General features: G+C 36.5%; 193 protein-coding genes, 2 tRNA genes and 3 riboswitches (1 of these 198 only partly in view). Of the genes, 80 read left to right on the top strand and 115 right to left on the bottom strand.

The genetic code is table 11. The features are described from left to right. The 7 genes from LKL37_RS20010 to LKL37_RS20040 all read right to left on the bottom strand — a co-directional run. A protein-coding gene (locus LKL37_RS20010) for a C45 family autoproteolytic acyltransferase/hydolase (RefSeq protein ID WP_431612199.1) crosses the window boundary here: on the bottom strand, window positions 1-112 show its beginning. It extends 1,577 nt beyond the left edge of the window; the window shows 112 of its 1,689 coding nt (coding positions 1-112); its start codon is at window positions 110-112; its stop codon lies off the left edge, out of view. After that, window positions 99-1,640, bottom strand: a complete 1,542-nt coding sequence (locus LKL37_RS20015; protein WP_431612200.1) for a phytoene desaturase family protein — start codon at window positions 1,638-1,640, stop codon at window positions 99-101. Before LKL37_RS20015 ends, LKL37_RS20010 begins: the two co-directional genes overlap by 14 nt. A 160-nt stretch (window positions 1,641-1,800) precedes the next feature. After that, window positions 1,801-2,685, bottom strand: coding sequence for a lipid A biosynthesis acyltransferase (locus LKL37_RS20020; RefSeq protein ID WP_431612201.1), 885 nt, complete (start codon window positions 2,683-2,685; stop codon window positions 1,801-1,803). Between the two features lie 121 nt (window positions 2,686-2,806). Then, the gene (locus LKL37_RS20025) at window positions 2,807-3,061 is read right to left on the bottom strand and encodes an acyl carrier protein (RefSeq protein WP_034692469.1); all 255 of its coding nucleotides are present in this window, start codon (window positions 3,059-3,061) and stop codon (window positions 2,807-2,809) included. A 4-nt stretch (window positions 3,062-3,065) separates the two neighbouring features. Beyond that, window positions 3,066-4,286 carry a beta-ketoacyl-[acyl-carrier-protein] synthase family protein gene (locus tag LKL37_RS20030; RefSeq protein ID WP_431612202.1) on the bottom strand — a complete coding sequence of 407 codons (1,221 nt, stop codon included), beginning with the start codon at window positions 4,284-4,286 and terminating at the stop codon, window positions 3,066-3,068. 1 nt (window position 4,287) lies between these two features. After that, entirely contained in the window at window positions 4,288-5,019 is a 732-nt protein-coding gene (fabG, locus tag LKL37_RS20035) for a 3-oxoacyl-ACP reductase FabG (protein WP_431612203.1), read from the bottom strand. A gap of 82 nt (window positions 5,020-5,101) precedes the next feature. Further along, on the bottom strand, window positions 5,102-6,622 hold the full coding sequence (locus LKL37_RS20040) for an HAL/PAL/TAL family ammonia-lyase (protein ID WP_431612204.1): 1,521 nt from the start codon (window positions 6,620-6,622) through the stop codon (window positions 5,102-5,104). 98 nt (window positions 6,623-6,720) lie between these two features. Between LKL37_RS20040 and LKL37_RS20045 the strand changes: the two genes are divergently transcribed. Continuing rightward, window positions 6,721-7,977 carry an NAD(P)/FAD-dependent oxidoreductase gene (locus LKL37_RS20045; RefSeq protein WP_431612205.1) on the top strand — a complete coding sequence of 419 codons (1,257 nt, stop codon included), beginning with the start codon at window positions 6,721-6,723 and terminating at the stop codon, window positions 7,975-7,977. 32 nt (window positions 7,978-8,009) lie between these two features. On the opposite strand, the gene LKL37_RS20050 is transcribed toward LKL37_RS20045, so the two are convergent. The 4 genes from LKL37_RS20050 to LKL37_RS20065 form a co-directional block, all read right to left on the bottom strand. Then, a complete protein-coding gene (locus tag LKL37_RS20050) occupies window positions 8,010-8,615 on the bottom strand; it encodes a hypothetical protein (RefSeq protein ID WP_431612206.1) in 606 nt (201 codons plus the stop codon). Between the two features lie 188 nt (window positions 8,616-8,803). Further along, window positions 8,804-9,409 carry a hypothetical protein gene (locus LKL37_RS20055; protein ID WP_431612207.1) on the bottom strand — a complete coding sequence of 202 codons (606 nt, stop codon included), beginning with the start codon at window positions 9,407-9,409 and terminating at the stop codon, window positions 8,804-8,806. A gap of 70 nt (window positions 9,410-9,479) precedes the next feature. After that, the gene (locus LKL37_RS20060) at window positions 9,480-10,772 is read right to left on the bottom strand and encodes a phenylacetate--CoA ligase family protein (RefSeq protein ID WP_431612208.1); all 1,293 of its coding nucleotides are present in this window, start codon (window positions 10,770-10,772) and stop codon (window positions 9,480-9,482) included. A gap of 75 nt (window positions 10,773-10,847) precedes the next feature. After that, window positions 10,848-12,536 (bottom strand): M23 family metallopeptidase, encoded by a 1,689-nt coding sequence (locus tag LKL37_RS20065; protein ID WP_431612209.1) that lies wholly within the window; start codon window positions 12,534-12,536, stop codon window positions 10,848-10,850. A gap of 229 nt (window positions 12,537-12,765) precedes the next feature. On the opposite strand from LKL37_RS20065, the gene LKL37_RS20070 reads away from it, so the two are divergent. The 11 genes from LKL37_RS20070 to trpS all read left to right on the top strand — a co-directional run bounded on the left by LKL37_RS20070 (window position 12,766) and on the right by trpS (window position 23,541). After that, entirely contained in the window at window positions 12,766-15,420 is a 2,655-nt protein-coding gene (locus LKL37_RS20070) for a hypothetical protein (protein WP_431612210.1), read from the top strand. A gap of 5 nt (window positions 15,421-15,425) precedes the next feature. Further along, a complete protein-coding gene (locus LKL37_RS20075; protein WP_431612211.1) occupies window positions 15,426-15,716 on the top strand; it encodes a hypothetical protein in 291 nt (96 codons plus the stop codon). Window positions 15,717-15,769: 53 nt separating this feature from the next. Next, a complete protein-coding gene (locus tag LKL37_RS20080) occupies window positions 15,770-16,060 on the top strand; it encodes a hypothetical protein (protein WP_431612212.1) in 291 nt (96 codons plus the stop codon). A gap of 36 nt (window positions 16,061-16,096) precedes the next feature. Further along, window positions 16,097-16,414, top strand: coding sequence for a hypothetical protein (locus LKL37_RS20085; protein WP_431612213.1), 318 nt, complete (start codon window positions 16,097-16,099; stop codon window positions 16,412-16,414). Between the two features lie 237 nt (window positions 16,415-16,651). Then, window positions 16,652-20,047 (top strand): isoleucine--tRNA ligase, encoded by a 3,396-nt coding sequence (ileS, locus tag LKL37_RS20090; protein WP_431612214.1) that lies wholly within the window; start codon window positions 16,652-16,654, stop codon window positions 20,045-20,047. A 58-nt stretch (window positions 20,048-20,105) separates the two neighbouring features. Beyond that, window positions 20,106-20,486, top strand: coding sequence for a TraR/DksA family transcriptional regulator (locus LKL37_RS20095; protein WP_002983772.1), 381 nt, complete (start codon window positions 20,106-20,108; stop codon window positions 20,484-20,486). Between the two features lie 78 nt (window positions 20,487-20,564). Beyond that, window positions 20,565-20,810, top strand: coding sequence for a DUF6576 domain-containing protein (locus tag LKL37_RS20100; RefSeq protein WP_105702373.1), 246 nt, complete (start codon window positions 20,565-20,567; stop codon window positions 20,808-20,810). A 16-nt stretch (window positions 20,811-20,826) separates the two neighbouring features. Beyond that, entirely contained in the window at window positions 20,827-21,021 is a 195-nt protein-coding gene (locus tag LKL37_RS20105) for a DUF2683 family protein (RefSeq protein WP_431612215.1), read from the top strand. Then, on the top strand, window positions 21,021-21,659 hold the full coding sequence (locus tag LKL37_RS20110; RefSeq protein WP_431612216.1) for a lipoprotein signal peptidase: 639 nt from the start codon (window positions 21,021-21,023) through the stop codon (window positions 21,657-21,659). The genes LKL37_RS20105 and LKL37_RS20110 overlap by 1 nt, the downstream gene beginning before the upstream one ends. A 14-nt stretch (window positions 21,660-21,673) precedes the next feature. Further along, a complete protein-coding gene (locus LKL37_RS20115; RefSeq protein ID WP_431612217.1) occupies window positions 21,674-22,318 on the top strand; it encodes a SanA/YdcF family protein in 645 nt (214 codons plus the stop codon). 254 nt (window positions 22,319-22,572) lie between these two features. Then, a complete protein-coding gene (gene trpS / locus LKL37_RS20120) occupies window positions 22,573-23,541 on the top strand; it encodes a tryptophan--tRNA ligase (RefSeq protein ID WP_431612218.1) in 969 nt (322 codons plus the stop codon). 73 nt (window positions 23,542-23,614) lie between these two features. Here trpS and LKL37_RS20125 read toward each other — a convergent pair whose 3' ends face one another. The 9 genes from LKL37_RS20125 to LKL37_RS20165 all read right to left on the bottom strand — a co-directional run bounded on the left by LKL37_RS20125 (window position 23,615) and on the right by LKL37_RS20165 (window position 31,391). Further along, complete coding sequence (locus LKL37_RS20125) at window positions 23,615-24,901, bottom strand: sensor histidine kinase (protein WP_431612219.1); 1,287 nt, start codon at window positions 24,899-24,901, stop codon at window positions 23,615-23,617. Further along, window positions 24,901-25,572 (bottom strand): response regulator transcription factor, encoded by a 672-nt coding sequence (locus LKL37_RS20130; protein ID WP_431612220.1) that lies wholly within the window; start codon window positions 25,570-25,572, stop codon window positions 24,901-24,903. Before LKL37_RS20130 ends, LKL37_RS20125 begins: the two co-directional genes overlap by 1 nt. Window positions 25,573-25,736: 164 nt before the next feature. After that, window positions 25,737-25,943, bottom strand: coding sequence for a hypothetical protein (locus LKL37_RS20135; RefSeq protein WP_431612221.1), 207 nt, complete (start codon window positions 25,941-25,943; stop codon window positions 25,737-25,739). 35 nt (window positions 25,944-25,978) lie between these two features. After that, window positions 25,979-26,428, bottom strand: coding sequence for a PepSY-like domain-containing protein (locus LKL37_RS20140; RefSeq protein WP_431612222.1), 450 nt, complete (start codon window positions 26,426-26,428; stop codon window positions 25,979-25,981). A 235-nt stretch (window positions 26,429-26,663) separates the two neighbouring features. Beyond that, entirely contained in the window at window positions 26,664-27,359 is a 696-nt protein-coding gene (locus LKL37_RS20145) for a YjjG family noncanonical pyrimidine nucleotidase (protein WP_431612223.1), read from the bottom strand. 202 nt (window positions 27,360-27,561) lie between these two features. Next, complete coding sequence (locus LKL37_RS20150; protein ID WP_431612224.1) at window positions 27,562-28,152, bottom strand: RNA polymerase sigma factor; 591 nt, start codon at window positions 28,150-28,152, stop codon at window positions 27,562-27,564. 193 nt (window positions 28,153-28,345) lie between these two features. Further along, window positions 28,346-28,837, bottom strand: coding sequence for a hypothetical protein (locus LKL37_RS20155; protein ID WP_431612225.1), 492 nt, complete (start codon window positions 28,835-28,837; stop codon window positions 28,346-28,348). A gap of 84 nt (window positions 28,838-28,921) precedes the next feature. After that, a complete protein-coding gene (gene metK, locus LKL37_RS20160) occupies window positions 28,922-30,202 on the bottom strand; it encodes a methionine adenosyltransferase (RefSeq protein WP_431612226.1) in 1,281 nt (426 codons plus the stop codon). 238 nt (window positions 30,203-30,440) lie between these two features. Beyond that, window positions 30,441-31,391: a LysR substrate-binding domain-containing protein gene (locus LKL37_RS20165; protein ID WP_047428937.1), complete on the bottom strand. Its 951-nt coding sequence runs from the start codon at window positions 31,389-31,391 to the stop codon at window positions 30,441-30,443. Between the two features lie 132 nt (window positions 31,392-31,523). Between LKL37_RS20165 and LKL37_RS20170 the strand changes: the two genes are divergently transcribed. The 5 genes from LKL37_RS20170 (at window position 31,524) to LKL37_RS20190 (ending at window position 35,791) form a co-directional block, all read left to right on the top strand. After that, window positions 31,524-33,011 carry a catalase gene (locus tag LKL37_RS20170; RefSeq protein WP_431612227.1) on the top strand — a complete coding sequence of 496 codons (1,488 nt, stop codon included), beginning with the start codon at window positions 31,524-31,526 and terminating at the stop codon, window positions 33,009-33,011. A 105-nt stretch (window positions 33,012-33,116) separates the two neighbouring features. After that, on the top strand, window positions 33,117-33,884 hold the full coding sequence (locus tag LKL37_RS20175; protein ID WP_431612228.1) for an enoyl-CoA hydratase-related protein: 768 nt from the start codon (window positions 33,117-33,119) through the stop codon (window positions 33,882-33,884). A gap of 54 nt (window positions 33,885-33,938) precedes the next feature. After that, entirely contained in the window at window positions 33,939-34,361 is a 423-nt protein-coding gene (locus LKL37_RS20180) for a deoxycytidylate deaminase (protein WP_076356921.1), read from the top strand. Between the two features lie 6 nt (window positions 34,362-34,367). Further along, window positions 34,368-35,282 carry a site-specific tyrosine recombinase XerD gene (gene xerD / locus LKL37_RS20185; protein ID WP_431612229.1) on the top strand — a complete coding sequence of 305 codons (915 nt, stop codon included), beginning with the start codon at window positions 34,368-34,370 and terminating at the stop codon, window positions 35,280-35,282. Beyond that, the gene (locus LKL37_RS20190) at window positions 35,279-35,791 is read left to right on the top strand and encodes an NUDIX hydrolase (protein ID WP_431612230.1); all 513 of its coding nucleotides are present in this window, start codon (window positions 35,279-35,281) and stop codon (window positions 35,789-35,791) included. The genes xerD and LKL37_RS20190 overlap by 4 nt, the downstream gene beginning before the upstream one ends. A gap of 109 nt (window positions 35,792-35,900) precedes the next feature. On the opposite strand, the gene LKL37_RS20195 is transcribed toward LKL37_RS20190, so the two are convergent. From LKL37_RS20195 to LKL37_RS20230, 8 genes are all read right to left on the bottom strand, one after another. Further along, complete coding sequence (locus LKL37_RS20195; protein WP_431612231.1) at window positions 35,901-36,353, bottom strand: heme-binding domain-containing protein; 453 nt, start codon at window positions 36,351-36,353, stop codon at window positions 35,901-35,903. A 4-nt stretch (window positions 36,354-36,357) separates the two neighbouring features. Continuing rightward, window positions 36,358-38,160 carry an Ig-like domain-containing protein gene (locus LKL37_RS20200; RefSeq protein ID WP_431612232.1) on the bottom strand — a complete coding sequence of 601 codons (1,803 nt, stop codon included), beginning with the start codon at window positions 38,158-38,160 and terminating at the stop codon, window positions 36,358-36,360. Window positions 38,161-38,185: 25 nt separating this feature from the next. Next, window positions 38,186-39,448 (bottom strand): serine hydrolase domain-containing protein, encoded by a 1,263-nt coding sequence (locus tag LKL37_RS20205; RefSeq protein ID WP_431612233.1) that lies wholly within the window; start codon window positions 39,446-39,448, stop codon window positions 38,186-38,188. A 178-nt stretch (window positions 39,449-39,626) separates the two neighbouring features. After that, on the bottom strand, window positions 39,627-40,556 hold the full coding sequence (locus LKL37_RS20210; RefSeq protein ID WP_431612234.1) for a 2-hydroxyacid dehydrogenase: 930 nt from the start codon (window positions 40,554-40,556) through the stop codon (window positions 39,627-39,629). Between the two features lie 160 nt (window positions 40,557-40,716). Then, a complete protein-coding gene (locus LKL37_RS20215) occupies window positions 40,717-41,259 on the bottom strand; it encodes an acyl-CoA thioesterase (RefSeq protein ID WP_105702355.1) in 543 nt (180 codons plus the stop codon). Beyond that, window positions 41,247-41,999, bottom strand: coding sequence for a hypothetical protein (locus tag LKL37_RS20220; protein ID WP_431612235.1), 753 nt, complete (start codon window positions 41,997-41,999; stop codon window positions 41,247-41,249). The genes LKL37_RS20215 and LKL37_RS20220 overlap by 13 nt, the downstream gene beginning before the upstream one ends. Before the next feature lie 218 nt (window positions 42,000-42,217). Then, window positions 42,218-44,335, bottom strand: a complete 2,118-nt coding sequence (locus LKL37_RS20225; RefSeq protein WP_431612236.1) for a TonB-dependent receptor — start codon at window positions 44,333-44,335, stop codon at window positions 42,218-42,220. A gap of 345 nt (window positions 44,336-44,680) precedes the next feature. Beyond that, window positions 44,681-45,451 (bottom strand): WG repeat-containing protein, encoded by a 771-nt coding sequence (locus LKL37_RS20230; protein ID WP_431612237.1) that lies wholly within the window; start codon window positions 45,449-45,451, stop codon window positions 44,681-44,683. Between the two features lie 286 nt (window positions 45,452-45,737). On the opposite strand from LKL37_RS20230, the gene LKL37_RS20235 reads away from it, so the two are divergent. Both LKL37_RS20235 and LKL37_RS20240 read left to right on the top strand, forming a co-directional pair. Continuing rightward, window positions 45,738-48,521: a bifunctional aconitate hydratase 2/2-methylisocitrate dehydratase gene (locus LKL37_RS20235; protein WP_431612238.1), complete on the top strand. Its 2,784-nt coding sequence runs from the start codon at window positions 45,738-45,740 to the stop codon at window positions 48,519-48,521. A gap of 317 nt (window positions 48,522-48,838) precedes the next feature. Continuing rightward, on the top strand, window positions 48,839-51,106 hold the full coding sequence (locus tag LKL37_RS20240; RefSeq protein ID WP_431612239.1) for an aconitate hydratase: 2,268 nt from the start codon (window positions 48,839-48,841) through the stop codon (window positions 51,104-51,106). 52 nt (window positions 51,107-51,158) lie between these two features. On the opposite strand, the gene LKL37_RS20245 is transcribed toward LKL37_RS20240, so the two are convergent. Together LKL37_RS20245 and LKL37_RS20250 are read right to left on the bottom strand one after the other, a co-directional pair. Then, window positions 51,159-51,836: a LytR/AlgR family response regulator transcription factor gene (locus tag LKL37_RS20245; RefSeq protein WP_431612240.1), complete on the bottom strand. Its 678-nt coding sequence runs from the start codon at window positions 51,834-51,836 to the stop codon at window positions 51,159-51,161. Next, the gene (locus LKL37_RS20250; protein ID WP_431612241.1) at window positions 51,829-52,848 is read right to left on the bottom strand and encodes a sensor histidine kinase; all 1,020 of its coding nucleotides are present in this window, start codon (window positions 52,846-52,848) and stop codon (window positions 51,829-51,831) included. The genes LKL37_RS20245 and LKL37_RS20250 overlap by 8 nt, the downstream gene beginning before the upstream one ends. A gap of 189 nt (window positions 52,849-53,037) precedes the next feature. Here LKL37_RS20250 and LKL37_RS20255 point away from each other — a divergent pair, with 189 nt between their 5' ends. Beyond that, window positions 53,038-55,161 carry a TonB-dependent receptor domain-containing protein gene (locus LKL37_RS20255; RefSeq protein ID WP_431612242.1) on the top strand — a complete coding sequence of 708 codons (2,124 nt, stop codon included), beginning with the start codon at window positions 53,038-53,040 and terminating at the stop codon, window positions 55,159-55,161. 113 nt (window positions 55,162-55,274) lie between these two features. Here the strand turns inward: LKL37_RS20255 and LKL37_RS20260 are convergent, their stop codons facing one another. After that, the gene (locus LKL37_RS20260) at window positions 55,275-58,019 is read right to left on the bottom strand and encodes a TonB-dependent receptor plug domain-containing protein (RefSeq protein WP_431612243.1); all 2,745 of its coding nucleotides are present in this window, start codon (window positions 58,017-58,019) and stop codon (window positions 55,275-55,277) included. 295 nt (window positions 58,020-58,314) lie between these two features. Beyond that, window positions 58,315-58,412, bottom strand: a riboswitch (SAM-I-IV-variant riboswitch). A gap of 119 nt (window positions 58,413-58,531) precedes the next feature. On the opposite strand from LKL37_RS20260, the gene LKL37_RS20265 reads away from it, so the two are divergent. Further along, complete coding sequence (locus tag LKL37_RS20265; RefSeq protein WP_431612244.1) at window positions 58,532-60,757, top strand: outer membrane beta-barrel protein; 2,226 nt, start codon at window positions 58,532-58,534, stop codon at window positions 60,755-60,757. A gap of 320 nt (window positions 60,758-61,077) precedes the next feature. Here LKL37_RS20265 and LKL37_RS20270 read toward each other — a convergent pair whose 3' ends face one another. The 12 genes from LKL37_RS20270 to LKL37_RS20325 all read right to left on the bottom strand — a co-directional run bounded on the left by LKL37_RS20270 (window position 61,078) and on the right by LKL37_RS20325 (window position 70,565). Then, entirely contained in the window at window positions 61,078-61,785 is a 708-nt protein-coding gene (locus LKL37_RS20270) for a HesA/MoeB/ThiF family protein (RefSeq protein WP_431612245.1), read from the bottom strand. 26 nt (window positions 61,786-61,811) lie between these two features. After that, window positions 61,812-62,930 (bottom strand): 2-iminoacetate synthase ThiH, encoded by a 1,119-nt coding sequence (gene thiH / locus LKL37_RS20275; RefSeq protein ID WP_431612246.1) that lies wholly within the window; start codon window positions 62,928-62,930, stop codon window positions 61,812-61,814. Between the two features lie 9 nt (window positions 62,931-62,939). Next, entirely contained in the window at window positions 62,940-63,716 is a 777-nt protein-coding gene (locus tag LKL37_RS20280) for a thiazole synthase (protein ID WP_431612247.1), read from the bottom strand. Continuing rightward, window positions 63,713-64,327 carry a thiamine phosphate synthase gene (locus LKL37_RS20285; RefSeq protein WP_431612248.1) on the bottom strand — a complete coding sequence of 205 codons (615 nt, stop codon included), beginning with the start codon at window positions 64,325-64,327 and terminating at the stop codon, window positions 63,713-63,715. The genes LKL37_RS20280 and LKL37_RS20285 overlap by 4 nt, the downstream gene beginning before the upstream one ends. Before the next feature lie 4 nt (window positions 64,328-64,331). Continuing rightward, window positions 64,332-65,069, bottom strand: coding sequence for a hydroxymethylpyrimidine/phosphomethylpyrimidine kinase (locus tag LKL37_RS20290; RefSeq protein ID WP_431612249.1), 738 nt, complete (start codon window positions 65,067-65,069; stop codon window positions 64,332-64,334). Beyond that, window positions 65,045-65,632, bottom strand: coding sequence for a thiamine phosphate synthase (locus LKL37_RS20295; protein ID WP_431612250.1), 588 nt, complete (start codon window positions 65,630-65,632; stop codon window positions 65,045-65,047). Before LKL37_RS20295 ends, LKL37_RS20290 begins: the two co-directional genes overlap by 25 nt. Beyond that, window positions 65,629-67,440 carry a phosphomethylpyrimidine synthase ThiC gene (gene thiC / locus LKL37_RS20300; RefSeq protein ID WP_431612251.1) on the bottom strand — a complete coding sequence of 604 codons (1,812 nt, stop codon included), beginning with the start codon at window positions 67,438-67,440 and terminating at the stop codon, window positions 65,629-65,631. The genes LKL37_RS20295 and thiC overlap by 4 nt, the downstream gene beginning before the upstream one ends. Window positions 67,441-67,464: 24 nt before the next feature. Further along, entirely contained in the window at window positions 67,465-67,671 is a 207-nt protein-coding gene (gene thiS, locus LKL37_RS20305) for a sulfur carrier protein ThiS (protein ID WP_253317511.1), read from the bottom strand. A 57-nt stretch (window positions 67,672-67,728) separates the two neighbouring features. Then, a riboswitch (TPP riboswitch) is annotated at window positions 67,729-67,825 on the bottom strand. Between the two features lie 142 nt (window positions 67,826-67,967). Beyond that, complete coding sequence (locus LKL37_RS20310; protein WP_047381674.1) at window positions 67,968-68,645, bottom strand: pseudouridine synthase family protein; 678 nt, start codon at window positions 68,643-68,645, stop codon at window positions 67,968-67,970. A gap of 11 nt (window positions 68,646-68,656) precedes the next feature. Continuing rightward, window positions 68,657-68,971 (bottom strand): hypothetical protein, encoded by a 315-nt coding sequence (locus LKL37_RS20315; RefSeq protein ID WP_126652688.1) that lies wholly within the window; start codon window positions 68,969-68,971, stop codon window positions 68,657-68,659. 3 nt (window positions 68,972-68,974) lie between these two features. After that, entirely contained in the window at window positions 68,975-69,790 is an 816-nt protein-coding gene (panB, locus tag LKL37_RS20320; RefSeq protein WP_431612252.1) for a 3-methyl-2-oxobutanoate hydroxymethyltransferase, read from the bottom strand. Window positions 69,791-69,851: 61 nt separating this feature from the next. Next, the gene (locus LKL37_RS20325) at window positions 69,852-70,565 is read right to left on the bottom strand and encodes a Crp/Fnr family transcriptional regulator (protein ID WP_034692595.1); all 714 of its coding nucleotides are present in this window, start codon (window positions 70,563-70,565) and stop codon (window positions 69,852-69,854) included. 88 nt (window positions 70,566-70,653) lie between these two features. Between LKL37_RS20325 and LKL37_RS20330 the strand changes: the two genes are divergently transcribed. From LKL37_RS20330 to LKL37_RS20370, 9 genes are all read left to right on the top strand, one after another. Further along, window positions 70,654-73,032: a heavy metal translocating P-type ATPase gene (locus LKL37_RS20330; RefSeq protein ID WP_431612253.1), complete on the top strand. Its 2,379-nt coding sequence runs from the start codon at window positions 70,654-70,656 to the stop codon at window positions 73,030-73,032. Window positions 73,033-73,141: 109 nt separating this feature from the next. Continuing rightward, entirely contained in the window at window positions 73,142-73,354 is a 213-nt protein-coding gene (ccoS, locus tag LKL37_RS20335; RefSeq protein ID WP_431612254.1) for a cbb3-type cytochrome oxidase assembly protein CcoS, read from the top strand. A gap of 21 nt (window positions 73,355-73,375) precedes the next feature. Then, a complete protein-coding gene (gene ccoN, locus LKL37_RS20340) occupies window positions 73,376-75,637 on the top strand; it encodes a cytochrome-c oxidase, cbb3-type subunit I (protein ID WP_431612255.1) in 2,262 nt (753 codons plus the stop codon). Window positions 75,638-75,653: 16 nt separating this feature from the next. Next, window positions 75,654-75,854 carry a cbb3-type cytochrome oxidase subunit 3 gene (locus LKL37_RS20345; RefSeq protein ID WP_002983870.1) on the top strand — a complete coding sequence of 67 codons (201 nt, stop codon included), beginning with the start codon at window positions 75,654-75,656 and terminating at the stop codon, window positions 75,852-75,854. 10 nt (window positions 75,855-75,864) lie between these two features. Continuing rightward, a complete protein-coding gene (locus LKL37_RS20350) occupies window positions 75,865-76,746 on the top strand; it encodes a cbb3-type cytochrome c oxidase N-terminal domain-containing protein (protein WP_431612256.1) in 882 nt (293 codons plus the stop codon). 94 nt (window positions 76,747-76,840) lie between these two features. Further along, entirely contained in the window at window positions 76,841-78,295 is a 1,455-nt protein-coding gene (gene ccoG, locus LKL37_RS20355; protein WP_431612257.1) for a cytochrome c oxidase accessory protein CcoG, read from the top strand. Window positions 78,296-78,305: 10 nt separating this feature from the next. Then, window positions 78,306-78,758, top strand: coding sequence for a FixH family protein (locus tag LKL37_RS20360; protein WP_105703480.1), 453 nt, complete (start codon window positions 78,306-78,308; stop codon window positions 78,756-78,758). Next, the gene (locus LKL37_RS20365; protein WP_431612258.1) at window positions 78,749-79,474 is read left to right on the top strand and encodes a sulfite exporter TauE/SafE family protein; all 726 of its coding nucleotides are present in this window, start codon (window positions 78,749-78,751) and stop codon (window positions 79,472-79,474) included. The genes LKL37_RS20360 and LKL37_RS20365 overlap by 10 nt, the downstream gene beginning before the upstream one ends. A gap of 18 nt (window positions 79,475-79,492) precedes the next feature. Continuing rightward, on the top strand, window positions 79,493-80,230 hold the full coding sequence (locus LKL37_RS20370) for a hypothetical protein (protein WP_431612259.1): 738 nt from the start codon (window positions 79,493-79,495) through the stop codon (window positions 80,228-80,230). Window positions 80,231-80,287: 57 nt separating this feature from the next. On the opposite strand, the gene serS is transcribed toward LKL37_RS20370, so the two are convergent. The 10 genes from serS to LKL37_RS20420 all read right to left on the bottom strand — a co-directional run bounded on the left by serS (window position 80,288) and on the right by LKL37_RS20420 (window position 91,691). After that, window positions 80,288-81,556: a serine--tRNA ligase gene (gene serS, locus LKL37_RS20375; protein ID WP_431612260.1), complete on the bottom strand. Its 1,269-nt coding sequence runs from the start codon at window positions 81,554-81,556 to the stop codon at window positions 80,288-80,290. Between the two features lie 66 nt (window positions 81,557-81,622). Beyond that, window positions 81,623-82,141: a hypothetical protein gene (locus tag LKL37_RS20380; RefSeq protein ID WP_431612261.1), complete on the bottom strand. Its 519-nt coding sequence runs from the start codon at window positions 82,139-82,141 to the stop codon at window positions 81,623-81,625. 28 nt (window positions 82,142-82,169) lie between these two features. Then, window positions 82,170-83,414 carry an oligosaccharide flippase family protein gene (locus LKL37_RS20385; RefSeq protein ID WP_431612262.1) on the bottom strand — a complete coding sequence of 415 codons (1,245 nt, stop codon included), beginning with the start codon at window positions 83,412-83,414 and terminating at the stop codon, window positions 82,170-82,172. Beyond that, entirely contained in the window at window positions 83,411-84,559 is a 1,149-nt protein-coding gene (locus LKL37_RS20390) for a glycosyltransferase (protein WP_431612263.1), read from the bottom strand. The genes LKL37_RS20385 and LKL37_RS20390 overlap by 4 nt, the downstream gene beginning before the upstream one ends. 195 nt (window positions 84,560-84,754) lie before the next feature. Beyond that, window positions 84,755-85,246 (bottom strand): hypothetical protein, encoded by a 492-nt coding sequence (locus tag LKL37_RS20395; protein ID WP_431612264.1) that lies wholly within the window; start codon window positions 85,244-85,246, stop codon window positions 84,755-84,757. A gap of 80 nt (window positions 85,247-85,326) precedes the next feature. After that, window positions 85,327-86,142 carry an FkbM family methyltransferase gene (locus tag LKL37_RS20400; RefSeq protein ID WP_431612265.1) on the bottom strand — a complete coding sequence of 272 codons (816 nt, stop codon included), beginning with the start codon at window positions 86,140-86,142 and terminating at the stop codon, window positions 85,327-85,329. 92 nt (window positions 86,143-86,234) lie between these two features. Beyond that, a complete protein-coding gene (locus tag LKL37_RS20405; protein WP_047377320.1) occupies window positions 86,235-87,020 on the bottom strand; it encodes a (Fe-S)-binding protein in 786 nt (261 codons plus the stop codon). An 89-nt stretch (window positions 87,021-87,109) separates the two neighbouring features. Then, window positions 87,110-88,447 (bottom strand): 4Fe-4S dicluster domain-containing protein, encoded by a 1,338-nt coding sequence (locus LKL37_RS20410; protein WP_431612266.1) that lies wholly within the window; start codon window positions 88,445-88,447, stop codon window positions 87,110-87,112. 11 nt (window positions 88,448-88,458) lie between these two features. Next, a complete protein-coding gene (locus LKL37_RS20415) occupies window positions 88,459-89,409 on the bottom strand; it encodes an MlaD family protein (protein WP_431612267.1) in 951 nt (316 codons plus the stop codon). Between the two features lie 128 nt (window positions 89,410-89,537). Continuing rightward, a complete protein-coding gene (locus tag LKL37_RS20420; RefSeq protein ID WP_431612268.1) occupies window positions 89,538-91,691 on the bottom strand; it encodes a SurA N-terminal domain-containing protein in 2,154 nt (717 codons plus the stop codon). Window positions 91,692-91,951: 260 nt separating this feature from the next. Between LKL37_RS20420 and lon the strand changes: the two genes are divergently transcribed. Both lon and LKL37_RS20430 read left to right on the top strand, forming a co-directional pair. Beyond that, the gene (gene lon, locus LKL37_RS20425; protein WP_431612269.1) at window positions 91,952-94,357 is read left to right on the top strand and encodes an endopeptidase La; all 2,406 of its coding nucleotides are present in this window, start codon (window positions 91,952-91,954) and stop codon (window positions 94,355-94,357) included. Between the two features lie 207 nt (window positions 94,358-94,564). Further along, window positions 94,565-95,677: an AI-2E family transporter gene (locus LKL37_RS20430; protein ID WP_431612270.1), complete on the top strand. Its 1,113-nt coding sequence runs from the start codon at window positions 94,565-94,567 to the stop codon at window positions 95,675-95,677. Between the two features lie 119 nt (window positions 95,678-95,796). On the opposite strand, the gene LKL37_RS20435 is transcribed toward LKL37_RS20430, so the two are convergent. Beyond that, the gene (locus tag LKL37_RS20435; RefSeq protein ID WP_431612271.1) at window positions 95,797-96,042 is read right to left on the bottom strand and encodes a bacteriocin-like protein; all 246 of its coding nucleotides are present in this window, start codon (window positions 96,040-96,042) and stop codon (window positions 95,797-95,799) included. A 155-nt stretch (window positions 96,043-96,197) separates the two neighbouring features. Between LKL37_RS20435 and LKL37_RS20440 the strand changes: the two genes are divergently transcribed. Continuing rightward, complete coding sequence (locus LKL37_RS20440; RefSeq protein ID WP_431612272.1) at window positions 96,198-96,575, top strand: DoxX family protein; 378 nt, start codon at window positions 96,198-96,200, stop codon at window positions 96,573-96,575. A 74-nt stretch (window positions 96,576-96,649) separates the two neighbouring features. Here the strand turns inward: LKL37_RS20440 and LKL37_RS20445 are convergent, their stop codons facing one another. After that, entirely contained in the window at window positions 96,650-98,008 is a 1,359-nt protein-coding gene (locus tag LKL37_RS20445; protein ID WP_431612273.1) for an acyl-CoA dehydrogenase family protein, read from the bottom strand. 208 nt (window positions 98,009-98,216) lie between these two features. On the opposite strand from LKL37_RS20445, the gene LKL37_RS20450 reads away from it, so the two are divergent. From LKL37_RS20450 to LKL37_RS20505, 12 genes are all read left to right on the top strand, one after another. After that, complete coding sequence (locus LKL37_RS20450) at window positions 98,217-99,128, top strand: DUF4349 domain-containing protein (RefSeq protein WP_431612274.1); 912 nt, start codon at window positions 98,217-98,219, stop codon at window positions 99,126-99,128. A gap of 156 nt (window positions 99,129-99,284) precedes the next feature. Beyond that, entirely contained in the window at window positions 99,285-100,160 is an 876-nt protein-coding gene (locus tag LKL37_RS20455) for a TraB/GumN family protein (protein WP_431612275.1), read from the top strand. 24 nt (window positions 100,161-100,184) lie between these two features. Beyond that, window positions 100,185-100,694 carry an RNA polymerase sigma factor gene (locus LKL37_RS20460; RefSeq protein WP_431612276.1) on the top strand — a complete coding sequence of 170 codons (510 nt, stop codon included), beginning with the start codon at window positions 100,185-100,187 and terminating at the stop codon, window positions 100,692-100,694. Then, window positions 100,684-101,289, top strand: coding sequence for a hypothetical protein (locus tag LKL37_RS20465; RefSeq protein ID WP_431612277.1), 606 nt, complete (start codon window positions 100,684-100,686; stop codon window positions 101,287-101,289). Before LKL37_RS20460 ends, LKL37_RS20465 begins: the two co-directional genes overlap by 11 nt. A 207-nt stretch (window positions 101,290-101,496) precedes the next feature. Then, window positions 101,497-103,137 (top strand): glucose-6-phosphate isomerase, encoded by a 1,641-nt coding sequence (gene pgi / locus LKL37_RS20470; protein WP_431612278.1) that lies wholly within the window; start codon window positions 101,497-101,499, stop codon window positions 103,135-103,137. Between the two features lie 3 nt (window positions 103,138-103,140). Further along, window positions 103,141-103,965: a class I SAM-dependent methyltransferase gene (locus LKL37_RS20475; protein WP_105703504.1), complete on the top strand. Its 825-nt coding sequence runs from the start codon at window positions 103,141-103,143 to the stop codon at window positions 103,963-103,965. Between the two features lie 20 nt (window positions 103,966-103,985). Next, window positions 103,986-104,870 (top strand): bifunctional 5,10-methylenetetrahydrofolate dehydrogenase/5,10-methenyltetrahydrofolate cyclohydrolase, encoded by an 885-nt coding sequence (locus LKL37_RS20480; RefSeq protein WP_105703505.1) that lies wholly within the window; start codon window positions 103,986-103,988, stop codon window positions 104,868-104,870. 7 nt (window positions 104,871-104,877) lie between these two features. Next, window positions 104,878-105,507 carry a 7-carboxy-7-deazaguanine synthase QueE gene (locus LKL37_RS20485; RefSeq protein WP_431612279.1) on the top strand — a complete coding sequence of 210 codons (630 nt, stop codon included), beginning with the start codon at window positions 104,878-104,880 and terminating at the stop codon, window positions 105,505-105,507. A gap of 42 nt (window positions 105,508-105,549) precedes the next feature. Further along, on the top strand, window positions 105,550-106,920 hold the full coding sequence (locus tag LKL37_RS20490) for an exopolysaccharide biosynthesis polyprenyl glycosylphosphotransferase (protein WP_431612280.1): 1,371 nt from the start codon (window positions 105,550-105,552) through the stop codon (window positions 106,918-106,920). Between the two features lie 74 nt (window positions 106,921-106,994). Then, window positions 106,995-107,747: an MlaE family ABC transporter permease gene (locus LKL37_RS20495; RefSeq protein WP_431612281.1), complete on the top strand. Its 753-nt coding sequence runs from the start codon at window positions 106,995-106,997 to the stop codon at window positions 107,745-107,747. Continuing rightward, window positions 107,747-108,568, top strand: a complete 822-nt coding sequence (locus LKL37_RS20500; protein WP_431612282.1) for an ABC transporter ATP-binding protein — start codon at window positions 107,747-107,749, stop codon at window positions 108,566-108,568. Before LKL37_RS20495 ends, LKL37_RS20500 begins: the two co-directional genes overlap by 1 nt. Then, window positions 108,552-109,163 (top strand): outer membrane beta-barrel protein, encoded by a 612-nt coding sequence (locus LKL37_RS20505; RefSeq protein ID WP_431612283.1) that lies wholly within the window; start codon window positions 108,552-108,554, stop codon window positions 109,161-109,163. The genes LKL37_RS20500 and LKL37_RS20505 overlap by 17 nt, the downstream gene beginning before the upstream one ends. Before the next feature lie 37 nt (window positions 109,164-109,200). On the opposite strand, the gene LKL37_RS20510 is transcribed toward LKL37_RS20505, so the two are convergent. Both LKL37_RS20510 and LKL37_RS20515 read right to left on the bottom strand, forming a co-directional pair. Beyond that, on the bottom strand, window positions 109,201-109,512 hold the full coding sequence (locus LKL37_RS20510; protein WP_105703511.1) for a hypothetical protein: 312 nt from the start codon (window positions 109,510-109,512) through the stop codon (window positions 109,201-109,203). A gap of 86 nt (window positions 109,513-109,598) precedes the next feature. Further along, entirely contained in the window at window positions 109,599-110,405 is an 807-nt protein-coding gene (locus LKL37_RS20515; protein ID WP_105703512.1) for a M48 family metallopeptidase, read from the bottom strand. Between the two features lie 105 nt (window positions 110,406-110,510). Here LKL37_RS20515 and LKL37_RS20520 point away from each other — a divergent pair, with 105 nt between their 5' ends. After that, on the top strand, window positions 110,511-111,059 hold the full coding sequence (locus LKL37_RS20520; protein ID WP_431612284.1) for a DUF4251 domain-containing protein: 549 nt from the start codon (window positions 110,511-110,513) through the stop codon (window positions 111,057-111,059). Here the strand turns inward: LKL37_RS20520 and meaB are convergent. Beyond that, window positions 111,056-112,048, bottom strand: coding sequence for a methylmalonyl Co-A mutase-associated GTPase MeaB (gene meaB / locus LKL37_RS20525; RefSeq protein ID WP_431612285.1), 993 nt, complete (start codon window positions 112,046-112,048; stop codon window positions 111,056-111,058). The genes LKL37_RS20520 and meaB overlap by 4 nt on opposite strands. A gap of 199 nt (window positions 112,049-112,247) precedes the next feature. Here meaB and LKL37_RS20530 point away from each other — a divergent pair, with 199 nt between their 5' ends. Together LKL37_RS20530 and LKL37_RS20535 are read left to right on the top strand one after the other, a co-directional pair. After that, window positions 112,248-112,541 (top strand): c-type cytochrome, encoded by a 294-nt coding sequence (locus LKL37_RS20530; RefSeq protein WP_431612286.1) that lies wholly within the window; start codon window positions 112,248-112,250, stop codon window positions 112,539-112,541. A gap of 19 nt (window positions 112,542-112,560) precedes the next feature. Then, window positions 112,561-112,848, top strand: coding sequence for a c-type cytochrome (locus tag LKL37_RS20535; protein ID WP_253316597.1), 288 nt, complete (start codon window positions 112,561-112,563; stop codon window positions 112,846-112,848). 47 nt (window positions 112,849-112,895) lie between these two features. Here the strand turns inward: LKL37_RS20535 and LKL37_RS20540 are convergent, their stop codons facing one another. The 16 genes from LKL37_RS20540 to LKL37_RS20615 form a co-directional block, all read right to left on the bottom strand. Then, entirely contained in the window at window positions 112,896-113,402 is a 507-nt protein-coding gene (locus tag LKL37_RS20540; RefSeq protein ID WP_431612287.1) for a tetratricopeptide repeat protein, read from the bottom strand. After that, on the bottom strand, window positions 113,389-113,778 hold the full coding sequence (locus tag LKL37_RS20545; RefSeq protein WP_431612288.1) for a peptide chain release factor-like protein: 390 nt from the start codon (window positions 113,776-113,778) through the stop codon (window positions 113,389-113,391). The genes LKL37_RS20540 and LKL37_RS20545 overlap by 14 nt, the downstream gene beginning before the upstream one ends. After that, entirely contained in the window at window positions 113,762-114,088 is a 327-nt protein-coding gene (locus LKL37_RS20550; RefSeq protein ID WP_431612289.1) for a hypothetical protein, read from the bottom strand. The genes LKL37_RS20545 and LKL37_RS20550 overlap by 17 nt, the downstream gene beginning before the upstream one ends. A gap of 67 nt (window positions 114,089-114,155) precedes the next feature. Continuing rightward, window positions 114,156-115,547: an RtcB family protein gene (locus LKL37_RS20555; protein ID WP_431612290.1), complete on the bottom strand. Its 1,392-nt coding sequence runs from the start codon at window positions 115,545-115,547 to the stop codon at window positions 114,156-114,158. A 27-nt stretch (window positions 115,548-115,574) separates the two neighbouring features. Further along, window positions 115,575-116,309, bottom strand: a complete 735-nt coding sequence (locus tag LKL37_RS20560) for a hypothetical protein (protein WP_431612291.1) — start codon at window positions 116,307-116,309, stop codon at window positions 115,575-115,577. Between the two features lie 408 nt (window positions 116,310-116,717). Continuing rightward, complete coding sequence (locus LKL37_RS20565; protein WP_431612292.1) at window positions 116,718-117,134, bottom strand: hypothetical protein; 417 nt, start codon at window positions 117,132-117,134, stop codon at window positions 116,718-116,720. Then, window positions 117,127-117,705, bottom strand: a complete 579-nt coding sequence (locus LKL37_RS20570) for a M28 family peptidase (protein ID WP_431612293.1) — start codon at window positions 117,703-117,705, stop codon at window positions 117,127-117,129. The genes LKL37_RS20565 and LKL37_RS20570 overlap by 8 nt, the downstream gene beginning before the upstream one ends. Before the next feature lie 40 nt (window positions 117,706-117,745). After that, window positions 117,746-119,866, bottom strand: coding sequence for a methylmalonyl-CoA mutase (gene scpA, locus LKL37_RS20575; RefSeq protein ID WP_431612294.1), 2,121 nt, complete (start codon window positions 119,864-119,866; stop codon window positions 117,746-117,748). 138 nt (window positions 119,867-120,004) lie between these two features. Then, entirely contained in the window at window positions 120,005-123,058 is a 3,054-nt protein-coding gene (locus tag LKL37_RS20580) for a reprolysin-like metallopeptidase (RefSeq protein ID WP_431612295.1), read from the bottom strand. A 136-nt stretch (window positions 123,059-123,194) separates the two neighbouring features. Beyond that, window positions 123,195-125,297, bottom strand: coding sequence for a prolyl oligopeptidase family serine peptidase (locus LKL37_RS20585; protein ID WP_431612296.1), 2,103 nt, complete (start codon window positions 125,295-125,297; stop codon window positions 123,195-123,197). Between the two features lie 94 nt (window positions 125,298-125,391). Beyond that, window positions 125,392-126,069: a hypothetical protein gene (locus tag LKL37_RS20590; RefSeq protein ID WP_431612297.1), complete on the bottom strand. Its 678-nt coding sequence runs from the start codon at window positions 126,067-126,069 to the stop codon at window positions 125,392-125,394. Between the two features lie 77 nt (window positions 126,070-126,146). Continuing rightward, window positions 126,147-127,232 carry a peptide chain release factor 1 gene (prfA, locus tag LKL37_RS20595; protein WP_431612298.1) on the bottom strand — a complete coding sequence of 362 codons (1,086 nt, stop codon included), beginning with the start codon at window positions 127,230-127,232 and terminating at the stop codon, window positions 126,147-126,149. Window positions 127,233-127,379: 147 nt separating this feature from the next. Beyond that, window positions 127,380-128,690 carry an APC family permease gene (locus LKL37_RS20600; protein WP_431612299.1) on the bottom strand — a complete coding sequence of 437 codons (1,311 nt, stop codon included), beginning with the start codon at window positions 128,688-128,690 and terminating at the stop codon, window positions 127,380-127,382. 7 nt (window positions 128,691-128,697) lie between these two features. Next, entirely contained in the window at window positions 128,698-131,121 is a 2,424-nt protein-coding gene (locus tag LKL37_RS20605; protein WP_431612300.1) for a TonB-dependent receptor plug domain-containing protein, read from the bottom strand. Between the two features lie 93 nt (window positions 131,122-131,214). Next, window positions 131,215-131,320, bottom strand: a riboswitch (SAM riboswitch). A gap of 91 nt (window positions 131,321-131,411) precedes the next feature. Then, window positions 131,412-134,249, bottom strand: coding sequence for an alpha-amylase family glycosyl hydrolase (locus LKL37_RS20610; RefSeq protein ID WP_431612301.1), 2,838 nt, complete (start codon window positions 134,247-134,249; stop codon window positions 131,412-131,414). A gap of 178 nt (window positions 134,250-134,427) precedes the next feature. Then, entirely contained in the window at window positions 134,428-136,506 is a 2,079-nt protein-coding gene (locus LKL37_RS20615) for a T9SS type A sorting domain-containing protein (RefSeq protein WP_431612302.1), read from the bottom strand. Between the two features lie 154 nt (window positions 136,507-136,660). Between LKL37_RS20615 and LKL37_RS20620 the strand changes: the two genes are divergently transcribed. After that, on the top strand, window positions 136,661-137,533 hold the full coding sequence (locus LKL37_RS20620; RefSeq protein WP_431612303.1) for a helix-turn-helix transcriptional regulator: 873 nt from the start codon (window positions 136,661-136,663) through the stop codon (window positions 137,531-137,533). Window positions 137,534-137,626: 93 nt separating this feature from the next. Here LKL37_RS20620 and LKL37_RS20625 read toward each other — a convergent pair whose 3' ends face one another. Together LKL37_RS20625 and LKL37_RS20630 are read right to left on the bottom strand one after the other, a co-directional pair. Continuing rightward, window positions 137,627-137,911 carry a hypothetical protein gene (locus LKL37_RS20625; protein WP_171006268.1) on the bottom strand — a complete coding sequence of 95 codons (285 nt, stop codon included), beginning with the start codon at window positions 137,909-137,911 and terminating at the stop codon, window positions 137,627-137,629. A gap of 93 nt (window positions 137,912-138,004) precedes the next feature. Continuing rightward, window positions 138,005-139,612, bottom strand: a complete 1,608-nt coding sequence (locus tag LKL37_RS20630; RefSeq protein ID WP_431612304.1) for a fumarate hydratase — start codon at window positions 139,610-139,612, stop codon at window positions 138,005-138,007. 225 nt (window positions 139,613-139,837) lie between these two features. Here LKL37_RS20630 and fumC point away from each other — a divergent pair, with 225 nt between their 5' ends. Then, on the top strand, window positions 139,838-141,232 hold the full coding sequence (gene fumC, locus LKL37_RS20635; protein WP_079243526.1) for a class II fumarate hydratase: 1,395 nt from the start codon (window positions 139,838-139,840) through the stop codon (window positions 141,230-141,232). 75 nt (window positions 141,233-141,307) lie between these two features. Here the strand turns inward: fumC and LKL37_RS20640 are convergent, their stop codons facing one another. From LKL37_RS20640 to LKL37_RS20650, 3 genes are read right to left on the bottom strand one after another with little or no spacing between them, the layout of a single operon-like run. Next, window positions 141,308-142,351, bottom strand: a complete 1,044-nt coding sequence (locus LKL37_RS20640; RefSeq protein ID WP_431612305.1) for a porin family protein — start codon at window positions 142,349-142,351, stop codon at window positions 141,308-141,310. A gap of 30 nt (window positions 142,352-142,381) precedes the next feature. Further along, on the bottom strand, window positions 142,382-142,981 hold the full coding sequence (locus tag LKL37_RS20645; protein ID WP_431612306.1) for a hypothetical protein: 600 nt from the start codon (window positions 142,979-142,981) through the stop codon (window positions 142,382-142,384). Beyond that, on the bottom strand, window positions 142,962-143,528 hold the full coding sequence (locus tag LKL37_RS20650) for an RNA polymerase sigma factor (protein ID WP_431612307.1): 567 nt from the start codon (window positions 143,526-143,528) through the stop codon (window positions 142,962-142,964). The genes LKL37_RS20645 and LKL37_RS20650 overlap by 20 nt, the downstream gene beginning before the upstream one ends. A 246-nt stretch (window positions 143,529-143,774) precedes the next feature. Between LKL37_RS20650 and LKL37_RS20655 the strand changes: the two genes are divergently transcribed. Continuing rightward, entirely contained in the window at window positions 143,775-143,981 is a 207-nt protein-coding gene (locus LKL37_RS20655; protein WP_431612308.1) for a bacteriocin-like protein, read from the top strand. 58 nt (window positions 143,982-144,039) lie between these two features. On the opposite strand, the gene LKL37_RS20660 is transcribed toward LKL37_RS20655, so the two are convergent. The 9 genes from LKL37_RS20660 to LKL37_RS20700 form a co-directional block, all read right to left on the bottom strand. Beyond that, window positions 144,040-144,978, bottom strand: a complete 939-nt coding sequence (locus LKL37_RS20660; protein ID WP_431612309.1) for a Dyp-type peroxidase — start codon at window positions 144,976-144,978, stop codon at window positions 144,040-144,042. Window positions 144,979-144,998: 20 nt separating this feature from the next. Next, entirely contained in the window at window positions 144,999-145,715 is a 717-nt protein-coding gene (locus LKL37_RS20665) for an ABC transporter ATP-binding protein (protein ID WP_431612310.1), read from the bottom strand. A 3-nt stretch (window positions 145,716-145,718) separates the two neighbouring features. Beyond that, a complete protein-coding gene (locus tag LKL37_RS20670) occupies window positions 145,719-147,185 on the bottom strand; it encodes a DUF5687 family protein (protein ID WP_431612311.1) in 1,467 nt (488 codons plus the stop codon). Window positions 147,186-147,260: 75 nt separating this feature from the next. Next, window positions 147,261-148,910, bottom strand: a complete 1,650-nt coding sequence (locus tag LKL37_RS20675; RefSeq protein ID WP_431612312.1) for a DNA repair protein RecN — start codon at window positions 148,908-148,910, stop codon at window positions 147,261-147,263. A gap of 131 nt (window positions 148,911-149,041) precedes the next feature. Continuing rightward, window positions 149,042-149,947, bottom strand: coding sequence for a DUF4835 family protein (locus tag LKL37_RS20680; RefSeq protein WP_431612313.1), 906 nt, complete (start codon window positions 149,945-149,947; stop codon window positions 149,042-149,044). A 36-nt stretch (window positions 149,948-149,983) separates the two neighbouring features. Beyond that, a complete protein-coding gene (coaBC, locus tag LKL37_RS20685) occupies window positions 149,984-151,189 on the bottom strand; it encodes a bifunctional phosphopantothenoylcysteine decarboxylase/phosphopantothenate--cysteine ligase CoaBC (RefSeq protein WP_431612314.1) in 1,206 nt (401 codons plus the stop codon). Window positions 151,190-151,313: 124 nt separating this feature from the next. Beyond that, window positions 151,314-151,637: a DNA-directed RNA polymerase subunit omega gene (locus tag LKL37_RS20690; protein WP_034681463.1), complete on the bottom strand. Its 324-nt coding sequence runs from the start codon at window positions 151,635-151,637 to the stop codon at window positions 151,314-151,316. Between the two features lie 41 nt (window positions 151,638-151,678). Beyond that, window positions 151,679-152,674, bottom strand: coding sequence for an outer membrane protein assembly factor BamD (locus LKL37_RS20695; RefSeq protein WP_431612315.1), 996 nt, complete (start codon window positions 152,672-152,674; stop codon window positions 151,679-151,681). A 103-nt stretch (window positions 152,675-152,777) separates the two neighbouring features. Beyond that, on the bottom strand, window positions 152,778-153,407 hold the full coding sequence (locus LKL37_RS20700; protein ID WP_431612316.1) for a TetR/AcrR family transcriptional regulator: 630 nt from the start codon (window positions 153,405-153,407) through the stop codon (window positions 152,778-152,780). Between the two features lie 96 nt (window positions 153,408-153,503). On the opposite strand from LKL37_RS20700, the gene LKL37_RS20705 reads away from it, so the two are divergent. The 4 genes from LKL37_RS20705 to LKL37_RS20720 all read left to right on the top strand — a co-directional run bounded on the left by LKL37_RS20705 (window position 153,504) and on the right by LKL37_RS20720 (window position 156,175). Next, window positions 153,504-154,127, top strand: coding sequence for a TatD family hydrolase (locus LKL37_RS20705; RefSeq protein ID WP_431612317.1), 624 nt, complete (start codon window positions 153,504-153,506; stop codon window positions 154,125-154,127). Continuing rightward, window positions 154,120-154,845 (top strand): tRNA threonylcarbamoyladenosine dehydratase, encoded by a 726-nt coding sequence (locus LKL37_RS20710; protein ID WP_105703917.1) that lies wholly within the window; start codon window positions 154,120-154,122, stop codon window positions 154,843-154,845. The genes LKL37_RS20705 and LKL37_RS20710 overlap by 8 nt, the downstream gene beginning before the upstream one ends. Before the next feature lie 101 nt (window positions 154,846-154,946). After that, a complete protein-coding gene (gene rnpA / locus LKL37_RS20715) occupies window positions 154,947-155,318 on the top strand; it encodes a ribonuclease P protein component (RefSeq protein WP_431612318.1) in 372 nt (123 codons plus the stop codon). Window positions 155,319-155,566: 248 nt separating this feature from the next. Beyond that, on the top strand, window positions 155,567-156,175 hold the full coding sequence (locus LKL37_RS20720) for a DUF4126 domain-containing protein (RefSeq protein ID WP_431612319.1): 609 nt from the start codon (window positions 155,567-155,569) through the stop codon (window positions 156,173-156,175). A gap of 38 nt (window positions 156,176-156,213) precedes the next feature. Here the strand turns inward: LKL37_RS20720 and LKL37_RS20725 are convergent, their stop codons facing one another. The 13 genes from LKL37_RS20725 to LKL37_RS20785 all read right to left on the bottom strand — a co-directional run bounded on the left by LKL37_RS20725 (window position 156,214) and on the right by LKL37_RS20785 (window position 171,318). Then, window positions 156,214-158,220, bottom strand: a complete 2,007-nt coding sequence (locus LKL37_RS20725; protein ID WP_431612320.1) for a hypothetical protein — start codon at window positions 158,218-158,220, stop codon at window positions 156,214-156,216. Between the two features lies 1 nt (window position 158,221). Continuing rightward, a complete protein-coding gene (locus LKL37_RS20730; protein ID WP_149835395.1) occupies window positions 158,222-158,773 on the bottom strand; it encodes an LptE family protein in 552 nt (183 codons plus the stop codon). Next, complete coding sequence (locus LKL37_RS20735) at window positions 158,763-159,467, bottom strand: hypothetical protein (RefSeq protein ID WP_431612321.1); 705 nt, start codon at window positions 159,465-159,467, stop codon at window positions 158,763-158,765. Before LKL37_RS20735 ends, LKL37_RS20730 begins: the two co-directional genes overlap by 11 nt. A gap of 13 nt (window positions 159,468-159,480) precedes the next feature. Next, window positions 159,481-160,770 carry a sigma-54 interaction domain-containing protein gene (locus tag LKL37_RS20740; protein WP_431612322.1) on the bottom strand — a complete coding sequence of 430 codons (1,290 nt, stop codon included), beginning with the start codon at window positions 160,768-160,770 and terminating at the stop codon, window positions 159,481-159,483. A gap of 36 nt (window positions 160,771-160,806) precedes the next feature. Next, the gene (locus LKL37_RS20745) at window positions 160,807-161,604 is read right to left on the bottom strand and encodes a tetratricopeptide repeat protein (RefSeq protein ID WP_431612323.1); all 798 of its coding nucleotides are present in this window, start codon (window positions 161,602-161,604) and stop codon (window positions 160,807-160,809) included. Further along, complete coding sequence (locus tag LKL37_RS20750) at window positions 161,576-162,097, bottom strand: hypothetical protein (RefSeq protein WP_431612324.1); 522 nt, start codon at window positions 162,095-162,097, stop codon at window positions 161,576-161,578. The genes LKL37_RS20745 and LKL37_RS20750 overlap by 29 nt, the downstream gene beginning before the upstream one ends. A gap of 6 nt (window positions 162,098-162,103) precedes the next feature. Beyond that, complete coding sequence (gene miaB / locus LKL37_RS20755; RefSeq protein WP_431612325.1) at window positions 162,104-163,540, bottom strand: tRNA (N6-isopentenyl adenosine(37)-C2)-methylthiotransferase MiaB; 1,437 nt, start codon at window positions 163,538-163,540, stop codon at window positions 162,104-162,106. 83 nt (window positions 163,541-163,623) lie between these two features. Then, window positions 163,624-164,349: an energy transducer TonB gene (locus LKL37_RS20760; protein WP_431612326.1), complete on the bottom strand. Its 726-nt coding sequence runs from the start codon at window positions 164,347-164,349 to the stop codon at window positions 163,624-163,626. 17 nt (window positions 164,350-164,366) lie between these two features. Further along, complete coding sequence (locus LKL37_RS20765; protein WP_431612327.1) at window positions 164,367-164,813, bottom strand: hypothetical protein; 447 nt, start codon at window positions 164,811-164,813, stop codon at window positions 164,367-164,369. Window positions 164,814-164,982: 169 nt separating this feature from the next. Beyond that, a complete protein-coding gene (locus tag LKL37_RS20770) occupies window positions 164,983-166,716 on the bottom strand; it encodes a thiamine pyrophosphate-dependent enzyme (protein ID WP_431612328.1) in 1,734 nt (577 codons plus the stop codon). Window positions 166,717-166,955: 239 nt separating this feature from the next. Further along, the gene (gene lysA / locus LKL37_RS20775; RefSeq protein WP_185126214.1) at window positions 166,956-168,158 is read right to left on the bottom strand and encodes a diaminopimelate decarboxylase; all 1,203 of its coding nucleotides are present in this window, start codon (window positions 168,156-168,158) and stop codon (window positions 166,956-166,958) included. A gap of 260 nt (window positions 168,159-168,418) precedes the next feature. Beyond that, entirely contained in the window at window positions 168,419-169,642 is a 1,224-nt protein-coding gene (locus LKL37_RS20780) for a 3'-5' exonuclease (protein WP_431612329.1), read from the bottom strand. 149 nt (window positions 169,643-169,791) lie between these two features. Next, window positions 169,792-171,318 carry a helicase HerA-like domain-containing protein gene (locus tag LKL37_RS20785; RefSeq protein WP_431612330.1) on the bottom strand — a complete coding sequence of 509 codons (1,527 nt, stop codon included), beginning with the start codon at window positions 171,316-171,318 and terminating at the stop codon, window positions 169,792-169,794. 142 nt (window positions 171,319-171,460) lie between these two features. On the opposite strand from LKL37_RS20785, the gene LKL37_RS20790 reads away from it, so the two are divergent. The 3 genes from LKL37_RS20790 to LKL37_RS20800 all read left to right on the top strand — a co-directional run bounded on the left by LKL37_RS20790 (window position 171,461) and on the right by LKL37_RS20800 (window position 174,464). Continuing rightward, on the top strand, window positions 171,461-172,522 hold the full coding sequence (locus LKL37_RS20790; protein WP_431612331.1) for a hypothetical protein: 1,062 nt from the start codon (window positions 171,461-171,463) through the stop codon (window positions 172,520-172,522). Between the two features lie 213 nt (window positions 172,523-172,735). Then, window positions 172,736-174,145: an MBL fold metallo-hydrolase gene (locus LKL37_RS20795; RefSeq protein WP_431612332.1), complete on the top strand. Its 1,410-nt coding sequence runs from the start codon at window positions 172,736-172,738 to the stop codon at window positions 174,143-174,145. A gap of 19 nt (window positions 174,146-174,164) precedes the next feature. Continuing rightward, window positions 174,165-174,464, top strand: coding sequence for a thioredoxin family protein (locus LKL37_RS20800; protein WP_047424552.1), 300 nt, complete (start codon window positions 174,165-174,167; stop codon window positions 174,462-174,464). A 49-nt stretch (window positions 174,465-174,513) separates the two neighbouring features. On the opposite strand, the gene LKL37_RS20805 is transcribed toward LKL37_RS20800, so the two are convergent. Then, complete coding sequence (locus tag LKL37_RS20805; RefSeq protein WP_431612333.1) at window positions 174,514-175,266, bottom strand: nitrilase-related carbon-nitrogen hydrolase; 753 nt, start codon at window positions 175,264-175,266, stop codon at window positions 174,514-174,516. Window positions 175,267-175,488: 222 nt separating this feature from the next. Here LKL37_RS20805 and LKL37_RS20810 point away from each other — a divergent pair, with 222 nt between their 5' ends. The 6 genes from LKL37_RS20810 (at window position 175,489) to LKL37_RS20835 (ending at window position 182,164) form a co-directional block, all read left to right on the top strand. Further along, entirely contained in the window at window positions 175,489-175,929 is a 441-nt protein-coding gene (locus tag LKL37_RS20810) for a DUF6646 family protein (RefSeq protein WP_431612334.1), read from the top strand. Window positions 175,930-176,035: 106 nt separating this feature from the next. Further along, window positions 176,036-177,526 (top strand): RIP metalloprotease RseP, encoded by a 1,491-nt coding sequence (gene rseP / locus LKL37_RS20815; protein ID WP_431612335.1) that lies wholly within the window; start codon window positions 176,036-176,038, stop codon window positions 177,524-177,526. 80 nt (window positions 177,527-177,606) lie between these two features. After that, window positions 177,607-177,680: transfer RNA gene (locus LKL37_RS20820), tRNA-Asn, on the top strand. Window positions 177,681-177,979: 299 nt separating this feature from the next. Next, the gene (locus tag LKL37_RS20825) at window positions 177,980-181,168 is read left to right on the top strand and encodes a S41 family peptidase (protein WP_431612336.1); all 3,189 of its coding nucleotides are present in this window, start codon (window positions 177,980-177,982) and stop codon (window positions 181,166-181,168) included. A 63-nt stretch (window positions 181,169-181,231) separates the two neighbouring features. Further along, window positions 181,232-181,951 carry an AAA family ATPase gene (locus LKL37_RS20830; RefSeq protein WP_431612337.1) on the top strand — a complete coding sequence of 240 codons (720 nt, stop codon included), beginning with the start codon at window positions 181,232-181,234 and terminating at the stop codon, window positions 181,949-181,951. Window positions 181,952-182,087: 136 nt separating this feature from the next. Further along, window positions 182,088-182,164, top strand: a tRNA-Asn gene (locus tag LKL37_RS20835). A gap of 186 nt (window positions 182,165-182,350) precedes the next feature. On the opposite strand, the gene LKL37_RS20840 is transcribed toward LKL37_RS20835, so the two are convergent. After that, window positions 182,351-183,466, bottom strand: a complete 1,116-nt coding sequence (locus LKL37_RS20840; protein ID WP_431612338.1) for a hypothetical protein — start codon at window positions 183,464-183,466, stop codon at window positions 182,351-182,353. A gap of 158 nt (window positions 183,467-183,624) precedes the next feature. Continuing rightward, a complete protein-coding gene (locus LKL37_RS20845) occupies window positions 183,625-184,722 on the bottom strand; it encodes a hypothetical protein (RefSeq protein WP_431612339.1) in 1,098 nt (365 codons plus the stop codon). A gap of 575 nt (window positions 184,723-185,297) precedes the next feature. Between LKL37_RS20845 and LKL37_RS20850 the strand changes: the two genes are divergently transcribed. Next, the gene (locus tag LKL37_RS20850; protein ID WP_431612340.1) at window positions 185,298-187,829 is read left to right on the top strand and encodes a DUF5686 family protein; all 2,532 of its coding nucleotides are present in this window, start codon (window positions 185,298-185,300) and stop codon (window positions 187,827-187,829) included. Between the two features lie 87 nt (window positions 187,830-187,916). On the opposite strand, the gene LKL37_RS20855 is transcribed toward LKL37_RS20850, so the two are convergent. The 4 genes from LKL37_RS20855 to rplU form a co-directional block, all read right to left on the bottom strand. After that, complete coding sequence (locus LKL37_RS20855) at window positions 187,917-188,090, bottom strand: bacteriocin-like protein (protein ID WP_431612341.1); 174 nt, start codon at window positions 188,088-188,090, stop codon at window positions 187,917-187,919. Window positions 188,091-188,269: 179 nt separating this feature from the next. Continuing rightward, entirely contained in the window at window positions 188,270-188,437 is a 168-nt protein-coding gene (locus tag LKL37_RS20860; protein WP_431612342.1) for a bacteriocin-like protein, read from the bottom strand. Between the two features lie 177 nt (window positions 188,438-188,614). Continuing rightward, window positions 188,615-188,872, bottom strand: coding sequence for a 50S ribosomal protein L27 (rpmA, locus tag LKL37_RS20865; RefSeq protein ID WP_027372929.1), 258 nt, complete (start codon window positions 188,870-188,872; stop codon window positions 188,615-188,617). 12 nt (window positions 188,873-188,884) lie between these two features. After that, window positions 188,885-189,460 (bottom strand): 50S ribosomal protein L21, encoded by a 576-nt coding sequence (gene rplU, locus LKL37_RS20870; protein WP_149388888.1) that lies wholly within the window; start codon window positions 189,458-189,460, stop codon window positions 188,885-188,887. A gap of 184 nt (window positions 189,461-189,644) precedes the next feature. Here rplU and LKL37_RS20875 point away from each other — a divergent pair, with 184 nt between their 5' ends. The 8 genes from LKL37_RS20875 (at window position 189,645) to LKL37_RS20910 (ending at window position 199,705) form a co-directional block, all read left to right on the top strand. After that, a complete protein-coding gene (locus LKL37_RS20875; RefSeq protein WP_431612343.1) occupies window positions 189,645-190,532 on the top strand; it encodes a metalloprotease in 888 nt (295 codons plus the stop codon). A gap of 147 nt (window positions 190,533-190,679) precedes the next feature. Continuing rightward, window positions 190,680-191,768 carry an acyltransferase family protein gene (locus tag LKL37_RS20880; protein ID WP_431612344.1) on the top strand — a complete coding sequence of 363 codons (1,089 nt, stop codon included), beginning with the start codon at window positions 190,680-190,682 and terminating at the stop codon, window positions 191,766-191,768. Between the two features lie 74 nt (window positions 191,769-191,842). Further along, complete coding sequence (locus tag LKL37_RS20885; protein ID WP_431612345.1) at window positions 191,843-192,421, top strand: tRNA-(ms[2]io[6]A)-hydroxylase; 579 nt, start codon at window positions 191,843-191,845, stop codon at window positions 192,419-192,421. A 24-nt stretch (window positions 192,422-192,445) separates the two neighbouring features. After that, entirely contained in the window at window positions 192,446-193,063 is a 618-nt protein-coding gene (locus tag LKL37_RS20890; protein WP_047377240.1) for a DUF502 domain-containing protein, read from the top strand. 94 nt (window positions 193,064-193,157) lie between these two features. Then, window positions 193,158-194,534 carry a tryptophanase gene (locus tag LKL37_RS20895; protein WP_047377239.1) on the top strand — a complete coding sequence of 459 codons (1,377 nt, stop codon included), beginning with the start codon at window positions 193,158-193,160 and terminating at the stop codon, window positions 194,532-194,534. Window positions 194,535-194,879: 345 nt separating this feature from the next. Continuing rightward, a complete protein-coding gene (locus LKL37_RS20900) occupies window positions 194,880-195,956 on the top strand; it encodes an FAD-dependent monooxygenase (protein ID WP_431612346.1) in 1,077 nt (358 codons plus the stop codon). Between the two features lie 2 nt (window positions 195,957-195,958). Then, window positions 195,959-197,122 carry a pyridoxal phosphate-dependent aminotransferase gene (locus tag LKL37_RS20905; protein ID WP_431612347.1) on the top strand — a complete coding sequence of 388 codons (1,164 nt, stop codon included), beginning with the start codon at window positions 195,959-195,961 and terminating at the stop codon, window positions 197,120-197,122. A gap of 156 nt (window positions 197,123-197,278) precedes the next feature. Then, entirely contained in the window at window positions 197,279-199,705 is a 2,427-nt protein-coding gene (locus LKL37_RS20910) for a TonB-dependent receptor plug domain-containing protein (RefSeq protein ID WP_431612348.1), read from the top strand. Between the two features lie 56 nt (window positions 199,706-199,761). Here LKL37_RS20910 and LKL37_RS20915 read toward each other — a convergent pair whose 3' ends face one another. Further along, window positions 199,762-200,979: a PQQ-dependent sugar dehydrogenase gene (locus LKL37_RS20915; protein WP_431612349.1), complete on the bottom strand. Its 1,218-nt coding sequence runs from the start codon at window positions 200,977-200,979 to the stop codon at window positions 199,762-199,764. 106 nt (window positions 200,980-201,085) lie between these two features. Here LKL37_RS20915 and LKL37_RS20920 point away from each other — a divergent pair, with 106 nt between their 5' ends. From LKL37_RS20920 to uvrB, 3 genes are all read left to right on the top strand, one after another. Next, window positions 201,086-201,457, top strand: a complete 372-nt coding sequence (locus LKL37_RS20920; RefSeq protein ID WP_431612350.1) for a BlaI/MecI/CopY family transcriptional regulator — start codon at window positions 201,086-201,088, stop codon at window positions 201,455-201,457. Between the two features lie 2 nt (window positions 201,458-201,459). Next, the gene (locus tag LKL37_RS20925; protein WP_431612351.1) at window positions 201,460-203,238 is read left to right on the top strand and encodes a M56 family metallopeptidase; all 1,779 of its coding nucleotides are present in this window, start codon (window positions 201,460-201,462) and stop codon (window positions 203,236-203,238) included. 133 nt (window positions 203,239-203,371) lie between these two features. Then, window positions 203,372-205,363 carry an excinuclease ABC subunit UvrB gene (uvrB, locus tag LKL37_RS20930; protein ID WP_431612352.1) on the top strand — a complete coding sequence of 664 codons (1,992 nt, stop codon included), beginning with the start codon at window positions 203,372-203,374 and terminating at the stop codon, window positions 205,361-205,363. Between the two features lie 79 nt (window positions 205,364-205,442). On the opposite strand, the gene LKL37_RS20935 is transcribed toward uvrB, so the two are convergent. The 4 genes from LKL37_RS20935 to LKL37_RS20950 all read right to left on the bottom strand — a co-directional run bounded on the left by LKL37_RS20935 (window position 205,443) and on the right by LKL37_RS20950 (window position 208,306). Beyond that, entirely contained in the window at window positions 205,443-205,679 is a 237-nt protein-coding gene (locus LKL37_RS20935) for a DUF3820 family protein (protein WP_431612353.1), read from the bottom strand. A gap of 11 nt (window positions 205,680-205,690) precedes the next feature. After that, entirely contained in the window at window positions 205,691-206,767 is a 1,077-nt protein-coding gene (locus LKL37_RS20940) for an AI-2E family transporter (RefSeq protein WP_431612354.1), read from the bottom strand. Between the two features lie 14 nt (window positions 206,768-206,781). Next, window positions 206,782-207,510 (bottom strand): beta-carotene 15,15'-monooxygenase, encoded by a 729-nt coding sequence (locus LKL37_RS20945; RefSeq protein WP_431612355.1) that lies wholly within the window; start codon window positions 207,508-207,510, stop codon window positions 206,782-206,784. Between the two features lie 73 nt (window positions 207,511-207,583). After that, on the bottom strand, window positions 207,584-208,306 hold the full coding sequence (locus LKL37_RS20950) for a hypothetical protein (RefSeq protein ID WP_431612356.1): 723 nt from the start codon (window positions 208,304-208,306) through the stop codon (window positions 207,584-207,586). A 48-nt stretch (window positions 208,307-208,354) separates the two neighbouring features. Between LKL37_RS20950 and LKL37_RS20955 the strand changes: the two genes are divergently transcribed. Then, window positions 208,355-209,332 (top strand): aminodeoxychorismate synthase component I, encoded by a 978-nt coding sequence (locus LKL37_RS20955; RefSeq protein WP_431612357.1) that lies wholly within the window; start codon window positions 208,355-208,357, stop codon window positions 209,330-209,332. Continuing rightward, window positions 209,316-209,942 (top strand): aminotransferase class IV, encoded by a 627-nt coding sequence (locus LKL37_RS20960; protein WP_431612358.1) that lies wholly within the window; start codon window positions 209,316-209,318, stop codon window positions 209,940-209,942. Before LKL37_RS20955 ends, LKL37_RS20960 begins: the two co-directional genes overlap by 17 nt. A gap of 2 nt (window positions 209,943-209,944) precedes the next feature. Here the strand turns inward: LKL37_RS20960 and menD are convergent, their stop codons facing one another. Further along, window positions 209,945-211,615 carry a 2-succinyl-5-enolpyruvyl-6-hydroxy-3-cyclohexene-1-carboxylic-acid synthase gene (menD, locus tag LKL37_RS20965; protein WP_431612359.1) on the bottom strand — a complete coding sequence of 557 codons (1,671 nt, stop codon included), beginning with the start codon at window positions 211,613-211,615 and terminating at the stop codon, window positions 209,945-209,947. Window positions 211,616-211,699: 84 nt separating this feature from the next. Here menD and LKL37_RS20970 point away from each other — a divergent pair, with 84 nt between their 5' ends. Next, on the top strand, window positions 211,700-212,650 hold the full coding sequence (locus LKL37_RS20970) for an isopenicillin N synthase family dioxygenase (RefSeq protein ID WP_431612360.1): 951 nt from the start codon (window positions 211,700-211,702) through the stop codon (window positions 212,648-212,650). 116 nt (window positions 212,651-212,766) lie between these two features. Here LKL37_RS20970 and LKL37_RS20975 read toward each other — a convergent pair whose 3' ends face one another. Continuing rightward, complete coding sequence (locus LKL37_RS20975; protein ID WP_431612361.1) at window positions 212,767-213,018, bottom strand: bacteriocin-like protein; 252 nt, start codon at window positions 213,016-213,018, stop codon at window positions 212,767-212,769. Window positions 213,019-213,245: 227 nt separating this feature from the next. Between LKL37_RS20975 and LKL37_RS20980 the strand changes: the two genes are divergently transcribed. Then, entirely contained in the window at window positions 213,246-213,407 is a 162-nt protein-coding gene (locus LKL37_RS20980) for a bacteriocin-like protein (RefSeq protein WP_431612362.1), read from the top strand. The last annotated feature ends 507 nt before the right edge of the window (window positions 213,408-213,914 follow it).

The raw sequence follows: 213,914 nt of genomic DNA on the forward strand, positions 1-213,914 counted from the left end.
CGGGAATATGTTTGATAGACTTCGATATTCCGCAGGAAGTGAGGAAAAAACAAAAAGTAAGATAAAAAAGAACACTTTTATAAGATGGATGAAAGGTATTAGTTTTTTTCACTTTGGTTTTTATTAATCATTTGTGTCAGCCTCATGTCAATCTTTTCTTTCCCCAGAATTTCTGCACAGGTATTAAAAGCTCCAATGGTAACACCTAAAATCCCATGCATATTAACAGATTGTCCGGTAAGAAACAGATTGTCAATTTTGGTGCGGGGAGAAACCATTGTTTTAAGGGGATTCTCCGAGCTTTTCATGTATCCGTACATATTTCCTTCAAAATTCCCAATATAGTCTCTGTAAGACAAAGGAGAAGAAGTATATATTGTTTTGATGGCGCGCCTTAGATTGGGAATTTTCTTTTCCAAAGCATCCAGCATTTTTTCTGTTTTTTCAAGCTTAAATATTTCATAAGCTCTCCCTCTTTCATGCTCATCCGCTACAGTATTGAATGTATTTTCCCATGCTTTAACCTCATCAAAATCCATATAAGAAATTGCGGTAAAGCTTTCAGCAAATTCGGGATGATGCTTCGAAGGGGTGGAAGAAAGCATGTATGTTTCCGGCCATGATTCTTTCCGATAACGGAATGCATTCCAGACTTGTTCTTCTGATGAATAGTGATATCTGTTGTAATTGAAATTCGGAAGGCTCTGAGGTTTTAAAACCAGATAAATACTGAAACATGATGAAACCGGCTTCCAGCTTAAAACCCTGTTCAGAAAAGATTTTTTCAGTCTTTCTTCTCCTATCAGCTTAATAGTGGAATGGATTTCAATATTTGAAATAAATTGTTTTGCGGTGTATTCTTTTCCTGCTTTTGTATTTACAGATATGAGTTTATTATTTTCATTGAAAACAAATTCGGAAACTTCCGAATGTTTATGCACTTCTGCTCCATATTCCCGAAGTTTTCTGATTAGAAGTTTAGAGATCTGGCTTCCACCTTTTACACATTTATAGGCACTTTGAATATAAGAATTTACCGTTAAAGCATGTACATAAAAGGGTACGTTTTCAGAATCTCCGGCATATAAAAAATTGGATCCCAGTAAAACCGACTGAAGTTTTTTGTTATGAGTAACGGACTCGATGAATCTTTTCGTATTGAGATGCAGGATTTCTTCATTATAATGGTCTTTTCCCACCACATGATATCTTGGAAACTGACTGCATACATACTGAATCTCTTCACAGTAGTTTTCAAGGTTTTCTTTTTCTTCGGGGAAGTATTTTAAAAGCTGTTCTACAAAGTTGTTATAACCCTGTGCGTGTGGATATTCTATTTCGTCGTCTCCGAAACTGATTCTGTCATAACCATCTTCATCCATCATCTGAAGCTCAAGATCATCCATGATTTCCAGATAGGAAAAGAACTGATGTAGATTCTGCCCTTTGGATAAACCTCCCAGATAGTGGACGCCTGTGTCAAAAATAAGTTTGTCTCGTGAAAAGGTCTGCAGATTTCCGCCATATTGGTTATTCTTCTCCAGAACGCATACTTTCAGGCCTTCTTTCGCCAAAATAAGAGCTGAAACAAGACCTCCCAATCCGCTTCCGATTACAAGTATGTCGTATTCTTTTTTCAAAAGAGAATGTGCTTTTAATAATTAAGAAACAGGGAATTTAAGATATTTAAAGATTACTTTAGTAAAGTAAGCATAGAAATTTCATTGTTGATCTTAAATCTCGGTAAATCTTAATGGTTGTTAGTTTTTTATTCGTTTTTATGGGATAAAAATAGAAAAATTAATCAACATCATCCCAAAAATCAAAATAATTAAACCATTGAAGAGGATATTTTTTCACCATGGTTTCAAGATTATCAACATAAGACTGTAAAAGTCCCTGTGAATCACGGTTTTTGATATTCTGGGCTACTCTTGCATACAGATGGTAATGAAGATTCTTTTCCTTCATCACATAGACGTATACTACGGGAACGCCTAATCTAGAGGCAATCAAAAACGGACCAGCCGGAAATTTTGCGCTTTTCCCCAGCAGTTCTGCTTCCAGATATTTGGATCCTTCAAAATAACGGTCTCCGGTAAAACAGATCAGTTCATTATTGGACAAAGCCTGATTGATCTCAAAGATATGAGACATGTCTTCTTTTACATAAATGAATTTGATATTACTCTCTTTTACGGCAACACTCTCCAGATATTCCTTAATTACGGTTACTTCCTGATCTGTAGTCACCAGGTTGATCTGACAGTCGAAGTCGATATCTGCAAAAAAATGTTCAGCAATTTCAAAATTACCGATATGAGCACTGATCAGTACTCCTCCTTTTTTGGCTGCTAAAAGATTTCTGAGGTTTTCGATGCCGTCAAACTCATAGGTATATTTTTCTCTGAGTCCGGCAGAAATAGCAGTTTTATCAATCAGAACTTTTCCGAAAGTAAAATAGCTTTTAAATATAGAGGCTTTGGATTTCCAGTATCCGTAGTTCAGTCTTTTCTGAAAGTAATAAAGAATGTACTGGTTGCTTTTCTTCTGGAATAATGAGTAATAGGCTGCCACAAAGTAAAGCACCCCATATGAACTTCTGATCCCGATATTTCTAATACACCAGACGAATATTCTGTATCCGAGTACTGTTCCTTTAGATTTACCTTTCCACTTGTTCATATATTCAGTTTAATATAACAGAGAACCAATGTAATAATACCTTTTTTAAAAGTGACCGTTACCGGATCACTGTGATATTATTACATTGGCACATTTTATAGAATAAAGATTTACTCAATAACTACGCGTTTTTTTCAGCAATCTTATGTTCAATCGTTGTATAGAAATCATCAAATGTTACCATTTTCTTGAAATCTGCTTCTCCTAATTTCACCCCGAAATTAGATTCGATCACGACTACCATGTCGATATAATCTAAGCTGTCTAAGCCCAGTGTATTTTTAAGGTTGGCATCATTACTGATTTCGTCTCCGTCTACCTCGAATTCGTTGACCAGAAAATCATTAACGATGGCAACAATTTTTTCCCTTTCCATGTTTTTAATCAAATTTTTTAACTATTAGTGCAGAATTGGTTCCCCCAAACCCAAAAGAATTCGACAAAAATACATCAATTTTTTGATTTTTTGTTTTTGCGACTAAATTTATCTTTTGTGCTTCATTATCAGGATTTTCCAGGTTGATGTTTGGAGCTACAAAATCATTCTGCATCATCAGAATTGAGTAGATAACTTCACTTGCACCTGCCATCCAGCACTCGTGTCCTGTCATGGATTTCGTAGAACTTACCGGAACTTCACCACCGAAAATCTCATAGATTGCTTTTGCCTCGTTGGCGTCACCAATTGGGGTAGAAGTTGCATGAGCATTGATATAATCGATGTCTGAAGCTTTTAATCCTGACTGTTTTAACGCTCTGTCCATTGCCAAAGCAGGTCCGTCAACGTTTGGCGTTGAAATATGTCCTCCGTTTGAAGAGAAACCATACCCGATAATTTCTGCAATAATCGGAGCACCTCTTCTTTGAGCAGATTCTAAGCTTTCAACAATCAGACTGGCCGCTCCGCCACTTGGAATCAATCCGTCTCTCTCTGCATCGAAAGGTCTGGATGCTTTTGTGGGTTCGTCTTCTCTGGCTGAGAACACTCCCAGTCCATCAAAGCTCGCCATGGAATATTTGTTGGTTTCCTGAGCACCCCCACAGATAATCATGTCCTGAAAACCATTTTTAATCATCATATAAGCCAGCCCCAAAGAATGGGAACCGCTTGCACATGCTGCACTGATGGTAAGATTGATCCCTTTTAACTTAAAAATGGTAGAAAGGTTCATCGTTACCGTTGAGTTCATTGATTTGAAGATCGCCCCCGACCCCATCAATGTTGTATCTTTCTTTTCTCTTGCAATATCGATAGATTCTACGACTGCCTGAGAAACACTGTCGTTTCCGTATAGGATTCCCACTTCATGAGAATCTAAGAATTCTTCATCCAGATTCGCCTGCTTTAAAGCATCAATGGTAGCAAGATAAGCATATTCGCTTTCTTCTCCCATACTGATACGCTGTCGTCTGTTTAGGAGATTTTTCAGATCGGGTTTCGGAACAACCCCTGTAAGGCCAGATCTGAAACCGAATTCTTTTCTGTCCTGATCTAAAACAATACCGGATTTTCCTTGATATAGGGATTCCCTGACCTCTTCTAAAGACGTCCCGATGCAGGAATAAATTCCCATTCCGGTAATTACAACCCTATTTTCCATGCTATGAATAAATTCCTCCGTTAATATTAATCACTTCTCCTGTAATGTAAGAAGATTTTTTAGATGCTAAAAATGCTACAAGATCCGCTACTTCTTCCGCTTCTCCGAACCTGTTGGCAGGAATCATTGCTTTCAGTTCTTCTTCATTAAAATCCTGAGTCATATCTGTTTTGATGAAACCTGGAGCTACGGCATTTACCGTAACGTTTCTTTTGGCAACTTCCTGAGCAAGAGCTTTTGTAGCACCTACCAAAGCACCTTTTGCGGCAGAATAATTAGTCTGACCAGCTGTTCCTTTTACTCCTGATACCGAAACCATGTTAATAATTCTTCCGTATTTGTTACGAAGCAGCTTTTGGATAAAGAAATTGGTTACATTAAAGAATCCGTCCAGACTTGTATTGATCACACTATTCCAGTCTTCTTTTTGCATCCACATAAAAAGCCCGTCTCTTGTGATTCCGGCATTATTGACGATCACTTCTACCACTGCATCAGGATTTCTCTCCTGCCATTCCGTTAAAACAGCTTGTGTTTCTTCAGTATTTCCTACATCAAATTTAAGAATTTCTCCTGTAGCTCCAAGTTCTTTCACTTTAGCCAACGTTTCGTTAGCTGCCGTTTCATTTGAAGCGTAGTTGATAAGAATGTGATAGTTTTTTTCTTCAGCCAGTTTTATACAGATTGCTCTCCCGATTCCTCTGGAGCCTCCTGTTACAATTGCACATTTCATGCGTTAGTGTTTATATCGTTTTTAGTTTTTTTAAGTTGAGTTGTATACCTTTCTTTAAAAGACAATTCATAGCAGCTAATAGTTACATTCCCTTCAGATATTTCTTTACGCCTTCCAGATATGGATACATAACCATATCATCGGAGAAAGCAGGAATAATCTTTCTGACATCATCATACAGTTCTTTTGTAGATGATGAAACTTGATCCTGGAATCCAAGATATTCTACAGCCTGAATAATCGTAATAGCCTCAATAGCCAATACTTCAAAAGCATTTTCAATGACTTTTCTGCAGATCACCGCAGCGTTGGTTCCCATACTAACGATGTCCTGATTATCATTATTGTTTGGAATACTGTGAACATACATAGGGTTTGACAGCATTTGGCTTTCTGCTGTAGTAGAAGTTGCCGTAAACTGCACACCCTGCATCCCGAAATTGAAACCTAATTTACCTAAATTTACAAAAGGAGGCAAAATTTCATTGATTTTCGAGTTCAAAAGGTAATTTAGCTGTCTTTCTGCAAGCATAGTCAGTTTGGTTACCACAATTTTCAGTTTGTCCATTTCCAAAGAGATATAATCACCGTGGAAATTTCCCCCGTGATAAACATGCTGGTCTTCAACGTTGATAATTGGATTATCATTCGCCGAATTGATCTCATTTTCAAGAACTTTCTCCGTGTATTCCAACGTATCCAATACCGGACCTAAAATCTGAGGTACACATCTTAAAGAATAATATTCCTGAACTTTTTCCTTGAATACTTTTTCCTGTTCTTCAAAGTGGGTATAAAGATGATCTTCTCTTTTTCTGATCAGTTTACTGTCTGCCAGGTGAGCACGCATTCTTTCTGCCACTTTCTGCTGACCGTAATGTTTTTTCGTTCCGTTCAATGCTTCTGATAAGTGATCATCATAAGCCTGTACAATCTCATTGATCGCACAAGAAAGTCTGAGAGAAATATCTGTAAGCTGATTCGCTTTATAAGCATTCACAATACCGATTCCTGACATCACAGAAGTTCCGTTCATCAAAGCAAGACCTTCACGGATCTCCACTTTTATCGGTTCTAATCCTTCCGTTTCAAAAACGTCTTTGGTAGATTTTCTTTCTCCTTTATAAAAAACTTCTCCTTCTCCGATCAATACCAAAGCCAGGTGAGCCAGCTGAACAAGGTCGCCGCTTGCTCCTACTCCTCCGTGCTCGAATATTAATGGAGTAATATCTCTGTTGATCAACTCCTTAAGAAGATAAATAACAGACTGGTGTACTCCTGAATTTCCTAATGATAAGGTATTCAGTCTTGCCAGCATACATGCTTTTACTTCTTCTGCAGGTAAGGGATTTCCAATCCCTGAAGAATGGCTTCTGATAAGGTTATATTGCAACTGGTGTGTATCTTCATCACTGATTTTAAACTGAGCCATGGGCCCAAAACCAGTGTTCACACCATATATTACTTTGTTTTTTGAAAACTCTTTTAAAAACTGAAAACTTTTATCCACTCTTGACAAAAGCGATTCATCCAGTTCTATTTTTTCATTCTCAATGATAATTTTTTGAAAGTCTTTCAGTTCTAAAAAGTTATTTATTTTCATCAATTAAAAGTAATAGTTGATAATTTTGTAAAATATTAATTATTTGTCACTAATTTTGCGGCAAAGATAAAAGTTATTATTAAAATAAAAAATCAAAGATGAGCAAAGAATCTGTTGACGTTCTTGTAATCGGAGCTGGACCCTCCGGATGCGTGTCTTCTTCATACCTGAAGAACAATAACGTCAGCGTAAAAGTAGTCGAAAAGACAAAATTCCCAAGGCTGGTAGTCGGAGAAAGTTTAATTCCAAGGGTAATGGACCACTTTGAGGAGGCCGGACTTTTCCCTGCATTAGACAAAATGGGTTTTGAAAAAAAGCTGGGAGCACGTTTCCTTCGCGGCGATGAAGTCTGCATTTTTGATTTCAGCAACAAATTCGGGGAAGGCTGGGACTGGACCTGGCAGGTTCCGAGAGCTGATTTTGATAATACTCTTGCTCAGGAAGTTATTAACAAAGGTATTGATCTTGAATTTGAAACCGAAGTTATTGATATCAGATTTGACGGGACAAATTCTGTAACTACAGTAAGAAATAAAGATGGAGAAACAAAAGAGATCCACGCTAAGTTTGTTATTGATTCCAGCGGTTACGGAAGAGTACTTCCCCGCTTGCTTGACCTTGAAAAGCCTTCAAAACTATCTCCTCACTCTGCTATTTTCTCTCATGTGAATGATATTAACAGAGAATCTGGAGAAGAAGGAACTTTGATTTCTTTTGACATTATTGAAACTGAAGTATGGCTTTGGGTAATTCCTTTTTCCAACGGTAATACCAGTGTGGGAATTGTAGGCCCTACTGAATATATTGAAAAATTATCTGAAAACGGAGATCCTGCTGAAGCTTTGAAAAAGGCAATTTCTCTTTCTGATTATTATGTAAAACGTTTTGGAGAGGTAGATTTTCTTTTTGAGCCTAAACATCTGAAAGATTATTCATGTTCGGTTAAAAGTTTATTCGGGGATGGATTTGCTTTAACAGGGAATGCTTCGGAATTCCTTGATCCCGTTTTCTCTTCAGGAATGGCTTTTGCCACAGAATCCGGAATGCTGGCTGCAAAACTGGCTTCAAGACAGCTAAACGGAGAAAAAATCGACTGGCAGACAGAGTACTCAGACTATATTTTATACGGAGTGGATGTCTTCACCACGTATGTAAAAGAGTGGTATACCGGAAATCTTCAGGAACTGTTCTTTCACCAACCGGAAAATCCGGATGTGAAGAAAAAAATCTGTGCTGTTTTAGCCGGATATGTCTGGAATAAAGACAATCCTTTTGTGAAAAAGCATGATACAGTGATTAAAAATCTTGCCAACCTGATCAAATTAGAAAAACAGGAACAGCAAAATCAAGCATAAAAAAACGGTCTGAAAATTCAGACCGTTTTTTGTTATTTCATAGATTTTTTAATTTCTCTTCCCAGGTATCTTCCAGTAGATTCATAAGCTGCCGCTATTCTCCCGTACTCCATTACAAATTCTTCATTCTGTACAAATTTATCAAACTTTTTAAGCTCTATTTCAGCTAAAACAGCAGAAGGATTATTGGTTTCTATCAGTTTTATTTTACCTGTTATTTCAGCGGTCATTGCAGTAAGCCCCGCATGCCATCCCGGAAATATCCAATGGGTTTCTACCAACAGCGTATATTTTGCAGAAGCATCTTTTTTAAATGAAATATTTTTATACGTCTTATTAAGCCCTTTTGCAAAATAATTTGCATACTCATTTTTATATTTTTCCCATTCTTCAATCCATTTTTTCCAGGCCTCTTCTCCTCTTTTAGGATTGTCAAGAACTTGTTTTTTTCTGTTTTCAAGGTATTGAGCTTCTGTAATATTTTCTTTCATAAACAGAACATTCTCAAACTTAACCTCAACATTTACTTCGGTCTGATCTTTCAAAACGCCAAGACTTCCGGCAACTATTTTCATTTTCTCTTGTCCGAAAGCTGTAGTCATTATAATGATAAAGACCAGCAAGAATAACTTTTTCATATGGTATTAGTTTTTTATTTTAAAAACCCAAAGATATTTACTTTTATTAATAAATGATCATAAAAGCTGCAAGTACAGTCTAAGCTCATCAGCCGGGATCTTAAAAAATCATGATTACAGGTGATTTCCCAGCAACTTCATAAACGGCTATAAAAAAGACCGCAATTACATTAACGGTCTTTATTTTATTATTTTACTTCTTTTTCTATTTTCTGTGCAAGTGTTTTTCCTGTTTTTGCAAAGCCTTCACCTATTCTTGTTTCATTGTTGAAGTTACTACCCCATTGATCTCCCGGTGCCTCCTGGCTATCAATATCACAAACTACCTTATTTGTTGCTGTTTCTACAAAAACAAGCTGGGTATTAACTTTTGCTGCCTGCTTCATTATCCCTGCATCCCATCCCGGATAAATCCACTTCACATTAACTTTTAGAGTATATCGGGTTTGTACATTTTCTTTTAACTTCATTTTAATTCCCTCTTTTTCTAGAGTTTTATTAAAAATAGTGATAAACTTAGGATTCCAAAGCTCTTCTTTGCTTCTTTCCCATTGTTTTTTCCAGATATCACCGCTTCCTTCAACTTTCTTGTTAAGTTCTTCAAGTCTTTTTGGAATATACTGCTCTTCTGTATAATTCTCTTTCAGCAGCTTCATATCTGAATAGTCAAAAATAACATTTACAGTTTCCTCTCCTTTCAGAAATTTAAGATCACCACTTTGAATTTTCACTTTTTGAGCCATTGCAGCAACCGTCATGGTCATCGCAAGTACGAATGATAATAATTTTTTCATAGTATTAATTTTTTTCACTGCCAAAGATATTATAAAAAGTAAATCTTTACCCACTCTTTATTTTTAATCTTTATCTTAAATCAATAAAAGTGATGGGCTTTCTGCTGTTTGGATTAAAAACAGTTTTAGACAGAATATCAAAGTCAATGATTTCAATTTTCGGACTTACTCTCAGTTTTGCACGGAAGTGGTCTCTTACTTCATTGACAAACCCTTCGTGTTCTGCTTCAGTACTTAATTTGATGATAATTTCATCCAACCCTATTTCATTAGCCTGAATAACGATTTGATAACATAAAATGTTGTTAAAATCATTCAAGATATCATTCATCGCAGGCGGATACAATGTCGTTCCTTTGTATTTGATCATTTGCTGTTTTCTCCCTACTACTGGTCCTAACCTCATCGTATTTCTTCCGCATTGGCATGGTTCATAATGGGCTTTTACAAGATCTCCGGTTTTAAACCTCAACAGAGGAATAGCTTCTACTCCTAGCGTGGTAATCGTTAGTTCACCACTTTCTCCTTCTTTTACCGGATTTCCTTCATCATCGAGAATTTCTGTAATGATCAGTTCCGGGTGGTGATGTCCTCCGATCTGGAATTCACATTCTGTAAAAGCGGTACTCATTTCGGTAGAAGCATAGGTGGAAAAGAGTTTTATATCCCACTTTTCTTTAATTTTCTGCGAAAGAATATTATCTGTAAAATCCTGGTTTTTGATACTTTCTCCGATACATACAGCCCCGTAAACACTTGAATTTTTATAATCCAACCCGTGTTTCTCAGCATAATCAATCATTTTCAGCAGAAAAGAAGGCACGGTGATCAGATATTTAGGTTGATATCTGAAAATAGAATCCCATTGAAGCTCGGGAATTCCGGGTCCCATTCTTACCACACTCGCTCCCATTTTCCTTAAACCCAGAAAATAAGCAAGACCTGCCATAAACCGTTTGTCTATAGTGGTAATCATCTGAACTACATCTCCTTTTTGAATCCCGGCGCAGGCGAAAGATATAGCTTCATTGTAAGCCAGTCTCTCAAGATCACTTTCGGACAATCCGAAAGTAACCGGATCTCCCAACGTTCCGGAAGTGGTACTGTAATCGACAATTTTATCCGGTGTTATGCAGAAAAAATCATGATTATACTGCTGAAGGTCATTCTTTGTGGTGGTAGGGATCTTCTGAAGATCTTCCAACGTACGAATATCAGCAATATTGATAGTATTTTCTTTGAACAGTTTCTGATAAAAGGGTGAATGATTCTCAAGATAGGTCAAAAGCTCACGAAGTTTTTCTTCCTGAAATAGTTTGATTTCCTGAGTCCCTGCTTTCTCGATTAACGGATGAAATTCCAATGATTTTAATTTTTAAAAGGCAAATTTATTTAATTAAAATGAAAAGATTTAAAGATTCAACTTTTAAAAGATGATTTATCTCTGAAATGTAAAGGTTTGTGTATTGGTATTCCCAGCAGTATTGACTGTGGTTACTTTTAAAGTATGGGAGCCAGTTCCTTTCGGGCATCTTTCATCGAAAGTATAAACAAAATTATCTTTTACACGGGCAAATCTAAGCCATTTCCCATCCAGCTCGGCCCGAAATGAAACAATATCTCCAATTTTCGAGGTTCCTTTTAACAATAATGAACTGTTATTAACCAATGCTCCTTCTGTCCAGCCTGATGAAACAGAAGGCAGATTATTGTCCATTAATAATTTTGCAGTGCCCAATCTATTGAATTTTCCTTCTGCCCAATCACCACTCCATTTTACCTTAACAACAGTATTATCACTGCCATAATCAAGGAGGATAACGGCTTTATCTTTTTCAGTATTGGTTAATTTTCTATTGGCTTTTATTCTCAAAATATATTCATCCTGAACAGGAATGTACGGACTCTGTAAAATAATGCTATTTGAAACAGTATTCTGATAGGCATCCGGCTTTTCATAGGCATTAAAATTCACAGCATCATACATGGCATTTTTACTGAAAGCAATTTCAGCATTTTCTGTGGTAATGGTTTTCGCTTCGTTAGCCATTATTGTTTTTGCAGTAGAAGATATTTTATCTGAGGTTTTGTTTAACTGAAGTTTTGTTGTTAAACGGCTTGTATTTCCTTTAACATCTTTGAGGACAATTTCAATAGTATGAACATTTTCATCCTGAAGTTTGACAATCCCTGTTGAATTTGGAGGGCTATAATTCTGCATTTTCATTCCCGGTAAATCAGATAAGTGCTGAATTCCCATTTTATCCCTGATAAATTTGGTATAATCTATACAACCGTTGATATATCGCGTGTCATCATAGTGGATTTTATCAATTTTAAAACTGTAAATCAGCTTGCCATCCATCAATAGTTCTGCATTATAAATCCCAAGATTAAATCCTTGATTAGCTTTATCAACGGCTTTAATAGCAAAACTTATTTCCGGAGAATTTACCTGAACAAGATTAGAAGTATAAACATTTCCTGCTTTTTTAACATCAACACCATTCGCACCAGGTTCATAAGTACTGAAACGTCGGTCATACCAATACAATCCACTTATAATAGGTGCTATATTATCAGGAATAGCAAAACCAAAAAGTAACGGATTAAGGCATTCTTCTGTTTTGGTATCTCTTATTTCAAAATGAAGGTGTGGTCCTGCAGACCCTCCCGTATTTCCACTCAAAGCAATTTGCTGTCCTTTCTCCACAGGAAACTGTCCGGGTTGAAAAGTAATGTCTTGCTCCCACTTTTCGTCTTTATATTGTTTTTCCTTTACATATTCATCCAGTTTGCTAAAGTATTTATTCAGGTGGGCATATACCGTAGTATAACCATTGGGATGTGTGATGTATACTGCATTTCCAAATCCATATCGTTCCACTTTTATCCTGCTTACATAGCCGTCTGCTGCTGCAAGAACCGGTAAATTCTCCTGGCTATTGGTTCTCAGATCCAATCCCATATGAAAGTGATTCGTCCGGACTGCCCCAAAATTAGCAGCTAACTGCATGGGAATATTTAAAGGATTTCTGAAATAATTCTGAGGATAGCTAGTTTGAGCTTGTACAATGCTTGTGTTGATAAAACAAACAAAAAGCATCAGGTAATAATAGATTTTCATACAGCATTTGGGTTTATATGTCTATTTAATTGTACAAAATTCCGGCCAATGAGCGGTTATTGTCATAATCTGTTTTTAGAATCACATTTATTTTTATACGCCAAGTTTTGTCGTTTCCAGCATTGATATTTGCCTCATAAAGATTCAGATGAAAGAATGATTTCTTTTGATCTGATTTTATTTTCCAACAACCAGAACATAAAAATAGTATTAATGAAAAAACTTAAAGATGAATTTTAAAGACCCTTTAAAAAAGATGGACGATTTTGATAGGATCAGCCGGGAAATATGGGCAGATATGAAAGGAGAAAAAGTGGCTACCAATTCCGTAGAACCTTTTTTCACCAACCTTTGGGTAGACGAGGGAAAACTTTTCAGAGTGCTTGCTTCTTCCACAGATTTCAACACTTATCTTTTCGACGCCAGGAAAAACTTTATCAACTATTCGCAAGAAGTAGAAAAAGTAAATCTGAAAGAAATACCTCCTGCGAAAATTGACAACGTAAGAGTGAAGGCCAAGATGATTGAAAAATTAGTCATACAGGAGCCTAAAATAGACCCGAAACAGTTTGAAAACTCTTTTTTAGAACGTATTGATAAAAAAGTATGGGTCAATGTAAGCCCTGGCTATATTGATCCTAAAAACTACACCCATCACACAGAAATAGGAATCAGGGAAAGAAACATCAGCTGTACCATCAATATTCCTTATCGTGAATATAACAGAGAAGCCACCCAGACCGTAATAAACGAAGTAGAAACCACTATAAGCTATTCTTCGAAATCACCTGATGCGATAAAAATTAACCTCAGCGATGTGGAAGATTATATGGATGTGATCACTTATCTTTTTCCTTATCACCGGGAGATGGCACAGGTAGGTATCATTGCTCATTTTGAAGAAGCAGGAAACGGACTTACCACAATTGATGATCTGATGTTTTTCTATAATCAGCTTCCTAATTTTGCTCTGACAGGCGTAGATTACAAAGGAAAAGCAAAGAAGCTTTCAGATGAAATGCTATGGAATCATTTTTTACAGTTCTTAAATTTTGATTCTCAATTGCTTCGTAATGTAGATACAATAGGAAAAGCCGCGGCTTTGGCAGTAGAGCCTTTCAGAGATAAAAGCCGATATGCCATCCGCATTCTCACAGCTATTTCCGGAGAATTTGTTTATAAAAAGATTAAAAATGATCCTAAGCTCATTCTTCACATTTATCATTCTTTAGATGGGGAAAGTGTGTATATGGGAAAAGGCATTATTTCAGATACCAATCAGGTTGCCCATGGGCAGATGTTTGAAAACAAAGAGCTTTTTGTAATTTATGTAATGGCTTTCATGCAGGCTCAGCACGCAATGGATGACGCTCATCAGCCTTTGCAAAGAGGTTCTCTTTTCGCATTGGGAGTCAGCAGAGATTCTGACACCATAGAAAGACATTGTGAACTTACAGGATATTTTATGAAAGGAGATCCTGATAATATTGTCACCTTGATTAATACTGTAAAGGTATTTAATCTAAAAACGAAGGAAATTGAAGCTGAAAATGAGATTGAAAACGGAGAATTCAGACCTCTGGACATGCTGCATCTCAAAGTGTATGAAAAAGCAAAACTTTCTTCCGGCAAGATTCAAACTCTTGAAACAGATACTGAAGTTCCGGCATTATTTCTTTATCACATCGCCCAAAAGAAGGCAGTAGAGGACGCATTAAGGTGTCTTCGTGTTGCTGCTGATCTTATGGTGATATCTGCCAGTCTTGCAACCATAGAATCCGGAGTCTCGGGGTTGCCCTTATATGTGGCTTATGTAGATATCGGAGTTGCTCTTTCAGATTTTTATATAGAGACTCAGCTCAGAGATGAACTTCAAATGACTACCAAAGGGCAAGATCTTTTAAAATTATGGGATGATATTTATATGGTTCAGGGCGCGACAAATGCCATGGCGAGTATGCTGCCTAAGGCAGAAAAAGCACTGGATACCACCGTAGAAATATTGTATACTTCCAGGTATTCAGGTCAACAGGAAAGCATACAAAAGTTAATCAAAAATACATTATATTCGTTTCCTTTAAGGAATTATTCTAAAAATGGATTAAATGTTCTTTCAAAAGCCAGCGTTGAAAAGGCTATCACACATTCTTCTGATTTTGAGAAGCTGAGAGTGCTTTTTGTGGAGAATGCGGCGAAAGAAATAGCGGTACTTTATAAAGGGAAAAAATTCTTTCAAGCAGATTCTTTAGGAAGAACAGGAAAATTCCTAGATTATCTCTACATAAAAGCTGGGGGTAACACAACTAGACTGGAAGAAGAAATGAGCCGTCTTGCTGGGATGGCGGAGAATATCGATACAGGCATTCAAATGACTGTAAAAGAGTTTGAGGATGGGCTAGAAGCTCTTATTAAAGCTGAGATTACTCCTGAAACAGCAATAGATTATCTTAATGATGCATTAATTTATTTTAATCATCACGTAGTAGATAAAAAAGTTGTACAAATTTCTAACAGAAATTGTATAAATGTGGTACAAGCTATAGAAGATTTCTTAAGAACAGGAAAAATTAATGTTGCTTCTACTTCTGAGGCACAAAAACTTAAGGTTTTAACAGATAAATACGGTGGATATTTTCTTACTTTGAAAATAGAAACATTGCAAAATAAAAATTATTTCAAAGTGGGAGAAAGAGGTATTTTATATTGTGATAGAGGACCAAATGATTATGACCATGTATTAAGTGTTTTTATGGAAGAAGACGGACTAGTTCTCAAAGACGCACAATCAGAGTCACAAGAATTTGTCACAATAAAATATCTTAAGAACACATATTTGCCAGATTTTAAATTACTCAAAACAAAAAAAATATTACCAAAAAAATAGATATTATGTTATCAGAAAATGAAATAATAGAAATTGCTAATACTTATTTAACAACTCTAGAACCCAAAATTGGTGAACCTCTTATTCTTCCACAGGAATTAATGATTAAAAAAAATTATGGTATATACTTTATATATCACTCAAAAAAATATTGGGAAACTAAAAATTGGGGAGAAAAACTTTTAGGGAATGCCCCTTTTTTAGTAGAAAAGAGCACTGGAAAAATAATAGAATTTGGAACAAATAGAAGTATGGAGGAATATATTAAAGAATACGAAGCAGGAAAATATTCATAATTTTTTTAAATTAAACTTTATCCATTTGAATTAATATGCTAACAGACAACAAAATGCTAGAAATAGCAAAAAAATACATCAAATTAAACGAAGAAGAAATAAATATAGAATTGATTATTGTTGAACAACTTACAATAAATAAGTCTTATGGAAATATCTATTCTTATGGACCAAAAGACTCTAAACATCGCTTAGCAGGTAATGGGCCATTCCTTGTAAGAAATGACACCGGTATAGTCATTCAGTTTGGAACTTCTAATGATGTAGAATATTATATAACAGGATATGAAGATGGCACATGGAAACCTAGCACTCATGGAGTTTGGGATCCTAATCAGAATTAATAGTAAGCCCAGTTTCATACTAAAATAAAAAACTACATGCTAGCAGAACAAGAAGTAATAGAAATCGCAAAAGACTATATAAAAAAATTAAGTCAAAAATGGGAAATAGAACTTACTATTGCAGAGAAACGTTCAATTCAAAAAGAGTATGGTGTCATGTTTTATTTTAACTCGAAAAAATTTGTAGAGGACAAAATTGAAAAGGCAAAGCTAATAGGCTGCTCTCCATTCTTGGTAGACAATAAGACTGGTAAAATTATAGTATTTGGAACAAATAGATCCATTGACTACTATATTCAGGAGTATGAAGCAGGAAGATGGCCGGATATAACAAGACTCAGTGACTTAGAATAATTTACAGCCACCTTCGGGTGGCTTTTTTATAGATAATATGGCTTCAATTTCATACTCAAAACAGTCTGAAAAATTCATTTACTAACCATTAACCATTCACTTTTTCTCACTTTCTTCATTTATATTTCTGAAATTGAACTTTTTAATAGAAATTACCTAAACAAAACATATATTAAAAACCGACAAATTTTAGTAAATTTGCAGACTTAATTAATCAACGATATTGAGATATTTACAATGAGCCAATTTAAAGAATACAAAAACCTCAACCTTATTGACGTAGCAGAGAATGTAGCGGAATTTTGGAAACAAAATAAAACCTTCAATAAGAGTGTTGAGATTCGTCAGGGAAATCCTGAGTTTGTTTTTTATGAAGGTCCGCCTTCAGCAAACGGTATGCCTGGAATTCACCACGTAATGGCAAGAGCATTGAAAGATATTTTCTGCCGTTACCAGACTCAAAACGGAAAACAGGTTTTCCGTAAAGCTGGCTGGGATACGCATGGTCTTCCTGTGGAACTGGGTGTAGAAAAAGAATTAGGAATCACAAAAGAAGATATTGGCAAAAAAATCTCTATTGAAGACTATAACAAAGCTTGCCGTGAAGCAGTAATGCGTTATACCGACGTATGGAATAACCTTACAGAGAAAATCGGATATTGGGTAGACCTTGATGATCCGTACATCACATACAAGTCAAAATATATGGAAACCGTTTGGTGGTTGTTGAAGCAGTTGTATAGCAAAGATTTGTTGTACAAAGGGTATACTATCCAGCCTTACTCACCAAAAGCAGGAACAGGACTTTCTTCTCACGAGCTGAATCAGCCCGGGACTTACCGTGATGTCTCAGACACAACGGTTGTAGCTCAGTTTAAAGTAAAGAAAGACTCTTCAACATTGTTCAATGATGTTGACGGAGATGTACATATCCTTGCATGGACGACGACTCCATGGACGCTTCCATCCAATACGGCTCTTACTGTAGGTAGAGATATTGAATATGTTGTAGTGAAAACCTTCAATCAATATACCTTTGAACCTGTAACTGTTGTTTTATCAAGTGTTCTTTTACCTAAGGTTTTCGGTAAAAAATTTGCAGAAGGTACAGATGAAGATTTTGCCAGCTACACTCCGGAAACGAAAGTAATTCCTTTCAGAATAATAAAAGAATTTACAGGAGAAAAACTTGTTGATACAAGATATGAGCAATTAGTTCCTTGGTTTACACCAAATGATAATCCTGAGAATGCATTCAGAGTAATCTTAGGAGATTTCGTAACGACCGAAGACGGTACAGGTATCGTTCACACAGCACCTACTTTTGGTGCGGATGATGCGAGAGTTGCTAAAATGGCTCAGCCTGAGATCCCGCCAATGTTGGTAAAAGATGAAAATGATAATCTTGTACCATTGGTAGACTTACAGGGGAAATTCATCAAAGGAGAAAATGTTCCTGCGATATTTTCCGGAACTTATATCAAAAACGAATACTACGATGAAGGAACTGCTCCTGAGAAATCATGGGATGTAGAACTTGCCATCCTTTTGAAAACAGAAAACAAAGCCTTCAAAGTAGAGAAATATGTCCACTCTTATCCACACTGCTGGAGAACAGATAAGCCGGTATTGTACTACCCGCTTGATTCATGGTTTGTGAAAATGACCGCTGTAAAAGACAGACTGGTTAATTTGAACAAAGAAATCAACTGGAAGCCAAAAGCTACCGGAGAAGGACGTTTTGCCAACTGGCTGGAAAATGTAAACGACTGGAATCTTTCCCGCTCAAGATATTGGGGTATTCCGTTGCCAATCTGGAGAACAGATGATTTGAAAGAAGAAAAGATCATCGGTTCTGTAGAAGAATTGTACAACGAGATAGAAAAATCAGTTGCAGCAGGATTGATGAATGAAAACCCGTTCAAAGGGTTCATCATCGGAAATATGTCTGAGTCTAATTATGAGCTTGTGGATCTTCACAAAAATGTGGTAGACAAAGTAGTATTGGTTTCTGATTCAGGAAAAGCAATGAAACGTGAGAGCGACTTGATCGACGTCTGGTTCGATTCAGGTTCTATGCCGTATGCCCAGTTGCATTATCCTTTTGAAAACAAAGAATTAATAGACAATAATAAAGCATTCCCGGCTGATTTCATCGCAGAAGGTGTAGACCAGACGCGTGGATGGTTCTATACCCTTCATGCCATCGGAACTGCCGTATTTGATTCAGTTGCTTATAAAAATGTAATGAGTAACGGTCTTGTTCTGGATAAGAACGGGCAAAAGATGTCAAAACGTTTAGGAAATGCTGTAGATCCGTTTGAAACACTTGCTGTATACGGACCGGATGCTACCCGTTGGTACATGATCTCCAATGCCAACCCATGGGAAAACCTGAAGTTTGATATTGAAGGAATTGACGAAGTAAGAAGAAAATTCTTCGGAACACTTTACAATACCTATTCATTCTTTGCTTTATATGCAAATGTGGATGGCTTCAATTATTCAGAAAAAGAAGTGGAAAACCGTCCGGAAATCGACAGATGGATCCTTTCTGAGCTTAATCTTCTGATCAAGGAAGTAAAAGCTTTCTATGAAGACTATGAACCAACAAGAGTAGCTAGAGCAATAAGTAACTTCGTGAATGATAACTTAAGCAACTGGTATGTAAGATTATGCAGAAGACGTTTCTGGAAAGGAGATTATTCTGATGACAAAATCTCTGCTTACCAAACCTTATACACTTGTCTTGAGACTGTTGCAAAACTATCTGCTCCAATTGCTCCGTTCTTTATGGATCAGCTGTATCAGGATTTAAATAAAGTAACAGGTAAAGAAAACTGTGAATCTGTACACCTTACAGACTTCCCGGTAGCTGATGAAAGCTTAATTGATCAGGATCTGGTTGAAAAGACTCATTTGGCACAGAACATTACCAGTATGGTCTTCTCTTTGAGAAAGAAAGAAAATGTAAAAGTTCGTCAGCCATTACAAAAAGTATTGGTTCCTGTATTGGATTCTAAAGCAGAAGAGCAGATTCTTGCTGTAGCAGACCTAATCAAACAGGAAGTAAATGTGAAAGAACTACAGTTAATCAATGCTGAAGAAGCATCACATTTAATTGTAAAACAGATAAAGCCTAACTTCAAAGCTCTTGGTCCTAAATTAGGAAAAGACATGAAAGTAGTAGGTGCCGAGATTACTAATCTAGCTGCAGAACAGATTTCCGCTCTTGAAAAAGAAGGAAAATTGGATGTTCAGGGATATGAGATCACACTTGATGATGTGGAAATCTCTACAAAAGATATCCCGGGATGGACAGTTACTTCCGATGGAAAAACAACTGTGGCATTAGATTTGACGTTAACCGATGAGTTAAAATCTGAAGGTATCGCAAGAGAGTTCATCAACAGAATTCAAAACCTGCGAAAAGATAAAGATTTCGAACTGACAGATAGAATTTCAATCACATTAGAAGAAAACTCTCCTTTCTTACATGAGATTAAGAAAAATGAAGAATATATTTCTTCTGAAGTCTTGTCAAATAAAATAGAAATTGTATCTTCACTTTCAAATTTTAACGAAATCGAAATAGATGAGGTTAATTTTAAGATAAATGTTGAAAAAAATTAACATGTAGTTATTATATTTCAAATTCCATTTCATAATTTTATTAAAAAAGAGAACGAATATGTCAGACGAAAGAGTTAGATACAGCGATGCTGATTTACAGGAATTTAAAGCGATCATTAAAGAAAAAATAGAAAAAGCAGAAAAAGATCTTCAGCTTATCAGAGAAAGTTTCATCAACGACCAGAATAACGGAACAGATGACACTTCACCTACTTTCAAAGCTTTTGAAGAAGGAGCAGAAACATTAAGCAAAGAGCAGAATTCTATTTTGGCAGGAAGACAGGAAAAATTCGTGCGTGACCTTAAAAATGCTTTGATCAGAATCGAAAATAAAACGTATGGTGTTTGCAGAGTAACAGGAAAATTGATTCCTAAGGAAAGGCTTTTAGCCGTTCCTCACGCTACGCTGAGCATCGAAGCGAAAAATATGCAAAAATAACCGTAAGGTTTGTAAAATAATATTGGGTTTATATCGTATTCACGGATACTTTATAAACCTAATTTTTAATGTATACCCATGAGCGAATTATTAATTTTGGGATTTATTGTCGCCATAGTCCTGCTGTTTTTCAACAGAGAATGGATCAAAAACAGATTCTTCCCTGATCAACAGAAGAACTATACGATTGATGATCAATTCAATTCTGATAAACGCGAGCGGGAGAAAGAGATCGACAGACTTTTAAGCAAAATGGGCAAAAACGGAATCAATGACTTGTCTGAAAAAGACAGAAAACGGCTCGATGAATTGTCCAAAATGTAAAAATTAAATATAAGAAATGGAATCTATTATAGTACATCCAAAAAATGCAATGGAGCTAAGTGCACTGAAAGGTGTCCTGAAAGAAATGGGCATTAAATTTGAAAAAGCCCATGTTAAAAGCTCGTATAACGGACAGAAAGTAGTCAAGAAAGCAAGCGACAATAAAAATGTAAAGCCGGCTGCAAAGCCTTCAAAACCTAAAGGGCAGTAATGAAAAAGATCTTAGCGATAACATTTTTGGTGTTATTAATTGACCAGGCTTCAAAAATTTATATCAAAACCCATTTTAATCTGGACGATAGTGTAACGGTGTTGCCAGGTTTTAAGCTAACCTTTGTGGAAAATCCGGGAATGGCCTATGGATTTCACTTCGGAGGAATTATCGGAAAATATTTTCTGGTTATCCTGAGAATCTTCCTGATCGGAGGAATGGTTTATATGTTTAAAAAATGGCTTAAAGAAGGGGCTTCCAACTATCTATTGATTCCAATGGCTGTTATCTTTGCAGGCGCTATCGGAAACCTTATTGACGGTATGTTCTACGGAATGATCTTCGACAGCGGAACAGTATATGACCCAAGTATTGACCGATGGATTGGCTATGGTGGTATTTCCAAGTTTGCTCCTTTCGGACACGGATACTCTACTTTTATGAAAGGATGTGTGGTAGATATGCTTCACTTCCCTCTGGTAGACTGGCATGTTCCTGAAAGCTGGCCTTTAATAGGAGGAAAACATCTTGAATTCTTCAAATATATTTTCAATGTTGCAGATTCCGCAATTACTGTGGGAGCCGCATTCTTATTAATATTCAGAAAAAAAGCTTTCCCGAACGGTCTGGAGTTTTAAATGATATATTTCGGATGAAAAAAATAATCAAAAATATTTTTAAAATTTTCCTGCTTCTTTTCGTTGCAGGAATTATTTTTATTGCCTGGGCAAATTACAGCATCAAAAAGGACAGTGAACCATTCGTTTCCTACAATATTACAGATGTACCAAAAGCAAAAACTGCATTATTACTGGGAACCGGCAAAACATTAAGCAATGGAACCCCGAACGCTTATTTCTATAACAGAATACAAGCTGCTGCAGATTTATTTAAAAGCGGAAAAATACAGTACATCATCGTCAGCGGTGATAACAGCACTAAAGATTATAACGAGCCTGAAGATATGCAGCAGGCATTGATGGAGAGTGGAGTTCCACAGGATAAAATCATTCTGGATCACGCCGGATTCAGAACATTGGATTCTGTTGTAAGAGCAAAAGATATTTTCAGCCAGACAAAACTGGTTATTATCTCTCAGAAATTCCACAATGAAAGAGCTGTTTTCCTTGCCAGAAAAAATGGAATGGAAGCCTTTGGGTATAATGCTGCAGACGTGAATAAGTATGCAGGCTTAAAGACCAATTTGAGGGAGTATTTTGCTAAAGCTAAAGCGTATTGGGATCTTCTTTTTGGGGTAGAGCCTAAATTTGGAGGAGAGAAAATTGTGATTCCATAGTTTTTTCAACCACGGATTGCACAGATTTTCACAGATAATTGTGTAGAAAGATATTGAGATTTTGCTGATTGATAGGTTTTGGCTAAAGCCAATGGAGATGCTTTTTTAATCTGGCTGGGCTAAAGCCCCCCTATTGAATGTTAATAATAAACTTTTTACTTTTTACTTTTTACTTTTTACTTTTTTTATCCATTATTCCCCGCAAACCTCGTAAATTTGCTATTCATTAATTTTTAAATATAAATTTTAAACAAATGTCAAGAATTCTTACCGGCATTCAAGCCACCGGAACACCCCATCTTGGAAATTTATTGGGGGCCATTATTCCTGCTATTGAACTATCCAAGCAGGAAGGAAATGAATCATTTTTATTTATTGCGAATCTTCATACGCTTACCCAGATAAAAGATGCGCAGACTTTAAGACAAAATACCTACGAGATTGCTGCGGCTTGGCTTGCTTGTGGATTAGATACTGAAAAAACATATTTCTACAGACAAAGTGATATCGCTGAAACCTGTGAACTTTCTTGGCATTTATCATGTTTTTTTCCTTATCAAAGATTAACATTAGCCCATTCATTTAAGGATAAGGCAGACAGACTTCAGGATGTGAATGCCGGACTGTTTACCTACCCTATTCTGATGGCTGCAGATATTTTACTGTATGATGCTGAAATTGTACCTGTAGGTAAGGATCAGCTTCAGCACCTGGAATTTGCAAGAGATGTGGCCTCAAGATTCAACAATCAGATGGGTGATATTCTTGTTCTTCCACAATCTGAACTTCAGGAAGACACCAAGTATGTTCCTGGAACAGACGGTCAGAAAATGTCTAAATCAAGAGGAAATATCATCAATATTTTCTTACCTGAAAAAGAACTTAAAAAACAGGTAATGAGTATTGAATCGGATTCAAAATCTTTAGAAGAACCTAAGGATCCTGAAACGGATAAGACATTCCAGATTTATCAGCTTGTTGCTACGCCTGAACAGACTGAAGAATTAAGAGCAAAATATCTTGCCGGAAATTTCGGTTACGGACATGCTAAAAAAGAATTGCTGGATCTTATTCTGGTACGTTTTGAGAAGGAAAGAGAAACATTCAGTTATTACATGAACAATCTTGAAGAGCTTGAAGCAAAACTTCAGCAGGGCGCCGAGAAAACCAGACCTATTGCGCTGGAAACTCTTAAAAGAGTAAGAACAAGCTTAGGATTTTAATTCTGAGTTTTAAACATAAGAAAGCCTTTCAAACGAAAGGCTTTTTCTATTTTCTATTGATCGATATTGCCTTTTAACGGACATTATTCTTTGTAAGGATAAAGTAATGCATTTTATCTTCAAACTCATAATTGATATCCCAGCCCGGATATTGTTTGATAATGGTTTTAATGATCGAAAGTCCCAATCCGGTAGAGGTATGATCTGATCCCTGCTTATAAAAACGGTTAAAAATTCTTGATTTATCTAAAGGTACAGATGTTCCGCTATTTTGGAATGTGATCCTGTTATTTTCAACGATAATATTTAAGGTTCCTTCTTCATTGTTGTATTTAACAGCATTTTTAAGAAGATTGGATAACAGAATATCTGCCAGATCCTGATTAAAATCCTCCATAAATTGCCCTTTCTCAATGATATTGACTTCTACTTTTTTAAATGCAATGAAATCATCATAATTCTGAACCAATTGAGCAATCATCCAGTTAAAATTAACATCTGACGTTTTATTAAACTGGCTGTTCTCAATTTTAGAAAGCATGAGTAAGGATTTATTTAAACCCACCATTCTTCTCAGATCATTTTTCACTTCAGTAAGAAAGGTCAGATTCTTTTTATCAAGATCATCATTCTGAATCATGAGATCAATCTTATTGATCACAATCGCCAAAGGAGTCTGAAGCTCATGAGAAGCATTTTCAATAAACTGTTTCTGCTGATAAAAAACAAGTTCATTACGCTCAATCATTTCATTGATTTCCACATTTAATTCTTCAAACTCAGTGATTTTGTAATTTTGTTTTTCCTGAGAAAAAGGGATTCCGAACTGGTATTTTTTTAGTTTATCCAAAATCCGGTAAAACGGTCTCATCGCTTTATTAAGAAGATATCCGTTGACAGCCACGATACTTATGACCAAAAGGATATAAAGTACAATCAAGGCAGTCGTAAGATCGTAGATCAATTCATCTTCTTCTACAGTGGAAGTTCTTATGACAAGCCGTTGATTCTTTTTGAACTGATCAATAAAGTCCGCCTCAAGAACCCGGTACGGCTGGTCTTTATCATCATATTCCATGTAGTACATCTTGTTGTAAAGCCTGCTTTTGTTTTGATATTCTTCAGTTTTGATCGGGTTGATTTTAAATTCATTAAATCCAAAATCATTATTATTCAAAAGCTGAGGATTAAGATAAACAGCTTTAATGATCTGTATTTTCCGGTTCCTCAATCCATCATCTACGTTGTCATGCACTTCATCCAGAATATACGCATAAAACAGCCCTGCCCAAACCGCAATAATAAACAGCAGGATCATGATCAGGTATTTTATGGTGTAGTATTTTAATGAAACTTTCATCAGATGAATTTATATCCTATTCCGTACACAGCCTGAAAATCGGTTTCTGCATTGAGTGTTTTTAATTTTTTACGAAGATTTTTGATTTGGGAATAAATAAAATCCAGACTGTCTGCCTGATCTATATAATCTCCCCAGATCGCTTCTGCCAGCGTTGTCTTTTGCAATGTTTTTTCCGGATGAATCACAAAATAATACAAAAGATCGTATTCTTTACGATTCAGAGCCAGCTCCTCTTCTCCAATTTTCACTGTTCTGTTCTCCGGATCAATGCTTATATTTTTGTATCGGATGATATTTTCGCCATCCTGATTTTTTCTTCTGATCACAGACTTGATCCTCGCCATCAGCTCCGCAAGATGGAAAGGTTTTGCAAGATAATCATCAGCCCCTATTTCCAGTCCGGTCACCTTATCATCTACAGAATCTTTGGCAGAAAGAATGATCACAGGATCTTTTTTATGCATTTTTTTGATTTCTTTCAGCAGATCTATTCCATTTCCGTCTGGCAGCATAATATCCAGCAAAATACAGTCATATTCATAAGAAATAATTTTCTCCAGCCCGCTGCTGTAATTTTCTGCATACTCTACAATGAAATGTTCTGCTTCCAGAAATTTCTGTACTGTATCTTTCAGTTCGGGTTCATCTTCTACTATTAAAATCTTCATATTTTCTGGATCTGTATATTCTGCTGCTTCATTAATGTATATCAAATATATGAAATTATAAACGGGAAGGACTGAGATGGGAAGCTAGACGTTATTTGAACACCTTCAATTTATGAAACTTGCTATCATTTCCCTCTTCCAGCCTCCAACTTACTTCCTTAAAATCAATTCGATTTGACATATCGGCCGTCTGCATCAAAAACAAGACATAAACCGCTCATCAGTTGAATTTTATAAGCATTATATTTTCTTTCGATGGAATCAATTACGCTGCAAGGATGATTCCTTGTTAGAAATGAAACCATATTTTTTCTAATCTGTGCAGAAGAAATCTTTCTTCCGCTGCTGTTTATTAAATTCCAGTTGACCATATTATTACTATTTAGTGTTTGTATTAAGTGAAGTGTTAATCATCAATTCTTTTAAAATTCCCATTTCTGTCGAACTCAAGCTCCAGTCCGTTAGAAAGTTCTGCTTTGTAAGACCATCTTTTCTTTTCGATCTTAATGATGTAGGTATTGGGGAAATTTTTAGTGCTGTAATTTCTGATTGATACCGGAATGAAACCATAAGGAACTTTCTGGTGTTTACCATCTACTTCTTTCCAGTTTCCACCGCTGTCGAACTCCATTTTCATCCCATTGGTCAGATATACTTTGTATTCATCTACACCATAGATTTCTCTGTCTTCTATTGCTGAGCTTACCGGTATTCCTTTAAAATGGGAAGAAAGAAAGTTTTTAGCCGTTTTCGGCAGCTGATTAGCACTGATTGCTCTGTCCTGTGCAGAAATAAATCCTCCCTTCAATAAAAACATCATCATTATTACTCCGGTGATTTTCTTTACATTTTTCATACTATTACATTTTTCTGTTATTATTATGGAGCAAAGTTCTCAATCAATTTGGGAAAGAATTAGGAAAAATGATTTTGTTGGAAAATAAGCAGGGAGGAATTTAATTTATCCACAGATTGGCACGGATGATCACGGATGTTTGTGTCGATTTTCAAAATGCATAATTAGTCCTGAAAATATAAAAGCCGCTAAGTTGAACTTAGCGGCTTTTTATTAGATTTTATACTGTTATATTTTATAAATATTCTTTAATCTGCTGAAGATGGGTAATGGCTTTTAAACCTTCCCTTTGCTTGTCTTCTTTATAGACATCAAAGAAAATCGCTTCCATCCCGAAATCCGTTGCTCCCATAGCATCTGCAATCCAGTCATCTCCAATCAGGATACTTTCTTCTTTTTTAGCCTCCGAAAGTCCCAGCGAGTATTCAAAAATCCTTGGATTAGGTTTTCTCACTCCCACGGCATCTGCACTGGTAATTGTCTTAAAATAAGGGGCAATTCCGGACAGGGTACATTTCCTTTCTGTTACCTCCTGAAATCCGTTGGAAATAATGTGTAATGTATAATTCTTAGCTTTCAGATATTCCAAAACATCCTCAGCTCCTTCTACCAGTTCGTTATGACTCACAATATTATCCAGGAAGTGTTCTTCAAAATAAAGAGCAAGTTCTTTATTATCTACTCCAAAATGTTTAAATGAATCATAAAAACGGTGTTTTCTCAAGTACTCTTTGCCAATAATTCCGTCTCTGATCTTTTCCCACAACTCTTCGTTGATATCATGGTAAACAGCGTGAAACTCTTCAAAGTCTATAGTATACTTTGAAGTAATCTCCTGTTTTTCAAAAAGGTCTTTGATGGTAAGATAGGCATTTCTGCGGTGATCCCAGAGTGTATTATCCAGGTCAAAAAAAACATGCTGCATTTTCATACAGCACAAAGTTAATAATTTTAATTTTTTGTAATAGGATAATTTTTGCTCTTGCTTTTAACAATTTCAAGGCTTTTAGAAAAATTCAGCAAAAAATCAATTGTTTGTTTCTTAGGTTTCAAAGTTTTCACTTTTAAGGAGTCATTTTTTTTCATAAGCGAATTATGTTTTCCTTAAAACGTGAAATTTCCTAAAATATTATTTATCTGGTTAAGATTATGTTGTTTTCATCCATGATTTTTCTCAGGTTGATCAATGCATATCTCACCCTGCCTAAGGTTGTATTAATACTCATCTCTGTATGATCTGCAATTTCTTTGAAACTCAAACCATCAAAAAACCTCAGTTTGATGACCTCCTGTTGGTTAAGCGGCAAAAACTGCAACATCCTCAAAAGATCTTCCTGAATCTGATTCGTTACAAGCTGATCTTCAATATTTTCTGAAGGCTCTCTGATCAAATCAAAAATAGAATACTCATCCGTTTCAAAAGTAGTTTCTGAAACTTTGATATTCTTTGCTTTTGACCTGAAATGATCAATGATTAAATTGTGGGAAATTCTTTTCGCCCAAAGAATAAATTTACCTTCTTCGTTATATCGTCCTTCTTTCAGCATAACAATAATCTTCATGAAAGTATCCTGAAAAATATCATTAGCTAAATCTTCATCATTAATTTTGTAAAAAATGAATGTAAACAGTTCTCTCTGATGTCGGTGAATAAGGGTTGACAATGCACCCTCGTCTCCTTTCTGGTAAAGGGAAATTAGTAAACTATCCGATTTTGATTTCATAACTCTTCTCAATATAAATAATTGCAGACAAGCATTCCTCCAGACATTTTATCTGGTCTTTGCTGCATAAACAAAACAGTTCTAGAGTAGAGTCTCTTCAATAGGCGGGTACAATTATTATGATGTAAATATAATAATTTTTTAATAACTGTTAACCTATTATTAAATTTTATAGAGAAAAATCTAAAAAAAATCATTTAAACATGTCATGAATGAACACGGTAGGGATATTTAATGTAAAATTAATATTCAATCCTTTCATCTCTTTTCCGTTCAATCGGGTATCACCAATAGGAAAAGCATAGCCTCCTGTAAGATCCAGCATCCCAAACAGCGTAACTCCAATCTTCGGAGCAATATATTTAGTAGTTCCTTCCACTCCGGCTAAAAAGTAATAAGAATGATAGAAATCTACATTTTTTTCAAAATTAAGAAGAACATCTGCCTGCAGCTTTGGCATGATAGCAAATTTGGAATCTGCAACTCCCATCAAAGCAGATCCTCCCAGTCTGTAAATAACATCGTCATTTTTAAGGAAAAGCAATTTACCTCCTACTTCACCAAAGCTTTGGTTCTGGTAAGTATATCCTACGCTGATCATCTTATGCATAGTGTATTGAGCTTTTACCAATGTACTTAGCAAAAACAGAGACAGGACGGCAACTACAGTTCGAAAATTCATCATCTTTCTATATTATTAAGGTGTAAAATTAAAAAAAACTGCCTTATCCAGAGATAAAGCAGTTCATTTATTATTCTTTAAGGGAAATTAAATTCCAAAAGCGGCTTTAATTTCCTCTACTTTGTCTAATTTCTCCCAAGTAAAGAACTCAAGCCCCTTCAATGTAAGCTCTTTTTTATGTCCTTTATTGAAAGTTTTATCAGCTACATAATGCTCTTTACCCATGTGCCCGTAAGAAGCAGTTTCCTGATAAATAGGATTTCTTAATTTTAAGTTCTGCTCAATAGCATAAGGTCTTAAATCGAAAATCGTAGAAACTTTTTTCGCAATCTCACCATCATGAAGATCTATTTTTGCAGTTCCGTAAGTATTGATGTATAAACCACAAGGCTCAGCTACACCAATTGCATAAGAAACCTGTACCAAAACTTCATCAGCAACTCCTGCAGCCACTAAGTTTTTAGCAATATGTCTTGTAGCATAAGCAGCACTTCTGTCTACTTTAGAAGGATCTTTTCCAGAGAAAGCACCTCCTCCGTGAGCACCTTTACCACCGTACGTATCAACGATGATTTTTCTCCCTGTAAGACCTGTATCTCCGTGAGGTCCTCCGATTACGAATTTCCCTGTAGGATTGATATGATATTTAATTTGATCGTTGAATAAAGCTTTAATTTCCTCTGTTTGTTGTGCAACAACTCTAGGAACCAGAATATTTTTAATATCCTCGCGGATCTTGTTCAACATCTCTTCTTCTGCTCCGAAGTCATCGTGCTGAGTAGAAACTACAATAGAATCAATTCTGATGGGCTTATGATCGTCAGAATACTCAATTGTTACCTGGCTTTTTGCATCAGGACGAAGGTAAGTGATTTCCTTATTTTCTCTTCTGATTGCAGAAAGTTCTTTAAGAATCGTGTGTGCAAGATCCAATGCAAGAGGCATATAATTAGCCGTTTCATTGGTAGCATACCCGAACATCATTCCCTGGTCTCCCGCTCCCTGAGCATTTGCTTTGGCTTCAAAAGACTCATCATTTACAGCTCTGTCAACACCCTGATTGATGTCAGGTGACTGCTCATGGATTGCAGAAATTACTCCACAAGAATCTCCATTGAACATATACTCTCCTTTTGTATATCCAATTCCGTTGATTACTTCTCTGGCAATTGTCTGTACATCAAGATAAGCATCAGATTTTACTTCTCCTGCCAATACCACCTGTCCAGTCGTTACAAGAGTTTCACATGCTACTTTTGAGTCTTTATCGTATGCTAAAAAATGGTCGATTAATGCATCGGAAATTTGGTCGGCAATTTTATCCGGATGTCCTTCTGAAACTGATTCAGATGTAAATAAATAAGACATATAATTCTTTTGTTTTTAAAAAATTAAAAAAATAGTGTTTGCGAAAAATATGAATGAAATTGCCCAGAAAAAAGAATACTGTTTTAGCATATTTTTATAGAGGTTGCAATCAGGTCAAATTTTTCCTCGTAATAAACGTCAGCAAATTTAAGCACTATTTTCGTAATACTCAAAAATTTTGTTTATTAATTACACTTTTATTTAAATTGATGATTTCTATCACTTTAAAGCATTTCCATTACTGAGGCTTAATGCTTACAAATTCCTTCGGACTTTCGTGATAATTCAGCTTAAGTTCTAAAGAAGTCTTGATAGAATGTGACAATTCATCAATAATTTTTTGCTTAAAAGTTGGCTTATAATAAATAATACTGATTTCTCGATAAGGGAAAGGTTTTTTGAATCTGAAAACATTTTTCTTCTGCTCTTCTGAAAGCTGGCTCAATGCAAGCTCAGGCAGAATACTGATTCCTCCTACTTTATCTACCATGTGTACCAAAGTCTGGATATTGGAAGCTAAGAAGTCCAAATTCTTAGGCTTCAAAGTATTTTCTTTCAGATGACAGATATTTTCAAACTGATTTCTCAGACAGTTTCCTTCTTCAAGCAGCCAAACTTTTTCTACATTCAGATCTTCCGGAATGATATAAGAGTTCTTTTTATTGGCTTCTGTATTGGAACTGTAAATCATCAGCTCTTCATTGAAAAGGAAATCCTGGTAAAACTCATCAGCAGTATCATACGGAGTAGAGATAATTCCCGCATCCAGTTCTCCGGCTTTTAAAGCTTTAATAATATTATCAGTGGTCATTTCTTTTACATTCATCTGGATCTTCGGATTATCTTCAAGGAATTTGAAAATTTCCGTCGGAAGGATGAAAGAAGAAACAGTAGGAATAATACCCAGATTGATAGTTCCTCCTAAAATATTATTCAAAAGATTAGCTTTGTTTTTCAACTCATTGACAGACTCAATAATCACCTTTGCCTGATCAATAATCTGAAGACCTACATCCGTGGTACGAATCGGATGGGTAGTCCTGTCGAACACCTTCACATCCAGTTCATCCTCAAATTTCTGTATCATGGCACTTAACGTAGGTTGGGTAATAAAACACGCCTGAGCGGCTTTACCAAAATGTTTATACTTATCAACAGCGATAAGATACTCCAGTTGCTGAATGTTCATTTGATTAATATTATCTATTACAAAGATATAACGTTTTTGCTATTAGCAATTAAAAATTCAAGTAAATTTGATATTCATTACCTTTACACTTGGATTTAGAAAAAGAAAAACATTTATACAAATCATAATGATATGGATTCTAAAAAATTAACGTTAAGTAACGGCGCACCTTATTTTGAACATCAGGATTCACAGACGGTAGGACCAAGAGGCCCGGTATTGCTGCAAGACTTTATCCTTCAGGAAAATCTTGCGCATTTCGTTAGGGAAAGAATTCCTGAAAGAATTGTGCATGCCAAAGGAAGCGGAGCTTACGGAACTTTTACCGTAACGCATGACATCAGCCAGTACACGAAAGCAAAGCTGTTTTCAAAAGTAGGAAATTCATGCAGAATGTTTGCGAGATTTTCTACGGTAGGTGGAGAAAAAGGAAGTGCAGATACTGCAAGAGATCCAAGAGGCTTTGCCTTAAAATTTTATACTGAAGATGGAAACTGGGATCTTGTAGGAAACAACACTCCGGTATTCTTTATTAAGGATGCAAAAAAATTCCCGGATTTTATTCATACTCAAAAAAGAGTCCCGAAAACAAACTTAAAAAGTGCTACGATGATGTGGGATTTCTGGAGCTTAAATCCTGAATCACTTCATCAGGTTCTTATATTAATGTCGGATAGAGGAACTCCGCATGGCTACAGACACATGCATGGTTTCGGATCTCATACTTTCTCCATGATCAATGATAAAAATGAAAGAGTATGGGTAAAATTCCATTTCAAGACAAAGCAGGGCGTAAAAAACTTCACTGACGAAGAAGCAGTAAAAATGGCCGGAGAAAACCCGGACTTTGCCCAGGAAGATCTTTGCAGCGCAATCGAGAACGGTGATTTCCCGAAATGGACCTTATATATACAGGTAATGACAGAGGAACAGGCAAAAGATTTCAGATGGAATCCTTTTGATGTAACCAAAGTATGGTTCCATGATGATTTCCCTTTGATCGAGGTGGGAGAAATGGAACTGAATGAAGTACCTGTTAATTACTTTGCTCATGTGGAGCAATCTACTTTTTCACCAAGCAACCTTATTAATGGAATCAGCTTCTCACCGGACAAGATGCTTCAGGGAAGATTATTCTCCTATCCTGATGCACACCGCTACAGAGTGGGAGTAAACTCTCATCAGCTGGAAGTGAACAGATGTCCTTTTGAAGTTAACAACTACCAGAGAGACGGATTTATGGCAGATTCAAGCTATTATCAGGACAAACCTAATTATCACCCGAACAGCTTCGATGAAATTAAAGCAGATTCTGATTACAAAAACTTTGAATATGAATTAGATAGTGCTCACGTGGCAAGCTATAACAGAAATGATAATGACAGTGATCACTACACTCAACCCGGACTTTTATATTCAAAAGCAATGAATGCTGAAGACCGAGATCATTTGATTAAAAATATTATAGGCAGCATGAAAGGCATCACCGGACCGAAAAAAGATGAAATTATCAACCGACAATTGTGTCACTTTTTCCGTGCCAATATTGAGCTTGGCATGAAAGTAGCTTCTCAGCTAAATGTAAATATTGATGCAAATATGATGAATCATTCCAAATAATCATATTGAACGATAAATTAAAAAAAAGGAAAAAAAAATAATATTTTTTCCTTTTTTTTGTAAAAAATTCATAATTTGCAAAGGATGATATTTTAAAGTGGAAAAATGAGTTACGAGAACATATTATTAAAAAAAGAAGATAAATTATCTATCATTACCATAAACAGACCTGAAAGTTTAAATGCATTAAATGCAAAAACAATTCAGGAGATCAGTACCGCAATGGACGAGCTTACTACCGACAATTCCTGCAGGGTAATTATCCTTACCGGAAGTGGAGAGAAATCTTTTGTAGCGGGAGCTGATATTAAAGAATTCAGTGATTTCGGACAGGAAAAAGCTGAAGAACTTGCAAGAAACGGACAAAATATATTGTTCAATAAAATAGAAAACATGTCTAAACCTGTCATTGCAGCCGTAAACGGTTTTGCATTAGGGGGAGGTTTAGAGCTTGCCATGGCATGCCATATCAGATATGCATCGGAAAACGCCAAATTAGGACTTCCTGAAGTAACTCTTGGATTAATCCCGGGGTATGGAGGAACTCAAAGGCTTCCAAAGCTTGTAGGAAAAGGTATTGCCAACGAAATGATCTTCTCTGCCAAAATGATCCCCGCCCAAAAGGCAAAAGAGATCGGACTGGTAAATGAAGTATACCCTATTGAAGAATTATTAACCAAAACGAAAGAATTAGCAAATACGATTGCTCACAATTCACCAATGGCAATCTCGAAGGCTATAAATGCCGTGAATTTATCTGACACGGAGAAAGGTTTTGAAACTGAAATAAAATATTTCGGTGAACTTTTTGAAATGGAAGATAAGAAAGAAGGAGTTAATGCGTTTCTAGAGAAGAGAAAGCCTAACTTCTAAATCTTTCTAAAAGATTTTAATCCAAATTATTTCGAAAAAAAACAATGCTGCGGTATGAATAAGTTTGATAAAGCTTATCTAAAAATGGCTCAGGAATGGGCAAAACTCTCCTACTGTAAGAGAAAACAGGTGGGAGCTCTTATCGTAAAAGATAGGATGATTATTTCAGATGGTTACAACGGAACTCCTTCGGGATTCGAAAACTGCTGTGAAGATGGAGAAGGGAAAACACACTGGTACGTATTGCATGCGGAAGCCAATGCTATATTAAAGCTGGCCGCTTCCACTCAATCTGCAAAAGGGGCAACGTTATATTTGACGCTGTCTCCCTGTAAAGAATGCAGCAAGCTGATTTTACAGGCAGGAATTGCGAGACTGGTGTACATTAATGAGTATTCGGATGACGATGGAATATCGTTTCTGAGGAACCATAACATTGAAATAGAACAAATATCGGACTGTGAACTAAAAAAATAAGCACAAATGACTTGGGATGAAAAGATCAAAGATTTTGAAATATTTCTTCGCTTCGAAAGAAATTTTTCAGAAAACACGCTCGACGCTTACGTTCGGGACATTAAAAAATTAAAAGATTACGCAGAAGAAGATCTGGCAAACGTCGGTCCAGAATCTATCGGTTACGAAAACCTGCAGGAATACATTTTCAATCTTTCCAAACAGAAATTCAGTGAGAGATCACAAGCAAGATGGATATCTTCTATCAAAGCTTTTTTCAAATTTCTGCTTGAGGATGAATATCGAGAAGACAATCCTGCGGCGTTACTTGAAGGCCCAAAACTGGGATTATACCTACCTGATACTTTAAGCCTTCCTGATATCAACAAAATTATTGCTGCTATTGAGGTGAATACGGATCTCGGAAAAAGAAACCACTGCATCATAGAAGTACTTTATGGTTGTGGACTTCGTGTTTCTGAACTGATTGATCTGAAGATCTCCAATATCAACTTTAAAGAGCAATATATCAAGGTAAACGGAAAAGGAAATAAAACCCGTTTTGTTCCTTTGGCCGATTATACTGCGGATATGCTTGAAAGTTATATCAAAGAGGTACGCTCTAAAGGTAAGATCAATAAGAAATATGAAGATACTCTGTTTTTGAACAGCCGTGGGACATCTATGTCCAGAGTAATTGTATTTCTTATTATTAAAGAACTTACAGATAAAGCAGGGGTTAACAAGAAAATATCTCCACACACATTCAGACATTCTTTTGCTACGCATTTATTACAAAATGGGGCAGATTTACGTTATATTCAGGAAATGCTGGGGCATTCCAGTATTACCACAACGGAAATCTATACGCATCTGAAAACAGAAGAATTAAGGGATGTTATTTTGAGTTATCACCCGAGAAATATTAATATTGCTCAATGAAAATATTGAAATATTGCCCAAGCTGTGGCAAAGAGTCCTTACATTGGGATGGCGAAAAAAAATGGAGCTGTCCGGAATGTGGTTTTACCCTGTATAATAATGTAGCAGGCGCTGTAGCGGTTGTTATCAGATGTGGTGACGAAGTTTATCTTACCCGAAGAAACAGAGATCCTAAAAAAGGAAAACTCGATCTTGCAGGAGGATTTGTAGACCCTAAAGAAAGCGCAGAGGAAACTTGTAAAAGAGAACTTTTTGAAGAACTTCAGCTTGATATCAATATTTCTAACCTGAAATACCTTACCAGCCTTCCAAACATCTATCAATACAAAGAAATCGATTACAATACGATTGATCTCTTTTACGAGTATAATGTTTCGGAAAAGTTTGAGGTAAATCTTGAGATCTCAGAGATCTCAGAAGCAGTATGGATTCCTTTACAGGAACTCAATTTAGAGGACATTGCTTTTGATTCTCAGAAGAGATTTTTCGAGAGTTATTTAAAGAAATAATTTTGGTAATATATATTCTCCCGTAGATTTTATACATAGGCAGAACATTGTTTTTTAACAATCTGCTTGGTTTATAAAATCTGCGGGAGTTTTTTTATTATTATAGAAACTAGTAGGTTTTAGTCTTCAGCATATCTTCAAAATACTGAATCAACAATGCTCTTTCTGCATCTGAAAGATTGGCTTCTTTGTGATAAACAATATAGCCGGGCATTGGCATTGCCTTGCTTTGTATAGTCTGAATAGATTTCGAAAGCATATTCTGCTTCAGATCCTTATTATAAGTTTCCCAGATAGAAAAGTTAATATGCTCTCTGCCTTCATTCACATGACTTTTTACAGACCATGAAACGGGCGCGATAAAAGCATATTTAGGATAGACTGTTTCATTGGAATGACAATCATAGCATGCATTTTTAAGCAGTGTTGCAATCTTTTCGGGTGTTTTCCTGGCATCAACAAAATTCTTGGCAGAATCAACAGGCATATTAGTCCTGTCAATAGGAAAGAATTGAATCAGAGCAAAGCCCACTAATATCCAGAATATGATTTTCTTAGCCATCTTCTTACTTTACCGGAGTTAAAACAGCATTACCGGATTTAAACTCTTTTTTCAACTGTGGTGGTTGTGATGCAGCAGGTACAGCAGGCTGTGGAGTTTCCGATCCTGAAGCAGGGGTAGAAGCCGCTGCCGGAGTTCCTGTTGCTGACTTAGGACTATCAAGTGTTCTGGTATCCTTCAGATCCCAGTCTTCTCTGGTTTCCCACAATCCTCTCACGATCACTTTTTTATAGAAAATATAGGCATCTTCAGCAAATATATCATTGGCGAAATCTGCTTCATCCCAATATTTATTTCCGTTGTTATCTACCAGTATTCTTACAATGTATTCGCCTGGTTTTAGAATATCAAACTTTACTTTATCTCCTTTTAAATATTTCTGATAAGCAATTTTATCGGAAGAATCTATCATCTGAATCCAGTAATTGGCAGTCGGAGCATTCAAAATAGAGAATTCTACACTTCCAAACTGATCTATTTTAGCAACATCGAAATCGAAACGTTTTGATTGGGTATTTTTTGCATAGAATGAAGATACGGTTTCCTTAGGAACAGTAAGCTCATAACTTTTTCCCATCACAAAATCTGACTGAACCTGAATCTGGTAAGGATTCGTTTCTGAGATCTTAGCTGTGAATGGTAATGTTGTTAAACTGTCTCCTTTAATCTTCAATGTCCATTTTGAAGGATCAATTTTATCAACAATATAGTTTGATGCAATTTTTAGATCTGCTTTTGGAGCGATTGACGTTCCATCATTATCACTAACCACATCCATTGCATTCTTTTTATTATATCGGTAAAATAAAGAAACGCTGTAGGCACTATCTTTTTTCGGGCCTTTATCATGAGTGAATACCAGCTTTTCATTCGCCGTTTGTCCTACATCATCTTTTACGGCATCAAACCAGATTCTCACAGAATCGGATTTCGGATTATGCGTTATTTTGATATCCTTCAGTTTCTCGTTTAATGACTGAACTTTTACTTCTTCAGGGTTTCCTTCGAATGACATTAAAATCCCTCCTGCAATTTCTTTCATTTCCGCATATTTCACAGGCTTTTTAGAAGGATATACTTTTAAATTCAGCCCTGAAATGGATTTATCAACATTGATCGGATCTTTCTGGAAACCTACTTTTTCTTTTCCCGGATCATACATAGAATTTCCGTTCTCATCATCAAAAGCAATAATTTTATATTTACCCGGTGTCAGATAGTTCAATTCATAGTAGCCATCCTCATCTACTTTAGTAATATAGTAAGGCTTTTTCTTGTAATTCATTGTATCTTTTACCTGATACAATCCAACCACAAGTTTATTTTCCGTTGTTGTTGCCTCTTTCTTTTTAGTACCCAGCGCATCTTTTACTTCACCGCTGATATAAAGATCGTCCAACTTATCTCCTGTAGAAAAAGCAAAATTGAAATACCTTAATATATTGGACTCGTTATTATCAACAATAGAGTTTCCGAAATTGAAATTATAAGTAGTATTAGCCTGAAGTGTATCTTTCCATTGGATCAATATGAACTTATTGGCAATATTGGACGGAAGAATCCTTGTTATACCTTTAATTGGAGGTGAAATAATCAGGTTTTTATTGACATCCTTCAATGTCACATATTCATCAAAATCCAGACGAAGTTCGTGAATATCTCTTTTGACATTAATTCTTGTTGTATCAATGTTTGAACTTAAAAACCTTGGCGCTAATGTATCTTTAGGCCCTCCGACAGGAGATCCTACCCTTGCACATGAGTGTACAAGAAAACAGATAATGAATAATAAAAGAAACCTTTTCATGAAAATGTTTAAGCAAAAGTAAACATTATTCTCCAAAAACTTCCTGTCCGGAATTCAAACTATCTTTATTGTCATTCATTACCGTATGAAGCTTATCCTTTTGTAAAGGAAAATCTTCGAATAATCCGGATAAAGCAAGAGCTGTATATACTTTGTTTGAATATTTGTTTCCAATAGCAACAATGGTCACTTTAGATTTTAAAAGGTGTGCAAATACTGAGTTGGTCCCATGCCACCATCCGTTGTGGTAAGTCAGTTTCTCCCCGTTATCAAATATTTTCATTCTGAATCCTAAACCATAGTTATTCATTCCTGCTTTTTCATTGCTGTAAGGAGTGAAAACCATCTGCATCAATTCCAGTTTCAGGAAGTTCTTAGAAAACATTGCTTTTGAGAAATTGTATAAATCTCTTGGTGTAGTGTACACATTTTTGTCTCCATAAATAAGATCCAGTCTGTCTAAAGGATATAATTTGTTTCCTCCGTAATAGAAAGACTGTGACGCCGTAGGAATATCTTTTTCCTGGAAAATGTAAGTGTTATTCATTTTCAACGGAGTGAAAACCATTTCTTTCATCGCCTGAGGAAAAGGAGTTTTTGTTATTTTTTCGATCAGTAAAGCCAATAAAGCAAAGTTGGTATTACAATACATAAATCCTGTATCTGTGTCTCTTGCCAGTTCAGGTTTGTATTTGATAAGCATATTCAGCACATCCTCATTGGTAATAAACTGCTTGGAAAGCTCTGCTGGTGCAGGCTGTATTTTGGGAATAAAATATTCGTATTTTGGAAGGCCGCTTCTTTGATCCAGTAAAGTCTGAACGGTAACATTAGGATAAGGAAATCCCGGAAAAAACTGAGTAAGGTGATCTGTAAGTTTGATCTTCCCGGCTTCAATCAGCTTCATCATTGCCATGGCCGTCAATGTCTTTGAAACTGAAGCAACATGCAGAGGGGTATTTTTATCAATCGGCATCTGGTTTCCTTCTCTTCCGAAACCTCTGTAATTTTCATAGAGAATTTCATCTCCTTTCGCTACAAGAATTCCACCACTAAGGTCTCCTGCTTCCCAGATTTTCTTGTAATACTGATCAATATAACTTACGGTAGTCTGTCTGTTCAAAAGCTGTCCGTCACCTTTCGTAAAAATATCTCCAAAATCTACGGCTCCGTAGTTTGGAAGGTTAGTTGTATTTTCGGCAGAAGCTTCTTTGGTTTCAGACTTCTTTTTACAAGAAAATATTGATAAAAAAACAGTTAAGATAAGTACAAAATTACGCGTCGTCATGAGTTTCAAAATGAGCGGCAATTTAATAAAACTCGAAAATAAATAATAAATAAGAGAGGTATATTATGAATTATTTAACATAAATAAGAGGAAAAGTAAAATTTGGAGAGGCAAAATCATAAAAAAAGCGAATTCACATTTTGTAAATCCGCCTTTTTAGCTTTTTTATTTCCTTCACCTAACAATGTGAAGCGACAATTTTATCTACAATAAACTGAGCCAGTTTTTCTTTACTTTGATGTGTCCAGCCGGCAATATGCGGTGTTACAATTGCTTTTTCAGAATCCAGAAGGTATTTTAAATCTTCATTTTCTACTTCAATATTTTCGAAAGAAGACTTTTCATATTCCAATACATCAAGGCAGGTTCCTTTTATTTTTCCGGACTTCAATCCTTCTACTAAACTTTTAGTTTTTACATTCTTTCCTCTTGCCGTATTGACAAAATAAAAATCGTTTTTCATCTCTGCAATGAATGTTTCATCAATAAGATAATGGGTTTCAGAGGTCAAAGGAATATGTAAGCTTAAAACCTGCGCCTGTTCTTTCAATTCTTCTAATGAAACCTGTGTTGCATTTTCATCAGAAAGACCAGGAAGTATATCATGAAAGATCACCTTACATCCAAAACCTGAAAGTCTTTTAGCAGTAGCTTTTCCCATATTTCCATATCCGATCAATCCTACTGTTTTTCCCAACAGCTCGTCTCCTCTGTTTTCTTCTCGCTTCCAGATCCCGTTTTTCACTTCCTGAGAAGCAATAAAAAGTCTGTTCATGATAACAAGCAGCATTCCTACCATGTGTTCTGCTACAGAATCTCTGTTTCCTTCCGGAGAATTGATCAGCTGAATTCCCAGTTTTTCGGCAACAGGGATGTCAATGTTTTCCATTCCGGCACCTACTCTTGCAATGAACTTCAGATTCTTACCTTTTTCCAGAAAGTTTTTGTCCAGCGGAATACGGCTTCTGATGATAATTCCATCGTAATTTCCAATTTTATTACAAACCTCATCATAAGACGACGTAAAATCCTCTTCCAATATAAAATTCTGAGCCAAAAGCTGTTCAGTGATAAGAGGATGATTTTTATCTAAAAGAAGTATCTTCATTTTATTAATAATTTTAGAGATAGGAACAGATTCCTAAATGATTATAATTTTATTCTACCGCAAAGTTCGCAAATTTCTGAAAAAACAAATGCTTTTAAGCTCGCAAAGGCGTTAGCACTCAGCAAAGTTTAAAAGCATTTTTATTGATAAAGTATAAATACTATTTCTTGTCTTTCTTAGACTCCTGTGGCTCCTGGAATAGTTTTTTAAGCTCTACAGATTCCAAAGGCTTCATTCTCCCGGAAAGAATTAATGAAAGTTCTTTTCTACGGAATGCTGCAGCAAATCTTTCTTTTTCTTCATCTGTTTCAGGAATCATTTCCGGAATAGGAATCGGACGGTTGAATTCATCCACTGCAACGAAAGTATAAATACCGGCATTCGTGTGAATTTTCTTCTGATTAATCGGATCATCCAGCCATACATCTACATACACCTCCATAGAAGTAGAGAATGCTCTGGAAACTTTAGATTCCAATACCACTACTCCGCCTTCCGGAATCGGGTGATTGAAAGATACGTGGTTTACAGATGCTGTTACAACTCTTCTCTCACAGTGTCTTGCTGCAGAAATAGACGCACAACGGTCCATTTTTGCTAAAAGTTCACCACCAAAAAGGTTTCTTAAAGAGTTGGTTTCGTTCGGAAGAACGATATTAGTCATAATGGTCAGAGATTCTGACGCTTTTTTTATTTTTGCCATCTAGTCTTAGTGTTGTTTGGGACAGCCGGTGCAGATTGTGTTGCTTTGCCGGCAGGTTTTACAAGTGAATCTTTTTTCAAAGAATCTGAAACAGAAGTTTCCGGAGTATGTACCATCACTTTGATCGTATCTTTTACGATTCTGTGGGTAGAGGTCTGTACAGAAACTTTATTGAAAGACTTCTTACCAAAAAGAAGTTCCTGCTGAGCAAATGCCAGATATAAAATTCCCAGAACCGGAATGATCAAAAGGAAAATCCAAAGAATTGTTTTTTTGAATTTAAAATCCTTTTCACGATTCACTGTGGTATTCACTTTTTCTCCGTTATTGATATCTGAAAATCTGATTTCTTCCAATCCATAAAAGTCCGGACCTCCTGATTCTATTCTTTTTCCCTTGAAATGGGTATGCCCTTCTTCAATGAAGACTGTTCCAAGGTTTTGAATTTCAAGAATCTGCTCGGCCTGAAGTTTTTTCTTCCAAAAATCGGTCTGGATCTTCAGATCACTTCTTGAAGCTTCTAAGGACATCTGTTTTTGCTGTGCAATAAAAGCAGTAAGATCTTCAGTCTTCACTTCGTAGTCTATTGTAAATTCAATCTGACTTGCCGGAGGTAAGATACTTCCGTTTTCGGAATTAATAATGGCCTTAGAATTCTTCAGTGAAAACACCCCAAAGCCTGGAACCGTGACAGTTCCAAATTGTTTTAAATATTCTAAAATGTATGCTGAAATATTCATTTGGCAGCAAATTTATAACTTTTTCATGACTTTTTGTAATATTTAACGGATATAAAAAAGACTGCCGGAGCAGTCTTTTGATTATTCTGTATTAAAACAGGAATACGATTATTTAAATCTCTTTTTAAGAGCTTTACTTTTACTATTTGAAAGAAAAAACAGCTAAAAAGCAAAAGGACAAATTTGTACTTATGATTTTGCATTTCTATCTTCGTCAATTATTGAATTTTCCAACTCACTCCAAACATAAAGTTTGTTCCTGCCTGTGAAAAATAATACGGCTGTCCTTCATATACCGATCCGTTGTTCACATATTTCTTGTTGAAAAGGTTATTCACCAACAGTTTTAATGCAATTTCATTATTGGCTATTTTAAACTGATATTGAGCATTGAAATCCGTCAGGAAATAATCCTTAAGCTGCAGGTTTGCATCCTCTGTGTTATCCAGGTATTGTTTCCCAACATATTGGTTCATTAAAACAAACTGGAAATTCTTTGTAGGATTAAATTTCAAACTCAAATTAGCAATTACATTCGGAGAAAATGAAATCTGTGTGTTTCCCAGACTCTTAGGAATATCTCCATTTTGAATATTAAAATCCTGGTTTCTGTTCTGGCTTAGTGTTACGTTTCCTGAAACCTCCCATTGTTTAGACAATTTTGCCAATGCTCCAACCTCAACACCTCTTCTGTAGCTCTTCCCAGAATTTGTTCTGATGAACGCTCCTACATTATTAAGTTCTCCGTTCAAAACCAGCTGATTGACGTAATACATATAGTAAACATTCGCAGTAAATGATACAATCCCGAATTGCTTTTCAAAACCAGCCTCAAAATCATGAAGTTTTTCAGCTTTTACATCGTTATTGGCCATCAAATCATCCCTGTTTGGCTCACGGTGTGCATGCGCGTATGACAAGAATACTTTTCCGCCTTCAATTCTGTAGTTCACACCAGCTTTTGGATTAAAGAACAGCCAGTTTTTGCTTAAATCGGCTCCTTCACCATCACCTGCCGTCAGGATTTTAGTATTGTAGTTGATTTTTCTAAGCTGCAAATCACCAAAAAACTCAAAATTATCTACTCTCAGTAAAGCTTTTGCAAAACCTGATACTTCATTCTTTACGGAACGGTTTCTGTAATATTCACTCTCATCAATCTGAGGCAAAAATACACCAGTAACATTTCCATAATGTCTTCCATAATATTGATTGACTACAGCTCCAAAATTCATATCCAGATTTTCAAACTTTCCGTAAAGCGTGGAAACCATTCCGTAGAAATCGTTATTCAGCCATTTTTTTCTGATAAAATCTGAAGATTTTATAATCTGTCCGCCTTCTGTTATATCTGGCAGATTATATCTTGAAAAGGGATCTCCCTGTTTGTAATTTTCGTAATACCCTCTTCCTTTCGTATAGTGAAATGTAGTTTCCAGATTCCAGCGGTCACTGAACTTCTGTTCCCAAAGCAACTGATAATGATTTTGTCTGTAATTATCCGTTTCATTATCATAGAAACCCACGATTTTCTCCCAATTGGTGTCATAAATCGCTCCGGAAATATTAAATTTAGGATCAGTCTCCCAGGTTTTACGGTCAATCCCGTTCCATGCCTGATAGGTTTTTTCTTTTCCTCCAAAAGCCATTAAACGTATTTTCGTATTTCCTTCTTCGAACAGAGCTGTGAAGTTATAGGAATGCAAATTGGATGAAGCTCTGTCGATATATCCATCAGAGTGAATATGCGTATATCGTCCCATTACAGAAAGTCGGTTTTTCCAGAATTTTCCGGAACCTATTTCAGCAGAATATTTATAGGTATTAAATGATCCGTAGCTGTCATCCGTTTTAAAATAAAACTTCTCATCCGGATCTTTAGAAAGTACATTAATACTTGCTCCGAAAGCAGAAACACCATTATTGGAGGTTCCCACCCCTCTTTGAATAACAATCTGTGACGTAGAGCTTGTTAAATCCGGAACGTTGACAAAAAATGTTCCCTGACTTTCAGAATCGTTGTACGGAACGCCATTCATCATTACATTAATGGCAGATCCCGAAACTCCACGAATTCTAAAACCGGTATATCCTACTCCGTTTCCCGCATCTGATGTGGAGATCACAGAGGTTTGATTTTTTAAAAGAATAGGAAGATCCTGTCCTAAATTTTTCCCGTCTAAATCTTTCTGTACATTGATGATTTCCTTTGCTACCGGAAGTCTTTTGGTAAAGTTGACGGCTTCTATTTCCCTGATTTTCAGAGAATCCTTATTCTGAGCCTGGATAAAGGCCACAGAGCCTACGCTAAGCCCTAAAAAAAATAATCCTTTCATTCTATAAATCTTTGACATTTAATGAATAAAAGGGGTGATTATGAGATAATTGACTAAATGGTAAATGATAACTGATGGTTATCGATCATTTATCACGAATCATCTATCAATTATTTAAATGGTTCCCTAAACAGCATTACCTGTTCCAGGTTCATTGGGTATAATCTCAGCCTGTTAAAGCACCCCTTTATTTCAGTCGCGAAATTACAAAAAATATATGAATTAAAATTCGGGCTATGAGTTGCAGGATATTGGGTTACGGGATGAGGAAAATGCTACTAAAAATAGGAGTTATCAAATAAATCATTCATCATTCATCATTCATAATTCATCATTTATAATTCTTTAGTAAGTCTTATTATTTGAGTCAACATAATAGTAATTTGATCCATCTTTGGTCACTTCAAACATCTTACCAAGCTTCCAGCTGAAATTTCTTTTGATATTCGCATATTCGAATGGAATAATGATTTTATTGTTAACGTCAATCACTCCAAATTTATCATTATTGGAAGCAACAATCATTGGACTGCCCACATCATCACCTTCCATGATATACAGATACTGGTACTGAGGGTAGATCTGAAACTGCCTGTAATCTGCAGCGTTGACAAATTTTGATTTTTCGATAATTCCGTAAAAGCCGTTCAAAGTGTAAGCCTGAAATAACTGCTGTTTATATTCTTCAAATTTACATTTACCAAAGTCTGCATCTTTGAATTGATACACTCTCTTTCCGGACTGATCTATGCGGTAAGAAATCATATCTTTTTCTACGGTAGCATAGTTTTTTGTTCCAAATTTTCTGACTTTTTCATTGGGTGAATTCAATAGATTGCAGTCTTCATAAAAAAACACGGCAATATGATATTCCGGCTGAATAATAAATTTTCCGTTCTGGTTCACATACCCGAACTGATCTCCTTTCTTTTTAGGAATCAAAACCGGAAGATCTTTATTGATTATCACCAGATCAGGGTTAGGCTTATTAGCTGCAGTCCCTTTTGAAATAGTGGTTTTCGCACCTTTCTTCACTGGAATTTTCTTAACAGATTTTGTCTGTGAAAAAGTGAAAAGCGAAGTAAAAATGCATAAAACTGTCAGTATATTTTTCATATTCACCATATGCTTGCAAAAGTACGACCAAAAATAGATATTATAAAATACATATTTATAAAGAATCTAAATAATTTCATCTCCATAAAATAGTAAAATTTCGTAATTTTGGGAACATTTTGAATTGTTTGATAATTTTAAAAAACTTTTAAGAAAGTGTAGATTATGCTGACTTTATTCGGTTAATGTTGCGTCAAAATGCGAAAACTCAAAATGTCATTAACTGTTTTATACAGACCGGTAAAGACGAAGCAGGCCTACCTTTAATGTTGAAAGACCTTCTATTATGAATATTTATAAGGATTACATCAAAGAGATTGAAGAAAGAAAAACCCAGGGGCTTCATCCAAAGCCAATTGACGGGGCTGAATTACTAAGCGAAATCATTTTGCAAATAAAAGATTCAGGTAATGCTGACCGATCAGATTCTCTTAAGTTTTTCATTTACAACACACTGCCTGGTACTACAAGTGCTGCAGGTGTGAAAGCAAAATTTTTAAAAGAAATTATTCTAGGTGAATCCGTAGTAGAAGAAATTTCCCCTGCATATGCCTTCGAATTGTTATCTCACATGAAAGGCGGACCTTCTATTGAAGTATTGCTTGATCTTGCTTTAGGTAATGACACAGCTATTGCTAAAGAAGCGGCAAACGTTCTTAAAACACAGGTTTTCCTTTACGAAGCAGACACTACCCGTCTGAAAGAAGCTTTCGAAAGCGGAAACGCAATCGCAAAAGAAATTCTTGAAAGCTATGCAAAAGCAGAGTTTTTCACAAAACTTCCTGAAGTTGCTGAAGAAATTAAAGTAGTAACATTTATCGCTGGTGAAGGAGACATCTCTACAGATTTACTTTCTCCTGGTAATCAGGCACACTCAAGATCAGACCGTGAACTTCATGGTAAATGTATGATCACTCCTCAGGCTCAGGAAGAAATCAAAGCTTTACAGGCAAAGCATCCTGACGCAAGTGTGATGCTTATCGCTGAAAAAGGAACAATGGGTGTAGGTTCATCAAGAATGTCCGGAGTAAACAACGTTGCTCTTTGGACAGGAAAACAGGCTAGCCCATATGTACCATTCGTAAACATTGCTCCAATTGTAGGAGGAACAAACGGTATTTCACCAATCTTCCTTACAACAGTAGACGTTACCGGAGGTATTGGTGTTGACCTTAAAAACTGGGTAAAGAAAGTTGACGAAAACGGTAACCCAATTCGTAACGAAAATGGAGACATCGTTCTTGAAGAAGCTTATTCAGTAGCTACAGGAACTGTTTTAACGATTAATACAAAAGAAAAGAAATTATATAACGGAGATAAGGAATTGATCGACCTTACTAAATCTTTCACTCCGCAAAAAATGGAGTTCATCAAAGCGGGAGGTTCTTATGCTATCGTATTTGGTAAAAAACTACAGACATTTGCAGCTCAGCTTTTAGGAGTTGAAGCTCCTGCTGTTTTTGCTCCATCAAAAGAAATTTCTCACGAAGGACAAGGACTTACAGCTGTAGAAAAAATATTCAACAGAAATGCTGTTGGAACTACACCAGGAAAAGTTTTACACGCAGGTTCTGACGTTCGTGTACAGGTAAACATCGTTGGATCTCAGGATACGACAGGTCTTATGACTTCTCAGGAGCTTGAATCCATGGCAGCAACGGTAATTTCTCCAATTGTTGACGGTGCTTACCAGTCAGGATGCCACACGGCTTCAGTTTGGGATAAAAAAGCTCAGGCTAACATTCCGAAACTGATGAAATTCATGAACGAGTTCGGTTTGATTACAGCCCGTGACCCGAAAGGTGAATACCACGCAATGACTGACGTTATCCACAAGGTTCTTAACGACATCACTGTAGATGAGTGGGCAATCATCATTGGAGGTGACTCTCACACAAGAATGTCTAAAGGAGTAGCTTTCGGAGCTGACTCTGGAACGGTTGCTCTTGCATTAGCTACTGGTGAAGCATCAATGCCAATTCCGGAATCTGTAAAAGTAACATTCAAAGGAAACATGAAAGAACACATGGATTTCCGTGATGTGGTTCATGCAACTCAGGCTCAGATGTTGAAGCAATTTGGAGGAGAAAACGTATTCCAGGGTAGAATTATTGAGGTTCACATTGGAACACTTCCTGCTGACCAGGCATTTACATTTACAGACTGGACTGCTGAGATGAAGGCAAAAGCCTCTATCAATATTTCTGAAGACAATACCTTGATTGAATCACTGGAAATTGCAAAAGGCAGAATCCAGATCATGATTGACAAGGGTATGGATAACCACAATAAAGTTCTTCAGGGATTAATTGACAAAGCAAACAAAAGAATTGCAGAGATCAGATCAGGTGAAAAACCAGGTTTGACTCCGGATGCTAACGCTAAATATTATGCTGAAGTAGTTGTAGATCTTGATGTAATCGTTGAACCAATGATTGCTGACCCGGATGTAAACAACGACGATGTATCCAAAAGATATACTCACGATACCATCAGAGATCTTTCTTACTATGGAGGTGAGAAAAAAGTAGACCTTGGTTTCGTAGGATCTTGTATGGTTCACAAAGGTGACCTTAAGATTGTTTCTCAAATGCTTAGAAATATTGAAAAACAACAAGGAAAAGTAGAATTTAGCGCTCCTCTTGTTGTAGCAGCACCTACTTATAACATCATTGATGAATTAAAGGCAGAAGGTGACTGGGAATTACTAGAAAAATATTCAGCTTTTGAATTTGATGACAATGCTCCAAAAGGAGAAGCTCGTGTTGAATACAAAAACGTAATGTACCTTGAGCGTCCTGGATGTAACCTCTGTATGGGTAACCAGGAAAAAGCAGCTAAAGGAGATACTGTTTTAGCTACTTCTACCCGTCTTTTCCAGGGAAGAGTAGTGGAAGATTCTGAACGTAAAAAAGGAGAATCTCTATTGGCTTCAACTCCGGTTGTTGTTCTTTCTGCGATTATCGGAAGAATTCCTAACATTGATGAGTATAAAGCCGCAGTTGAAGGTATTGACCTTACTACTTTTGTTCCTTCTATTAAAGAATTGACAAGTACAAGCGCTCACTAAGAGATTGATAAATTAGTCGCAAGACTATTAGAAACTATATAATTGGAAGATTTTGATCCTTAAGGATTTAAAATCTTCCAATTTTTTGTTTAGAACGTTTCTATTTTAAGATAGTTACGTTTTTTTTTCGATAAAATCCGGAAAATAAATTCTAATTTTTCTTAAATTGAAAGTTATAAAATCTATTGATTTTGAAGTCAGAAACACCCCTGTTTATAGATTATAGGAACGTTTTTTGATATATAAAAAAGTGATTTTTCTTTTTCTATAGTAGAAAAAGAAGCCATAACGGAAAAAGAACAAAACTAAATTAAGATATGACTTTTGATATTGATATGATCAAAAAGGTGTACGAGCGTTACCCGGAAAGAATTGCTGCAGCAAGACAAATCGTGGGAAAACCTCTTACCCTTTCAGAAAAAATTCTTTACACCCACCTTTGGGAGGGAAATGCTACACAAGAATATGAAAGAGGAAACTCTTATGTAGACTTCGCACCAGACAGAGTTGCGATGCAGGATGCCACTGCACAGATGGCACTTTTACAATTCATGCAGGCAGGAAAAACTAAAGTAGCTGTTCCTTCCACTGCTCATGCTGACCACCTGATCCAGGCAAAAGTAGGTGCTGACAAAGACTTACAGGAAGGGATCAACAAAAACTCTGAGGTATTCAACTTCCTTAGCTCTGTATGTGATAAATACGGAATTGGATTCTGGAAGCCGGGAGCAGGTATCATTCACCAGGTTGTACTGGAAAATTATGCATTCCCTGGAGGAATGATGATCGGTACTGACTCTCATACGGTAAATGCAGGAGGACTGGGAATGGTAGCGATCGGTGTAGGAGGTGCAGATGCGGTAGATGTAATGGCAGGAATGGCGTGGGAGCTTAAAATGCCTAAACTTATCGGAGTAAAATTAACCGGTAAAATGAGCGGATGGACTTCTGCAAAAGATGTTATCTTAAAAGTAGCGGGAATCCTTACTGTAAAAGGAGGTACAGGATGCATCGTAGAATATTTCGGTGAAGGTGCTGAATCTCTATCTGCAACTGGTAAAGGTACAATCTGTAACATGGGTGCTGAAATCGGAGCTACAACTTCTACTTTCGGATACGATGATTCTATGAGAAGATATCTTTCCGCTACAGGAAGACAGGATGTAGTAGATGCCGCTGATAAAATTGCTGAGCACCTAACAGGTGATGCTGAAGTATATGCTAATCCAGAACAATATTTCGATCAATTAATAGAAATTAACCTTTCTGAACTGACTCCTCACTTAAACGGACCTTTCACTCCGGACTTAGCAACTCCAGTTGCTGAATTCAGAGCTAAAGCTGAAGCCAACGGGTGGCCTTTAGAAGTTGAGTGGGCTCTTATCGGTTCTTGTACCAACTCTTCTTATGAAGATTTATCAAGAGCAGCGTCAATTGTAGAAGATGCTGTATCTAAAGGAGTAAAACCTAAAGCAATTCTAGGAATCAATCCTGGTTCTGAACAAGTGAAATTCACAGCGGAAAGAGATGGTTTCTTAGATTCTTTCAGAAAATTTGAAAACGCAAGAATTTTTACTAATGCTTGTGGACCATGTATCGGACAATGGGACAGAGAAGGTGCTGAAAAAGGAGAGAAAAACTCTATTATTCACTCTTTCAACAGAAACTTCGCCAAAAGAGCTGACGGTAACCCAAATACCCACGCATTCGTAGCTTCTCCTGAAATGGTAGCTGCTGTGGCAATCTCAGGTAGATTAGACTTCAACCCGATTACTGATACATTAACTAATGAAGCTGGTGAGCAGGTAAAACTTGGCGAGCCTAAAGGTTACGAACTTCCTTCAAAAGGATTCGCGGTAGATGACAACGGATATCAGGCTCCATCTGAAGATGGTTCAAGCGTTGTTGTGAACGTAAGCCCTACTTCAGACAGACTTCAGTTATTAGAGGAATTCCCGGCCTGGGATGGTAAAAACATTGAAGGAGCTAAAGTATTGATCAAAGCTTTCGGAAAATGTACCACCGACCATATTTCTATGGCTGGACCATGGTTGAAATACAGAGGTCACTTAGACAATATTTCAAATAACATGTTGATTGGAGCTGTAAATGCTTACAACATGGAAACCAATAAAGTTAAAAATGAATTAACCGGTGAATACGGTGAAGTTCCGGCTGTACAAAGAGCTTACAAAGCGGCAGGCGTTCCAACAATTGTTGTAGGAGATCAGAACTACGGTGAAGGTTCTTCAAGAGAGCACGCTGCAATGGAGCCTAGACACCTTGGTGTGAAAGCTGTATTGGTAAAATCATTTGCGAGAATCCACGAAACCAACCTTAAAAAACAAGGTATGCTTGGAATCACTTTCGCTAATGAGGCAGATTATGATAAAATCCAGGAAGATGACACGGTTAACTTCTTAGATCTTGACCAGTTTGCCCCAGGAAAACAACTTACTTTAGAATTCGTTCATGCAAACGGAACTAAAGACATCATTATGGCTAACCACACTTACAACGATCAGCAAATTGATTGGTTTAAAGCTGGTTCTGCCCTGAATCTGATCAAACAACAGGAAAAATAAGATTAATTGTTAGATTAATTATATAAAGGCGGCTTCATTGGAAGTCGTCTTTTTATTTTAATTTATCCAAAAGACCTGCTCTATAGCTTTCCCCAATAGGAATTTCATACTCGGGAAGAATTACTTTTTTAGCCCCGATACTTTTGATTTTATCCAAATTGACAATAAAAGATTTATGAATCCGGACAAACCTTTCAGAAAGCTGGCTTTCCATTGATTTAAGAGTATCCAGAACGATAAACTCATCATTTTCTGTCCGGATATTGACGTAGTCTTTGATACTTTCTACATAGAGAATTTCATGAAAGCCGATACGATGCCTCTGCCCAGAGGATTTCACAAAGAAATGGGTATTTTCCTCCTGTGGAAAGGAAAACCGCTCCTGAACCTTTAATACGCTCTTTTGGAATCTTTCGAATGAAATTGGCTTTAAAAGGTAATCCACAACATTATGCTCATAACCTTCCAATGCATATTCTGAATAAGCTGTTGTCAGAATGTACTTTTGATCAGATCCTACAATTTTCATAAAATTGATTCCCGTAAGCTCCGGCATCTGAATATCCAGAAAGATGAGGTCGGAATCATTTTTCTGAAGATATTCTAAAGCAAGAATCGGGTTTTCTGTAGAAAAAACAAGTTCAAGAAAAGGTGTTTTTTCTACATAGTGTTCAAGAAGAGAGATGGCCAGTGGTTCGTCATCCACAATGATGCATTTTATCTTATTCATCCCGTAAATCAATTTTTAAATCTACAATAAATTCCGTCTCCGAATCTTTGATGTCAAGCTGATGCTTAGGATATAAAATTTCCAGCCTTTTTTTCACATTCTGGATTCCTATTCCTGAAACGGTATCTTTCATTTTCTGTGTTTTAAAATTTAAAAGATAAAAATGCAGAACCTTATCATGATCTGAAATTTTCATTTCAAAACCTTTATCACGAAAATCACCATGTTTAAATGCATTCTCAACAAAAGGAACCAACAGCATTGGAGAAATTTTAAGCTGTGGATGCTGAATATCTTTTAGTATACTCAACAGTTCAGGATTTCTGATTCTAAGTTTTTCCAATGCAATTAAACTGTCAATATATCCAATTTCCTTATCCAGAGAAATCGAGTCTTTTTCAAGATCTTTTGTGCTGTACCTCAGCAATTGTCCAAGTTCCTCAATGGCAGGAAGTGCTTTATCCGATTTTTGATAGACCAGGGAATAGATATTATTCAATGAATTAAAAATAAAATGAGGGTTGATCTGGGTTTTCAACGCCTGAAGTTCTGCCTGTTTCTTTTCAATCAGAAGTTGCTTTTTATCATTTTCGGCAACACCATATTTCTCTACGATCCACAAAATTCCTGCAATGAAAACGGTCAATGATGCATTGTAGATATTATCTGTCAAATAATATAAAAGTCCGGTATCTTTATTATAATTTCTGAATCCAAGAGTAATAGGAAGCAGCACTTCTTCAATTCCATAGCGAATGACACCAAAACTTAAAATAGAGATCAAAAAAACTAACACAGCAGAATAAAGTTTCTCCAGATTTAATACTTTCGGAATAATAACCAGATACAAAAGATAAAAAGTAGAAATTTCAGTAATAAAATAGGTAAAGTTCAGCACATACGTTTCAAATCCTCTTCGCTCAGGAAAAAAGAAATAAGGGGTAATGTTGTTTCCTATAAAATTGAAACTCCAATAAAAAATCTGAAGCCAGATAATTTGCTTTTTATTCATATTCAAATATAAATCTATACACACAATTCATCAACCCTTTTCGACAAAAACCTGTTTTTTCCCGACGAAACTATTTTGACATGCATAATCCCAGGCTTCGTCTAAACGCTATTTCCAATCAAAGGCTCTTCCTATACTTTTGTCAGAGAAATTCAACATCAAGATCATTTAATCTGTCATTGATAACCTATGAAAAAGCACCTTCTATTAATAACTACCCTAGTTTGTTCTTTTATAACAGCACAAACAAAAGACACTGCTAACGTCAACAAAATTGAGGAAGTAACGATGAGTGGCAAAAAAGTTCTTGTAGAGCGTAAAGTAGACCGTCTTGTTTACAATGTTCAGAATTCTATGCTTTCACAGGGAAGTTCCGGAACTGAAGTTTTGGCAGGAACTCCTATGCTGAAGATAGATGAAAATAAAGGGCTTCTTTCCATTGCCGGAAAAAATGGGGTGTCAGTGATGGTGAATGACCGAATGCTTAATCTTTCAGGATCTGAACTGATGAATTATCTGAGAAACCTCCGTTCTGAAAACATATTGAAAATTGAAGTTATTACTACTCCACCTGCCAAATATGAAGCTCAGGGAAACAGTGGAATTATCAATATTGTTCTTAAAAAGAATCAGAACCTCGGATGGAGCGGTTATCTGAATACCAATTACACTCAGAGAACATATGCAAGTTTCAGCAGTGTGGCAGGAGTAAATTATCAGAATGAAAAAATAAAAGCCTCCGTAAAAGTAATGGGATATGATGGAGATAAAAGATCTGTAGAAAAAAATAATATTATCGGGCAAAACTCTTCTATCAACAAAGATGACAGAAAGGATATGAATGACGGATTGGGTCTGAATGCCAATTTTGATTATTCACTTTCTAAAAATTCTAATATTGGGCTGGTATATGATATTACAAAGGGACATACCAATATGGATATCAATTCAACACAGGATTACTTCACAGACAGCACTCCGACTTTACAAACAGAGACGGATTCAAAGCATCGTTCTCCTTTTACAACCCAAATGCTTAATCTTTATTTTGATCAAAAATTGGGGGAGCATAAACTTAGTTTTGGAGCCAACTATTATGGAAATTTACCTGATACGGAAGTTAATTTTACGACAAGAAATGTCACCAGCAATGCAATACAGATTGTGAGAAACCTTTCTTACGTAGATTATAAAATCTACTCCGGACAGGGTGATTTGACTTTAAATTTCAAAAAAATTCAGTTAGAAACAGGTGCAAAATACAGCCAGTTTTCTAATAATTCGGACATTGCATATTTTAATTTTAACAATGGAAATTATATCATAGATCCGGCAAAGAGTAATCTTTTTGATTATAATGAAAAGAATTATGCAGCCTATATCAGCGCTAGTAAAGACCTTGGCGAAAAATGGTCTGTAAAAGCCGGACTGCGTTATGAATATTCACAAACCAGCGGTTTTTCTCCTACTACACAGTCAAAATCTGAGAATAATTACGGAAAATTTTTCCCAACAGCCTATTTATCTTATAAAGCGAATGAGAATAATCAATTGAGTGTTAATTATTCCCGAAGAATCAATCGCCCTTATTTCCGGGCTTTAGATCCGTTCCGATGGTATTCTAATCCCAATTCTTATTATACAGGAAACCCAAGCCTGCAGCCATCTTTTAATCATAATATTGAATTCAATTATATTTTTAAAAATAAATTTTCTGCGAATCTTTACTACCAGAGAACAAAGAATAACTTTGATCAACTCTCATTCCTGAACGGAATTGACCTTACCAGTACTTATGAAAATTATTACAATCAAAATATTTACGGGCTCAATTTCAATTATACGGATACGTTTTTCAAAATCTGGGAAAGTAATATCTCAACCTCATTCAGTTATAATGAAACTCAGATTACAAAGTTCAATCTGGTTGCTAAAAACGGACAGTCATTTTATTTTTCTTTGAACAATACTTTCCAACTGAATAAAGCTAAGACATTCATGCTATTTGTCAATTACTGGAATAATCTTCCTTCCAGAGACGGATATTTTTCTATGAAAAACACAGCAAGTCTGGATGCTGGAATCAAAATGAGTTTTGCGGAAAAAGCCCTTCAAATCAATATTTCTGTAAGCGATATTTTCAGACAGTCCGGATTGAGAGCTGATATGTATTTTACTGATAATACACAATCTTTCAACAACTATTGGGATGCCAGAAGAATGAACCTCAGCATCACCTATAATTTTGGAAATCAGAAAGTAAAGCCGAATAACAGATCAGTCAATTTTGAAGAAAAAAACCGTGCTCAATAACTGTAAAAAACTAAGATCAGGGAATTCTTCCTGAGATAACCATCATCATATATAAAAAAACAGAGAGTTCATCTCTGTTTTTTGTTCAAATAATTTATAAATCATGACCCTATTTAGAACCTGAATTCAATTCTCGCAAATAAGAATCTCCCTCCTATACCGTACTGGGAAACCTGTCTGGAATATACAAACTGGTTATCCGCTGTTAATGAACTTATATTTGGACTTTTAGAAGGCAGAATATTCAGGATGTTATTGCTCCCGATTGTTGCTGAAATATTTTTATTAAAATCATATCCCACAGATAAATCTGTCACGAAGCGGTTATTAAGAACAAAATGCTCTGTACTCCCTGTTACCCCGTCAAAATTAGCATCTAAAACGTCTGCATCCGTCACTTTACCAAAGAAAGAATTACGCAGTACGAAAGTAAGTCCGGAAACCCTTAATGTATTGGACAAAGTAGCTTTTACGCGGGGTACAGCTTCTTCGAAATACACTCTATTCGGTTCTGAAAAATAATTATCAATCTGGCTTACCAATTTAGGCGAAGCATGAATATCTCCGATTCTTTTGGTTTGATTAAAGTTAATTCCCAGATTATTCTCTAAGGAAACTCCCGATGAAATTTTCGAGTTCTGAGAAATGGTAATATCCAACCCCTTTGTCTGAGAATCTACTGCATTCGCAAAGAAGTTAGCAGCACTAGCCCTTGCCAGATCAAAAGCGTCCTGAAGAACTGCCTGATCTGAACCTGGAGTAAAATTACCGTCAGGACGATAGAAAAGGTCTGTAAGCACTACTCTATCTTTAATCTTTATTAAATAAGCATCTGCTGTGAAAGTCAGGCTTAATGTTGGAATCTTCCATGTAATTCCTGTGCTGTAGGATTGTGAAGTTTCTTGTTTTAATTTCGGAATACCCAATGCCTGTGCTGCTTCAGAATTATTCCTGAAAGTACCTACCTGTGTAGTTTTTCCCTGCTGAATCAGTGTAGAAGTAGAACTATAATAGATTTGAGCTAAAGAAGGTGCTCTAAATCCTGTAGAAACAGCTCCTCTCCAGTTTAGATTGGGAGCCAGTTTTACATTGGTTGCTACCTTATAATTGAATGTAGATCCAAAGTCTGAATAATTCTCATATCGCAAAGCTCCTTCCAACAGCCATCCATCAGTAACTTCCAGTTCTGCATCAGCATAAGCAGCAACACTGTTTCTGTTTCCGGAAACGGCATTTTCCGGACTAAAGCCTGGAAAAACCTGTGCTCCGGCCGGTCTTATACTTCCGAAGAAATCGGTTACTTTTTCATTTTCAGGGGTTTTGGCAGTTACCACACGTCCATAAATATCATAAGAAGCATAGGAGTTTTCTTTTCCTGCATTTACTTTATAATTTTCGTGTCGGTATTCAGCTCCGAAAGCAATGTTCAATCCTTTCAGGACATCATATTTTTTGGAGAAGTCAAGATTGACAGTATTTTGTGAAAACTCAGATCCTCCGGCATCAAAAGTTCTTGGAGAATTATCTGTAAGTGAGGCATTAAATGTATTGACAACTCCAAAACCAAAGGTATTTTTCCCAAATGTATTACTGAAATCTACATTCCAGCCATTCCATTTTCCTTTAATTCCAGCAGCAAGAGAATAATCATTTACGGCTGCTTCAATCTGAGGGAGATATCCATTGGGAGTAACTGCATTGATGTTTCTCTCCGTATTTGGGAGTCTGTAAAATCCTCCGGCATTTCCAAGACGGTAGCTATAACCACCAAATGAGTACACTTTCCAATCATCATTCACAGGAATTTCAGAATTGAAGAAGAGCTGCCCCGATTGTAGCTTAGACTGTCCGGCTCTCAGGCTGAAATCTTTTCTTTCCAATCCTCTGTAATTAAGTTCCTGAGATGTAAAATCTTTACCCAATATTTTTTGAAGATCAGAAATACTGTTTGCTCCTGAGATCTGAGATTGAAAATCAGTTCCAAAATAACCAACCTTAGTCGCATATTGTTTAACCGTATTGATAATCTGCTGAGCATTGGAAGTGTTGGTAATATTTTTATACAAACCATCAATATTAACTCCATCCTGCAATGCTCTGTAATTAATGGCATTATAAGCATTGAAAATATCTCCTTCCCTTACTCCCGCTCTGGAATAAGGATCACGGTATTGCGCAGAACCTGTCACGTTAATAAATCCGGATTTTCCTATTTTAGCTCCATAATTAAGATCTACAGAAATAGTCTGTCCGTCAACTCCTCCTGAGAAATTATTAGCAACAGGCGAAGCATATCCACCGAGAAATACCTGTCCGGAAAGTCCTAATCTTTTTTTCAATCCCAGGTTAACGACTCCTGCAATGGCATCAGAACCATATTGAGCAGAAGCTCCGTCTCTTAAAACCTCAATTTTTTCCAAAGCAAAAGCCGGAATAGCATTAAGGTCGGTTCCCACAGATCCTCTTCCCGGTGTAAGGGTAACATTGATTAATGAAGACTGATATCTTCTTTTCCCATTAAGCAAAACTAAAACCTGATCAGGACCTAATCCTCTTAAAAGAGCAGGATCTACAAAGTCAGTTCCATCATTAACCGTGTGTGATGTGGATGAAAATGAAGGTACAATATAATTTAAAGCCTGACTGATATTGTTAGTGGGGCTTTGTTTTAAAATTTTCGATATGTTAATGATATCTACCGGAACGGGCGTATCCGTTAATGATCTTCCTGAACCTCTTGATCCAAGAATAACCACATCATCTATTTTTTTTGATTGTACAGTATCCGTCTGCGCGTAATAAAATGTAGAGATAAGCGCGATAGAAGGAACAAAGATTCTTTTTTTGAAATTATGCATGTTGATTGTTGTTTACTTTTTGTTGTTAAATTATTTTTGAGCAATACAAATCCTGTAGCCCTAAATTGTAAGGTTACCAGAGATGCTCGAAATGTTTGTATTATTTTTTAGAAATAGAAAATGCTAGAAGCAACAACACATGCGCATATAGAAATGGCATGAAAACATATCAGAATAATGAAGATTCTCTTCATGATCTGAGGAATAAAAAATAACTGATGTAAGGTGATTTCCCTTGTCTTTAAACATTGATTTTAACTTTAAAACAAAAATTCAAGATGGGGGAATGATAGAAATGATAAACATTTTTTCCGGAAGATCCGGCTTATCGATTGCAGCACCTTGCTTGTTTTTGCAGGTTGCTATCCCATCTAGAGATTCTTGATAATTACTTGGCAAAGATATAATTATTTCGGAAATAAAAAAAATTTCAGCTTAATTTTTCGATTTTCACAATTTTAGCGTAACAAATGATCTTTTTCAGCGTCTAACCGGATATCAGTAAAAACATTATGAAAAAAACGATTTTCGCATTATCCTTGTTAAGCTCCGTCTTTGTTTTCTCGCAGGAAAAAAATAATAAGCCTCAGGAAAAACAAATTGAAGGGGTAGTTATTACCAAAACTAAAAAAGCCGTTGAACAAAAAGCAGACCGTACTATTTTTGACTTTTCTGAACAGCCTCAGCTGAATAACGGAAATGTTTTGGAGGGAATAAAAAAACTTCCGGGACTTGTATCTACCGATATCGCAGGAATGATGTATCAGGGAAAAATGCTTGAAGTGTATCTGAATGGAAGACCTTTGAACATCACTTCCAATGAATTAAACTCCTTCCTTGAAGGAATGCCTGCCAACTCTGTAGAAAGAATTGAGGTAATCACTCAGCCCGGCGCTGAATTTCCGGCTACTTCCGGAGGAGCAATCATGAATATTATTACCAATAAAAACGCCAATAAATATTTAACAGCAACTTATTCCGGGAATTATTCTTTCACGAATTATGATAAATACAGAAACAGAACGACCAATTCTGTTAATTTAAATGCAAGAAATAAGTATTTCGGATGGCAATTGAATGTGGGACAAAACTATCGTGAAAGTATGTTGAACGGCCAGCAGGATGAGCTTTTAACGAGTCATACTGACAGATACGGACGCGGATATTTTGCAAAATCAGGATTAACTTTTGATTTGGGTCAGGACAGACTATTATTAAACTACGATATTTATCACAACAATAATGACAATTATACTTTAAGTAACGGTCATGGAGATTTGCCTTTCCAGAATAATCCAAAAGATTTAAGAGAAGCTTTTTATACATCTTCGGATGTTGCCCATACCAACAGCCTGAGACAGGAAGCTGTTGTAACGTATCAAAAGCGTTTTGCTGACAAATCTCAAAAACTGGACTTCCAGTTGGGTTATACAAGATCAGACAGTAAATTTGCACAGGATAACTTCTTTCAGAACGGTAATTTTGCTGCCACCCCTTATTTACCTATTAACAGCCCTACAAATGGTTTAAAAGATATTCTGAACAATAAATCGGTGATGAATATTGCCAATTTCAAAGTAGATTATGCTCAGCCTATCAAACTTCTTGATGGTGGGAAAGTAAGCTTTGGAGGATTGTATGAAAAACAGGATTATGATACACAAAGTTTTGGGTTAACCAATCTTGAATATCAGAGACAGACAGCTTCTACTTATTTGGAGTTTCAGGCAAAATTGAAAAAGTTCGACTTCACTTTGGGATCCCGTGCTGAAAATTATGATATTTCCGGGGTAACAAGATATTTCGACAAAGATGCTAAACTGGTAGAGGCTAATTTGATTCCTTTCAACAAGTTTAAGCTTTTCCCGAACGCGAGTGTACAGTATAACATGATGAATCAGGTTTATATTGCAGCGAATTACAACAGAAAAATCAGTTTACCAAGTATTTCTGCCCTGAACCCGAATAACGTAACGTTCTCCGGGCCAAGTACAGAAGTAAATGGTAACCCGAATCTACAGCCTACTATTTTTGATAACTATGAATTGAAAATTTCCGCTTTTGATTACGCATTTATTGGATATAGCGTAAGTTCAGCAAGCAATCAGGTGGCACAGATTATCAGAAAAGACGGAAGAAAACTTTACAACGAGCAGGTGAATATTTCGAATATGAAAATTCACAACTTCAACGTGGGATTACCGGTTCCTTTTATGATTTTCAGCAAGCCATTGAGCGAAATCATGAAGTTTGATTTCAATCCTGATAAAATTAACTTCATGTATTTATATGCTGGTTATCAGAAACATGAAATCGACAATCTGAATAATAAAGGGTTCTGGATTTTCAATATTATGACTCAGATTCTTTTGCCTAAAGATATCAAAATGACAGCCAATTACAGCTATCTGACTCCAAAGGCAGGATATTTCTACTTCACGGCAGAGAAACCGTTCAACAACTCTCTGGATATTACGCTGACGAAGAAGTTTATGAACAACCGTCTTACACTTTCTGTTTTTGCGAATGATATTTTCAACGGACAGATGATGCAGGTACGCTCTAATCCGCCATCAGGAACTCCAGTGTTGATCAGCAGTAAATATGATACGAGAAATTTCGGATTTTCCATCAACTATAAAATTCCAACAAGAAATAAACTGGCAAAAGAGGATCCGAACATCCTGAACCAGACTAAAAAAGAAGATAACGGAGGTGTGATGCAGCAGGCACAATAATCCTTCTTTGTAATAAAATAAAAATAGGCGGTAAATAATTACCGCCTATTTTTTTTACAGGTAAGTTTTGGCTAAAGCCAATGGATGGTTTTATAAAAGTAAAACGGGCTAAAGCCCGTTCCTATTGATATATTGCAGTGTATAATCGCTTCGTATAAAATTTGTAAGGCTTGCGAAAAGCCAAGAATTTAATTCCAGATTTCAAAAGAATATTTTTGTAAAAAAAGGCTTCATTGTTTACATTCAGAAGCCTCTTTCTATTGATATTAAAATGGTGTTATTTGTGAAAAATAGTAGTGATATTACCGTTTATATTTACATCAAAAATCTATCGTCTGAAATCTCCAGTTCAGCGTATCTACCAAAGTCAGCTGATTAACACTCACAGGAAGATTCGTGATAATTTTTAACGCCTGAAGAGCCATCATACTGCCTATCATTCCTGGAAGAGCTCCCAGCACACCAAGGCTGTCACAATCTGGTACATCTTCATCGAAAGGAGGTTCAGGGAAAATATCTCTCAGATTTTTACTTCCTTTATGATTAAACACAGAAACCTGTCCTGAAAACCCTAAAATACTTCCATAAATTAGAGTCTTTTTCAGTTTCACGCAGGTATCATTCACCAGATATCTTGTAGAAAAATTATCTGAACCATCGACAATAACATCATAATGAAAAATGATTTCTTTGGCATTATTTTCATTGAGCTTTTTCTCAATTCCTATCAAGTTAACCTGATGATTAAGTTCATTTACAAATGTTTCTGCGCTCTTCACTTTGGATAATCCTACTCTGTTTTCAGTATGAATGATCTGTCTGTTCAGATTATGAAGTTCAACCTCATCAAAATCTACAATGCCTAAAGTCCCTACTCCTGCAGCAGCCAGATATTGGATAACCGGACTTCCCAAGCCTCCTGCTCCAACAACGAGAACTTTGGAAGTTATTATTTTCTTTTGTCCCTCCAGTCCTATCTCTTCTATAAATATCTGCCGGCTGTATCGTGAAAAATGATCTTCTTTCATAATTATAACTTAACCATTAAGATTCTTTAAAATCCACTGTAAACAGAGTCCCAATCTTTCATCACAGGATCATAACCTGCTTTTTTGATCATCATTCTGATTTCATCCATACTTCGTTCGTCACTGGTTTCAAACTGTTCCAGAGATTCTTTATCTACAGCATAACCTCCGGGGTTGGTTTTTGATCCCGCACTCATGGCTGTTGCTCCCAGAGACACTATATTATTTCTGAAGACTTCATTTTCTCTGGTAGAAATGGAAATTTCAAGGTCTTCATTCCAGATTCTATAGGCACAGATCAATTGAAGAAGGTCTTTATCTTCCATAATAAAATTAGGTTCAATAATTCCTTCAGCAGGTCTGAGTCTCGGAAAGGAAACGGAAAACTTACTTTTCCAGTAGTATTTCTGAAGATAATCGATGTGTAATGCGTTGAAAAAGCTATCAACCCTCCAATCTTCAAGTCCAAGGAGAACTCCAAGCCCGATTTTATGAATTCCGGCTCTTCCTATTCTGTCCGGCGTTTCCAGACGGAAATGGAAGTTTGATTTTTTACCTTTCGGATGGTATTCTCTGTAGACATCCTGATGGTAGGTTTCCTGATACACCAAAACAGAATGTACTCCTTCTTCATGAAGCAGTTTGTATTCTTCTTCCATTAATGGCTGAACTTCAATGGAAATATTGGAAAAATGAGGTTTTAGCTTACGCACCGCATTCTGAAAATAAGGCACACCTACTATTTTATTGGCTTCTCCACTTACCAGTAATACATGATTCACTCCCATAGATTTTAACACTGAGGCTTCAATCATCAGCTCCATATCGGAAAGTGTTTTCCTTTTCAGGTTATTATCAAGACTGAATCCGCAATAGGTACAGATATTCTGGCACTCATTACTGAGATACAGCGGTGCATACAACTGAATGGTTTTTCCAAATCGTTTTTGGGTGAGCACTTGCGTCATTCTTGCCATCAGCTCCAGTTCATGAGAAGCAGCTGGTGACAGGAGATTCAGGAAATCGCCAAGGGTTTTATTTTTTTTCTGAAGACTGTATCTTACATCAGACAGACTAACTTTTTCAAGCTTATTCTTTACTTCATCCCACTGATAGTTTTCAAAAACATCTTTAAAGCTTTTCATGAGTCTGATTTATTCAAATAAAAACGAAGTAAGCGGACTTGAAGCTTCAGCATGGTTGGCAATCGCTCCCAATCCAGATTCGAATGCTCTTCTTCCGGCAATCACACCTTCTTTAAAAGCAACAGCCATATTCAGTGGATTTCCGGCTACGGCAATGGCAGTATTTACCAAAACGGCATCTGCTCCCATCTCCATTGCTTTTGCAGCATCTGATGGTGCCCCGATTCCTGCATCTACCACTACGGGAACATTACTTTGGCTGATGATTATTTCCAAAAAATCCTGTGTTCTTAATCCTTTATTGGTTCCAATTGGTGCTCCCAAAGGCATTACCACAGCTGTTCCGGCATCTTCAAGACGTTTGCACAAAACAGGATCTGCATGAATGTAAGGCATTACAATAAATCCCAGTTTGGCCAATTCTTCAGTGGCATATAAGGTTTCAATAGGATCCGGCAGTAAATATTTTGGATCCGGATGAATTTCCAGTTTTACCCAGTTGGTTTCCAATGCTTCTCTGGCTAATTGTGCTGCCAATACCGCTTCTTTAGCCGTTCTTGCTCCGGAAGTGTTGGGTAGAAGGTGAACGTTGGTTTCTTTTAATGAATCAAGCAGATCGTCTTCACTGGATTGGGCGTCAATTCTTTTGAGCGCCATCGTTACCATATTGGTTTCGGAAGCGATAACAGATTGTACCATATCTCTCATACTTCCGAATTTTCCTGTTCCTAAAAACAGTCTTGATTCAAAAATTCTTCCTGCTATTTCTAATTTCTGATTGTTCATATCATTACTTTTTTTAGTTCATTAATAATAGTCGGCTGTTTTGTAATGAGCCCGGATACAGCAACACCATAAATCCCGATTTCCTGTAACGGCAAAATATCTTCAAGGGTAACGCTTCCGATGGCAAATATTCTAGGGATATCTATTGATTTTTCTCTTAATCCATCAATGATCACCTGATATCCTTCAAACCCAAGAACCGGGCTTAGTTTTTCTTTGGTTGTGGTAAATCTCAATGGTCCTAAACCTATATAATCACAAGATTCTTTGATTCTCTGGATGACATCTGAAAGGGTATTAGCCGTTCCGCCAATAATTTTATTTTCACCTAAGATTAATCTTGCTTCTTCGATAGCACTGTCGTTTAATCCCAAATGCACTCCGTCAGCATCTATTTCTTTGGCTATTTGTACATGATCATTGATGATACAAACCGACTGATATTCTGAACAAAGTTGTTTTGAAATTTCACAGAGGTTGATTAATTCGTTTTCAGGAGCATTTTTCCATCGAACCTGTACCCATTTAATCCCGTTGTCTAAGACTTTTCGGATACAAAGTTCCTGTTCCTGAAAGGTATTTCCCTGTGATATGTATTGTAATTTTTCCATTTTTCTATGAATGCGTTCCCAGTAAAGAGGGATTGCTTTTTAAAAATTTTTCGATGTATAATTTCCCATTTCTACAGGCAGTTTCCCTATTTTCACCTTTCGCAAGTTCTGCGGTTATGGCTGATGATAAAACACAGCCGGAGCCATGTTTAGGAAAATAGGCTGCACTACTTTCGGTTGGAACTAAAAGAGTTTCTTTTCCGTTTTCAACTAAAATATCCGTTCCTAAATGATCTTCCCGATGTCCTCCTTTGATCAGCAATGAGCATTGATGAGTATCCGGCAGAAGATTATTTTCCTTTAAAACACCATATTCATTATAATTAGGTGTAATTAAACTCAAGTTATTAATCGTATTTTTCAATTGAGGAAGTGTTTCAAGGTCAAAAAATGTAAATTCGGAAGTGCTTTTCAGAACCGGATCCCAAACGATTTTTGTTTCAGGGTTAACAGCCTTTACTGCTTTTATAATTTTACCAAGAAATTCTGCATCTTTCACTATTCCAATTTTCACGGCTGAAACGGGGTAATTTTCCATCAACACTTGAATGGCTTCTGTTACTTCATCTATGGGACGCCATTCCAGACTTAAGCACTTGGAAGCGGTTTGTAATGTCAATGCTGTACATACTCCCAACCCCATTACTTTTGATTGCTCAAAGGTTTTACTATCTGATAATAAGCCTGCTCCACCACTGGGATCGAAGCCTGCAACACTTATGACATAAGGACGTTCCTGCATTTTCTGAATACATTTAAGGGTTCTTCACTTTCCCAGATAGCACCTAATAAAGCCGCTCCATCTGCTTCTGCTTCGAAAACTTCATGAATATTATTCTGATCAATTCCTCCAAGGGCAATCAATTTGACATCCGGATTTCTGCGGTGTTTTATTTCTTCTTTAATGGTAGAATCCATTCCATATCCTTTTTTGGAGATACTTGGAAAGAACGGGCTTATGAAAGCATATTCCCATTCTTTTTCCAAAGTATTATATGTTGTAATATCGTGCACTGATGTTGAAATGGTATTTTCTTCCGAAAAAGGCTTATACATTTCTTCCTTTCTATCAATCTCTCTGAAATGAAACCTTGAAATAGTAAATTCCTTTCCAAGATCGTAATGCGTATGCAGTACCAGCTGTGAATAAAAGGTTTTATCAATCTGAGCGATGAATTCAATCATTTCATTTCGGCTGAGCCATGGTTTACGAATATGAAGCAGATCAAGACCTTCCTGAAACATTTGATTAATAAGATTTGTTTCGTTCTGGACAATCAATTCAGGAGTGATAACGAGAATCATATATAAATTTCTTTCCCTTTTTCAATGAATTCCTGTGATTTATCCAGCATCCCTTGTTCTGCAGATTCACGAATTTCCTGAGTAATTTTCATTGAACAGAATTTCGGTCCGCACATGGAACAGAAATGGGCAATTTTCGCTCCTTCTGCAGGAAGTGTTTCATCATGATAAGCTCTTGCAGTTTCAGGATCTAATGAAAGGTTGAACTGATCTTCCCATCTGAACTCAAATCTTGCTTTACTTAATGCATTGTCTCTGTATTGCGCTCCAGGGTGGCCTTTTGCCAAATCTGCAGCGTGCGCAGCCAGCTTATAAGTAATTACCCCAACTTTTACATCATCTTTATTTGGAAGTCCTAAATGTTCTTTCGGAGTTACATAACAAAGCATCGCACATCCAAACCACCCGATCATGGCAGCCCCGATTCCGGAAGTAATGTGATCATAACCTGGAGCAATATCCGTTGTTAAAGGGCCTAGAGTATAGAACGGAGCTTCATGGCATTCTTCCAGCTGCTTTTCCATATTTTCTTTGATCATATGCATCGGAACGTGTCCTGGCCCTTCAATCATCACCTGTACATTGTGTTTCCATGCAATTTTCGTCAGTTCACCTAAAGTTTCCAGTTCTGCAAATTGTGCCGCATCATTGGCATCTGCAATAGACCCCGGACGAAGACCGTCTCCCAGAGAGAAAGCAACATCGTATTTCTTCATGATTTCACAAATCTCCTCAAAATGGGTATACAGGAAGCTTTCTTTATGATGGAATAAGCACCATTTTGCCATGATCGATCCTCCTCTGGAAACAATTCCGGTAACTCTTTTTGCTGTTAAATGAATGTATCTCAACAAAACTCCGGCATGAATAGTGAAATAGGAAACTCCCTGTTCTGCCTGTTCAATCAGTGTATCTCTGAAGATTTCCCATGTCAGATCTTCAGGAACTCCTTTTACTTTTTCCAATGCCTGATAGATCGGAACAGTACCAATCGGAACCGGACTGTTTCTGATGATCCATTCTCTTGTTTCATGAATATTTTTCCCTGTGGAAAGATCCATAATGGTATCGCCTCCCCATCTGCAGGCCCATACTGCTTTTTCCACTTCTTCTTCAATGCTGGATGAAACGGCACTGTTTCCGATATTGGCATTGATTTTCACCAGGAAATTTCTTCCGATAATCATCGGTTCACTTTCCGGGTGATTGATATTATTGGGAATAATAGCTCTTCCGGCTGCAATTTCGTCTCTTACAAATTCCGGTGTGATCTTACTTTTTGGAGTATTGGCGCCAAAACTATGTCCGGGATGTTGAAAAGCCATTTCTTTGGATACGGAGTCAAGCTGTTCTATTCTTTGATTTTCTCGGATCGCCACATATTCCATTTCCGGAGTAATGATTCCCTGTTTTGCATAGTAAAGCTGTGTAACTTCTTTTCCTTCCTGTGCTACTTTAGGTTTATGATCATAGGAAAATCTTAATTCATCAAGACGAGGATCTGCTAAACGGGCTTTTCCGTATTCAGAGGTAATTCCGTCCAGGATATTCACATCATTTCTATCCAGAATCCATTGTTCTCTGATTCTTGGAAGCCCTTTTTGAATATCAATGACTGCATTTTCATCGGTATAAGGACCTGAAGCGTCGTAAATGGTTACCGGAGCATTATGTTCAAAGCCGCCATTGGTTAATTTGGTGGGGCTAAGCTGTATTTCACGCATTGCTACACTGATAGGGTGTAATGTACCTTCAATATAGATTTTCTTTGAGTTCGGAAATGGCGAACATGTAATGGAGTGAGCCATAAGTATTGGTATTAAATATGAGAATTAACCGCCTTGAGTGGCAGTAATGATTAAAATTGAATCGTTGTTGTTAAGGATGGTTTCCGCCCAGATTGACAGGGGAATAATGCGATTGTTAAGAGCCACAGCGATACCTTTCTTTTTTCCGGGTAGCTCAATAGCCAATAATGCTTCCAGATTTTCGGGAAGTACATCAAATGTTTTTCGGGTGTGGTTGATAATAAGTTCCATTCCTAATAATTTAAATACACTTTAGGAATGGCTATTATTGTACAATAGAATGTACAGCAAAAGTCATCTACTTTTCCCTACGCTGGTATAATCCAGATCAGGTTCAAAGGGTAAAGTCTCAGTCTGTTGGTAACAGACACCCCTAAAGTTTGGGACGAAGTTAGACATTTTTTTAGAATGGGCAAAATTTTTTGCAAGGTGTAATAGAAAGCTAAATAATGAGAAAAGGAAATTATTTAATCAAAAAAAGAGGCTGAAAGTATAAAACTTCCAGCCTCTTTTTAATTTTTTTCTTATTATTCTTCACAAGCTCTCCAGATCGCATCATTCTGCGGAACAGGAGCTATGATTTCAATGTTTTCTTTGGTAACCGGATGAATAAATTCCAGTTTTCTTGCATGAAGATTGATTCCTCCATCAGGATTGGAACGTGGCGCTCCATATTTCAGATCTCCTTTAATCGGAATTCCTGTTTTGGACAATTGTGCTCTGATCTGATGGTGTCTACCGGTTTCAAGATCAATTTCAAGAAGAAGATAATTATCCAGTGTTTTAATCACATGATAGGTAAGAATGGCTTCTTTTGCTCCTTCCGTAGCTTTTGGAAAAACAATGGCTTTATTATTCTTTTCGTTTTTCTTTAAATAATGAACCAGCCTCTGACTTTGTGGGATCATTTCTTTCCCTACAACTGCCCAATACGTCTTCTTCACTTCACGATTTTTCACCATCTGAGTAAGACGGGAAAGAGCTTTGGACGTTTTTGCATAGATCACAAGCCCCGATGTAGGACGGTCTATACGATGAACCAAGCCGAGAAAAACATTTCCCGGCTTAGCATCTCTTATTTTTATAAAATTCTTGATGGATTCTAATAGTGATTCATCTCCGGTTTTGTCACCCTGTACAAGCTGCCCCACCTTTTTATTAATCACCAGAAGATGATTGTCTTCATATATAATCTGCTCCTTCATACTTCTTCGGTCTATCTTCTTCTGTTGGATAAAGACAGGATAATCCCTGCCAAAAGACCTACAGTTTTAACAGCAGAAAGTTTTGAATCTTCCGGAATAAATGCACCCAGTACACAGATCGCTGCAGCAGCGTACATTGCATACACAAAGTTCTTATTCGTAAGCAGCGGAGCCTGAATAAAGAAACTCGCTCCTATCAGCACATAAAAAACTTTTCTTGAAAGTAAATGATTGATTTCCGGAGAAAATAGATTAAACCATCCTACAGCAAGACAAATCAAAGCTGCGATAGATAATATTCCCTGGATAGATTGTTGATTCTGCATGGATTAATAGCTTTCGTTTTCGTTTGGAAACTCAACATTTTTTACATCTTTTACATATTGAGCAACAGCTCCTGTAATTTCTGTATAAAGATCAAGATATCTTCTTAAGAATTTCGGACTGAAACCTTTGTTCATTCCTACCATATCATGATAAACCAAAACCTGTCCGTCACAATCTGAACCTGCTCCGATTCCGATGGTAGGGATAGAAATGCTTTCAGTTACTTTTTTGGCTAATTCTGCAGGAATTTTTTCCAATACAATGGAGAAACATCCTAACTCTTCTAAAAGTTGTGCATCAGCGATCAGTTTTTCAGCTTCTGCTTCTTCTTTAGCTCTTACTTTATATGTTCCGAATTTATAGATAGACTGTGGCGTTAATCCCAAATGTCCCATTACCGGAATTCCGGCATTAATGATCTTTTTGATAGACTTGGAAATCTCTTTTCCACCTTCAATTTTCACAGCGTGTGCCCCACCTTCCTTCATCATTCTTACTGCAGACTCCAGTGCTTTTTCAGGGTTACTCTGATAAGTTCCGAAAGGCAAATCTGCTACCACCAAAGCTCTGTCGGTTCCTCTTACCACACTTTGAGCATGATAAATCATTTGATCCAGCGTAATAGGCAATGTAGTTTCAAAACCAGCCATTACATTCGCCGCAGAGTCTCCAATTAAAACAGCATCTACTCCACCAGCATCTACCATCTTTGCTGTGGTAAAATCATAGGCTGTAAGCATTGTTATTTTTTCCTTGTCGAATTTCATTTTACGCAAGGTTTCAGTCGTAACTTTTTTAATTTCAGAGTGAACAGACATAATTTATCTATTTTTAAAAGTTAAAAAGTCGGCCTTGAGCCGACTTAAGTTTTGTATGATTTTATAAAACTACGTGACCGAGTTTCATGAGTTTGTCGTGATTTAAGATCTTGATATTTCTTCCGTCTACTTCAATCAGACTATCCTGTTTGAATTCTGAGATCAGACGGATGGCACTTTCTGTAGCAGTACCGATAATATTGGCAATTTCTTCTCTCGTTAATGAGATCTTGATAAAACCTTCAGGATCTACGCCCAGTTTTTGTTCCAGAAGCAACAGAATTTCTGCAAGCCTTTCTCTTACCGTTTTCTGAGCAAGGAAAGTGATGGTATTGGAAGATTCTCCTAATTCGTATGAGATTTTCTGAAGCATTACGAAAGACAGCTGTGGATCTACCTCCAGAAGATACATAAAGATATCTGCAGGTAAGAAAACACATTCAATATCTGTCATTGCTTCTGCTTTGGCCTGGAAATTTTCCCCGCAAAGCAAAGAACGATAGCCGATGATATCTCCTTCTTTGATAAATCTTAAAATCTGATCTTTCCCGAACGCTCCTGATTTCGAAAGTTTGGCAGCCCCTTTTTCCAGAACAAAAACTCCTTTTGGAGTTTCACCATCCTCGAAAATGGTATCGTGCTTCTGAAAACTCAGTTTCTTTTTGCCATTAATGTATTTTTCAAAATCTGCGCTAGAAAGTCTTTCTTTAAATGATTTATCATTAAAAACTCTGGCGAACCTCTCTTCAATTGCTATCTGTTGTTCCTGCGGCATTTTATATGATATTTATCACAAAAATAGAACTTTTTAACGCGATAAACAAAAAAATTTGTTATAATTTTGTAGTTCAATATTTTATGGGGTGAGCGAGAACTGTTTTCATTGTGGTCAAGGGATAGAAAAAGAGAGGATTTTATTTGATGAAAAGACTTTCTGCTGTAACGGATGTAAGTCTGTTTACGAAATTCTAAATTTAAATCATTTAGGCAACTTCTATGAGCTTAATAAAGGAGCGGGAATTCGTCCAAATGATGAAAATTCTTCACAATTTGACTACTTAGATACCCCGGAAATCTTTGAAAAAGTTACAGATTTCTCTGAAGGAAACACCAGTCTCGTTACATTCAAAATCCCTGTAATCCATTGTTCTTCTTGTATCTGGCTATTGGAAAGCCTTCACACATTAAACAAGCATATTAAATATTCGCAGGTTAATTTCACAAGAAAGACCTTACAGATTTCATTCAGTCATAATGATATGAAATTAAGCGAACTAGCTAAATTCTTAACCAACCTAGGATATAAACCGGTTATCAGCCTTGAAACGGCTGATAAAAATGAAGACCATCTTGACAAATCTTTATTAGTGAAATTTGCCATCGCTGCTTTTGCATTTGGTAACGGAATGTTCCTTGCCTTTCCTGAATATATCGGAGGGGAAGATTATTGGATGGAACATTACAGAGGTTTATTCAGAACCTTGATATTCCTTTTGGCAACACCTGTTGTATTTTACTCCGCGTCAGATTATTATAAATCCGCATGGTACGGTTTAAAAAATAAGATTGTCAACATTGACGTTCCGATTGTATTAGGAATTTTCGTGCTCTACGGAAGAAGTATCTACGAAGTGTTAACAGATTATGGTCCAGGATATTTCGATACCCTTTGCGGACTTTTATTCTTTATGCTTCTTGGTAAAATTTTCCAAAAAAGAACATACAGTGCTCTTTCCTATGACAGAGATTATAAATCTTTCTATCCCATTGCCGTAACGAAAGTTGATTTCGAAGGAAAACAGGATAATATTTTACTGTCTGAAATAAAAGTAGGTGATAGAATTCTGGTTAGAAACCAGGAAATCATTCCGGTAGATGCTATTCTGATTAACGGAGAAGGAAACATCGATAACAGCTTCATCACTGGAGAAAGTGAAAGTATCAGCAAACAGCCTGGTGATAAAATTTTCGCAGGAGGGAAACAGGTAGGATCTTCATTAGAGCTTGAAGTGATTAAAAACGTAGATCAAAGTTATTTAACTCAGCTTTGGAATAAAGAAGCATTTAAAAAACACGAAACAGGTCTTGATACTCTGACAAATAACGTCAGCAAATATTTCACATTCATTATTTTAGGTATCGCTTTAGTCGCAGGAACGTATTGGTATTTTATTGATTTAAAAATTATGTTCCAGGTTATTTCTGCGATTCTGATTATTGCATGTCCTTGTGCACTTGCCTTGTCTGCACCGTTCACTTTTGGACACATTATGAGGATTTTAGGCCGAAATAAGTTCTATGTAAAAGATACTTTAACGATTGAAAAAATCGCGAAGCTGGACACGATTGTTTTTGATAAAACAGGAACGATCACCCACAGAAAAAAATCAAATATCAAATATGAAGGATCTGAGATCAATGAGTTTGATTCACTGAATATTAAAACCTTATTAAAAAACTCAAACCATCCGCTTTCAAAATCATTATATGAATTCATTGAAGTCAATGATGAGTATTTCCCAGTAGAAAATTTCGTTGAAATCTCTGGAAAAGGATATGAAGCCAATGTAAGAGGAAACATTTATAAAATTGGTTCTGCCCGTTATAACAACCAGGAACCTAAAAACCTTGAAACAGCAGTTTATATCAGCAAAAATGGCGAATACTTAGGTAAATTTATCTTTAAGAATGAATACCGTCCAAAGCTGAGAGAACTTTTCACAAAACTTACCAACTACAAAATATTTATCCTGAGCGGAGATAATTCCTCAGAGGAAAACCAACTTAAAGAGCTTATTCCAAATTACAAAGGAATGGCCTTTAACCAAAGCCCGGAAGACAAACTGAACTACATCAAAACCCTTCAGGATCAGCATATGAAAGTAGCAATGCTTGGAGATGGTCTTAATGATGCGGGAGCGTTGAAACAAAGTAATGTAGGGATTGCCATTGCTGATGACACGAACAGCTTTACCCCATCTTCCGATGTCATTATGAACGGAGATAAAGTGGTTACCCTGGACAATTATCTGAATGTTTGTAAAGGCTCTATCACTATTGTGAAAATGACATTTATAATCAGTTTTCTATACAATATTGTTGGTTTAAGTTACGCTGTTACAGGCCATATGCATCCGCTTTTCGCTGCAATCATTATGCCAATCAGTTCCATCACGGTGGTTACCTTTACTACACTTTCAACCTGGATATTAGGCCGTAAACATTTCAAAAAACAGGCGTAGAAGCCCTTATTTAGACTGATTTTAAATTAGCTGAAATCGGCATTTCGTGATGAATGTCATTATTTTTCACTAAATTTGAACCCCGAAAATAGGTTAATTTTGTTGTCCAATGGATATTCTATATTTAATGATCCTCTGCAGTGTTTCTTTAGCTGCGATTTTCTTGGTCGTATTTATAGTGTATGCCCGAAAAGGACAGTTTGAAGATGATGAATCTCCGGCTGTCAGAATCCTTTTTGATGATGAGAGAATCAAAGAAAATGATGAAGCTGGCAACAAAGATAAAGACGAAAAAGAAATAGGAGAAAATAATAAAAATTGAGAAAAATAGTGAATAGTTGATATGGAAACACAGAAGTTTAGTTATGACAATAGTATTGTCCGTGCGTTCCTTTATGCGACCTTAGTTTTCGGTCTCATTGGATTTACGTTCGGGCTTACGGCGGCATTAATGCTTTTCTACCCTGAATTACCTGAATTCTTTTTCGGGACAGATGACACAACCATTAAGAGTTTGGCATCGGGTAATATTCAAGGTTTAATAAACACTCATGGTGCATTTGGTTTTGGTAGAATCAGAATGCTGCACACCAACACCGTAATCTTTGCATTCGTTTGTAACATCGTTTACACGGGTATTTATTACTCATTACAGAGATTATTAAAAACAAGAATGTACAGTGACACATTGTCTTGGTTACATTTCTGGACTTGGCAGTTTATGATCGTTGCTACGTTCGTTACGTTCTTTATGGGGATCAATACCTCTAAGGAATATGCTGAACACGAGTGGCCGATCGACATATTGATCGCATTCTCATGGATCATTTTTGGTATCAATATGTTCCTGACTATTTCTAAGAGAAGAGTGAGACACCTTTATGTAGCCATCTGGTTCTATATCGGTACATGGATTGCAGTAGCAATGCTTCACATCTTCAACAACCTTGAAGTACCTTTATCTTTCACAGGCTGGAAATCTTATTCAGCATATGCAGGGGTAAAAGATGCTATTGTACAGTGGTGGTATGGACACAATGCGGTTGCATTCGTATTGACGACTCCGGTTCTAGGTTTAATGTATTACTTCCTTCCGAAGGCTGCAGACAGACCGGTATTCTCTTATAAATTATCCATTATTCACTTCTGGTCATTAATTTTCGTATATATCTGGGCTGGTCCTCACCACCTTCAGTATACAGCTCTTCCAGCTTGGGCTCAGGCGGTAGGAACAGGATTCTCTATCATGCTTATTGCACCATCTTGGGGAGGTATGTTAAATGGTCTTCTTACGCTAAGAGGAGCTTGGGATAAAGTAAGAGAAAATCCTATCCTTAAGTTCTTCGTAGTAGCTGTTACTTGTTATGGTATGGCGACGTTTGAAGGACCGCTTTTGGCAACTAAAAACATCAACAAAATTGGTCACTTTACAGACTGGGTTATCGGTCACGTACACTTAGGAGCTCTTGGATGGAATGGTTTCATGGCATTCGGGGTTATCTATTATTTGGTACCAATCATGTGGAGAACAAAACTTTGGTCTGTAAAATTAGCTAACTGGCATTTCTGGTTAGGTACTTTAGGAATTATATTCTATGCAGTTCCAATGTATATTTCAGGATTTACACAAGGATTAATGTGGAAGCAATTCAACCCGGACGGAACCTTATTATGGAAAAACTGGCTGGATACTGTAACTGCAATTATCCCTTACTTCAAAATGAGATTCGTAGGAGGTTTATTCTATATCTCAGGATCTATCCTAATGATTGTAAACGTAATTGCTACAGTAAGAAAAGGATCGTTCCAGAAAGAAGTTCCTGCTGAAGCTCCAGCGTTGGCAAACATCAGTAAAAACAGAAAAGAAGGAGAAGGTACTCACCTTTGGCTGGAAAGAACTCCGGTATTATTAGGTATTTTATCTTTCTTCACAATATCTATCGGTAGTTCAATTGAAATCATCCCTACACTATCCCTTAAGAAAAGTGTACCTACGATTTCTGCAGTGAAGCCTTATTCACCACTAGAACTTGAAGGTAGAGATATCTATATCCGTGAAGGATGTAACGCTTGTCACTCTCAGATGATCAGACCGTTCAGAGATGAGATTACAAGATTCAACGGTAAAAACGGACAATACTCCAAAGCTGGAGAGTTCGTATACGACAGACCATTCCTATGGGGTTCTAAGAGAACAGGACCGGATTTACATAGAGAAGGTGGTAAAAACCCAAGTTCTTGGCACTACAAACACATGTATAACCCAAGATCTACTTCTGCAGGTTCTATCATGCCTCGTTACCCTTGGTTAATTGCTACTGACTTAGACAGAACTAAGATGGTAGACAAAATGAAGCTGATGAAGAATGTATTCGATGTACCTTATACTAAGGCTCAAATCGATTCTGCAGATAAATGGGCAAACAACCAATCGGCAAAAATTGTAAAAGATATCTTCTCTGAAGCAAATGACCTTAAGCAGGCTTATGCTAAGAGACCTCAGGGAGAGTTAGAGAAAAAAGAAATTGTAGCTCTTATTTCTTATCTTCAGAGATTAGGTACAGATATCAAAACAACTGAAATTAAAACAGCAAGTAATAACTAAACATTAAAAGGTTCATATGATTCCTCAGAACTTTAAAGATATATTATCCAATACAGAAAACGCTGGTTTCTACCAGACGCTGGCTCTGATTTTCTTTATGCTGTTCTTCATAGCTTTAGTAATCTATGTTTTTAGCAGACCTAAGAAATATTACAAAGAAGAAGAAGAAGCACCACTTGGGGATGATGAGGATGACGATTTTAATTTAAAAAATTAAACTATTTTTTATGAAACAAAGAACACCTGTTGTCGTAAACATCTTAATAATAATTGGGCTTTTAATAGTTTTTTATTATTTGTTTGTACAAAGCTACGCGTTCCTAGCTTCGCCTTACTTCTGGGGAACTGTTGTAATCGCTGGTATCCTTGCCTATATTCATAGTGCTATTGGAGACCTTATTGAGAACAACAAATTCAAAAAATTATCTCCGGAAGAGAAAGCAGCTTATTTGGCTGAAAAGAAAGTTCCTTTCTTAAGAAGAATGTATGATGCAGCCTTCAAAAAGCAATCTGAAACTGAAGAAAAGGATATCCTTATCGACCACGGTTTCGACGGAATCATGGAGCTGGATAACCAATTACCAAAATGGTGGGTAGGTTTATTCTATTTTGGGACTGCTTTTTGTATTGTATATATTGCAGCATACTCTTTCACAGACTTCGCTCACCCGTTAAGCGAATATGAAAAAGAATATAAAGAGCAATTAGCTAGTATTGAAGAATACCAAAAAACTCAGCCTCCTGTGACGATTGAAACAGCTAAATATTCAGCTGATAATATTGCAGAAGGTAAAGAATTATTCAAAACAAACTGTGCATCTTGTCATAAAGAAGACGGTAGTGGAGGTATCGGACCAAACCTTACTGATAACTACTGGATCAACCAGCCTGAGAAAACGTTATTCAAAAACGTATTCCACATGGACTGGAATGGTTCTCCTACTAACCCGGCAATGAGACCGTTCGGTAAAAACGGAGAAGTTTCAGGTGCAGAGATTGAAAAGATTGCAGCGTATGTATATCACATCAATCAAGAACAACCACCAGTGACTCCGGCTCAAGGAGGAGCAGCTCCTCAAGGAACTGAAGCACATTGGGAAAAAGAATAATTTAAAAAATTAGAAACATATGAAAAAAACATAATTTGTTATTAGATAAAAATAGTAACGAATTATGTTTTTTCTTTTTTAAAACCTATTACATATGTCAGACATAGAAGAAATAGAAGTACGCGGCGGACAGGGACAGGTTCTGGACCCTGAGACTTACAGAGATTCTATAGGGACAATGGAGCAATCCGGAAAAAGAAGATGGGTATTTCCTAGAAAACCTAAAGGGAAGTACACCAACTATAGAAACATTGTAAGCTATTTACTATTAATTATTTATTTTGCGTTACCGTTCATCAAAATCAATGGTAACCCGTTATTATTGTTCAATGTCATAGACAGGGAGTTTTTCATTTTTGGACAGCCTTTCTATCCACAGGACTTTTTTATCCTCACTTTAGGTGCTATCGCCTCTTTAATTTTTATTATTGTTTTTACGATTGCGTTCGGAAGAATTTTCTGCGGGTGGATTTGCCCTCAGACAATTTTTATGGAATCTATCTTCCGTAAAATAGAATATCTGATTGAAGGTGACCGAAACAAGCAGATGAAACTGGACAGACAGGAATGGAATACGGAGAAAATCTGGAAGAGAAGTTTGAAATGGACTGTTTATATCATCATTTCATTAATCATCACCCACTTCATGTTCATGTATATTGTAGGATATGAAGAAGTGTTTAAGATTGTTGGGGAAGGGCCATTTACGCATCCTACCAATTTTATTGTAATGATTCTTCTTACTGCAGCATTTTACTTTGTATTTGCGTGGTTCAGAGAACAGGTTTGTACGCTGGTATGTCCTTACGGAAGACTTCAGGGAGTACTGATTGATAAAGATACGATCAACGTTTTCTATGATTTCAAAAGAGGAGAAAACAGATCAAAATGGAGAAAAGGAGAAGACCGTAAAGCAGCTGGTAAAGGAGATTGTATCGACTGCCACCAGTGTGTAGTGGTATGCCCTACCGGAATTGACATCAGAGACGGACAGCAATTGGAATGTATCAACTGTACAGCATGTATCGATGCCTGTGATGAAGTCATGGAAAAAGTAGGCCTTCCAAAAGGATTGGTTCGATATGCTTCTGAAAATGAAATTGAGCAGCAGACTCAGTTCAAGTTTACCGGAAGAATGAAAGGTTTTTCAATATTCCTGTTCCTTCTTGTAGGATTCCTGGGATATCTTCTTTACAGCCGTGGTGAGATGGAAGCCAAATTCATCAAACCGGCAGGAAGCACATTCTTTGTAAGAGATGGTAAAATTACCAATACGTATAATTATACTTTCCTTAATAAAACGAACGATAAAAAAATAGTTACCATCAAAGTAATTGATCCGGCACATGGTGAAATTACTTATAGTGCATCAAGCAAAATTCAGGTAGACAGAGATAAAATTTCAAAAGGAACAATCAATATCAGCTTCCCTGAAGATGAAATGAAACTGTCTAAACAGAATATCACGATTGGTGTTTATGATATGAAGGGTAAATTGATTGATTCTTATCAGACTTATTTTGAAGGGCCATTTAAACTGCAATTTTAATTAGAAAAAAATGAAGAACTTTAGTTGGGGACACGGTGTTGTAATTGCATTACTTGCATTCATAGTTTTTATATTATCCATGATGTTTCTTTTCCCAAACGGGCAGAAAAACTCTGAAATGGTAACCGATAATTATTACGAAGAGGAGTTGAAGTACCAGGATGTGATTGATGCAAAGAAAAAAGCAGATGACTTACAGGAAAAACCTGTATACAGCCAGGATACGAAAGGAATTAAAATTACTTTTCCAAAAGAATATAATAACTCAAATACTACGGTAAAATTTGTTTTAAACAGAACCGACGACCAGAATTTAGATATCAAAAAATCTGTACAGCTTGATGCCAGCCAGTCTTTCACAATACCAGCACAGGTATTGAAAGTAGGAAACTACACATTAAGATTAAGTTGGACAAAAGATAAAACAGACTATCGAATGGATTATGATGTGATATGGAAATAGGACTTATTGTATCGGCTATTGCTTTAGGCTTTGCTTCCGGTTTTCACTGTATCGGAATGTGCGGCCCTATTGCCTTGTCGATGGGATTAACCAAAAAACAGGCTGCCAACTTCTATCTTCAGAATCTTACCTATCAATTCGGGAGAATTTTCACCTATTCATTATTGGGTGCACTTCTTGGAATTATTGGGCAGGGATTTGAAATGGCAGGATTTCAGAAATATCTTACCATAACAGCAGGAGTTCTTCTGATTATCATGGCTGTATTTTCATTTGGAGGAAAAGATTTTGCTTCAAAAATACCTTTCCTTTCCAAATTTTTATACTCTGTCAAATTAAATTTAGGAAAACTTCTTCAGAAAGCAGATTACCGTTCAAGATTCTCCACAGGAGTTCTTAATGGCTTTTTACCGTGTGGAATGGTTTACATGGCTCTTACCGCAAGCCTCGCAGGAGGTGGAATATGGCAGGGAGCTTTATATATGGCCTTATTTGGTCTCGGAACCCTTCCGTTCATGTTTGCTATAGTTTTAGCCGGAAATCTGATGAATCAGGCCTTCAGGGTAAAGATTCTAAAAACAGTTCCCGTTATCATGATCATTTTGGGAGGATTATTCATTCTAAGAGGTCTTGAACTGGGAATTCCCTATGTTTCTCCAAAAGCAGAAGCCATGACGATTATTAAAGATCCAAACGGGGCTGTTAACTGTCATTAATTTGTATGTAAATAAACCATGAAGAAAACCATTGTCTTATTTCTGATAAGCCTTTTTATGCTGCAATCATGCAGTGTGAATTCTGAAATTGTCTATCACAAAGATGCTGCCTCTACTTCTGTTACCGATATTGATACCAGAGAGTTTATGTCTGAAATGATGGCTATGACACCAGATTCATTAAAGCAAAAAGAATTTGGAGAAATGGATAAACTTCCAACCACATGGACAAGTATGTATGATCTTGCCAAAAAGGAAGGAAAATTAAAGACTGAAAATCCGGACTCCATCAGAATCATGAAAAAGATCTTCATGAAATCCACCAAAGAAGATAATAAGCTAGCAGGATTTTCTTTTAAAATGGAACATTTTGCTCCGGAAGATTACCTGGCTCTGAAAAGTTTTACAAAAACTGAAAAAATTCCTCTGGATCAGAATGTTTACAACAATTGGGATGGGAAAACCATGACAATTGATACAGAAAATTTTAATCTTAAAAGTATTGAAGAGTCGATCCGATCCAAAACTTCGAAGGAAGAAGCCGAAAAAATGGCAGGCATGATGGTGATGTTTTTCAAAAAGGTTGGTACTACTTTAAAATTTGAGAAACCCATACAATCAATTTCTGGGAAGCATGACTGGGTGAAGCAGATTGATAACCATTCGATAAGGATAGAGTACGATCTGAAAGCTATTTATGATCAAGATTCAAAACTAAAAAACGCAGATAAAAAGATTATCATCGTTACAGAATAAAGCAAAACCCACCGGAATCCGGTGGGTTTTTATTATAGACTAAACTAGATTATTCATTTAGTTAATTACATCAAATCTTGCATATTCTGCAATTTTCTTAGGAAGTTTGATTCCTTCCGCTGTCTGATTGTTTTCCAGTAATGCAGCCATAATTCTAGGTAACGCCATTGCCGATCCGTTTAAAGTATGAACCAACTGAGATTTGCCATCTCCTTTGTAACGGCACTTCAGTCTGTTTGCCTGGAATGTTTCAAAGTTAGACACAGAACTTACTTCCAGCCACATTTCCTGAGCAGCACTCCATACTTCGAAGTCATATGTCATTGCTGATGCAAAACCAGTATCACCACCACAAAGTCTCAATACTCTGAACGGAAGTTCAAGGTCTGTAAGAATTTCTTTGATATGCTCTACCATTTCTTCCAAAACAGCATAAGAGTTTTCAGGCTTTTCAATTCTTACGATCTCAACTTTTTCAAACTGGTGAAGACGGTTTAAGCCTCTTACGTGAGCACCATAGCTTCCCGCTTCTCTTCTGTAACACTGAGAGAATGCTGTATTTTTAATCGGAAGATCTTTTTCATCCAGCAATACATCACGATAAAGATTCGTTACAGGTACTTCTGCTGTAGGAATAAGATATAATCTATCTTCGTTGATATAGTACATCTGCCCTTCTTTATCCGGCAGCTGTCCTGTTCCAAAACCTGATGCTTCATTTACAACGTGAGGAGGATTCACTTCTGTATACCCTTTCTCTACGTTTTTATCTAAGAAATACTGAACCAAAGCTCTCTGCAATCTTGCTCCTTTTCCTAAATAAACCGGAAAACCTGCACCTGCAATTTTCACCCCTAATTCAAAATCAATAAGGTTGTATTTTTTTGCCAGTTCCCAGTGAGGAATAGCTCCTTCACCAAGACCTTCTACCGGATGAGACTGGAAAATCATTTCATTATCATCAGCAGAAGCTCCGCTTTTTACCAATTCATTCGGAATGTTCGGAAGCTGGTACAGAATATTCAGTAAGTCGTTTTCTTTAACTTCTAACTGGGATTTCAATTCTGAGCTCGACTCTTTGTATTGTGCTGTTTTAGATTTTGCAGATTCCGCTTCTTCTTTTTTCCCTTCTTTCATCAACAGTCCGATTTCTTTCGAAATTTTGTTGATTTCGGAAAGCTGGGAATCTAGTTCAAACTGGATTCTTTTTCTTTCGTCGTCGGCAGCGATAGCCTCGTCTACCAACTCAAGATTTTTGAATTGTCTTTTCTTAAGACCTTCTAAAACGCGTTCTTTATCGTCGCGCAAAAAATTGACTTGTAACATTTTATTTAGATGTTAAATATTAGATGTTTAGCTTATAATAAGCTAACAATTGTACAAATTTAAAAATTATTTTGTGATAGTAATGGTATTTATCGAAGTTGGTGCATCCGCATTTTTTGAAAACACTTCGTTTCCATCATACAATACCTTTGAAACCTGAAATGCCGTAGGAGTATTACGATACTGAACTTCCAGCAATCCTGTAACATTATCATTTACATTGGTGCTTTTTGTAAACGTAATCAGCATTCTGGAATATAAAGAATTTCCTGTACCTGGTTGATCCGGGCTGATAGAATCCAGCCTTCTTCTTTTGGCACCTGCAATATATTCCATATAGAATAATGACTCGGGTGATGTTTTTAATGAAATACTTACCGGAGCAATATCTTTGGTTCCAAAGACATCATTCACGGAAAATCCGGTGTAAGATCCTGTCAATTTATTATTCAGAAGATCCTGACCAGCACTGTTTTTCATGTAGATATTAAGTACCTGATCTACTCTCTGCAAAGAATCATCATCACTTTTACAACTTACCAGAAAGCAGCTTAATAATACAATATAAAGAAAAAAATTTTTCATTCTAACAAAGATAAAAAAGATTTTATCATTAAGGCAGTTTCCTTAAATAAGAAAAGAAAAAAAATAAATAGCCCAACCCTGAAATAAGTAGTGTGGCTGTCATTGCAATTCCCATTCCTATAATCCCATAAGCAGGAACAAGCACATAGGAAAGTACTACTAAAAATATAAGCGATCCTATACTAAGCCATGCATTAATCTCAATTTTGCCTACTGCAGGTAAAAGATTTCCATACAGATTTCTGGTAAGCATGCCTAAGGTGAAACCAACTGACAAAATCATTAACAATGAAACATTGTCTACATAATTTTCGCCAAAGAACAGTATAATTATATATTTTTTAAATAAGTAAAAAAAACAAAGTATACCCAAGCAAATAGGAAAGAAAAATTTATTAAAATTAATCACATACGATTTCAAAAACTTTCTGTCTTTAAAGTTCTTTGAGAGTATCGGGAAATCACTTTGCAGAAAACTTGTAGCAAGAAAAGTGATATTGGAAGGAATCAGAATAGCAATCCTGTAATTAGCAACAGCATTTTCATTCATCATAAAACCCAGCAGCAGAATATCCAGTGAGTACAGAGCATCTGAAGTAAGTGAAGTCAAAGCCGTAAATATTCCATACCGCCACATTTCTTTATGATTTTGAGGCTTTAGCCCATTCTGATAATAAATCTCTTTTTTAAGCCAAAATAAAGATAAATAGGGTGCAATACTGATAGCAATAAGATATCCGTAAAACTTGAAGAAGTATGTAAGAAACAAGGCCAATAACAACCCTCCGATATTTACTACATTATTGATTCTTGCAAAGGTCTGATTTTTATTGCAAATCCGGTAGAAAACCTGAATATGATTAAGAAGATAAAATCCCCCCAATCTTACTGCACAAGCCATAAAAATGATGAAAATATCTTCATACTTTTTAAAATAGAAAACAGAGACGGATAAAAATAAGATAATCAGAATCAATTCATACAGAATTCCTTTAAAGAAAAAGTAAGATGATATTTTTAATTTTTCGTCTTTATCAGATGAAATAGATCCAAAACGCATTAAACTCTGACTGCTTCCAAATCCTGTGAATGGTGTGAAAATTGTCAACACAGAAAGAACGATACTTAAAACTCCGAATTCATTTTCAGGCAAAAGCCTGATGATCAGTAAAGACCCAAGGAAACTACTGATTTTAGCAATAAGGAAAGAAAAGAATACATGATGCCCACTATTGCTAAAAAAATTTCTTAAAAAATCTTTCAGACTTTTCATGAGGCTTTATTTTTAGAAAGAATATCATCATAAATTTGTGTAAATTGCTCATTAATAGCCTTTTTGGAGTGTCTCTCTACAGAAAAATTTCTGATCTCAGATTCACTTTTAAAAACATATTCATGTTTACATAATTTTTCCAAAACCTTATAAAGCTGCTCTAGATTATTTTTTTCAATTCCAATTCCAAGCCCATCAATAATGAATTCTGCTGCTCCACCAACCATTGTAGAGATTACGGGTTTTCCACATGCATAGGATTCCAAAATAACACAGCCTTGAGTCTCATTTTCACTGAACAGGATAAAATAATCAGAATGTTGCATTTTCTGAGCTACTTCAATATAGCTTATTCCATCGAAAACGGTTATATAATCTTCGGCAGATAAACTTTTAACCAAAGTGATTAAAGATTCTGTGTCTCCATCACCTCCTATTTCCAAATGTACCGGAAATCCTTTTTGGTGCAGTAAATAGATTGTATTAATGATAGCCTGAGGTCTCTTACGGGGAATCAAACTTGATATGTGAAGAAATTTCAAATACATGGATTTCTCAGTATTAGACTTTATTGTAAAAACATCAGTATCTACAACATTTGAAATCACTTTCATGGGGGCAGTAATTCCCAACAGCATCAAACTATCTTTCAAATTATGGCTTACCGGTAAAACATATCCTGCATTGTTTGCAATATATTTTGCAATCCATTTGATAAAACCTCCTGTTTTTGATAGGTTCTCTTGTTGCAAAGCCGTCCAGTGTTCTGTAATAACGAATGGTATTTTATATTTTTTCTTCAGATAAACAGCAAAAAGCATGTTGTTATACAGAATATTCCCATGAACCAGATCCGGTTTATTCAATTTTGCAAACCCTTTTGAATAGGCTCTCATCTTCCTAAGAAAGTTTTGAAACGGATTTTTTGAGTTTTTATAATAAATGATTAAGGTTCTTATATTGTTAATAACCCTTTCATCATAAACATACAATTCTTCTTGTTTAAAATTGCCAATAGCATGTAGTATTTCAACATCACAAGATAATGAAACAGCTTCCGCGTGCCTTTGAACAAAGTTACCATTGGTAGGCTCTAATTGATTAGGAAACCACGATGAGATGAAGAGTATCTTTTTTCTTTTCAAAATTTATCTAATATGTATCTTTATTTTGATCTTTAATGCCCACTATATCGTAGCAAACCAATTGCTAAAGTTAATCAATTTCATTCTTTTATTCTAATTCCAAAAAACCGAAATTGATCACCATAATATCCAAAATTCTATGTACAAAAAAAGGACGATATAGATCATCCTTTTTTATCCTTGATATTAAAATACTTAGCTGATATAATTTCCCGCCCAGCTTTTTTCCAGAGGAAGAAGAAAATGACTTAAAAAATCAAGATATGTATTTTTAGAAAAATCAAAAACCTGAATATCTTTGGAAATCTCGCCATTCCTTAAGCCTGCTTTAAAGTCAATCAATTTCAGGGTTTTTATTTCGTTATTTTCTACAAAACTTGCTTTCATTCTATCGAAAAGACCAAGTTTATACTCTTCATCCATTTCTCTCATTACCTTCCCTAAAGCATCAATACTACATCCGGAAGCCATTTCTTTCTCCTCATCTACACAAACTATGATAAACTGATTTTTTTCAATTTTAAAAGAGGAAGAAAGGGATTTTCCATGGGCTGCCCATGTAGCAAGAAAATCAAATAATTTCTCTGTAATTGCCTTAGCTTCCTTTGTTTCAAATGGTCTTGAAGCCGGGTATATAATAACTCTGTAGTCGTTTGTTTCTACAATGTTAGATTCTTCGATTTTCATATCCTTTCAATTTAGACTATAAAATTACGATTTTTATCCAAAATAAATAGAAAGGTTTTTATCCTAAAAATTTGAAAGCATTAAATACATTCAAAAACTGCATTGTAGGAATTCTCATTCCTGCTAAGAATTTTCGTTTTAGAATACGCCTTTTCAAGCAGAATTTCTATCAGTTCTGCTTCATAATGATCAGAGCTTTTTAATGCTATATTGTTTATTTCTATTATGATTTTTGGACGAAATTGTGTTAGGATCTCTGTCATTCCCTGTAATGCAGAAAACTCTCCTCCTTCTATGTCTATTTTAATTAGATCTATTTTCTCAATACGCTTCTCTTTTACATAGCTATCCAGACTTATACTTTCCACTTTTTCAACGGCAGTAAAGTCTTTAAGGAAGGAAGACGCCATCCCCACATTGTCATAGGTATCATTGTATAGGATTTCAATATACCCGCTTTTTTCAGCAATAGCAAGATGTTCAATCGTAATATTTTTGAATCCATTGGAGGAAATATTTCTTGAAAATTTCTGATAATTGGAGTTAAAAGCTTCAAAAGCATATACTTTTCCGGTATTTCCTACAATTTTGGAAGCATTTAATGAAAACAGTCCAATATTCCCCCCTACATCAATAAAAGAATCTCCTTCTTTTAATACTGCATATAAGTAATCTATCTCTGTCTTTTCATAATCACCTAAAAAATAGAGCTGCTGCTGGATCCAGTCATCCAGTTCTAAATCCAGCTTAATTGAGTTCCGATAGATGATCTGTCTTTTTACACCATGAAATAGGCTATAGGGTTTAAAGATATATTTATGAAAAGTAAAATACTTTTGTTTAAAAAACTTAAAACTAAAAATAAATCTAAATAAGGATGCTAAAATACTTCTCATACTGGCCTTATGTTATGGTAAGATACTGTAATTTGAATAAAAACAATAAAACTCAGGAAATATCCTGAGTTTTATTGTTTATGAATAGGTTATTATAAATCTTCTGCTTCAGCAAGAAGTTCAACGATATCTTTTACAGCTACTTCGGTATTTTTATTAAAGTGTTTTACACCATCCGTCATCATGGTATTACAGAAAGGGCATCCTGTAGCAATTACCTTAGGTTCAAAAGATAAAGCTTCTTCCGTTCTTTCAATATTGATGTCTTTATTTCCTTTTTCAGGCTCTTTAAACATCTGTGCACCACCTGCTCCACAGCAAAGACCATTGGTTTTGCAGCGCTTCATTTCTACAAGCTCTGCATCCAGCTTCTCCAATAACATTCTTGGAGCTTCATACTCGTCATTGGCGCGTCCCAAGTAGCATGGATCATGGAAAGTAATTTTTTTCCCTTTGAATGCTCCACCTTCTATTTTCAGTCTTCCTTCTTCCATTAGGGTTTTAAGGAACTGAGTATGATGTACTACATCAAAGTGTCCACCTAAGCTTGGATATTCATTTTTCAGAGTATTGAAACAGTGTGGACAAGCCGTTACGATTTTCTTTACTTCGTAAGCATTCAGTACTTCAATATTCGTAAGCGCCATCATCTGGAATACGAATTCATTTCCGGCTCTTTTTGCAGGATCTCCGGTACAGCTTTCTTCCTGTCCTAAAACTGCAAATTCAACTCCTATTTTATTTAATATTTTGCAAAATGCTTTTGTAATTTTTTTAGCACGGTCATCAAAACTTCCCGCACATCCAACCCAAAATAAAACTTCCGGGGCTTTTCCTTCGGCAGCATATTCTGCCATTGTTTTTATATTGAAATCCATTTCTTTTTCAATTTGAAAATGTGAGAATTTGGAAATTTGAAAATGTTGCAGACTGTAATCAATTTCAAACTTACAAATTGATTAGTTATCTAGTTTTCTGTAGCCCAGTTCAGACGGTCAGCCTGATTATACTGCCAAGGCGCTGCGTTGTTTTCCACATTGGTCATCATCAGATTCAGTTCCTGTGGAGCAGCAGACTGTTCCATCACCAGGAATCTTCTCATTTCAAAAATAATGGAAAGTGGATCAAGCAATACCGGGCAGGCATCTGTACATGCATTACATGTAGTACAAGCCCAAAGTTCTTCTTTTGTAATATAATCGTTCAACAGTTTTTTTCCGTCGTCAACGAACTTTCCGTTTTGATCAATATTTCTTCCTACTTCTTCCAGCCTGTCTCTTGTCTTCATCAGAATCAATCTCGGAGAAAGCTTTTTACCCGTAATATTAGCCGGACAAACGGAAGTACAACGTCCGCATTCTGTACATGAATAAGCATTAAGCAACTGTACCTGATTCAGGTCAAAAATATCTTCTGCACCAAATTTAGAAGGGACATCCGCTTCAGCACCTTCTGCCGGAGCAGCATAAGGATCTGCGTTGGGATCCATCATCAATTTGATTTCCTTCGTTACAGACTCAAGATTGTTGAATTTTCCTTTTTTATCAAGATTTGCATACCATGTACTTGGAAATGCAAGAATAATATGCAGGTGTTTTGAATAATAAAGATAGTTCATGAAGAAAAGAATCCCTACAAAGTGGAACCACCATGCCGCTTTCTCTGTAAACATTAAAAATCCGTTATCAAAACTGAAAATTTCTAAAAAAGGAACCAATGTCATTTCACTGATCGGGAAGCTTCCATGTACTGGTAAAACACCTCTCGACTGTAAAATAAAATCTGATGCATTCATTTTAAAGAAAGCCATCATCAGGGCAAATTCTATGATAAGAATCCAGTTGGCATCATTTTTTGGCCAACCGAAAAGTTCTTTCATCGTTAATCTTTTAACACCATAAAAGTTTCTTCTGATAAAGAAAACTACCACTCCTATTACCACAAGAAGTGCCAGGACTTCTAATGTTGCTGTAAAGAAACTGTAGAATCCGTGTCCGAAAACCGAAGCCAGAAAACGATGCGTCCCAAATATTCCATCAACAATGATTTCTATTAATTCGATATTAATAATCACAAAACCTACATATACAAAAAGGTGTAGAACTCCGGCAACAGGACGTGCTGTCATTTTACTCTGTCCCATAGCAACTCGTGCCATGGTGCTCCAGCGTTCAGATTTTCTATCGTTTCTATTGATTTCGTGACCTAACCTGATATTTCTGTAGATTTTCAACAGGCTTTTAGCAAACAGCCCAAATCCTGCCACTAATAAAATCAGGAAAATAATATTATCAATGTACTGCATAGGGTGGTGTATTAGTCTTTGTTATTTTTACCGAAAACCGAGAAGTTGATATATCTCTTCGGGTTCGCTTTCATATCTTCGATTAATGAATTCAAGTTAGTAGAAGCCGAATTCAGGTTGTTATAAAGCTGATCATCCTTCATCAGTTTACCTAAACTTCCTTCTCCTTTATCAATTCCTCCAATCACCTGATTCAATTTTCCTACTGTAGCGTCTAAGTTGGCAATTGTTGAATTCAACTGTTTAGTATCGATGCTCTGAGCCAGATTTCCGTATTTATCCAGGGTCACTTTTCCACTTTGCATCGTAAGGCTTGCATCGTCCAATACTTTTTGCAGTTTAGGGTCATTATGTCCTACCAGGCTGTTTACACTTCCCGCCGTAGTCTGTAATGCTCCTACTGTTTTATTAAGATTGGATAATAAAGCTTTTATTTCAGCTCTGTTTTGAGCATCAACAAGCAGATTGGCATTAGCCATTAGAGAGTCTACTCTGTGTAGAACTACCTGCAGCTGATCTTTTACCGGGCCTACCTGAGAAGAAAGACTTCCAAGCGTTCCCAATTTGAAAGCACCTTTCAGAGTATCTCCGTCTTTAGCCGTCTGGCCTCCGTAGGCTAGATTTACTCTCATCTCTTTACCAGACATTAATCCTGGTTCAAAGATTTCTAATGATGAATTTTTTGAGAATTCAAATTTGTTATCTACTGTAATTTTTACAACAAAATTAATTTTTCCATCTTTTGCAGTAAGAGGAATAATTTTATCAACCTGTCCTACTTTCAGACCGTTGATAGAAACTGCCGAAGACTGCGCCAGGCCTTCTACGTTGTCATATTTTGCGTAAAATATATTATCGGTAGTAAAAAGGCTTTTCCCTTTCATAAACTGAAACAACACCACAAAACCTACAATGGCCAGAAGTGTGATCACACCAGCTTTTAATTCTTTACTGAACTTCACTTGCTAATTTTTTTCTAATAAGCAAATATAGTACATTTTAAATAAATCTTTTCCTTTATTGTTCTGCGTTAAATACAAAAAAAGCGACAAAAAATTTTGTCGCTTTTTATATCAATGAAATAAATTTCTTATTGTTGCTGATGTCCCAGCTTGTTCCAGATCTCGATTCTGTAATCTTCGATATCTGCATTGTCCTGAAGACTCTTCATCCAAGCCTGACCGAACATTCCAGCACTTCTCTGAGAAAGAGATTCTGTAAACTGCTTAAGATCTCCAGGTTGTTTGTTTACTGTTTCTGATTTTTTGATCAAAACATAAACTCCTGTACCACCTTCAACCGGGTTGGAAAGTTTACCTTTTGCTACACCAAATGCAGCACCGGCAACTTTAGGTTCCATAGCACCAGCTACTGAAGGGTTCAGTAGGTTTACCTGAGCAGACTGTTTTGGAGCTGCGAATAATTTAGTAATCTGATCTAAGTTTGAAGCTTTCGCTGCAGTAATTTTATCAGAGATTTGTTTTGCAGCCAATTTATTTTTAACTAAAACTTCGATCTGATCTCTTACAGATTCTGGATCTGCAAGACCTGCATCTTGTTTTCCGTTTAGATAAACTACAATTTTATCACCTGTTCCTTCTACAGTAAATAATTCAGTATCTCCTTTCGTTCTTTTCTTATCAAAAGCCCAAGTAAGGATTTCCGGATCTTTTTCAGTACCTAAGCCCTGAAGCTGACCTTCAAATCTTTTCGCTGCTTTTGGATTGGTGAACTGGTAGTTACTTTTCTTAGCAATATTCACGAAATCGTTGAAAGATTTCCCTTGAACCTGCTGAATAAATTTTCTTGATTTTTTATCTGTTTCAGCCTCAGTAGCATCTGAAGGTTTAACTGCTTTCACAAGGTTAGCAACTTTATACCCCATTGATCCTGATTTTTTATCTTCAATATTGATGATATGGTAACCGAACTGTGTTTCTACTACGCCAGTAGCTCCTTTAGGATTGTTGGCAAGATAAGTAAGGAATTCAGGAACGAAAGGTGTTTCCGGAGTTGTCCATCCTAAGCTACCTCCCTGAGCTGCAGAATTCGGGTCACTGGAAACCTTAAGGAATTCCGTAAATCTAGCTGGAGTTGCTTTTACAATGGCACCGATAGAGTCTGCCAATTTCTTAGCCTGCTCTTTAGTTCTTGTTACTCCCTGACCAGCAGGACTTCCTTTAAATGCAATAAGGATGTGTCTTGATAAAGTAGAATCTGAAGCTCTTTTACCTACAAGTTTAGATACTACATAAACATCCTGCTCTTTATAAGGACCAAAAGTCTGACCTACTGCTGCTGCAGTGATTTGATCTTTGATTGTTGGAGGAAGTTGCGCAGGGTTCACATATTGTGGATTGAACGGCGCATCAGAGTTTGCCGTTACAAACATAGAATCGTTTTTCGTATTCTGGAAGTTTTCTGTACCTCCGCTTGCATCTGTACCTCCTGAATATAATTTTGTAATTTCTTTCAGGGCTGCTGCATCATCTGCCGCACTAGGTTTTGATGGGAAATATACGATACCGATATTTCTGCTTGGCTCAGCTTTGAACATTACAGGGTGCTCCTTGATGTAGTTCGCAAGATCTTGTGTTGTAACATTGATCTTTGTTTTCTGAAGATAAGCTGCATAATCTACTTTTACAAAGTCGATATCTGCAAGCTGATCTCTCTGCTTCATCAATTCTTCGGCTTCTTTTTTACCGGTAGTGATACCTGCTGAAATATTGGTAAACACCTGTCTTGCCATTAGTCTGTACTCAATAGTCTTTTTAGTTTTCAACCATTGATTATATCCTTCAGGATTGGTGGTTTTTAATGTTTCAATTTCTTTTTTAAGCTCTTGAGTTTTAAAATTACCTTTCTCATCAAAGAACTGTTGGTTTTGAGCAAACATCTGATCGTACTGGATTTGATTCCAGAAATAATCATCATTCATTTCAAAACCTAATTTCTCAAACTGTTGTTTGATAAGTTTAGATTGTACAAGTAACTGCCAAGCCTGCTCTTCAAGACCGTTTTTCGGACGCCCTTGCTGATCAGCCTGTTGCTGCAACACGAAAAGCTGATCATTGAACTCTTCGCGGGTGATTTTTTCACCATTTACTTTTCCTAAAACGTCAGGATTCTTACCAAAAACCTTGTCGATACTATCGGGGTTCACCAGGAACGCCAAAAGCGCTAAGGCTATTACTCCCATTAAAAGCCAAGGCTTACTCCTAATCTGTCCTAAAATTGCCATTTTATAAATTATAGTTTTTTATCAGTTTGCGAAAATACACATTTTTAAGAAATTACAGAAACAGAACTGCTTTATTTTGATTTTTAATGCAAAGTTTAACTAAAAAAGGAAATTTTGACCGTATTTTTAAGTAAAAAACAAATGGCATAAGTATTGTGCATTTTTAGATTATTATAATATGCCACACGTTTTCAGCGCATATTATAAAAAATCCTTTTAACGATAAAAAACGAAAATGACAATTTGTCATTCGATTGACTATGATAGAATTTGAAGATATTAGTTTAGAAGAAATGATCAGCGATGGATTTGATATCGTAGCTGAAGAAATCAATCTTTCCGACTTCGCAGAGACTGATAAAAATTCCGAACAGAAAATATTCCCGATACTTCCCGTAAGAAATATGGTTATGTTCCCTAATGTAGTAATTCCTATTACTGCAGGGAGAAAAAACTCTATACAGCTTCTTGAGGAAGCACAGAAGAACGGGGATTTTATTGGAATTGTAAGCCAGAAAAATTCGGATATGGAACAACCTTCCGAAAAAGATATTTACACTACCGGTACATTGGCCAAGATCATTAAGATCATCAAGCTTCCGGAAGGCAATATTACTGCTATCACTAAAGGTTTTCACCGATTCAAGATTAAAAAAATCATTGAAAACCAACCTTATTTCCGAGCAGAAATATCAAAATTAAAAGATACACATCCTAAAAACCAAGACGAATACGAGGCATTACTGGAAAACATCAAAGATCTTGCTTTAAAAATCATTGAACTGGATCCGAATATTCCTAATGCTGCAAATTTCGCGATCAAAAACATTACTAATAATGATGATCTACTGAATTTCATCTGTACGAATGCTAATTTTTCTTCGATAGCAAAGCAAAAGCTTCTTGAAGAGAAAAACTTGATGACAAGAGCGAATCAGTGCTACGAAATGATGCATGAGGATTTCAGAAAACTCGAACTGAGAAGTCAGATTCACCAAAAAACCTCAAAAGATCTTGACAAACAACAGAGAGAATATTTTCTGAACCAACAGATCAGAACCATCCAGGAAGAATTGGGTGGTGGACCTGAAAGTGATGTAGAAGATCTTATTGCTAAGGCTAAGACCAAAAAATGGAGCAAGGAAGTAGAGGAACATTTCCAGAAGGAAATCGGCAGACTGCAGCGTCAGAATCCTAATTCTCCGGACTATAATGTACAGAGAAATTATCTGGATTTCTTTACAGATCTTCCTTGGGAAACTTATACGAAAGATGTTTTTGATATCGCCAAGGCTGAAAAAGTTCTTGACAAAGCTCACTTTGGGCTGGAAGACATTAAGAAAAGAATTCTGGAGCACATGGCTGTATTAAAGCTAAAAAACAATATGAAATCTCCTATCTTGTTATTGGTAGGGCCTCCGGGGGTTGGTAAAACCTCTTTAGGGAAATCTATTGCTGATGCTTTAGGAAGAAAATATGTAAGATTATCTTTAGGTGGTCTTCATGACGAGAGTGAAATCCGTGGCCATAGAAAAACGTATATAGGCGCTATGGCGGGAAGAATTTTGCAGTCGATCAAAAAATCCGGCACTTCAAATCCGGTCATTGTTCTTGATGAGATTGATAAAATAGGGCAAGGTCTTCACGGAGACCCAAGCTCAGCACTGCTAGAAGTTCTTGATCCTGAACAAAATAAGTCTTTTTACGACAATTTCCTTGAGATGGGTTATGATCTTTCAAAAGTAATGTTCATTGCTACAGCAAACTCACTTTCAACGATACAGACTCCTCTTTTAGACAGAACGGAGATTATTCAGATTGCCGGTTATACTTTGGAGGAAAAGATTGAGATTGCCAAAAGACATTTAATCAAGAAACAACAGGACGAAAATGGTCTGGATGCAAAATCATTCAAACTTGGAAATGCAGAACTTAAACATATCGTAGAAGCACATACTTCTGAAAGCGGTGTAAGAACACTGGAGAAAAGAATTGCTGCCGTTGCAAGATGGGTAGCATTACAGACTGCTCTGGTAAAAGAATATGATCCAAAAATTTCAGTGGAAAAAGTAGATGAAATTCTTGGGGTTCCAAGACCGAAAATGCTATCCGAAATCACTGGAGTTCCGGGTGTAGTAACAGGTCTTGCATGGACAAGTGTAGGTGGAGATATTCTTTATATTGAAAGTATTTTAAGCAATGGGAAAGGATCTTTGACGATGACCGGAAATCTTGGAACGGTGATGAAAGAGTCTGCCACTATCGCTCTTGAATATATTAAAGCCAAGCATGATGAACTTGGAATTCCTCAGGAAGACCTGGACAAGAAAAACATTCACGTTCATGTTCCTGAAGGAGCAACTCCTAAGGACGGACCATCTGCAGGTATTGCAATGCTAACGTCAATGGTATCTTCATTCAAAAACAAGAAGGTCAAACCTCACCTTGCCATGACTGGAGAAATTACTTTAAGAGGAAAAGTACTTCCTGTAGGGGGAATAAAAGAAAAACTTCTTGCTGCAACAAGAGCAGGAATCAAAGACGTAATCCTTTGTGAAGCCAACAGAAAAGATGTGGAAGAGATCAAAAAAGATTATTTAAAAGATCTTAAAGTACATTATGTAAGCAGAATGGAAGAAGTGATCGACATTGCTATTGAAGAATAAAACAACTTATAACATATTAACTTCTCAATAAGGAAACACGTTCTGATATTCAGGGCGTGTTTCTGTTTTTATACATAAAAAGCTTAGTTTTGCTTACCGGGTGGAATAAAATTTGCTGAACACTAGATAATTCCGAAGAATTGAATAAAAATTTTTCAATTCAGAAGGGTTTCCTTAATTTTATTCCACACCGCATATTTATAGATTATGAATTTTCTTAGACTTCCTTTCCTTGTCAAGCTTACGCTTGTGGTGATTTCCATCATTGGCCTTGGCTATCTTTTGGCATTAGGACAGAGTATTTTAGCTCCTTTTTTCCTTGCTTTCCTGATGGCTATGCTGTTTTTACCGGCTGCAACTTTTATGGAAAGAAAATTAAGATTCCCAAGATCAATGTCTACAATGACCTCGGTATTCATTATGCTGATCATTTTAGGCGGAATCATTTATTTCTTTACCAATCAGCTCTCTGATTTTAGCAAGGATCTTCCCCACCTTAAAGAACAGTTCACAACTGTTTTTAATGGTTTGCAGCACTGGGTCTCCAAAACATTTAATGTGAAGGTGGATGAACAGGTAGATTATATCAACCAGGGATTGAATAAACTCTTATCTTCTTCAGGAATGATTTTAGGTTTTACTTTTGGTATATTCTCAACAGGATTTGGGTTTATTATATTTTTCACCCTGTTTTTTATCTTTATTTTAAATTACAGAAGGCTTTTAAATAATTTTATCGTTACTGTTTTTAACGAAAGACATAAAGCGAGTGTACAGGAGGCCGTAAGTGAGATTCGTGTTATGACCAAGAAATATATCTTCGGACTTTTTCTACAGGTGATTATCGTATCTACTCTTACATCAATCCTTCTTACAATTCTGGGAGTGAAATATGCTATACTTTTAGGTGTTCTGACAGGATTACTAAACGTCATTCCATATCTGGGAATTTTTATTTCTCTTTTAATTTCCTGTTTTATTGCATTTGCCACTTCAACTCCTTCTACATGTATTTATGTTGCATTGGGTTATATTGCGATTCATGCAGTTGACGGAAATATTGTTCTTCCATTTGTGGTTGGATCCAAAGTGAAGATCAATGCTTTATTTTCATTTATTGGTATTCTTTTAGGAGAACATCTTTGGGGAATTGCAGGAATGTTCCTGTGTATTCCAGCCATTGCGATTATAAAAATCATCTGTGAAAGAGTGGAAGATCTCAAACCTTGGGGAAGATTACTCGGGGAAGAACAGAAACCTCATAAAAAGAAAAAGAGTTATAAGATATCCAAGAATATTACGCTGAAGGAAATGGACTGATCATGAATAATGAGTAATAAGTAATGGGTTATAGGCAATGGATAATAATTGATATAACTCTAACTTTGAATATATAGAATAAAAAAGACTGCCTTTTTCAAGACAGTCTTTTTTATTTATTAAGGAAGAGCACAATATGGGCTCATTCCGTTTGGACAGGTTTCTGTACATAGAATATAACCTTGAATATCCGGGCAGTATCCATAATCCGGTGGCGGCGGCGTTCCTCCTCCTCCTAAGCAAGGATCTCCTGGTGGAATTTTACATGGACATCCTATCGGTCCTATATCGCATTTTCCAATTCCACCTCCCCCTTGGATTTCTCTTAAATCCGTACGGTTTAATTTTTTTAGATTTTTTAACATGACTTTATTAGTTTTTGTTTGTACCCCGAAGATATAGAATTAAAATTATACAAAAACACTAATTAACGTACATTAACAATTGATTTTATATTTTATGCTAATCCAGAGACAGAATATCCTATTTTTATTTTACATTTGATATAAAATCATCAATCATGAAAATAATAAAATTCATTTTATGCTTACTTTTCGGGCTTATGTTTATTAATGCCGGATTAAACAAGTTTTTTAATTATATGCCAATGGAGAAACCTACTCCTGAGCAGATGAAACTTTTCGCTGCTTTTGGAGAAATCAGCTGGTTGATGCCATTAGTGGGGATCGTAGAAGTCATTGGCGGATTATTATTTATCTTTCCAAAAACAAGAGCATTGGGAGCTATTGTTATTTTACCTGTCATGGTAGGAATCGTTACCCATGTATTCACTATGGACAAATCTCCAATGGGAATGGGCATTGCCGGGGTGATGTTCCTGATCAACCTTTGGATACTTATTGACAACAAAGAGAAATATAAACATTTAGTTTCATAAGGTGACAGATAATAGGTTGCAGGTCTCATTGCCTACAACCTATTATCTTCTTTCTGTTACCTGTTCCCTGTTCCCTACACAAAAGCACTAAAGCCTGTAATGGAGCGTCCTACAATCAATGAATTGATTTCTTTTGTTCCTTCATAGGAATAAATAGCTTCTGCATCAGCAACAAATCTGGCTACGTCGTACTCCAGCAGAATTCCATTGCCTCCAAGTACTTCTCTTGCTCTGGAAACAATATCTCTTGTTCTGAGGGTACAGAAAACTTTAGCTAAAGAAGCGTGTTCATCTTTTAAAATTCCTTCATCCTGCATTTCAGATAATCTGAATACCATAGTCTGCATCGCAGTAAGATTTGACAGCATTTCTACCAGATGCCCCTGAATCATTTGGAATGAAGCAATAGGCCTTCCGAACTGTTCTCTTTTTCGGGTATAATCCAGAGCACTTTCGTAAGCTCCACGTGCACAACCTGTGGCCATCCATGCCACTCCTGCTCTGGTCATTCTCAGTACTTTTCCTGTATCTTTAAAGGAATTGGCATTCTGCAAACGGTTTTCTTCGGTTACCAAACAGTCTTTTAAAGTGATCAACCCGTTCTGAACAATTCTTAAAGCCATTTTCCCTTTTATTTTTTCTACGGAATATCCCGGATTGTCTTTTTCTACAATAAATCCTTTCACTTCCCCACTGTCCAGGTCTCTTGCCCAAATAATGATCAGATCAGCAAAAGTAGCATTCCCGATCCACTTTTTCTGTCCGTTAAGAACCCAGCCTTCTGGTGTTTTTTTACAGGTTACGGTAAGTCCGCCTGCTGCTCCGGAACCTACTTCCGGTTCTGTCAACCCGAAAGCTCCTATTTTTTCAAATTTCTGCATCTGTGGAAGCCATTTTTGCTTCTGTTCTTCAGATCCGCAGATATAAATAGAACCCATTGCCAATCCAGATTGTACTCCGAAGAATGTAGCAATGGAAGCATCCACTCTTGCCATTTCCATCGCAATAACACCCTCCATCAGGAAAGGCATTCCGGGACAGCCATACCCTTCATAGGTAACACCGCAGATATCCAGTTTCTGAAATTTCGGGATCAATTCAAAAGGAAATTCGTCCCTTAGCCAGTAATGGTTCACCAGAGGTTTGACTTCTTTTTCCATGAATGCTCTTACTTTCAGCTGAATTTCGCGTTGTTCAGGAGTAAGGGTATGGTAGATATCATAAAAATCTCCATCAATAGGAGGAAGTTCTTTCTTTTTCTTTTCCGGATCAAGCATTTTCATAAGCCCGGAAAGCTGTTTATCATCCAGTTTTGAAAAATTATGCATCAGTTTTGGCAGATCTACTTTTTGAGAAATGGCACTTAGCTGATCAAAATCTATGGATGTGAATAGTCCTATTGCGTTTCTGATTTTGGAAAAGGTATTTGACATAATGATAGATTGTAGTTTTGGTTTGTAAAAGATAAGCAAAAATTGCTCCGAAAGTAGTGGCCAGAGCTCAATACTATTTTACAAAACACTTAATTTCAACCAATTAAAACATCATATTTTATTTACAAACTATTTACTTTTGATTTTCAAGCGTTACAAAAGATCCTGGCTGAACTTTGACTTCAGGAAAACAATAAAAATCAACGCTATGAAAACCACTTACATTAAATTATCTCTATCCGCTGTTCTTTTACTAGGCATTTATTCATGTAAAAAAGGAGAAGTTTCTTCTACAGATCTTGAAGCCTATGCTACTACAGATTCAGCAGCGGCTGTTATATCAGACAGCATCTCATCGGTTGCAGATATGAAAGTAAAAGACAAACAGTTTATTAAAACGGCAGATGTGAGTATGGAAGTAAAAGATGTATACAATGCAACCATCGCTATTGAAAAATCGGTACAGGAGCTTGGAGGATTTGTCACCAATAGTAATCTTCAAAGTAATGTGGTTTCTGAAAACACCTACAATACGTCTAATGAAGAGGCTATGCTGGTAAAAAAATATCAGACTGAAAACAGAATGCAGGTACGCATTCCTACAGAAAAGCTCGGTGAACTTTTAACAGCAATCAATACCAATAAATTATTTCTTAATTCAAGATCCATTAATGCAGAAGACGTAACGGCCAATATCAAATATTCTGAACTGGAAGGAAAAAGAAATCAAAAAACTTCTGAGAATATCAGTAAACTTAAAACAAATAAAGATAAAGTAACGCTGGACAATGAAAATATGTCCGAAGGGAATCTTCAAAAGCTGCAAAGTATGAATATGACAGATGACCTGAAATACAGCACCATAGACATCTACATCAAAGAACCTCAATTGCGTATTGCTGAAATTGCTGTTACCAACACAACAAGCATTGACAATAAGTATAAATATAATTTTATCTATGATGCTAAAGATGGTTTTGTATACGGATTCTATCTGATTCAGAGAATCATAGTGGCTCTCATCAATGTATGGCCTCTTTTGTTAATTGCTGCTGCAGTCATCTATTTTTTAAGAAAAAGAAAAATTTCAAAACCTGGACATTCAAAAATTCAGGAATAAAAAAGCTATCCTAACCAATTGGTTATCATCATAATTTTAGATTTTACGGCCTCCTGTTTTCGGGAGGTTTTTATTTTTTTTGAAAAAAACTGTAACGATTGTAACTCCTGTTTTACCTACTGATTAAAAGAACAGAAAATCAAAAAAATTAATACCATGAAAAATTTAATAAAACTTGGATTCGCAGCATTATTATCAATGAGCACCATGACCACAAAAGCACAGGATACAAACACCGGAAAAGACAACAGCCTGCTTTGGGAAGTCTCAGGGAACGGCCTCACTAAACCATCTTACATTACCGGAACTTTTCATATCTTATGCAGTAAAGATTTTGAGATTAAACATAAGGTATTGAAAGCTCTTGAGAAATCTGACAACTTTGTCATGGAAATCAATTATACAGATCCTGCTGAAATGATGTCACTGCAAAAAATGTTTCAGACCGATAAAAAAATATCTGATCAGCTTTCTCCCGAAGAAGCTAAAGAATTGAATACGATTCTCGCTAATTACGGAACTGATCTGAAAAGTGTTGACTCTTCAAGTCCTCAGTCACTTTATGCTCTGCTTTCCACCAAAGCAATTCCTTGTCCAAAGACTGAAATAAAGCTTTACGAAATGGAACTTCTGCAGAAAGCAATAAAAGACAAGAAAAGCATCAAAGGACTGGAAAAAGTGGATGATCAGATGAAAGCCATTACCAAAGCCTATGATCTGAAAAGCACCATTGCCCAACTGAAAATGGATAAGGAATATGAAATATTGTTCAGACAGATGATTGAGGCTTTTAAAAATGAAAACGCACAGTCACTTTATACTCTTTTCAAGGATGAAAGATTTATGAATGCTCAACAGGAAAAAGCAATGTTGACCGACAGAAATCAAAACTGGGTAAAAGTAATGCCGGAAATGATGAAAAAAGAAGGTTCCTTCTTTGCAGTCGGTGGGTCTCATCTTATGGGCAAAAACGGAATTATTCCTCTTCTTCAGGCAAAAGGTTACACCGTAAAACCAGTATCAAGTTTATAATCCTAACCAAACCATGAAACGACTGTGAGTAATCCAACTGAAACTGCTTTTTTAAAGCTTGTCAACCAGCACAAAGGGATTTTATATAAAGCCTCGCGGATCTATGCAGATTCTGTAGAAGACCGGGAAGACCTGCAGCAGGAAATTCTTATCCAGCTTTGGAAATCCTATCAGAATTTCAAAGGGAACAGTGAATTTTCTACCTGGATGTACCGGGTTGCCATCAATACCGCAATTACATATTTAAAAAAGGAAAAAAAGAGATCTAATAATCATGCAGATACTCCCTCCCATTTTGAAGTACAGCAGGAAGATTATAATCCAACAAAGGACAAGCAATTGGAAATTTTTTACAATGCCGTTCAGGAACTGAATTCCTTAGAAAAAGCTGTCATATTTTATTTCATGGAAGGGATGTCACATAAAGAAATTGGAAATAATTTAGGACTCAGTGAAGGCAATGCCCGCGTAAAACTCAACAGAACAAAAGAAAAAATACAGCAAATCATAAAAAAATCAGGCTATGAATTTTGATCAATTAAAAGAACAGTGGAATAAAGAAGACAGCGATGTCAATATTCCCGACACCATACAGCAATTAAAAGAAAGTAAACATCCTATAGAAAAGATTCAGAAAAATATGAAAAGAGAGTTTCCGATGCAGATTCTTGCTATTATTCTCATTGCTTTTTTTCCTCTTCAGTTTAAATTTCCATCTTCACAGTACATTATTTACTATATATCTTATACCATGATGGTGGTTATTTCATCTTACTATCTGTTAGGATTTTATAAATTCTACAAGCAGACAGAACTCTACACCGGAAACACCAAAAACAGCCTTTGGAAGATATACCATGAACTGCGCCTGAATATGGAACGATACCAGTCTTTTGGTTTTTTATTGCTTCCTCACTTTTTAGTAACAATAGGACTGGCGATTTATAACATGATGGAAAAACATGGAAAATCATTAACAGAACTAACCTCTTCTCAACAACAGGGATTAATCATCGCTGTACTGCTAGGGACTTTGGGAGTCATTATTAGTATCGTTCTATGGACAAAATATATCTATGGAGGAAGCGCTAAAAAATTAGAAAATATTCTGAACGAAATGGATGAATAAAATCTTAAATCCTTATCATAAAACACTTTTTATAAAGCCTCAGATGAACTCTGAGGTTTTGTTCTTTAAAAAAATGTTATTTATCGTCTTCAAATTTATCTGAGGTTTTATTTTTCCGTAAATTTGCAAATCAGAAATAAATGATTATGGATTGTCAGTTATTTTTCATCCGATACATCATTTTCTGAAAGATAAAAATTCTGCAATATGCTATCAAAAATAAATCCAACACAAACTAACAGCTGGAAAGCACTTGACGAACACTTCGGGGGAAATGATTTTGATCTTAGAACCCTTTTCCAATACAATCCGAACCGCTTTAACGAGTTTTCCCTGCAAAAAGACAACTACCTTTTTGACTATTCTAAAAACTTAATTGATTCAAGAACAAAGGATCTTTTATTACAGTTGGCCGAAGAAAGCCAGCTAAAAGATGCTATTTCAAGAATGTTCTCTGGTGATAAAATCAATGAAACAGAAGGAAGAGCTGTACTGCACACGGCATTAAGAGATTTTTCCGATCGTGAGATTCTTGTAGATGGGGAAAACATTAAGCCACAGATCAAAAGAGTTCTTGAGCATATGAAATCATTTTCTGAAAAAGTGATTTCAGGAGAGCATAAAGGTTTCAGTGGAAAAGAGATTACAGATGTGGTAAACATTGGAATTGGAGGATCAGATTTGGGTCCTGTAATGGTTTGTTCTGCTTTAAAGCATTTTAAAACAAGATTAAACGCTCACTTTGTTTCCAATGTGGACGGAAATCATATCGCAGAAGTGGTAAAGAATTTAAATCCTGAAACCACTTTATTCATCATTGCTTCCAAAACATTTACCACTCAGGAAACAATGACGAATGCCAACTCTGCTAAAGACTGGTTCCTTAAAGCTGGAAAACAGGAAGATGTAGCAAAGCACTTTGTAGCTTTATCTACTAATATTGAAGAAGTTAAAAAGTTTGGAATTGCAGAAGAAAATATTTTCGAGTTCTGGGATTGGGTAGGCGGAAGATACTCTCTTTGGAGTGCTATCGGACTAAGTATTGTTCTTTCTGTAGGATATGAAAACTTCGAACAGCTTCTAAGGGGTGCTTTTGATACAGACCAACACTTCCAAACAGCAGATTTCTCGGAAAACGTTCCTGTATTAATGGGACTTTTAGGAATCTGGTACCGTAATTTCTATGCAGCCACTACTTATGCCATCCTACCGTATTCTCAATATCTGGATAGGTTTGCAGCTTATCTTCAACAGGGAGATATGGAAAGTAACGGAAAATGTGTGGACAGAAACGGAGAGTTTGTAGAATACGAAACCGGACCGATTATCTGGGGAGAGCCGGGTACAAACGGACAGCACGCATTCTATCAGTTAATCCACCAGGGAACAGAATTGATTCCGGCAGACTTTATTGCTTATACAAAAAGTCCGAACAAAGTTTCGGATCATCAGGATAAATTATTAGCGAACTTTTTCGCTCAGACTGAAGCACTTGCCTTCGGAAAACTGGAAGAAGAAGTAGAAGAAGAACTTAGAAATTCAGGAAAATCTGATGAAGAAATAGACAGACTGCTTAATTTCAAAGTCTTTCACGGAAACACTCCAACTAACTCCATATTATTCAAAGAATTAACTCCTTTTTCATTAGGACAGCTGATTGCTTTATATGAACACAAAATTTTCGTTCAGGGAGTAATCTGGAATATTTTCAGCTTTGACCAGTTTGGAGTGGAATTAGGAAAAGTATTAGCCAATAAAATCCTTCCTGAATTGGAGAACAATGAAGCAATAAGCTCTCATGATAGTTCTACCAATGGATTGATCAATTACTATAAAGAAAATAAATAGCAGATGTCTGCATTAAGATCATATTATTATAAACTACCTCCCGGTTTTAGACTTTTAGGAAGAAAAATTTTTTATTTTCCTATAGATCTTTATGAAGGAATCATTGGAAAAAGGGCTAAAAATGAGCCTAAAAAGGGAGATATTTATGTAGGGGGCAGTGATTTTATTCCCCATGGGATCCGACAGATGAATGCATTGAAAAAATACATTTCACTCGGCAATACAGATCATGTATTGGATATCGGATGCGGAATTGGGAGAACCGCTGTAGCTTTAACCGGATTTATTGACAAAGGAACTTATGATGGGTTTGATGCTGTTGCCAAAGGAATTTCCTGGTGTGATAAGCACATTCACAGCAAGTATCCTAATTTCAATTTTAAATTCACCCCAATCTATAATGATTTGTATAATACTTTCAGTCAAAAGGCTGAGAATTTTACATTTCCTTATGAAAATGCTCTGTTTGATAAAGCTTTTCTGTTCTCGGTTTTTACTCACATGCAAATCCCCGAGATTAAACAGTATTTGAAAGAAATAAGCAGGGTCTTAAAAAATGACGGACAATGCTTAGCCACATTTTTTCTCTATGATGATGATAAAACTGAAGCGGGCAGCATGCATTTTCCTCATCAATATGAAGGCTATAAATTAATGGATGATCAGGTAACTGCGGCAAACATTGCTGTAAGTATACCATTACTGAATCAAATGGCTAATGAAGCCGGACTGAAAGTAACCACAATAAAAGGAGGTTTCTGGAGAAATGATGTAAAGAAAGAAGGGGCTGATGAATTTCAGGATATCGTTGTATTCAATAAAATCTAAATAAAAGTAAAAAAGTAAAAATGGCAGAAATTCTTGACGGACTTAAAGTATCCAAAGAAATTAAAGCAGAGATCAAGGTTGAAGTAGAAAAGATTCTCGCAAGCAAAAGAAGAGCACCGCATTTGGTTGCTATTCTTGTAGGAAATAATGGAGCAAGCAAAGCTTACGTAAATGCTAAAGTGAAAGACTGTGAGGAAGTAGGATTTCAATCCAGCTTAGTCAAATTTCCAAGTACAGTTTCGGAATCTGAACTATTGGAAAAAATTGATGAACTTAATAAATCTAAAGCAGTAGACGGATTTATCGTTCAGTTGCCTCTACCAGACCAGATTGATCAGGAAAAAATTATCAATGCAATTGATCCAAGAAAAGACGTGGATGGTTTCCACCCTGAAAACTTCGGAAAAATGGCGCTTGAGATGGATACTTTCTTACCAGCAACTCCTTTCGGTATTTTAACATTATTGGAAAGATATAATATTGAAACCAAAGGAAAAGACTGTGTAATTATCGGAAGAAGTAAAATTGTAGGAAGACCAATGAGTATTCTGATGGGAAGAAAAGATTTCCCCGGAAACTCTACTGTTACCCTTACACACTCATACACGAAAGATATCGAAGAATATACGAGAAAAGCAGATATCGTAATTACCGCTTTGGGAGATCCTCATTTCTTAAAAGGAAATATGATCAAAGAAGGAGCAGTAATTGTTGACGTAGGTATTACAAGAGTAGATAATGACTCTCCAAAAGGATATTACCTTGCAGGTGACGTAGATTTTGACAGCTGTGCAGAAAAAGCAAGCTGGATTACTCCGGTACCTGGAGGAGTAGGCCCAATGACAAGAGCAATGTTGATGAAAAATACCATCATTGCTTATAAAACTTCGGTCTATAACGACTAATTTTAAAATGAATAAAGAAGAAGATATTTTATTAAAAGAAGGTAAAATGCTCCCTGTAATGGAGCATTTTTACACTTTACAGGGAGAAGGAGCTCACACCGGGAAAGCCGCTTATTTTATCAGGCTGGGAGGTTGTGATGTGGGATGTCACTGGTGTGATGTAAAAGAAAGCTGGGATCCGAACCTCCATCCTCTGATGAATGCAGTAGAAATTGCAGAAATGGCTGCGAAGCATTGTAAAACAATTGTACTGACGGGTGGTGAACCCCTTATGTGGAATTTAGACATACTGACTTCCAGGCTGAAAGAGCTGGGATGCACAGTGCATATCGAAACTTCAGGAGCTTATCCCATGAGCGGACAGCTGGACTGGATCACTCTTTCACCAAAGAAAACAGGACTGCCTAAAGAAGAAATTTATCAAAAAGCCCATGAGCTTAAAGTAATTATCTTCAACCAGCATGACTTTACGTTTGCACAGGAACAGGCTGCAAAAGTTTCGGAAAACTGTAAGCTTTATCTTCAAAGTGAATGGAGCAAGAGAAATGACATGTATCCTAAGATCACAGACTTCATTCTGGAACACCCGGAATGGCAGGCTTCAGTTCAGACTCACAAATATCTGAATATACCGTAAAAAAGCTTAAATTAGCGTGTCTTACCGTTAGAATACCGATAGATGCAGAGAATTCGATACTCCAGATACCTGAAATCGATCATTATGTTGCTTGACCTCATGGTTATTGCATCTATCTTCATATTCTTTTTTATAAGCAGAAACGAAAGTTTAAAATACAATAAAGAAACCTGGTATCAGAATACTTTTTCTCTGATTCTGTTGTTTTTGTTCTGGGTGCTTCTAAGTGGTAGGACAAAAATCTACAATATCCCGAGAAACCTTACCTATACATTGTTTCTTGAACGCCTTTTAATCCATTTTCTCTTTTTTATACTTGGCGTACTGCTTATAGGAAAGGTAAGTAACAATGTTTTTTTCAATTCAGATATCTATTGGCTTTCGCTTTATCTATTTATTTTCATCTTCCTAGCAAAATCACTGATCTATTTCGCAATCAAATATTTACGATCACTGGGAGCCAACTACAGGAATGTAATGTTTTTAGGAGACCATTTGTCTACGGAGATCTTGAAGAATATCTTCATAGACCGTAAAGATTATGGATACAGGATATTTGAATACGAAAGCTCTGATATCAACATCGATGAACTGGTTGCTTTCTGGAAGAAAAACGGGATTCATACCTTATTTTTGTCTATGGAGAATTCATATGATGAACGTCTTGAAAATGAAATTTTCAAGTTGGCAGAGGATAATAAAATTCATATTTCACTCATTCCAAGTATCACACAAAGCGATTTTTTCCTGTATGATCTTGGTTATATACAAACCCAGCCGGTGCTTAACCAGGCAAGATATTCACTGGATTATTACTCTAATTTTTTGATGAAAAGAACTTTTGATATTTTCTTTTCGATTATTATACTGGTTTTAATCTGCTCCTGGGTATTCCCGATTATTGCAATTTTTATTAAGACAACATCCAAAGGCCCTGTATTTTTCCTTCAGAAAAGATATGGTTTCCATGAAGAAGTATTTAATTGTTTTAAATTCAGGACAATGGTTGTGAATGATGAGTCTACTACCAAAACAACATCGGTAAATGATTCCAGAATTACCAAAGTGGGCAAATTTTTAAGAAAAACCAGCCTTGATGAACTTCCACAGTTTATTAATGTATTAAAAGGTGAAATGTCTGTAGTAGGGCCGCGTCCTCATATGCTTTCTGTAGATAATTATTATAAACCAAAAATCGGGAGATACAGCTTAAGAAGTATGGTAAGTCCTGGTATCACAGGATTGGCACAGGTAAACGGACTGCGTGGTGACTTCGGAGATGTGGAAGTAGAAATGAAAAAAAGATTTCTGGCAGACGCTTTCTATGTAAGAAACTGGAGTTTTGTACTTGACCTGGTTATTATTTTAAAAACCGTTTTACTGGTTATAGGCGGAGACAAAAATGCCAAATAATTTTAACACAAAACTAAGCTTTAGTCTTATTTTCGACTCTAGCCCAATTCAATAAAAAAGTCTAATTTAGCAGTATGTTAAAAAAGTTTTTCACAGCCATAGGAGAATATATGATTCTCTTGGGGAAATCCCTGCAGAAACCTCAGAAAATGAGAGTATTCTGGAAGCTGTTCATGAGAGAAATTAATGATTTGGGAGTAAATTCTTTCGGACTTGTAGTCTTCACTTCTATATTTGTGGGGGCTGTAGTTGCCATTCAAATGTTTAACAACTTTGATGCTTCTTCCTTCCCCATTCCACCTTCATTTGTAGGATATGCTACGAAAGCGGTTCTTGTTTTAGAATTCGCACCTACCATTATCAGTTTGATTCTCGCAGGTAAAGTAGGTTCATATATTGCTTCCAGTATCGGAACTATGAGGGTTTCTGAACAGATTGATGCATTGGATATTATGGGAGTAAACTCACCCAATTTTCTGATATTTCCTAAAATCATCGCCTGTATGCTTTTTAATCCTCTTCTCATTGCCATCAGTATTGTATTTGGTATTGGCGGAGGCTATATTGCCGGGATTTTAACAGGAAACTGGACAGAAAACGACTATATTGTTGGTATCCAAATGTATATGCCTAATCTGTTTATTTACTATGCATTTACCAAAACAACCGTTTTTGCCTTTATCATTGCTACTGTACCTTCTTATTTCGGATACAATGTAAAAGGAGGATCTTTGGAAGTCGGTAGAGCCAGTACACAGGCTGTAGTATGGACAATGGTATTTATTATCATTTCCGAATTAATTTTAACCCAATTAATATTAAGCTAATGATTGAGGTAAAAGATCTTAAGAAAAGTTTTGATGATGTTGAAGTGCTTAAGGGAATTTCAACTTCATTTGATAAAGGAAAAGTAAACTTAATCATAGGGCAGAGTGGTTCCGGAAAAACTGTTTTTTTAAAAAGTTTATTGAATGTTTATATGCCTTCTTCCGGAGAAATTTTATTCGACGGCAGGAATGTAAACACCATGAACAGAGAAGAAAAACAGCATCTTCGTTCAGAAATTGGGACGGTATTCCAGGGAAGTGCTTTATTCGACTCCTTAACGGTGGAAGAAAATATTATGTTCCCTCTCGATATGTTTACCAATCTTACCTACAGAGAGAAAAAGAAAAGGGTTTTTGAAGTAATAGGAAGAGTACATCTTGATAAAGCGGACAGAAAATACCCTTCCGAAATTTCAGGAGGAATGCAGAAAAGGGTGGCTATTGCCAGAGCTATTGTCAACAATCCCAAATATCTGTTCTGTGATGAACCCAATTCCGGGCTGGATCCTTACACCTCGAAGATCATTGATGATCTTCTTTATGAAATCACAAAAGAATATAATACCACCACCATCATCAATACTCACGATATGAACTCTGTAATGACGATTGGCGAGAAAATTGTATACCTACGATTGGGAATCAAAGAATGGGAAGGTAATAAAGACATCCTGATTACTGCAGGCAATAAAAATCTGATTGATTTCGTTTATTCTTCAGAACTGTTTAAAGAGCTGAGAGAATATTTACTTGAGAATAATAAAACGATTGAAAATACAACTACAAATACAAAAATAGACGATAATGAAAAAGGTACTTAGTATAGCGTTATTAGGGTTTTCAATGTGGGCTTCTGCACAAATTTCACTGGCAGGCAAGGCCAACTTAATTTTCCCAACCGGCTCACCTTCCTGGTCCAATATTAAAGGAACAGTAAATGATGCCATTGACGGGAAGGGTAAAAATAATGTAGGTTTCAATGTGGGACTTTCATTAAAGGTAGGTCTTCCTACTTCATTGTTTGTGATGCCGGAGATCTATTATACTCATTTCAAAAACGAGTTCACTACGGAGAATACTACTTTTGATGTAAAAAGCAACCGTATAGATGTTCCCGTTCTTTTGGGATACAACCTTTTAGGAAATATGCTGGGAGTTTTTGTAGGACCTGTGGGAAGTTTTAACTTAAACAAGGACAATACTTACAACGACTTTAAAGAGAATGCTAAAAATGACTTTACAGTAGGATATCAGTTTGGCGCTCAGCTTGAAATCAAAAAGTTTCTTGTCAATGCAAGATATGAAGGCGCTTTCAGTAAAGACGAAAGAAATTTTATCAACAAAGTTTCCGGTTCGGAAATCAGATATGATAACAGACCTAACCTGTTTATGGTAGGTTTAGGATATAAATTCTAAATTAAATTTCGAAAATAACAACTTTAAACCCTCAAATCTATATTTGAGGGTTTTTATTTTGTTCTTCAAGCTCAGCCTGGCGTTTTGCAATTTCTGCAGCTTGCTTTTCAAGCTCTTCTTTGTCTTTCTGCAGCTGTTTGAATTCTTTTTTCTTCTGTTCCGCTTTCATAGCGCTTCCTTTGCTCAGATATCCTACCATTCCCCCAATGATAAGTCCTATTCCAACTCCAGCCATCATTCCCATAATGTGGGAAATTTTTATTTGTTCTACGGCAAAATCAGTTGTAAGATAAAAAAGCAATGCAGAAACGGCTAAAAGTATAAGTCCGGTAATTGATAAACTCTTCATAATATTGTGTTTAGGTGGTTACATAAAAAAGCCTTACCAAATTTACTAAAAATTTAATAAGGCCTTATTCAAGATTAAAATTCTAATTATATTTTTCCTCCCGCAGCCTTATAATATTCTAAAGCTTTCGGAAGATCCTTATTAATATCTGAAATTCTTGTTTCCGGGTTAGGGTGGGTAGATAAGAACTCAGGTTGTCTTGATCCTGTAGATGCTGCTTCCATTCTGTTCCAGAAAGGAATTGCTGCTCTCGGGTCATATCCTGCCATAGACATCAGGTAAAGCCCCATTTCATCAGCTTCAGATTCCTGACCTCTTCCGTATTTCAATAAAGCAACCTGTGAACCGATAGGATATACCTTCTGGAAAACACTTGCCCATTGTGAATTTGAAATTGTTCCTCCAAGGATAGCACCTCCATACTGAGCTACCATTGCTTGTGAAATTCTTTCATTTCCGTGGCCTGCCAATGCGTGAGAAACTTCATGTCCCATTACTACGGCAAGTCCGTTGTCGTCTTTTGTTACCGGTAATATTCCGGTATAAACTGCTACTTTACCACCAGGCATACACCAGGCATTCAACTCGGTGCTTTGCAGAAGATTAAATTCCCAGTTGTAGCTGGCAAGATCTGCTGATCTTCCTATACTCTGATAATATCTTTCCGCCGCACTTTTGATTCTGTTTCCTACATTTACCACTCTCTTTGCATCTGCTGTACCGGTAATCACTTTACCTTTAGACAATGTCGTCTTGTATTCCTGAGAAGACATTGTTAAAATCTCCGAATTGTTGGCCAGCTGTAAAGAAGACCTTCCTGTAATCGGGTTTGTAGTACAGGCAACAGCCGAAAGAGCAATAGCCCCCATTCCTAATAGATGTGTAACTTTCATAGTTTGTGTGTTATTAACTCAACCTTAACAATTTTTATTCCAAAATATTTCAGAAAGAATATATTTGCATACATTTTGCTGTTTAAATTTAATAATTATTTCATTATGAAAAAGTATATTTCTTTATTGATGATTTTTGGATTCCTGTTCTTTTTTCAAAGTTGTGCATCACAAGGCTCATTAGATCCGAAAACAGTGGACGCTTTAGTAAATTCTCAGGAGTTTACATTTCATGCAGAAAGAGCCAACCCTACGAATTATGACGTTATTAATGTCATGAATTCAATGCCTAACGCTACTGCTACACGAATACTTAACCTGAACGGAGATTATACCATTGATGTCAGTAAAAACACACTGGATGTAGTACTGCCTTATTTCGGAAGGGTTTTCAACCCCTCTTATGGAAATGCCGGAGACAACAGTTACAGATTCACATCAAAAGATTTTACAGTTAATAAAACTCAGAATACAAAAGGAAAATGGACTTTAAAGTTCAAACCGAACGATGTAAGAACCATTGATGAAGTGAATATCGAGATCTTTAAAAATGGTAAAGCTTTCGTTTCTATGAGAAGTAACGACAGACAACCGATCTCGTACGACGGATATGTTTCAAAAACGCAGGTAAAGCAGGAAAAAGAGAAACCTTAATCCCTGTTTTCGTTAGATAAGAATTTTTCAACAAATAATTTTGCTTCAGTACTTGGATTGGAAACCATAGCTGAAGCATTTTTTTTGTGCATGTGGTAAGCTTCTTCCACAGCATTACTCTTTTTCATCAGGGATAAAATATATTCCTGAACCCAATATTCAAAGCGTTTCTCGGCCTGTTGAACACGAATTTCTTCAAAACGTCCGGATTTTTTTTTCAGATCAATAAATTCGAAGATAGTATCATAAACTTCCTTCAATCCTTCATTAAAAAGTGCAGAACCCAATAAAACGGGAATTTTCCACCCTTTTTCTTTAGGCGGAATAAAGTCTAAGGCTCTTTTTAATTCCAGTCTTGTATTTTTTGCTTTCTGGAGATTGTCCTGATCTACTTTATTGATGAAAATAAGGTCTACCATTTCCATGATACCGCGCTTGATCCCCTGAAGCTCGTCTCCGCCACCAATAATTTTAAGAAATAAGAAAACATCGGTAATATCAGCAACAAGAACTTCTGATTGCCCTACTCCTACGGTTTCTATTAAAATATAATCGTAGCCTGCGGCTTCGCAGATCATCATCGTTTCAAATGTAGTATTGGCTACACCGCCCAGAAAACCCGAGCTTGGGGAAGGACGTATGAATGCATTTTCTTCTTTGGCCAATTCTTCCATTCTGGTTTTATCACCCAAAATACTCCCTTTATTGATCGCAGAACTTGGATCTATTGCCAAGACGGCTACTTTTTTGCCCTGAGCAATAACCAATCGTCCGAAATTTTCTATAAAAGTGGATTTTCCGGCTCCGGGAACTCCCGTTACGCCTACCCTCACAGAGTTGCCGGTAAGGGGCATAATCTTCTTAAGAAGCTCTTCTGCCTGTACTCTGTGCTCTGCTTTTTTACTTTCAACTAATGTAATAGCTTTTGCAATCAGGCGTTTGTTTCCTGACTGTATTCCGTCTATTAGCTCTTCTGTGGAAAATTTCATTGATTCAAAATTAATAATTAAAATGGGAATGGTCAATACTTCGATCATAATGATGATACAAAAGACCTAAATTGTCTTTGTCTGAGATTATCAATTTTTCATGAATTTAGTTTTTATTTCTTCTAAATTAAAACTAGAACACCCTGTATCAACGGCTTAAGGAATTTATTACATTTGTTATATCTCAAAAAGAAGAAACATGAAAAAACTCATTGCTGCGGCTTCGTTTACTGCTATTATGCTGGTTTCCTGTACGCCGAAAGCTTCTACATCCGCTGCTGCTGCAGGAACCTCTACATCTACTGCAGAACAGATTGCTCAGGGGAAAACTATTTTTGAAAACTCCTGTGGAAGATGTCATAAACTGCCTGATCCTGCTTCACACAATCCAGTACAATGGGTAGGAATCATGAATTCTATGGCTCCAAAAGCAAAACTGACGGATGAGCAGCACCAATGGGTCTATGATTACATTGTTTCTGTAAAAAAATAATCATTAAACAAAATAGGGTATGAAAAAACTTATCTTAAGCGGCATTGCAGCATCAGCGTTTCTGGTGTCATGCGGACCAAAAAGTGTGGCTGTAACAGGTCCAAAGTATACCTCATCTGAGCAATTGACACAAGGAAAGACCATTTTTGAGAACTCCTGCGCAAAGTGTCATAAGCTTCCAGAACCTACCAAGCATGACGACAAGGGATGGATCAACACTTTAAGCAGAATGGCTCCAAAGGCTAAACTGACTGATGATCAACATCAAATGGTGTATGATTATCTAATTTCTGTTAATAAAAAATAAGCTTTCTAATGAAAGCTTATTTTTTTAAGTATAAGCCAAAAACAAGATTATTCTGCCTTTTTTACGGTTCGTGTTCTGGTGACCTTTGCTTTGACAAATTTTTCTCTGTCTTCAATGACTTCAAGTGCTGCACGGCTGTAAGCAAATTTTTTGGCTTCTTTAAGGGTTGCCAAAGCCTGTTTGTACTCAAAGTTTCTTTCCTGAAGAAGGGACAGACAGTTCAGGATTTCTGATTTGTCAATTCCTTTTAGCTTTAGAGCAAACTCAATTAATTTTTCTGCTTCTTTGTAATCTTCATTACTCAAAAGACATTCGATATAATATTTGGGGGTATTGATATTTCCGATATTGTTCTGCATAGCTTCATCAAAGTATCTTTTTGCGGTTTCATAATCCTTTAATTCTTCCGAATATACCCTTCCCATCAGACAAAGGCTGTCTGCATCTTCTGGTTCGTAGGATAAGGCATAGTTCAGCGCATCCATGCACTCAGAAAGATTGAATGGGAAGTAGTCTAATGCTTCAAAATAATATTTACTTTTAGTTAAGGTCATTTTTGTAGTTTTTGAGTTCATTTTTCAAGGCACTCCTTTGTTTTTTGAATGTCCTGTCTTCGTAATTCTTTTTAAAATCTGTTCCTGAAAATGTACGAACCGGATTTCCGCGCTCTACCTGCATCTGAAGAGACCAGGTATCTTTTAGCTTTCTTTCGAGTTGTTGGATATAAACTGCCATTACCTTTTCTTTAAGCCTGATAACAGATAGTTTTTTATTCTCCAGCTGTGAACGGGAATCCTGTACAAAAACAGTTTCATTGGTAGGGATATAAGTGGCACGCACAGCGGTATTCACCTTGTTCACGTTTTGTCCTCCACTCCCCTGACTTCTCGCAGTCTGAAACCGGATATCTTTTTCATTGAAATCGATCATTTTTATATTTTTCCAGTTCAAAAACCCCGATAAACCAATTGCTTCTTTTGTGCAGTTTTCTGAATGTACTTTTCCCAATCCAGCAGACGCTTCCCAGCCAGCTTTTTAAAAACGAGGGCAGCTCCTTTCCTTTTAAAAGCAGGGTAACTGATTTTAATGCCAGGTTTTCATCACCGTTTTCACGATGAATGATTTCGTATTCTATTGTATTTTGTTTTGCCTCTTCAAGAAAGGTCTTCAGAACCTTGGCTACAACCCATTGGCATTCTAAAGGCCCTCTTCCTGAAGTGATCTGTATTAATTTTTCCATTTTTTAATTGAACATTTTAAACCTTATAGGTTTTAGAAACCTATAAGGTTGTAAAGTATTAGACTAATTATCTGTCCATTCTCACAATTCTTGGCTGGAATGTTCCCAGAATATCTACCAATTCGCTCTGTGCATTCATCACTTCATTAATGTCTTTATAGGCCATAGGCGCTTCTTCTGCATTCCCGCCCATGAGCGTGACATTTTTCAATTTCAATTCTTTTTTGATATCATGCTGAGTAAAAAGGCTTCTGCATTCTCCTCTTGAATGCGCTCTTCCTGCGCCATGTGATGCTGAATTCAAAGATTCCGGATTTCCTTTACCACGAACGATAAATCCTTTTGCCGTCATAGATCCCGGGATCATTCCCAATTCATTTTCATTGGCAGGAGTAGCTCCTTTTCGGTGAACAATCACTTCTTTGCCGTTATGGATTTCTTTCCATGCAAAGTTGTGATGGTTTTCAATTCTGGCTTTTACTCTTCCACCGACTGCTTTTACCAGCCTTCTGTGAATATCATCATGGCAGGCTGAAGCATAATCCCCGGCAAGATTCATTGCCGTCCAGTATTCTAGACCAAGATGGGTACTAAGGTCCAGCCATGCGAAGTTTTGAGCTTCTTTCGGTAACGGACACTGTTCTGTTGCCACTCTTGAATAATACTGTGCGATTTCTGCTCCGAGGCCTCTCGAACCGCTGTGAGAAAGTATTCCCAGATATTTTCCTTTTGGCAGGCCAATTTGTTCATCTTCTTCGGTGATTTCTACTTCTCCGAATTCAACAAAGTGATTTCCTCCGCCTGAGGATCCCATCTGTTTGATGGCTTTTCCCTTCAATCTTCTTAAGATCGGGATCATATCGAATGTATCTCTCTCGAAAATCTCATGATCTATGTGAGATTTATGCGTTTCATACATTCCGAATTTTGTATGTTCAGCAAGTGCTTTTTCGTATTTATCTCTTGCTCCTTCAAGATATGAAATGGGTGTATCCAAAATACTGAGGCTCATTCTACAGCCAATATCCATTCCTACTCCGTAGGGGATTACCGCATTTTCCACTGCCAGAACACCTCCTATTGGAAGTCCATATCCGCTGTGGGCATCTGGCATTAATGCTCCCTGAGTAGAAATAGGCAGTTTCAAAGCAGTGTACAACTGATTTTTTGCCTCTTCTGAAATATTGTTTCCAAAAATCTGAAAGGAAGCACGCTGTGAATTCAGCATTCTTTTTTCTGTTTTTTTGGATGAAAGCAGGGTTTCTGCAATTTGTCCGAAGGTGAGATCTTTTTCAAATTCTTCCGGATTCAGCAGGATTTCCTTTAAAAGAGATTTTACGTGGTGAATATTCTTTGTTGCAAAATTTCTTTTCATGACTTCCAATGCTACGTTTACGCTTTGGTTATTTGGATAGCCCAGTTTTAATATATCTTTTCCTTTTAGTTTTAAATTTCCCATTGTTTTTGTTTTAAATAACAGTTGGACTTATACGTCCTGTAAGCTTTCTGCAATCTCTGTTGCAGACATTGTGCAGGTTGCATATTTCCTGCTTTTGATAAGTTCTCTTTGATACCTTTCTTTCCATGGATTTGACTTACATAAAATCGTTTTATGCATAATCCCTATTACCTTATACTGTCCCAAATAGGAATCCAGTGCTGCATATTCTTTTTCCAGCTCCAGATCCAAGGGTTTGTAATGAGTAATCATGTTGGGCCTTACTCTCAGAGTAAATCTCCATGGTTCGGTAAATTTGTAGTAGGTTCCGAATATTTTACGGACAGGACAATAATCATCCTTCTTTTCAAAGTATTGTCTTTCTCTGTCGGTAAGTTCCCATTTTGGGTAATTCCAGGAAAATGAAGTAATATACCTGAGCTTCTGTTCTCTTTCTACATATATCTTTCTTCCGAACTTTCTTTTCTTTTTTAGAAATTTTCGGTTATCAGAATACATATAGGTATTTATCTTCTTTAAAATTCCTTCGAAAAAATCTCCGTCCCTGGATTGTTTTACATCATCCCTTACGACAAAGAATCTTACAAATCCTTTTTGATAAGGTTTATCTAATGGTATCAACGGAAGATTTCTTCTTATTTTCCAGAGTTCTCTACTACGTTTGTATTTTGTTCTTATCTGCTTTTCTACATCTTTTCTAATTGTTCTTTTTCTGCTTCTTGCGCTTCTCAGGCGGAAATGCAGAAGGTTATCATTTTCCATTGTGAACAGAAGTCTGATGTGAGATCATAGAAACTTAATTGTTTTATCTCACACAGCTTTTAATCAACTAAAATACTAGTTGAATGGATTAATAATAGACACTAACAGTTTTGAAGAGTAAACCTCACTCTGTATTGTCTTTAATGACACTAAAAAAGATTTCGGGGAAACTTGAAGTTTGAAATATTGCGCAATAAAAAACCCGAAATCTCTACGACTTCGGGTTTTGATATTTCATTGTACTGTTATTCTAAGAATGTACCAAACCGCGAAGCCTTACCACCATAAGTGGCAATCCAACTGTAGAATTCTGTTTTGTATTGAACATTGCTTCGTTGTTTTTTAATTGGTTAAACTTGATTTTCAGGTGCAAATATATACATTTTTCTGATAATCAAAATATTTTTTTCACTTAAGGTGAATAATGCTAAGGAAAATGGCATCAATTACCTTTGTCATTCTCTTTGTATCGAGGGTTTCCAGAGTGTCTGTAGGTTCGTGATAATTTTTATTTCTGAAAAAAGATGAATCCGTAATCATGAGTGCCGGAAAATCAAAATTCCAATAGTTGAGATGATCGGAAAAGTCTATTCCAGCCACAAATTTAGGTGCTGAAAAAGTTTCTGCTTTGATCTGCTTTGAACCTTTAAAATTGCTAATAAAGTTTTTTACAAACGGACCTGCCCCACTGAACTTTTTAGCTAAAGTAATAAAGTCTCCTTTATCACCGTAAAACCATGAAAGGATCCCTAAAGGAAAGCTCTGTGATCCCTTTTCATCTCTGAAATATCCAATCATTTCCACGCTGGCCATTCCATTACACATCGATATTATTGTCTTTTAAATATTTTGCGTGAACGTAGCTTCCCATATTTTCGGTTCTGAAATAAGGAGGTTCTTCCAGTGTGTAAGCAACAAGATCTACTCTGTAGTTCAGCTTCTGCCCTTTCAGCATTCTTGCCAGCTCCAAAAGGGCTGTAACTCCGGTAGCGTTGTCGTCTGCACCCTGCTGGTCTCCACAAACGTCATAATGTGCTCCTATGATGATGCGCTTAGTATTTTCTGTTCCAAAGGAAGTAATAACATTTTTGTAAACTTTTCCGTCTACTTCGTATTCCTGATAAGAGGTACTGTCACCATATGTATTAAAAGTTTGATGGATATAGTCTGCAACTGCATTCAGCTGGTCAATATTTTTATGATTACGGAATTGTGGAGTTTGGGTAAGTGCCGTCAAATGCTTTTTAACCATAGCGGTGTCTGCTACAACCCGCGAACTTTGTATCAGTATATTTTCCTTACCTGAACCTAACAGGAAAACCCCGGTAATAATAAATAAGCCTACAAGAAGAAACAGTTTTTTTCTCGTAGGCTTTATTATATTTTTCAGATTCATAGTGTTTTTAATTTCTGTACTGAAATTAAAGCTTTTCTGTCTATTTTTCTAAAAATTTTTCCAAAATTTCCACTGCACATTTCGGAAGGTTGGTTCCGGGGCCAAAAATAAAGTCAGCACCATTGGCATACAGAAATTCATAATCCTGTTGTGGAATTACTCCTCCTACAACGATTGTAATATCATCTGCTCCCAGTTTGGATAATTCTTCCACTACCTGAGGAACTAATGTTTTGTGTCCAGCAGCCAATGAAGAAACTCCCAGAATGTGAATATCGTTTTCTACAGCCTGTTTAGCTACTTCTTCCGGTGTCTGGAACAATGGAGCAACATCTACGTCAAACCCCATATCGGCAAATGCGGTTGCTACTACTTTTGCTCCTCTGTCGTGTCCGTCCTGTCCCATTTTGGCTACCATTAGTCTTGGGCGGCGTCCTTCTTCTTCTTCAAATTTCTGAGTCAGATTAAGGGCTTTTTCAAAGTATTCGTTTTTACCGGCATTCATTGCGTATACACCTGAGATTGTTTTAATATTTGCTTTATATCTTCCAAAGGTTTCTTCCATCGCATCACTCATCTCACCAAGGGTAACCCTTCTTCTTGCCGCTTCAATACATAATGCCAACAGGTTTCCTTTTCCTGTTTTGGCGCTTTCGCGGATTTCATTCAGGATTTGCTCAACAGCATCGGCATTTCTAACAGTTTTGATGGTATTCAATCTTTCAATCTGCTTTCTGCGAACCTCTGTATTATCAATGTCTAAGATTTCTATCTGATCCTGTTTTAATGAGGATTTGAATGAATTCACTCCGATAATGAATTCTTCACCGCTATCAATCTTAGCCTGCTTTTTCGCTGCAGCTTCTTCGATTCTCATTTTTGGAATTCCGGCTTCAATCGCTTTAGTCATTCCTCCTTCCTGCTCTACCTCATCAATATACCTCATCGCTTCTTCAATCATTTGCTGAGTAAGGCTTTCTACGAGGTTACTTCCTCCCATTGGATCTACCACATCACATATTCCGCTTTCCTGCTGAAGAATGATCTGTGTATTTCTTGCAATTTTTGCTGAATAGTCTGTAGGAAGAGCAATGGCTTCGTCCAGCGCATTGGTATGGAGAGACTGTGTTCCTCCTAATGCTGAAGATAAAGCTTCTATTGCTGTTCTTGTAATATTATTGAAAGGTTCCTGCTCTGTTAAAGACCATCCGGAAGTTTGGGAATGGGTTCTTAATGCCAGAGATTTTGGATTCTGAGGATTAAACTGTTTTAAAAGGGTTGCCCAAATGTATCTTGCGGCACGCATTTTAGCAATTTCCATAAAATGATTCATCCCGATTGCCCAGAAGAAAGATAGTCTGGGAGCAAAATCGTCTACATTCATTCCGGCTTTTATTCCTGTTCTTACATATTCAAGACCATCTGCCAATGTATAGGCCATTTCAAGAACCGGAGTAGCACCAGCTTCCTGCATATGGTATCCGGAAATAGAAATAGAATTGAATTTTGGAATGTTTTGCGAAGTATATTCAAAAATATCTGCAATAATCTTCATGGAAGGTGCCGGCGGATAGATATAGGTATTTCTTACCATGAACTCTTTCAAAATATCATTCTGAATGGTTCCTGAAAGCAGATCCTGTTTTACACCCTGCTCTTCTGCGGCCACGATATAGAAAGACAAAATGGGAAGAACGGCTCCATTCATTGTCATTGATACTGAGATCTGATCTAATGGAATTTCATTGAAAAGGATTTTCATGTCTTCCACAGAATCAATGGCAACTCCTGCTTTTCCTACATCTCCTACCACTCGTGAATGGTCAGAGTCATATCCCCTGTGTGTTGCGAGGTCAAATGCTACCGAAAGTCCTTTTTGTCCTGCGGCAAGATTTCTTCTGTAGAAAGCATTGGATTCCTCGGCGGTAGAAAACCCGGCATACTGGCGAACTGTCCATGGCTTTTGAACATACATGGTGGAATACGGTCCTCTCAGATAGGGAGCGATTCCCGGAGACGTCTGCGTTAAGGATTCATCTTTTACATCTTTTTTTTCATAGGATGACTTAAGTTCAAGCCCGTCTTTTTCAAAATTGTAAATCTCTCTTTCCTGAGGTGATACACTAAAATCCGGTTTTTTCACAGAAATTGTCTTTCGCATTCCAATTATTTTTGTCCCCGTAAAGTTAATTTTTTTGAGCGAAACATGAAACTTAAGTTAACATTCTGTTTTTCTTAACTTTAGCAAAAGAAAAAGGCCGGGCAAATGCCCGGCCTTTCTTATTAGTGTATCGTCTGCTTATTTTTTGATAAGCTTCGTATTGTAAGTATTTTTGTCATCTTTGATAGTGATCACATACATACCTTTGATTAATGAAGCAACGTTGATTCTTTGCCCATCAATCTGTCCTTCCTGAGCTAATCTTCCGTCCGCAGTATAGATTTTATAATCTGCTTTTCCTTTCAGATTTTTCACTTCTACGAAAGTATCTGCAGGATTAGGGTAAATTGAAATTTCAGATGATTTTACATCTTTTGTTTCGTTTACGGCAAGAGTACCTGTAATTTTCACAGGAAGATCCATTACTGAACCACCTCCAGTTGTGATGTCTCCACATGCACTTGCTAAAGCAGCAGTATTATACTTAGTAACAATTCTCATTCTTAAAAGTTTATCTCCAGCATATGTTGTTGAAGGTACTGTAAAGTTTTGCGCTCCAAAGCTCACACTTCCTGCAGGAACTCCTCCAGAAACAGTAATTACTCTTTCAGACAGTTCAAAAGTTCCATTTCTATTATAATCAATCCAAACAGAAAGGTTTAATGGAACGTTAGAGTTACTGTATGCTTGTCTCACTACAGGTGTAATGCTATATGCAGTCCCCTGAACCAAATTAATGATTTTAGAAGGATCTTCAGATAAGTCTTTATAAGATCTTAATGAAGGATCATCATAAGTAAGGTTAGCTACCTGTACGGATCTGATAGCTCCGACATAAGACGTTCCGGAGTTCATTAAACAGTAATCAATACCTGTCTTTAAGCCGTTTGTTTTAAATACATAATTATTAGAGAATGCTCCAGGAACACTGTTTACAACAGCTGCTACCTGTACCTCATAATTTGTTTCATCTTCAAGACCTGTTAATACAACTGAATTTGTTGTACTCGTTGTATTTGACCAGCTTGAAGCTCCTTGCTTTCTATAGTTAACAGAATACGTCGCCCCTGGTACACTATTCCAAGATGCTCTCGCTGTTGTCTTGAATACTTCTGTACTTATTGTTGTAAGACCTGTTGGAGCCACAGTTGTAGATGTAGGAGCATCTGCAACAGTAATCTGAGGAGAAACCGCATAGAAAACATTACCAATTGATGATACTCTCAACTTGATTGGTGTTGTAATTGTATTTGGCATCTGCACTGTAAAGCTCCCTGTATTAGGTGTAGAAGCTACTAAGTCTGTCCAGGTTGTTCCATTATCGGAAGTATAGTCAATCTTTACGTTAGGTGAGTTATAAGGAGCTGTATTTGTATTCGCTACTTCCCACTGAATAACATTATTAGCATTTTTATATAATACTGATAATGCAGTAAGTCCGTTAAATTTGAAAGGACCATCATTTCCAATAACTGTATTAACTTCTGAAGAAGATAGCATTGGTCTTTGTGCATTTTGATCTCTAACAGTTACAGCATAGCTTACCGTTCTAGGAACATAAGATACAGTTTCCCAGTTTGGATTAGGATTATTTAAAGCATCAGTTTTATTGGTAAGAATTCCATTCATCACTAGAGGAAGGCTTGGGAAATATCTTCTTCCACTAGCTGTTCCAAAACGGGATCTTGTCAAAGCACCCTGTGTATTGTATCCCCATCCTGTGTCTCCGGAAATTGAAGCTAAGGCAGTAACACTATTTGTCTGTTCCCATGTGTAATTAATAGCATCTCCTTCTGCATCTGTAGCTGATGCATCAAGATAATAGGCCGTTCCTTTAGGAACTGTATATGACGTAAGTGCTGCTATAACAGGTGGCGTATTGTTGGTAATATCCTCTGAAGTACCACATGTTACAGGCTTGCTTTCCAGTTTTGTTAAAACCTGATCTATAGATTTGTAATGGAAGTAAGCATCTGAAGACATTTGAACATTGTCACTTGTAATTCCTGCATATCCCATTATGGTAGTTCCTCCTCCTGGTTCTATGTTAACATTACTTCCTTCCGATGTATTTGAATACGTATGGTTTCCTCCCAATTGATGACCCATTTCATGAGCAACATAATCAATATCAAAAGAATCTCCACTTGGAATACTATTAGATGGTGAAGTAAATCCAGAACCCTTACCCTTAGGCACTGCAGTTGTGGGGTCATCACATATACAACCTATACATCCGGCATTTCCTCCTCCTCCAGATGCACCAAATAAGTGTCCGATATCATAGTTTGGACTTGTTACCTGAGCTGTCATAGTGTTTTGAAGTTCCAGATTCCATGCTCCTGCAGATCCTGCTGCTGCTGCTGAATAAGGATCCGTAGCTGGGTCTGTATAGATAACATTCGGGAAGTTCTGAACCAATAATTTTATTCCAAAGTCTTTTTGAAATACTCCGTTCACACGGCTCATCGTGTTGTTAATTGCAACCAATGCCGGAGCTCTCTTTTGATCATCTGTAGCTGTAGCTGGTACACCCGCCAAATTCATAAAGTATTGGGTATATTCTCCTGTAACAGAAACTGCTAATCTGTAAGTTCTGAATTTTGTACTTGACGGTCTGTTAGTTATTCCTACGTTAGAAAGAGTCTTTTTTCCATTAGCTTCTAATGCTTTTATGTCTTTAAAATTCTTTTCTTCTGTAGCACATTCAAATCCGTGTTCGCTTTCTGTTCTGTTTGTTTTATAGAAAACACCATAAACCTGCTTATCTGTAGTAATAGGTTCAATAAACTGGAACTTTCCGTCTTTGATAATCATAGACTGCATTTCAGTAGGTGCAGTACTGAATCTTACATATTTACCCGGATCATCTATTCCAATTCCAACATAAGATCCTAACTGATATTTATCTGCCATAGATTTTTCCATTACCGGATCGCTATATACTGCAAACTTTTCAATTTTCCCTTCCGCTGTAGGTAAAGAAACGATAACAGCCTGTGCTCCTTTTCCTGTTTCTACAGCATTTTTCAAAACATTCCTAAGAGATTGTAAATCAAACCTGTAAGAATATTGAACTTCTACTTCTTTTCTGATTTGAGAGGTTTTTTGAGAGGTTGGCTCCCACCTCTGTGCATTGAAACTGGAAAGTCCAGCAGCTAATGCACAAACTAGTAAAATTCTTTTTTTCATAATTACCTAATTCGTTTAGAATTAATAAACTTTTAATATCCGCTATAAAAGTACTGATTATAAACACAACTACATAAAAAAAACAGCCAATTTTAAATAAAACAAGCTGTTTTTATACATATTATATTTTTTAGAATTATTTCTTTATTCCCATCTCATATAAGGCAAAAGATATAAGATCTGCATTTTCACTGATTCCCTGATCTGTTGATCTCCCGGCACCGTGTCCTGCATTCTTTTCAATTCTCAAAAGAATAGGATTTTTACATCCTTGTTTTTCCTGAAGTTCTGCTCCAAATTTAAATGAATGTGCCGGAACTACCCTGTCATCATGATCACTGGTAATGATCATTGTAGATGGATAACAAGTTCCTGCTTTTACATTGTGTACCGGAGAATACGATTTCAAATATTCAAACATTTCTTTACTGTCTTCTGCAGTTCCGTAGTCGTAAGACCATCCTGCTCCGGCCGTAAATTTATTATACCTCAACATATCCAAAACTCCTACTCCAGGGAATGCTACTCTTGCCAGATCCGGACGCATTGTCATTGTTGCACCTACTAATAATCCACCATTTGATCTACCTGACAGCGCCATGTATTCTTTTGAAGTATACCCTTTGCTTTGAAGGTATTCTCCGGCAGCGATAAAGTCTTCAAAAACATTTTTCTTCTGCTGTTTTGTTCCTGCATCATGCCATTTCTTACCATATTCACCTCCACCACGGATGTTTGGAACGGCGTAGATACCGCCATTTTCCATCCAGATAGCATTTACTACAGAGAATGATGGCTGAAGGCTGATATTGAACCCTCCATAAGAGTATAGAATGGTTGGATTTTTGCCATCCAGCTTAGTCCCTTTCTTATAATTGATCATCATAGGAACTTTTGTACCATCTTTGGAAGTATAGAATATCTGTTCTGAAACATAATCATCGGGATTAAACTTCACTTTCGGCTTTTGATATACTTCAGATTTCCCTGAGTCTACATTGAATTTATAAGTGGTTCCCGGTGTAATATAATTGCTGAAAGAAAAATAAACATCTTTCTCTTTTTCTTTTCCTCCGAATCCTGATATATTTCCTTTACCAGGAAGTGCAATTTCTCTAACCAGTTTTCCTGTTTTATCAAACTGCTTTACCTGATCTATCGCATCAATCATATAGGTTGCAAAGAAATATCCTCCCCCGGAAGAGATTCCCAATACATTTTCAGTCTGTGGGATCACATCTTTCCATGTTGCAGGAGCCGGATTAGCGATTGTTGTTTTTACAAGACGCATATTCGGGGCATCTTTATCTGTGAAAATGAAAAGATCATCACCTTGAGTATCTACGATACTGGCATTGATGTCAAATCCACTCATAATTTGGACAAAGTCTCCTCCTTTTTGAAGATCTTTAATGTACAGTTCATTACCGTTGGTAGCATTAGCTGCTGAAATGATAAGATATCTCTGATCTTCGGAAACTCCGGCACTTAAGTATCTTCTTGGTGTTTTATCACCTCCGAAAATCAATTTATCTGCAGACTGTTTTGTCCCTAATTTATGAAAGTATACTTTATGCTTATCCGTCATTCCGGAAAGCACGGTTCCTTCTTTTGGCTTATCATAGCTTGAATAATAGAATCCTTCATCTCCCTGCCATGAAATTCCACTGAATTTTACATCCAGTAAAGTTTCATCAATCTGTTTTTTGGTAACAGCATCGATGATAATAATCTTGTTCCAGTCACTCCCTCCTTCAGAGATAGAATAAGCCGCAAGATTTCCTTTTTTGTTGAAAGAAAGATTGGAAAGTGAAGTAGTTCCTTTTTCCGAAAATTTATTAGGATCTAAAAATACTTCTGTAGCATTGGTCTTGTTGTTTGTTCTGTACAAAACAGACTGTGCCTGCAAGCCATCATTTTTATAATAATAAGTATAATCTCCTTCTTTAAAAGGTGCTGAAATTTTTTCATAGTTCCAGATATCTTTCAACTGGCTTTTTATTTTATCCCTGAACGGAATTTTAGAAAGGTAATTCTGACTGTAAGCTACTTCTTCATCTACCCATTTTTTTGTAGGTTCAGAATCATTTTCAAGATCTCTGAAAGGATCGGAAACTGCACTTCCGAAATAGGTATCTGTCTGGCTTCCCTTTAATGCTTTAGGGTAATTCATTTTCTGAGAATAAAAAGATGCTGAAAACAAGACTCCAGCAGTTAACAATATAGGCTTAAAATTCATACTGATCGGTTTTTCTCAAAAATACGCAAAGTATGTGAAATAAAAAAAGCCCCTTTATATTGAGACTTTTTTTATTTATTATGGAGTTTTTCAACTATTCATTAGCACCGAAGCTTTCAAAATAGAAATCGGTAAGATTGGTAACAATCTCGTCCGGACTTCCGTTCCAATAGTATATTTTATCGCCTTCTTTAAGTTCATATAAACTAAAATTTTGATCTGTTGTTACGGTTTTATCAGCATTTTTAAAATCCTGAACGGCCTGAATCAGGTATTTTTTCAGATCTTCTGCTTTTATTTTATTCAGGTCTCCTTTGGGGCCGGAAGTCAGTTTTGATGGAACCAGGAAACTTACAGAATAGCTTATTTCTGCAATTTTTTGTCCTTCAACATATTCATTAGGAACTACTTTTACGTCTTTAACAGTAAGTTTTCCTTTTTTAAAATTGTCAAACATAGCACTGAAATAGTCCTCAGCTTCTTTTCTACATGCTGAACCCGTAGCTTTAGGAAAAGCAGACAAAAAATTCTCCACACTGCCGTTCATCACTTCTTGTGATGTTTCTTTAAAATTCACCTGATAAGCATCCTGCCCTTCTACTGTAGGCTTTAGGTAATCGTTAAGTTTTCTCAATGTAATTTCATCATTGCTCACGAAGGTACCAAAGAACAATTCAAATGCTTCTTTAGGTTTCTTTACTTCAGTCTGTGCAATAAGTTGCTGTCCCATCATGGTAAGCATCAGCAGCAAAATAATTTTGTAGGTTTTCATAGTATATTTTATGTTTAGTTATTTGAAAAGACAAAGCCCCTGAAGAATCAGAGGCTTTATTTTTATGTTTTCTAATCTTAGTAATTTTCTTCTTCTCCCTTCATTTTCTCTGCATTTTCCGCCATGATTACCGCATCAATCATTTCAGAAATATCTCCGTTCATGTAGGCATCAAGGTTGTACATAGACTTATTGATTCTGTGGTCAGTAACTCTACCTTGTGGGTAATTGTACGTTTTAATTTTTGCAGAACGGTCTCCTGTAGATACCATTGTTTTTCTTTGGGCTGCAATATCTCCCTGAACTTCCTGCAATTTGATATCGTAAAGTTTAGCACGAAGCATCTCCATTGCCAATTCACGGTTAGCCAGCTGAGAACGAGCCTGTTGACACACCACTACAAGTCCTGAAGGCTTGTGGGTAAGCTGAACTTTAGTTTCAACCTTGTTTACGTTCTGACCCCCGGCACCTCCTGAACGGGATGTCTGCATTTCAATATCAGCAGGGTTGATCTCTACATCCACCTCTTCAGCTTCCGGCAAAACTGCAATTGTAATGGCAGAAGTGTGTACTCTTCCCTGAGATTCTGTTTCAGGCACTCTTTGTACACGGTGAACTCCGGATTCGAACTTCATGATTCCATAAACACCTTCTCCTTCCACTTTCATGATCAGTTCTTTGTATCCTTTTGCTGCTTCATTGGAATCTGTCACTTCATGTCTCCATCCTTTTGTTTTGAAATACATGGTATACATTCTGTAGATATCTTCTACGAAAATAGCAGCCTCATCACCACCTGTTCCGGCACGTAATTCTACGATGATGTTTTTATCATCTGCAGGATCTTTAGGAATAAGCAATACCTTCAGCTCTTCTTCCAATCCGGGAATTTTAGCCTGGGCTTCTAATTTTTCTTCTTTAGCCAGATCCACAAGGTCTCTGTCTGATCCATCAGCAATAATCTCGTCGGATTCTTCAATAGCATCCAAAGCTCCTTTGTATTGATCATAAACCTTTACAATTTTCCCCAAATCACTATATTCTTTGTTCAAAGAAGAATATTTTTTTTGGTCTGAAATGACATCAGGCTGTATAATAAGGTCTGCAACCTCATTATATCTTTGTTTTATAGCTTCTAATTTTGGAATTAATGATTTAGACATTGTAGAAATTTTGTGGGTGCAAAGATAAGGATTATTAATTCAAAATTAAAATTCCGAATCATCATAAATTTTTGAGCATTAGGGATAAAGGGAGCAAAATGACAAAAATGCCTAATTATAAATTTGTTTATCAGACTTTATGCAGGATTAAAACCGGCTCTGATATCTTTTTGAGAGCCTTCTGTCTATCAGATATAAAATAATTCCCACTGCAATAATTCCCAGTCCTATCAGGCTTTCTTTAGGGTTATGAATGAATGTAAAGTAGAGAATATAAAAACTGAATAATAAAAAAACTGCCGGAAAAATATGGAAAGCATTCGACTTAAAAATTTTTCTGTCTTTTTTCTTCAGGAAGAATACGGTAGAAATAGCCAGACTTGCAAAAAGCTGTAAAATAAAAGCCGTATACACAAAGATTTCTTTAAAACTTCCTGTCAGAATAATAATGGCAGCAATCACTGCATGGGCAAAAATAGCTCTTACCGGAATTCCTTTTTCGTTACCCACTGATAATGGTCTCCAAATGTAGGTATGTTTAGCAAAAGCCTGCGTTAATCTCGAGCCTACCCACAGGTATCCGCTTATGGTTGCAACCAGTTGTAGAGCGATAAAAATATTAACAATTTTTCCAAAAGCGGGGCCCAGCATATTGACGGCAGCTTCTCCCATCACGTCTTCTTTTCCTGCCAATTGGCTCACAGGAGCGTGTTTCAGCATAATATAATTCACTAAAATATAGCTTACCGTCACGAAAACAGTTCCTATAATAAGTGATTTAGGAAGGTTTTTCTGAACATCTTTTATTTCTCCTGCGATATAAGAAGCCGAATTCCAGCCTGTATAGGAATAGGTGACAAAAACAAGAGACGTGGCAAAAGCCGGCAGCATGATCTCATTTTTCCAGCTCTCGCTGAAGTTCAGGCTATTACCAATCTGTGGTGAATCTGACAGTACAACACCAAGAATAATCAGCACAATGATGAAAGCTATCTTTATGAAAGTGAAAAAGTTATGAAACCTGCTGGATGTTTTTAAACTAAATGATAATGCAATCGCAACCAGAAAAATGGCTGCAATCGCAAAACCGTTTCCAAAGGAATAATCAAATACAGAAAGGTATTTTGACATGGCTAATGCTGCCAGTGCCACAGGAGAAGAAAATCCAATGATCAGAGAAACCCAGCTTATCAGATATCCAAAAAGCGGATGATAGGTTTCTTTAAGATAGATAAAATCGCCGCCGTTTCCTTTAAAATGCGAGCCTAATTCGGCATAGCAGAAAGCCCCAAACAAAGCAAGAATTCCTCCGATGCCCCATAGCAGAAAAATACTGTAGGTATTGGTAATATCGGATAACTGGAAGCCCAGGGTTGTAAAAATTCCTGTTCCGATCATATTGGAAACCACGATGGCTGCGGCTGTTTTCCAGCCAATCTGATGTGAGGTAGTACTCATCTAATGATTAAAAATTAAAATTAAGCCTTCCAAAGAAGTAATTCCCCAGTGTTCCCATCTGAACCGGCGCATATTTGAATACTCCATAATATGAATTTTCATAAATCTGGCGATCCGGGAAGACATCAAATACATTGTTAGCTCCTACAGTAAAGTTGATACTTTTTGTAATATCATATCCAACACTGATGTCGGTTACTACTTTCGGAGAAAACTCCTGCACGCTTCCAAATGGATAGCCATCTCTTATTACTTTACCAAAATAGGTATTTCTTACGAGAAAATTGAACTTCCCGATTCCATAATTTAATCCTAATGAAGCTTTTGTTTTGGGTGACAAAGTTTCAATGATATTGATCTGATCCGGACCAAAGAATTCATTTTGTGGAGTTCCTAAGTTTTCCGGAAAATGGAAATCTGTGATTTTTGTTTCTGTATAGTTTCCGGCAAGATTCATATTTAATTTTCCGTTACCGAGAATCCAGTCATAGGAAACGACTACATCTACTCCTTTTGTTTCCGTATCAATGGCATTGGCAAAGAATCTTCCGCTTTCAACCTTAAACTGATCCAGTCTTGGATCGGTAATATTGCTGGTAATCACAATCCTGTTTTTTACCTTTATCCAGTATCCATCTACGGTAATAAATAATCCTTTTACGGGTTTTAAAGTGAATCCTGCACTTCCATTGACAGAAGTTTCCTGTTTGAGTTTATCAAATCCAAGAATTCTCGCTGCATCGCTATCATTTCTGAAAATTCCTTTGGTTACAATTCCGGAACCGGAAGTGGAAATATCGGCATAAGAGTTATTAAAATACTGCTGTTGAAGAGAAGGTGCTCTGAATCCTGTTCCTACCGCTGCTCTTACTGCATAGTTTTTTACAAACTCATATCGCACCGCCAATTTTCCATTCAGCGTATTTCCAAAATCTGAATAATTTTCAAATCTTGCAGCCGCATCAATATTCAGTTTTTTATCTAAATCATAGGAAACATCTGCATACACTGCTGCTGAATGTCTGTCTTTCTTCAATGCATTATTTGGAGAAAACCCAATAAAAGATTGAGATCCGCCCGCACCAAGTACTGTTGATCCTTCTGTGGCAACATTTCCGTTGATGTCATATTGAGTGTAAGATGCTTCATCACCCGCTTTGATCTGGTATTGTTCAAATCTGAATTCTCCTCCAAATGCAATATTGAAACGGTTGATATTTTTGGAAACATCAAGATTAATGGTATTCTGAAGGAAGCTGTGTGCTCCGGCATAAAATCGGGTGGGTGATTTTACCCCCAGTGAAGCATTATTTGTATTGTTTACATTATAATTGAAGGTGTTGCTTCCAAAGGTATTGCTAAGGTCAAAAAACCAGTCATTCACATTATATTTTGCTCCTACGGCGTAAGAAAGATCATAAACCTGAGATTCAAGGCTTGCCTGAAACCCGTTTGGATAAATGGATGAAACAACATTAGACGTTTCGCTCGGAAGTCTTCTGAAGCCAAACCCTTTTCCTTCTTTGATACTGAACCCTCCAAAAGAATAGACTTTAAAATGATCGTTAAAAGGATATTCTGCGTTGAAAAACAGCTGGCCCTGTCTGATTTGTGCATCTCCGATCTGAAAATTAAAATCGTCACGGGTTAATCCTCTTTCTTGAATCTTTGCATCATCTGCCGCTCTTGCTGCTGCAGGATCATCGGCAAATGCATACGCAAAATTATTCCCGAAAATATCGAGGTCGTGATTTTGTGTTCTTGTGGTTTTCCCTCTGTGGCTTAATTGTAATGAAAGATTAATATAACTGTCTTTTTTTCCTAATGAAGTTCCGTAGTTGGCTCCTGCCTGGTAAGTGTCACCGTCGTTTCTTCCGGTTAAGCCGTAAGTAAGGCTGGCTGATGCTCCGGCATTTTTTTTAAGAATAATATTGATTACTCCTGCAATGGCATCAGAACCGTATTGTGCGGCAGCTCCGTCTCTTAAGACTTCAATTCTATCAATTGCAATCACCGGAATGGTGCTCAGATCTGTTCCTACTGAGCCATTTCCTACTGTATTCTGGTAATTTACTAAAGACGTAGAATGCCTTCTTTTTCCGTTAAGCAGCACCAGAACCTGATCAGGTCCCATTCCTCTCAGAGTTACGGGATCAATATGTTCTGTACCATCTGAGGCAGACTGCCTCACTGCATTAAACGATGGAATGACATAGTTCAGGAGATCCTGAGCAGTCATTTGCGGAGAACTTCTCTGGATTTTATCGATATTAATTACATCTACAGGAACTGGAGTCTCCAGCTTTGTTCTTTTGACATTCCGGTTTCCGACGATGATGATATCCTCGATCTGATTTCCCTTTTCCTCACTTTCCTGAGCAGCAACCAGAATTGCTCCAAGCAATAATACAGCTGTACTTAATTTTTTCATTTTTATTCTTGCCAATTAATAATGTGGGTCTGACGGATGTTTCCGCAGATACATAAGATTTCAAGAAATGGAATTCATATAGAGTATTGACTTCACTTATCTCCCCCAAAGGGTTGGAATTAGCACCTTTACACTTCTGGAACCGTGCAGGTTGCTAAGGTTTCACGGGGCCAAATCCCTCCACCTTTCTTGATAAATCTACTGCAAAAGTAGACTATTTTTTTAAATGTACAAAAAAGGCAAACCTGCTATGCTGCAAATTTGCCTTTTTATGATTTTTATGATTTATTTTATTGAACAATCATCTTTTGAATGGCTATTCCTGTATCCGATTTCAGCTGTACCAGATACGTTCCTGCAGGATAACTGATTTTCGCTTCATACGCACCGTTTTCTTTGTTCAGTTTGAATGAATCCAGTCTTTTACCCGTCATATCAAAAATTGAAATTTCTCCGTTTTTCGCTTTGCTGAAAACTAATTTAGCTGTCCCATTTTTTACCGGATTATCTGCAATCTGAAGGGATAATTTGTTGGCTGCATTTGCATCTGCTGTTGACAAAGTACCTGCATAATTTCCAAAAATTCTGAATTCTCCCGGCTGTAAAGTAATCGGAGCCGTTGTGGAAATTACGTTTGAAATACTGTCATCCATCAGATTCTGCCATTGACCTGTGTAAGGGAAATAAGGCACTACATTCTGTACGGATGTAGTATAATTAGCCAATACCACAACATTCTTGGTTCCTGTTGTAATAGCTGTATCATACACGTAAATTCTTGTGATCAGACCATTAGGATCATTCGTAAGGTTATTGGATTCTATACTGTACGTTTTAGATTTAAAAACCGGATAGGTATTTCTGATATTGATGATTTTAGCCCAAGTATCGTAAACAGCCTTTCTGTTGGCATTGGTATCATATCCTAAAGTGAATGCAATTGGTTTCTCATCGGTTCTGCAGCCGCTGTCGATAGTACCGTTTGCACATCTGTTGATGCTGAATTCATATCCTAATTCTCCGAACTGCCAGATCATTTTCGGACCGGGAATAGTGAAGAAGGTGGCACCGAAAGTTTTCATTCTTTCAAGAGCGGTATTCAGGTCTTTCACATTATAACTTCCGTTAGTCGCTCCGTATGCAAGATTTTTAAACATTAATCTTTCTTCATCATGGCTTTCTCCATAGCCTACAGCACTCATATTGGTAAAGCCGTGAAGACTGTGGTTCATACGGTCATAATTGCTGTTTTCCTGATATCCCATTGTATTCTGATTGTAAGGATCGGTCTGCTTATTCCAAAGCATAACGCCTTTTCCTTCTGCTATTCTGTAGTTCGCCCATTGCTGTTCTTCCGCATCTGTTCCAAGGTGTTCGAATATCATGTAAGAGTTCGGGTCCAGAGCCCATTGTCTGTCTGCATAGTGTTTCATGATATCCACTCTGTCCTGCTGATAAGCGTTGGTACAGGCTTCATCGTTTTCAGAACAGCTTTGGGTAAATCCTTTTGTTAGATCCCAACGGAATCCGTCTATGTGATATTCAGTGAGCCATTGCTGAAGACATCTTTCAACGTAATATTGCGTTGAAGGACTCGTGTGGTTAAAATCATTGAATACATTGTATGAATGTTTCGGAACCTGATTAAAGTAAGGATTGTTCGCCGCCACATCGCCATAGCCATCTCCATCCGGATCTACATTCCAAAGTCTTACCAAAGGAGAACGTCCTGTAGCGTGGTTAAATGCTACATCCAGAATCACAGCAATTCCGTTTTGGTGGCACAGATCTACAAATTCTTTGAATTTTTCCGGAGTTCCATAGGCTTTGTCCAATGCATAATGGAAAGAAGTATTGTACCCCCAGGAAAGATTTCCGTCAAATTCCATGATTGGCATTAATTCTATAGCATTGATTTTTAAGTTCTTTAAATAAGTAATTTTATCAATCAATGACTGCCAGTTCTTTTCCTGTGTAAAGTCTCTCAATAATAATTCGTAGACCACCAGATCTTGTTTTGCTGGTCTCTGAAAATTGGTAACCTGCCAGTTATAGGCTGTTTGTCCTGTTTTAAATGTTGAAACTTCAAATCCCTGTCCGGCAGGAAATGCTGGCAGGTTCGGATAAGTAGAGGCCGAAATCCACTGATCATCGTAAGAAGATAAAATTTGCGGTGAATAAGGGTCTGCTACTTTTCTCAAATCATTGGTTCTGTATTGGAAGGTATAGAGCTGTTGAGGGGTTAGTCCAATTAGTTCAATCCAGTAAAGATCAGGGTTTGTAGTATCTCTTTTCATTAAATAGGTATCATTCACAATCCAGTTATTGAAACTTCCGATAACATGTACAAAATTTTTCCCGGGAGCATATAATGCCAGTCCTACTTTGGCCTGATCTGTCGGGTGATAATTGATTCCCTGTCTGATCCAATTCGGTATTGCTTCAGAAACTACATTTCTCGGAACCTGTAAAATAAATGTTGCACTTTTAGAATTGGTTCCCTGTGTGGCAACAAGTTCCATACTGGCATCCTGAGTAACTGTATAGTTATAAGAATAGGACTGTGATGGAGTTGTTGTAGAGTTAACAACTGCTCCGTTTGCTTTTAACTGAAATGTTGCATTAACATTGGCTGTCGCAGTAATATTGATGGAGTTCCCAACCGGAACTGTGGTAAGACTATTCGCCTGTGGGTTTGTAAGGCTTAAGCTTAAAGTCCCTACGTTTACAAAAATATCGGGTGAAGTCTGATGAGATCCTGTTTTATCTTTTAATAAAAATCCAAACCTTCCGATTCCTGTTCTTCCATAAAAAGAAGTTGGTGTAAAAGTAAGCGAATAGGTATCTGTTCCTGCATTATAATTCAGTTTATTCAAATCATTGGAGTTATTCCAGCTGCCATTGGTAGGACAATCCTGGCTGTTCTGATAATTGGTATCAAAAGACCATGTCCAGATATAAATGGCATTATTGGAAACTCCCCATGCAGATTCGTCAATCTGATCTCCCGGAACGGTAAGCGTGACAGCATCTGTTTCATTGAATGGATTGGGGGTAATGGTGTAACTGATCTGCCCAAAAACAACTATTGTAATCAGCAGAAAAACAACGGAATAAAATTTTTTCATGTCTTATTTTTTATCGAATATAATATTAATTTTTATTCATACTCATTATTTTGATGAGATATTTCATTTTCAGAAGAAAAAGACAAAATAAAAAAGGCTCATGAAAATTTCATGAGCCTCCCAATAAAAGTAATTGTAATGAACTATTTTTTATATGACGAATATCTTTTGAAACAGATTAATCCTTTATAATTTTTTTAGAAACAATCTGTCCGTTCTTTAATTTTAATTCTACTATGTATAATCCTGAAGGAAGTTCAGTCATGTTGATCTGATTATCCGAAAACTGTACATTCATTCTCTGCCCTACTGCATTGGTAACGTTTACTTTTTCAATCGCTGAATCTGATTTTACCGTAAGAATTCCTTTTGTAGGGTTAGGATACATTCCTATTACAGACTTATTCAGTTGCGTTTCTGAAGTACTCAAAGAAGAAGCAGGTTTAATGCACCTTACTGATGATCCCTGCCCTCTCATGGCACCAGCCGATGCATTGGCAATCGTTGTTCCGATGTACAGATATTTTCCTCCTGAGCTTGAGGTATCTGAACTCCAGAAATATCCTCTCTGTCCTACATAAGTAAAGTCGCCATTACTCGAACTTCTGAATCCTCCTGCCGGTAATTTAAGATGACTGTTATAGGCAGTTGTCGGATTAGCAATACCTTCAGAACTTACTAAGGTTGCCCACTCTGTCTGAGAAGGCATTTTCCAGTCTGTACCTATCGCTTTACAAGGATCTACTCCCACAGATGCATTAACATCTGCCACTGATGCTCCATTCCATGTATCTCCACCTGAAAAACCTGCCCACCACGCCGGAGATCCTGCAATATAACCTCCTGCTGTTGCACTTGTTCCTTCCGGAGTATTCGGTGATGGAGCCTGTACTACCTGAGAATTTCTAAGCTGGTGCCCGTCATCCCATCTTCCCCATTGGAAAAGGTCTCCATATGAATTGGCATCAGCCATTGATGAAGCAACCTGTGCGCTTCCCAGGTTCTGCTGAAGCCATATTTTTCCATCTGATCCTCTTACCGTAGTATAAGCTACCTGCTGACCACGATACATGAAACTTACACAGCCAACATCACCTGCATTTGATCCGGGATCTGTATTGCTGCAAGTTTGTGGATTCAGGTTCAGAGAAATTCTTTTAACTTTTGTCGTATTATCAGAATAAGCCAGAACAAGGTAGTTCTGTGCTTTATCTACTGCAAGATCATTGTATTTTGCTTCACCGTCCGAAACAAAATCACCTCCAAAAGGAACCCAATTTTGTGAATCGTCTAATTTATACACGGTATTTCTCAGGAAATTATCATTTTCAAAACGGCTTGCTACCACATAAGGTGTGCCGGATCCGGTAACTGCCAAAGCAATATGCTGTACACTTCCTTCTGAAAAATTAGCATTTCCAACCTGTACCCAAGAGTTTCCATCGAATTTCTTAACATTCACTTTTCTTCCCCCTCCTGAGTTGGAAACATAAGCTACGTAGATTCTATTCGCTCCATCTAAAGCAATATCAGCATTGTACTGTTCTCCTGATGAAGAAGCAGCTACAGCAGCTCCGCCTACTAAAGTCCAGTTTTGTGTTGAGTTTGCATCAGTACTGTTTTGATATACTTTTAAGCCTCCGGAAACATTGCTTGTATAGATCATATTATTGGTTCCGATGACCATTTCAGCAAATTCGGCACCTCCTGAGAAGCCTGCATTTCCTACTTGCTCCCATGCTCCGCCAAAATATCTTTTTACCGTTCCTGAACCATAAGATCCATAAGTGAATATAATATTATCCGAAGATACCGCCGAAGCCTGATAATTAACAGAACTTTCCGTAGCGTTAGGGAGCTGAGACCATAAAGATCCCGTAAATAACCTTACTTCCATTCCGGCGCCTGGATAACCTATCTGATTGGTATAATAGATACTGTTTCCGTTCGGGCTTATAGACAATGAGTTGTAAGTGGCTGTTCCTGTTGTAACTCCAGGTGTGCCCCCTAAGTAAGACCACGAGCTTCCGTTAAATTTCTGAACAGAGCCTTTGGCTACTGAAACATCATAATATGACAGATAGTAATTTCCTGAGTTATCAATAACAAGATTATTAAAGCTGCTTCCTCCTGCAGATACATCCTGAACGCCTCCTACATTTTCCCATTGCTGAGCATACATGCAGCTTCCAGCAAGGGTTAGCAATGCTAATCCCGTTCTGATTTTCTGTATTGCAAAATGTAAATTTTTAAACATATGAAATATTATTTTTAATTATTCTAAATTTAATTTAATTTTGCGCAAAAGTACCTCTCATAATTAACCCAGAGTTATCATTTACGAACTTTTGGTTATCCTGCGAAGGACTTTTTACTTTAGAAGTTGTACCATGGCTGTAAAAATGTGTTGTATGAGGAAACCATCCAAAAGTGGACTTTTGTTCGAATCCGAAGACATCAAAATCATCATGGAGGAAGACCTGTGTCCTGACCAATCCTTCAAGTCTCATATGCTGGAAGGGAAGTCAAGTTTTAATCTTATTTTCCTGCTAAGCGACGGCATTAATTTGAAGGCGCACGATTGCGGAACTCAGTTTTTATTTAAGAAGAATCAATATATCCTTCATTATTCCCCTACAGAAAGTATTGCCGAGCTATGGACAGAAAATCAGGAAATCCTTAGGTATCTTCAAATCCAGATTAATTACCAATATATTTTTAACCTCATCAATCCTGAGCTTAATGGTGAGAATGCAGAGATTCTGGAAAATATGATTCATAATAATTTCATATTCCTGCATAAAGAAACACCGCCGGACATGACAGTTGAAATGCATATGATTGTAAAGGAGATTCTGGGTTATACCAAGAAAGGTATTATGCAGAAATTATTCCTAGAAGCAGAGATTATCAAACTTCTTATTCTGATTTTTGAACAGTTCAATGAGAAAAACACATTGGAATCTACTCCAAAGATTCCGGAAATCATCAGAAAATTCATTGATGAAAATTACCACAGAAATATAAAAGCGGAAGAGATAGGAAAGTATATCGGGATGAATCAAAATATCATCCGAAAAGAATTTAAGGCACAATATAATACAACCATAGCTCATTATATCTCGGAACTCAGGATGCTGAAAGCCAGGAAACTGATCACAGATAAAGAGATTATGATCAAAGAAATCGCCATTGAATGCGGTTATGAATACCTGCAGAATTTTACGCGGGCTTTTAAAAAGAAATTTGGAGTGTCTCCGGAAAGTCTGAGAAACAATAAATAGAAAAACCGCTTAATTGCTTAAACGGTTTTGTATATGTTGTTTTGCTTTGATATTACTTTTTCAGAATTCAGGTGAAAAAGCAATGACAATCAATTAATGATGATGTCCGTGATCGTGAAGGAAAGGTCCGTTTCCTTTAGGCTCGTTATAGATAACTTCTACACCTTCCTGCTCAGTAATAAGCTTTCTTCTGATATCTTCAGGGTCGAAAGGCTTTACTTTTCCGAAATACTCTTTCAAACCTTCAGTTAGCCACATTGGGATTACTAATCCGAAGAACATGAAAATACACCAGAATCCTACTAAGAACATAGTAATGAAGAATATAGTCCAAAGGAACTGGTAAAACGGCCAAAATGCTGATAATATCGTTATCATTCTCTTAAAGATTTTAGGCAAAAATAGAACTTTTTTCCTTTTTACACAAAAGATCAGCGTTCTATTTTGTTATTTATTTTAATTTTAAACTAATTAGTGGGCAAGATTTGCGAAGAAATCGTTGCCTTTATCATCGGAAATGATGAATGCAGGAAAGTCTTTTACTTCGATTTTTCTTACTGCTTCCATACCTAATTCCGGGAAGTCTACTACGTCCACAGATACAATATTGTCTTTGGCAAGAATAGCAGCCGGTCCTCCGATAGATCCAAGATAGAAACCTCCGTATTTATGACAAGCATTGGTAACATCTTTACTTCTGTTTCCTTTTGCGAGCATGATCATACTTCCGCCGTGGCTTTGGAATTCGTCTACATAAACGTCCATTCTTCCGGCAGTAGTAGGTCCGAAACTTCCTGACGCCATTCCTTCCGGAGTTTTTGCAGGTCCTGCATAATAGATCGGGTGGTTTTTGAAATACTCCGGCATTGGTTTCCCACTGTCGATAATTTCTTTGATTTTTGCGTGAGCGATATCTCTTGCTACGATCAGTGTTCCGTTCAGTTTCAATCGGGTTTTGATCGGATATTTTGAAAGCTCAGCAAGAATTTCGGGCATTGGTTTATTCAGGTTAACCTCAACGGCTTCTTCCAAGTGTGGAGGGGTATCTGGTAAGAATCTTTTCGGATCCTGCTCCAACTGCTCTAAAAAGATCCCTTCTTTTGTGATCTTTCCTTTGATATTTCTGTCTGCAGAACAAGAAACTCCCATTCCAACCGGACAAGATGCAGCGTGTCTCGGAAGTCTGATTACTCTCACATCGTGGGTAAGGTATTTTCCTCCGAACTGAGCTCCGATTGCACTTTCCTGACAGATTTTCTGAACTTTAGCTTCCCATTCAAGGTCTCTGAAAGCCTGTCCGGCTTCATTTCCTTCTGTCGGAAGATTGTCATAATATTTTGCGGATGCTTTTTTAACGGTTGCAAGGTTGGCTTCTGCTGAAGTTCCTCCGATTACCAATGCTAAGTGGTAAGGCGGGCAGGCAGCTGTTCCAAGATCTGAGATTCTTTCTTTAACGAATTCTTCAAGAGATTTTTCGTTCAATAAAGATTTTGTCTTTTGATATAAGAATGTTTTGTTGGCAGAACCTCCACCTTTTGTTAAGAATAAAAATTCGTAATAATCTCCTTTTTTAGCATAGATATCAATTTGTGCAGGAAGATTAGATCCCGAATTCTTCTCATCAAACATGGTCATAGGCACAACCTGAGAATATCTTAAGTTTCTTTTCTGATACGTATTGAAGATTCCTTTGCTTAGATATTCACCATCATCTACTCCTGTATAAACATTTTCTCCTTTTTTCCCCATTACAATTGCTGTACCTGTATCCTGGCAAGAAGGAAGAGCTCCTTCAACCGCTACCGCAGCATTTTGTAAAAGGTTGTATGCAACGAATCTGTCATTATCTGTAGCTTCAGGATCATCAATAATTCTTCTAAGGCTTTCCAGGTGTGAAGAACGAAGCATGAAAGAAACATCTGCCATCGCTTCTTCAGCCAACAGTTCCAATCCTTTCGGATCTACTGTCAAAATTTCTCTGTCACCCAGTTTTTCAACCTTTACATAATCTGATGTAAGCTTCTTGTACACCGTATCATCTTTCTGAATAGGATACGGATCCTGATATCTAAAATCCATTCAATTTTTGTTTGTACAAAAATACGCCTCCTCTAAAAAATATGAGTAAAATCAGTCATTTAAATTGATATTTATAATGATTATAAATTGGCGGTTTCTGAGTTTATAAGTACCTTTATAGGAGCTAAATAAGCGAAGCCAAAACATTATTTTTTTCATTAAACATGAATAATATCAACAATATTTATGGCTTAGAATAAAAAGATCATACAAATTTCAACCACTATGAATTACAGAATTGAAAAAGACACCATGGGAGAAGTGCAGGTACCTGCAGATAAACTTTGGGGTGCACAGACGGAACGTTCAAGAAACAATTTCAAAATAGGACCTGAGGGTTCAATGCCGCACGAAATCATTGAAGCTTTTGCTTATCTGAAGAAAGCTGCCGCTTATACAAACACTGATCTGGGAGTACTTTCTGCAGAAAAAAGAGATATGATTGCTAAGGTATGTGATGAAATTCTGGAGGGAAAACTTAACGATCAGTTTCCTTTGGTGATCTGGCAGACAGGTTCCGGAACACAGTCGAATATGAATGTGAATGAAGTAGTTTCAAACAGAGCTCATGTTAATAACGGAGGAACTTTAGGCGAAAAATCTGAAATTCATCCAAATGACGATGTGAATAAATCACAGTCTTCTAATGACACTTATCCAACTGCCATGCACATTGCTGCCTATACAAAGGTGGTGGAAGTAACAATTCCGGCTGTAGAAAAATTAAAAAATACGCTGGCTGAAAAGTCAAAAGCTTTCAAAGATGTTGTAAAAATCGGTAGAACCCATTTGATGGATGCTACTCCACTTACTTTGGGGCAAGAGTTTTCCGGGTATGTGGCTCAGTTGGAATTCGGTTTGAGAGCTTTAAAAAATACTTTACCTCACCTTTCTGAACTGGCTTTGGGAGGAACAGCTGTAGGTACAGGATTAAATACTCCCAACGGTTATGATGTAAAAGTAGCTGAATATATTGCCCAATTTACCAATCATCCTTTCATCACTGCAGAAAATAAATTCGAAGCCCTTGCTGCTCATGATGCGATTGTGGAATCTCACGGAGCTTTAAAACAGCTGGCTGTTTCTTTATATAAAATTGCTCAGGATGTACGATTACTGGCATCGGGCCCACGTTCCGGAATCGGGGAAATTCATATTCCTGAGAATGAACCGGGATCGTCTATTATGCCAGGAAAAGTAAATCCTACTCAAAATGAAGCCATGACTATGGTTTGTGCACAGGTTTTAGGAAACGACACTACGATTTCTTTTGCAGGAACTCAAGGAAATTATGAGCTGAATGTTTTCAAACCGGTAATGGCTTACAATTTCTTACAGTCTGCCCAATTGATTGCTGATGCGTGTATTTCCTTCAATGACCACTGTGCGGTAGGTATTGAACCGAATCACGAGAGAATTAAAGAGCTTGTAGACAAATCTTTAATGCTTGTTACGGCCTTAAATACTCACATTGGATATGAAAATGCTGCTAAAATTGCTAAAACTGCCCATAAAAACGGAACAACTTTAAAAGAAGAAGCCATTAATCTTGGTTTGTTAACCGCTGAACAGTTTGACGAATGGGTAAAACCCGAAGACATGGTAGGAAGTTTAAAATAATGATTCTATAACTGATACAATGCAAAAACTCCGGGAGTCTTTCCCGGAGTTTTTCGTTTTGCTATCAAAATATATTTAATCTAATCCGATGGCCAGGCCGAATATCAGCGCTTTATCATTTTTGAAATAACTGTCTTTAAAGAAGTTGCTGAAATCTTTTTTAACAAAGAGACTGAAGCTGTTGTATGAAAAAGTAATCTGTGCACCATATACAAAAGGATTTACCTGATAGTTCCCGCGGTCTCTGGTTTCGCCATCAATTCCTTTTACAATATTGTTGGTGGACATTTTTACACCGCCATATACATTGGCTCCTATTTTAAATCCGGTGTAATAACTTCTGTACTGAATATCCATTCCGGCATTTTTAAGTTTGGAAAAATTATACTGCACCCCAAGAGGAACCATAATATATCCTGTTCTCAGCTTGCTTTTCTCAAGATTATCGCTGTACTGTGCAAGAGCAACTCCCTGATTTGCATTTCTTATAAACATCATATTGTTATCCGCTCTTACGGTTCTCCATGAGAATCCTAATCCTGAAGTGATTGCCCACGGGCTTGTTCTGCTAAGCTGGTAGTTCAGTTTAAGACCAAACTCCAGGTTATTGGCATATCCTATATTTTTATCCAGCTCATTGTCGGGAGAGCTATTTGTCAAAGTCATAATTCCGTAAGAGAAATATCCTGTAAAGCTTCTGCTGGGACGGAATTTTTTCAACAGTTTCTCTTTGAGCTCTTCTTTGGAAGTAACGTCTGTATTCAAAAGTGAATATCTTACCTGCTTTTGAATAACATCATCCAGATCAAACCCAAGCTCTTCAATTCTTTTATCCATTTTCTCAGAATAACGGTCTGCAATCTGAGCTTTTTCTCTGTCAAAATCTGCTTTATCAAGGTTTCTGGCCTGCAAAACCACCAATTCTTCTTCCATAAGCTTTTTTTCTTCCTGAATAATGGTATTGATTTTTGTAGCATATTCTTCCACTTTCTCTTTTACAATCGGGCTTACTTCGGTGTCTTTTTTAGAAGACAGGTTAATATTCAGTCCCTTTTTCTGTGCATGGAATGATGCTGAAATAGAGCATAGCAATCCCATTACGATAAATTTCTTGATCATATTATTAATTTTTAATTTTTTACGGGTAAATTATCTGGCATTCAAATCAATAGTAGTAGCCACATTACTTCCATCCTTTGTTTTTTCGATCACATCTTTATGTTCTACTGAGAAAAGAAGCGTGGAAGGGTCTACATATTTTTTCTTTTTAACCGGAGTTTTTAAAGAATCGGCTTTTGCCATCAGTTTAGGATTCGAAAGCTGAGGAAGCTCCAGTTTAGTTTCTTTGGGAATAAGTTTATTCTGAACTATCGCCACTGCAGAAATCACTTCTTCTTTATCCTGGGAAAGTGTTTTCTTCACTTCCTTTTTATCACTATTTTCAACTGCCACCTGAGGAGTATTTTGAACCGGATCTTTTACGATTTCTTTTGTAGTGCTCTTTTCTGTTTTCTTTACCATTTCCGGCTGAATCGCTGAAGGCTGATTAAGAAAAAACAGAACACTTCCCAAACTGAATAATAATAGTAAACATGCGGCTACTAAAAACCAGTTCATTTTTGATTTGGGACGAGTATTATTTCTGTTATGAACTTCTATTTCAGACCACAGATCACGGGATGGAGTAATCTCTCTTTCCTTCATCTGATGTTTGATCTCGGTTTCAATATTATCTGTAAACGTTTTCATTTTTCACTTTTTTTTGTTGTTGAAAGTAGATCTTTCTTAATTTTTCTTTTGCTCTGAACAGCTGTGTTTTGCTGACAGCAATTGAAATCTGCAAAGTATCAGCAATTTCCTGATGAGAATATCCTTCCAGTACATAAAGGTTAAAAACCATTCTGTAGGCATCGGGAAGCTGATCCAAAAGCTCTTGTGCATTAAAATCACAATCAATCTCGGGCTCATGAATATCTTCGTGAAAAGATTGATTGATATCGTCCAGATAGAAAACCGTTTTATGGCTTTTGATAAAATTCAGACACTCATTCACCACAATTCTTCTTGCCCAGCTATCCAGGTTCGACTCTCCTCTGAAGCTTTCTATGTGCTTAAAAATTTTACAGAATGCTTTGATGAGACAATCTTCTGCCTGATACAAATCGCTCACATAGGTTTTGCTTACACTCAGGAATCTCTTGACATTCTGCTCATAGAAAATCTTCTGTGCAGCCGGATCCTGTTTCTTCAGGAGGCTCAACAAATCAGGTTTTTTATTTCCGAACAAAAGTTTCATGCTTATACTGTTTCTACTTTAAAGACAATCAAAACAAAAAAAGGTTACAACTTGAAAAAAAATATTTTACTATTTAATATAATGAGTTGATTTTTTTTGCATAGAGTTACAAATATTTCATCTTATTTTAATTTAGTCAACAAAAAAATACTTTCATTAAAAAACTGAAATACAATTTTTTAGATCAAAATAATTTGTATTTATTTTTTCCTATATTGGAGATATAATTAATCCCAAACTAAAACCATGAAAAATTTAAAAAAATTAAAAAGAGAGAACCTGAAAACAATCAAGGGCGGAAACACGCCGCTTTGTGACATGTATCTGGTACAATACAACGGATATTATGCATGCTGCAGCGTGCCTACAACCAATCCCTGTGAACTGAAAAAAAGAGAATGTCTGGTAGAAAACGGAATGTGTGATTCATATAATCCGGGGAATCCGTTATGATCTCTGTAAGAATAGCTAAGAAAAGGCGGCTTCATTTCTGAAGCCGCCTTTTCTATTTTTATCCTGAGAATTCATCCAGCATATTCCTGGTAGGAACAAAGAAAAGTGTTCCTGTAACTGCCGTACTGAAATCTAAGATTCTGTCGTAATTTCCGGGCGGATCACCTATAAACATATTGGTCAACATCTTTTTTGTTGTCGTAAATGTACTTGCATAAGCAATAAAATAGGTTCCAAACTCATTAGAGGAAGGGCTTCCAAAGGGCATATTATCTCTGACAATTTTCAATTCTTCTCCATTTTCACTTTCGATGTTGGCTAAGGCGATATGTGAGTTTGAAGGTTTTACATCATCCGGCATTTCAATATCATTTTCCTTAGATCTTCCGATGACTTTTTCCTGATCTTCCGTGGAAAGACTTTTCCAGGCAGCCATATTGTGAAGGTATTTCTGAACAAAAAGGTAACTTCCACCTTTGTACTGAAGGTCTTCATCACCAATTTTAGCAAAATAATCACGGTCATCGCCATGAGGATTTTCCGTTCCGTCTACAAAACCAAGAATAGAGCGTGCATCCCAATATTTAAATCCGTGAATCTCCAAAATACTTTCCGCCACAGAGCTCAGTAAATTTGATATTTCAATTCCCATATCAAAGATCAGGCTTTTACTGTCTGCTCTTAAGTGGAAATGAAGATCTCCCGGGGTGGACACAGCAGTATGTTTTACTCCTTTTATCTCTTCAAAATTGATTAATTCTTTTGGCAGAGGCGTAGGAAGATCCAGCATTTTCCATGCTTCAGCCCCTATTCCCATTACACAGCTTGCTCTGCTGTCCGGAAAACGGTTGAAAACGGAATTATTTAGGTTTAATACCAAAGCACACAATCTTTGAAAAACGTCTTTCAGCTGTGGGCTGTCATGAAGTTTCCAAACCATGAAAATGGTATTGCTGTTAGGATAGTCTGTTACATTCTGTGATTCTATCGAATTCATATACGTCTTCTTTTAACGTATTAAATATCCGAAATTGAAACCTGATCTGCAAAATATTGCTCCAATTCCTTCAAAGTTTCAGGATTGGTCTTGATATCTTTTACCAAAAGCCCCTTATTCACCACCACAATCCTGTTGCAGACTTCCGTGGTATGGGAAAGGTCATGGCTGGATATCAGAAATGTAACACCGTCCTGTTTGGACAATTCTTTGATCAGGTTTTTAAGTTTGATCTGTGTGGAAGGATCCAGGTTGGCAAAAGGTTCATCAAGAATAATAATCTCCGGATTTCCGATGATGGCTCCTACAATTCCTACTTTTTTCTGATTTCCTTTCGAAAGATCACGGATATATTTCCCGGATTTTAGGATCTCACCATTGAAAAGATCATGAAAAGGCTTAAGGAATTCATCTACAGACGCTTTATTCTGGCCTCTCAACTCTCCGATAAAGTAAAAGTACTCTTCCGGAGTAAGATAACCAATGAGAAAAGTATCGTCTACAAAAGCTGAAACTTTATTTTTCCAGGCTTCAGATTCATTCACTTTAATTCCGTCAATGCTTACGGATCCTGTCGTAGCCTGAATCAAATCCAACATGAGGCTGAAAAGAGTTGTTTTTCCTGCCCCGTTGTTCCCTACAAGACCGAATGTTTCTCCGTTTGGAATTTCCAGATGTTCGATATTAAGAACGGTTGCTGTTCCGTATGTTTTGGATAAATTTTGTATGTTGATCATGGCTTAATCTTTATTTTTAAATGCATCAAGTGTGCTGTATTTTTCTTTTTTATAGTGTTTTACAATGATATCGAAGATTTTTTCTCTCATAAAAAATCCGATGATCCCAATAATAGCAATGCTTATGACTCCTCCTGTAATTCCTGTGAAATATTTCGCCAGAGCAAATACTCCCATAGGAAGAAGCATTTTAGGAATTAATAAAAGCATAGCCACCATATTAAAACTTCCCTTCTGACCCAGTCTTTTCTCTTTTGAATTCAGATCAATCTGAGTTTTATTGAAAGCTCCCGACCATAGGGTAAACTGAGAGTTCACTCCTATATTGTACAATCCTGCCGCAAAGAATGTAATATAAACTTCCCAGCCAAAATAAGCATAGCAAAGCGCTACAATGATAGAGACACCGGTTACGATATTCATCAGCCACCATTTTGCTTTTAAATATTCTTTGTAAGGAACATTCAGGGTCATCATCAAAGGATAATATGAACTGTCAAAAGCAGGCACCCTCTGTCCAAAAAGAAACTGAAAACCTCCTGTTACAAAAAGTCCCATAAACATCATCATTGCAGGAGTTTTATAGAGTGAAGAGGTAAACATCAGTAATCCGTAGAACAGAAACATAAAGCTGCCCAGCAAAATGCCTTTGGTCACTTTATTACGTCTCAGCATTTTAATATCATTATTGATAAATGTCCCGGTAGCCCCATATTTATTCAGGAAGGCAATATTCTCTGTTTTCCCGACTGTTTTCTTGGCTTCAAGCCCCTGATCCAGATAAAATTCTTTACGCAGATAACGGAAGCAAATCCACCACAAACCTACAAACAGGATAACGGGAATCAACGCAAAGTATGGTTTTTCGTAAAAACTGAAGAAAACCGATTCAGAATAAGACAGAACCGGAAGTATTTTATAGTATCCCAAACTTCCGATGATTACAAAACAAATCCCTATAATAATGGCTAAAGTCTCTTTACCGTTGAAGAAAATATTGATAAAATTATTCAGATAAAGGAGCGCAATCACCCCGATAAGCCATACCAGTATTCCTATAATGCTATACCCGTTGAATAAAGCAATCAGGGAAAATGTGATAAAGAATAAAGAAGTCAGCCAGCTGAATGCGGAAAGAAAGGTTTTGGCCAGCATATAATTAACCAATGTATTCTTTCTGATATTCATGGTAAGAAAGGGTTTAATATTCTGTGTAGGAACTTCCTGCCATAGATATTTAATAACCAGATCTATAATCCAGGCAACGATCATGAATTTTGAAACGATTTTTAAAGGATTCTGATGCATTTCCTCCTGTATGTAGAAAAAAGCAATGAAAGCTCCGCCTACAAGACATCCAATGAAATAAAGAATCCCAATAAACCTGAGTATTTTCATGGTCAGATTGATCCCTAAAGATGTACCACGAAAAAAGCTTTTAATTTCAAGCCTAAGGAACTTTAGAAACATATTTTAGTTTTTATACATTAGTAAATATAACGTATAATATGTTACAATTTTTTAAAGAAAAGTATATTTCTTTTGTTATCCGATAAGTTCTTTTGCCTGTGCTAAGGCAGCTTCGGTAATTTTGCTTCCGGAAAGCAGCTGGGCAATTTCGTTCAGCTTTTCTTCGCTGTTCAAAGGAATAATGGTAGATTGTGTTTTTCCGGAGATATCCTGCTTCACTACTTTATAATTATCATTTCCTTTGGCGGCTACCTGCGCCAGATGGGAAATAACGATTAACTGCATGTCTTCAGACATTTCTCTCATTAGATTTCCGATCTCTTCAGCTACTTTTCCTGATACTCCGGTATCAATTTCGTCCAGAATAAGAGTTGGAAGCTCATCACTTTCTGCAATAATCTTCTTTACAGCAAGCATTACTCTGGATCTTTCTCCTCCGGAGATAGCTGTCTGAATTGGTTTCAAAGGAAAACCTGAATTGGCCTGAAACAGCAGCTGGATATTTTCTTTTCCAAACTGATTGAATTCTTCAGCATCCTGTAATTCAATATCAACTTTTGCTTTTTCCAGCCCAAGTTTTTTTAGTAGTACTTCTGCTTTTTTGATGAAAACAGAAACATTTTTATGTCTGTTTTTGGAAAGTTTTCCGGCGAGCGTTTGAAGTGTTTTTTGTTTTTGAGAAATATTCTCTTCTGTTTCTTCAATCTGAAGCTCCAAATCTGAAGCTCCTTTTTGGTCTCCTGCCAGCTGATTTCTGATTTCAATCAATTCATTAAGATCCGAAACGTTATGTTTAAGGAATAAAGCATTGATTTTATTATTAAGATCGGTAAGATATACCAGATTTTCCGGGTTGATTTCAACTCTCTCTGCTTCATGTTCCAGCTCGGAAATGATGTCTTTAAGCTCTACAAAAGAGGTTTCAAGTCTTTCATCAAGTTCGGCAAAACTGGTAGAAACTTCGGAGATTTTTGAAAGCTTGTTGGTTGCTTCATTAAAGAAAGATAAAATTCCTATTTCCTCCTGATGGAATCTGGATAAGATCTGACCTACATTTTCAGAAATCATTCCTGCATTTTCCTGAATAGAAAGCTGATTCTGTACATCTTCATAATCTACATCATCAAGCTTGAGCTCTTCCAATTCATTAAGCAAAAATTCTTTATAGTCGCTTTCTTTATTGGAGTCTGAGAGTTGGGTTTTCAGTTTTTTCAATACCAATTTAAGGTTCTGAAAATCAGAAAATTCCTGCTGGTATTCTTCAATAATGTTTTTATTAGCGGAAAGCCCGTCTATGATTTTAAACTGATATTCTGATGTAAAAAGATTGGATGTTTCAAATTGGGAATGGATATCAATCAGCTGCGAAGAAAGTTCTTTAAGAATATCAAGTGTTACTGGCACATCATTGATAAACGCTCGGGATTTTCCTGATGGAAGAATTTCTCTTCTGATAATGGTCTGAAGCTCATAATCCAGATCATTTTCGATAAAGAATTTTTTAAACTGATTATTAAGGGAAAACTCAGTTTCTACAACACTTTTCTCTTCCGTTTTGGCAATAGATTTCACATCTGCTCTTTCACCTAAAATAAGACGAAGAGCACCTAAAATAATAGATTTCCCTGCCCCTGTTTCACCGGTAATAACCTGTAAACCATTTTTTAATGATACTTCAAGGGTATCAATCAGGGCAAAGTTTTTAATGTAAATTCTCGAAAGCATTGATAATCCGGGTTATGATCCAATTTGAATTTGAACTGTAAAAATAAGTTTTTTTTTATTGAAGTAAGAAAATGTTTTTATGATTACTTTCTCACAATATCCTTACTGTTTTCCAACTTATTCACAGATTTTTATACTTTCCATTTATTCCATCTATCCTCAATGTATTTTGGAGCGAGAATAATCATGGTTTGTTTAAGATCATTAAGAATTAAACCTCCATTATTTCCGGAATTGAAAATATTGAATATTTCGTCCTTTTTAGTGGTCATAAATGTGTCGAAGAAAAATGACTGTTGAAATGTATTTTCGTACATTTTCAGCTGCATGAGAGCATCAAAAATCACTTTTTTACCAGCGGTCTGATCCTGATTGAAAAGGTTATCCAATCCGGCTCTGTGATAGGTATAAAATGTAGAACGTAACTGGCCCCAGTTGGGATTCATGATTTCATTAATCAAGATAGAACGGCTTCTGGGTTCATTGATGGTATTCCATCCTTCATAGTTTCTGTTTTGAGAGTTTTGCGCAATCTGCTGTGCTTTTGCAAACCACTGGGAACCTCCCATAGACTGAAAGCTGTCACCATCATATCCCAGAATAACATAAATATAGAAACTGATGACATCCGTAAGGTTCTTTCCTGAGAACTGTCTTTCATTAAAAATAAGACTTTCATTCTCAACATATTCAAATGCAAACCTCTGATCCTGAAGATTCAGCAAAGGAGATTCATACGTTGTATTATAAACAGGACGTGCTGCATTAACAACAATATAACCTTTGAATTTATTGACATCTCTTTCAGAAATAACAATAGAAAAACCGCATTTTATCTTCTCAAAATTCTGAAGTTTTTTTCCAGTCCAGCTGGTATTATTGATAAAGTCTCTAAGACTCTTTTCCAATGCCTTAAATGCCTGCTGGTTACTTCCTCCAATCTGTTGAGAACTTACAATCACATTTGCAAGCAATTCCTGAGAAAAACTTTGTGTATATATAAAAAGCAGAAAAAATAAACTTATAATTTTTTTCATTGTCTACTAAAAATTGAGAACGGAAATTTATTAAAATTATTTTAAAAGTTGAGATTCAACAAAATTAAGAATATCTTTCGCTACTTCATCTTTGGACTTGAGATTGAATTCTTTCTTCTCTGTTTTGGTAAATATCTTTATTTTATTGGTATCATTCTTAAACCCGGCTCCTTCATCACGCAGAGAGTTGAGAACAATCATATCCAGATTTTTCTTTTCCAGTTTTCCTTTTGCATTTTCTTCTTCATTCTGGGTTTCCAGCGCGAATCCTACCAAAAACTGATGGGTCTTCTTTTCTCCCATAGTTTTAAGAATATCCGGATTCTTTACCAGTTCTATTGTAAGGTTTTCATCATTCTTTTTGATTTTTTCCTTTGCAACTTCTTTGGGAGCATAGTCCGCAACTGCTGCACTGGCTATTCCGATGTCTATCTTATCATAAAACTCGAATACTTTTGCCAGCATTTCCTTAGCTGAAGTTACCTTATGAAGTTCCACATTGGGATCATTTATGGTTTGAACACTTGGTCCTGAGATAAGAATAACTTTGGCTCCTCTTTTTGAAGCTTCTTCTGCCAGAGAAAACCCCATCTTACCTGACGAATGATTTCCTATGAACCTTACAGGATCAAGGGCTTCATAGGTAGGCCCGGCAGTAATTAAAACCACCTTTCCTTCAAGGCTTTTGGAATGGCTGCTGGTTGTAAAATAATTCTCAACAGTACTAAAAATAGTTGCCGGTTCTGCCATTCTTCCCTGCCCGATAAGTCCGCTTGCCAGCTCTCCATTTTCTGCCGGAATAATGATGTGGCCAAAGCTTTCTGCAAGTTCCAGATTCTTCTTTGTAGAAGGGTGTGCATACATATCAAGATCCATTGCCGGAGCAATAAATACAGGACATTTTGCAGACATATAGGTTGCAATAACCAGATTATCACACATTCCGTGGATCATCTTAGACAGTGTATTGGCTGTGCAGGGGGCTACAATCATAACATCAGCCCAAAGTGCCATTTCTACATGACTGTTCCATGTTCCGTTATCGCTATAAAATTCTGAATACACCGGTTTTTTGGATAGTGTAGACAGACTTAGTTTCGTCACAAAATGTTCTGCATCAGGAGTCATAACAACCTGTACTTCGGCTCCTTTCTTCACAAAATCTCTTATGAGAAAATGAATTTTGTAGGCCGCAATTCCTCCAGAGACAGCGATAAGTATCTTTTTACCGGAAACACTCATTTAGTTCTAATTTTTTGAAACACTAAAATACTTATTTTTTCCCACACAATCTGGCTTTAAAACGATAAAGGTCATAAAAGAACAGATTTCCTTTATGACCTTCATTTATAAAAACACAGAAGATTTATTTTCTCTCTTCTGTTTTTCTGAAATAAACATCTTCGTTTAACCACTCTTCAATAGCGATTGAAGTTGGCTTTGGAAGCTTTTCGTAATGTTTAGAGATCTCAATTTGTTCTCTGTTTTCGAAAACCTCTTCTAATGTAGAATTGTGAACGGCAAATTCATCCAATTTGTTGTGAAGTTCCGTACGGATCTCCGCATTGATCTGCTCTGCTCTCTTTCCCATGATAACAATAGCTTCATAGATTGAACCTACTTTATCTTCAATCTTATCTTTATCGTAAGTGATAGTATTTACTTCTGCTTTTGTATCTTTTACACTCATTTTGAGAAAATTATTTTATTTTAAGATGGCAAATTTACGAATTATCTTTGAATTTTGAAAGTCGCTGCCGGAGGAGGGGTCTTAAGTGCTGCACTGTCCCTCTGTAACTGCATTGCTTTCTTTTCATTACTGATCTGATCTTTAATTTGCTGTTCAGTTTTATCTTTAGCTGCCAATTTTTCAGCCTCTTTTTTCTGTTTTGCATTTAAAACAGCCATTCTTGCTTCCGTTTGCTTTTTAACGACAACAAAGTTTTCTTTTTCCTTTTCCAGTTTGCCTCTCAGATCTGCTGCAGTTTTAGAGTATTCTGTATTGGGAAGTTCTTTTTCTACCAGCCTTGTATACGTTAATGCACTTTCAATACGCTCATCTTTAAGACCATATACAGATTTTGTCGCCAGTTCATAGCGGGATTTCATGATATAATCATAAATTTTAGAACGAAGTTTTGTACTTGGAAAATCTTCCAAAACGTTTTCCAAAGCTACATTAGCTGCTTTGTAATCACCCATTTTGTAGTATTGTTTTCCATTCTCATAAGCTTTAAATTCAAGCTTATAAGACAGCTCATCGATCAATTGGCTGATATTTTTAGACCTTTCAGAGTTGGGATAATTGTTCAGGAATTCCTGAAGCTCATTAATGGCCAATTCTGTACTGGACTGATCTAAGTTGTAATCCATAGACCCCTCATAGTAGCACAATGCAGACATATATGCCGCTTCTTCAGCTCTCGGATCTTTTGGAAAACTAACTGCAAAGTTTTTAAACTGGTGACCTGCAAGCTTATAACTCTTGTCATAATAGTTAGCATAAGCAGTGTTGAAACCTACATTAGGAAAATCATCAGTTCCTGCCACAAGATTTGCAAGTCTGTCATAAAGAGCCAATGCATTTTTCCACTTTTTCTTCGCGAAGTTTTCATTAGCAGCTTTTAAGATAAAATCTTTATCAGCACTCCTCATTGCTCTTTCCTGTTGGCTTACACAAGATGAAATTACCGCTACAGCAAAAAGACCTAAAATATATTTTTTCATATAAAAAATTCAACAGTTTTCGGATTACACAGCCGATTTACTAATTTGCAAAAATATAACTTTTTTGTCAATAGATTTTTTTTTATGAATATTTAACGTAATTTTAGTCTGCAGCGTATCCCAAAATTGCAAAAACACTTAATAAAAGATTCATTCTCACCTTTTTCTCCGCTTCTTTTGCATAGGTTTCTTCATTTTTGCTCGGAACATAGAGCTCATAGAAGTTTTTATTCCTGATTACAAATAAAGTAGACCCGATAATCATAGTAAGAATATCTTCAGGTTTGGGAGTAAATGTAAAAACTCCGGAAGTAACTCCTTTTTTGATAACTTCATCCAGCTTTTTTACGAATAACTGATAGAAATCCAGTAATTCATCTTTCAGGTTTTCTGTATGACGAAGCTCCTGAGTAACGAAACCATGGAAATAATTATACTTGAACAGCTGAGAAACGATATACTTTATCATTTCCCGCATCTGCATTTCCGGTTTCCCTTCTTTGATGGTATCTGCAAATTCTGAAAAATTTTCTCTGGTTTTCAGTACCCTGTACTGGTAAAGATAAGACATCATTTTCTCCTTAGAACCGAAGTAATAAGAGATCATGGCAACATTGATATTGGCTTTAGAACAAATATCTCTTACAGAAGTTCCCTCATACCCTTTCTTGGCAATGAGCTCTTCTGCAATGTCCAGTATGTGAATCTGTTTTTCTGTAAATTTTTTTTTCATGAAGTGCACTTTGAGTAAAGTTAAGAAATTTTTAACACATTTATAAACGATCGTTTAATAATTTTAAATTAAATCTGAAAAACGCTATTTTTGAACATGGAGTTTTTTGATTTTCACCATCATAAAAAATACAACAGATACGGAATTTATAATCTTGCGAAAGAAATTCCGCCTGATTTCCCATATTCTGTAGGAATCCACCCTAATGATATTGATGTTAACAACCTGGAACGGCAGTTTTCATGGATGAGGAGCATGATGTTTCAAAACTGTTTTGCGATTGGTGAATGCGGTTTGGACTCTTTAGTTTCTGTAGACCAAAAAATTCAGGAAGAAGTTTTTTTACGACAGATCATGATCGCCAATGAAGTAAAAAAACCTATCATTATTCATTGTGTAAGAAAATTTTACGAAGTTATTTCTTTCAGAAAAAAGGCTGAACAGCCCATGATCATTCATGGTTTCAATAAAAAAAAGCAAATTGCAGAAGATCTTCTGTCTCATAATTTTTATCTGAGTTTTGGAAAAGCTGTTTTGTATAATTTATCTTTGCAGGATATTTTAAAAAACACTCCATTAGACAAATTCTTTTTAGAAACTGACAATGAAGATTTTAACATCGAAGAATTGTATGGTAAGGTTTCGGAAATAAAAGGTATTTCTTTGGAACAGCTCAATGAACAAATTTTAGAAAATTTAGAGACGATAAAAAATGGATAAGTACTGGTTGGAAAGAACGGAGCTTCTGGTAAAGGAAGAAGGGTTGGAAAAATTGAATAAAGCCACTGTTTTGGTTGTTGGTTTAGGCGGTGTCGGTTCTTTTGCTGCTGAATTTCTGGCAAGAGCCGGAGTAGGAAATATGACGATTGTGGACGGTGATACAGTGGACATTACCAATATCAACAGACAGTTACCAGCCTTACGTTCTACTGTAGGAAAACATAAAGTAGAAGTTGTTGCCGAAAGACTTTTGGATATTAACCCCGATCTTAATTTAACCAAAATCAATGAGTTTCTAAATCCTGAAAGAATGGATGAAGTTCTGGATTCTGCAAAGTTTGATTATGTGTTGGATTGCATCGACAGTGTTACTCCAAAACTCTGCCTGATTATCGCCGCCAAAAGAAGAAGAATAAAAATCGTAAGTTCAATGGGTGCCGGTGGAAAAACCGATCCAAGCAAGGTAATGGTAAGAGACATCAGTAAAACCGAACATTGCCATCTGGCAAGACAAGTAAGAAAAAGACTGAAAAAGGTAAAAATAGACAAAGGAGTTCGTTGTGTTTTTGCTAATGATATTCAGGATGAAGAAAGTTTGAAAATGACCGACGGAACCAATTATAAAAGATCTTTTTACGGAACAATAAGCTATATGCCGGCAATTTTCGGGCTGTATACCGCTTCAGAAGTGATTAATTATTTATTAAATCAGGATTAAAACATTTCCCCATCTATTTTGCTGATTTACAAACACTGAACCATGTATTAATCTGTGAAATCTGCAGGAGAAAAATAAAAAACTATATTTACACTCCGTAAATGACAAATTCCAAATATCCCAGAGCAGAAAAGCTCAAAAAAAACACGGAAATCAGTTTGCTTTTTGATAAAGGCAAATGGAGAACCAGTGGAAACCTGAGAATCATTATTCTGAAAGACAAGCCTAACCTTCCTGTAGAATCAGCAAAATTCGGGGTTTCTGTTTCTAAAAGATATTTTAAAAGAGCTGTACACAGGAATCGAATCAAAAGATTATTGAGAGAATGTTACCGCCTGAATAAGCATTTATTTAAGCAAGCCTTTGGAGAGAAAACCATGGCTATGCTGTTTTGGGTTTCTCCTGAGATGCCTCCGAAATTTCAGGATGTGGAAGCGCAGTTTATAAAGCTTTGTGAAGCGCAGAAAAAGTAACCATCTTTCTAATAGAATAATAGTACCATAATAAAGATCTGTGAGACATTTTCTTGCAGATTTTTTTATTTTCCACAGGTCGCACAGATAAGTATGTATAAAATATTTTTTACTATACAGTAGATCACGAATAGCAAACCTCAAAAACCCGTACTCCAGATCCCGTATCTGGAACTCTGAAATCAACAACACTCCAAATCTCATATACTTTTTGTAATTTAGGGAAAACATTAAATCTGAAAATTAATATGTTAGAAAATATTCCCTATCTTTCTTATGTCATCAGTGCATTTATCGGCATTGGATTAGCGGCTGCTACGGGATTCCGGGTGTTTCTGCCCATGTTTGCCGTAAGCCTGGCCTCGTACTTCAACTGGATTCCTATGAATGAGCATTTTGAATGGCTTGCAGGCCTTCCTACGCTTATAACAACAGGAATTGCCACAGTGGCTGAGATCCTGGCGTATTATATCCCTTTTATTGATCATTTGCTGGATACGGTCTCCATTCCTATGGCAACGGTGGCCGGTTCTATATTATTTGCCAGTCAGTTTGCTGACCTGGGAACTTTTCCGCAATGGGCATTGGCATTAATTGCGGGCGGAGGCACAGCAGCTACGATCAGTTCCGGATTCGCGGGAATAAGGGCTGCTTCTACAGCCACAACCGGAGGGTTGGGAAATTCTGTGGTAGGAACAACAGAGACGGCAGGAGCAGGCCTAATGTCTGTTCTGGCGATGGCAGCACCTGTGATTGCAGCAATTTTTGCAATCATTACATTAATTCTTGTTATTGTTTTCGGACGGAAAGCCTGGAAAAAATTAAGAGGCACTAAAAACGATCCTCAGGATGTATAAATAAAAAAGGTACTGTTTAGAGCAGTACCTTTTTCTTTTTAATTTTTACTTCTGAAGTCCTTAATATCCTGAATTTTAGATTCAAAATATTCTTTCTTTTCGGGACTCTTTTTGATTAATATTTCAAACGCTTTGATTGCCTTTGTATAGAGTTTCTGTTCGAAGTAAAGATTGGCCAATGTCTCTGTCATCAAATGTGAGATATCGTCGTTCTTTTCTTTCACAACATAGGTACTTTCTTCTTTTAATTGGCTGATTCTAGGATTGTTCTCAATAAAAGTTTCAATAGCTTTTTCCTTAATTTCTATTTTTTCCTTTACAACATCTTCCGTTCGGCCTATCTTAAGCCAGCTCTGCCAGGTATTGATAAAACCGGGAACATTACTGTCTGCTAATTCCTGAGCGGTATTCTTCATAGTAACCTCCTCTGTTTTTTCTACAGGTTTTTCTTTGCTTTCCTGCTGTTTTTCTTCAACCTTAAGGGTAGAAATATCGGTTCCGAAGAAAGATACATTCATTACAGGAGCATCTTCTTTTGAAACTTCTGTAATAACTTCTTCTTCAGTCAGTTCAATAGTTTTTGTTTCTTCTTCTACAGGTACAGTTTCTTCCTGAGCTGTTTCTGTAGCAGTTTCAGCCTTCACCTCTGGTTGTGGCTCTTCTTTTATCATTTCCGGCTCTGCTGCAGGAATGATTTCTGCTGCCGGAGCCTTTATTTCAGGAACTGATACTTCTGTTGATTTGCTGATTAATGAATCCGGCATATTGGATTCTACACTCATTGGCTTCCATGCAGACTGAACTTCAGGAGCCTTTTCTTGCTGTTCTTCTTTTTCCTCAGCAATTTCAACTGTAGACTCTTCATCTACAGGCAATTGAACTTCAACAATTTGTTCCTGTGCCGGCTCTTCTTTGATCTCCTCAGGTTTATCTTCACTTGTTGACCAAAAATGGAAATTTTGGGTTTCAGCGAAACTAATTTCATGATCTTCAACAGCTTCAGGTTCTGTATTTTCTTCTTGAGAAACAGGTTTTGCCTCCTTCATTTTTTTCTCAACCTCTTCTATCAGTCGTCTCATCTCATCCTCATGCTTATTTACATTGGATTGAGTGACTTCAGCCGTTTCAGAAATTTCTTCGTTATTAGCCTGGATTTTTACATCCGGCAGGAAAGAGTCTGTTCCGTGGAAACTTACTTCAGCATCTGATAATTCTTCTGCAGGAAATTCTTCTTCAGAGACAGCTGTCGTTTCAGTATCTTTTACTTCTGTATTTGCCGGTTCTTCAGCTATTGATTCTTCAATATTTTCTACCGGTAACACGGGAGCTTCTTCATGGAAACTGATATTTTCCTCTTCTTTAACCTTCTCTTCTTCTTGTTCTGAAGAAATCTGAACTTCATCAATGATGGTTTCCGGCATAAAGTTTTCTCCTGCCTTCTCCTCAATTTCAGTTTGTACTTCTTCTTTGGATTCCTGAACAGGTTGCTCTGCTGCGGGCTCAGCCTTTTGGGTGACCAAAGTTCCTGATTCCAGGGTAGATTCAAGATCTATCGTTTCAGAATTGTGTTCATCCAGGAAATTTTCTTCTCCTTCGAATAAAATTCTGTTTCGTTCACCGTTTACATAAATATGCTTTATTTCATGTGAAGTTGGCAATATACATGCATTCTCCGGTTCCTCTCCTTGTTTTTCCAAAAAGGTTTCCTCTCTCTTAATAGGGAAAGATTTACTTTTGGGAGTATACTGAGCAGATTTTTCAATTGTTTGGGAAGGTTTCTTTTCTTCAACAATTTCGGGTTTTATTTCCTGTCTGATTTTTCCATTGATCAGCTGGTATAAAATTTTCTTATCAGTGGTATATGCTGCTGTGGTAGAAAGCTCTTTCTGATAGTTTTCTTTTTCATACAGGTGTACTCCATACAGATGAAGTGCCCTGATATTTTGAATATAAGGAAAAGTGTGAATCTCTTCTTTCAAAAGACCAAGGTCTTCTAATTGAATTTTCTTCGGATTTTTTATTAATTCTAAAACTCTGGGATTCATCTTACCAATTCGCTACAATGTCGTTAAATATCTTGTTAATAATTCTATCTGTTACCAGCTTTACCTGCTGGTCTTCGATCTGACTTAGTGATACATCACTGTTGAAAGCGGCTTCATCACTATATGTTCTGTCGAAACTTGCATCCGGATGAATTTTATTTTCATAATGTACCTTCACTGTAATCGTAAGTTTATTCTGTGCCTGCTGAATCACACCACCAGAAGGGTTGGTCTGGGTATTGGAGCTGATGGTAGTAGGAGTAATTGAATAGTCGGTAATTTCTCCTTCTATCAGGATATCAGGATTTTCCTTTGTTCCTTTCAGCGTTGTTCTCTGAAGGAATCTGTTTTGTATTGCTGTAGAAAACTGTTGTGATAATGCAGGGTTTACAAGAGGGGCATTATTCGGAAATTCATTGATCTGAACTGTCTTTTCATCTGTAAGAGATGACCCCGTAAAGCTGTAACACGAATTTAAAACTCCCAGCAATGCAAAAAGCATCACTGTTAGTAATGACTGTTTCAGACTGATATTTTTAATTTTAAAATTCATTTTTAGATCCAATTTCAGTAATTTCATCATACTCAATTTGCTGCATAGCATCTTCATAAGCAAAATATTTTGCGGTGTATAAAAACGGTATCGTAAGGAAAAGTCCTATCCCACAGGCCAAAACACCAATCTGAGCCAAGATTCCCACTACAAATGAGAAAAGAAAGATTGACAATAAATTTCCTTTGCTCATTATTTTTGAAATGTTCCAGGCTTCTTTTATTTCTGTAATTCCTTTAAGACTGATTAATGGAATGATATAAAAACCTTTCAATACAAAATAATATATCGCAACAAACATCAGAAAAATATAAGGGAACATCAAAAACATAATCATAGGGTTAGGCTGATTACCTTCAGACATGGCACCCGATACTGTCATAATAATAATCATAGGAATATAAAGTAATATACCCCCTCCGAAAACAATTAACTGCAGCATAAAATAAGGCATAAAATCTTTAAAATCAAAGATATCTCCAGGACTTGCCGGCTGGTTTCTGCTCAGTCTTTGAAGGTATTTGAATAAATTACCCATTGCAAGCAGTCCGCAGAACGGAATAATAGACATGATAAGACATACTAAACATGCCAGAAATATATTCCCGAAATCTTTTTTTAAGAGTTCGAATCCTTTATTAATGTATTCTCCGAGTTTAAAATTGATCGGCTTAGGCGTTAAATTTACTTTCATTATTTATGTTGTGCTAATCTTCCAGGTTATATTGTTTTATTTTTCTGTATAAAGTTCTTTGTGAAATTCCCAGCTCATCTGCTGCTCTGTTTCTACGTCCTTTGTGCTTCTCCAGTGCTTTGATAATCAGATCTTTTTCATTATTCTGTAGAGAAAGTGACTCTGGCCTGTTTTCTTCAACCTCGATATCTTCAATATCTTCATAGCTGTCATCGGAATTGGAGATCATTGTAGAAGTCTGAACTACCGGTGCATCATTGTTATTTTCAAAATAGACCAAAGACCCGGTATTTACCTGCGGCTGAGTTTCAGGAGTATAAATCCTGTTGATCAGATTTTTCTCATGGTTGCTCAGATCTGCTGTTCCTCTGTTTTTAATCAATTCCGAAGTTAAGGATTTTAAATCATTAATATCATTCCTCATATCGAATAGAATTTTATACATGATTTCTCTTTCGCTTCCGAAATCGTTCTGTTTAGGAGTATTCTGAGTATTTACCACCATTGGAAGATGGGTTTCCATAGGAATATACTCGGCAAGTTTTTCAGCAGTGATATTTCTGTTTCTTTCCACAACGGTCATCTGCTCCACTAAATTTCTTAATTGGCGGACGTTACCCGGGAAGGAATAGCTTTCTACATAATGAACTGCGCTCTGCTCAAGCTCAAGTTCCGGCATTCTGTACTTTTCTGCAAAGTCTATTGCAAACTTTCTGAACAGCAAATGAATATCCCCTTTTCTTTCTCTCAAGGGCGGCATATCTATCTGAACGGTATTCAAACGGTAAAATAAATCCTCACGGAATCTTCCGTCATGGATTGCTTTCATCATATTAACGTTGGTAGCCGCTACAATTCTCACATTGGTTTTCTGTACCTGTGAAGAACCTACTTTCATAAATTCGCCGCTTTCCAGCACTCTTAGAAGACGAACCTGCGTCTGCAATGGAAGTTCTCCCACCTCATCCAAAAAGATGGTTCCGCCATCAGCTACTTCAAAATATCCTTTTCTTGTGGCCGTAGCACCTGTAAAGGCTCCTTTTTCGTGTCCGAACAACTCAGAATCTATGGTTCCTTCCGGAATTGCACCACAGTTTACCACGATATAAGGCTGATGTTTTCTTTTGGATTCTGAATGGATAATCTTTGGAATAAATTCTTTTCCTACCCCACTTTCTCCTATCACCAATACAGAAATATCTGTAGGTGCTACCTGAATAGATTTTTCCAGGGCCCGGTTGAGTGCCGGAAAGTTTCCGATAATTCCGAAACGGTTTTTTATGCTTTGTAACTCGTTGCTCATAAGTAAATTTTTGATTATTGATTTAATGTTAATTTTCTACAGGGCTTCAATCTCTTCTCTGTAGATTTTGTTAAAATGATGAGTGTAGACATCTTTCATAGTCTTTCCTTCATCATACGTTTGCAGGGCTAACATTTTTAAATCTAAATAATCTTTGTTTCTGATCTTAGAAACTTTACTTTTAAAGTATATATTCTCGGCAAAGTTGTATTCTTTGCTTTGTTTTTCAAAATTTTCCAGGGCTTTGTCATACCTTCCCAGTTCGAAATAAGTAACTCCTAACTGGTAATGATCGAACATTCCCTTCACATAACCTCTGGCAGCCAGAAGTTTTTCTATAATCCCAGCTGCTTTTTCTTTCTGTCCTAACGCACTGTAGGACATAGCTCTTACTACGTCCAGATTATAGTCTCCGTTTTGAGACCTTCCCAAGTCTCCGGGATAATATTTTTTTAATCCTTCTAAATCCTGAATAGCGCCTTTATAGTCTCTTAAAAACTGAAACTTCGTCCAGCCTCTATAGCCAAGGTGCATTTGGGGATCTAAAGCAACTGCTTTATCAATTAAAATCTTCCAGGCTACAAAATCTCCGTTTTTAAGATATGGAACAGCTTTTTCCATATACGCACGGGAGAAATCAGGGCATAGCTCTATAGCTTTATCAAAGCCTTCCTGAGATGCTGCATAGCCTTGTAAATCTGAAGCCCAGTTGTATAACTCACACGCTTTTTTGCAGTTCTCACCCTCTACTGCATTACAGTTGACCTGTGCAATAGTATTGGTGTAAACGATAAGTAACAAAAAGCTAAGGTAATACCTCTGAAACTTTTCCATTTTCAATTTTATAGGTTAAATACTGATAATAATCTACTTTCAACCCTTTTATCTCTTTCGGCATCCAGCCATCGAGTGATTTTGTAAACTTCAGTATCTTATTTTCTAATTTTTCATCCAGTACAGTATCTTTCAGATCCGGGCTCATATGCTGCAGTCTGAACATTCCTGTCTTTCCTTCACAATTTACTAAAAATCTTACGGTAATATAACCGTTGATTTCCTTTTCAGAATATATATTTTCTTTTTTAAGTTTTTCAGTGATCGCAATTTTTTCGCCTTTATAGCTAAATTCCGCTGTACCCTGATAATACTGAAAACTGAAGTGTCCCCATTTTTCTGAACCACATTTTTTAAAATCAGCATCATCCAGTTTTTTAACAAATTCTATATCACCTACCGTGGCAGGGTATTTTTTTACATTTTTTTCTGTCTGGCAAGATACCAGAGCAAACGAAAGCATTGCAAAAAGATAAACTGCTTTGATGACCACTTCAATTTATTCCGCTGTTCTCCCTAAAAGTGTGCCTTGTGTATTGTCATGTACAAAAACGTTCACAATGTCACCTATTTTCTGTCCCTCCAGTTTATCGAAAACACATACAGCATTCTGAGAATTTCTTCCTTTCCATTGGTTTTTGTTCTTCTTGGAAATTCCTTCAATCAGAACTTCATGCACTCTTCCTACATAAGATTTCATTCTTTGGTTTGAAAGTTCTCCCTGAAGAGCAATAACCTCAGCAAGACGTCTCTGTTTCACATCAGCAGGAATATTGTCTTCCATTTTTTTGTGAGCCGGAGTTCCTGGTCTTTCTGAGTATGCGAACATATAACCGTAGTCATATTCTACTTCTCTCATCAGACTTAGAGTATCCTGGTGATCTTCTTCTGATTCGTTACAGAATCCAACGATCATATCCTGAGAAAAAGCTACTTCAGGAACAATTTCCTTCGCTTTTTTAATCAGATCAAGGTATTCCTCACGGGTATGCTGTCTGTTCATAGCTTCAAGCATATTATTGCTTCCACTTTGTACAGGAAGGTGTACATATTTACAGATGTTGTCGTGTTTTGCCATCATTCTGAATACATCCAGGCTCATATCCTGTGGATTTGAAGTCGAGAATCTGATTCTCAATTCAGGAACAGCTTTAGCCACTAAATCAAGAAGCTGGGCAAAATTAACAGCTGTTGCTTTCTGCATTTCAGAAGCTTTAGCAAAGTCTTTTTTAGGACCTCCTCCATACCAAAGGTAAGAGTCTACGTTTTGGCCTAAAAGGGTAATTTCTTTATATCCGTTATTCGCAAGATCTTTACATTCATCTATGATAGAGTGTGGATCGCGGCTTCTTTCTCTCCCTCTTGTAAAAGGAACTACACAGAATGTGCACATGTTATCACAACCTCTGGTAATGGTAACAAAAGCTGTAACTCCGTTTCCGCCTAAACGAACAGGATTAATATCTGCATAGGTTTCTTCTTTGGAAAGGATTACGTTGATAGCATCTCTTCCATCATCGGTTTCTTTTAAAAGATTAGGCAGGTCTCTATAAGCATCCGGACCTACCACAAGGTCAACCAGCTGTTCTTCTTCTAAGAATTTGGTTTTCAATCTTTCCGCCATACATCCCAAAACTCCTACCGTCATATTCGGTTTTTCTTTTTTCAGATTTTTGAACTGAGAAAGACGCATTCTTACCGTCTGTTCTGCTTTTTCACGGATAGAACATGTATTTAAAAGAATCAAGTCTGCTTCTTCTACTTTCATTGTTGTATTATACCCCTGTTCATTAAGGATAGATGCAACAATCTCAGAATCAGAGAAATTCATCTGACAACCATAGCTTTCTAAAAACAATTTTTTAGAATTTTCCGGTCTTTCTGCAATAGCAAAAGCTTCACCCTGTTTTGTTTCGTCTATATATTTTTCCTGCACGATGATCAATTTAAGGTCCGCAATATTTAATTACGAACAAATAAGTTTGCAAAGATACAAAATATTGTGACAGAATGTCAGGATTATCTTTCGGTAAATGTTATTGAAAACTGTACCGGAAATGAAATTCTCTCTACAATAGGAATATCTTTATAAAATGCTGGTATCCAAACCTTTTTCATCCTGGCAAGAGTCCTCATAAAATCATTATTGAAATTTTTATTATCGACTTCAGGATAAATTCTAGGTTTAATAATATGCCCGTCTTTGCTAATATAAAATTCAAGATTTACTTTCCCGTTAAGCTGGTAATCCGCAAAAATCGTCATAAAATGATCATGAAATAATGTATGAAAAACTTTTGCTCCTTCCGGATATTTGGTATGCGCTACAAATTTGTTGGCATCATAACCCGGCTGATAATTGCTCATCAAATCTTTTGGATATAAAATAAATTCAGTAATAGCTCCAATTTTCCAGCCTTTTGCTTCAGCCGGTTTCCACTTTTTAAGATTTTTAAGAAGCTCTCTGGACAGATCGTACGCACATTTGTTTCTTGCAATATTAGCGGTATCCGAATCTTTAATAAATTTAACTTCAGCTTTTTCTGTTACAATAATTCTTGGCTGATAAATCTCTTTTTCATCACATTCCTTAAATTTATTATTAACAAGATATTCATGAGCATCTTTATAGAAGTTAACGATTCCTCCTTCATAAAAACTTTGTTTTTCCGGATATTCATCAAGTATCTGCGCTTTAAACATAGATACAAAAGCCAGGAAAAACATAAGAAAAACATTTTTCATTATTGTGTTTAAATTATTTAATCAATATCTGCTGAAATGGAAGAGAAATTCATTTTAACTTTAATCTGTGAAGCTACAGGCTGCCCGTTACAAGACGCCGGAGTCCAGTTTTTCTTAATTCTTCTCACCACATACTGCATATCATCAAAGAAAACTTCGCTGTTCTGCACTTTAGGCATTCCTTTCACATCTACCACTTTTCCTTTATTATCAAGCACCAGCGTAAATGTAAAATCACCCGTAAGAGCATAGAAATCCGAATTCAGGTACGCATACATATATCTGTTCAGGATATCTTTATACGCGGCAACGCCACCTTCATATGCTGCAGGTTTGAAATCATTACATTTCACAGCAACCTGCATAAAAGGTTCTTTAATATCTATTTTCAGAACACTCTTATTGCTTTCTCTGATAAAAGAGTCATCGCGTTCTTCCTGATCCTGTGCGAATGAAAAATTCATGACGCATAAGGCTAAAAATAAAAATATCGTTCTCATAGCTTTGTTTACTAATAATAAACAAAGGTAAATATTTAGCCCATTTATATAAAAGAAAAACTTCACACAAAGTATGAAGTTTTAAAATATTGATTCTTTATTTCAGATATACCTGAAACTTGTTACTTTTTGGTCATAGCAAGCCTTTAATATGCTTATAATTGCTTTTTACGGTTTCAAAGACCTCATCCATTTTACCGCCGAGCATCAGCTGGGCCATAGACTTGGTCATTCCCATAATCTGATCAAATTCAATTTTTGGGGGAAGAGCAAGCGCATTGGGATTGGTGAAGATATTCAGAAGATATGGGCCGTCGTGGTTTAAACATTCTTTGATAGCACCTTCCACTTCTTCAGGAAGATGTACATTTTTACCGGGATAACCCATCGCATGGGCTACCATTGCAAAATCCGGATTAATCATATCTGTTTCGTTATCGGGCATTCCGCCTACTTCCATTTCCAGCTTTACCATCCCTAAAGTTCTGTTATTGAATACAATGAGTTTTATGGGTAATTTATACTGAAAAATGGTTGCCATATCTCCTAATAACATTGATAATCCTCCATCACCACATAGGGCAATAACCTGTTTTTCAGGATGGGATAAAGCAGCTCCGATAGCCATTGGCATTGCATTCGCCATTGATCCGTGATTAAAGGAACCAAGCATTTTTCTTTCTCCTGTTCCCGTAATAAAACGGGCTCCCCACACACAGCACATTCCGGTGTCTACGGTAAAAACAGCGTCATGTTTAGCAAGTTTATCTAAAGTATGCGCCACATATTCCGGCTGAATAGCATTTTCTTTTCCAAAATCTTTGACATACTCCAACTGATTTTCTTTTACTTTATCATAAAATGCCAGCTGTTCGTTCAGGAAATGGACATCAGTTTTTTCTTCCAACAAGGGAAGTAATGCTTTAATGGTTTCTTTGACATCCCCTGCAAGCCCCAGCTCTAGTTTCGCTCTTCTTCCTAATCTTTCAGGGCTTTCATCAATCTGGACTATTTTATTTTTTACAGGCATGAATTTTTGATAAGGAAAATCCGTTCCCAAAAGGATTACAAGATCTGCTTCATGCATGGCGTGATAAGCTGAGGGGAATCCTAATAATCCTGTAAGCCCTACTTCATTAGGATTATTGGGTTGAATAGCCATTTTACCACGGAAAGAATACCCTACAGGAGCTTTTAATAAATCAGACAAAGTGATCACCTCATTACGGGCTTCAGTAGCGCCTATTCCACAGTACAGGGTTACTTTTTTGCTTTTATTAATTAGTTCTGATAAGCTTTTCAGCTCATGATCAGATGGTCTTATAACAGGATTAGTTTTAAAGATTTGAGTGGAAGTAGAACCTTCCTCGGCATCCAGTTCAGAAACATCCCCCGGAAGACCTATCACGGCCACTCCTTTTTTGGAAATAGCATGTTGAATAGCTGTCTGAACAGTTCTTTGCACCTGCTCAGGTCTTGTAATCATCTGGTTATAATAACTGCAGTCATCAAAGAGTTTTATTGTATTGGTTTCCTGGAAATAATCCATCCCCATTTCATCACTGGGGATAGTGGAGGCAATCACCAGCATTGGGACATGGGAGCGGTGCGCTTCATAAACTCCATTAATCAAATGAACGTGCCCAGGACCGCAACTTCCGGCACAGACTGCCAAACCATCAAGCTCCGCTTCTGCAGCCGCAGCATAAGCTCCTACTTCCTCATGCCTTACATGAATCCATTGGATAGTGCTTTTTTTGACAGCAATATTCAGATGGTTGAGACTGTCGCCGGTTACTGCATAAATTCTTTTCACATTGGCATTTTCGAGCATTTCAACAATCTGCTCTGCTATGTTTTTGGCCATAATTACTTTGTTTTGGTGGTTTTTTGGTGAAAATAGGACTGAGAAGGATAATAATCTTCCTATTTCTATCAAATTTAGCTAATAAAGTTGAAAACACAGTCCCATTTCAATGTTAAAACTTTGTAATTTTATCATAAAACCTGGTGTTTTTTACACTAGAAGATTTCAATTAATAAAAAACGATTTAAAAACAAAACAGCCACCCAAAAAGGCGGCTGTTTATATATTATGTTTCAGATTTACATTACTATTTCAATCTGATTTCTCAACAAATCTTCGAACTCATCTCTCTTACGGATCAAATGAGCTTTTCCATCTAGGAACAGGACTTCAGCTGGTTTTAATCTTGAGTTAAAGTTTGAACTCATTTCAAAACCATAAGCTCCTGCATTATGGAAAGCAAGAATATCGCCTTCTCTTACCTCATTCAGTTTTCTGTCCCAAGCGAAAGTATCTGTTTCGCAGATATTTCCTACTACCGTATAAATTCTTTCCGCTCCTTTTGGATTGGATAAGTTCTCAATCATATGATAAGAATCGTAGAACATTGGACGGATCAAATGATTAAATCCTGAATTCACTCCAACAAAAACCGTAGCTGTCGTCTGCTTGATCACATTAGCTTTCACTAATAAATATCCGCTTTTTCCAACCAGGAATTTTCCAGGTTCAAACCATAATTCGAATTTTTTTCCTGTAGTTTTTGAAAACTCAGAAATTACTTTTTCTACTTTTTTACCTAATGTTCTTACATCAGTTTCTTCTTCACTATCCTGATAAGGGATTTTAAAACCACTTCCCATATCCAGATATTTCAGGTTCGGGAAATGCTCAGAAAGCTCCAGCATGATATCTAAAGCCTGTAAAAATACATCCGGATCTTTGATCTCGCTTCCTGTATGCATGTGAAGCCCTTCAACATTCAGATTTGTACTTTTCATCACTCTTTCAATGTGACGAACCTGGTGAATGGAAATACCGAATTTACTATCGATATGTCCTGTTGAAATCTTATAGTTACCTCCAGCAAAAATATGCGGGTTGATTCTTACTAAAATCGGATATGTATTTCCGTATTTATTCCCGAACTGCTCAAGAATAGAAATGTTATCAATGTTTATATGAACTCCGAAAGTCATTGCTTCTTCTATTTCGGCAAGATCAACACAGTTGGGAGTAAACAATATCTTTTCTTTTGGAAATCCCGCCTTTAGTCCAAGCTTCACTTCATTAATGGATACACAATCCAAAGAAGCGCCCAGATTCTTGACATACTTAAGGATATTGATGTTTGTCAACGCCTTCGCTGCATAGAAGAACTTTGTATGTTTTAAAAAAGAAGATGTAAGTTTTTCGTATTGAACTTTGATGGATTCCGCATCATAAACATACACCGGGGTGCCAAACTCATTGGCAATCTTTAATAATTCTTTTGAATTCATAATTTCATTTTAACATAAAAAAAGGCAGATTCTTATAAAAAGAGCCTGCCGCATTGATTATTTTTTATGCAAGACAACTCTTTTAAATATTCCAAACCTTAGAGAACCTTACAGCTCCCTTTTTTCCAGTTTTAATTTGTTTAAAATTTTGCATTGCTTCTATTTATTTTTTACAAAAATACTATTTATTTTTTATTTTTCGAAAATTGATTTTAAAAGCACCTTCTTTCAGATCAACTTGTAAAGTGCTAATTCCTATATCATTTCGGTAAAGGCAGTGTTTCAAAATCGCTGCGAAGGAGCGCCAGCTGCAATTCGTTATTCAAATCTGTGGAAGATAGCGGAAGGTCAATTTTTAATTTAGCCAGCTTACTTAAAGTCTGAATTTGTGTAAACAGTTCATAAAAACCAAATGAAACCACTTTCCCGTTTTCTATGATTAAAAATAATTTTTCACCCAGCTTTCTTCCCTGTCCCAGCCACAATTCATTTCTTTTTCTGAATTCAATTTTCTGTTTCAGTACGGAGAAGTCTTGAAATTCTTCCTGAGAGCCAATAAACTGAACGGCTTTTGTCCCTTGCGTAAATGATCTGAATTTTAAAACTGGTTTCTCGGTTTTATTGAGTGTATTTTTCTCAACTACATATTTATTATTCCTGAAATACAACCCGAAAGGTAAAACTTCTTTCTTCTTAATATTCTTGGAATTAAGAATCAGCTTGGCAATAATATCTGTTCCGGTGAGCTCAAAATTAATCTGCTCAACATCTTTCTGGATCTGTTCCCATTTTTTTGATTTGGAATTGAAAACCTTTTTGGAAAATTTGTTGATATCCTGAACATAATCCGAGAACATAATACGTCCTGCTTCATCCTGAAAATACACAAATCCCTTATCATTAGGAAGATCCTGAGTAAGCTCTTTGATCTTATTGATATAGGTTTTTGCATTAGACTCATCATGCTGTTTCTGAATGATTTCATTTTCTATATCTTTTGAAATCAAAAGTTTGAAAAGTTCCAATGTAGCTCTTGCATCACCTTCAGCTCTATGATGATTGGTCAAAGGAATTCCTAGTGATTTCACCAGTTTTCCCAAAGAATAACTTACCTCATCAGGAATCAGTTTTTTCGCCAGCGGAATTGTATCTAAAGTATTGATTTTAAAATCATAACCAAGTCGTTTGAATGACTGACGAAGCATTCTGTAATCAAAATCAATATTATGACCTACCAATGTTGTATTTTGAGTTATTTCAATAACTCTTTTTGCAATTTCGTGAAATTTCGGAGCAGTTTTGACCATTTTTGGGGTAATACTGGTCAGTTTCTGCACAAAAGGAGTAATATCACCTTCAGGATTTACCAGAGAGATAAACTGGTCCGTGATTTTCTGACCGTCATATCTGTAAATGGCGATATCTATAATGCATTCATTTCTATAACCTGCACCATTACTTTCTATATCTATAATTGAATACATTGAATGTGTGTTAACTGCTGTTTTGTCATTTATATTGAAAACCGACCTCTTATTCCCCAATAAAATCCGGTTTTATTTTTACTGTTATGTAAAGATAGCCCGCTAAAATAACAAAAAATATGTCAAAATATAACAGATTACCTTCAAAGTTATCTTCTTCTGCCTCCCAGGCCAAACATTCCGAGAATAGCTTTTGCCCCTTCTCTCATTAATGTAGAGGTAAAAGTACGGCCTGCTTTACTTTGTAATACCTGTTCAAACATTCCCGGTTCTTCTTTTACCGGTTTTGTCTTTTGGGTTGGCGCTGGGTTTTGTGCAGCCTGTTCCATTCTGTTGGTCAGCATTTCATAAGCAGATTCCCTGTCAATAGGCTGCTCATATTTTGCAACAAGTGCCGATCTTGAAGTCAGATCTGAGATTTCGTCCGAACTCAAAACATCCATTCTTGATTCCGGAGAGATCAAATAAGTATGTACTAATGGTGTTGGAATTCCTTTTTCATCAAGAGCCGTTACAAACGCTTCTCCAATTCCCAAATTCTGGATCAGGCTGGAAGCATTATAATATTCTGTGGTAGGATAATTTTCAACGGCTTTGGTAATTTCTTTTTTATCTTTTGCGGTAAATCCTCTTAGTGCGTGCTGTATCTTCAGTCCTAATTGGGAAAGAACATTTTCAGGGACATCACCAGGAATCTGAGTAATAAAATAGATCCCCACTCCTTTGGAGCGGATCAGTTTTACCATTGTTTCAATTTGTGAAAGAAGTGCTTTTGAAGCTTCATCAAAAATCAGGTGAGCCTCATCTATGAAAAGAACTAACTTTGGTTTGCCACTATCTCCTTCTTCCGGAAATGTCATATAAATTTCAGCAAAAAGTGAAAGCATAAAGGTTGAAAAAAGCTGTGGCTTATTCTGAATATCTGCTACTCTTAAAATATTAACCACTCCTTTTCCGTCTCTTGTTTCCAGTAAATCATGAACATCAAAACTTAATTCACCGAAGAATCCTGCTGCTCCCTGCTGTTCTAAAGCTACAATAGATCTTAAAATGGTTCCAAGAGATGCTGGTGCAATAGACCCGTAGTTGGCTGCAAGCTCTGCTTTCCCCTGTGCATTATCCGTAACGTACTGCAGTACCTTCTTCAGATCGTTAAGATCAATTAAGGGAAGTCCTTTATCATCACAGTATTTGAAGACAATAGACATAATGCTTTGCTGAGTATCATTAAGCTCCAGAATTTTACTTAGTAAAACAGGCCCGAATTCCGTAACAGTAGCCCTTAATTTCACTCCTTCACCCCCGGAAATACTCATCAACTCTACCGGAAAGGCTTGCGGAGTATAGGGAAGCTGTGTTTTAGCATATCTTTCTTCAATAATGGGATTCATTTCTCCTGCTTCTGCAATTCCGGAGAAATCCCCTTTGATATCCAGCACCAAAGATGGAATTCCTGCATGAGAAAGCTGTTCTGCAAATACCTGCAGTGTTTTTGTTTTACCGGTTCCCGTAGCTCCGGCAATAAGACCATGACGGTTAATGGTTTTCAGGGGAATGGTTACGTTTACTTCTGTAACCACTTCACCATCCAGCATTCCCTTTCCTAATATAATATGCTCTCCTTTGGGAGTGTATCTAGTGTTGAGTTCTTCAATAAATTGTGTTTTGTCTGCCATTTGATCGCTTTTTTAAACTTATAAATATAGAATTTTTTGCAAAAGTTTGAGTAATTAAAATAATATTATGTGATTAAATTATGTTATACGTTCACTCAATTTATTTTTTAATTTAGCCTTCACAACAACATATATACCACAGATGATTTCATTTAAGAAAATTCTACTCGTTATTTTCACTTCTTACTCCATCCTACTTTTTTCTCAAAAACGAAATGAGCCAGTTAATTTACAGATAAAAGGAGATTATACCCATTTGCCAACATCAAGTATTTTTCCAGCCTTATGGTCTGGTTTTCAAAGAGAAGCCATCCTCTCTTACGACTTACAGAATAAGCACGTTGTCGTAAGTTATGTACAGCAAAGTAGTAAAAAAAGTAAAACGGTACTCACCCTATACGTTTACCCTAAAAAATCAGTTGACAATCAGCTTTTAAGAGATGAATTTTCTGTGTATGAAACGGTTCTTAATCAGAATTCTAATAAAAGTGTAGATTTAAAACCTGTGTTCGGAAGTTCATCTAATGATCAGGTAAAAGTACATTATGTCTATTCCATATTTGATCACGCAATGGGTGAACGTGATTTTTTTAAGGGCATAAAATATACAGATAAGAAATCACTTCTTTCTATTTATGAATGTGGAGGCTGGGGTTTTAAAATCAGAGTATCAAGTGATGAAATGACATCAGATCAGCTGGCAGAGCTTAAAAACAAAGCTGAGACTTATTTTGAATTATTGAATATAGCGTCTAAAAAACCTCTTCCCATTAGCCACACACCAGATATTATCTTGTCTCCCACTATCAAAAGGGATTCTATGATGACTAATGCGGTGATTACTGCTGCTCAGGCAAAAATAAAGTGGCTGGGAGAAAATTCAGACAAAAAAGAACTTCTGACAGGATTCAATGATATGAACATAGAGTCTGAAGTATATGCTATAGAAAAAATGATAGAATTCTATAAAAAACATGAAAAAGACTGGCCCATGCACGAAGACACCAAAAAATATTTTGCTGAAATGATAAAGATAGCAGATAACGGAAAGATTAAAGATTACCTCTATGACAAATACAACAGACTCATCCATTATGATGAAGGAGAAGCTAAAAAAGATGAATATCTACAATTCAAAACAGATAAGAATATTACAGAAAACACTAATGAAGTTCTGTACAAAATATACTATAGCATAGAGTAACCAAGATCTTTAGAAACTACATTCCATAATCCTCACATGATATAAAACAGCATTTGTTATTTATCTTTATCTAAGGCATTCTTTTTGCTAAAAAACAAGATATACTAAACATACGTTTAACAAAGTATTGAAAGAAACTATCAATGGGATTTAACATTTCATTTAGAATTTATCTAATACTTTGTATCTTTAACTCATTAAAAAAAGACCCCAATGAAAATTGAACAAATATATACGGGCTGTCTGGCTCAGGGTGCCTATTATATTGTATCAGAGAATGAAGCAGTGATTATAGATCCTTTAAGAGAGGTAAAACCATATCTGGATCGCCTGGAAAAAGACAATGTCACTTTAAAATATATTTTTGAAACTCACTTCCATGCTGATTTCGTATCGGGACACTTGGATTTAAGCAAAAAAACTGGTGCTCCGATTGTATACGGACCTACTGCTGCTCCGGAATTTGAAGCCATTATTGCTAAAGATGATCAGATTTTTGAGATCGGAAAAATAAAAATAAAGGTAATGCACACTCCGGGACACACCATGGAAAGCAGCACTTATCTTTTAATAGACGAAAATGGTGTTGAAACTGCAATTTTTACAGGTGACACCCTATTTTTAGGAGATGTAGGAAGACCGGATCTTGCACAGAAGGCGACTAATCTTACCCAGGAAGACCTTGCGGGGATTTTGTATGACAGTCTTCAAAACAAAATCATGCCATTGGATGACAGTATAACAGTTTATCCTGCTCACGGTGCCGGATCTGCCTGTGGAAAAAATATGCAGAAAGAAACGGTAGACATTTTAGGAAACCAAAAGAAAACGAATTACGCACTTAACCAACCGGATAAAGCATCTTTTATCAGAGAGGTTCTGGATGGTTTAACAGCTCCACCGAAATATTTCGGAATGAATGTCGCACTCAATAAAGGCGGATATGAAAGTCTGGATGTAGTAATGAACAAAGGACTGCAACCTGTTGCACCGGAAGATTTTGAAGCTTTGGCAGAGGAAACAGGAGCATTAATTTTAGATACAAGAGGCGCTGCGGACTTCCATAAAGGCTTTGTTCCGAACTCTATCAATATAGGACTAAAAGGAGATTTTGCCCCATGGGTAGGAACTCTTATTGTAGATGTAAAACATCCTTTATTACTAGTTACAGACGAAGGTACTGAAGAGGAAGTCATCACAAGACTAAGCAGAGTAGGTTTTGATAATGTGATAGGATATCTGAAAGGAAGTTTTGAAGCATGGAAGAATGCAGGCATGGAAACTGACGAGATCAAAAGAATCACTCCGGCTGAATTTGCAGAACAGTTTACAAAAGAAGCTATAGTAGTGGATGTAAGAAAACTGACTGAATATTCTGCAGAACATATTGACAATGCTTATAACAAGCCATTAGACACTATCAGTGACTGGGCTCGCACTATTGATGATTCTGAACATTTCTTCCTGCACTGCGCGGGCGGATACAGAAGCATGATTGCAGCAAGCATTCTTAACTCACACGGAATCAGAAACTTTACCGAAATCGAAGGTGGTTTTAACGGAATCAAAAAAACAGAAAAATTTCCGACTACTGATTTTGTATGTCAATCTAAAACATCTTAAGATCATAAAAAACTAAACTATGTCACAAAAATTTCAGGAAATCATTGATTCCGAAAGACCCGTATTGATCGATTTTTTCGCAACATGGTGCCAACCTTGCAAAGTACAGTCTTCGGTATTAAATACGGTAAAGGAAAATATTGGCGAAGGAGCCAGAATCATAAAGGTAGATGTAGACCAATATCCCGCACTGGCAGCACAATATGGAGTGCGTGGAGTGCCTACACTGGCTATTTTCAAAAAAGGGGAAATGCTATGGAAGGAAAGTGGTGTTCATGATGTGAATACATTAACGAACCTTCTGCAGCAATATGTTTAGATAAAGACAAAAAAAGGCTGAAATTCAAATGAATTTCAGCCTTTTTTATTTATAGTTGGATTGAGAAACTGTCCCTATCATTCAAAAACTGAAAATGTTTTCTAAAATCTTTCAATTCCTCCATATATAATTCTGCAGATACAAGATTTCCTTGTTTTTGGGAAATTTCTTTTCCGTCAGCAAAGAAACAGTGTGAGCTTTCCTGATAAAACAGGTCATTTCCATCGGTTCCAATTCTGTTTAAACCAAACACAAAAGATAAATTTTCAATCGCCCTGGCTTTCAACAGATGCTCCCATGCTCCTACTCTTTTCTCAGGCCAGTTGGCAACATATAAAATCGCATCATAATCATCATTATTTCTTGCAAAAACAGGAAAACGCAGATCATAACAAACCTGAAGCAGGAAGCGTATTTCTTTATATTCAACAATTACTCTGTCTTTTCCAGGCGTATACACTTTATCTTCCCCGGAAAAAGAAAACAGGTGTCTTTTATCATAAAAAGAGGTTTGACCATCCGGCTTTATAAAGTACATTCTGTTGTAAAAATTTCCATCTTGTTCTACCGGAGTACTTCCACAGAATGCTGCATTTTTCTCTTTCGAGATTTTTTTCAAAAACTCCAGCGATTCATTATTTCTATCCGAAACTTCAGAAGCATCCATACAAAAACCTGTTGAAAACATTTCGGGAAGAAGAAACAGATCTGCCTCCACATTCTGAAGTTCGTTTTCTATGAGTTTAAAGTTTTCAGTTTTATTTTTCCAGATGATATCTAAATTAAGCCCTACAACTTTCATCTTTTATTCTTTTTAAATTATTCCAAATGTGATGTATAAAAATACAGCTTTTATCATTACAAAAGAAGAATTAAACGGTCTAAAAAGTAGTTTTACCTGCAAAAACGGAGGTATAATTCTTAATAATTTATTAAAGTCTTTCATTTTTATACTACAGATATTCTTTCGGTTTCATTTTTGATAGAGATATTTTTTATTATTATCCTTAAAAATTAGAAATTTATGAAGAAATTGTTTTTTATGGTAACGATCTTCTTTTTTAGTGCCATGGCTCATGCTCAAGCCTGGACAGGAAAAGGAGATCAGAAAATACAACTGGGGCTGAGTGCCTGGGGATATGGAACCGGAATAACGGGAACTTATGACTATGGACTTAACAAACTTATTTCAGTAGGTGCCGGGATCAATGGCTACTTCGACAATTATAAAAACAACGATAAGGATAATCGTGTTTTTGTGTTCGGGAGACTGAACTTTCACTTGCAGGAAGCTTTAAATCTACCTTCAAAATGGGATATTTACCCTGGAGTAGACCTTGGAGTATTAGGAAGAGACTTCGGAGTAGGCGCTCACATTGGAGCCCGCTATTTCTTTACAGAGAAAATAGGAGTTTTTGCAGAAGTAGGTAATAATGGCAGTCTTGGTGTTTCTTTCAATTTATAATCAAATCGTCTTTAAATATGACAAAGCTTCTCGTTTCGGGAAGCTTTTTTATTTGGCATAGTTTTGATAATTGTTACCTTTGCAAATTAAAATCTAAAAATTATTAATGGAAATAGCAATCAAACTTTTTCAGTTCATTCTGAGCATCTCTATACTTGTGCTTCTTCATGAGCTTGGGCATTTTTTACCGGCAATATGGTTCAAGACCAGAGCAGAGAAGTTTTTCCTGTTTTTTGATCCTTACTTCTCCATATTCTCCATGAAGAAAATCAACGGAAAATGGCAGTATAAATTTTTATCAAAGAACCTGCCGGATTCTGAAGTAATAGAGGTCAACGGAAAGAAGGAAGAAGTTCCTATCGATATATCAAAACTTCCGGACAATGACTGGAGAAAACATCCTGAACAAACTAAATACGGTATCGGATGGCTTCCTTTCGGAGGTTACGTGAAGATTGCCGGAATGGTAGACGAAAGTATGGATACTGCTCAAATGAAAAAACCGGCAGAACCATGGGAATTCAGATCAAAACCGGCTTGGCAGAGATTGATCATTATGCTGGGAGGGGTTACGGTTAACTTTTTCCTTGCATGGTTAATCTACAGCTGTCTTTCTTTCTTCAACGGAGAAACGTATACGGATATCACAAAATTCAACAATGGTATTGAAGCCACTTCAGCAGGAAAGAAAATGGGATTCCAGAACGGTGACAAAATCATCAGTGTAGACGGAAAACCTGCGGAAAGGCTTGAAAATACTTCAATTAATATTCTTTTAGGAGATCATGTTACTGTAAACAGAAACGGACAGGAAGTTACTTTCCCGGTAAATGCTGACGGTGTAGCAGATGTTCTTAAACAGAGAGAAGCAAAACTTTACATCACGCCAAGAGTTTCTATGGTGATTGATTCATTAGCTACTCCTTCTTCTCAGGCATCTGGTCTTGCAAAAGGAGATAAAATTGTAGGAATCAATGGTAAGAAAGCAGCATTCTTTGATGAAGTAAGTACTCTTTTAAGTGAAAACAAAGGAAAAACTGTTTCTGTAGACGTTGAAAGAAATGGTGCTTTACAGACATTACCAGCTGTTTCTGTTGATAAAAATGGGAAGCTGGGGATCGCAATTGACACCAAAAGTATTGCAAAAGATATTGTAACAAATAAAAAATATTCTTTTGGAGAAGCTATTCCAAGAGGGTTTACAAGAACTATTGAGGCATTAACCACTCAGGTTAAGCAGTTCAAAATTATGTTCAACTCTAAAGTTCAGGGGTATAAAAATGTAGGAGGTCCTATTGCAATTGTAAAGAATATGCCTGTAGATAAAGATGCAGACGGAAGCTTTAAAATCAATTGGGTGGCTTTCTGGAGCTTTACAGCAATGTTCTCTATTTGGCTGGCATTCCTGAACCTTATTCCTATCCCGGGACTTGATGGTGGGCACGTTTTATTTACTTTATATGAAATTATAGTAGGAAAACCAGTCCCGCAAAAGGTTTTAGAAAATGCACAGATGATTGGAGTTATCTTCCTGTTAGGATTGATGTTACTGATCTTCGGAAGCGACATTTTCAAGGTATTTACAGGGAAATTATAATTTTTTAAAATTTTTTCTTAAAAATATTTGTAGGGTATAAATATTCGTCCTATATTTGCACCACTTAAAACAAAGGACATTCCTCCTTAGCTCAGTTGGTTAGAGCATCTGACTGTTAATCAGAGGGTCGCTGGTTCGAGCCCAGCAGGAGGAGCAAAAAGACTTACATTTCTGTAAGTCTTTTTTTGTGCTTTAATGTGAACAATTTCATGGCAATGAGCTCAGAAATACAGATATTTGTATTTTATCTTAAGTTTTTATGAAATATTGATCTGTTTTATTGAATATCATCCACCCTTTCAGGCACTTTTCATGTAACGATTTCCTTAATCATCCGACTATTCTTTTTAGATTAATCGATATTGAGAAAATTCTTACCAAATGAATACTTCTCTACAAAGACTAAAAATAATAAAACCAATATATAGTATTGTATAAATACCCAATTGTACCATGAAGAAAACTATTATTTCGTTATTAACAGCATTTTCTATTATAGGGATTTCAGCACAGGAAAAGTCTTATTTTTTATCAAGTCCTTCATTGAGTCCTGATGGAAAAACAGCTTATTTTGCTTATGATGGTGATATCTGGAAAGCAGATTCCAATGGCGGAAACGCTTCAAGAATTACCGCACTGGATGGAGAAGAAATCAATCCCCGTCTTTCACCTGATGGAAAATGGCTTGCATTCAGTTCTAACCAATATGGAAATTATGATGTCTACGTAATGCCTGCGGGTGGTGGAACAATCAAGCAGTTAACCTTCCACACCGGAAGAGATGAAATGGAAAGCTGGGCATGGGACAGCAAAACGATTTATTTTACTTCCAGCAGAAATAATAATTTCGGAAGTTTCAAAACTACAATTGAAGGAAAAACGCCACAAAAGCTTTTTAACAATTATTTTAACAATACCAATGGTCTTGTAGAAACTCCTGCGGGAGAATATCTTTTTACAAGCTCTTCGGAAAGTGCCCACCAGGTACAGCGTAAGCGCTATAAGGGAGAAAACAATCCGGATATTTTAGGATACAACCCTAAAAGCAATTCTTTCAAACAGTACACCAACTACGAAGGGAAAGATTTTAATCCAAGCATAGATAAAAACGGGATAATCTATTTCATTTCTGATGAGAATAATGGAGAATACAATCTTTATAAACTAGAAAATGGTCAAAAGACTGCTTTAACGCAATTTGACACCTCTATTAAAAAGCCTTTTGTTTCAGCAGACGGATCGAAAGTTATTTTCGAAAAAGATTATCAGCTTTTTACTTATGATGTAGCCTCAAAAAGTACAACTCCTCTAAACATCAGCCTCAATACTAATAAAACACTGGAAAAAGAGCAGAATTTCAATGTGGAAAACAATATTTCCTATTATGATGTATCTCCGGATGGTAAAAAAATGGCATTTATAAGCCGTGGTATCATATTCGTCTCAGATATTGAAGGAAAATTTGCGCAGCAGGTTTCTGACGGAAAAGAACGTGCTATGGAAGTAAAATGGATGAAAGACAACCGCACTCTGCTCTACAGCCAAACATATAACGGCTATCAAAACTGGTTTACGATTCAGGCAGACGGAAAAGGCCAGCCAAAACAATTAACGGAAGACTTACGCAACAATCGCAGCATTACTTTAAATAGTGATCTTTCAAAAGCAGTTTACTTAAGCGGAAGAGATGAAGTGAGATTATTGGATTTAAAAAGTTTCAAATCTACAACCATCGTCAAAGATGAAATCTGGGCATTCCAAAACTCAAGACCTTCTTTTTCTCCTAATGACGAATATGTATTATTCTCTGCAAAAAGAAACTTCGAGCTTGATATTTTCATCTATAATATCAAAAAAGCACAGACTTTAAACCTTACCAACACTGGTGTTTCAGAGGAAGATCCTGTATGGTCTCCAAATGGTAAGTATATTTATTTCGCCAGCGACAGAACCAACCCGTCTTATCCTTTAGGGATGCAGAAATCCAACATTTACCGTATGGCTTTGGATTGGTTTGACGAACCTTTTAAATCTGAAAAATTCGATAATCTTTTCACAGAAGAAAAGAAGGAAACAAAATCTTCTGATAAAGCAAAAGATAAGGATAAGAAAGACAAAAAAGAAAAAGAAAACAACAAGGACAAAGAGAAAAAAGAAGAAAAAGAACCGGTAATCAAAGAATTGAAAATAAATTTTGAAGATACTCTGGACAGAATCGAGCTGGTTACCGACCGATACGGATATCAGGATGATCCGGCCGTTTTCTCTGATGAGAAGAAAGAAATTCTATTATTCAACTCTAATCAGGATAATGGAAAAAGACAACTTTTCAAAAAAGTATTCTCTGATTTTGAGCCTGCCAAATCCGAAAAAGTTTTCGATAAAGCAGCTTATTATTTAACCAAAAATGAGAAAAACTTATTCGCCCTTATAGAAGGTAATATTTACAAAACAACTGTCGCGGCGTTAAAGCCTGAAAAAATAACGATCCAGTATAGTTTTGATAAAGATCTTGCATCCGAGTTCACTCAGATGTACGCTGAAGCATGGACAGGTGTGGAGGAAAACTTCTACGACGAAAAGTTCCATGGTATCGACTGGAAGGCCAAAAAGGAGCAGTATGCGAAATACCTTCCGTATGTACACAACAGAAATGATCTGCGCATTTTATTAAATGATCTTTTAGGGGAACTTAATTCTTCACACACCGGATTTTCTTCCACCGGAAAAGAAGAAACGATGTTCCTGAACTATTTTACCAACGAAACAGGAATTACCTTCAAAAAAGACCAGCCTTACACAGTAGAAAGCATTCTGAGAAAATCTCCGGCCTACCGTTCCGGAGTTGATATTAAACCTGGAGACCAGCTGACTTCCGTAAACGGGAAAAAAGTTGATCCAAACGAAAATATTGAAACGTATTTTACAAGCCCGAAAAAACAGGATGAGCTTGTTCTTACTTTCAATCGTGATGGTAAAAATATAACGGCTAAGGTACACCCGATTTCTAACGGAGAATTAAAAGGATTACTTTACGATGAGTGGATCTACAACAATCATCAGCGCGTTGATAAGCTCAGCAACAACCGTATTGCTTATTCATGTATGAAAAACATGTCTACTGATGAGCTGGACCGTTTCCTTCTGGATATGGTAGAGCAGGAAAACAGAAAAGACGCTGTAATTCTTGATCTTCGTTATAATACGGGGGGAAATGTTCATGATAAAGTATTGAATTTCCTTTCTCAGAGGCCTTATTTACAATGGAAATATCGTGAGGGAAAAATAACAACACAGCCTAATTTTGCTCCTTCCGGAAAGCCTATTGTTCTTCTGATTAACGAAGCTTCATTAAGTGACGCTGAAATGACCGCAGCCGGCTTCAAAGCATTGAAACTGGGTAAAATTATTGGTCAGGATACGTATCGCTGGATTATTTTCACTTCAGCGAAAGGTCTGGTAGACGGATCTTCTTACAGATTACCTTCCTGGGGAACGTATACTCTGGATGGACAAAATCTTGAAAAAACGGGTGTGAAACCTGACATCTATGTTAAAAACACCTTTATGGACCGTCTTCAGAACAATGATCCACAGCTGGAAAGAGCTGTTCAGGAAATCCTTAAGGATTTGAAGAAGTAAGAATTAAGCTTTTTTGCACATATTTTGCTTGATAGGAGTAATAATTAATTCCTATCAAGCAAAATGCCTTATTTATCACGGATTTATTTAAAAGATAACCACCCACAAGACTTTCCTTTTAGTCTTCCTTTTCTAAGCAATGGCCTAGATATAAGGTTAAAAAGCAATGTTACATTTTTCGTTGGCGAAAATGGAATTGGAAAATCTACTCTATTGGAGGCAATCGCAGATCAATGCAATTTCAATGTGGCTGGCGGAAATCGCAATCACAATTATGACTTTCATAAAACAGAATCTGCATTGTCAGAATACCTCACTCTTTCCTGGCATCATAAAATCAGTCAGGGTTTTTTCATGAGAGCTGAAAGCTTTTTCAACTTCGCCACCTATATTGATAAAGTGGCCGAAGAAGATCAGAGTATTCTGGCTGCTTACGGAGGAAAATCTTTACATCACCAATCTCACGGTGAAGCTTTTTTATCACTATTTCATAACCATTTCCAAAATGGCATTTATATTCTTGACGAACCTGAAGCGGCCTTATCCCCGCAGAGACAACTTTCCTTACTCTCTATTATCAATAGATTAGAGAAAACAGGGAAGGCCCAATTCATCATTTCAAGTCATTCACCGATATTAATGAGTTATCCTTCTGCTGAAATTTATTTACTTGATGATAAAATTCAAAAAACACATTACAAAGAAACAGAGCATTATCAATTGACAAAGAACTTTCTGGAATCACCGGAACGGTATTTTCAGCATTTATTTGAAGATATTTAGAATAGCATTAAAAATAATCAAAATATTTCTTATTGAATTTCAATACATTTAGTTAAAAGTCTCTTTGAATAAGGGAGAAAAACTTGACTGATATTAATATTCCTATTATATTTGCACCACTTAAAACAAAGGACATTCCTCCTTAGCTCAGTTGGTTAGAGCATCTGACTGTTAATCAGAGGGTCGCTGGTTCGAGCCCAGCAGGAGGAGCCAAACTGAAAAGCCACCAAATTGGTGGCTTTTCTCGTTTTAAACAATTTAAAATACATAAAAAACATTTCCTAACTAAAACTCCTGATATTCAAATAACAAAATGATTTTTTCCGTTATTTCCAGTATCATTTACAGAATTTACGCTCTGTAAAATGATACCGGAAAACATCATCTTTGTTTTTTTGATTATTGTCCTAAGTAATTATATATAACGTAAGTGTAACTTCCTGACATGTAATTTGCGGAAGCATTAGAATTATACTGACTTATTCTAATAGTATCTCCTGCATTCAAATAGATTGCAGAAGCAATACTATGGTAAACAGGAGGGGGAAATGAAGGACTTACTGTACCCGGATAAGTGGTAGAGGCAATTGAAAGGATAGTATTGCTGACAGGAGAAACATAATTTTTATAAATTCTACTGGTTACACTTGCACCAATGGTAGAAATAAAATTATAACTTACTGAGGCAATAAGTTGATAATAACCTGATTTTACAACAGTTACCACTGAATTAGCAGGATTAAAACTTAAATAGGCGTTGTTTTGCTTGGAAACTGAAAAAGCCGGAAAAGATTCACCTGTTTGATTGACGCCAGTAGAGGGAATTGTAGCTGCCAAAACATTTATTGGAGAGGTTGTCGTAGTCCAAGTTGTACTAACCCCAGGACCACCAGATGTAAGAAACTGTCCTGCTGTACCAGGATTACCTACTGATGCAGCATCTCCTCCTACATTAAGCTCATTGGTAAGCTGCATGGTTCCGTTTACATGCAAACTTTTTTGTGGAGTAGTAGTTCCTACTCCCATTCTGTTGTTCACAGCATCTACAGAAAGTGTGCTTCCATCTACAGAAAATTGATTGGTGCCTGATGTAGCAGTAGAAGTAAACGCCAATGTTTTGTCTTCCTGTGATACCACCCTATTGCCTGTAAGCGTCCCGTCAATATTATAGATATTGGTATCTATTGCTGAACCAGCTCCTTTTAGTTTTGTCCACACATTGGCCTCATTAAAGTAATAATAGCCTACGGCATCTATGTTTGCAGCGGTTCCCGTCTGTGTCCCTGTTGTTATATTGTTTACATAAATCATTGTAGAGACGGGTACACCTGTCATACTTTGTGCTCTTTGTCGGTCTACTCTTGGAACAAGAAGCCCATCTACATTATTAGAAATACCTGTTGAATTTTTTGCGGTAATATCTAATGTCGCATTTGGTGATGGCGTGTTGATTCCAACCTGCGAAAATGCAGTAAAAGAAGCACATAATGTTAATGGGAATAATATTTTTTTCATCATTTTTAAATTATAAGTTTTTGAGTGTTATATTAAGAGAATAAAAACGCTTTATCTGTATTTCATGATACTTTTTGGTTATTTTTTGTATCATTAAAAGTGCTTTTGCCACACAAGACGATATCGAGAATATCGATCTAGCATCCGCATAGCTAAAATTATTGTCCCAAGTACGCTATTCCAACAGAAGTATAATTGGAACTTGTTATATATTGTTGGGTATCATTTGTAACTACCGAGACTGTATCTCCCGCAACCAAATACCCCCCACCAAGAATAGTGTGATAAACTGAGGTGTCTCCTGCTAAATGATTGCTAACAGCAATTCCAAGAACAACATCACCAGAACCAAAATTTTTCTGAATCGTAGAGCTTGAAGTTCCCGCGTTACCATTAAGTAGTTTATAATTTGTTGTTGCAATAATCTGATAAAATCCCGACTTCAAAATAGTTAGAGTTGAAAATCCATAATTTATATATGCATTATCATATGTAGTAGCCACCATTCCGGAAACCTGATAGTAAGCGGTGTAAGTAGATGATGCAGACAAACGACCTACAAAAATTACTTTAGCAGGATTTGCCCAAGAAGCACTGGCACCGGGTCCCCCAGATGTAAGGATCTGCCCGGCTGTTCCAGGATTACCAGCTGTTGCAGCATCTCCTCCTACGTTCAGCTCATTGGTAAGCTGTGCTGTTCCAAACACGTGCAGGTTTTTTTGAGGCACTGTAGCTCCTCCTATCCCAATTCTGTCATTTACAGCGTTTAAAGAAAGAATGGGGGTATTAGAGGGCTGTTTAATAATGGAAAAATGGTTAGCTCCTGATGTAGCGTTAGAAGTAAATGCCAACGTTTTGTCTTGTTGTAATACAGTTCTGTTGCCTGTAAGTATCCCGTCATTACTATAGATACTGGTGTCAGCTCCGGTACTGTTTGCTCCATTTAACTTTGTCCATACATTGGTTTCATCAAAATAGTAATATCCTACGGTATCTATGTTTGCAGCAGTTCCCGCCTGGGTGCCAGTACCAATATTGTCTACATAGATCATTGTAGAGATAGCTATACCGGTCATGCTTTGCGCTCTTTCCCGGCTCACTCTTGGGACAAGAAGCCCCTCTGTCGTAGAGGAAGTTCCTGTTGCATTTTTTGCAGTAATATCTAAGGACGCTCCTGACGACGATGTTTGAATACCAACCTGAGAGAACACAACAATAGGAGCCAACAAAGCTGGAAGAAATAGTTTTTTTTTCATTATGTGTATTTTATAAAAATTGATTTGAAAGCTCCTTATCATTATCGTTTAGGGCTATCATACAATTTGATAGCCCAATATTACAGTGGAAGACAGTATACTTACAAAATAATGGGTATGACATATATACCACATCTGCAAAACGCTTAATAATCAAAACATTACATCATTTCGTATGTTATTCTGAAATGTTAAAATTGACATATGTTATATCTTTGTTATACAAGTTTTTGAAACCATGAGAGTGGTATTTTGAAGTGATTAGCTAGATAATTAGCATCGGAGGTACAAAAATTATAGGAAGAAGATAAAACCGTTAAAGAAAAATTAATTTTCTCTGGTTCCATAAAAATGAGTTGCTAAAATTTCACAATGAGCTTAAATTTTTATCTGCCATTAATCCTCTGATTATTATTCACTAAGCATTTAAATTTCTCTTTTAATTTTAATGAACGCATATATAATTTTCGCTACATTTGCCGTTTTATATTATAGAATAAAAATATTTTATTTTTTTACCTATTTTTTTAATAAACTGCATGCTTTTTGTTTATGCTAATTGCCTGAAGAAACGAATGATGTTAAACAATAACTCCCAAAAACACTATCTTTTATTTTTTTTCCTGATTCTCTCCAGTTCCGTATGTGCTCAAAACCGGGCCATCGGCAAGATAGTTGACGAAAAAAGCAATAAAGAGCTCAATAAAGTTGATATTTTTATCAACAACGACAAAACACCTTCCCTGACGACAACTTCAGGCAGCTTCACTATTCAGTCAGACAGCATCATTCATCAGTTAAAATTTTCCAGAAAAGGTTATACCACTGAAACACTTGATATTACTCCTGAGAACGCTGAAAATATTTTAGTACAGTTATCTCAGGCTAAAGTAAGTGATATCCAGGAAATTGTCCTTCAAAGCGGCAAACCAAAATATAAGAATAAAAAAGAAAACCCTGCTTATGCCATCATGCAGAAAGTCTGGGCTCATAAAAGAAATAACGGGCTGGAAAAATTCGATACTTATTCTTACAAAGAATACGAAAAAACTCAGTTTGACCTTAACAACATAGACAGTGCGTTTATGAAGAAAAAGATTTTCAATAAACTGGATTTCATTTTCAACTATGCCGATTCTACTGCAAGCGGAAGACTTGGACTTCCTATTTTCCTGAATGAAGCCGTTTATGAAAATTATGGTAAAAACAGACCGGATAAAGACAGTAAAAGAACACTGGTTGCTCAAAAAACATCTGGTTTTCAAGACAATCAGGTGATTACGGTTTCTGCTAAAAACCTATACCGTGATATTAATATCTACGATAATACTCTGAATTATTTTGATATTGGTTTTCAAAGCCCTGTCGGAACTGATGGTTTCAGCACCTACGATTATAATTTGATGGATACCATTACTATCCGTGGTGAAAAAGCTTTTCAGATCAGATATCAGCCTAAGAGAAAAGATATTCTTGCATTCCAGGGAAACCTTTATATAGACACAGATACTTATGCCGTTTTAGGAGCAACATTAAAATCAACGCAGAAAATCAATGTCAACTTTGTCAACAGTGTTTATACTCAGTTGGAATACGACAATCCTGATGAAGAAACGTTTCTTCCTAAAAAGCTGGTCACCGAATTTGAAATGAGCCCTTTCTCAAAAAAGAAAGGTTCTAAAAGTATCATAGCCAAAAGATCGGTAGATTATTCCGATTATCAATTCAACAAACCTCTTGATCCGAAAGTATTCAAACGCACCGAAGAAGAATACGAAGACAAGTTCACCAATAAAGACGATGCCTATTGGACCAAGGCCAGACCTGACACTTTATCAAAAGCAGAACAGGGAGTTTACAATATGCTTGATCAGCTTCAGCAGACCCCGAAATTCAATCGTATGGTAAAACTGTTTGAAACCCTTGGTTCTCGTTATTATAATGCCTTTAAAGGGATAGATATCGGTCCTATTTTCTCAATTTACGGTCGAAATGAAGTAGAAGGTAACAGAATAAGATTAGGAGCCAGAACCTATTTCGGATTGAATGATACCTGGAGAGCTCAGTTTTATACAGCGTATGGTTTCAAAGATCAGAAGTTCAAATATGGCGTTGAAGCAAGATATATGTTCAACAGGCTCAATCGTTTTATGATTGGAGCAGGAACCAGCAGAGACATCGTTCAGCTCGGAGGACAGCTTACATCCGGTGACGGCGTTGCATCGCGCTCTTTATCTTCCAGTACATTTTTTGCAAGGGGAGAAAACATTTCCTTAAGTTCAGTGAATCAAACGAGCGTTTTTGCCGCAATTGAACCCTGGAAAAACTTCCAGATAAGAGTAGATGGAGTGATGCAGAGCATTAAATCTGCCATTCCGGAGAAATTCAACCTGATGTATTATAAGGACGGACAGCTGAGACAAACAGTTAATGATTCTCACGTTACCATCAGTTTAATCGCAAAACCGGGAGCAAAGTTTTCACAAACCGGAATAGACCGTTATCAGGCTAAAAACCTGGCTCCAACTATTGTTTTAAGGTACACCAGAGGTATTGAAGGATTATTTAATGCAGATTTCAATTATGACAAACTGCAGTTTATGTTTAACAAGCCATTTTTGATTGGAAGTATGGGTAAATTAGTGGTTAATTTGGAAGCAGGAAAGAACTTCAATACAGTTCCTTTGGCAATACAGAATATCATTCCAGCCAACCTATCATATGGTCTTGTACCGAATACATTCTCTCAGCTTAACTATTACGAGTTTGTGGCTGACGCTTATACTACACTTCAATTGGAACATCATTTTAACGGAAAAATCCTTTCTTATATTCCTTTGATTAAAAAGCTGAAATTAAGAGAGGTGGCTTTTATCAGAGGTGCTTACGGAACATTAAGTGATGCTTCCAAAGCCATCAACGTGGAAGGCTTTAGATACTCTGCACCTAGCGAACATATTTATTATGAATATGGATTCGGAATTGAAAATATAGGTATCGGAAATCTTCGAATCTTTAGGGTAGACTTCAACTGGAGAGGAAATTATCTTGACAGACCGGATATTTCAAAATTTGGCGTTAAAGCAGGTTTCCAGGTAGGATTCTAGACAACATATAATACAAAACAGGTTCGGCGGCTTCAAAGAAGCCGCCGAACTTTTATTTTCAGCTTTATAAAAAATCAGAGATGATGATTAAAAGCACTCACAAGGCTCTTCTACATCAAGAAGACAGCGCATTTTCTGTTCCTTTGTCAGGCCGCACCATGTGCCACATGAAGTAATTGGCTTTGATGGACACCATACCGTACCCGCCCCTCCATTGATTTCTTTGAGATTCTTCTTTGTTAGTTTTCTTAAATTTTTCATGATTATATTTAGTTTTATTTGTTGCCTACTCTCTCTGCTTTTCGGCTTCCGCAATGATTTTTTATTTGATTACGGACAAATATATAAATATTTCACTATTTCAAGATATCATTTGGAGTTTTTAACTAAAAAAACCGAACATCATTACATGTCCGGCTTATTCTGAATCTTACAGAAGTTTATTCAAAACATTCTGTGCAGGGCTGAGAAAGCATACAATGCGATTTCTGCCATGGAGACCATCTGCACCATTCATCACAAGACTGAAACATAGAAGGACAGGCCGCAGCTACTCCACCGATTACACTTTTTAAATTTTCTCTGTTTAATTTTCTTACGTTTTTCATAGATATTTTGTTTTAATATACTGCCTACTCTTTATGCTTTTCGGCTTTCGCAACTGTTTCAAAATTGGACAGTTAACAAATATAAAATATTTCACCTACAAATGAATACTATGAAAATCAGAAAATAAAAAAACCTCAGTAAAAACTGAGGTTTTAATTTTTATAAAACGCTTTTAATTATGCGTTTGGTTCTACAGATACGAAAGATCTGTTGTTTGCTTTCTTTCTGAAAACTACTTTACCATCTACTAATGCAAACAAAGTGTGATCTTTACCGATTCCCACGTTATCACCTGGGTGGTGCTGAGTACCTCTTTGTCTAACAATAATATTTCCGGCAATAGCTGCTTGTCCTCCGAAAATCTTCACACCTAATCTTTTAGAGTGAGACTCTCTACCGTTCTTGGAACTACCGACTCCTTTCTTGTGTGCCATTTTATTACTGGATTATTTATTAAGTGCTTTAAATTGATCAATATTCTTGATGATAGCAGCATCTACTTCTTCATGAGTAAGAATATTTTTTTCTAATTCCACTTTAACTGCTTTACCTAAAGTAATTAAAGTTTCTCTGTTCTCTTTAGACTGAGACAAGTTGTTTTTCTTTAAGTGATAGTTCAATTCATGATCTTCACCAAAGTTAACAGTTGCGTTGTCTGAAAGAACTTCACCTTTCACAGTTTCTTTTTTAGCAGCTTTTTTAGCTCCACCTTCAAAACCAGTAATACCAGTGATTACGATTTGAGTTAAAGATTGTCTGTGACCGTTTTTCACTTTGTAACCTTTTCTTCTTTTCTTTTTGAAAACGATTACTTTATCAGCTTTTACGTGGTCAAGGATCTCTGCTTCCACAGTGATTCCGTTTACAGCTGGGGCGCCTACAGTGATTGCACCGTTTACAGTAAGAAGAACTTTATCGAAAGAAACTTTTCCTCCTTTATCTCCTTTTAAACGGTTTACAAACAACTTCTGGTCTTGCTCAACTTTGTATTGAAGCCCTGCTATTTCTACAATTGCAAACATTGTTTATAAATTTTTAGTTATTTCGAGGTGCAAATATACAAATAAAAATCTAATTAGCTTACAATCAAAGCAATGTTTTTTTAATTAAAATCCTATTCACTATGTTTTGAATAATTTTTTTAAATAAAGTACTCACACTTAAGAGATAATTTCTTACCTTCGTTTTACCAAATTGAATTTATATATGAAAAGAAACTTTAATCTCTGCTTACTAGCAGGCGCCGTTGCTGTATTTTCATTAACAGCATGTAGTGATGACCAAATGGACAACAATGTTCAACCTCAGCCAGAAGCACTTAGTGCAAAAATTGATCAGCCCGGAGATCTGGAAAAGAACTGCTCTTATGTAGACAATAACTGGAGCAACAGTTCTGTTTTAGTCACCGGACTTCAAAACTCCACAGACACCAATTTTATGAATGCACAAATGACTAAAATTGCAAGTTTATGGGGAAGAAGCAATCCTACTTTGCGATTTGTGAATGATCCATCCAATTTCAATTCAACGTACAATGCAATTTCCTATTCCACAGGAAAAATCTATTATGGATATGCCATCTATTATGATGCAAAAGCAAAAGGCGGTGATATTGTAAATGCGATGATTCTTGCTCATGAATATGGACACCAGCTGCAGTATATCTTTGGGCTTCCTACGGTAAGCGAAAACACTGCAAGACCTAATGAGCTTGAAGCAGACGGTTTTGCAGGATACTACCTGAGAAGACCAAACGGTTACAACAAAACCAATTTCTCTGAAATTGCAGCCGCATACGAGTTTGCTCAAAGCATCGGAGATTATCAGACTACCAATCCCGGACACCATGGAACTCCAGCACAAAGAAGATCAGCTGTACGTTTAGGTTTCCTTTTGGGACAGTATGACCTTAATGCTTCAAATTTCGATTACAACTTCTTCTATTATTATCAGGGAGTATTAAACGGGACTTATAAGATGGCTAAGAATACAGTAAATCCTGAAATTGACGCATACATGAGTCAGTATATTGATGAACTGAGAAAAATTCAGTCTGGAGAAATTTCTGCAGAAGAATTTAAAAATCTTAAATAAACGGAAACATTCATTTTTAGCATATTTAATAAAGGAGGCGGACAGTTTGTTCCGCCCCTTTTGTTTTTAAAGACCTTTTTATGTCTTACAAAATCAATTTGTTTGTATTTTTGAAAAAATAACAAAAGAACTTTCAAGCAATTTATAATGAACAGAGATCTCTATATTGATTTCGCCAAAGGACTGGCAACACTTTCCATCATATTTATCCATACAGCGTTCTGGTCTGGGCAGTTTTACATTCCCGCGGAAGTAAGAGTTTTCTCTCTTGTTTTTGATGTCGCTCTCTTTTATGCATTGAGTGGTATTACGTCAGGAGCCAATATTGAAAAAACATTATACCGTCTTCTGAAACTGCAGATCACTTATATGATTTTTGTAACCCTCCTATTCTTTTTAGATTACTTCTTTAAAGTGTTTGGACTTAGTTTCTTTTCCATGGAATGGCTCCAGAGTTTTTATTCAACATTTGGATCCAAATATTCTACAACAAGTATTTCAACCTATCCTCAATGGCAAAACCTGGGAAACTGGTATCTTCATCAGTACACCAATGCCGATACTTTTCCGGTGGTGATGGGAAGTTTCTGGTACCTTAAAGTGTATTATATACTCACTGTTTTCGGGGTACTTATCTTAAGGTTTTTCCCAAAACATATTAATTGGTTCATTGGACTTTGCATTGCTTTAACCCTATTATTCAACATCTTCCCGGAATATTACCCCGCAGGGCAGGTAGGATATGTTGCTTTTTATCTTGCTGTATTCTTAATAGGGAATAAAATGCGTGGAAAAAAGATTCCGACAAAAGCAATCCCTGTATTATATGGACTTGTTGGAGTTGCTCTTATATGGATGTTCTGGTACTACGGAAGTGACATTTTCTATAAAATCAATAAAAATAAATTCCCGCCAAAAATTCCTTATATCATCTGGGCATTATTCTCTCTGACCACCTTATTTGTTCTTTATAACCGACTGAAGATCACGAAAGAAAACTTTATTACCTATATCGGGAAAAATGCTATTTTCTTTTACTTTGCACAAGGGATCAGTTCTTCGCTGGTCTATTTCCTGGTAGTTCCGTTAAAAGAAAATATGCCATGGTGGCTATTAATGGGAGTTATTTATGGGATTAATATCATTCTAGCCTTCCTTATTTCAGCAGGATTGAAAAAAGTAGATGCTTCAGGCTGGAATATTCTGGAATTCTTAAGAAGAAAGACCGCATCTTAAGACTTTAATGACCAAATTGAAATAAAGTCACATTTCTAATCTCAATTTGTTTAAATTTACAAAAATTTTACAACATGTTTAAGTTGAAACTACCCACTGATCCAAGGTGGGCAAATATTGCAGAAGGAAACATCGGAGAAATTTTGACGGATCATGCCTGGTGCGAGCAAAAAGCAGCCACCAATGCCATAGGGCTGATTACGATGCTTCCGGAATATCCTGATATTGTGACTGAACTCCTTGCCATTGCACAGGAAGAACTCGATCACTTCAACCAGGTTCATGAGATCATTAAGAAAAGAGGTTTTACTTTTGGCAGAGCAAGAAAGGATGATTATGTGAACGAATTGGCAAAATTTATTGTGCAGGGAACCAGAGAAGACCTCATCGTAGACAAAATGCTTTTTGCCGCTATGATTGAAGCCAGAAGCTGTGAAAGATTCAAGGTTCTTACCGAAAATATCAAAGACGATGAGCTTAAAGTTTTCTACAAAGAACTGATGATTTCTGAAGCCAATCATTACACGACTTTCATCGGATTTGCAAGACAACTCGGAGATCCGGAAAAAGTAAACAAACGTTGGGAAGAATGGCTGGAATATGAAGCCAATATTATTAAATCCTACGGAAATAAAGAAACCATTCACGGTTAAAACAAAAACAGTAAAGAATATACATTGAAGAAGCCAAGCTTTGAAAATATCGCCAATTTATTCCTGAAAAATTTTTTCCAGGGATTGGTTATCATTGGTCCTATCGGGCTTACCATTTTTGTGATCTGGTATATTGTAAGCGCGATTGACAATCTTGTGCCCTCTCTTGCCAAGCAGATACCGGGACTTGTTTTCGTATCTATTATTCTGTTTACTGCTATTTTAGGATATTTAGGAAATAAATTCGTGGTCGGAAGATTCTTTTTCGACACCATGGACAGCTTGCTGGAGAAAACTCCGGGAGTAAAACACATCTATACTCCTACGAAAGATGTAATGTCTTCATTCGTAGGCGACAAGAAAAAATTCAACGATCCTGTATGGGTGAAAACCAATGAGAATCCAGAGATCTGGAGAATCGGTTTTTTAACTCAAAAAGAAATGTCGGACGTTGACAAGCATAATTACGTTGCGGTATACCTTCCCCACTCGTACGCCATATCGGGCTGGGTAATTGTTACTGAAGAAAAAAACATCAAACCTGTAGTGGGAATGACAGCAGCTTCTGCTATGAAGTTTGCAGTGAGTGGCGGTGTAGCCGGATTCCATTCTGATGAAAATATATTTAAGGCACCGGAATAATCACTTTTTCCGTCTTATCTATACATTGATGAATTTTGAAAAATTATTTTCAAGCACATTTTCTTTACAAACAATTTAAAACATAACTTAACTCATGAATTTACCGTACGCGGAACCTTTCCGCATTAAAATGGTGGAAGAAATCTATCAATCCACCAGAGAAGAAAGAGAGCAATGGCTTAAAGAAGCTAACTATAACCTTTTCAACTTAAGATCTTCACATGTTTATATTGACCTCCTTACCGATTCCGGTACCGGAGCAATGTCCGATAAGCAATGGTCTGCTTTGATGACCGGAGACGAAAGCTATGCTGGATCCCGTTCTTTTGAGCAGTTACAGAAAACTGTTGAAAAAATTACTGGATTTAAATATTTATTACCAACCCACCAGGGAAGAGCGGCTGAAAATGTTCTTTTCTCAGTATTGGTAAAAGAAGGTGACGTAGTTCCCGGAAACTCGCATTTTGACACCACAAAAGGACATATCGAAATCAGAAAGGCACATGCCATCGACTGTACAATAGACGAAGCATTTGATATTAATGATCTTCACCCTTTCAAGGGAAACATCAACCTTGAAAAACTGGAAGAAGTTTATAAAAGTCATCCTAAAGAAAACATTCCTTTCTGTTTAATTACCATTACGTGTAACTCTTCGGGGGGACAGCCTGTTTCTCTGGAAAATATGAAAGCTGTAAAAGCACTTTCTGACCAATACGGAATCCCTGTATTCTTTGATTCAGCGAGATTTGCTGAGAATGCTTACTTCATCAAAAAAAGAGAGGCAGGACAGGAAAACAGAAGCATTAAGGAAATCTGTAAGGAAATTTTCTCTTATGGAGACGGAATGACAATGAGTTCCAAAAAAGACGGTTTAGTAAACATTGGAGGATTCATTGCTTTAAATAACGAAGAAGTTTTCAGAAAAGCATCCAACTTCACCATTATTTATGAAGGATTTATTACCTATGGAGGAATGGCCGGAAGAGATATGGCTGCGTTAGCTGTAGGTCTTGATGAAGCCACTGAATTCGCTTATCTTGAAAGCAGAATCTCTCAGGTAGAATATCTTGGAAATAAACTGATTGAATACGGAATACCTGTTCAGAAACCTATTGGAGGACACGCTGTATTCATCGACTCTTTAAACTTCCTTCCAAACGTTTCCCGTGAAGAATATCCGGCACAGACATTAGGACTGGAAATTTATAAGGAAGCAGGAATCAGAACCGTAGAAATCGGGACGTTACTGGCAGACAGAGATCCTGCTACAAGAGAAAACCGTTATCCAAAATTAGAATTGGTACGTCTGGCAATTCCTAGAAGAACCTATACCAATAACCATATGGATTACATTGCTGCTGCTATCAAAAACGTCTATGAAAGACGTGAAGAAATAGCAAAAGGATACAAGATCACCTGGGAACCGGAAATCTTAAGACACTTTACAGTTCAGCTTGAAAAAGCGTAATCATAAAACCGGAATTTTTTCCGGTTTTTTTATACATTACCTTTCAAAAGTACATTAAACAGAAACTGCTTTATCTTTTTTATACACACTGTCAATCCCCATGTAACACACTTATAATCATTCACATATTATAAATAAATACATTCTAAAAATAAACATAAATTAAACATATTTTTTTATCACAATTGATATGTTATGCTTTTCATTTTATTTTTTATAAAACCTAAATCAAATTAATTCATTTTTTAGAATAGTGAATGTATTTAATTTTAATTTTGTATTCATCCAGAGGATGATTGAAAAAAATACTTAAAAAACCAACCTGAAAAATACGTTATTCCGAAAATGAAGAAAATTGCTGTCGTGGGCGCTGGTATATCTGGCTTAACCATGGCAAATTACTTAGAAAAATATAAGATTGATTATCACATTTACGAAAGGAGAAAAAAGAAAGATCTGGCAGGTCACGGTTTTCTCATTCCGAAAGAAGGGATGGACTATCTTTATCAAATTATTGATTCTGATCTCCTTCTCAAACATGGAAATTTCCTGAAAAAATATACCCAATATTCCCATATCGGGAAGATTTTGGCAGAAAAGGAGCTTGACAATGTTTTTGCAATTTCAAGACATTCACTCGTTGATCTGCTAGCCCAAAATATTTCTCCTGAAAAGATCACCTACGAAGAAACGATTATTTCCGATGATCAACAGAAAGGAAAACTCAAGCTTTCCGACGGAAGTTACATTGATGCAGAAATAGCAGTTATTTCAGATGGCTCCAGAAGCCGTATCAGAAAAAGCCTGTTTAAAGATGAAACCATGAGAGTAGTACAGGAAAGCGAAGTGGTTAACATCATTCAAAATAAAGAGATTGCAGATTCTATTGAAAATGACTTTATGAAATTCCATCATGAAGAAGGTGGTCTGACTTTCGGGATTCTTAAGCTTTCTGATGACACCATTCTTTGGTATTCACAGTTTGATAACCAAAGATACATGATCAATGAATGTTCAGCAGAGAATTTAAGGAAATATATGCTTGAAGTTTTTGAAAACTGGCATCCTTTAGTTCCGGAAATCATACAGAAATCAGACTATAAAAATGTGCATTTATGGTGTGTTTATGAGTTGGAAAAATTAAATCCTTTTTACAAAGAAAACATTGTATTCGTAGGCGATGCAGCACATCCACTGATTCCATTTACAAGCCAGGGAGTTACCTCCGCCTTAAAAGACTCTTTTTCATTAACGGAATATTTAGTTGAATATAATGATTTACAAGAAGCTTTCAGTAAATACGAAGCAGAAAGAAAGCCTGAAATTGAAGTTCACATCAAAAACGGAAGGATATTACTTAACCAGTTTTTACTTCCACTGAATCAACAAACAGAAAATATTATCCCTATATCCTACAAATAAATATGTTTACCAATAACGACATCAACTTTGAAGCACTGAAAAGAAAGGCCTACAACGGAAGATGGGCTACACTGGAAGAAGGAATCATTCCTCTTACTGCTGCAGATCCGGACTTCAGAATGGCTCCTGAAATAGAACAGGGAATTATTGAATACCTTAAAGACGGGTATTTAAGCTATGGCCCATTTTCCGGATTGCCGGAATTTAAGAAAAGCGTTGCTGATCATTTCAATCAAGAAAAACACGGAAATTTTTCACCTGAAAATGTACTGGCAGTTAACAGTGCTGCTCAGGGAATGTTTCTGATAGCTTCCTATGTTCTTAACTCCGGAGATGAAGCTATTATTCTGGATCCTGTAGATTTTCTCTTCAAAAAATCTGTAGAAACAGCAGGCGGAAAAGTGATGCTCTGCCCTGTTGATACAACAACGGGAGAAATTGATTTTGAAAAACTGGTCTCTTTAATCAATTCTAAAACTAAACTGATCAGCATATGCAATCCACATAATCCGCTTGGAAAGGTTTATTCTAAAGAAACATTGATAAAAGTAGCAGAGATAGCTTCCGCTTATGATCTTTGGGTAATGAGTGATGAAATCTGGAGTGATATTATTTATGACCAAAAAGATTTTCACACCTATTCTTCCGTTTCTGAGAAGGCAAAGACAAAAAGTTTTACGGTGTATGGGTTTTCAAAATCCTTCGGAATAGCAGGATTGAGAATTGGAGCTGTATTATGTAATGATCAGGATATTCTTGAGGATTTTACAGAGAAATCTAATTTCAACTCTACAATTGAAGGTGTCTCTACATTGTCTCAGATTGCCGGAAGTGTAGCATTGGAGAGAGCAAAACCCTGGTACAGGGAGTTTCTAACTCACTTACAGAGTAACAGAGATCTTGCTTATAGATTATTAAGCCGTTCAGGAATTGTAACTCCTAATCTTCCTGAGGCAACTTTTGTATTGTTTCCAAAGATTGAAAACGGAATGTCCAGCGATGAATTCGCCCAGCATGTTTTAACACAAGGAAAAGTAGCCATTGTTCCAGGCTCAGAAAGGTGGTTCGGAAAAGGAGCTGAAGGACATATCAGAATCTGCTTTTCCACTTCACAGGAAATTTTAGAAGAAGGAATTAACCGACTCATTACAAGTTTTTTGCATTAATATTTTTCATTGAATATTAAAATTAAATTATTATTTTTCTCAAATAAGTGAAATTTAAATAAAAATTAAGACATTCATAGTAAATATTTAATTTTACTATTGATTTAAAAACAAATAATGATAATTTTGATTGAATTACCACTTAAAATTATCATTATGAGAATAAAATACATCAGCATCATTTTCTTTGGAGCCTCTACCCTATCCTATGCCCAGCAGATAAAGGATACATTGAAAGAATCAAAGATCGACGAAGTTGCCATTACCGGAAGCCGAAACAAAAAAAGAACGGTTGTAAATACGCCTGTTCCAATCGATATCATAGACATTAAACAGGTGAGCCAGTCAACTGGACAGGTGGAAATTAACCAGCTTCTACAGTTTTCCGCACCTTCTTTCAATTCCAATAAACAATCAGGGTCTGACGGTGCTGATGCCGTGGATCCGGCTACATTAAGAGGTCTTGGCCCTGATCAAACCTTACTTTTGTTAAATGGAAAAAGATACCATCAGTCTTCACTGATCAACCTTTTCGGAACTAAAGGAAGAGGAAATACAGGATATGACATGAATACCATCCCGATTGGTGCCATAAAAAGAGTGGAAGTCCTTCGTGACGGAGCTTCTGCACAATATGGTTCTGATGCTATCGCCGGGGTAATCAATGTGATTCTTAATGATCGGGATAAAGGTTTTGAAGGAAATCTATTCACAGGTATGAACCTTTTTAAAAGCCCGGGAAACAATGATGTTGTTTCTGATCACAAAATAGACGGTACCACCTTTGATTTCAGTGGAAATTTAGGAACTAAAATAGGTTCAAAAGGAGGTTTTGGAAACTTTACGGTAGAATTTATCAATAAAGATTACGCCATCCGAAATGCAAATCCGGATCTATATACAGCCCCAAGACAGCGTTTCGGGGATGCAAAAGCTCAGAATATATACTTTTTCGGAAACATTGAGCTCCCTTTATCTGATGGTCTGAAATTCTATTCCCGTCAAGGTTTTTCACACAGAAATACCAAGGCTTATGCATGGACCAGAACACCGGATGCAGACGGTAATATTCCCGAAGTTTACCCTACAGGATTTAACCCGATTGAAGACACCAGTATTACGGATTTCACATTTGACAATGGCTTAAAATTCAAGGTTGCTGATTGGGATGTAGATGTTTACAATGCTTTTGGCAACAACAGATTTACCTACCAGATAGATAATACCATTAATGCTACTTTAGGAATCAAATCTCCTACAAGCTTTAATGCTGGTGGGCATTCCCTGCTGCAGAATACGACTGGTTTTAATGCTGTGAAACAATTCAAAGTATTGGAAGGACTTAACGTTGCTTTCGGATCGGAATTCAGATATGAAAAATTTAATATCATCAAAGGAGAAGAAGCTTCTTACTCTATGTATGACATGAATGGAAATCCTGTAACGCCAAATACTCCTCCAAACCTACTTGTTACCAATCCATTAAGCGGAAATGTAAGACCTGGTGGATCTCAGGGATTCCCAGGCTATTCTACAGATACCGGAAAAAGCAGAAATAACTTCGCGGCCTATGTAGACACTGAATTGGATGTGACAAAAAACTGGATGATAAGTATTGCCGGAAGGTTTGAAAATTATAATGATTTCGGAAGTACTTTGAATGGGAAGTTTGCGACAAGATATGCTATTACTCCACAGTTTGCCTTCAGAGGTTCTGTTTCTACGGGATTCAGAGCGCCTTCTCTGGCTCAGAAATATTATAGCCAGCAGTTTACCAACTTCCAGGGCGGTCAATTGGTTACGATTCAGTTAGCTTCTAACGACAGCAAACTGGCAAGCAGTCTTGGGATTCCTCAATTGAAACAGGAAACCTCTGTGAATGGAAGTGCCGGATTTACGTTCAATACAGGGAAATTCACTGCAACTGTAGATGGATATTATATTCGTGTGAAAGACAGAATTGTCCTTACTGGATATTTTGCACAAGCAGACTTGCCGGCAGAGGTTCAGGCAGAGAATCCATTTATCGACCAGGTACAGTTTTTCTCCAATGCTATAGATACGAAAACAAAAGGGGTTGACCTTATCTTAAGCTATAGTGAAAACATAGGTTCTGGAAAACTGACTGCTACTCTGGCTGGTAACTATAATGATATGGAAATTACGAAAATAAATACTTCAGAACAGCTGGCTGGAAAAGAAGATATTTATCTGAGCGAGAGAGAAAAGGCATTCATCCTTGCTTCGGCTCCAAAAACCAAAGTTAATTTAAACCTTAATTATAAGCTGAGCAAATTTAATGTAAACCTGCAGATGGTAAGGTTTGATAAGGTTACCCTGATTGGCTATGACGGTGCAGAACAGCTCTATAATCCAAAAGTAACGACCGATCTTTCTTTCGGCTACGAATTCTGTAAGAACCTGAATCTGACTTTAGGAAGTAAAAACTTATTCAACAGATATCCTACTTTACAGACTACTCAGGTATCCAGTGGGAATACTGAATCCGGAGGTATTTTTGATCCTGTACAGATGGGATTTGCCGGAAGACAGGTTTTTGCCAGACTTAATTTTAAGTTTTAAGAAATGAGGGAAACCTGCTTTCATACAAAAGCCTACTGAAAATCAGTAGGCTTTTTCTATTTTTTTGAGATTTTATAAAGCTTTCCGCTGTCTGTGACTGCATACAGATTTCCATCCATTCCGTTCAACACATCCCGGAAGCGTTCTTTCTGATCCGCAAGAAGACGTTCTTCACCGACCACTTTATTATCTTTCATGACAATTCTGTCAATATGTTCACCACTCAGGCATCCGATCATCAGATTTCCTTTCCATTCATCAATATTTCCTGTATAGAAAGTAATTCCGCTTGGTGAGATCACAGGATCCCAGTAATAGACCGGCTGTTCAGTTCCTTCTTTTTGAGTGATTCCCTGCCCTACTTTATCTCCGGAATATTCAATTCCATAGGTTACATCTCCCCATCCGTAGTTTTTTCCCGGCTGGATCAGATTGATTTCATCACCTCCTCTTGGCCCCATTTCCACATCCCATAAATTTCCATTAGGATCTATTGCCATTCCTTGCGGGTTTCGGACACCGTAAGCATAAATTTCGGGTTTATAGCCGGATTTTCCGATAAAAGGATTTCCCGGGGCAGGTTTACCGTCTTTTGTAATCTTTAAAATTTTTCCAAGATAATTATCTGTTTTCTGGGCATATACTCTGGTCACTTTATCTGATCTTTCTCCTGTACTGACAAACAAGTGTCCATCTTTATCAAAAGCAAGACGGCTTCCATAATGTTTATCTCCATCATAAAAAGGCTCTGCACGGAAAATAACTTTGACCTCTGAAATATTTTTAAGATCTGCAGAAAGCTTACCTTTTGCCACAGATGTTAAATTCCCTTTTCCAAATGGCTCTGAAAAACTGAAATAAATAATATTATTGGTTTTAAAATCAGGATCAAGAGCTACATCAAGCATTCCTCCCTGTCCTTTTGAATCCACTTTTGGAAAACCATCTATTTTAGACACCTGTTTTCCGTCTGTTGAAACAACATTCATATAACCTTTCTTATCTGTGATGAGAAATCTTCCGTCCGGTAAATTGATAATCCCCCAGGGTCTTCCCAAATCTTTATTCAATATTTCCACGTTATAAGCAGTAGTTGTTTTTACGGCTTTAATTCTTGTTTGTCCCTTAAAGGCTGGCTTGTAATCAGAATTGGGATTTTCTGTCTCCACACTTCCGTCATTCCCGGTCTTCTGAGCATTGGCATGATTCTCTTTGCATGAGGATAAAAAAAGAAAAAGGCTTACTACAGGAATATAAAATTGATTGATTTTCATAGTATTATGATTAGGTATTTTAGAATGAATGGAAAAATAATGCCAATAAAGTTTGTGTATATTAATTTTTATTCTACATTTGTAGAATAAATTACAACATTGTAGAATGAAAGAGATTAAACTAACCGATTCTGAAAAAATCCTTATGGAAATTCTTTGGGAAAAGAAAGCCGTTTTCATGAAGGATATTCTGGATGCTTATCCGGAACCTAAACCCGCACCCACTACCACTGCAACGTTACTTAAAAGAATGCAGAATAAAGAACTGGTAGGCTATAAACTATATGGAAATTCCCGCGAATACTATCCAAAGGTAGAAAAAGGGGAATATTTCAAGGAAGAAATGACTTCCATGATTGATCGTTTTTTCAACAGCTCTGTAACACAGTTTGCCTCTTTTTTTACTTCCAATGCAAAACTCAGCCAAAAGCAACTGAAAGAACTCCGTGATATTATAGATGACCAGATAGAAGAATAGATATGACTGCCATCATTCTGAAAATAATTTTGTGCTCTTCTATTTTCATTGCCGTTTATTATCTGTTTTTGGAAAAAGAAAGAATGCACAGATTCAACCGGTTGTATTTATTAAGTTCATTGCTGCTATCCTATACAATTCCGTTTGTTACGATTACTCTGCCAAGCCAAAAACCAGCGGCAACTCCTCAACTGATCATTGAAGAAACTGCACAACAATTAGTTTTTATCCCACAGGAGCAGGAAAGTTTTAACTGGATGAATGTGGTATGGGGAATTTATATTATCGTCACTCTTTTTCTGTTGTTAAAAAGTCTTTTCTCTCTTCTGGCATTAAAAAGAATATCCGGAGAAAAGTATAGGTATCAGGGTCACAATGTGATAGTAACGAAAGAAAATCTTTCCCCTTTTAGTTTTTGGAATACAATCTACATGGGTGAAAACTATATGAATAACAACGTGATAGATCCAAGAATTTTTATTCACGAAAAGACCCATATCGAGCAAAAGCATAGTGCGGATCTATTATTTCTGGATATTCTAAAGATTTTTACATGGTTCAACCCCATTCTTTTTTTATACAAGAAAGCGGTAATAACCAATCATGAATTTTTGGCTGATGGAGCGGTTATGAAAGATAATTATAACATTAAAGAATACCAGCATCTTATTCTGGAAGAAATTCTCAGCCATCAAAATCCTCCTTTGACTCATTCATTTAATTTTAATAACACCAAAAAAAGATTTATTATGATGAATACAAAAAAATCAAAGTTTAGTCTGCTAAAGAAAACAATGGGCATCACAGTTCTTATTTCAACTTTAGCATTATTCTCTGAAAGAACATATGCCGGAAACTCCTCTCAGGTTCTTCTTTCTGAAAGAATAGCAGAAATACCTGCCCAAATTACGAGTCAGGATCCTTATCAGGAGTTCAAAGACATATTGGCAAAATATGCTGATCTTCTTAAACAAGAAAAATATGCAGCGTTTTCAAATAAAGTCACAGAAAATGATAAAAAAAGGCTTGGCGAACTGTATCCACTGCTCAATGAAAATCAGAAAAATGAGCAGAGGATCACTTTCTTCGCGATGCCTGAACTGAAAAAAAGAATTCCGACAGAAAATGAATTGAAGTCATTTTTAAACAAACAAAATTATGCTGTTTGGATTGATTCCAAAAAAATAGAAAACAGCAACTTGAAAAATTATACTCCGAATGACTTTTCAAATGTTTATATCAGCAAGGTTTATCCGAATGCCAGAACAACCCAAAATCCACAACCGTATCAGGTGACCTTAATGACACCTTCATATTATGAAAAGACCAAGGAAGAAGGAAAATCATCTGTTATAATGGGTTTCAAAAAACAGGGATTAAAAAAAGTTTCGGATACAATAATTCCAAGAGTGAACAGCATAAGCGAGGGTAAAAACACAGATACAGCCATCAATACTCAACAAAGCACTAACGAAACTCCGGCACAATATCCTGGAGGAGATAAGAACCTGAAAATCAGAATAGGCCAGGATATGGATGTAAGTAATTTGGGTGGCTACAACGGAACGATAACATCTATGGCATATATTCATATCAATGAGAATGGAAAAACAACTCAGGTAACCACTTCCGGAGAAAATGAAATTATGAATCGGGAACTTCTAAAAACAGTCACTGAAATCAGTAATGAAACCAGCTGGAAGCCTGCAATGAAAGATGGAAAAGCCATAGCCTCTGTATTAAAGGTCCCGGCAACACTCACTTTTGCCCGTCCACAATAATGAAAAGCGCTAATAATTAGCGCTTTTTTTATTTTAATAATTTCAGTTAAAAAATTATTATCAAAATATTCATCTCCAAAACATTATACTGCCTAATAATTTCTTTCGTATTTTTGTTATATACATACTTTCTATGGATTTTAAGCTTCAATCAGAATATAAACCTACCGGAGACCAGCCTCAGGCTATTGAAAAATTGACCGAAGGAATAGAGATCGGTGAGAAATATCAAACGCTTCTTGGGGTAACGGGTTCCGGAAAAACCTTTACTGTTGCGAATGTTGTAAAAAATGTTCAGCGCCCCACTTTAGTACTGGCACACAATAAGACGCTTGCCGCACAGCTCTTTATGGAATTTAAAGAATTTTTCCCGGAAAATGCCGTGGAATACTTTGTCAGTTACTATGATTACTACCAGCCCGAGGCTTATATTGCTACAACGGGAACTTATATTGAAAAAGACCTGAGCATCAATGAAGAAGTTGAAAAACTACGTCTTTCAGCAACCGCCAGTCTTCTTTCAGGAAGAAGAGATGTTTTGATTGTAGCGTCTGTTTCGTGTATTTATGGTATTGGGAATCCAACAGAATTTCATAAATCTTTAATTTCCATAGCGATTGGTGAAAAAGTGACAAGAACTGCACTTCTCCATTCATTAGTTAATGCATTATATGCCAGAACATTAAATGAATTCCAAAGAGGAACCTTTCGTGTGAAGGGAGATGTGATTGATGTTTTCCCTGCATATGCTGATAACGCAATCAGGATTCAGTTTTTTGGTGATGAAATTGAAAAGATTCAAAGTTTTGATCCTGTTACAGGAAATGTAGAAGATAATTTTGATCAGATACAGATTTACCCTGCTAATCTTTTTGTAACCTCAAAGGAAACTTTAAATGGAGCCATTAAAGACATTCAGGATGATATGGTAAAACAGGTGGATTTCTTTAGCTCTGTTGGGAAACCATTAGAAGCAAAAAGACTTCAGGAAAGAACCGAACTGGATCTTGAAATGATCAAAGAATTAGGTTATTGCTCTGGGATTGAGAATTATTCAAGATATCTGGACGGCCGCCTTCCGGGAACAAGACCTTTCTGTCTAATCGATTATTTCCCTAAAGACTTTTTAATGGTTATTGACGAAAGCCACGTTACCGTTCCGCAGGTTCATGCTATGTATGGAGGTGACCGAAGCAGAAAAGAAGCATTAGTAGAATATGGATTCAGACTTCCGGCTGCAATGGATAACAGACCTTTAAAGTTTGAAGAATTTGAAGCCATTCAAAATCAGGTTATTTATGTTTCTGCAACGCCTGCAGATTATGAACTGGAAAAAACGGGAGGAGCTTATATTGAACAAATTATCCGGCCTACCGGACTTCTTGACCCTATTATTGAAGTAAGGCCTTCATTAAATCAAATTGATGATTTAATGGAAGAAATCCAGAAAAGATCTGATGTTGATGAAAGAGTACTGGTTACTACTTTAACAAAGAAAATGGCAGAAGAACTTACAAAATACTTCACCAAATTCGGAATCAGAACAAGATACATTCATTCGGATGTTGAAACACTGGAACGTATTCAGATCATGCAGGATCTTCGTTTAGGACTTTTTGATGTATTGATTGGGGTTAACTTATTAAGAGAAGGTTTAGATTTACCTGAGGTTTCATTGGTTGCCATTCTGGATGCTGACAAAGAAGGAATGCTGAGAAGCAGAAGATCAATGATTCAAACCGTAGGACGTGCCGCAAGGAATGTGAACGGAAAAGCGATCATGTATGCCGATAAAATCACGAAATCTATGCAGGCTACTTTGGATGAGACAGAATACCGCCGTGCAAAACAGATGCAGTATAATGAAGATCATGGAATGAAGCCCACAGCTCTAAATAAAAAGATTTCTGAAAATCTTGTCGGAAGAAGCAAGGATTTCCCTGATCAAAAATACACCCAAAAAGAAATCATGCAAAAGGTGGCCGAAACAAAAGCAACCTATGCAAGTGAAGATATAGAGAAAATGATTGAGCAAAAGCAAAAAGAAATGGAAGCTGCAGCGAAAAACCTTGATTTCATTAAGGCCGCTAAGCTGAGAGATGAAATTTTAGCTTTGAAAGCTTAAACAAGATTGATATAAAAAAGTTTCGGCGGCATCTTTGATGCCGCCGAATCTATATACTGAAATAGTTATATTTTAATTTTTACGATCCATTCCTTACTGCTGCTCTGATAGGTGTCAAAAGATCCATCAGACCATTCAATTTGATCTCATAAACCGTTGAAAGCTGCATTCCCAGTTTTCCCTTTGGCATTCCGTTTTTGTTGAACCATTCCAGGTAGCTGATCGGAAGATCAATCAGAACTGTTCCTTCATACTTACCGAACGGCATTTTCATTACACAGATTTCTTTTAATATTTCGGGATTGAGTCCTTCCACTTTTTATATAATTAAATTAATTTTTCTTTAATATCATCCTGTCCGGGAAGTTCAAGATCCGGAGGAGCATCTTCATCCGAAAATTCATTCCTGTATACCTGAACCAGAAGAAGAGTCAGTGAGATCAGAATAGGCCCGAAAATAAGCCCCATAAAGCCAAACAGATTCATTCCCATGATGATTCCAAATACGGTATTCAATGGGTGGATGTTTTCCAGTTTCTTTAAAAGGGTAAAGCGAAGAAGATTATCGGTAAGCCCTACCACCACAAGACAGTAAATCGCTAATCCCACACCTTGTCCGGTATTGCCCTCAGCGATCATAAAGATACACACAGGAACATACACAATAGCAGTTCCCACAACAGGAATTACTGACGCGGCAGCCGTTAATGCAAAAAGAAGTACTGCTCCCGGCGCTCCAAAAATAAGATAACCGATAAGCGCTACAATCCCTTGCCCTACTGCTACAACAGGAATACCAATAGCATTGGCCATGATCAGTTTTCTCATTTTATCGCCAATCAAAGAAATGTTGGCTCTCTTCAATGGTGCAGAAGAAGTCAGAATCTTTTCGAAGAGTCTCGGCCTCTCAAGCATAAAATAAAGAATAAAATACATAGACATCACTACGGTAAGCGTATTGAAAGTACCACTGACTGCAGATGTAGAAACTTTTCCTACATTATCTTTCAATTTTGCCATATTCTCTTTGCTCAGAATATCAAATCCTGTTTTAGAGAAAATATAAGAATGTATTTTATCCAGGAAAACATTGAATTTAGCCATATAGGCCTGTGCATTTCCCAGCTTATCAATAATCAGATCGGCAATAAAATAGATGGGAAGAATAAGAACAATAAGACTTGCAAACATTAATGCAAAAGCGGCCAATGACGGTTTCCATTTTTTTTCTTCCTGAAGGTAAAAATTATATCTCCTGCATACTACATAAATGGTAATCGCTCCCAGAACCGAGGGAATAAACAATGCGAGATTAAAACAGATCAACCCTGCCAAAACCAGAATAATGGCCAGCAACGACATCTGCTTTATCGCAACACTGCTTATTTGTTTGTCCTTATTCATTGTGTATTTTATATTTATTTACTGTACATAATTTGTCTTGGTTTTCCTAAGAAAGCACAATACGTAGAGTACATTACAATCATAATAAACGGAGCCGTTAAGATAACCCCTATTCCGCAAAGGACAACCCCTGCAATAGAAATTAGAAATCCTAAAAATCCGGTTAATAAGAAAGTTCCATAGTTTTCTTTAGCAATATTGAAAGACTTTGACAAAGCATCTGTAGCAGAAGCATTTTCAAATAATAAAATCGGATATCCTATTAAAAGGAAAGGATATACAAAAATGATAGGCAATACACACAATGCCAGAGCAATTGAGGAAATAACCCAGGCAAGAAGACTGTAAATCAAAATGTTTACAAAATTCTGGCGGTATCCGATAAAAAGATCAGAAAACTCAATCGGGGTTTTTGTATTGTATTTATTCACCATATAGATCAATCCTACATACAAAGGTGATAATAAAAGTCCAAAAAGGCTGGAAGCTCCCATATACAAAGGAAGGCCCGGAGTACTCCAATAATTAAAGTCACCTCCTGAAGATTTCATTTCTTCCACCATAGAAGCAGAGTCAAATCCTGTAAGCATTTGAATGAGGGATCCTCCAAGCAGGTAAATAATCATAGCTACGATTCCGTAACCAAAAACGCCTTTGTACATTTCAAAAGCATGAGAAATTATCGACCCCGTATCTCTGTTGGGCACAGAGCCTTGTTGATCAAATTCGTTAAATTCAGACATAATTTAAATATTTAATGATTTTACCAAATTTAGTTTTTTTTAGCAAAAGAATACATTAAACATCAATGAAATTTTAACTTTTCTCCGAAAAAACCGTTTTATAAAGAGAGTAAATCATCGCATTCCAGAAAGGAAATGTGAAAAGACCACCAATTAAAAATAAAGCAAAACCCAAATACTTGAATAGAAATGCAACGATTACGCATACCATTATTTCAACGAAGTACATTTTAAGAGCTTTAAAATTCAGGGAGATTGCTTCGAAGATTCTTTTATTGGTAAAAAACATAAGCGGAGCGACAAATAGTGTCACTGCCACCCAAATTATCGCCAGCACAACAGTAGGAATGGTAAATCTGTAAACAAAGAACCAGAAAAGGAAATACCCTACATACTTAAAAAAGTTAAGCCCATTGTATCCTGCAAAAAGATCTCCTATTACAATATTTTCTTTAAGGTCAAGCTTACGGAAGATCTGGAACATTCCAAGATTTAGCGGATAAAGAAATGCTGTGGTTCCCCAGATTGCCAGGGTAAACATCTGATAATTTTCAGTAGCCGTTATTGCCTCCATTTTTTTCAAATAAACCTGAGTTCCTTGCAGAAAGGCTTCCTGCAATTCCTTGTTATAAGAAAAAACATCGTACTTCTCTCCGAAAAGCATCACTGCGGTAAGTAATATTCCAAAAAAGATGATGGAAAACATCAACTGAAAAACGAGTGTTTTATTCCAATAAAAAAAAGCCTGCTTCAATATAAAATCTATTCCCGGTTTCTGAGGATATTTGTTCTGCATCATAAAAAAATTTATGCAAAAGTAAACATCAATAAGTACTTTTGCAGAATGTTTTCAGTGAATCATCAAAAATTTATGGAAATGGATGAGCTTTCTCTTCAGAAGGTTCCCTATTTTTTCGTAATCGACTTTCTCTCAGAGAATGTTGAAATATACCAGGAACAGGAAATTAAAAAAGAAGGTTTAATGATTGATTTTCAAGAGATTTCAAAGACAAAAGAAACACATGCGCTAGACAAAAAAGTAATCTGGAAATCATTTCCCGAAACCTTAGAAAGCTTTAAAATGGGTTTTGATAAAGTTCAGGAAAATATTCGTTTAGGAAACTCTTATTTAGTAAATTATACTAGAAAGACGAAGATAGAGACGAATTTAACCTTAGAAGAAATTTTTTATCACTCAAATGCGAAGTATAAAGTATTTTATAAAGATTTTTTTGTATTTTTTTCTCCTGAAACTTTTGTAAAGATCGTTGACGGAAAAATTTTCACTTATCCTATGAAAGGTACGATTGATGCATCCATTGAAAATGCACCAGAAATCCTGAAAAATGATAAAAAGGAAAAAGCAGAACATTACACCGTAGTAGATTTGCTAAGGAATGATCTGAGCATGGTGGCAGATGATGTAAAGGTGGATCAGTTCCAGCATATTGAATTCATCAAAACCCAACAGAAGGATCTGTATGCAATGAGTTCTGAGATTTCAGGAATGATAAAGCCTGAATTTGACGGGAAAGTAGGAAGTATTATGAAGAAACTTCTTCCTGCAGGCTCTATTTTAGGAGCACCCAAACCTAAAACACTGGAAATCATTCTGGATGCAGAAGAATATGACAGAGGATATTACACAGGAGTTTGCGGCTGGTTTGACGGTCAGAATGTAGATAGCTGTGTAATGATACGCTTTATTGAAAAAGAAGGAGATCAACTCTATTTCAAAAGCGGAGGCGGTATAACGCACATGAGTAAATTAGAAGACGAATATCAGGAAATGAAAAATAAAATCTATGTCCCAATTCATTGAAAGCATTAAAGTAGAAGATCAGGAGATTTTTCTATTGGATCTACATCAGAAACGTGTCAATCAAACATTTTCCCATTTCGGAAAAGAAGACTCTATTGATCTGGCTAAGATCTATAAAAATCTGCAGCATGATGAGGATGGTCTTTTCAAGCTAAGAATTGCCTATGATCTTGACAAAAGAATCAGGACACAGATGATTCCTTATGCAATTCCGGAAATACAGGATTTCAAACTGGTGGAAAATAACAGTTTTGATTACTCGTTCAAATTCGAAGATCGTAAAGAACTGGATAAAATGAAGATGAAAGCGAAAGCTGAAGAAATTATCATTGTCAAAAACAATCATATTACTGATACTTCTTTCTCTAATATCTTATTTTTAAAAGGAAAAGACTGGTTCACACCTTCTACTTATTTACTAAACGGAGTGCAGAGACAGCATCTTTTAAAGCAGAAAAAGATCAAAGAAACGGAGATTACTTTACAGAACATAAAGCAATTCACCCATTTCCAGATCATTAATGCGTTGAATGATTTCGATGATATGTTTATCTATTCTATCGACAGAATTATCAATCTGCCGGGGAATGAAGAATATCTTGATCTTTAAGCTTATTTCATAAATTCAAAATACGACTTCAGCACATCTGCGCTATTCTTCCCGTGAGTATTTACTTCCAGGATTTTTGGCTGTGCATCAGGTTTGAAGAAATTCTCAAGAACTCTGTCTAATGTAATTTCATCCTCTACCCTGATATAGGAGAATCCGAAATGTTTTGCCAGGGATTCTGCATTCTTACGGTGTTTTGTCGCGATAAACTCATCCAGGGTATTCGGGTTGGCGTTTCCAGGTCCCGGAATGATTTTAAAGATATTTCCTTCACCGTTATTGAAGATCATAATTCTTACAAACGGCGGAATATATTGATTCCAAAGTCCATTGATATCATAAAAGAAACTTAAGTCTCCTGTGATTAATAAAGTTGGATTTTCATTTTTGATAGCAAATCCCATTGCCGTGGAAGTAGAGCCATCTATACCGCTGGTTCCTCTGTTACAATACATTTTTCTCTTTCCAAAATCAAACAGCTGTGCATATCTGATCCCTGAGGAGTTACTGAAATGAATATTATAATTTTCAGGAATTGTTTGCGAGGCCTTATTGAAGAAATAAAAATCCGAGAACTCAATAGTATTTAAAAACAGTTCGTGTTTAGCATCTTTTTTATCCCTTAAAACATCCCAAAGATTAAAATAAGGTCTAGGCTCCAGATTAATAAATTTCAACAGTTTTGAGAAGAAAACTTCTGGTTTTACCTCTATCTTTTCTGTCAGTGAAAAGTAAGTATCGGGCTGCCATACTTCATCCAGGTGCCAGTGCTGTTTCGGGCGGGCACTTCTCAGGAATTGTTTTACCTTTTTGGAAACTACGTTCTGTCCTATTGTAATCAACAGGTCAGGAGCATATGTTTTATAATCTTCTTCCGTAAAGTTGAAGATATAACGATCTATATGTCTGAAGAACTTTTCATGATGCAGATTTGAGTTGGCCTCACTTAATACAACAACAGAATGGTTTTTTACCAATTGCGTTAATTGGTTTTCCAATTCCGGGCTGTAATCTCTTGTTCCCACCAATAACATAATTCTCTGTGAAGTATGCCATTCTGCAACCAGATTGGAGGGAATTTCGTATTCTTTATGCTTGAGTGTTTTTTCCACAGTAGGAAAAGTTGGAAGTTCTGACACCAATTCATACAAAGGCTCTTCCAGAGGAATGTTGATATGTACTGGTCCCTGCTTTTCAAAGCAAAGTTCAATTGCTTTTTTAATAATATCGAAATTAATATCTTCTGCATTTTCCTGGCTGTCTTCTAAAAGCTGAAAGTCACCATAGGAATGCTGATGAAAAACATCCTTCTGTCGTATCGTCTGACCATCAAATATATCAACAAAATCAGTCGGTCGATCTGCCGTCAGTACCAAAAGTGGTATATTCTGATAGAAAGCTTCAGTAATCGCCGGATAATAATTCACTACCGCTGATCCGCTGGTACAGGTAATCGCTGCAGGCTTTTTCTCACTTTTTGCCATTCCCATTGCCACGAAAGCAGCACTTCTTTCGTCTACAATACTGTAACAGTTGAAACTATCTACCTCTGAAAAATGGATGGCCAAAGGAGCATTTCTTGACCCCGGAGAAATTACGATATCTGCAATTCCGTACTGCTGAAGAAGATGTGCAAGTATTTGGATACTTCTCTTAGAAGAATATTTTTTCATACAGCAAATTTAACTTATAAATAATGATTTTAAAATCATTTAAATCAAAAAAAATGTAATTTTGCTATTCGTAAATTTCTAAAAATGGATAAAATACCTAGTGTAGACCTGCGTGATTTCCTTTCGGACAACCCGGAACGCAAACAGAAATTTGTAAATGAAATCGGAAAAGCTTATGAAGAAATTGGTTTTGTAGCCTTAAAAGGCCACTTTCTTGATGACAATCTAGTAGATGATTTGTATGGTGAGGTAAAAAACTTTTTTGAACAGCCAGTGGAAACGAAACAGAAGTATGAGATTCCAGGAATTGGTGGCCAAAGAGGTTATGTAGGATTCGGTAAAGAAACTGCAAAAGGTTTCAAAAAAGGAGACTTAAAAGAATTTTGGCACTTTGGACAGTATCTGTCTGATGATTCAAAATACAAAACTGAGTATCCGGACAACGTAATTGTTGATGAACTTCCAAAGTTTAATGAAGTAGGTAAAGAAGCCTTCCAAATGCTTGAGAAAACAGGGCAGTATGTTCTAAGAGCTTTAGCATTGCACCTTGGTTTAAATGAATTTTATTTTGATGACAAGATCGCAGAAGGAAATTCTATTTTAAGACCAATTCACTATCCGCCAATCAAAGAAGAACCGGATGATGCTGTAAGAGCAGCTGCTCACGGGGACATCAACCTTATTACTCTTTTAATGGGAGCACAGGGAAAAGGTCTTCAGGTTCAAAACCACAACGGAGAATGGATTGATGCTATTGCAGAACCAGATGAACTGATGATCAATGTTGGGGATATGCTTTCAAGACATACCAATAACAAGTTGAAATCTACCATCCACAGAGTGGTAAACCCACCAAGAGAAATGTGGAGTACTTCAAGATATTCAATTCCTTTCTTTATGCATCCTATCAGTGCAATGTCTTTAAATGCTCTTGAGAACTGTGTAGATGAAAACAATCCAAAATTATACGAAGATACTACTGCCGGAGAATTCCTGCATGAAAGATTGATCGAACTGGGATTGATTAAAAAATAAAAAGAAACGGCTGTCTCCAACTAGAGGCAGCCGTTTTTATTATATTATTTATTAGAAAAGTGTACATGGCCATTGTACAACAATCCAACATATACTATCCTGTAATACAGTAAAATTCAGGACATGGGGTAGATTGCGTGAAAAGTTCCCCATGGACAGATACAGGTATATGTATCACCACCACCTCCAGGATTTCCTCCTCCACCCGGATTTCCACTGTCAGGGGCGCATTTTCCTCCTAAACAGATTTCTCCTGCAGAGCAGCCACCTTCTCCCGGTCCTCCACCTTCAATACAATAAGCCGGAAAATTAATTCCTGCAACAATAATTCTCTTGTCTTCTCTTGAAAGTTTTTTTAGATTTTTCATAGTTTTTGATTTTTGGTATTTCCTACTCTATAAGCTTTTCGGATAACGCTAAATTAAAAATAGTATTTATTTCATTAATAATCAAATATTTAAATAAAATTCAAACTTTATACAGTATCTTTTTCAATTAATTATATTAAATTTTATTTTTTAATGCGATACATGTTGTTTAATTAAAAATATTTTGATTAAATTTACTTTACATACAAATTTTTAATTAAAACAATATGAAAAATTTAAAAAAACTACAAAAAGGCCAATTAAAAAACATTTCCGGAGGAGCTAATCTTCCTGAAACAGATTTTTGCATGTATTATTGCAGCGGAGTTATAGTATGCGCTACCTGCAGTGATGATTTCAAATGTCCGGATACGAACAGTGATATGTAAGCTTTACAATCACAATGTCATAAAATTTGAACCGTTTCTGTACAGAAGCGGTTTTTTTCTTTTTTTTGGATTAAAATAAAGTGGATTATAACTTATTAGATATTAGTTACCAGACCTAAGTGAGTTTTTGAGATGATAAGCGATTTATGGGCTTAAAATGACAGGATAAAGCTGTTAGTATTAGCAGTGGTTATGTTGAGCTGAGTCGAAGCATTTTAATTAAGAAGAATCATTTTTCTGCTATTTTAATTTATGAAAGAGCTTTGTTTAGACTCCTTCGGAGTGGCAATGATGTGGGATAGAGAATAGAGGATGGAGTCTGGAAGGAAGGAGGAGAGAAAAATAAAAGTTTGTTTGTTGTTAGCAAAGATTATTGATTAAATATTTCCTATCACCTAATCCCTGCTGCCTACCATATAGATATAGGTATAAAACAAAAAAATCCTTTATCATCAGATAAAGGATTTTTTAAAAATAAAATAAAAACTGGCGGCGGCCTACTCTCCC

It is taken from the genome of Chryseobacterium sp. 'Rf worker isolate 10' (assembly GCF_050753305.1).
Taxonomy (GTDB): domain Bacteria; phylum Bacteroidota; class Bacteroidia; order Flavobacteriales; family Weeksellaceae; genus Chryseobacterium.

Bases quoted from the DNA above. Each gene is read 5' to 3' on its own strand.
- lysA (WP_185126214.1), bottom strand. From the start codon at position 168,158: ATGAATTCAAAAGAATTATTAAAGATTGCCAATGAGTTTGGCACCCCG.
- LKL37_RS20115 (WP_431612217.1), top strand. From the start codon at position 21,674: ATGAAAAAAATAATCAAAAATATTTTTAAAATTTTCCTGCTTCTTTTC.
- LKL37_RS20770 (WP_431612328.1), bottom strand. From the start codon at position 166,716: ATGGCCAAAAACATAGCAGAGCAGATTGTTGAAATGCTCGAAAATGCC.
- thiC (WP_431612251.1), bottom strand. From the start codon at position 67,440: ATGGCTCACTCCATTACATGTTCGCCATTTCCGAACTCAAAGAAAATC.
- LKL37_RS20615 (WP_431612302.1), bottom strand. From the start codon at position 136,506: ATGTTTAAAAATTTACATTTTGCAATACAGAAAATCAGAACGGGATTA.
- LKL37_RS20465 (WP_431612277.1), top strand. From the start codon at position 100,684: ATGAATTTTGATCAATTAAAAGAACAGTGGAATAAAGAAGACAGCGAT.
- LKL37_RS20260 (WP_431612243.1), bottom strand. From the start codon at position 58,019: ATGCATAATTTCAAAAAAAGAATCTTTGTTCCTTCTATCGCGCTTATC.
- LKL37_RS20940 (WP_431612354.1), bottom strand. From the start codon at position 206,767: ATGAATAAGGACAAACAAATAAGCAGTGTTGCGATAAAGCAGATGTCG.
- LKL37_RS20740 (WP_431612322.1), bottom strand. From the start codon at position 160,770: ATGAGCAACGAGTTACAAAGCATAAAAAACCGTTTCGGAATTATCGGA.
- LKL37_RS20295 (WP_431612250.1), bottom strand. From the start codon at position 65,632: ATGATTCTCGTTATCACTCCTGAATTGATTGTCCAGAACGAAACAAAT.
- LKL37_RS20485 (WP_431612279.1), top strand. From the start codon at position 104,878: ATGAATAAAGAAGAAGATATTTTATTAAAAGAAGGTAAAATGCTCCCT.
- LKL37_RS20760 (WP_431612326.1), bottom strand. From the start codon at position 164,349: ATGAAAAATGTTTTTCTTATGTTTTTCCTGGCTTTTGTATCTATGTTT.
- LKL37_RS20175 (WP_431612228.1), top strand. From the start codon at position 33,117: ATGAGTTACGAGAACATATTATTAAAAAAAGAAGATAAATTATCTATC.
- coaBC (WP_431612314.1), bottom strand. From the start codon at position 151,189: ATGAGTGTTTCCGGTAAAAAGATACTTATCGCTGTCTCTGGAGGAATT.
- LKL37_RS20230 (WP_431612237.1), bottom strand. From the start codon at position 45,451: ATGAAAAATATACTGACAGTTTTATGCATTTTTACTTCGCTTTTCACT.
- LKL37_RS20270 (WP_431612245.1), bottom strand. From the start codon at position 61,785: ATGAAAGAAGATCATTTTTCACGATACAGCCGGCAGATATTTATAGAA.
- LKL37_RS20550 (WP_431612289.1), bottom strand. From the start codon at position 114,088: ATGGAAAAATTAATACAGATCACTTCAGGAAGAGGGCCTTTAGAATGC.
- LKL37_RS20245 (WP_431612240.1), bottom strand. From the start codon at position 51,836: ATGAATAAGATAAAATGCATCATTGTGGATGACGAACCACTGGCCATC.
- LKL37_RS20400 (WP_431612265.1), bottom strand. From the start codon at position 86,142: ATGAGAAGTATTTTAGCATCCTTATTTAGATTTATTTTTAGTTTTAAG.
- LKL37_RS20250 (WP_431612241.1), bottom strand. From the start codon at position 52,848: ATGAATAAAAAGCAAATTATCTGGCTTCAGATTTTTTATTGGAGTTTC.
- LKL37_RS20080 (WP_431612212.1), top strand. From the start codon at position 15,770: ATGCTAGAAATAGCAAAAAAATACATCAAATTAAACGAAGAAGAAATA.
- LKL37_RS20350 (WP_431612256.1), top strand. From the start codon at position 75,865: ATGAAACAAAGAACACCTGTTGTCGTAAACATCTTAATAATAATTGGG.
- LKL37_RS20700 (WP_431612316.1), bottom strand. From the start codon at position 153,407: ATGAAAAAAAAATTTACAGAAAAACAGATTCACATACTGGACATTGCA.
- LKL37_RS20540 (WP_431612287.1), bottom strand. From the start codon at position 113,402: ATGACCTTAACTAAAAGTAAATATTATTTTGAAGCATTAGACTACTTC.
- rplU (WP_149388888.1), bottom strand. From the start codon at position 189,460: ATGTTTGCAATTGTAGAAATAGCAGGGCTTCAATACAAAGTTGAGCAA.
- prfA (WP_431612298.1), bottom strand. From the start codon at position 127,232: ATGTCTAAATCATTAATTCCAAAATTAGAAGCTATAAAACAAAGATAT.
- LKL37_RS20590 (WP_431612297.1), bottom strand. From the start codon at position 126,069: ATGAAAACCTACAAAATTATTTTGCTGCTGATGCTTACCATGATGGGA.
- pgi (WP_431612278.1), top strand. From the start codon at position 101,497: ATGCTATCAAAAATAAATCCAACACAAACTAACAGCTGGAAAGCACTT.
- xerD (WP_431612229.1), top strand. From the start codon at position 34,368: ATGACTTGGGATGAAAAGATCAAAGATTTTGAAATATTTCTTCGCTTC.
- LKL37_RS20620 (WP_431612303.1), top strand. From the start codon at position 136,661: ATGAGGAAACCATCCAAAAGTGGACTTTTGTTCGAATCCGAAGACATC.
- LKL37_RS20735 (WP_431612321.1), bottom strand. From the start codon at position 159,467: ATGAAAGTAAATTTAACGCCTAAGCCGATCAATTTTAAACTCGGAGAA.
- LKL37_RS20505 (WP_431612283.1), top strand. From the start codon at position 108,552: ATGAAAAAGGTACTTAGTATAGCGTTATTAGGGTTTTCAATGTGGGCT.
- LKL37_RS20545 (WP_431612288.1), bottom strand. From the start codon at position 113,778: ATGATCGATTTCAATGAAAAAGATATCCGGTTTCAGACTGCGAGAAGT.
- LKL37_RS20925 (WP_431612351.1), top strand. From the start codon at position 201,460: ATGACTGCCATCATTCTGAAAATAATTTTGTGCTCTTCTATTTTCATT.
- menD (WP_431612359.1), bottom strand. From the start codon at position 211,615: ATGAAAAAATATTCTTCTAAGAGAAGTATCCAAATACTTGCACATCTT.
- LKL37_RS20455 (WP_431612275.1), top strand. From the start codon at position 99,285: ATGAAAAATTTAATAAAACTTGGATTCGCAGCATTATTATCAATGAGC.
- LKL37_RS20440 (WP_431612272.1), top strand. From the start codon at position 96,198: ATGAAAATAATAAAATTCATTTTATGCTTACTTTTCGGGCTTATGTTT.
- LKL37_RS20650 (WP_431612307.1), bottom strand. From the start codon at position 143,528: ATGAAACTTTTGTTCGGAAATAAAAAACCTGATTTGTTGAGCCTCCTG.
- LKL37_RS20830 (WP_431612337.1), top strand. From the start codon at position 181,232: ATGCCTTATTTATCACGGATTTATTTAAAAGATAACCACCCACAAGAC.
- LKL37_RS20210 (WP_431612234.1), bottom strand. From the start codon at position 40,556: ATGAAGATACTTCTTTTAGATAAAAATCATCCTCTTATCACTGAACAG.
- serS (WP_431612260.1), bottom strand. From the start codon at position 81,556: ATGTTACAAGTCAATTTTTTGCGCGACGATAAAGAACGCGTTTTAGAA.
- LKL37_RS20420 (WP_431612268.1), bottom strand. From the start codon at position 91,691: ATGGCAATTTTAGGACAGATTAGGAGTAAGCCTTGGCTTTTAATGGGA.
- ileS (WP_431612214.1), top strand. From the start codon at position 16,652: ATGAGCCAATTTAAAGAATACAAAAACCTCAACCTTATTGACGTAGCA.
- trpS (WP_431612218.1), top strand. From the start codon at position 22,573: ATGTCAAGAATTCTTACCGGCATTCAAGCCACCGGAACACCCCATCTT.
- LKL37_RS20050 (WP_431612206.1), bottom strand. From the start codon at position 8,615: ATGAAAAAGTTATTCTTGCTGGTCTTTATCATTATAATGACTACAGCT.
- LKL37_RS20640 (WP_431612305.1), bottom strand. From the start codon at position 142,351: ATGATCAAGAAATTTATCGTAATGGGATTGCTATGCTCTATTTCAGCA.
- LKL37_RS20705 (WP_431612317.1), top strand. From the start codon at position 153,504: ATGGAGTTTTTTGATTTTCACCATCATAAAAAATACAACAGATACGGA.
- LKL37_RS20920 (WP_431612350.1), top strand. From the start codon at position 201,086: ATGAAAGAGATTAAACTAACCGATTCTGAAAAAATCCTTATGGAAATT.
- LKL37_RS20875 (WP_431612343.1), top strand. From the start codon at position 189,645: ATGAAAAGAAACTTTAATCTCTGCTTACTAGCAGGCGCCGTTGCTGTA.
- LKL37_RS20020 (WP_431612201.1), bottom strand. From the start codon at position 2,685: ATGAACAAGTGGAAAGGTAAATCTAAAGGAACAGTACTCGGATACAGA.
- LKL37_RS20975 (WP_431612361.1), bottom strand. From the start codon at position 213,018: ATGAAAAATCTAAAAAAACTTTCAAGAGAAGACAAGAGAATTATTGTT.
- LKL37_RS20955 (WP_431612357.1), top strand. From the start codon at position 208,355: ATGTTTTCAGTGAATCATCAAAAATTTATGGAAATGGATGAGCTTTCT.
- LKL37_RS20285 (WP_431612248.1), bottom strand. From the start codon at position 64,327: ATGGAAAAATTACAATACATATCACAGGGAAATACCTTTCAGGAACAG.
- LKL37_RS20610 (WP_431612301.1), bottom strand. From the start codon at position 134,249: ATGAAAAAATTTTATTCCGTTGTTTTTCTGCTGATTACAATAGTTGTT.
- LKL37_RS20215 (WP_105702355.1), bottom strand. From the start codon at position 41,259: ATGGCAAAAATAAAAAAAGCGTCAGAATCTCTGACCATTATGACTAAT.
- LKL37_RS20370 (WP_431612259.1), top strand. From the start codon at position 79,493: ATGAAGAAAACCATTGTCTTATTTCTGATAAGCCTTTTTATGCTGCAA.
- LKL37_RS20800 (WP_047424552.1), top strand. From the start codon at position 174,165: ATGTCACAAAAATTTCAGGAAATCATTGATTCCGAAAGACCCGTATTG.
- LKL37_RS20720 (WP_431612319.1), top strand. From the start codon at position 155,567: ATGTTAGAAAATATTCCCTATCTTTCTTATGTCATCAGTGCATTTATC.
- LKL37_RS20380 (WP_431612261.1), bottom strand. From the start codon at position 82,141: ATGAAAAATTTTTTTCTTTATATTGTATTATTAAGCTGCTTTCTGGTA.
- ccoS (WP_431612254.1), top strand. From the start codon at position 73,142: ATGGATATTCTATATTTAATGATCCTCTGCAGTGTTTCTTTAGCTGCG.
- LKL37_RS20510 (WP_105703511.1), bottom strand. From the start codon at position 109,512: ATGAAGAGTTTATCAATTACCGGACTTATACTTTTAGCCGTTTCTGCA.
- LKL37_RS20605 (WP_431612300.1), bottom strand. From the start codon at position 131,121: ATGAAAAAATTAAGTACAGCTGTATTATTGCTTGGAGCAATTCTGGTT.
- LKL37_RS20535 (WP_253316597.1), top strand. From the start codon at position 112,561: ATGAAAAAACTTATCTTAAGCGGCATTGCAGCATCAGCGTTTCTGGTG.
- LKL37_RS20430 (WP_431612270.1), top strand. From the start codon at position 94,565: ATGAATTTTCTTAGACTTCCTTTCCTTGTCAAGCTTACGCTTGTGGTG.
- LKL37_RS20200 (WP_431612232.1), bottom strand. From the start codon at position 38,160: ATGAAAAGGTTTCTTTTATTATTCATTATCTGTTTTCTTGTACACTCA.
- LKL37_RS20960 (WP_431612358.1), top strand. From the start codon at position 209,316: ATGTCCCAATTCATTGAAAGCATTAAAGTAGAAGATCAGGAGATTTTT.
- LKL37_RS20100 (WP_105702373.1), top strand. From the start codon at position 20,565: ATGAGCGAATTATTAATTTTGGGATTTATTGTCGCCATAGTCCTGCTG.
- LKL37_RS20195 (WP_431612231.1), bottom strand. From the start codon at position 36,353: ATGGCTAAGAAAATCATATTCTGGATATTAGTGGGCTTTGCTCTGATT.
- LKL37_RS20030 (WP_431612202.1), bottom strand. From the start codon at position 4,286: ATGGAAAATAGGGTTGTAATTACCGGAATGGGAATTTATTCCTGCATC.
- LKL37_RS20515 (WP_105703512.1), bottom strand. From the start codon at position 110,405: ATGAAAGTTACACATCTATTAGGAATGGGGGCTATTGCTCTTTCGGCT.
- LKL37_RS20745 (WP_431612323.1), bottom strand. From the start codon at position 161,604: ATGGAAAAGTTTCAGAGGTATTACCTTAGCTTTTTGTTACTTATCGTT.
- LKL37_RS20645 (WP_431612306.1), bottom strand. From the start codon at position 142,981: ATGAAAACGTTTACAGATAATATTGAAACCGAGATCAAACATCAGATG.
- LKL37_RS20665 (WP_431612310.1), bottom strand. From the start codon at position 145,715: ATGATCAACATACAAAATTTATCCAAAACATACGGAACAGCAACCGTT.
- LKL37_RS20360 (WP_105703480.1), top strand. From the start codon at position 78,306: ATGAAGAACTTTAGTTGGGGACACGGTGTTGTAATTGCATTACTTGCA.
- LKL37_RS20710 (WP_105703917.1), top strand. From the start codon at position 154,120: ATGGATAAGTACTGGTTGGAAAGAACGGAGCTTCTGGTAAAGGAAGAA.
- LKL37_RS20690 (WP_034681463.1), bottom strand. From the start codon at position 151,637: ATGAGTGTAAAAGATACAAAAGCAGAAGTAAATACTATCACTTACGAT.
- LKL37_RS20850 (WP_431612340.1), top strand. From the start codon at position 185,298: ATGATGTTAAACAATAACTCCCAAAAACACTATCTTTTATTTTTTTTC.
- fumC (WP_079243526.1), top strand. From the start codon at position 139,838: ATGAATTACAGAATTGAAAAAGACACCATGGGAGAAGTGCAGGTACCT.
- LKL37_RS20915 (WP_431612349.1), bottom strand. From the start codon at position 200,979: ATGAAAATCAATCAATTTTATATTCCTGTAGTAAGCCTTTTTCTTTTT.
- LKL37_RS20845 (WP_431612339.1), bottom strand. From the start codon at position 184,722: ATGAAAAAAAAACTATTTCTTCCAGCTTTGTTGGCTCCTATTGTTGTG.
- LKL37_RS20095 (WP_002983772.1), top strand. From the start codon at position 20,106: ATGTCAGACGAAAGAGTTAGATACAGCGATGCTGATTTACAGGAATTT.
- LKL37_RS20670 (WP_431612311.1), bottom strand. From the start codon at position 147,185: ATGTTTCTAAAGTTCCTTAGGCTTGAAATTAAAAGCTTTTTTCGTGGT.
- rnpA (WP_431612318.1), top strand. From the start codon at position 154,947: ATGACAAATTCCAAATATCCCAGAGCAGAAAAGCTCAAAAAAAACACG.
- fabG (WP_431612203.1), bottom strand. From the start codon at position 5,019: ATGAAATGTGCAATTGTAACAGGAGGCTCCAGAGGAATCGGGAGAGCA.
- LKL37_RS20385 (WP_431612262.1), bottom strand. From the start codon at position 83,414: ATGAAAAGTCTGAAAGATTTTTTAAGAAATTTTTTTAGCAATAGTGGG.
- LKL37_RS20900 (WP_431612346.1), top strand. From the start codon at position 194,880: ATGAAGAAAATTGCTGTCGTGGGCGCTGGTATATCTGGCTTAACCATG.
- LKL37_RS20725 (WP_431612320.1), bottom strand. From the start codon at position 158,220: ATGAATCCCAGAGTTTTAGAATTAATAAAAAATCCGAAGAAAATTCAA.
- LKL37_RS20810 (WP_431612334.1), top strand. From the start codon at position 175,489: ATGAAGAAATTGTTTTTTATGGTAACGATCTTCTTTTTTAGTGCCATG.
- rseP (WP_431612335.1), top strand. From the start codon at position 176,036: ATGGAAATAGCAATCAAACTTTTTCAGTTCATTCTGAGCATCTCTATA.
- LKL37_RS20225 (WP_431612236.1), bottom strand. From the start codon at position 44,335: ATGAAAGGATTATTTTTTTTAGGGCTTAGCGTAGGCTCTGTGGCCTTT.
- LKL37_RS20325 (WP_034692595.1), bottom strand. From the start codon at position 70,565: ATGCCGCAGGAACAACAGATAGCAATTGAAGAGAGGTTCGCCAGAGTT.
- LKL37_RS20265 (WP_431612244.1), top strand. From the start codon at position 58,532: ATGAAAAAAACGATTTTCGCATTATCCTTGTTAAGCTCCGTCTTTGTT.
- LKL37_RS20885 (WP_431612345.1), top strand. From the start codon at position 191,843: ATGTTTAAGTTGAAACTACCCACTGATCCAAGGTGGGCAAATATTGCA.
- LKL37_RS20585 (WP_431612296.1), bottom strand. From the start codon at position 125,297: ATGAATTTTAAGCCTATATTGTTAACTGCTGGAGTCTTGTTTTCAGCA.
- LKL37_RS20630 (WP_431612304.1), bottom strand. From the start codon at position 139,612: ATGGATTTTAGATATCAGGATCCGTATCCTATTCAGAAAGATGATACG.
- LKL37_RS20555 (WP_431612290.1), bottom strand. From the start codon at position 115,547: ATGGGAAATTTAAAACTAAAAGGAAAAGATATATTAAAACTGGGCTAT.
- LKL37_RS20395 (WP_431612264.1), bottom strand. From the start codon at position 85,246: ATGAAAATCGAAGAATCTAACATTGTAGAAACAAACGACTACAGAGTT.
- LKL37_RS20780 (WP_431612329.1), bottom strand. From the start codon at position 169,642: ATGTATTCAATTATAGATATAGAAAGTAATGGTGCAGGTTATAGAAAT.
- LKL37_RS20500 (WP_431612282.1), top strand. From the start codon at position 107,747: ATGATTGAGGTAAAAGATCTTAAGAAAAGTTTTGATGATGTTGAAGTG.
- LKL37_RS20895 (WP_047377239.1), top strand. From the start codon at position 193,158: ATGAATTTACCGTACGCGGAACCTTTCCGCATTAAAATGGTGGAAGAA.
- LKL37_RS20155 (WP_431612225.1), bottom strand. From the start codon at position 28,837: ATGATGAATTTTCGAACTGTAGTTGCCGTCCTGTCTCTGTTTTTGCTA.
- LKL37_RS20730 (WP_149835395.1), bottom strand. From the start codon at position 158,773: ATGAATTTTAAAATTAAAAATATCAGTCTGAAACAGTCATTACTAACA.
- LKL37_RS20220 (WP_431612235.1), bottom strand. From the start codon at position 41,999: ATGAATATTTCAGCATACATTTTAGAATATTTAAAACAATTTGGAACT.
- LKL37_RS20450 (WP_431612274.1), top strand. From the start codon at position 98,217: ATGAAAACCACTTACATTAAATTATCTCTATCCGCTGTTCTTTTACTA.
- LKL37_RS20660 (WP_431612309.1), bottom strand. From the start codon at position 144,978: ATGAATTCGATAGAATCACAGAATGTAACAGACTATCCTAACAGCAAT.
- LKL37_RS20475 (WP_105703504.1), top strand. From the start codon at position 103,141: ATGTCTGCATTAAGATCATATTATTATAAACTACCTCCCGGTTTTAGA.
- LKL37_RS20600 (WP_431612299.1), bottom strand. From the start codon at position 128,690: ATGAGTACTACCTCACATCAGATTGGCTGGAAAACAGCCGCAGCCATC.
- LKL37_RS20580 (WP_431612295.1), bottom strand. From the start codon at position 123,058: ATGAAAAAAAGAATTTTACTAGTTTGTGCATTAGCTGCTGGACTTTCC.
- LKL37_RS20970 (WP_431612360.1), top strand. From the start codon at position 211,700: ATGGATAAAATACCTAGTGTAGACCTGCGTGATTTCCTTTCGGACAAC.
- LKL37_RS20150 (WP_431612224.1), bottom strand. From the start codon at position 28,152: ATGAAATCAAAATCGGATAGTTTACTAATTTCCCTTTACCAGAAAGGA.
- LKL37_RS20315 (WP_126652688.1), bottom strand. From the start codon at position 68,971: ATGCAGAATCAACAATCTATCCAGGGAATATTATCTATCGCAGCTTTG.
- thiS (WP_253317511.1), bottom strand. From the start codon at position 67,671: ATGGAACTTATTATCAACCACACCCGAAAAACATTTGATGTACTTCCC.
- LKL37_RS20345 (WP_002983870.1), top strand. From the start codon at position 75,654: ATGATTCCTCAGAACTTTAAAGATATATTATCCAATACAGAAAACGCT.
- LKL37_RS20790 (WP_431612331.1), top strand. From the start codon at position 171,461: ATGATTTCATTTAAGAAAATTCTACTCGTTATTTTCACTTCTTACTCC.
- LKL37_RS20085 (WP_431612213.1), top strand. From the start codon at position 16,097: ATGCTAGCAGAACAAGAAGTAATAGAAATCGCAAAAGACTATATAAAA.
- LKL37_RS20880 (WP_431612344.1), top strand. From the start codon at position 190,680: ATGAACAGAGATCTCTATATTGATTTCGCCAAAGGACTGGCAACACTT.
- LKL37_RS20065 (WP_431612209.1), bottom strand. From the start codon at position 12,536: ATGAAAATCTATTATTACCTGATGCTTTTTGTTTGTTTTATCAACACA.
- LKL37_RS20860 (WP_431612342.1), bottom strand. From the start codon at position 188,437: ATGAAAAACGTAAGAAAATTAAACAGAGAAAATTTAAAAAGTGTAATC.
- LKL37_RS20840 (WP_431612338.1), bottom strand. From the start codon at position 183,466: ATGAAAAAAATATTATTCCCATTAACATTATGTGCTTCTTTTACTGCA.
- LKL37_RS20205 (WP_431612233.1), bottom strand. From the start codon at position 39,448: ATGACGACGCGTAATTTTGTACTTATCTTAACTGTTTTTTTATCAATA.
- LKL37_RS20795 (WP_431612332.1), top strand. From the start codon at position 172,736: ATGAAAATTGAACAAATATATACGGGCTGTCTGGCTCAGGGTGCCTAT.
- LKL37_RS20290 (WP_431612249.1), bottom strand. From the start codon at position 65,069: ATGCAGGAACGTCCTTATGTCATAAGTGTTGCAGGCTTCGATCCCAGT.
- LKL37_RS20905 (WP_431612347.1), top strand. From the start codon at position 195,959: ATGTTTACCAATAACGACATCAACTTTGAAGCACTGAAAAGAAAGGCC.
- LKL37_RS20045 (WP_431612205.1), top strand. From the start codon at position 6,721: ATGAGCAAAGAATCTGTTGACGTTCTTGTAATCGGAGCTGGACCCTCC.
- LKL37_RS20165 (WP_047428937.1), bottom strand. From the start codon at position 31,391: ATGAACATTCAGCAACTGGAGTATCTTATCGCTGTTGATAAGTATAAA.
- LKL37_RS20855 (WP_431612341.1), bottom strand. From the start codon at position 188,090: ATGAAAAATTTAAGAAAACTAACAAAGAAGAATCTCAAAGAAATCAAT.
- LKL37_RS20945 (WP_431612355.1), bottom strand. From the start codon at position 207,510: ATGTCTGAATTTAACGAATTTGATCAACAAGGCTCTGTGCCCAACAGA.
- LKL37_RS20910 (WP_431612348.1), top strand. From the start codon at position 197,279: ATGAGAATAAAATACATCAGCATCATTTTCTTTGGAGCCTCTACCCTA.
- LKL37_RS20570 (WP_431612293.1), bottom strand. From the start codon at position 117,705: ATGAATCTGAAAAATATAATAAAGCCTACGAGAAAAAAACTGTTTCTT.
- LKL37_RS20675 (WP_431612312.1), bottom strand. From the start codon at position 148,910: ATGCTTTCGAGAATTTACATTAAAAACTTTGCCCTGATTGATACCCTT.
- LKL37_RS20070 (WP_431612210.1), top strand. From the start codon at position 12,766: ATGAATTTTAAAGACCCTTTAAAAAAGATGGACGATTTTGATAGGATC.
- LKL37_RS20145 (WP_431612223.1), bottom strand. From the start codon at position 27,359: ATGAAAATGCAGCATGTTTTTTTTGACCTGGATAATACACTCTGGGAT.
- LKL37_RS20490 (WP_431612280.1), top strand. From the start codon at position 105,550: ATGCAGAGAATTCGATACTCCAGATACCTGAAATCGATCATTATGTTG.
- LKL37_RS20365 (WP_431612258.1), top strand. From the start codon at position 78,749: ATGGAAATAGGACTTATTGTATCGGCTATTGCTTTAGGCTTTGCTTCC.
- LKL37_RS20235 (WP_431612238.1), top strand. From the start codon at position 45,738: ATGAATATTTATAAGGATTACATCAAAGAGATTGAAGAAAGAAAAACC.
- LKL37_RS20680 (WP_431612313.1), bottom strand. From the start codon at position 149,947: ATGAAAAAAATTATAAGTTTATTTTTTCTGCTTTTTATATATACACAA.
- LKL37_RS20520 (WP_431612284.1), top strand. From the start codon at position 110,511: ATGAAAAAGTATATTTCTTTATTGATGATTTTTGGATTCCTGTTCTTT.
- LKL37_RS20140 (WP_431612222.1), bottom strand. From the start codon at position 26,428: ATGAAAAATGTAAAGAAAATCACCGGAGTAATAATGATGATGTTTTTA.
- LKL37_RS20125 (WP_431612219.1), bottom strand. From the start codon at position 24,901: ATGAAAGTTTCATTAAAATACTACACCATAAAATACCTGATCATGATC.
- LKL37_RS20405 (WP_047377320.1), bottom strand. From the start codon at position 87,020: ATGGATTTCAATATAAAAACAATGGCAGAATATGCTGCCGAAGGAAAA.
- LKL37_RS20785 (WP_431612330.1), bottom strand. From the start codon at position 171,318: ATGGCAGACAAAACACAATTTATTGAAGAACTCAACACTAGATACACT.
- LKL37_RS20625 (WP_171006268.1), bottom strand. From the start codon at position 137,911: ATGATAACGATATTATCAGCATTTTGGCCGTTTTACCAGTTCCTTTGG.
- LKL37_RS20530 (WP_431612286.1), top strand. From the start codon at position 112,248: ATGAAAAAACTCATTGCTGCGGCTTCGTTTACTGCTATTATGCTGGTT.
- rpmA (WP_027372929.1), bottom strand. From the start codon at position 188,872: ATGGCACACAAGAAAGGAGTCGGTAGTTCCAAGAACGGTAGAGAGTCT.
- LKL37_RS20055 (WP_431612207.1), bottom strand. From the start codon at position 9,409: ATGAAAAAATTATTATCATTCGTACTTGCGATGACCATGACGGTTGCT.
- LKL37_RS20410 (WP_431612266.1), bottom strand. From the start codon at position 88,447: ATGCAGTACATTGATAATATTATTTTCCTGATTTTATTAGTGGCAGGA.
- LKL37_RS20190 (WP_431612230.1), top strand. From the start codon at position 35,279: ATGAAAATATTGAAATATTGCCCAAGCTGTGGCAAAGAGTCCTTACAT.
- LKL37_RS20435 (WP_431612271.1), bottom strand. From the start codon at position 96,042: ATGTTAAAAAATCTAAAAAAATTAAACCGTACGGATTTAAGAGAAATC.
- LKL37_RS20805 (WP_431612333.1), bottom strand. From the start codon at position 175,266: ATGAAAGTTGTAGGGCTTAATTTAGATATCATCTGGAAAAATAAAACT.
- LKL37_RS20110 (WP_431612216.1), top strand. From the start codon at position 21,021: ATGAAAAAGATCTTAGCGATAACATTTTTGGTGTTATTAATTGACCAG.
- panB (WP_431612252.1), bottom strand. From the start codon at position 69,790: ATGTCTGTTCACTCTGAAATTAAAAAAGTTACGACTGAAACCTTGCGT.
- LKL37_RS20135 (WP_431612221.1), bottom strand. From the start codon at position 25,943: ATGGTCAACTGGAATTTAATAAACAGCAGCGGAAGAAAGATTTCTTCT.
- LKL37_RS20310 (WP_047381674.1), bottom strand. From the start codon at position 68,645: ATGAAGGAGCAGATTATATATGAAGACAATCATCTTCTGGTGATTAAT.
- LKL37_RS20280 (WP_431612247.1), bottom strand. From the start codon at position 63,716: ATGAACAATCAGAAATTAGAAATAGCAGGAAGAATTTTTGAATCAAGA.
- thiH (WP_431612246.1), bottom strand. From the start codon at position 62,930: ATGAAAAGCTTTAAAGATGTTTTTGAAAACTATCAGTGGGATGAAGTA.
- LKL37_RS20950 (WP_431612356.1), bottom strand. From the start codon at position 208,306: ATGCAGAACAAATATCCTCAGAAACCGGGAATAGATTTTATATTGAAG.
- LKL37_RS20075 (WP_431612211.1), top strand. From the start codon at position 15,426: ATGTTATCAGAAAATGAAATAATAGAAATTGCTAATACTTATTTAACA.
- LKL37_RS20025 (WP_034692469.1), bottom strand. From the start codon at position 3,061: ATGGAAAGGGAAAAAATTGTTGCCATCGTTAATGATTTTCTGGTCAAC.
- uvrB (WP_431612352.1), top strand. From the start codon at position 203,372: ATGGATTTTAAGCTTCAATCAGAATATAAACCTACCGGAGACCAGCCT.
- metK (WP_431612226.1), bottom strand. From the start codon at position 30,202: ATGTCTTATTTATTTACATCTGAATCAGTTTCAGAAGGACATCCGGAT.
- LKL37_RS20480 (WP_105703505.1), top strand. From the start codon at position 103,986: ATGGCAGAAATTCTTGACGGACTTAAAGTATCCAAAGAAATTAAAGCA.
- LKL37_RS20495 (WP_431612281.1), top strand. From the start codon at position 106,995: ATGTTAAAAAAGTTTTTCACAGCCATAGGAGAATATATGATTCTCTTG.
- LKL37_RS20565 (WP_431612292.1), bottom strand. From the start codon at position 117,134: ATGTGTAATGGAATGGCCAGCGTGGAAATGATTGGATATTTCAGAGAT.
- LKL37_RS20695 (WP_431612315.1), bottom strand. From the start codon at position 152,674: ATGAAAAAATATATTTTAGGTCTTTTTGCTGTAGCGGTAATTTCATCT.
- LKL37_RS20180 (WP_076356921.1), top strand. From the start codon at position 33,939: ATGAATAAGTTTGATAAAGCTTATCTAAAAATGGCTCAGGAATGGGCA.
- LKL37_RS20255 (WP_431612242.1), top strand. From the start codon at position 53,038: ATGAAAAAGCACCTTCTATTAATAACTACCCTAGTTTGTTCTTTTATA.
- LKL37_RS20105 (WP_431612215.1), top strand. From the start codon at position 20,827: ATGGAATCTATTATAGTACATCCAAAAAATGCAATGGAGCTAAGTGCA.
- meaB (WP_431612285.1), bottom strand. From the start codon at position 112,048: ATGAAATTTTCCACAGAAGAGCTAATAGACGGAATACAGTCAGGAAAC.
- LKL37_RS20445 (WP_431612273.1), bottom strand. From the start codon at position 98,008: ATGTCAAATACCTTTTCCAAAATCAGAAACGCAATAGGACTATTCACA.
- LKL37_RS20980 (WP_431612362.1), top strand. From the start codon at position 213,246: ATGAAAAATTTAAAAAAACTACAAAAAGGCCAATTAAAAAACATTTCC.
- LKL37_RS20560 (WP_431612291.1), bottom strand. From the start codon at position 116,309: ATGGAAAATGATAACCTTCTGCATTTCCGCCTGAGAAGCGCAAGAAGC.
- LKL37_RS20655 (WP_431612308.1), top strand. From the start codon at position 143,775: ATGAAAAATTTAAAAAAATTAAAAAGAGAGAACCTGAAAACAATCAAG.
- LKL37_RS20825 (WP_431612336.1), top strand. From the start codon at position 177,980: ATGAAGAAAACTATTATTTCGTTATTAACAGCATTTTCTATTATAGGG.
- scpA (WP_431612294.1), bottom strand. From the start codon at position 119,866: ATGCGAAAGACAATTTCTGTGAAAAAACCGGATTTTAGTGTATCACCT.
- LKL37_RS20040 (WP_431612204.1), bottom strand. From the start codon at position 6,622: ATGAAAATAAATAACTTTTTAGAACTGAAAGACTTTCAAAAAATTATC.
- lon (WP_431612269.1), top strand. From the start codon at position 91,952: ATGATAGAATTTGAAGATATTAGTTTAGAAGAAATGATCAGCGATGGA.
- ccoG (WP_431612257.1), top strand. From the start codon at position 76,841: ATGTCAGACATAGAAGAAATAGAAGTACGCGGCGGACAGGGACAGGTT.
- ccoN (WP_431612255.1), top strand. From the start codon at position 73,376: ATGGAAACACAGAAGTTTAGTTATGACAATAGTATTGTCCGTGCGTTC.
- LKL37_RS20240 (WP_431612239.1), top strand. From the start codon at position 48,839: ATGACTTTTGATATTGATATGATCAAAAAGGTGTACGAGCGTTACCCG.
- LKL37_RS20130 (WP_431612220.1), bottom strand. From the start codon at position 25,572: ATGAAGATTTTAATAGTAGAAGATGAACCCGAACTGAAAGATACAGTA.
- LKL37_RS20170 (WP_431612227.1), top strand. From the start codon at position 31,524: ATGGATTCTAAAAAATTAACGTTAAGTAACGGCGCACCTTATTTTGAA.
- LKL37_RS20765 (WP_431612327.1), bottom strand. From the start codon at position 164,813: ATGAATTTTTCATTCGCACAGGATCAGGAAGAACGCGATGACTCTTTT.